General features: G+C 74.0%; 178 protein-coding genes, 1 tRNA gene and 4 pseudogenes (1 of these 183 running past the window's edge). 75 read left to right on the forward strand and 108 right to left on the reverse strand.

Going from position 1 to position 230,686, the window contains the following annotated elements:
- The first annotated feature begins 161 nt into the window (after positions 1–161).
- Positions 162–1,034 (forward strand): STM4011 family radical SAM protein, encoded by an 873-nt coding sequence (locus tag AB0910_RS01575; RefSeq protein WP_366742445.1) that lies wholly within the window; start codon positions 162–164, stop codon positions 1,032–1,034.
- Here the strand turns inward: AB0910_RS01575 and AB0910_RS01580 are convergent.
- The gene (locus AB0910_RS01580; protein ID WP_366742446.1) at positions 1,024–1,857 is read right to left on the reverse strand and encodes an SGNH/GDSL hydrolase family protein; all 834 of its coding nucleotides are present in this window, start codon (positions 1,855–1,857) and stop codon (positions 1,024–1,026) included. The two genes, AB0910_RS01575 and AB0910_RS01580, sit on opposite strands and share 11 nt — an antisense overlap.
- A gap of 350 nt (positions 1,858–2,207) precedes the next feature.
- On the opposite strand from AB0910_RS01580, the gene AB0910_RS01585 reads away from it, so the two are divergent.
- The gene (locus AB0910_RS01585; protein WP_366742732.1) at positions 2,208–2,966 is read left to right on the forward strand and encodes a tyrosine-protein phosphatase; all 759 of its coding nucleotides are present in this window, start codon (positions 2,208–2,210) and stop codon (positions 2,964–2,966) included.
- Here the strand turns inward: AB0910_RS01585 and AB0910_RS01590 are convergent.
- From AB0910_RS01590 to AB0910_RS01670, 17 genes are all read right to left on the reverse strand, one after another.
- Entirely contained in the window at positions 2,952–3,107 is a 156-nt protein-coding gene (locus AB0910_RS01590) for a DUF6126 family protein (protein WP_345642012.1), read from the reverse strand. The two genes, AB0910_RS01585 and AB0910_RS01590, sit on opposite strands and share 15 nt — an antisense overlap.
- 47 nt (positions 3,108–3,154) lie before the next feature.
- On the reverse strand, positions 3,155–3,787 hold the full coding sequence (locus AB0910_RS01595) for a cupin domain-containing protein (RefSeq protein WP_366742447.1): 633 nt from the start codon (positions 3,785–3,787) through the stop codon (positions 3,155–3,157).
- A 74-nt stretch (positions 3,788–3,861) separates the two neighbouring features.
- Entirely contained in the window at positions 3,862–5,337 is a 1,476-nt protein-coding gene (locus tag AB0910_RS01600; protein WP_366742448.1) for an aspartate aminotransferase family protein, read from the reverse strand.
- The gene (dxs, locus tag AB0910_RS01605; protein ID WP_366742449.1) at positions 5,334–7,226 is read right to left on the reverse strand and encodes a 1-deoxy-D-xylulose-5-phosphate synthase; all 1,893 of its coding nucleotides are present in this window, start codon (positions 7,224–7,226) and stop codon (positions 5,334–5,336) included. The genes AB0910_RS01600 and dxs overlap by 4 nt, the downstream gene beginning before the upstream one ends.
- A gap of 141 nt (positions 7,227–7,367) precedes the next feature.
- The gene (gene hpnH / locus AB0910_RS01610; protein WP_366742450.1) at positions 7,368–8,387 is read right to left on the reverse strand and encodes an adenosyl-hopene transferase HpnH; all 1,020 of its coding nucleotides are present in this window, start codon (positions 8,385–8,387) and stop codon (positions 7,368–7,370) included.
- Positions 8,388–8,392: 5 nt separating this feature from the next.
- Entirely contained in the window at positions 8,393–9,049 is a 657-nt protein-coding gene (locus tag AB0910_RS01615) for a 1-hydroxy-2-methyl-2-butenyl 4-diphosphate reductase (protein WP_366742451.1), read from the reverse strand.
- Positions 9,049–11,040 (reverse strand): squalene--hopene cyclase, encoded by a 1,992-nt coding sequence (shc, locus tag AB0910_RS01620; protein WP_366742452.1) that lies wholly within the window; start codon positions 11,038–11,040, stop codon positions 9,049–9,051. The genes AB0910_RS01615 and shc overlap by 1 nt, the downstream gene beginning before the upstream one ends.
- Positions 11,041–11,170: 130 nt before the next feature.
- Positions 11,171–12,229: a polyprenyl synthetase family protein gene (locus AB0910_RS01625; RefSeq protein ID WP_366742733.1), complete on the reverse strand. Its 1,059-nt coding sequence runs from the start codon at positions 12,227–12,229 to the stop codon at positions 11,171–11,173.
- Between the two features lie 53 nt (positions 12,230–12,282).
- Complete coding sequence (hpnE, locus tag AB0910_RS01630) at positions 12,283–13,668, reverse strand: hydroxysqualene dehydroxylase HpnE (RefSeq protein ID WP_366742453.1); 1,386 nt, start codon at positions 13,666–13,668, stop codon at positions 12,283–12,285.
- A gap of 100 nt (positions 13,669–13,768) precedes the next feature.
- Positions 13,769–14,716 carry a presqualene diphosphate synthase HpnD gene (gene hpnD, locus AB0910_RS01635; RefSeq protein ID WP_366742454.1) on the reverse strand — a complete coding sequence of 316 codons (948 nt, stop codon included), beginning with the start codon at positions 14,714–14,716 and terminating at the stop codon, positions 13,769–13,771.
- Positions 14,713–15,630, reverse strand: a complete 918-nt coding sequence (hpnC, locus tag AB0910_RS01640; protein WP_366742455.1) for a squalene synthase HpnC — start codon at positions 15,628–15,630, stop codon at positions 14,713–14,715. The genes hpnD and hpnC overlap by 4 nt, the downstream gene beginning before the upstream one ends.
- 394 nt (positions 15,631–16,024) lie before the next feature.
- The gene (locus tag AB0910_RS01645; protein WP_366742456.1) at positions 16,025–16,825 is read right to left on the reverse strand and encodes an ABC transporter ATP-binding protein; all 801 of its coding nucleotides are present in this window, start codon (positions 16,823–16,825) and stop codon (positions 16,025–16,027) included.
- Positions 16,818–17,738: an ABC transporter permease gene (locus tag AB0910_RS01650; protein WP_366742457.1), complete on the reverse strand. Its 921-nt coding sequence runs from the start codon at positions 17,736–17,738 to the stop codon at positions 16,818–16,820. The genes AB0910_RS01645 and AB0910_RS01650 overlap by 8 nt, the downstream gene beginning before the upstream one ends.
- A gap of 67 nt (positions 17,739–17,805) precedes the next feature.
- Positions 17,806–18,660: a CDP-alcohol phosphatidyltransferase family protein gene (locus tag AB0910_RS01655; RefSeq protein WP_366742458.1), complete on the reverse strand. Its 855-nt coding sequence runs from the start codon at positions 18,658–18,660 to the stop codon at positions 17,806–17,808.
- On the reverse strand, positions 18,638–19,699 hold the full coding sequence (locus AB0910_RS01660) for an iron-containing alcohol dehydrogenase family protein (protein WP_366742459.1): 1,062 nt from the start codon (positions 19,697–19,699) through the stop codon (positions 18,638–18,640). Before AB0910_RS01660 ends, AB0910_RS01655 begins: the two co-directional genes overlap by 23 nt.
- Positions 19,687–20,433 (reverse strand): phosphocholine cytidylyltransferase family protein, encoded by a 747-nt coding sequence (locus AB0910_RS01665; RefSeq protein WP_366742460.1) that lies wholly within the window; start codon positions 20,431–20,433, stop codon positions 19,687–19,689. Before AB0910_RS01665 ends, AB0910_RS01660 begins: the two co-directional genes overlap by 13 nt.
- On the reverse strand, positions 20,430–22,319 hold the full coding sequence (locus AB0910_RS01670) for a DUF5941 domain-containing protein (protein ID WP_366742734.1): 1,890 nt from the start codon (positions 22,317–22,319) through the stop codon (positions 20,430–20,432). The genes AB0910_RS01665 and AB0910_RS01670 overlap by 4 nt, the downstream gene beginning before the upstream one ends.
- 322 nt (positions 22,320–22,641) lie before the next feature.
- Between AB0910_RS01670 and galE the strand changes: the two genes are divergently transcribed.
- The 3 genes from galE to idi all read left to right on the forward strand — a co-directional run bounded on the left by galE (position 22,642) and on the right by idi (position 25,471).
- Positions 22,642–23,622: a UDP-glucose 4-epimerase GalE gene (gene galE, locus AB0910_RS01675; RefSeq protein ID WP_366742461.1), complete on the forward strand. Its 981-nt coding sequence runs from the start codon at positions 22,642–22,644 to the stop codon at positions 23,620–23,622.
- Positions 23,623–23,763: 141 nt separating this feature from the next.
- Positions 23,764–24,702: a cation diffusion facilitator family transporter gene (locus tag AB0910_RS01680; protein ID WP_366742462.1), complete on the forward strand. Its 939-nt coding sequence runs from the start codon at positions 23,764–23,766 to the stop codon at positions 24,700–24,702.
- 175 nt (positions 24,703–24,877) lie between these two features.
- The gene (idi, locus tag AB0910_RS01685; protein ID WP_366742463.1) at positions 24,878–25,471 is read left to right on the forward strand and encodes an isopentenyl-diphosphate Delta-isomerase; all 594 of its coding nucleotides are present in this window, start codon (positions 24,878–24,880) and stop codon (positions 25,469–25,471) included.
- Here the strand turns inward: idi and AB0910_RS01690 are convergent.
- Complete coding sequence (locus AB0910_RS01690; RefSeq protein WP_366742464.1) at positions 25,437–25,910, reverse strand: ATP-binding protein; 474 nt, start codon at positions 25,908–25,910, stop codon at positions 25,437–25,439. The genes idi and AB0910_RS01690 overlap by 35 nt on opposite strands.
- Before the next feature lie 451 nt (positions 25,911–26,361).
- On the opposite strand from AB0910_RS01690, the gene AB0910_RS01695 reads away from it, so the two are divergent.
- Positions 26,362–28,752, forward strand: a complete 2,391-nt coding sequence (locus tag AB0910_RS01695; RefSeq protein ID WP_366742735.1) for a Tex family protein — start codon at positions 26,362–26,364, stop codon at positions 28,750–28,752.
- Positions 28,753–29,274: 522 nt separating this feature from the next.
- Here the strand turns inward: AB0910_RS01695 and AB0910_RS01700 are convergent.
- Entirely contained in the window at positions 29,275–30,912 is a 1,638-nt protein-coding gene (locus AB0910_RS01700; protein WP_366742465.1) for an ABC-F family ATP-binding cassette domain-containing protein, read from the reverse strand.
- Positions 30,913–31,055: 143 nt separating this feature from the next.
- Here AB0910_RS01700 and AB0910_RS01705 point away from each other — a divergent pair, with 143 nt between their 5' ends.
- Entirely contained in the window at positions 31,056–32,162 is a 1,107-nt protein-coding gene (locus AB0910_RS01705) for a LacI family DNA-binding transcriptional regulator (protein WP_366742466.1), read from the forward strand.
- Positions 32,163–32,289: 127 nt separating this feature from the next.
- Positions 32,290–33,144 (forward strand): MerR family transcriptional regulator, encoded by an 855-nt coding sequence (locus tag AB0910_RS01710; protein WP_366742467.1) that lies wholly within the window; start codon positions 32,290–32,292, stop codon positions 33,142–33,144.
- A gap of 109 nt (positions 33,145–33,253) precedes the next feature.
- Here the strand turns inward: AB0910_RS01710 and AB0910_RS01715 are convergent, their stop codons facing one another.
- Both AB0910_RS01715 and AB0910_RS01720 read right to left on the reverse strand, forming a co-directional pair.
- A complete protein-coding gene (locus AB0910_RS01715; RefSeq protein WP_366742468.1) occupies positions 33,254–33,595 on the reverse strand; it encodes a muconolactone Delta-isomerase family protein in 342 nt (113 codons plus the stop codon).
- A gap of 35 nt (positions 33,596–33,630) precedes the next feature.
- Positions 33,631–34,332 (reverse strand): alpha/beta hydrolase family protein, encoded by a 702-nt coding sequence (locus tag AB0910_RS01720; RefSeq protein WP_366742469.1) that lies wholly within the window; start codon positions 34,330–34,332, stop codon positions 33,631–33,633.
- A 119-nt stretch (positions 34,333–34,451) separates the two neighbouring features.
- Between AB0910_RS01720 and AB0910_RS01725 the strand changes: the two genes are divergently transcribed.
- The 12 genes from AB0910_RS01725 (at position 34,452) to AB0910_RS01780 (ending at position 46,473) form a co-directional block, all read left to right on the forward strand.
- A complete protein-coding gene (locus AB0910_RS01725) occupies positions 34,452–35,555 on the forward strand; it encodes a zinc-binding dehydrogenase (RefSeq protein ID WP_366742470.1) in 1,104 nt (367 codons plus the stop codon).
- A 39-nt stretch (positions 35,556–35,594) separates the two neighbouring features.
- On the forward strand, positions 35,595–36,875 hold the full coding sequence (locus AB0910_RS01730; RefSeq protein ID WP_366742471.1) for a Rieske 2Fe-2S domain-containing protein: 1,281 nt from the start codon (positions 35,595–35,597) through the stop codon (positions 36,873–36,875).
- Between the two features lie 31 nt (positions 36,876–36,906).
- A complete protein-coding gene (locus AB0910_RS01735; RefSeq protein WP_366742472.1) occupies positions 36,907–37,098 on the forward strand; it encodes a hypothetical protein in 192 nt (63 codons plus the stop codon).
- The gene (locus tag AB0910_RS01740; protein WP_366742473.1) at positions 37,095–38,081 is read left to right on the forward strand and encodes a hypothetical protein; all 987 of its coding nucleotides are present in this window, start codon (positions 37,095–37,097) and stop codon (positions 38,079–38,081) included. Before AB0910_RS01735 ends, AB0910_RS01740 begins: the two co-directional genes overlap by 4 nt.
- Positions 38,078–39,304, forward strand: coding sequence for a hypothetical protein (locus AB0910_RS01745; protein WP_366742474.1), 1,227 nt, complete (start codon positions 38,078–38,080; stop codon positions 39,302–39,304). The genes AB0910_RS01740 and AB0910_RS01745 overlap by 4 nt, the downstream gene beginning before the upstream one ends.
- A complete protein-coding gene (locus tag AB0910_RS01750; protein WP_366742475.1) occupies positions 39,301–40,263 on the forward strand; it encodes a PDR/VanB family oxidoreductase in 963 nt (320 codons plus the stop codon). Before AB0910_RS01745 ends, AB0910_RS01750 begins: the two co-directional genes overlap by 4 nt.
- A 138-nt stretch (positions 40,264–40,401) precedes the next feature.
- On the forward strand, positions 40,402–41,508 hold the full coding sequence (locus AB0910_RS01755) for an ABC transporter substrate-binding protein (protein ID WP_366742476.1): 1,107 nt from the start codon (positions 40,402–40,404) through the stop codon (positions 41,506–41,508).
- The gene (locus AB0910_RS01760) at positions 41,505–43,262 is read left to right on the forward strand and encodes an iron ABC transporter permease (RefSeq protein ID WP_366742477.1); all 1,758 of its coding nucleotides are present in this window, start codon (positions 41,505–41,507) and stop codon (positions 43,260–43,262) included. Before AB0910_RS01755 ends, AB0910_RS01760 begins: the two co-directional genes overlap by 4 nt.
- Before the next feature lie 17 nt (positions 43,263–43,279).
- Positions 43,280–44,419, forward strand: coding sequence for an ABC transporter ATP-binding protein (locus AB0910_RS01765; protein WP_366742478.1), 1,140 nt, complete (start codon positions 43,280–43,282; stop codon positions 44,417–44,419).
- Between the two features lie 38 nt (positions 44,420–44,457).
- Positions 44,458–45,087 (forward strand): cupin domain-containing protein, encoded by a 630-nt coding sequence (locus AB0910_RS01770; RefSeq protein WP_366742479.1) that lies wholly within the window; start codon positions 44,458–44,460, stop codon positions 45,085–45,087.
- Complete coding sequence (locus tag AB0910_RS01775) at positions 45,087–45,701, forward strand: cupin domain-containing protein (RefSeq protein ID WP_366742480.1); 615 nt, start codon at positions 45,087–45,089, stop codon at positions 45,699–45,701. The genes AB0910_RS01770 and AB0910_RS01775 overlap by 1 nt, the downstream gene beginning before the upstream one ends.
- Positions 45,702–45,801: 100 nt before the next feature.
- The gene (locus AB0910_RS01780) at positions 45,802–46,473 is read left to right on the forward strand and encodes a GntR family transcriptional regulator (RefSeq protein ID WP_366742481.1); all 672 of its coding nucleotides are present in this window, start codon (positions 45,802–45,804) and stop codon (positions 46,471–46,473) included.
- Positions 46,474–46,531: 58 nt separating this feature from the next.
- Here the strand turns inward: AB0910_RS01780 and AB0910_RS01785 are convergent, their stop codons facing one another.
- The 3 genes from AB0910_RS01785 to AB0910_RS01795 form a co-directional block, all read right to left on the reverse strand.
- Entirely contained in the window at positions 46,532–48,706 is a 2,175-nt protein-coding gene (locus AB0910_RS01785) for a 3-hydroxyacyl-CoA dehydrogenase NAD-binding domain-containing protein (protein ID WP_366742482.1), read from the reverse strand.
- A 59-nt stretch (positions 48,707–48,765) separates the two neighbouring features.
- Positions 48,766–49,980 carry an acetyl-CoA C-acetyltransferase gene (locus AB0910_RS01790; RefSeq protein WP_366742483.1) on the reverse strand — a complete coding sequence of 405 codons (1,215 nt, stop codon included), beginning with the start codon at positions 49,978–49,980 and terminating at the stop codon, positions 48,766–48,768.
- A gap of 65 nt (positions 49,981–50,045) precedes the next feature.
- Positions 50,046–51,074 carry an LLM class F420-dependent oxidoreductase gene (locus AB0910_RS01795; RefSeq protein WP_366742484.1) on the reverse strand — a complete coding sequence of 343 codons (1,029 nt, stop codon included), beginning with the start codon at positions 51,072–51,074 and terminating at the stop codon, positions 50,046–50,048.
- Positions 51,075–51,452: 378 nt separating this feature from the next.
- Between AB0910_RS01795 and AB0910_RS01800 the strand changes: the two genes are divergently transcribed.
- The 3 genes from AB0910_RS01800 (at position 51,453) to AB0910_RS01810 (ending at position 54,045) form a co-directional block, all read left to right on the forward strand.
- Entirely contained in the window at positions 51,453–51,869 is a 417-nt protein-coding gene (locus tag AB0910_RS01800; protein ID WP_366742485.1) for an SsgA family sporulation/cell division regulator, read from the forward strand.
- A 118-nt stretch (positions 51,870–51,987) separates the two neighbouring features.
- Entirely contained in the window at positions 51,988–52,764 is a 777-nt protein-coding gene (gene ddaH, locus AB0910_RS01805; RefSeq protein WP_366742486.1) for a dimethylargininase, read from the forward strand.
- 306 nt (positions 52,765–53,070) lie between these two features.
- Positions 53,071–54,045 carry an acyl-ACP desaturase gene (locus tag AB0910_RS01810; protein WP_366742487.1) on the forward strand — a complete coding sequence of 325 codons (975 nt, stop codon included), beginning with the start codon at positions 53,071–53,073 and terminating at the stop codon, positions 54,043–54,045.
- 28 nt (positions 54,046–54,073) lie between these two features.
- Here the strand turns inward: AB0910_RS01810 and AB0910_RS01815 are convergent, their stop codons facing one another.
- Entirely contained in the window at positions 54,074–54,352 is a 279-nt protein-coding gene (locus AB0910_RS01815) for a WhiB family transcriptional regulator (RefSeq protein ID WP_366742488.1), read from the reverse strand.
- 149 nt (positions 54,353–54,501) lie between these two features.
- Entirely contained in the window at positions 54,502–55,620 is a 1,119-nt protein-coding gene (locus tag AB0910_RS01820) for a multicopper oxidase domain-containing protein (protein WP_366742736.1), read from the reverse strand.
- A gap of 202 nt (positions 55,621–55,822) precedes the next feature.
- Between AB0910_RS01820 and AB0910_RS01825 the strand changes: the two genes are divergently transcribed.
- Together AB0910_RS01825 and AB0910_RS01830 are read left to right on the forward strand one after the other, a co-directional pair.
- Positions 55,823–58,303 carry a ThuA domain-containing protein gene (locus AB0910_RS01825; RefSeq protein ID WP_366742489.1) on the forward strand — a complete coding sequence of 827 codons (2,481 nt, stop codon included), beginning with the start codon at positions 55,823–55,825 and terminating at the stop codon, positions 58,301–58,303.
- A gap of 65 nt (positions 58,304–58,368) precedes the next feature.
- Positions 58,369–60,555: a family 16 glycoside hydrolase gene (locus AB0910_RS01830; RefSeq protein ID WP_366742490.1), complete on the forward strand. Its 2,187-nt coding sequence runs from the start codon at positions 58,369–58,371 to the stop codon at positions 60,553–60,555.
- Positions 60,556–60,628: 73 nt separating this feature from the next.
- Here the strand turns inward: AB0910_RS01830 and ligD are convergent, their stop codons facing one another.
- Positions 60,629–61,639: a non-homologous end-joining DNA ligase gene (gene ligD, locus AB0910_RS01835; protein ID WP_366742491.1), complete on the reverse strand. Its 1,011-nt coding sequence runs from the start codon at positions 61,637–61,639 to the stop codon at positions 60,629–60,631.
- A 74-nt stretch (positions 61,640–61,713) separates the two neighbouring features.
- Between ligD and AB0910_RS01840 the strand changes: the two genes are divergently transcribed.
- On the forward strand, positions 61,714–62,775 hold the full coding sequence (locus AB0910_RS01840; RefSeq protein ID WP_366742492.1) for an ATP-dependent DNA ligase: 1,062 nt from the start codon (positions 61,714–61,716) through the stop codon (positions 62,773–62,775).
- Positions 62,776–62,790: 15 nt separating this feature from the next.
- Positions 62,791–63,233: pseudogene (locus tag AB0910_RS01845) on the forward strand (MFS transporter); the annotation flags it as partial.
- A gap of 103 nt (positions 63,234–63,336) precedes the next feature.
- Here the strand turns inward: AB0910_RS01845 and AB0910_RS01850 are convergent.
- The gene (locus AB0910_RS01850; protein WP_366742493.1) at positions 63,337–65,406 is read right to left on the reverse strand and encodes a phosphocholine-specific phospholipase C; all 2,070 of its coding nucleotides are present in this window, start codon (positions 65,404–65,406) and stop codon (positions 63,337–63,339) included.
- A 147-nt stretch (positions 65,407–65,553) separates the two neighbouring features.
- Positions 65,554–65,991 (reverse strand): YchJ family metal-binding protein, encoded by a 438-nt coding sequence (locus AB0910_RS01855; RefSeq protein ID WP_366742494.1) that lies wholly within the window; start codon positions 65,989–65,991, stop codon positions 65,554–65,556.
- Positions 65,992–66,111: 120 nt separating this feature from the next.
- Here AB0910_RS01855 and AB0910_RS01860 point away from each other — a divergent pair, with 120 nt between their 5' ends.
- Entirely contained in the window at positions 66,112–67,467 is a 1,356-nt protein-coding gene (locus tag AB0910_RS01860) for a 6-phospho-beta-glucosidase (RefSeq protein ID WP_366742495.1), read from the forward strand.
- Between the two features lie 111 nt (positions 67,468–67,578).
- Here AB0910_RS01860 and AB0910_RS01865 read toward each other — a convergent pair whose 3' ends face one another.
- Positions 67,579–67,815 (reverse strand): DUF397 domain-containing protein, encoded by a 237-nt coding sequence (locus AB0910_RS01865; RefSeq protein WP_366742496.1) that lies wholly within the window; start codon positions 67,813–67,815, stop codon positions 67,579–67,581.
- Positions 67,816–68,679, reverse strand: a complete 864-nt coding sequence (locus AB0910_RS01870) for a helix-turn-helix transcriptional regulator (protein ID WP_366742497.1) — start codon at positions 68,677–68,679, stop codon at positions 67,816–67,818.
- 211 nt (positions 68,680–68,890) lie between these two features.
- On the opposite strand from AB0910_RS01870, the gene AB0910_RS01875 reads away from it, so the two are divergent.
- Positions 68,891–69,352 (forward strand): ATP-binding protein, encoded by a 462-nt coding sequence (locus AB0910_RS01875; RefSeq protein ID WP_366742498.1) that lies wholly within the window; start codon positions 68,891–68,893, stop codon positions 69,350–69,352.
- Between the two features lie 17 nt (positions 69,353–69,369).
- On the forward strand, positions 69,370–69,795 hold the full coding sequence (locus AB0910_RS01880) for a hypothetical protein (protein ID WP_366742737.1): 426 nt from the start codon (positions 69,370–69,372) through the stop codon (positions 69,793–69,795).
- A gap of 8 nt (positions 69,796–69,803) precedes the next feature.
- On the opposite strand, the gene AB0910_RS01885 is transcribed toward AB0910_RS01880, so the two are convergent.
- The 7 genes from AB0910_RS01885 to AB0910_RS01915 are packed head-to-tail and all read right to left on the reverse strand — an operon-like array spanning position 69,804 to position 80,877.
- Positions 69,804–71,987 carry an alpha-galactosidase gene (locus tag AB0910_RS01885; protein WP_366742499.1) on the reverse strand — a complete coding sequence of 728 codons (2,184 nt, stop codon included), beginning with the start codon at positions 71,985–71,987 and terminating at the stop codon, positions 69,804–69,806.
- Positions 71,988–72,031: 44 nt separating this feature from the next.
- The gene (locus tag AB0910_RS01890) at positions 72,032–73,396 is read right to left on the reverse strand and encodes a sugar ABC transporter substrate-binding protein (RefSeq protein WP_366742500.1); all 1,365 of its coding nucleotides are present in this window, start codon (positions 73,394–73,396) and stop codon (positions 72,032–72,034) included.
- 2 nt (positions 73,397–73,398) lie between these two features.
- A complete protein-coding gene (locus AB0910_RS01895) occupies positions 73,399–74,382 on the reverse strand; it encodes an acetylxylan esterase (protein WP_366742501.1) in 984 nt (327 codons plus the stop codon).
- Positions 74,376–76,811: a glycoside hydrolase N-terminal domain-containing protein gene (locus tag AB0910_RS01900; protein ID WP_366742502.1), complete on the reverse strand. Its 2,436-nt coding sequence runs from the start codon at positions 76,809–76,811 to the stop codon at positions 74,376–74,378. Before AB0910_RS01900 ends, AB0910_RS01895 begins: the two co-directional genes overlap by 7 nt.
- Before the next feature lie 20 nt (positions 76,812–76,831).
- The gene (locus AB0910_RS01905; RefSeq protein ID WP_366742738.1) at positions 76,832–77,776 is read right to left on the reverse strand and encodes a carbohydrate ABC transporter permease; all 945 of its coding nucleotides are present in this window, start codon (positions 77,774–77,776) and stop codon (positions 76,832–76,834) included.
- A gap of 18 nt (positions 77,777–77,794) precedes the next feature.
- Positions 77,795–78,754, reverse strand: a complete 960-nt coding sequence (locus AB0910_RS01910) for a sugar ABC transporter permease (protein WP_366742503.1) — start codon at positions 78,752–78,754, stop codon at positions 77,795–77,797.
- Between the two features lie 50 nt (positions 78,755–78,804).
- A complete protein-coding gene (locus AB0910_RS01915; protein ID WP_366742739.1) occupies positions 78,805–80,877 on the reverse strand; it encodes a hypothetical protein in 2,073 nt (690 codons plus the stop codon).
- A gap of 421 nt (positions 80,878–81,298) precedes the next feature.
- On the opposite strand from AB0910_RS01915, the gene AB0910_RS01920 reads away from it, so the two are divergent.
- Both AB0910_RS01920 and AB0910_RS01925 read left to right on the forward strand, forming a co-directional pair.
- Complete coding sequence (locus tag AB0910_RS01920; protein WP_366742504.1) at positions 81,299–82,474, forward strand: ROK family transcriptional regulator; 1,176 nt, start codon at positions 81,299–81,301, stop codon at positions 82,472–82,474.
- Between the two features lie 63 nt (positions 82,475–82,537).
- Entirely contained in the window at positions 82,538–83,791 is a 1,254-nt protein-coding gene (locus AB0910_RS01925) for an ROK family transcriptional regulator (RefSeq protein ID WP_366742505.1), read from the forward strand.
- Between the two features lie 56 nt (positions 83,792–83,847).
- Here the strand turns inward: AB0910_RS01925 and xylA are convergent, their stop codons facing one another.
- A complete protein-coding gene (xylA, locus tag AB0910_RS01930) occupies positions 83,848–85,017 on the reverse strand; it encodes a xylose isomerase (protein WP_366742506.1) in 1,170 nt (389 codons plus the stop codon).
- A 257-nt stretch (positions 85,018–85,274) separates the two neighbouring features.
- Here xylA and xylB point away from each other — a divergent pair, with 257 nt between their 5' ends.
- Complete coding sequence (gene xylB, locus AB0910_RS01935; RefSeq protein WP_366742507.1) at positions 85,275–86,750, forward strand: xylulokinase; 1,476 nt, start codon at positions 85,275–85,277, stop codon at positions 86,748–86,750.
- Positions 86,751–86,776: 26 nt separating this feature from the next.
- Here xylB and AB0910_RS01940 read toward each other — a convergent pair whose 3' ends face one another.
- The 5 genes from AB0910_RS01940 to AB0910_RS01960 form a co-directional block, all read right to left on the reverse strand.
- Positions 86,777–87,691, reverse strand: coding sequence for a LysR substrate-binding domain-containing protein (locus AB0910_RS01940; RefSeq protein WP_366742508.1), 915 nt, complete (start codon positions 87,689–87,691; stop codon positions 86,777–86,779).
- Positions 87,692–87,734: 43 nt separating this feature from the next.
- A complete protein-coding gene (locus AB0910_RS01945; protein WP_366742509.1) occupies positions 87,735–88,928 on the reverse strand; it encodes a glycine C-acetyltransferase in 1,194 nt (397 codons plus the stop codon).
- Between the two features lie 29 nt (positions 88,929–88,957).
- A complete protein-coding gene (tdh, locus tag AB0910_RS01950) occupies positions 88,958–89,986 on the reverse strand; it encodes an L-threonine 3-dehydrogenase (RefSeq protein ID WP_366742510.1) in 1,029 nt (342 codons plus the stop codon).
- A 116-nt stretch (positions 89,987–90,102) separates the two neighbouring features.
- A complete protein-coding gene (locus tag AB0910_RS01955; RefSeq protein WP_366742511.1) occupies positions 90,103–91,050 on the reverse strand; it encodes a DMT family transporter in 948 nt (315 codons plus the stop codon).
- Entirely contained in the window at positions 91,047–91,967 is a 921-nt protein-coding gene (locus AB0910_RS01960; RefSeq protein WP_366742512.1) for a phosphatase PAP2 family protein, read from the reverse strand. The genes AB0910_RS01955 and AB0910_RS01960 overlap by 4 nt, the downstream gene beginning before the upstream one ends.
- Positions 91,968–92,164: 197 nt before the next feature.
- Here AB0910_RS01960 and AB0910_RS01965 point away from each other — a divergent pair, with 197 nt between their 5' ends.
- The 3 genes from AB0910_RS01965 (at position 92,165) to AB0910_RS01975 (ending at position 95,623) form a co-directional block, all read left to right on the forward strand.
- Positions 92,165–92,794, forward strand: a complete 630-nt coding sequence (locus AB0910_RS01965) for a TetR/AcrR family transcriptional regulator (RefSeq protein ID WP_366742513.1) — start codon at positions 92,165–92,167, stop codon at positions 92,792–92,794.
- Between the two features lie 212 nt (positions 92,795–93,006).
- Positions 93,007–93,822 (forward strand): IclR family transcriptional regulator C-terminal domain-containing protein, encoded by an 816-nt coding sequence (locus AB0910_RS01970; RefSeq protein WP_366742514.1) that lies wholly within the window; start codon positions 93,007–93,009, stop codon positions 93,820–93,822.
- Positions 93,823–93,877: 55 nt separating this feature from the next.
- Entirely contained in the window at positions 93,878–95,623 is a 1,746-nt protein-coding gene (locus AB0910_RS01975; protein WP_366742515.1) for a hypothetical protein, read from the forward strand.
- Here AB0910_RS01975 and AB0910_RS01980 read toward each other — a convergent pair.
- Positions 95,592–97,766 (reverse strand): tetratricopeptide repeat protein, encoded by a 2,175-nt coding sequence (locus AB0910_RS01980; protein ID WP_366742516.1) that lies wholly within the window; start codon positions 97,764–97,766, stop codon positions 95,592–95,594. The genes AB0910_RS01975 and AB0910_RS01980 overlap by 32 nt on opposite strands.
- Before the next feature lie 198 nt (positions 97,767–97,964).
- Here AB0910_RS01980 and AB0910_RS01985 point away from each other — a divergent pair, with 198 nt between their 5' ends.
- A complete protein-coding gene (locus AB0910_RS01985; RefSeq protein ID WP_366742517.1) occupies positions 97,965–98,873 on the forward strand; it encodes a helix-turn-helix transcriptional regulator in 909 nt (302 codons plus the stop codon).
- A 459-nt stretch (positions 98,874–99,332) separates the two neighbouring features.
- On the forward strand, positions 99,333–100,562 hold the full coding sequence (locus tag AB0910_RS01990; RefSeq protein ID WP_366742518.1) for a serine hydrolase: 1,230 nt from the start codon (positions 99,333–99,335) through the stop codon (positions 100,560–100,562).
- A gap of 22 nt (positions 100,563–100,584) precedes the next feature.
- Here the strand turns inward: AB0910_RS01990 and AB0910_RS01995 are convergent, their stop codons facing one another.
- The 3 genes from AB0910_RS01995 to AB0910_RS02005 all read right to left on the reverse strand — a co-directional run bounded on the left by AB0910_RS01995 (position 100,585) and on the right by AB0910_RS02005 (position 105,718).
- Positions 100,585–101,430 carry a pentapeptide repeat-containing protein gene (locus AB0910_RS01995; RefSeq protein WP_366742740.1) on the reverse strand — a complete coding sequence of 282 codons (846 nt, stop codon included), beginning with the start codon at positions 101,428–101,430 and terminating at the stop codon, positions 100,585–100,587.
- A gap of 151 nt (positions 101,431–101,581) precedes the next feature.
- The gene (locus AB0910_RS02000) at positions 101,582–104,233 is read right to left on the reverse strand and encodes an AAA family ATPase (protein WP_366742519.1); all 2,652 of its coding nucleotides are present in this window, start codon (positions 104,231–104,233) and stop codon (positions 101,582–101,584) included.
- Positions 104,234–104,413: 180 nt separating this feature from the next.
- Positions 104,414–105,718: a M14 family zinc carboxypeptidase gene (locus tag AB0910_RS02005; protein ID WP_366742520.1), complete on the reverse strand. Its 1,305-nt coding sequence runs from the start codon at positions 105,716–105,718 to the stop codon at positions 104,414–104,416.
- Positions 105,719–106,172: 454 nt separating this feature from the next.
- Between AB0910_RS02005 and AB0910_RS02010 the strand changes: the two genes are divergently transcribed.
- Positions 106,173–107,504, forward strand: a complete 1,332-nt coding sequence (locus tag AB0910_RS02010; RefSeq protein WP_366742521.1) for an enolase C-terminal domain-like protein — start codon at positions 106,173–106,175, stop codon at positions 107,502–107,504.
- A gap of 30 nt (positions 107,505–107,534) precedes the next feature.
- Here the strand turns inward: AB0910_RS02010 and AB0910_RS02015 are convergent, their stop codons facing one another.
- Positions 107,535–110,447 (reverse strand): FAD-binding and (Fe-S)-binding domain-containing protein, encoded by a 2,913-nt coding sequence (locus AB0910_RS02015; RefSeq protein ID WP_366742522.1) that lies wholly within the window; start codon positions 110,445–110,447, stop codon positions 107,535–107,537.
- A gap of 191 nt (positions 110,448–110,638) precedes the next feature.
- On the opposite strand from AB0910_RS02015, the gene pgm reads away from it, so the two are divergent.
- The gene (gene pgm, locus AB0910_RS02020; RefSeq protein WP_366742523.1) at positions 110,639–112,279 is read left to right on the forward strand and encodes a phosphoglucomutase (alpha-D-glucose-1,6-bisphosphate-dependent); all 1,641 of its coding nucleotides are present in this window, start codon (positions 110,639–110,641) and stop codon (positions 112,277–112,279) included.
- A 57-nt stretch (positions 112,280–112,336) separates the two neighbouring features.
- Here pgm and AB0910_RS02025 read toward each other — a convergent pair whose 3' ends face one another.
- Entirely contained in the window at positions 112,337–114,616 is a 2,280-nt protein-coding gene (locus AB0910_RS02025; protein WP_366742524.1) for an FUSC family protein, read from the reverse strand.
- Between the two features lie 123 nt (positions 114,617–114,739).
- On the opposite strand from AB0910_RS02025, the gene AB0910_RS02030 reads away from it, so the two are divergent.
- Entirely contained in the window at positions 114,740–115,246 is a 507-nt protein-coding gene (locus AB0910_RS02030; protein WP_366742525.1) for a hypothetical protein, read from the forward strand.
- A 41-nt stretch (positions 115,247–115,287) separates the two neighbouring features.
- On the opposite strand, the gene AB0910_RS02035 is transcribed toward AB0910_RS02030, so the two are convergent.
- A complete protein-coding gene (locus AB0910_RS02035; RefSeq protein ID WP_366742526.1) occupies positions 115,288–115,959 on the reverse strand; it encodes an XRE family transcriptional regulator in 672 nt (223 codons plus the stop codon).
- Positions 115,960–116,106: 147 nt separating this feature from the next.
- Here AB0910_RS02035 and AB0910_RS02040 point away from each other — a divergent pair, with 147 nt between their 5' ends.
- The 3 genes from AB0910_RS02040 (at position 116,107) to AB0910_RS02050 (ending at position 119,718) form a co-directional block, all read left to right on the forward strand.
- Complete coding sequence (locus AB0910_RS02040) at positions 116,107–117,750, forward strand: FAD-dependent oxidoreductase (protein WP_366742527.1); 1,644 nt, start codon at positions 116,107–116,109, stop codon at positions 117,748–117,750.
- Positions 117,751–117,856: 106 nt separating this feature from the next.
- Positions 117,857–118,915 (forward strand): Dyp-type peroxidase, encoded by a 1,059-nt coding sequence (locus AB0910_RS02045; protein ID WP_366742528.1) that lies wholly within the window; start codon positions 117,857–117,859, stop codon positions 118,913–118,915.
- Positions 118,912–119,718, forward strand: a complete 807-nt coding sequence (locus AB0910_RS02050; protein ID WP_366742529.1) for a family 1 encapsulin nanocompartment shell protein — start codon at positions 118,912–118,914, stop codon at positions 119,716–119,718. Before AB0910_RS02045 ends, AB0910_RS02050 begins: the two co-directional genes overlap by 4 nt.
- Positions 119,719–119,805: 87 nt before the next feature.
- Here AB0910_RS02050 and AB0910_RS02055 read toward each other — a convergent pair whose 3' ends face one another.
- A complete protein-coding gene (locus AB0910_RS02055; protein WP_366742530.1) occupies positions 119,806–121,830 on the reverse strand; it encodes an FUSC family protein in 2,025 nt (674 codons plus the stop codon).
- Between the two features lie 278 nt (positions 121,831–122,108).
- On the reverse strand, positions 122,109–123,143 hold the full coding sequence (locus AB0910_RS02060) for a LacI family DNA-binding transcriptional regulator (RefSeq protein WP_366742531.1): 1,035 nt from the start codon (positions 123,141–123,143) through the stop codon (positions 122,109–122,111).
- A 159-nt stretch (positions 123,144–123,302) separates the two neighbouring features.
- Here AB0910_RS02060 and AB0910_RS02065 point away from each other — a divergent pair, with 159 nt between their 5' ends.
- From AB0910_RS02065 to AB0910_RS02085, 5 genes are all read left to right on the forward strand, one after another.
- Positions 123,303–124,634 carry an MFS transporter gene (locus tag AB0910_RS02065; protein ID WP_366742532.1) on the forward strand — a complete coding sequence of 444 codons (1,332 nt, stop codon included), beginning with the start codon at positions 123,303–123,305 and terminating at the stop codon, positions 124,632–124,634.
- An 18-nt stretch (positions 124,635–124,652) separates the two neighbouring features.
- Positions 124,653–128,717, forward strand: coding sequence for a hypothetical protein (locus tag AB0910_RS02070; protein WP_366742533.1), 4,065 nt, complete (start codon positions 124,653–124,655; stop codon positions 128,715–128,717).
- A gap of 170 nt (positions 128,718–128,887) precedes the next feature.
- Complete coding sequence (locus AB0910_RS02075; RefSeq protein ID WP_366742534.1) at positions 128,888–129,277, forward strand: SH3 domain-containing protein; 390 nt, start codon at positions 128,888–128,890, stop codon at positions 129,275–129,277.
- A gap of 191 nt (positions 129,278–129,468) precedes the next feature.
- On the forward strand, positions 129,469–130,314 hold the full coding sequence (locus tag AB0910_RS02080) for an RNA polymerase sigma factor SigF (RefSeq protein ID WP_366742535.1): 846 nt from the start codon (positions 129,469–129,471) through the stop codon (positions 130,312–130,314).
- A 147-nt stretch (positions 130,315–130,461) separates the two neighbouring features.
- Positions 130,462–130,875 (forward strand): cytidine deaminase, encoded by a 414-nt coding sequence (locus AB0910_RS02085; RefSeq protein ID WP_366742536.1) that lies wholly within the window; start codon positions 130,462–130,464, stop codon positions 130,873–130,875.
- Between the two features lie 76 nt (positions 130,876–130,951).
- Here AB0910_RS02085 and AB0910_RS02090 read toward each other — a convergent pair.
- From AB0910_RS02090 to sucC, 4 genes are all read right to left on the reverse strand, one after another.
- Positions 130,952–131,039 (reverse strand) — tRNA-Leu (locus AB0910_RS02090).
- A 153-nt stretch (positions 131,040–131,192) separates the two neighbouring features.
- Positions 131,193–132,764, reverse strand: a complete 1,572-nt coding sequence (locus tag AB0910_RS02095; protein WP_366742537.1) for an aldehyde dehydrogenase family protein — start codon at positions 132,762–132,764, stop codon at positions 131,193–131,195.
- Between the two features lie 177 nt (positions 132,765–132,941).
- Positions 132,942–133,850: a succinate--CoA ligase subunit alpha gene (sucD, locus tag AB0910_RS02100; RefSeq protein WP_366742538.1), complete on the reverse strand. Its 909-nt coding sequence runs from the start codon at positions 133,848–133,850 to the stop codon at positions 132,942–132,944.
- An 11-nt stretch (positions 133,851–133,861) separates the two neighbouring features.
- A complete protein-coding gene (sucC, locus tag AB0910_RS02105; RefSeq protein ID WP_366742539.1) occupies positions 133,862–134,995 on the reverse strand; it encodes an ADP-forming succinate--CoA ligase subunit beta in 1,134 nt (377 codons plus the stop codon).
- Between the two features lie 148 nt (positions 134,996–135,143).
- Between sucC and AB0910_RS02110 the strand changes: the two genes are divergently transcribed.
- The 4 genes from AB0910_RS02110 (at position 135,144) to AB0910_RS02125 (ending at position 141,707) form a co-directional block, all read left to right on the forward strand.
- Positions 135,144–136,826 carry a thiamine pyrophosphate-binding protein gene (locus AB0910_RS02110; RefSeq protein WP_366742540.1) on the forward strand — a complete coding sequence of 561 codons (1,683 nt, stop codon included), beginning with the start codon at positions 135,144–135,146 and terminating at the stop codon, positions 136,824–136,826.
- Positions 136,827–136,838: 12 nt separating this feature from the next.
- Positions 136,839–138,092, forward strand: a complete 1,254-nt coding sequence (frc, locus tag AB0910_RS02115) for a formyl-CoA transferase (protein ID WP_366742541.1) — start codon at positions 136,839–136,841, stop codon at positions 138,090–138,092.
- Positions 138,092–140,236, forward strand: a complete 2,145-nt coding sequence (locus AB0910_RS02120; RefSeq protein WP_366742542.1) for an acetate--CoA ligase family protein — start codon at positions 138,092–138,094, stop codon at positions 140,234–140,236. The genes frc and AB0910_RS02120 overlap by 1 nt, the downstream gene beginning before the upstream one ends.
- A gap of 79 nt (positions 140,237–140,315) precedes the next feature.
- Positions 140,316–141,707, forward strand: coding sequence for an OFA family MFS transporter (locus AB0910_RS02125; RefSeq protein ID WP_366742543.1), 1,392 nt, complete (start codon positions 140,316–140,318; stop codon positions 141,705–141,707).
- Between the two features lie 90 nt (positions 141,708–141,797).
- On the opposite strand, the gene AB0910_RS02130 is transcribed toward AB0910_RS02125, so the two are convergent.
- The 18 genes from AB0910_RS02130 to AB0910_RS02215 form a co-directional block, all read right to left on the reverse strand.
- Positions 141,798–142,841 carry a sugar phosphate isomerase/epimerase gene (locus AB0910_RS02130; protein WP_366742544.1) on the reverse strand — a complete coding sequence of 348 codons (1,044 nt, stop codon included), beginning with the start codon at positions 142,839–142,841 and terminating at the stop codon, positions 141,798–141,800.
- Positions 142,838–144,265 (reverse strand): nucleotide pyrophosphatase/phosphodiesterase family protein, encoded by a 1,428-nt coding sequence (locus AB0910_RS02135; RefSeq protein WP_366742545.1) that lies wholly within the window; start codon positions 144,263–144,265, stop codon positions 142,838–142,840. Before AB0910_RS02135 ends, AB0910_RS02130 begins: the two co-directional genes overlap by 4 nt.
- Positions 144,262–145,431: a metabolite traffic protein EboE gene (gene eboE / locus AB0910_RS02140; RefSeq protein ID WP_366742546.1), complete on the reverse strand. Its 1,170-nt coding sequence runs from the start codon at positions 145,429–145,431 to the stop codon at positions 144,262–144,264. Before eboE ends, AB0910_RS02135 begins: the two co-directional genes overlap by 4 nt.
- A 4-nt stretch (positions 145,432–145,435) precedes the next feature.
- Entirely contained in the window at positions 145,436–146,284 is an 849-nt protein-coding gene (locus tag AB0910_RS02145) for a TatD family hydrolase (protein ID WP_366742547.1), read from the reverse strand.
- On the reverse strand, positions 146,284–146,865 hold the full coding sequence (locus tag AB0910_RS02150) for an EboA domain-containing protein (protein ID WP_366742548.1): 582 nt from the start codon (positions 146,863–146,865) through the stop codon (positions 146,284–146,286). Before AB0910_RS02150 ends, AB0910_RS02145 begins: the two co-directional genes overlap by 1 nt.
- A complete protein-coding gene (locus AB0910_RS02155; protein ID WP_366742549.1) occupies positions 146,862–147,722 on the reverse strand; it encodes a sugar phosphate isomerase/epimerase family protein in 861 nt (286 codons plus the stop codon). Before AB0910_RS02155 ends, AB0910_RS02150 begins: the two co-directional genes overlap by 4 nt.
- The gene (locus AB0910_RS02160) at positions 147,719–149,020 is read right to left on the reverse strand and encodes a UbiA family prenyltransferase (RefSeq protein ID WP_366742550.1); all 1,302 of its coding nucleotides are present in this window, start codon (positions 149,018–149,020) and stop codon (positions 147,719–147,721) included. The genes AB0910_RS02155 and AB0910_RS02160 overlap by 4 nt, the downstream gene beginning before the upstream one ends.
- The gene (locus AB0910_RS02165) at positions 149,017–150,150 is read right to left on the reverse strand and encodes an inositol-3-phosphate synthase (protein ID WP_366742551.1); all 1,134 of its coding nucleotides are present in this window, start codon (positions 150,148–150,150) and stop codon (positions 149,017–149,019) included. The genes AB0910_RS02160 and AB0910_RS02165 overlap by 4 nt, the downstream gene beginning before the upstream one ends.
- Before the next feature lie 557 nt (positions 150,151–150,707).
- Entirely contained in the window at positions 150,708–151,712 is a 1,005-nt protein-coding gene (locus AB0910_RS02170; protein ID WP_366742552.1) for a sugar phosphate isomerase/epimerase family protein, read from the reverse strand.
- A 15-nt stretch (positions 151,713–151,727) separates the two neighbouring features.
- Entirely contained in the window at positions 151,728–152,996 is a 1,269-nt protein-coding gene (locus AB0910_RS02175) for a Gfo/Idh/MocA family oxidoreductase (RefSeq protein ID WP_366742553.1), read from the reverse strand.
- Positions 152,997–153,072: 76 nt separating this feature from the next.
- On the reverse strand, positions 153,073–154,107 hold the full coding sequence (locus tag AB0910_RS02180) for a substrate-binding domain-containing protein (RefSeq protein WP_366742554.1): 1,035 nt from the start codon (positions 154,105–154,107) through the stop codon (positions 153,073–153,075).
- A 73-nt stretch (positions 154,108–154,180) separates the two neighbouring features.
- On the reverse strand, positions 154,181–155,251 hold the full coding sequence (locus AB0910_RS02185; protein WP_366742555.1) for an ABC transporter permease: 1,071 nt from the start codon (positions 155,249–155,251) through the stop codon (positions 154,181–154,183).
- Entirely contained in the window at positions 155,248–156,777 is a 1,530-nt protein-coding gene (locus AB0910_RS02190; RefSeq protein ID WP_366742556.1) for a sugar ABC transporter ATP-binding protein, read from the reverse strand. Before AB0910_RS02190 ends, AB0910_RS02185 begins: the two co-directional genes overlap by 4 nt.
- A 411-nt stretch (positions 156,778–157,188) precedes the next feature.
- Entirely contained in the window at positions 157,189–158,370 is a 1,182-nt protein-coding gene (locus tag AB0910_RS02195) for an ROK family transcriptional regulator (protein ID WP_366742557.1), read from the reverse strand.
- Positions 158,371–158,605: 235 nt separating this feature from the next.
- Positions 158,606–159,283: a GntR family transcriptional regulator gene (locus AB0910_RS02200; RefSeq protein WP_366742558.1), complete on the reverse strand. Its 678-nt coding sequence runs from the start codon at positions 159,281–159,283 to the stop codon at positions 158,606–158,608.
- Positions 159,284–159,349: 66 nt separating this feature from the next.
- Complete coding sequence (locus AB0910_RS02205; protein ID WP_366742559.1) at positions 159,350–160,297, reverse strand: beta-ketoacyl-ACP synthase III; 948 nt, start codon at positions 160,295–160,297, stop codon at positions 159,350–159,352.
- 131 nt (positions 160,298–160,428) lie between these two features.
- On the reverse strand, positions 160,429–160,575 hold the full coding sequence (locus AB0910_RS02210; protein ID WP_366742560.1) for a hypothetical protein: 147 nt from the start codon (positions 160,573–160,575) through the stop codon (positions 160,429–160,431).
- A complete protein-coding gene (locus AB0910_RS02215; RefSeq protein WP_366742561.1) occupies positions 160,544–161,896 on the reverse strand; it encodes an OFA family MFS transporter in 1,353 nt (450 codons plus the stop codon). The genes AB0910_RS02210 and AB0910_RS02215 overlap by 32 nt, the downstream gene beginning before the upstream one ends.
- A gap of 242 nt (positions 161,897–162,138) precedes the next feature.
- Here AB0910_RS02215 and AB0910_RS02220 point away from each other — a divergent pair, with 242 nt between their 5' ends.
- Together AB0910_RS02220 and fdhD are read left to right on the forward strand one after the other, a co-directional pair.
- Entirely contained in the window at positions 162,139–163,122 is a 984-nt protein-coding gene (locus tag AB0910_RS02220) for a 2-dehydropantoate 2-reductase (RefSeq protein ID WP_366742562.1), read from the forward strand.
- Positions 163,123–163,400: 278 nt separating this feature from the next.
- Positions 163,401–164,240 (forward strand): formate dehydrogenase accessory sulfurtransferase FdhD, encoded by an 840-nt coding sequence (gene fdhD / locus AB0910_RS02225; RefSeq protein ID WP_366742563.1) that lies wholly within the window; start codon positions 163,401–163,403, stop codon positions 164,238–164,240.
- 157 nt (positions 164,241–164,397) lie between these two features.
- On the opposite strand, the gene AB0910_RS02230 is transcribed toward fdhD, so the two are convergent.
- Positions 164,398–165,459, reverse strand: a complete 1,062-nt coding sequence (locus tag AB0910_RS02230; protein ID WP_366742564.1) for a bile acid:sodium symporter family protein — start codon at positions 165,457–165,459, stop codon at positions 164,398–164,400.
- Positions 165,460–165,582: 123 nt separating this feature from the next.
- Here AB0910_RS02230 and AB0910_RS02235 point away from each other — a divergent pair, with 123 nt between their 5' ends.
- Positions 165,583–166,473 carry a LysR substrate-binding domain-containing protein gene (locus AB0910_RS02235; protein WP_366742741.1) on the forward strand — a complete coding sequence of 297 codons (891 nt, stop codon included), beginning with the start codon at positions 165,583–165,585 and terminating at the stop codon, positions 166,471–166,473.
- Positions 166,474–166,557: 84 nt separating this feature from the next.
- Here AB0910_RS02235 and AB0910_RS02240 read toward each other — a convergent pair whose 3' ends face one another.
- On the reverse strand, positions 166,558–167,583 hold the full coding sequence (locus AB0910_RS02240; protein WP_366742565.1) for an AsnC family transcriptional regulator: 1,026 nt from the start codon (positions 167,581–167,583) through the stop codon (positions 166,558–166,560).
- 124 nt (positions 167,584–167,707) lie between these two features.
- Between AB0910_RS02240 and AB0910_RS02245 the strand changes: the two genes are divergently transcribed.
- The 4 genes from AB0910_RS02245 to AB0910_RS02260 all read left to right on the forward strand — a co-directional run bounded on the left by AB0910_RS02245 (position 167,708) and on the right by AB0910_RS02260 (position 172,622).
- Positions 167,708–169,207, forward strand: coding sequence for an MFS transporter (locus AB0910_RS02245; RefSeq protein ID WP_366742566.1), 1,500 nt, complete (start codon positions 167,708–167,710; stop codon positions 169,205–169,207).
- A gap of 204 nt (positions 169,208–169,411) precedes the next feature.
- Positions 169,412–171,235 carry a long-chain fatty acid--CoA ligase gene (locus AB0910_RS02250; protein ID WP_366742567.1) on the forward strand — a complete coding sequence of 608 codons (1,824 nt, stop codon included), beginning with the start codon at positions 169,412–169,414 and terminating at the stop codon, positions 171,233–171,235.
- Positions 171,236–171,420: 185 nt separating this feature from the next.
- Complete coding sequence (locus AB0910_RS02255) at positions 171,421–172,206, forward strand: aldo/keto reductase (protein WP_366742742.1); 786 nt, start codon at positions 171,421–171,423, stop codon at positions 172,204–172,206.
- A 110-nt stretch (positions 172,207–172,316) separates the two neighbouring features.
- Positions 172,317–172,622: a 4a-hydroxytetrahydrobiopterin dehydratase gene (locus AB0910_RS02260; protein ID WP_366742568.1), complete on the forward strand. Its 306-nt coding sequence runs from the start codon at positions 172,317–172,319 to the stop codon at positions 172,620–172,622.
- Between the two features lie 14 nt (positions 172,623–172,636).
- Here the strand turns inward: AB0910_RS02260 and AB0910_RS02265 are convergent.
- A pseudogene (locus AB0910_RS02265) lies at positions 172,637–175,731 on the reverse strand (glycoside hydrolase family 38 C-terminal domain-containing protein).
- Entirely contained in the window at positions 175,724–177,817 is a 2,094-nt protein-coding gene (locus AB0910_RS02270) for a DUF2264 domain-containing protein (RefSeq protein ID WP_366742569.1), read from the reverse strand. The pseudogene AB0910_RS02265 and the gene AB0910_RS02270 overlap by 8 nt, the downstream one beginning before the upstream one ends.
- Before the next feature lie 362 nt (positions 177,818–178,179).
- Between AB0910_RS02270 and AB0910_RS02275 the strand changes: the two genes are divergently transcribed.
- The 3 genes from AB0910_RS02275 to AB0910_RS02285 all read left to right on the forward strand — a co-directional run bounded on the left by AB0910_RS02275 (position 178,180) and on the right by AB0910_RS02285 (position 180,990).
- Positions 178,180–179,085, forward strand: coding sequence for a maleylpyruvate isomerase N-terminal domain-containing protein (locus AB0910_RS02275; RefSeq protein ID WP_366742570.1), 906 nt, complete (start codon positions 178,180–178,182; stop codon positions 179,083–179,085).
- Between the two features lie 557 nt (positions 179,086–179,642).
- On the forward strand, positions 179,643–180,506 hold the full coding sequence (locus AB0910_RS02280) for an RNA polymerase sigma factor SigF (protein ID WP_366742571.1): 864 nt from the start codon (positions 179,643–179,645) through the stop codon (positions 180,504–180,506).
- A gap of 190 nt (positions 180,507–180,696) precedes the next feature.
- Positions 180,697–180,990, forward strand: a complete 294-nt coding sequence (locus AB0910_RS02285; protein WP_366742572.1) for a hypothetical protein — start codon at positions 180,697–180,699, stop codon at positions 180,988–180,990.
- Between the two features lie 124 nt (positions 180,991–181,114).
- Here AB0910_RS02285 and AB0910_RS02290 read toward each other — a convergent pair whose 3' ends face one another.
- From AB0910_RS02290 to AB0910_RS02300, 3 genes are all read right to left on the reverse strand, one after another.
- Positions 181,115–184,132, reverse strand: a complete 3,018-nt coding sequence (locus AB0910_RS02290; RefSeq protein ID WP_366742573.1) for a glycoside hydrolase family 38 C-terminal domain-containing protein — start codon at positions 184,130–184,132, stop codon at positions 181,115–181,117.
- A 269-nt stretch (positions 184,133–184,401) separates the two neighbouring features.
- A complete protein-coding gene (locus AB0910_RS02295; RefSeq protein WP_366742574.1) occupies positions 184,402–186,582 on the reverse strand; it encodes a phage holin family protein in 2,181 nt (726 codons plus the stop codon).
- Between the two features lie 190 nt (positions 186,583–186,772).
- On the reverse strand, positions 186,773–187,183 hold the full coding sequence (locus tag AB0910_RS02300) for a hypothetical protein (protein WP_366742575.1): 411 nt from the start codon (positions 187,181–187,183) through the stop codon (positions 186,773–186,775).
- A gap of 314 nt (positions 187,184–187,497) precedes the next feature.
- On the opposite strand from AB0910_RS02300, the gene AB0910_RS02305 reads away from it, so the two are divergent.
- Positions 187,498–188,292, forward strand: coding sequence for an MBL fold metallo-hydrolase (locus AB0910_RS02305; protein WP_366742576.1), 795 nt, complete (start codon positions 187,498–187,500; stop codon positions 188,290–188,292).
- Positions 188,293–188,378: 86 nt separating this feature from the next.
- Entirely contained in the window at positions 188,379–188,978 is a 600-nt protein-coding gene (locus tag AB0910_RS02310) for a VTT domain-containing protein (protein ID WP_366742743.1), read from the forward strand.
- A gap of 109 nt (positions 188,979–189,087) precedes the next feature.
- Here the strand turns inward: AB0910_RS02310 and AB0910_RS02315 are convergent, their stop codons facing one another.
- Both AB0910_RS02315 and AB0910_RS02320 read right to left on the reverse strand, forming a co-directional pair.
- Positions 189,088–190,092, reverse strand: a complete 1,005-nt coding sequence (locus AB0910_RS02315) for an MBL fold metallo-hydrolase (RefSeq protein ID WP_366742744.1) — start codon at positions 190,090–190,092, stop codon at positions 189,088–189,090.
- 62 nt (positions 190,093–190,154) lie between these two features.
- On the reverse strand, positions 190,155–191,573 hold the full coding sequence (locus AB0910_RS02320) for an aminotransferase class I/II-fold pyridoxal phosphate-dependent enzyme (protein WP_366742577.1): 1,419 nt from the start codon (positions 191,571–191,573) through the stop codon (positions 190,155–190,157).
- Between the two features lie 148 nt (positions 191,574–191,721).
- On the opposite strand from AB0910_RS02320, the gene AB0910_RS02325 reads away from it, so the two are divergent.
- From AB0910_RS02325 to AB0910_RS02335, 3 genes are all read left to right on the forward strand, one after another.
- Positions 191,722–193,206, forward strand: coding sequence for a phosphatase PAP2 family protein (locus AB0910_RS02325; RefSeq protein ID WP_366742578.1), 1,485 nt, complete (start codon positions 191,722–191,724; stop codon positions 193,204–193,206).
- Positions 193,207–193,338: 132 nt separating this feature from the next.
- A complete protein-coding gene (locus tag AB0910_RS02330) occupies positions 193,339–194,148 on the forward strand; it encodes a methyltransferase domain-containing protein (protein WP_366742579.1) in 810 nt (269 codons plus the stop codon).
- A gap of 109 nt (positions 194,149–194,257) precedes the next feature.
- The gene (locus tag AB0910_RS02335; RefSeq protein ID WP_366742580.1) at positions 194,258–194,614 is read left to right on the forward strand and encodes a VOC family protein; all 357 of its coding nucleotides are present in this window, start codon (positions 194,258–194,260) and stop codon (positions 194,612–194,614) included.
- On the opposite strand, the gene AB0910_RS02340 is transcribed toward AB0910_RS02335, so the two are convergent.
- The 11 genes from AB0910_RS02340 to AB0910_RS02390 form a co-directional block, all read right to left on the reverse strand.
- Complete coding sequence (locus AB0910_RS02340) at positions 194,550–195,971, reverse strand: cytosine permease (protein ID WP_366742581.1); 1,422 nt, start codon at positions 195,969–195,971, stop codon at positions 194,550–194,552. The genes AB0910_RS02335 and AB0910_RS02340 overlap by 65 nt on opposite strands.
- Before the next feature lie 159 nt (positions 195,972–196,130).
- Positions 196,131–196,748, reverse strand: a complete 618-nt coding sequence (locus AB0910_RS02345) for a TOPRIM nucleotidyl transferase/hydrolase domain-containing protein (RefSeq protein WP_366742582.1) — start codon at positions 196,746–196,748, stop codon at positions 196,131–196,133.
- A gap of 58 nt (positions 196,749–196,806) precedes the next feature.
- Positions 196,807–198,162: an Nramp family divalent metal transporter gene (locus AB0910_RS02350; protein WP_366742583.1), complete on the reverse strand. Its 1,356-nt coding sequence runs from the start codon at positions 198,160–198,162 to the stop codon at positions 196,807–196,809.
- A 123-nt stretch (positions 198,163–198,285) separates the two neighbouring features.
- Positions 198,286–199,938 carry a chaperonin GroEL gene (gene groL / locus AB0910_RS02355; protein WP_366742584.1) on the reverse strand — a complete coding sequence of 551 codons (1,653 nt, stop codon included), beginning with the start codon at positions 199,936–199,938 and terminating at the stop codon, positions 198,286–198,288.
- A gap of 179 nt (positions 199,939–200,117) precedes the next feature.
- Positions 200,118–201,143 (reverse strand): NAD(P)-dependent alcohol dehydrogenase, encoded by a 1,026-nt coding sequence (locus AB0910_RS02360; protein ID WP_366742585.1) that lies wholly within the window; start codon positions 201,141–201,143, stop codon positions 200,118–200,120.
- The gene (locus tag AB0910_RS02365; protein WP_366742586.1) at positions 201,140–201,883 is read right to left on the reverse strand and encodes an iron-sulfur cluster assembly protein; all 744 of its coding nucleotides are present in this window, start codon (positions 201,881–201,883) and stop codon (positions 201,140–201,142) included. The genes AB0910_RS02360 and AB0910_RS02365 overlap by 4 nt, the downstream gene beginning before the upstream one ends.
- Positions 201,880–202,893, reverse strand: coding sequence for an amidohydrolase family protein (locus tag AB0910_RS02370; RefSeq protein ID WP_366742587.1), 1,014 nt, complete (start codon positions 202,891–202,893; stop codon positions 201,880–201,882). The genes AB0910_RS02365 and AB0910_RS02370 overlap by 4 nt, the downstream gene beginning before the upstream one ends.
- 76 nt (positions 202,894–202,969) lie before the next feature.
- On the reverse strand, positions 202,970–203,326 hold the full coding sequence (gene mimD / locus AB0910_RS02375; protein ID WP_366742588.1) for a propane 2-monooxygenase effector subunit MimD: 357 nt from the start codon (positions 203,324–203,326) through the stop codon (positions 202,970–202,972).
- Positions 203,323–204,441: an aromatic/alkene monooxygenase hydroxylase subunit beta gene (locus AB0910_RS02380; RefSeq protein WP_366742589.1), complete on the reverse strand. Its 1,119-nt coding sequence runs from the start codon at positions 204,439–204,441 to the stop codon at positions 203,323–203,325. The genes mimD and AB0910_RS02380 overlap by 4 nt, the downstream gene beginning before the upstream one ends.
- 13 nt (positions 204,442–204,454) lie before the next feature.
- A complete protein-coding gene (locus AB0910_RS02385) occupies positions 204,455–205,489 on the reverse strand; it encodes a 2Fe-2S iron-sulfur cluster binding domain-containing protein (protein WP_366742590.1) in 1,035 nt (344 codons plus the stop codon).
- Positions 205,490–205,561: 72 nt separating this feature from the next.
- Positions 205,562–207,205: a methane monooxygenase gene (locus AB0910_RS02390; protein ID WP_366742591.1), complete on the reverse strand. Its 1,644-nt coding sequence runs from the start codon at positions 207,203–207,205 to the stop codon at positions 205,562–205,564.
- 292 nt (positions 207,206–207,497) lie between these two features.
- Here AB0910_RS02390 and AB0910_RS02395 point away from each other — a divergent pair, with 292 nt between their 5' ends.
- A complete protein-coding gene (locus AB0910_RS02395) occupies positions 207,498–209,321 on the forward strand; it encodes a helix-turn-helix domain-containing protein (protein WP_366742592.1) in 1,824 nt (607 codons plus the stop codon).
- A 41-nt stretch (positions 209,322–209,362) separates the two neighbouring features.
- Here AB0910_RS02395 and AB0910_RS02400 read toward each other — a convergent pair whose 3' ends face one another.
- From AB0910_RS02400 to AB0910_RS02450, 11 genes and pseudogenes are all read right to left on the reverse strand, one after another.
- Positions 209,363–209,605: a hypothetical protein gene (locus tag AB0910_RS02400; RefSeq protein ID WP_366742593.1), complete on the reverse strand. Its 243-nt coding sequence runs from the start codon at positions 209,603–209,605 to the stop codon at positions 209,363–209,365.
- A gap of 71 nt (positions 209,606–209,676) precedes the next feature.
- A complete protein-coding gene (locus AB0910_RS02405) occupies positions 209,677–210,240 on the reverse strand; it encodes a GNAT family protein (RefSeq protein WP_366742594.1) in 564 nt (187 codons plus the stop codon).
- A gap of 83 nt (positions 210,241–210,323) precedes the next feature.
- Positions 210,324–211,250, reverse strand: a pseudogene (locus AB0910_RS02410) (LD-carboxypeptidase).
- Between the two features lie 17 nt (positions 211,251–211,267).
- The gene (locus AB0910_RS02415) at positions 211,268–213,280 is read right to left on the reverse strand and encodes a prolyl oligopeptidase family serine peptidase (protein ID WP_366742595.1); all 2,013 of its coding nucleotides are present in this window, start codon (positions 213,278–213,280) and stop codon (positions 211,268–211,270) included.
- A gap of 11 nt (positions 213,281–213,291) precedes the next feature.
- Complete coding sequence (locus AB0910_RS02420) at positions 213,292–214,638, reverse strand: M20/M25/M40 family metallo-hydrolase (protein WP_366742596.1); 1,347 nt, start codon at positions 214,636–214,638, stop codon at positions 213,292–213,294.
- On the reverse strand, positions 214,631–215,464 hold the full coding sequence (locus AB0910_RS02425; protein WP_366742597.1) for a M55 family metallopeptidase: 834 nt from the start codon (positions 215,462–215,464) through the stop codon (positions 214,631–214,633). Before AB0910_RS02425 ends, AB0910_RS02420 begins: the two co-directional genes overlap by 8 nt.
- A 153-nt stretch (positions 215,465–215,617) precedes the next feature.
- Positions 215,618–216,010, reverse strand: coding sequence for a cold shock domain-containing protein (locus tag AB0910_RS02430; RefSeq protein ID WP_366742598.1), 393 nt, complete (start codon positions 216,008–216,010; stop codon positions 215,618–215,620).
- Between the two features lie 126 nt (positions 216,011–216,136).
- On the reverse strand, positions 216,137–217,993 hold the full coding sequence (locus tag AB0910_RS02435; RefSeq protein WP_366742599.1) for an alkaline phosphatase family protein: 1,857 nt from the start codon (positions 217,991–217,993) through the stop codon (positions 216,137–216,139).
- Between the two features lie 164 nt (positions 217,994–218,157).
- Entirely contained in the window at positions 218,158–218,838 is a 681-nt protein-coding gene (locus tag AB0910_RS02440) for a PAS domain-containing protein (protein WP_366742600.1), read from the reverse strand.
- 182 nt (positions 218,839–219,020) lie between these two features.
- Positions 219,021–221,507 (reverse strand): MFS transporter, encoded by a 2,487-nt coding sequence (locus AB0910_RS02445; protein WP_366742601.1) that lies wholly within the window; start codon positions 221,505–221,507, stop codon positions 219,021–219,023.
- Positions 221,508–221,786: 279 nt separating this feature from the next.
- Entirely contained in the window at positions 221,787–222,254 is a 468-nt protein-coding gene (locus AB0910_RS02450) for an SRPBCC family protein (RefSeq protein WP_366742602.1), read from the reverse strand.
- Positions 222,255–222,425: 171 nt separating this feature from the next.
- On the opposite strand from AB0910_RS02450, the gene AB0910_RS02455 reads away from it, so the two are divergent.
- Positions 222,426–223,475 carry an Rv2578c family radical SAM protein gene (locus AB0910_RS02455; RefSeq protein ID WP_366742603.1) on the forward strand — a complete coding sequence of 350 codons (1,050 nt, stop codon included), beginning with the start codon at positions 222,426–222,428 and terminating at the stop codon, positions 223,473–223,475.
- A gap of 175 nt (positions 223,476–223,650) precedes the next feature.
- A pseudogene (locus AB0910_RS02460) lies at positions 223,651–223,953 on the forward strand (GNAT family N-acetyltransferase); the annotation flags it as partial.
- Between the two features lie 23 nt (positions 223,954–223,976).
- Here the strand turns inward: AB0910_RS02460 and AB0910_RS02465 are convergent.
- Positions 223,977–224,630 (reverse strand): HEAT repeat domain-containing protein, encoded by a 654-nt coding sequence (locus AB0910_RS02465; protein ID WP_366742604.1) that lies wholly within the window; start codon positions 224,628–224,630, stop codon positions 223,977–223,979.
- 476 nt (positions 224,631–225,106) lie between these two features.
- Here AB0910_RS02465 and AB0910_RS02470 point away from each other — a divergent pair, with 476 nt between their 5' ends.
- The 4 genes from AB0910_RS02470 to AB0910_RS02485 form a co-directional block, all read left to right on the forward strand.
- Complete coding sequence (locus AB0910_RS02470) at positions 225,107–226,897, forward strand: 3-hydroxyacyl-CoA dehydrogenase NAD-binding domain-containing protein (RefSeq protein ID WP_366742605.1); 1,791 nt, start codon at positions 225,107–225,109, stop codon at positions 226,895–226,897.
- A 27-nt stretch (positions 226,898–226,924) separates the two neighbouring features.
- Positions 226,925–227,749, forward strand: coding sequence for a TetR family transcriptional regulator (locus AB0910_RS02475; RefSeq protein ID WP_366742606.1), 825 nt, complete (start codon positions 226,925–226,927; stop codon positions 227,747–227,749).
- A gap of 395 nt (positions 227,750–228,144) precedes the next feature.
- Entirely contained in the window at positions 228,145–229,500 is a 1,356-nt protein-coding gene (gene ccrA / locus AB0910_RS02480; RefSeq protein WP_366742607.1) for a crotonyl-CoA carboxylase/reductase, read from the forward strand.
- A protein-coding gene (locus tag AB0910_RS02485; protein ID WP_366742608.1) for a protein meaA crosses the window boundary here: on the forward strand, positions 229,497–230,686 show its 5' portion. 826 nt of this gene lie beyond the right edge of the window; the window shows 1,190 of its 2,016 coding nt (coding positions 1–1,190); the start codon lies at positions 229,497–229,499; its stop codon lies beyond the right edge, outside the window. Before ccrA ends, AB0910_RS02485 begins: the two co-directional genes overlap by 4 nt.

Genomic DNA, 230,686 nt, shown 5'->3' on the forward strand with positions numbered 1-230,686 from the left:
GCAGCGAACATCTCGGGAAGACCCTCCGGCGGCTTCGACGCCTGGCCGACCTCACGCAAGAGGAGCTGGCTGAACGCGCCGACGGGCCGTGCCGGACTCGGGCAGACTGACCAGGTTTTCGCGCCAGTCTCGGACTCGTTCGGACTCGTTGGAAGGTTCCTGTGGACCTGACCGTGCTCTACCGGGGGCCGCTCGCCTCCTGCGACTACGACTGCCCCTACTGCCCGTTCGCGAAGCGCCGCGACACGCCCGCGCAGCTGCGCGCGGACCGTGCGGCGCTCGACCGGTTCACCGGCTGGGCGGCCGGTGCGTCCAAGGACCGGCTTTCGCTGCTGTTCACGCCGTGGGGCGAGGGCCTCGTGCGGTCCTGGTACCGGCGGGCGCTGACCGATCTCTCGCATCTGCCGCACGTGGCGCGGGTCGCGATCCAGACCAATCTGAGCTGCCGCACGGAGTGGACGGCCGACGCCGACCCGGCGAAGCTCGCGCTGTGGTGCACGTACCACCCGGGGCAGACCCCGTACGACCGGTTCCTCGGCAAGTGCCGGGAGCTGGCCGCGCGCGGGATCCGCTTCAGCGTCGGCGTCGTGGGGCTGCCCGGCCACCTGCCGCACGCCCGCAGGCTGCGCGCGGCGCTGCCGCCGCACGTCTACCTCTGGGTGAACGCGGCCGAGGGGCACGTGTACACGGACGCGGAGGCGGCGCGCTGGACCGAGCTCGACCCGCTGTTCCCCTACAGCAGGGCCCCGCACCGCTCCGCCGGGCTGCCGTGCAGGACGGGCGCGTCCGTGGTGTCGGTGGACGGCGGCGGCACGGTGCGCCGCTGCCACTTCGTCCGTGCGGAGCTGGGGAACCTCTACGACGGCTCCTACCGGCGCGCGCTCGGGCCGCGCGCCTGCCCGCTCGCCGTCTGCGACTGCCACATCGGCTACGTCCACCTGGAGTCGCTGCCGCTGTACGACGTGTTCGCCGGGGGCGTGCTGGAGCGGATACCGGCCCGCGTGCCGCCCCTGCCGCCTGAGGTCAGGGCCTGAGCGGCAGCAGGTCGGGCCGCTTGGCCGCGGCGTGGTCGCCCGAGGACTCGCCGCGCAGCCTGCGCCCGATCCACGGAACCAGGTACTCCCTGGCCCACTGGATGTCGTCGCGGCGGCCGACCAGCGCGCCGCGCGGCGGCAGGGCGGGCCAGGGCTGCTCCGGGTCGGCGGGCACGGCGACGCCGAGCACCTGCCCGGCGCGCAGCGCGACCCGCGTGTGGCCCTCGGGCGAGAGGTGCAGCCGGTCCGCGTCCCAGGCACGCCGGTCCTGGACCGACCGCAGCGACCACAGGTCGAGCACCGGGCAGCCGTAGCGGTCGGCGATGGCCCTGACGTGCGCGGTGTACGTGGCGATCTTGCCGCGCAGGTGGCGCAGGACCGGCACGCCCCTTGGGTCGAAGCCGGTGGTGACCATGACCGTGCCGACCGAGCGTGTCAGGTCGGCGACGGCGCTCTCGTACACCTCGGCGACCAGGTCCGGGTCGGCGCCCGGCCTGATGAGGTCGTTGCCGCCTGCGCAGAAGGTCACGAGGTCGGAGCGCAGCCGCTGGGCGCGCGGCACCTGGGTGCGGACGATCTCGTCGATGAGCTTGCCGCGCACCGCGAGGTTCGCGTAGTGGAAGTCGCCGTGCGCGCTGTCGGGCGCCTCGGGGTCGTCGGGCAGCCGGTCGGCGAGGAGGACCGCGAGGCGGTCGGCCCATCCGACGCAGCTGCCGTCGGGGCCGGGATCGCCGACGCCCTCCGTGAAGCTGTCGCCGACCGCCGTGTAGGACCGGAGGCGGGGTCCAGCGGTGTGCCGCTGTGCTCTGGTGTCGTCAGCCACGGCGGCATTTTTCACCCGCGGTGCCCACCTACGCGACCGTAGGCAGGAGGCCGGGGCCGCAGGTGGCCGCTGTGATCCCGCTCACGGCGCGCGGCCGAGGCGCGGGCCGCGGGCGGGCGCGGTACCGGCGCACGACCGGTGTCCTGGGGGCGCCGGTCCTGTGCGGTACGCGCCGCCCGCCGATGGCCTAGGGTCGGGGACCGAGCCGCACGGCGTCCGCGCCGTCACCGACCGGGGAGGAGCCCTCCGTGGGGCAGGAGCCGCAGTACGTCGCCCAGGACACCGGGACCGCGCCGGCCGCGGCGGCGGGGCCCGCCTCCGGTCTCCCGGCCGAGCCCGAGCTCACCGGGGTGCGCAACTTCCGCGACGTGGGCGGCCTTCAGGCGGCCGACGGCCTGCGGGTGCGCACGGGTGTCCTGTTCCGCAGCGGGCATCTGGCGGGCGCCACCGCCCAGGACGCGGTCTTCCTCGCGTCGCTCGGCCTGCACACGGTCTACGACTTCCGCAACGCGGCCGACATCAAGCTCGACGGCCCCGACATCGAGCTCCCCGGCGTGCGCCAGGTGAACATCCCGCTCAACGACCCGGCGGACGGGGCGGAGTTCTGGAAGCTGGTCCGGCACGGGGACGTGGCGCAGCTGCGCTCGCTGCTCGCGGACGGCAGGGCCGCGGCCCGGATGACGGACTCCTACCGCCGTACCGTCCTTGAGCGGACGGCGGAGCACGGCCGGGTGGTGCGCGCCCTCGCCGACGGCGGCGTGCCCGTGCTGCTGCACTGCGCGGCGGGCAAGGACAGGGCCGGCGTGACGGCTGCGGTGGTGCTGCTGGCGCTCGGGGTCGGGTACGAGGCGATCGAGGAGGACTACCTCAAGTCCAACGCCGCGCACCGGCGCTACCGGGTGCGGCGCGGCGAGGGCGCGGGCGGCGGCAGGTCGGCCGAGGTGATGGAGCTGCTCGGCCCGCTGTTCGACGCCCGCTCCGCCTATCTGCGTACGGCCTTCGACACCATCGAGGAGACCTGGGGCGGTACCGGGCGCTATCTGGCGGAGGGGCTCGGTGTCACGCCCGAGGTGCGTGAGCGGCTGCGCGGGCGGCTACTGACCGCGTGAGCCGACCTTGAACAGCAGGTAGAGGAAGCCGGCGATCGCGTGGCCCGCGATCAGGTAGGCGAACAGCCGGATGGCCAGGCCGCGCGGGAGGATGCCCTCCTTGTGGTCGGGCTTCTGGCTGTCCAGCGGATCGTGTGACATGGTGACCGCCTCTCGGGGGTGGTGGTGCCGCTCGGCGCCCTGGGCGCTCAGCGGTGGTGGAGGCCCGCGCCGTCGAGGCACAGCTCGCCGGCGGGGCTCTGGAGCAGGGTGTGCACGAACAGCAGCTCGGCTCCCGCGGGCTCGACCGCGGCGATGCGGTGCGGGACGAGCGAGTCGAAGTGGGCGCCGTCGCCCGGTTCGAGGACGTGCACGCCGTCGCCGAGCGCGAGGCGCAGCCGTCCGGACAGGACGTAGAGCCACTCCTCGCCCGGGTGGACGCGTACGAGGTTGCCCTGCGCGCCGTACTCGACCGTGACGCGCAGCGGCTGCATGGCGCGCCCGGGGTTGCCCGCCTGGCGGTAGACCCAGCCGTCGGACTCGACGGGCTCGGCGCGCGCGCCCCTGACGATCGGGTCACGTTCGGGCGGCATCTCGCCCAGGAGGTCGGAGACCGTCGTACCGTAGATGCGCGCGAGGGCGAGCAGCAGGGGCAGCGAGGGCTGCCGGTTGCCCGTCTCCAGGCGGGAGAGGTGCGCGGGCGAGAGTCCGGCCCGCGCGGCGGCGGTCTCCAGGGTGAGCCTGCGGCCGCGGCGCAGCTCCCGCAGGCGCGGGGCGACGTCGGGCAGGGGCTCGTCGGGCGACGGGCCGACCGCGGGGGCGGGGGCTCCTGGAGTGCTCATGCCTCCATTGGGCCAAAAACTTTCCCCCGAGGCAAATTACTTGCCTCGGAGGCAAAAAATCCGCGTCCCGCCGCTCAGCGGTTGGCCACGGCCTGCTTGACCAGGGTCTTTCCGAAGTCCCACATCAGCCCGCCGCCCCCGTGCGCGTCGTCCATCACGGCGGTGAAGGCGTCCACGAACCGGTCCACCTCGCGCTCGCCGATGGTGAGCGGCGGGATCAGCTTGATCACTTCGAGGAAGTCTCCGGAGACCTGCGTGAGGATCCGGTGCTTCTGGAGCAGCGGCACGACGACCATCTGGGCGAACAGGCCCTTGCGCGCGGCCTGGAGCATGGTCCAGCGGCTGCGCAGCTTGAGCGAGCTCGGCCGGCCGAACTCGATGCCGATCATCAGGCCCCTGCCCCGCACGTCGTGCAGCAGCTCGTACTGCGGAATCAGGTCGGTGAGCCGCCGCTTCAGCAGCTCTCCGGTGCGGCGCGCGTTCTCCACGACCTTCTCGTCCTCCATCACGGAGAGGACGGCGAGGCCGGCCGCCATCGCCTGCGCGTTGGCTCCGAAGCTCGCCGAGTGCACCAGCACCCGGTCCATCGAGGAGTAGACCTTCTTGAAGATCCAGTCCTTGCCGAGGGTCGCGCTCACCGGCACGTAGCCGCCGGACAGCGCTTTCGCCACGCAGACCAGGTCGGGCTCGACGCCCTCCTCGTGCTGGTACGCGTAGAACGCGCCGGTCCTGCCCATGCCGGTCTGCACCTCGTCGGCGATGAGGAGCGCCTTGTGCTTGTGCAGCAGGTCCTGCGCGGCGCGCAGGAACCCGGCGGGCGGCTGGTGCACGCCCTTGCCCTGGATCGGCTCGACCACGAAGCCCGCGACGTCGCCCTTCTTGAGCTCGCGCTCCAGCGCTTCGAGGTCGCCGAGCGGCACGGCCGTGTCCGGCAGCAGCGGCGCGAAGCCGTCGCGGAAGCTGTCCTCGCCGTTGACCGAGAGGGAGCCCGTGGTCAGCCCGTGGAAGGCGTGCGAGGCGTAGAGGATCCGCTTGCGCCCGGTGGCGTACCGGGCGAACTTCAGCGCGGTCTCGACCGCCTCGGTGCCGCTGTTGCCGAAGAAGACCCGGTCCAGGTGGGGGCTGTGGGCGAGCAGCCGCTCTGCGAGCAGGCCGGGCAGCGGCTGGCAGTCGAAGCGGGTGAGGTCGGCGAGCGAGGCGTCCAGCACGTCGTGCAGGGCCTTGCGCACCACGGGGTGGTGGCGGCCGATGCCCATGACGCCGAAGCCGGCGAGCATGTCCAGGTAGTCGTTGCCGTCCGCGTCCCAGAAGTAGGCGCCCTCGGCCCGCTCGTAGAACTTGTCGAAGCCGATGGTGTGCAGCATGCGCGGCAGCTGCGGGTTGACGTACCTGCCGTGCAGCTCGTAGCGCTCGGCGCCGCGCTCGGCGAGGAGCCGTGCCAGGTCGAAGCCCCTCGCGGGCACCGGCTCCGCGGCAGGGGCGGGGGCAGGGGCGGGCACCGGGGACCCGTTCGGCTCCGCGGGCCCCGCGGCTTCGGTGGACTGGGTCATTCCGCATTCTCCTTGCGTGCCAGGGCGGCACTGATACGTCCTGCGATCTCGACCGGGGTGAGGCCGATGTCGGCGAGCAGTTCACCCCGCTTGGCGTGCGGGAGGAACCGCTCGGGGATGCCGAAGGCCCGCAGCGGCACGTCGCACCCGGCGTCCCGCAGCAGCTGTCCGACCGCCCAGCCGACGCCTCCCGTACGGCTGTTGTCCTCCACGACGGCGACCAGCCGGTGGCGCTCGGCGAGCGGCACGAGCTGCTCGTCGAGCGGCTTGACCCACCGCGGGTCCACGACGGTGCACGCGACGCCGCGCGCCTGGAGCAGCTCGGCGGCGCGCAGGCAGGCGGGGGCGAGGGCGCCGGCGGAGACGAGCAGCACGTCGGGCGGGCCCGCGCCCTCGGCGGGCCGGTGCAGGACGTCCATCCCGCCGACGCGGCCCACCGCGGGCACGGGCTCCCCCACCGACTCCTTCGGGAAGCGGACCACCGTCGGCGCGTCGTCGACGGCCACGGCCTCCCGCAGCTGGGCGCGGAGCTGCTCGGCGTCGCGCGGCGCGGCGATCCTCAGCCCCGGCACGACCTGGAGCACCGACATGTCCCACATGCCGTTGTGCGAGGGTCCGTCGCTGCCGGTGACCCCGGCGCGGTCCAGGACGAAGGTGACCCCGCAGCGGTGCAGCGCCACGTCCATCAGCACCTGGTCGAAGGCCCGGTTGAGGAAGGTCGCGTAGACGGCGACGACGGGGTGCAGCCCGCCGGTGGCGAGCCCCGCAGCCGAGGTGGCCGCGTGCTGCTCGGCGATGCCCACGTCCCAGACGCGGTCGGGGAAGCGTTCGGCGAACGGCCGGAGGCCGACCGGTTCGAGCATGGCCGCCGTCAGCGCCACCACGTCGGGGCGCTCTGCTCCGATGGCCGCGAGCTCCTCGGCGAAGACCGAGGTCCACGAGGGTGCGCTGGGCGGCGCCAGCGGCTCGCAGGTGAGCGGGTCCATCGCGCCGACGGTGTGGAAGTGGTCGGCCTCGTCCTGCAGGGCGGGCGGGTAGCCGCGGCCCTTCTCGGTCAGGCAGTGCACGAGGACGGGCCCGGAGAAGCGCCGCGCGGTGTGCAGCGCCGCCTCAACGGCGGCCACGTCGTGCCCGTCGATGGGGCCGAGGTACTTGATGCCGAGGTCCTCGAACATCCCCTGCGGCTGGAAGGCGTCCTTGAAACCCTTCTTGGCGCCGTGCAGCGAGCCGTAGAGCGGGCGGCCGACGACCGGTGTGTTCTGCAGGACCTCCTTGCCCCAGGCGAGCGCGCGCTCGTAGCCGTCGGTGAGGCGCAGGGTCGACAGGTGCGCGGCGAGGCCGCCGATGGTGGGCGCGTAGCTGCGCTCGTTGTCGTTGACGACGATGACCAGCCGCCGGTCCCCTGCGGCGGCGATGTTGTTCAGCGCCTCCCAGGCCATGCCGCCGGTGAGGGCACCGTCCCCGATGACGGCGACGACATGGGAGTCCCCGCCCCGCACGTCGCGCGCCTTGGCGAGTCCGTCGGCCCAGCCGAGGACCGTGGAGGCGTGCGAGTTCTCGATCACGTCGTGCTCGGACTCGGCGCGCGAGGGGTAGCCGGAGAGCCCGCCCTTGCCGCGCAGCTTGGAGAAGTCCTGCCGGCCGGTGAGCAGTTTGTGGACGTACGCCTGGTGCCCGGTGTCCCACAGCACCCGGTCCACGGGCGAGTCGAAGACCCGGTGCAGGGCGACGGTGAGCTCCACCACGCCGAGGTTGGGCCCGAGGTGACCACCGGTCCTGGCCACCGCCCGGATGAGGAACTCCCTGATGTCCTCGGCGAGTTCGTCGAGTTCGCCCTCGCTCAGCGCCTTGAGATCGCGCGGCCCCCGAATGCTCTCAAGGATCGACACGCTCGGCCCCCTCTCGGTTCGTACCACTGCGGCGGGCGGGCCGCCCCTGCGGCACCCGCGCCCGGCCGCTTCGCGGGGCCGCGGGCCGGCCCCGTGCCCCGCCGGGGCCCCGCGGTGGGCGGGACCCCGTGCGGTGCGGTGTCAGCGGGTGCCCGCCACCGTCTCGCGGGCGGCCCTGATGGTCTCCTTGAGCGAGCCCATCGTGGCGAGGACCGCGGTGGGTTCGTAGCCGCAGTGCGCCATGCAGTTGTCGCACCGGGCGTCCTTGCCCCGGCCGTACTTGTTCCAGTCCGTCTCCTCGATGAGCTGGCGGTACGTGGGCACGTACCCGTCGGCCATCAGGTAACACGGCCGCTGCCAGCCGAACAGCGAGTAGTTGGGGATCGCCCACGCCGTGCAGGGGAAGTCGGCCTTGCCCTCGAGGAAGTCGAGGAACAGGGGCGAGTGGTTGAGCCGCCACTTGCTCCTGTTGCCGCCGCCGAACGCCTTCTTGAACAGCTCGCGCGTCTGCGTGACGCCCAGGAAGTGGTCCTGGTCTGGCGCCTTCTCGTAGGCGTAGGCGGGCGAGATCATCATCTCGTCGACCTTGAGGTCGTCGTTGAGGTAGTTGAGCACCTCGATGATGGTCGCCGGGGTGTCGGTGTTGAAGAAGGTGGAGTTGGTGGTGACCCGGAAGCCGCGGCGCTTGGCCTCCTTGATGGCGGCCACCGCCTCGTCGAACACACCTTCCTTGGCGACCGACTCGTCGTGCCGCTCCCGCATGCCGTCGATGTGCACGGTGAAGGAGAAGTACGGCGACGGCGTGAACTTGTCGAGCTTCTTGCGCAGCAGCATCGCGTTGGTGCACAGAAAGACGTACTTCCTCTTGGCCACCAACTGCCGCACGATCTCGTCGATCTGAGGGTGCATCAGCGGCTCGCCGCCCGCGATGGAGACCATCGGGGCGCCGGACTCCAGCACGGCGCCGACGGCCTGGGCCACCGGCATCCGCTGCTTGAGCACGCCCGCGGGGTGCTGGATCTTGCCGCAGCCCTCACACTTCAGATTGCACGCGAACAGGGGCTCGAGCTCCACGATCAGCGGGAACTTGTCCCGCCTGCGGAGCTTCTGTTCGGCAAGGTACGTCCCGACCCTGATGGTCTGTCGGAGCGGCATAGCCATCTGGCTCACCTCCTGGGGAGCAGCAAAGAACGGTGCCATTCATAAAAAACCGGAAGGACGGCACGGAGAACACGGAAGGCTGATATTCCCCCGCGCACCGTGCCGATCCGGACGAGCTCGTGCTCCGGAGCGTCCACGACCACACGTACGGCCGCAACCGGGCGGGGCCCGGCCTCCAGAGCGGTGCGGAGCGTCGCGGCGGACTCCATGTCCACCCCGACGGCTCCCGTGGTGCGTAGTTCGGCCCGTTCCTGGCCGCGTACCACATGGTCGGAACCGGTGAGCGGACCGGTGTGGACCCGGTGTCCCGGCAGCGCCCGGGACAGCGCCTCGAAGAGGAGTTCCGTACCCGCGCAGGGCGTGGCCCCGCGGGCGTCCCTTGTCTCCTCGGCGACGACGAGGTCCCCCGGGCTCATGCCCGGGGTCAGACCGGCGCAGAAGCCGGACGCGACGACCGCGGAGCCGCGGAGCCGGTCCTCGCCGAGCGCGCCCCGTACGGCGCGCTCGGCGTTGGCCGGGCCCATCCCCGTGCGCAGCACGGTGACCGGCCCCGCGGGTTCGCCCCTCCTGCCGCGCAGCGCGAACCGCTCGATGCCGAGCGCGCAGGCGATCAGCAGCGGCGTGTCCGGTTTCGGGGGGTCGCTCCCCGCGGTGCCCGCCATCAGCCCGCTCGCAGGACTCGGTCGGCGAGGGGCTCGCCGTGCACGTAGCGGCCGAGAGCGGTGAGCGGGAACACCTGCCGGTACAGGTGGTAGTTGATGGAGAAGTCCCACGGGAAGCCCGTGCCGGTGAAGTACGGCTCGTCCCACGAGCCGTCCTCCTGCTGCGTCTCGGCGAGGAAGGCGACGCCGCGCTCGACGGCCTTGCTCTCCTTCTCCCCCGCCGCCAGCAGCGCGAGCAGCGCCCACGCCGTCTGGGACGCGGTGGAGGCGCCCTGCCCGATCCACTTCTCGTCGGTGTAGGAGCGCTGGTCCTCGCCCCAGCCGCCGTCCTCGTTCTGCACGGACTCCAGCCAGGCGACCGCGCGCCTGAGCGCGGGGTGGGTGCCGGGCAGGCCCGCGGCCGCGAGCGCGGGCACCACGGAGCCCGTGCCGTAGACGTAGTTGGTTCCCCAGCGGCCGAACCAGGCGCCGAACGTCTCCTGTTCGGCGAGCAGCCACTCGACACCGCGCCGGGTGGCGGGGTGGTGTGTCTTGCCCTCGTACGCCAGCATCTCCACGACGTGCGCCGTGACGTCGGCGGACGGGGGGTCGATGACCTCGCCGAAGTCGCAGAACGGGAGCCGGTTGGGGAACGGGCTGGTGTTGTCGGCGTCGAACGCGGCCCACGCGCCGTTCTTCGACTGCATCCCGAGCGTCCAGCGGGCACCGCGCGTGACGGCGTCCTCCAGCTTGCCCGCGTCGGGGTGGTCGACCCGGCGCAGCGCGAGGATGACCTCGGCGGTGTCGTCGATGTCGGGGTAGTTGTCGTTGTGGAATTCGAACGCCCAGCCGCCGGGGGCCAGCGAGGGCCTGCGCACGGACCAGTCACCCGGTCGGGTGATCTCCTCGTTCATCATCCAGTCGGCCGCCTTGACCAGGGCCGGGTGGTCGGCCTCGACGCCGGCGTCGGCGAGCGCGATGGTGGCGAGGCAGGTGTCCCACACCGGGGACTGGCAGGCCTCGATCATCCGGGCGCCGTCCTCGCGCCAGACCGCGAAGCGGTCGAGGGAGGCGAGCCCCTCGCGCATCACGGGGTGCTCCAGGTCGTAGCCGAGCAGGTGGAGCGCCATCAGGGAGTACACGGCGGGCGGCTGGATGCCGCCCCAGCAGCCGTCGTTCTCCTGCCGCTCGATGATCCACCGGGAGGCCGCACGCATCGCGGCGCGGCGCAGCTTGCGCGGCGCGACCTTGCGGTACGCGTGCAGCGCCTTGTCGAGCCGCTGGAAGGCCCCGTCCCAACTGGCCACCTGCGCAAGGGGCTTGGCGGGGTTGGGGTCGGACGGGTCGGTGTGCAGCTCGTCCAGGGGGAAGGGCGCGGGGCGCACCGGCCTGACCGCGCCGACCACGGTGAGCGGCACGATGGTCTGCCGGGCCCAGCAGCCGAAGTCGTAGACGTTGAGCGGGAGCCACTTCGGAAAGAAGATGACCTCGGGCGGCATCTCCGGCAGGTCTTCCCACTTCCACCAGCCGAACAGCGCGAGCCAGATGCGCGTGAAGACGCGGCTCGCGGCGATCCCGCCCCGCTCGCGCACCCAGGCGGCGGCGCGCGCCATGTGCTCGTCCTCGGGGCTGTCGCCCGCGAGGCGCAGCGCGACATACGCCTCGACGGTGGCGGACAGCTCGCCCGGGCCGCCGTGGAAGGTGGCCCAGGTGCCGTCGGCCCGCTGCTCGCCCCGGATGAAGAGGGCGGCGGCCTCGGTGGTGTGTGCGTCGCGGATGCCGAGGAACTGACGCAGCAGCAGGTCCTCGGCGTCCATCGTCACATTGGTTTCCAGGTCGCCCTTCCACCAGCCGGCCGCGTCCTGACGGCCGAGCAGGTGGTCGATGGCCCTGCGGGTGGCCCGCTCTGCGGCCTCCCGTACCTCTCCGGCCTCGGCGGTGGTGGCCGGCACGCCCGCCGAAGCCGCCTCGGAGCCCAGGGCTCCTGCGCTCCCGTCGGTCGTCGCTGTCATAACTTCCCCTCCGTGCAGTGGTGCTTCTGCTGTGCTGGGGTCTGGGCCGTCCGTCTCCGTGCCTGCGGGGCGGGGCCGGACGGCGACTGCTCAGGTCAACCCCCAGAAAGGGCAGATATGGGAATAGTGATCATCTCTCTCGTACGACGACGAAGTCGGCGAGCGCGACGAAGCGCGCCCGGACTTCTTCCGGCATGTCCACTCCGGTCAGGGCTGCCACCGCGACGGAGTGCTGCCGGCGAGCCTCCTGGGAGGTCCACTCGCGCCCGCCGGCCTCTTCGATCAGCGCTGCGCGGACGGCGAATTCTTCCTCGGAGAAGGTCTCGAAATCATTGCTTTTCGCGTCGGCGGCGAGGAGTTCGCCGAGCCGGCGCGACGCGGCGTTGTCCGCGGCGAGCGCGGCCACCACCGGCAGGGACTTCTTGCGCTGCCTGAGGTCGCTCCAGGTCTGCTTGCCCGTGGAGTCGGGATCGCCCCAGATGCCCAGCAGATCGTCCACCGCCTGGAAGGCCAGGCCGAGATGGTGGCCGTAGGACTCCAGCAGGTCGGCGGTGCGGTCGTCGGCGCCGCCGAGCACGGCGCCGATGGAGGAGGCGCAGGCGAGCAGCGCGCCCGTCTTGTTGCCCTCCATCGTCAGGCACTCCTCGACGGTGACCCGTTCGCGGTGCTCGAAGGAGATGTCCTGCGCCTGACCGTCGATCAGCTTGCGGGTGGCGCTGGTCAGCCGGCGGGTCGCCCGGCCGGCCTCGGCGCTGCCGAGCTCCAGCAGGATCTCGTTGGCGAGTGCGAACAGCGCGTCGCCGACCAGGATCGCCTGGGCGGGGCCGTGCACCTTCCACACCGTGTCGCGGTGCCTGCGCTGCTCGTCACCGTCCATCAGGTCGTCGTGCAGCAGCGAGAAGTTGTGCACGAGCTCGACCGCGACGGCCCCCGGCACGCCCTCCTCGGGCGCGGCGCCCGCCGCCTCCGCCGACAGCAGGGCGAGCGCGGGGCGCACGGCCTTGCCGCCGTCGCCTGCCGCGGGGTTGCCTGCGGCGTCGATCCACCCGAAGTGGTACGCCGAGACGGTGTCCATCGGCGGCGCCAGCCGGTCGACGGCCGCGCGCAGCACCGGCGTGGCAAGGCTCCGCCCGCGGTCGAGCAGCGCGTTGACGTCCGCAGTGTCGACAGCCAGGTTGGCCGGGGGCACAGTCGGCACGGTCTCTCCTCTTGTTCCAGTACTCGTAGGTGCGGTTCCCGCGCTCACGCCGCCTCCCCCAGGGGGTGTCCGTGGGGGCGGCCTAGCTCGGTCAGGGCGGCGCCCGCGGCGTTCAGTCCGCTGCGGACGGCGCCCTCCATCGTCGCGGGCCATCCGGTCGCGGTCCACGAACCGGCCAGGAACAGGCCCTGCGCCTCGGTGCGTGCCGCGGGGCGCAGCCGCCCCACACCCGGTGCGGGCGCGAAGGTCGCGGTGCGCTCCCGGGTGACGAAGAAGTCCCGTACCCCGGCGCCGCGGGTGGCGGGCAGCAGGCGTTCGAGTTCGGGAAGGTAGCGCTCCCGCAGGCGCGCCACGGGGAGTTCGATGTCGTCCTGCGCGGCGGACTGGGACAGCGCCAGGTACTGGCCGTGTGTGAGGCCCGACGCCCCGGTGCGGTCGAAGACCCACTGCACCGGGGAGCCGAGCGCGGCGAAGAACGGGCGCCGCAGGACCGTACGGTCGTACACCACATGGACGTTGAGGATCGGCGCGGTGCCGATGGCGAGCAGCCGCCCCGGGTCGGCGAGCGCCCCGTCGGGCAGCAGTGCGTGGGCCTCGCGCTGCGCCACGGCGAGCACGACGGTGTCGGCGTCGACGCTCTCCCCTTCGAGTGCGACCCGCCAGCCGCCTTCGGGGCGGCGGCTGATGTCCGAGACCTTGGTGCGCAGTTCGGTGCGGACGCCGGCCGCCGCGAGGGCCTTGGCCGCGAGGGTGTCGTGGAGTTCGCCGAGGGGGACGTGCGCCCAGCCGATGTCGGCGGCGCCGGGCTCGGTCAGCAGTCCCGTCCTGAACACCTTGGCGGCGAGGGCGAGCGAGCTCTGCTGCGCGGTGGCGTTGAGCGTGGCCACGCCGACGAGGTCCCAGAGCGCCTCGACGGTGCGCGGGGACTGGCCGTGGCGGTGCAGCCAGGTGGCGAAGTCGACCTCGTCGAGTGCGGGGTCCTCGGGGTCGAGCTTCTTCAGCGCGAGTGCGGCGCGCCCCACCGACGCGCGCTCGGCGAGCGAGAGGTGGGGGTAGCGCGCGAGGCCCGCGGCCAGGTGCAGCGGCACGGGCAGGGCGTTGCGGCGGATCCTGCCGAGGCGGGGCCTGTCGCCTGCGACGTCGAGGACGGGGACGTCGAGCCGGTCCTGGAGGGGGGCGAGCGCCGTCCCCTCGACGCGGTCGAGGAACCACCGGTAGGCGGTGCAGCAACGCAGGTACACGTGCTGGCCGTTGTCGACGGTCAGGTCGCCGCGGGTGAAGGAGAAGGCGAGGCCGCCAAGGCGCGGGCGGCCCTCGACCAGGGTGACGGCAAGGCCCGCGTCGGCGAGGCGGAGGGCCGCGGTGACTCCCGCGAGCCCCCCGCCCACCACCACGGCCCTGGCGGGTCCCGGATCGCCGGCCCCCGTCATGTGCGCTCCCCTCGTACGGTCACGTTCTGGGACGCGGCGGGGTGCGTCGGGGTTGCCGGGCGCCGGGCAGGCGGGTGCGAGCCATCGGCGGTGTGCCGCATCAGCCGCGCCCCCTGGAGGTCCGTCGTGAGATGTGGCGGGCGTCGAGACCCGACAGCCCGCGCACGGCAACATACGCCTTCTCGCGCCCCGGGAGTGACACCCGCCCCCGCAGCACCGCCTCCGGGTCGCGCTCGATGCGGTCGAGCAGGCGCCGGTAGATGCCGGCCATCGCCGCGACGCACGCGCCGCTGCGGCGGTCGAGCAGCGGGAGGAGCTGGTAGCCCTCGGCGAAGAGGCGGCGCGCTCTGCGCACCTCGAAGTGGACGAGCCCGGCGAAGTCGGAGCCGGCGGGCGGGACGGCACTGTGGAAGCCCGCGGAGCAGCCGAACTTGGCGAGGTCGTCCGCGGGCAGGTAGGTGCGTCCGTTGCCCGCGTCCTCGCGCACGTCCCGCAGGATGTTCGTGAGCTGGAGGGCGAGGCCCAGCGTGTCGGCGTATCCGAAGGCGCGCTCCGAGGTGGCGGCGGGGCCGCCGCCGAACACACCGAGCGAGAGCCGCCCGATGGCGCCTGCCACACAACGGCAGTAGACGCGCAGGTCGTCCCAGGTCTCGTACGTCTCGCCCCGCACGTCCATCAGGACGCCGTCGATGAGTTCGTCGAGGGCGTCGATCGGGACGGGGAAGCGCCGTGCCGTGTCGCAGAGCGCGACCGCGACGGGGTCGGTGTCGTCCTCCTCCACGGCCCCTTTGCGCACCCGGTCGAGGAGGACGCGGGTCTCCTTGAGGCGGGCTTCCTTCGTCTCGGTGTCCAGCGTCCCGTCGCCGATGTCGTCGACCCGGCGCGAGAGCGCGTACAGGGCCGACATGGCCTGGCGTTTCGCGGCGGGCAGCAGTCTGATGCCGTAGGCGAAGTTCCTGGCCTGCGCCCCGGTCACGGCCTCGCAGTAGCGGTAGGCCGCCTGTACCGGCGCGGACACGGGTGTCTGTTTCTCCACGTTCCGGCTCACCCCTCTCTGTGCGCACTTCGCAAGACAGCTCCCACCTCGCGCAGCAACCGTGGCCTGGTGGGCTTGGGCGGTCCGGGGAGCACATCGTGCCCGGCGGCCGCGATCGACGCGAGGGCGGCGCGCCCACCTGCCACGAAACCGGCGAGGAGGAGCCGGAGTCTGCCGTGGACGCTACCGACAAGAGCTGTGCCCTGCGCGAGCAGGTCCCCCGCGCGCTCCGCCTCGAACGCGATGAGCGTGCGCACAGAGGCGTTCGCCGTGGGTGCGGCGAGGTCGGCCTCACTGACGCGGAAGCGCTTCATGTCCTCGGCCGGCAGGTAGATCCGGTCCCGTGCGAGGTCCTCCGCCACGTCCTGGAGGTGCTCGACGATCTGGAGCGCGGTGCAGACGGCGTCGGAGCGGCGGACGCGCTCGGGGGTCAGAGTGCCGGTGATGCCGAGGACCAGGCGGCCCACCGGGTTGGCCGAGAGCTCGCAGTAGGCGAGCAGGTCGTCGTAGGTCTCGTACCTGCGCACCAGTTGGTCCTGCCGGTTGGCGCCGATCAGCCCGAGGAAGGGCTCGGGCGGCAGCGTGCGGCGGTGGACGGTGGGGGCGAGGGCGCGCAGCAGATGGTGGCCGGGCTCGGGGCCCTCGGGCTCGAAGACGCGCCGCAGGTCGGCCTCGAAGGCGTCGAGCAGGGCGACGCGGTCGTCGGCGCGCTCCGGGTCCACACCGAGCTCGCGGGCGTCGGCCCCGCCCGGGGCGAGGTCGCCGTCGCCGATGTCGTCGACGAGGCGGGAGAAGCCGTACACGGCCATGAGGTCGTCGCGCCAGGCGCGGGGCAGGAAGAACGGGGCTACGGGGAAATTCTCGTCCGTCGCCTTGTCCAGTGTGTCGCGGGCCGGTGCGTCCGCGTTGCCGTCCTGTCCCGTCACTGCGGAGTTCCCAATACGGGGACGGAGTAATCCGCGCAGACCCGGAGATTTTCCGTCATTTCCGTCATATCTCCCGTTCTACACTGCCGACCGAATACATCCCATTTCGGACACGCCGCCCGCCCTCCCGAGCAATCACCACCCCGGCAGGTGGGGTACTCAGGGGGGAATCACCCCACTTGCCGTGAATTCAGAACCAGCTCAGCTTACGTTGTACAACGGGAAGGGTCTCGTCCGGGGTGTTGCGCGCATTACAAGAACGCTGCGATCCGCGGCAACGCTTCCCCCGCCGCGGCGACTTGACCCACCCTTGACGCTTTCCGGCCCCGGCGACGTGCGAAGACCCCCGCGGGACCGCTCCCGCGGGGGCCGAGAACGCCACCGGCCGCGCGTGCTACTTGCCGGTCTCCTTCTCGTAGGCGCGCAGCACCTCTTCGGTGGGCCCGTCCATCAGCAGCTCGCCCTTCTCCAGCCACAGCACCCGGTCGCAGGTGTCCCTGATGGACTTGTTGCTGTGGCTGACGAGGAACACCGTGCCGGCTTCCTTGCGCAGTTCCCTGATGCGTTCCTCGGAGCGGACCTGGAACTTGCGGTCACCGGTGGCGAGCGCCTCGTCGATCATGAGCACGTCGTGGTTCTTGGCGGCGGCGATGGAGAAGCGCAACCTGGCGGCCATACCGGAGGAGTACGTACGCATCGGAAGCGTGATGAAGTCGCCCTTCTCATTGATGCCGGAAAAGTCGACGATCTCCTGGTACCGCTTCCTGACCTCCTCCCGCGACATGCCCATGGCCAGGCCGCCCAGGATGACGTTGCGCTCGCCGGTCAGATCGTTCATCAGGGCCGCGTTGACACCGAGCAGCGAGGGCTGCCCGTCCGTGTAGACCTTGCCGCGCTCCGGCGGCAGCAGGCCCGCGATGGCCCGCAGCAGCGTCGACTTGCCCGAGCCGTTCGAGCCGATCAGGCCGATCGCCTCGCCCCGGTACGCGGTGAACGTCACGCCGCGCACCGCGTGCACCTTGCGCACGCCGCGCGACTCGCCCTTGTCCTTGCGGAGGATCCGGCTGAGCGCCGCCGTGGCGCTGCCCCTGCCGCGGCCGCCGCCGTTGACCCGGTACACGATGTGCACGTCGTCGGCGATCACCGTAGGGACGCGCTCGTCCGCGCCCGGCTTGTCGAGAGAGATGTCAGCCACGGCCGTACTGCTCCTCAGCCTTCCAGAAGTAGATGAAACCGGCGGCGCCCAGGAGCACCGCCCACCCGAGCCCCCACAGCCATACGTGCGCGGGCAGGTTGTGTGCACCGTAGCCGCGGATCAGTGCGTAGCGCACCAGGTCCATGTAGACGGCGAGCGGATTGTGCTGCAACGCCGCTTTGATCCACTGGGGCCTGCCCTCCAGCATGACAGGGATGGAGAACATGACGCCCGACGCGTACATCCAGGTGCGCATCACGAACGGCATCAGCTGGGCGAAGTCGGGGGTCTTGCTGCCGAGCCTCGCCATCACCATCGTCAGGCCGACGTTGAAGGCGAACTGGAGCGCGAGCGCGGGCACTGCGAGCAGCCAGCGCGGCGACGGGTAGCTGCCGAAGGCGACGGCGGCCACGACCAGGATGACCATCGAGAACAGCAGTTGCTGGAGTTGCTGGAGCGCGATGGACACGGGCAGCGCCGCGCGCGGGAAGTGCAGCGCGCGCACCAGGCCCAGGTTGCCCGAGATGGCCCGGACTCCCGCGGTGACCGAGCTCTGGGTGAACTGGAAGATGAACACGCCCGTGACCAGGAACGGCACGAAGACGTCGTGCGGGATGCCGCGCCGCGTCCCGAGGATCAGCCCGAAGATGAGGTAGTAGACGCAGGCGTTGAGCAGCGGCGTGGCCAGCTGCCAGATCTGCCCCAGCTTCGCCTGGCTGTACTGGGCGGTCAGCTTGGCGCTGCTGAACGCGACGATGAAGTGGCGCCGCCCCCACAGCTGCCGCACGTACTCCGGCAGCGGCGGCCTCGCGCCGCTCACCGAGAGGCCGTGGCGCGCCGCCAGCTGTGCCGGGGAGTCCGGTGTGCGGTCGGGCGGCGGACCCGTGCCGCCGCCGCGTGCTGTCTTCGTCAAGGGTCACAGAACCTTCGTGTGCGGGGCCGCGTGCGGTGCGGGCCCGGCGCCGGGCTAGGTCGTGTCTTCAAAAGCCCGTCTGGTCGGGGCGCCCTCCGGGCGGACGACGCTCTTTTGAAGACACTTCCAAGCGGAGCCTGCTCGACGCCAGGATGGACACCAGGTGCAGCAGCGTCTGCACCACCGCGACGGCGGCGAGCACCGCGACACCCAGTCGGGTGAAGAAGAGGCCGCCGCCCGCGGACACACACGCGTCGAGGACCGCCGCGAGCAGGATGAACAGGCTCGCCTCGATCCCGCCCACCAGCCGGTGGAACCTGAGCGCGGCGGCGGCGCGGCGGGCCAGTGCGAGCCCGGAGGAGCGCGGCGCCGACGCCTCGTCCGCGACCGCGGGCAGGCCGCTGCGCTGGCGCGCCACGTCCACCAGGTCGGTCTCCGCCTTGATCAGGATCGCGCCGAGCGCGGCCAGGGTGCCGAGGAACGCCCACAGCCAGCCGGGGTGCGGGCCCTGCCGCTGGAAGACGTCGGCGGCCCGCAGCCCGAACCCGGCGAGCAGCGCGGCCTCGCACAGGTAGTGGCCGATCCGGTCCAGGTACACCCCGGTCACGGAGGTCTGGCCGCGCCAGCGCGCCACCTCGCCGTCGACGCAGTCGAGCAGCAGGTAGAGCTGGAACAGCAGCACGGCGAGCACGGCGCCCGTGACCCCCGGCAGCAGCAGCGCGGCGCCGCCGAGCACCCCGGCGACCACCATGAGGTACGTGAGCTGGTTGGGCGAGATCCGGGTGTTCACCAGATACGGGTCGACCCTGAGCGAGATCTCCCGCATGTAGAGCCGGCCGGCCCAGTGTTCGCCGCTGCGCCGGTCCTTCACCCCCGCGGGGTGGACGACCGGGCGCAGCTCAGCCGCTGATGGTCTTGGCATGGTCGGCGTAGACGTCCCTGATCTGGTCGGCGGACAGGTCGAGATGTTCGAGTACGGTGAACCGCCCCGGCCGGGTCTGCGGCGCGTACGCGACGGCCGCCACGAACTCGTCGGTGCTGAAGCCGATCTCGTCGGGCAGCACCGGCAGCCCGTGGCGGCGCAGCACGCGCGCGAAGAGCTGCGCCTCCTCGCGCGCGCCGCGCAGGTGCATCGCGAAGGACGCGCCGAGCCCGACCTGCTCGCCGTGGAGGGCGCAGCGCTTCGGGTAGAGCAGGTCGAAGGCGTGGCTGATCTCGTGGCAGGCACCGGAGGACGGCCGGGTGTCGCCGCTGATGGACATCGCGATGCCGGTGAGCACGAGCGACTCGGCCAGCACCGTGAGGAAGTCGTCGTCACCCACGCCGCCGGGGTGGCGCAGCACCGCCTCGCCCGCCTGCCGCGCCATGGCGGCGGCGAGCCCGTCGACGGGCTCGCCGTTGACGGCGTGCGACAGCTCCCAGTCGGCGAGCGACGAGAGGTTGGAGATGGCGTCGCCGATGCCGGAGCGCACGAAGCGGGCCGGGGCGGCGCGGATCACGTCGAGGTCGATCACGACGGCGATGGGCGTCGGCACCCCGTAGGAGCCGCGGCCGTTGTCGTTGTCGAGGGTCGCGACGGGTGAGCAGAGGCCGTCGTGCGACAGGTTGGTCGCGACGGAGACCATGGGCAGGCCGACCCGGGCCGCCGCGTACTTGGTCACGTCGATGATCTTGCCGCCGCCGAGCCCGACCACGGCGTCGTAGCGGGTGCCCTTGATGCCGTCGGCGAGCCGGACGGCCGAGTCGATGGTGCCGTCGGCGATCTCGTACCAGTCGGCGCCGGGCAGCCCCGGTTCGAGGCGGGCCCGCAGGGCCTGGCCGGAACCGCCGCTTATGGCGAAGGCCAGCCGGCCTGAGGAGGAGATGCGCTGGTCGGCGAGGAGGGCGGCGAGGCCGTCGAGGGCGCCGCGGCTGATGTCGACGACGAGCGGCGAGGGGATGAGCCGGGTCAGTACTGGCACGCGATCGCCCGGCCCTTCGCGAGGTCCTCGTGGTTGTCGATCTCCACCCACGGCACGTCGCCGATCGGTGCGGTGTCCACGGTGAACCCGCGGTTCACCAGCTCCTGGTAGCCGTCCTCGTAGTACAGCTGCGGGTCGCGCTCGAAGGTGGCCTTCAGCGCGTCGGCGAGGTCGGCGGCGGCCTCGGGCTCGATCAGCGTGACACCGATGTACTCGCCCGTCGCGTCGGCCGGGTCCATCAGCTTGGTGATGCGGCGCACGCCCGAGCCGTCGCAGACGACCTTCATCTCCTCGTCGGCGAGGGTCTTGACCGTGTCGAGGGCGAGGATGACGCGGCGGCCCTCGCCGCGGGCCTTGAGGAGGTCCTGCTCGACCGAGACGGGGTGGACGGTGTCGCCGTTGGCGAGGATGGCGCCCTCGGCGAGCACGTCGCGGGCACACCACAGGGAGTAGGCGTTGTTCCACTCCTCGGCCCTGTCGTTGTCGACGAGGGTGATGCGCAGCCCGTAGCGCTCCTCGAGCTCCGCCTTGCGCGCGTACACGGCCTCCTTGCGGTAGCCGACGACGACGGCCGCCTCGGTGAGACCGACCGCGGCGAAGTTGCCGAGCGCGATGTCGAGCACCGTGGTGGTGCCCTCCCCCGCGGGGTCGACGGGCACGAGGGCCTTGGGGAGGGTGTCGGTGTAGGGGCGCAGACGCCGTCCCGCACCGGCTGCCAGGACCAGGCCGATCATGCCGTTTCTCCTTCGTCGTGTACGGCGGGGGCCGAGGAGGACACCCAGAAGCGGATGGACTCGAACAGTGCCACCAGGGCGACGGCCACCGCGAGGACCGTCAGGGCCGTGGCGAAGTCGGCGCCGCGGGTCACCAGGACCGCGGCGAGCACGACGGCCACGAGCGTTCTGGTCTCGTGGCCGCCGAGGGCCAGCACCAGCGCGCGCGGTGGCGCGCCCGTGCCGCCGCGGATGCGGTAGGTCGTGTCGTAGTGATGGTAGGCGACGGCCGCCACCAGCCCGAAAGCCGCGGGCAACGCGCCGTTCACCCCGCTGCGGGCGGCGAGCAGCAGCACCGTGCCGTACTCGGCGGCCCGGAAGACCGGCGCGACCAGCCAGTCGAGCGGCCCGGTCAGCGGCCTGGCGACCGCGAGGCCCGAGGTGACGACGTACAGCAGGGCGGCGAGGACGGGCCAGGGGCCGTCGACGCGCGCGTACGCGGCGGTGGCCGCGAGCACCGCGCCGCCCACCAGCGCGACGGCGAACGGGAAGAGGGACGGCAGCCGCCGCACCGGGCGGCCGGCAGCGGCGGCGACGGCGCGCGCGAGCGGCCCTGAGTCGGCGAGGTCCGCGAGGGCGCGGGTGGCCCGCTCGGTGCGCACGGACCTGCGCAGCACGGAGCGCAGCACCCGGCCCGCGGTGGTGTAGCAGGCGGCGAAGGCGCAGCCGACGAGCAGCACCACGAAGGTGATGCGGGGGGTGGTCGCCGCGGTGAGCACCGCGATCAGGGCCCAGCGCTCGCCGATCGGCAGGACGATCATGCGCCGTGCCCACACCGTCCAGCCGACGCTGTCGAGGCGGGTGGAGAGCGCGGAGGTCGGGGTGCCTGCGACGGGCTTGGCCGCGGAGGCGGCGGCAGCGGCGGGGGCGGGGGCGCTCTCGGCGTGGGCCTCGTTGAAGGCGAAGTCCACCACGTGCCGGCAGGTCTGGAGCACCATCGCGCCGAGCGCGAGCGCCCAGACGTCGTCCCCGCCGCGGGCGGCGCCGAGGGCGAGGCCCGCGTAGTACGCGTACTCCTTGGCCCGGTCGAAGGTCGCGTCGAGCCAGGCCCCGAGCGTGGAGTACTGGAGCGAGTAGCGCGCGAGCTGGCCGTCCGTGCAGTCGAGGACGAACGAGCAGTACAGCAGGACGCCGGCGGCGATGTAGCCGCCGCGGGTGCCGGTGGCCGCGCAGGCGGCGGCGATCACGGCGGTGACCAGGGAGGCCGTGGTGACCTGGTTGGGCGTGAGGCCGCGGCGGGCGCACCAGCGGGCGATGTAGCGCGAGTAGGTGGACACGAAGAAGGTGGTGAAGAAGCCGTCGCGGGCCTTCACCGCCGACCGCAGCCGCACGGCCTCGTCGTCCACGGCGGCCACGGCGCGGGACGCCTCGGCGCGCGACGTGTCGTCCTCGGGCACGGCGGCGACGAGCGAGCCGAGCTCCGCGCGGTGCGGGGCCGCGCCGTCGGCTTCGAGCGCGGCGGCGACCCGGTCGGCGAGCGCGCCGGTGCGGGGGGCCGCCGCCAGGCCGGTGCCGCCGCCGGAACCCGGCGCGTCCTGGGCCCCGGCGTCTCCGGCCTCGCCGAGCGCGCGGGCGAGGGACCCGCGCGCCTCGGGCTTGGCGGTGACGGCCCCGGCGGTCGCGGAGAGCGGGAAGCGCGGGTCGGTCAGGGCGAGGCGCAGGGCGTGCAGGTGGCCGACGAAGCGGGGGTCGACCAGGGCGACCCGCTCACCGGCCGGCACGCCGGCGAGCAGGCGCGCGGCGTCGGCCCCGTCCCGGGCGGGGCGTACGTCGAAGCCCAGCGAGCGCAGATGGCCGTCGAGCGGCGATCCGGGCACCGGGGCACCTGTGAGGATGGCGGTCGACAGACGAACTCACTCCTTGGCACTGGCAGGGCGGGGCGCGCGGACGGCTGCGTACCCGGGCCGGGGCCGCGGCGGCACGCCGGCAGGCACGTGCGGCCGGGCGGTGCGGCACGGGCCGGACGCGGGCACGTCGGCAGAGGCTATCGGATGAACTGAAGACCGATTTCACCGACCGTTTACGCTTCGGACGCCCGGGTCTGCCTGCCGGTTCCCGCCGGGCCGCGGGCCCGGGGGCCGTGTCCGTGGGCGTACCCGGCGGCGGGGGGGGCGCCGGCGGCAGGGGGACGCCGGGGGCGGGCCGGGGGCCGGCCTCTACAGTGAGGCCATGACGTGGCTGATTACGGGCGGGGCCGGCTACATCGGGGCGCACGTGGTGCGGTCCATGGCGGCGGCGGGCGAGCGGGCCGTGGTCCTCGACGACCTGTCGACCGGGGTGGCTCGGCGGCTGCCCGGCGAGGTCGCGCTGGTGCGCGGCTCGATCGCGGACCGGGGCCTGGTGGACCGGGTGCTGGCGGAGCACGCCGTGACGGGCGTGGTGCACCTCGCCGCGAAGAAGCAGGTCGGCGAGTCGGTCGAGCGGCCGCTCGCGTACTACCGGGACAACGTCGCCGGCCTCACCACGCTGCTCGACGCCGTGGTGGCGGGGGGTGTGCGGTCCTTCGTGTTCTCGTCGTCGGCCGCGGTGTACGGCACGCCCGACAGGGAGCGGATCGCCGAGGACACGCCCACGGCCCCGATCAGCCCGTACGGCGAGACGAAGGTCGCGGGCGAGTGGCTGGTGCGGGCGGCGGGCCGGGCGCACGGCCTCGCCACGGCCTGCCTGCGCTACTTCAACGTGGCGGGCGCAGCGGCCCCCGCGCTCGCCGACACCGGCGTCTTCAACATCGTTCCGATGTTCTTCGACCGGATCACCCGGGGCGAGGCGCCGCGGATCTTCGGCGACGACTATCCGACGCCGGACGGCACGTGCGTGCGCGACTACATCCACGTGGCGGACCTGGCCGACGCCCATCTGGCGGTCGCGCGGTCGTTGGCGGACCGGGGCCCTGGGGACCTGACCGTGAACATCGGGCGCGGCGAGGGCGTGTCCGTGCGCGAGCTGGCCCGGGTCGTGGCCGAGGTGACCGGTTGCGCGGCCGGGCCCGCGGTGGAGGGGCGGCGTCCGGGCGACGCACCGGCCTCCGTGGCGTCGGTCGGCCTGATCGCCTCGGAACTCGGCTGGACGGCCTCGCGCGGCGTACGCGAAATGGTGGAATCCGCGTGGGAGGGCTGGCAGCTCCAGCACCCGGCAGTGCCCGCCTCCTGACCCTGCCCGAGCGCTGACCTGCGGGCATTTCCGCAGGTCAGGTGAGATGACAACGGTGTTCAGCGTCGTGTTGCCCGGGGCCGCGCGTGCATAGTTCACTGGCGTCGTCGGCAGAGCGCCGCGGCGTCGGGGAGGTGGCCCATGGGGGCAGGGCACGATCACGGGCACAGCCACGGACCGCCGCCCGGCGAGACGGTCACCGCGGGGTACCGCAACCGGCTGCGGGTCGCGCTCGCCATCACCCTGGCCGTGACGGCGGTGGAGATCGCCGGCGGCGTGCTGTCCGGGTCGCTCGCGCTGATCGCGGACGCCGGGCACATGGCGACGGACGCGCTGGGGCTCGGCATGGGCCTGCTCGCGATCCACTTCGCCGCGAGGCCCGCGGACGCGAGCCGCACGTACGGCTACGCGCGCGCGGAGATCCTCGCCGCGCTCGCCAACTGCCTGCTGCTGCTCGGGGTCGGCGCGTTCCTGCTGTACGAGGCGGTCGACCGCTTCCTCGCACCGCCGGACACCCGGGGCGGCCTCACCATCGCGTTCGCCCTGGTCGGCCTGGTGGCCAACGCGGTCTCGCTGTCGCTGCTGATGCGCGGGCAGCGGGAGAGCCTCAATGTGCGCGGCGCGTACCTCGAGGTGCTCGCGGACACGCTGGGGTCCTTCACGGTGCTGGTCTCCGCCGGGGTCGTCCTGGCCACCGGCTGGCAGCTCGCCGACCCGGTCGCGTCGCTGGTGATCGGGCTGCTGATCGTGCCGCGCGCGGTGAAACTGCTGCGCGAGACGCTTGAGGTGCTGCTCGAAGCGGCGCCGAGGGGCGTCGACATGGCCGAGGTGCGGGCCCATATGCTCGCCATGCCGGGCGTGGTGGACGTCCACGACCTGCACGCCTGGACGATCACGTCGGGGATGCCGGTGCTCTCCGCGCACGTGGTGGTGGACCAGGACGCGCTCGACGCGGTGGGCCACGAGAAGATCCTGCACGAGCTCCAGGGCTGCCTCGGCCACCACTTCGACGTGGAGCACTGCACCTTCCAGCTGGAGCCGGGCGGCCACGCGGAGCACGAGGCCAGGGTCTGCCACTGACGGCGCGCGGGGTGCGGACGCGCGCCGGGTGCGAGCGCTGTGCGCCCGGGGGCCCGTCCCGCGGTGGTGTCCGCGGCGGCAATCGTGGGAACGGATCATGATCGCGCCCCCGAAGTGCCGACATGAGGGCCTTGTGCGGCAGACTGGGGCCCGAAGCCCGGAGCGAAGGACGGTTATGCCGACGACACCAGCCACCACGGCGGACAGCGCGCAGGCGGACGCACAGGAAACGATCATGCTGGAGCTCGTCGACGAGCAGGGCAGGACGATCGGGACCGCGGAGAAGCTCGCCGCGCACCAGGCGCCAGGACAGCTGCACCGGGCGTTCTCCGTCTTCCTCTTCGACGAGCAGGGCCGGCTGCTGATCCAGCGCAGGGCGCTCGCCAAGTACCACTCCCCCGGCGTGTGGTCGAACACCTGCTGCGGCCACCCGTACCCGGGCGAGGCGCCGTTCGCCGCCGCCGCCCGCCGCACGTTCGAGGAGCTCGGCGTGTCGCCCACGCTGATGGCGGAGGCGGGCACCGTGCGCTACAACCACCCCGACCCGGCGTCGGGCCTCGTGGAGCAGGAGTTCAACCACCTCTTCGTCGGGCTCGCGCAGGCGACGCCCGCGCCGGACCCGGAGGAGATCGCGGAGTACGCGTTCGTGTCGGCGGCCGAGCTGGAGAAGCGCTGCGCGGACGACCCGTTCTCCGCCTGGTTCACGACGGTGCTCGACGCGGCGCGCCCGGCGGTCAGGGAGCTGACGGGGGCGCAGTCCGGCTGGTGAGCGGCAGCGCCGCCCAGACCACCTTCCCGCCGCCGGCGGTGTGCTCGACGTCGCAGGCACCGCCGGCCTCCCGGGAGAGCTCCTGCACCAGCAGCAGTCCGCGCCCGCCCGTCTGGGTCTGGTCCCGCGCCAGCGGCTTCGGCCGGTAGGGGTGGCCGTCCTCCACGGAGACCCTGATCCAGCCCGCGTCGACGGAGAGCTCCACGCCGACCTCGGGCGAGAGGACCGCGGCGTGGCGCACGGCGTTGGTCACCAGCTCGGAGACGATCAGCAGCACCATCTGCACCAGGTCCTCGTCGGCCGGCACGGCCTGGCGCACCAGGAGGTCGCGGACGGCGTGCCGCGCCCGCGGCACGGACGCGTCCACGGCAGGGGCGGTGAAGCGCCACACCCCCTCGTACGGCAGTGGCCGGACCGGAACACTCCCGCGGCTCTCCATCTGCGGCACCCACCCTCGTCTCGTTCCCCGTTGTCCACTCGCGTCACCGAGTGTTGGCGCGGGGCGACGCGTCGTGGCGCACTGAACGCAAGTCAGCGGCTATCGGCTGTTCCCGACCGGAACCGCGCGAAAAGGGGGCAGCGAAGACCGGTTGTGCGCACCGTCTGCACGAAGCCGGCCGCCTGCGCGGCGTACGGAATCGGCACGCGCTCCCGGCATACTCCAACGGCAGCGCCACGGCGGTCCCGCCCGCCCGCCGCGCCACCGCCATCTCCCGCGCCGCGGGGGCCTGTTCGGCCCTGACCAGCCGCGGAGCCCGCGGCCCGCGCCCGGCGGGCCGGGTGCGGACGCCGTGCACGTACGGTGACAGACGCCCCTGTCGTGCCCCGTGCCGTCCGAGCCACCTGCCACAATGCAGAGCGCGTAACGGACCCTCAAGCGGAGCGTGACAGTGACGACGTCCATCGAAGGCAGGATCGCCGAGGAACTCGGCGTACGGGAGCGGCAGGTCGAGGCGGCCGTGGGGCTGCTCGACGGCGGGTCGACCGTCCCGTTCATCGCGCGCTACCGCAAGGAAGCGACCGAGATGCTCGACGACGCGCAGCTGCGGACCCTGGAGGAGCGGCTGCGCTATCTGCGGGAGCTGGAGGAGCGGCGCACGGCGGTGCTCGAATCCGTGCGCGAGCAGGGCAAACTGGACGAGGCTCTGGAGGCGCGGATCCGCTCGGCGGACACCAAGGCGCGCCTTGAGGACATCTACCTGCCGTTCAAGCCCAAGCGGCGCACGAAGGCGCAGATCGCGCGGGAGGCCGGGCTCGAACCGCTGGCGGAGAGGCTGCTCGCCGACCCGTCGGTCGAACCGGCCACGGCCGCGGCCGCGTTCGTGGACGACGCCAGGGGCGTCGCGGACACCGCGGCCGCCCTTGAGGGCGCGCGCGCCGTCCTGACCGAGCGGTTCTCGGAGGACGCCGACCTGATCGGCGAGGTGCGCGAGCGCATGTGGGAGCGCGGCAGGCTCGCGGCGAAGGTGCGGGAGGGCAAGGAGGAGGCGGGCGCCAAGTTCGCCGACTACTTCGACTTCGCCGAACCGTTCACCCAGCTGCCGTCGCACCGGGTGCTCGCGATGTTCCGCGGCGAGAAGGAGGAGGCCCTCGACCTCACCCTGGAGCCCGAGGAGCCCTCGGAGGCCCCGGGCCCCAGCACGTACGAGAACATGATCGCGCGCCGCTTCGGCGTGGCGGACCGCGGCAGGCCTGCGGACAAGTGGCTCGCGGACACGGTGCGGTGGGCCTGGCGCACCCGGATCCTCGTCCGCCTCGGCATCGACCTGCGGCTGCGGCTGCGCACGGCGGCCGAGGACGAGGCGGTGCGGGTGTTCGCGGCGAACCTGCGGGACCTGCTGCTCGCCGCCCCCGCGGGGACGCGGGCCACGCTCGGCCTCGACCCCGGCTACCGCACGGGCGTCAAGGTCGCCGTGGTCGACGCGACGGGCAAGGTCGTCGCGACGGACACCGTCTACCCGCACGTCCCCGCCAACAAGTGGGACACCGCGCTCGCCACGCTGGCGCGGCTCGCGAAGGAGCACGCGGTCGAGCTGATCGCGATCGGCAACGGGACGGCGTCCCGCGAGACCGACAAGCTCGCCGCCGAGCTGTGCGCCGCGCACCCGGAGCTGAAGCTCACCAAGGTGATGGTGTCGGAGGCGGGCGCCTCGGTGTACTCGGCGTCCGCGTTCGCCTCGCAGGAGCTGCCGGGGATGGACGTGTCGCTGCGCGGCGCGGTGTCCATCGCGCGCAGGCTCCAGGACCCGCTGGCCGAGCTGGTGAAGATCGACCCGAAGTCGATCGGCGTGGGCCAGTACCAGCACGACCTCTCCGAGGTGAAGCTGTCGCGCTCGCTCGACGCGGTGGTCGAGGACTGTGTGAACGGCGTCGGCGTGGACGTCAACACCGCCTCGGCGCCGCTGCTCTCCCGGGTCTCCGGCGTCACCTCGGGCCTCGCCGAGAACATCGTCGCCCACCGGGACGTGAACGGCCCCTTCCACTCGCGCAGGGCGCTCAAGGACGTGGCGCGGCTCGGCCCCAAGGCGTACGAGCAGTGTGCGGGGTTCCTGCGCATCCGCGGCGGCGAGGACCCGCTGGACGCGTCCAGCGTGCACCCGGAGTCGTACCCCGTGGTGCGGAGGATGGTGAAGAGCGCGGGCACGGAGGTCGCCGCGCTCATCGGCAACACCTCGGTGCTGCGCTCGCTGCGGCCCGGCGACTTCGTGGGCGAGTCGGTGGGCCTGCCGACGGTCACGGACATCCTGCGGGAGCTGGAGAAGCCGGGGCGCGACCCGCGGCCCGCGTTCAGGACCGCCGCCTTCAAGGAGGGCGTGGAGAAGATCGGCGACCTCTCCCCCGGGATGGTCCTCGAAGGCGTGGTGACGAACGTGGCCGCCTTCGGCGCCTTCGTCGACATCGGCGTCCACCAGGACGGCCTGGTGCACGTCTCGGCGATGTCGCGGACCTTCGTGAAGGACCCGCGCGACGTGGTGAAGCCGGGCGACGTGGTCCGGGTGAAGGTGCTCGACGTGGACATCCCGCGCAAGCGGATCTCGCTGACGCTGCGGCTCGACGACGAGGCGGGCGCGGCCGCCGCGGGCCGCGCGGACGGCGGCGGCCGCGAGCGGCCCAAGGGCGGCGCGGGCGGCGGGCGCGCACCGCAGCAGCGGCAGGGCGGCGGGCGCGAGCGGCGCGGCGGCGCGAGCGGCGGCGGCCAGCGCCGTCAGGCGCCCGCGCCCGCCAACAGCGCGATGGCCGACGCGCTCCGCAAGGCGGGCCTCCTCGGCAAGGAGCGCTGACGGCGCGGGGGCGATCCGCTGCGGGCGCCCCCGCGGCGGGCGGCCCGCGCAGGGGCGCGCCCCGCGGCACGGCGGCTCCACCGGCCACGCGGGCCCGCGTGGCCCCGGGGCGCCCCACACCGCTCCGCCGGGCGCGGGTCCGCGCCACCGGGCCGTCGGCCCCTGGTGTGAAGGAAGGGTGAGCGATCTCACCGCGGGGCGCGTGGCCGAGCGGTGGCCGGGTAGCCGGTCGCCGTGACGGCAGTGGGACGCGACTCGGAAGCCGACCGTGCTTCCGGTGTGCCGGTGTGACCGCTCTGACCCGCGGTGCGGTGGGCAGGATGGGAGCGGTGTGGACCGGCAGGCCGGTGCGCGGTGGGTTCCAGGTGCCCGCCGGGCGCTCCGGACGCGTCCCGTTGCCGTCCGCGCCGCCGGGCCCACGGGCCGGTGATGTTCGGTCATGTCACCGGTGAGGCGGCATCGGCGGCGGCACCTCCCCTCGCTCCGGGCGGGACGAGGGCAGGGCCGCGTCGCGGATGCGGGTCAGCGCTCCGTGACGCGGCCCTCGGCCACGTCGAGCCTGCGCGTGGTGTGCACGGCGCCGAGCATGCGCCGGTCGTGGGTGACCAGCAGGAGTGTGCCGTCGTAGGAGCCGAGCGCGGACTCCAGCTGCTCGATGGCCGGCAGGTCGAGGTGGTTGGTGGGCTCGTCGAGGACCAGCAGGTTGACGCCCCTGCCCTGCAGGAGCGCGAGCGCGGCGCGGGTGCGCTCGCCGGGCGACAGGGTGGTGGCGGGCCGCGTCAGATGGTCCGCCTTGAGGCCGAACTTGGCGAGCAGGGTGCGCAGTTCGGCGGGCTCGGCGTCGGGCACCGCGGTGCGGAAGCCGTCGAGCAGGGTGTCCGTGCCGAGGAACAGGCGCCGCGCCTGATCGACTTCGCCCACCACCACGCCTGAGCCGAGGGACGCGGTGCCCGCGTCGAGGGGCAGCCGCCCGAGCAACGCACCGAGCAGGGTGGTCTTGCCCGAGCCGTTGGGCCCGGTGATGGCGATCCTGTCGGTGCGGTCGACCTGGAGCGTCACGGGCCCGAGCACGAATCCGCCGCGCCGCACCACCGCGCCGCCCAGCGTCGCGACGACGGCGCCCGAGCGGTCGGCTGCGGCGATCTCCATCCGCAGCTGCCACTCCTTGCGCGGCTCCTCCACCACGTCGAGGCGCTCGATGAGCCGCTCCGTCTGGCGCGCCTTCGCGGACTGCTTCTCGGTGGCCTCGGCGCGGAACTTGCGGCCGATCTTGTCGTTGTCCTGGGCCTTCCTGCGGGCGTTCTTGACGCCCTTCTCCATCCATGCGCGCTGGGTGTGGGCGCGCGTCTCCAGCGACGACCTGCGGTCCGCGTACTCCTCGTACTCCTCGCGCGCGTGCCTGCGCGCCCGCTCGCGCTCCTCCAGATAGGACTCGTAGCCGCCGCCGTACAGGGCGATCCGCTGCTGCGCCAGGTCGAGTTCGAGGATCCCGGTGGCGGTGCGGGCGAGGAACTCGCGGTCGTGGCTGACGACGACGGTGCCCGCGCGCAGGCCGCGCACGAACTGCTCCAGGCGTTCGAGCCCTTCGAGGTCGAGGTCGTTGGTCGGCTCGTCGAGCAGGAAGACGTCGTAGCGGGAGAGCAGCAGGGAGGCGAGCGAGGCGCGGGCGGCCTGCCCGCCGGAGAGCGAGGCCATCGGCTGGTCGAGCCCCACGGTGAGCCCGAGCGACGCGGCGGTCTCCTCGGCCCGCTCGTCCAGGTCGGCGCCGCCGAGGGCGAGCCAGCGTTCGAGGCCGGCCGCGTACGCGTCGTCGGCGCCGGGCGCGGCGTCGACCAGCGCCGCCGTCGCGGCGTCCAGGGCGGCCTGCGCCTCTGCGACACCGGTGCGGCGGGCGAGGAACTCCCGTACGCTCTCGCCCTGCCTGCGCTCGGGCTCCTGCGGGAGGTGGCCGACCGCCGCCGTGGGCGGGGAGAGCGACAGGGTGCCCTCCTCGGGGGTGTCGAGCCCGGCGAGCAGGCGGAGCAGGGTCGACTTCCCCGCGCCGTTGGCGCCGACAAGCCCGATCACGTCGCCGGGCGCGACGACGAGGTCGAGGCCCGTGAACAGGGAGCGGGCGCCGTGACCTGCGGCGAGGGATTTGGCTACGAGCGTGGCAGTCATCAGGCCGCCGATCCTAACGGAGCCGGCGGCGCGCGGCAGCCGGGTACCGCGGCGCGCACCGCCGGCGGGGAGCGCGTCACCGGGGCCGATCATGGGTGCCGCAGGAACTAGGCTGTGGCGCACCCCGAGACGAGGAGCGCACCGTGCCCGACACGCCCCCGCAGGGACCCCCCGGGTCGAGACCGCCGGCGGGTCCCCGCCCGACGCTCGAGGCCGTCGCCGCGCGCGCGGGTGTCTCGCGCGCCACGGTCTCGCGGGTGGTCAACGGGAGCACGGGCGTGCGGCAGTCGCTCGCGGACAAGGTGCACCGCGCCGTGGAGGAGCTCGGGTACGTGCCCAACCACGCGGCGCGCACCCTGGTCACGCGGCGCACCGGCGCGGTGGCGGTGATCATCCCCGAGCCCGAGGTGCGGATCTTCTCCGACCCGTTCTTCTTCCGGCAGATCCGCGGCATCAGCAAGGAGCTCTCGGCGCACGACACCCAGCTGGTGCTGATGCTCGTGGAGGGCAGCGGCGACTTCGAGCGGGTGTCGCGCTATCTGGCGGGCGGCCATGTCGACGGCGCGCTGGCGTTCTCGCTGCACACCGAGGACCCGATCCCCGCGATCACCCGGCGCGCCGGCATCCCGACGGTGTACGGCGGCCGGCCCGTGTGGACGGCCGCGCCCGACCGGCAGGCGGTGCCGTACGTGGACGCGGACAACAGGGACGGGGCGCGGGTCGCGGTGCGGCTGCTGCGCGACCTGGGCCGTGCCCGCATCGCGCACATCGCGGGGCCGCTCGACCAGACCTCGGGCACCGACCGGCTCGACGGGTACCGCGACGTGCTCGGCGCCGACTACGACGAGACGCTGGTCGCGCAGGGCGCGTTCACGCCGGAGAGCGGGGCCAAGGCGATGACTGAGCTGCTGCGGCGCAGGCCGGACCTGGACGCGGTGTTCGCAGCGAACGACCTGATGGCCTCGGGCGCGCTGCGGGTGCTCAAGGAGAGCGGCCGACGGGTGCCGCGGGACGTGGCGCTCGTGGGGTTCGACGACATGGACTCGGTGGCCGCGTCGACGGACCCACCGCTGACGACGGTGCGCCAGGACGTGGAGGGCCAGGGCCGGCTGATGGCGCGCCTGCTGCTGCACGGCCTCGACGCGGGTGCGGCGCCGGTCGGGCAGGACGGGGCCGTCCCGCACGCGGCGGCGCCCGACGGCGACTCGGTGATCATGCGGACGACGCTGGTGCGGCGGGCCACGGCCTGACCCGCCGGGGGCGCGCCGGTGCCCGCGGGGCTTTCCCGGCGGGCCGCCCCGCGGTGATACTGCCGGGGCACGGGAGGTGCCCGGGCGCAGCGGGTGCGGGACGTACGGCGGGAGGCGAGGCGCTGCGATGGTGGGCCGGGACGCCGGGGCGGGCGAGGGCGGCGGCCCGTGGACGTACACCGTGGACGAGCTGGCGGAGCGTGCGGGCGTCAGCGTGCGGACCGTACGGTTCTACGGCACGCGCGGGCTGCTGCCGCCGCCCCGGCTCGGGCCGCGCAGGGTGGGCAGGTACGGGCCCGCGCACCTGTCGCGGCTTGCGCTCATCGAGGAGTTGCGGGCCCAGGGCATGACGCTCGCGGGCATCGAGCGGTACGTCTCCGGGCTGCCGACCGGCCTGAGTGCCCACGACCTCGCCATCCACCGGGCCCTCGTCGCGTCCTGGGCGCCCGGTACGGCGGAGCGTGCGACGCGCGGCGAGCTGGAGCGGCGGGCGGGGCGGCCGCTCGCCGACGAGGACGTGGAGCGGCTCACCGCGATGGGCGCGCTGACACCGGCGCACGGCGGCGGCACCACTGGCGGTGCCGGTGATGCCGGTGACACTGGCAGCACTGGCAGCACTGACGGCACCGGTGACACTGACGGCGCGTTCCTGGTGGACGCGGCGATGCTGCGGCTCGGCGTGGAGCTGCTCGACGTGCCGATCGCGAAGGAGACGATCCTGGCGGCGCGCGCGGTGCTCGCCGAGCACACCCGGGCGGCGGCGCACGAGCTGAGCCGGCTGTTCCGGGACGAGGTGTGGGGCCCGTACGAGGAGCACGGAGAGGACACCGGGGACCGGGAGGCCGCGCTGCGGTCGCTGTCCGCGCCGCTCCAGCCCGTGGTGGTGCAGGCGCTGGTGACGGCGTTCCAGCGCTCGCTGCGCGCGGAGCTGCGTGACCTGGCAGCGGGCCCGCCCGCCGGGGAGCAGCCGCCCGCGCGCTGAGGAGGGGCCGGGCCCCGGCGCGCCGCCGCCTGCCTCGGGCGGGCGACGGCGGGTGCCAGGCGGGCGGGAGGTCCCCCGAGGCACCGCACACCCGGGGAGCGGACGGTCGTCAGGCGGGCCCCGAGGCGCCGTTCGCGGGCGCCGCCGCCGTGACGTCGGCCCCGGCCGCGCTCTCCTGCGCCTCCTGGGGGTGGGTGGCGAGCGCCTCGACCTCGATGCTCATGCACGGGAACAGGGGCAGTGACGTGAGGACTTCATGCAGGTGGGTCGCGTCGCGCGTGCGGTAGAGGCCCACCGTCCCCTGGCGGCCCGGGATGCGCCACAGGCGCCGCAGGATGCCGTCGGCGCGCAGCTTCATGGCGAGCGCTCTCTCGGCCGAACGCAGCTCGGCGATCCGCTCGGCGCTCATGCCGGAGGGAAAAGTGGTCGTGGACCGTACCAGGAACTCCATGGTCTCTCGTTTCTGGGAGAGGGCTTCGGCCGTGCTCAGCCGGGGATGCCGGCCAGCAGGGCCGCGAGATCGTCGGGCGCGGTGACCATGGCCTCGTGCCCGGTGGCCAGTTCGTGCACCGCGTAGCCGCGTGCGCGCGCCCGCTCGGCGTACGGGGCGAAGACGGCCATCCAGTCCGTGCAGTCGATGTACGTGGCCGGCAGGTCGCCCGGCAGGCCGGCGCCGAGCGGGTCCAGATAGCTCTTCCAGGGGTGCGGACTCAGGCGGGGGGTCAGCCAGTCCAGGTCCTCCTTCTCCCGCACTCCCAGCACGTCGAGTGACCTCGGCGGGATCAGCCAGCCGAAGCCGGGCCCCGCGACCGACTCGCGGTAGTGGTGCGCCACCTGCTCGGGCAGCAGGTCGATCGCGCGCTCGCCCGCCTCGCCGACGAAGGCGTCGAGGTAGACGGCGTGGCCCACGCGGTCGCGGTGGGCCGCCGCGACCTCGGTGACGATCTGTCCCGCGTACGAGTGCCCGACGAGGACGACGTCGCGCAGGTCCCACGCCTCCAAGAGGGCGCCCACGTCGCGCACATGGGTCGGCAGCCCGACCCCGGGGGCGATGAGGTGCCGCCGGTCGCTGAGTCCTGTGAGGGTCGGGGCGAACACCCGGTGGCCGGAGACCCGGAGTCTCGCGGCCGGGCGCTGCCAGCACCAGCCGCCATGCCACGCCCCGTGGACGAGCACGTAATCAGTCATGAATTCCCCTAGGTGCGGCCCTTCTTCGGTGATTTCCGGGGCCACACTAGGGGTTGCCCAACAGGATTGTCCACAATATGGTTGGCTTCATTCTGCCCAGACGTGAGGGAGGCCACACAGTGACTGCGACCCGCGTCACGAGCGCGGCGGTGACCACCGGGCGCCGCCGCATCGAACTGCGCGAGCTGCCGGTGCCCCCGCTGGCGGCCGGCGAAGGACTGCTGGCGGTGGAGGCCGTCGGCGTATGCGGCTCGGACGTGGTGAGCTTCGATCAGGAGGGCCTCCCCGAGCGGGTGATGGGGCACGAGACCGTCGGCGTGATCGCCGACGTGACGCCCGTCGCCGCGGACCGGTGGGGCGTCAGCGAGGGGGACCGCGTCCTCCTCGAGGAGTACCTCCCCTGCGGGTACTGCAGGTTCTGCCGCTCGTCGGAGTTCCGGTTCTGTCTCGAATCCGACCACGAGGTGAAGCCGGCCGCGCTGCGGTACGGGACCACGGGGCTCGACGTCGAACCAGGGCTGTGGGGCGGCTTCAGCGAGGTGCAGTACCTGCACCCGCGCACGGTCGTCCACCACATCCCCGCTGCGCTGCCGGCCGAAGTCGCCACCATGGCACTGCCGGTGGCCAACGGCTACGAGTGGGCCCACCAGATCGGCCGGGTCGGGCCCGGCGCCTCGGTCGTGGTCGTGGGCCCCGGCCAGCAGGGGCTCGGCAGCGTCCTCGCCTCGCGCCTCGCGGGCGCTTCCGTCATCGTCGCGGTCGGCCTCGAACGCGACGCGGCCCGTCTCGCCGCGGCGAAGCGCCTGGGCGCGACCGATCTGCTGGTCAGCGGCCCCTCCCTCGTCGAGCAGGTCCTCGCGGCCACCGGCGGCGAGGGCGCCGACGTGGTCATCAACACCGCGGCAGGCACCTCGGCCGTCTTCAACGACTGCGCCGCCATGGCCCGCAAGGGCGGCCGCGTCGTCCTGCCGGTGCGCGACCGGCGGCCGCAGGACGGCATCGACCTCGGCGCGCTCTCCCGCAAGTGCCTGACCGTCGCCGGTGTGCGCGGCCACAGCTTCGACGCCGTCGAGAAGGCCATCGACATCATGTCCGACCAGCTCGAACTGCTCCGCTCCCTGTCCTCGCTCACCGTGCCCCTTGAACAGGTCGCCGACGCGATCCTCTCGACAGGCGGCAGCGGGAGCGTCCCCGACGTCATCCACGCGACGGTCACGGTCTGAAGGAAACCACCGGCTCACCCTCAGGGAAGGCACCTCACCATGCGCATCACCCGGGAACAGAACGAGCGCCTCACGCGCGTCGAGAACGGCGCCCCCATGGGCGAGGTGTTCCGCCGCTACTGGATCCCCGCGCTGCTCGCCGACGAGGTGCCTGAGCCCGACGCCCCGCCCGTACGGGTACGGCTGCTGGGCGAGGACCTGGTCGCCTTCCGCGACTCCAACGGCGAGGTGGGGCTCGTCGACGCCTACTGCTCGCACCGCCGTGCGCCGCTGTTCTTCGGCCGCAACGAGGAGTGCGGGATCCGCTGCGTCTACCACGGCTGGAAGTTCGACGTGAACGGGAACTGCCTCGACACCCCGTCGGAGGAGCCCGGTGCGCGGCTGCGGTTCCGCGCAGGTATCAAGGCCTACCCCGTCCACGAGGCCGGGGGCATCATCTGGACCTGCATGGGCCCCGTCGACAGCATGCCCGAGCCCCCGGACCACGAGTGGCTGCGCGCGCCAGAGACCCACCGCGGCGTCTCCAAGACCAACGAGGCCTGCAACTTCCTCCAGGCGATCGAGGGCGGCATCGACACCGCCCACTCCTCCTTCGCCCACAACAACGACCTGTCCAACAACAGGTCGCTGCGCGCCCTCGACCGCCACCCCGAGCTCGACGTCGACCTGCAGCCGCACGGGTTCACCTACTCCAGCCGGCGGCGCATCGGCGGCGGACGCGTCTATCTGCGCGTCTACCAGTTCGCGATGCCCTCCACGCAGATCCGCAGCGTACGGCTGAGCTGGCACGGCGAGGGCGAGGAGGCGTCCTACCCGGCCCTCCACGGCCACATCTGGGTCCCCGTCGACGACCACAACACGGCGATCTACAACTTCGCCTACTCGGCCGACCCCGGCCAGCCGATGCCGGAGAACTGGTTCGAGGACCACGAGCACGAGATGGGGCGGGGCCCCGAGGACTTCAAGCCCGGGACGTTCTGGCTGGTACGCGAGCCGGCGAACGACTTCATGATCGACCGCGAGATCCAGCGCACGAGGACCTTCACCGGCATCGAGGGCGTCAACACCCAGGACTTCGCGATCCAGACCGGCATGGGCCGGATCGTCGACCGCAGCCAGGAGGCCCTCGGCAGCACCGACCTGGCCATCTCGACGGCCCGCAAGCTGCTCCTCGACATGACCGACCGGGTCCGGCGGGGCGAGCCGATGCTGGGCTCCGCCCCCGAGGACCACAACGGCACGCGCGCCACCGACATGCTCATGGCGGAGGACGAGCCGTGGCGCGAGGTCTCCAAGGACCTGACAGCCGCCTGGTACTGAGCCCGCGCCGCACCGAGGGAAGAGCCCGAACGTGATCTACAAGATCGTGACAGTCCGCGCCACCGGCCGCACGCCCGAGGCCGTGTCCGAGCAGGTCGAGACCGAGCTCAACACCGCCCTTGCGCAGGGGTGGGCGTTCGACCGCATCCAGCCGATCATCTACAACTCCTCCACCACGGGCTATCTGCTGCTCATGCTGAACAGGCAGGACGAGGCGTCATGAAGCGGCGCCTCACGGTCGCGCTGACGCCGAACCCCTTCACGCGGCCGGTCCTCGACCAGGTGGTGGGCATCGCGGGGGCCGAGGTCACGCCGCTGGCGTTCCACCCCTCCGAACTGTTCTGGCGCCAGCTGCACTTCGCCGAGTTCGACGTCTTCGAGGCCTCGCTCTCGACGTGCCTGCGCCTGGCGTCCCTCGGCGACGACCGCTTCGTGCCCCTGCCGGTCTTCACCACGCGCACCCTGTGCCACCTGAGCATCGTCGTCAGCGAGCGCGCGGGCATCGCGTCCGCAGCCGACCTGCGCGGCCGCAGGATCGGGGTACCGGAGTACCAGCAGACGTCGGCGGTGTGGAGCCGCGGCGTCCTGCAGCACGACTTCGGGGTCGAACCCTCGGACGTGCACTGGGTGATGGAGCGGACCAGCGAGCTGAGCCACGGCTCGGCCACGGCCTTCACGCCTCCCGCGGGCGTACGGGTCGACATCATGGAGGCGACCGACTCGATCGGCTCGATGCTGGTCGAAGGACGCCTCGACGGATCGCTGCTGTACCTGTCGGAGAAGAACCTCGTCGACCGCTCGCCCGCCATGAGCCACGAGGAACTGCGGGTGCGCCGCCTCTTCGACCCCGAGGGCGAGCGGGCCCGCCGGCTCGCCCAGGGGGCGGGCCTCCACGCCACCCACTGCGTCGCCGTGCGGCGCGAGCTCGCCGAGGAGCTCCCCTGGCTCGCCCTGAACGTGTACGACGCGTTCGTCCAGGCCAAGCGGCACGTGCTCGACGGTCTGCGGAGGACGGCCGAGCCGTGGCGCCTGGTGGCGCCGGCGCTGGCCGCCGAGGCCGACCGCCTCGCCGACCCCGTGCCGTACGGGGTCGACGCCAACCGTCCCATGCTCGACCTGCTGCGCCGGTACGCCGCCGAACAGGGCGTCGCCACCCGCGAGGTCGCCGTCGACGAGCTGTTCGCACCCTCGACCCTCGGCCTGTGACCACCCCGTACGCCGACGCACCCGAACCATCCCGCACCACCACACCCGGCCAGGAGGACACCATGGCTGAGATCGTCGCGGCGGCAGCCGCCGTACACGCCCCGCAGTTGCTGAGCCGCCCCAAGCACGAGGAACTCGACAAACTCGACCGGAGCACGGACGCTCTCGTCGCGTTCGGCGCCACACTCGCGCAGGCCCGGCCCGACGCCGTGCTCGTCATCGGGCTCGACCACTTGGAGACGTTCTGGCTGGAGGCGGTGCCAACCTTCACCATGGTCATCTCCCAGGAGTGCGAGGCGCACTACATGGAGCGGCGGATGCGCAAGCGCGTGCACACCGACATCGCGGTGGACGTGCTGAAGAAGGTCATCTCCGACGGCTTCGACCTGACCTACTCGCAGGAGGCGACGCTGGGCCACGCCTTCCTCACGCCGTTCCGGTACGTGCTCGGCGAGAGCGACGTCCCGGTCGTCCCGCTCCTCGTCAACACGTACCTGCCGCCGATCCCCAGCCCCAGGCGCTGCTACGAGCTCGGCAAGGCGATCGGCAGGGCTCTTGCGGGCCGCGGCGAGCGGATCGCCGTCATCGCGAGCGGCGGGATGTCCCACTTCCCCGGCACGGCCCGCTACATGGCCCCGAACCACGACTTCGACCGCTGGGTCATCCAGGAGACCGCCGCCGGACGCTTCCAGGACCTCATCGACCTCACCCCCGTCAACCTCGACGAGGTCGGCGAGAGCGAACTGCTCACCTGGTGCGTGCTGTTGGGCATCGTCGGCGACGTCCCCGGCCGCCTGCTCTCCTACCAGGAGATGTCCCACCACGGCCAGGGCGTGGTGCAGTTCCTGCCCCGGGCCGCCGACGAGGCACGGCACGAGGAGGGTACGGGGACGGAGCTGCCCCGATACGGCGGTCACGAGTTCACCAGCGAGGACTTCATCTACTACACGTTCCCCGAGCCCGAGGCGCTGCCCCTCAACCGCTTCCTGCACCGGCTGATCGTCGAGGAGGGCCTGCGCGACGACTTCGCCCGCGCCCCCGAGGAGGCCATAGCGGCCGCCGGCCTGGCGCCGCGCTTCGCCGAGGCGCTGCGCAAGCCCGGCTTCGACGCCCTCGTCGAGGCCGGCGCCCACCCGCTGCTCGCGCTCTCCTCCCGCCAGGTCGTCCAACTCGCCGCCGACCGGCTGGCCGAGGCGGCCGGGGGCGCGGGGGCCGAGGCGTGACCCGGCCGTACGACGGCGCCGTCGAGGCCGAGGTCGTCGGCCGCCGGGCCGTGGCGCGCGACGTGCTGGAGGTCGAGCTGAGGCCCGTGGACGGCGGGCCCTGGCCCGACCACGACGCGGGCGCCCACGTCGACGTCTGGCTGCCCAACGGACTGGTCAGGCAGTACTCCCTGGTGGCGCCCGCGCGGGCGGCCGCCACCTGCAGGATCGCCGTACTCAAGGCCGCGGACTCCCGCGGTGGTTCCGTCTACGTCCACGAACGGCTCCTGACGGGGCACCGGCTGCTCGTCAGCGAGCCGAAGAACACCTTCGAGCTCGCCGACGCCGGCCCCGGACCCGTCCTGATCGCGGGCGGGATCGGGGTGACCCCGCTCCTCGCGATGGCGCGTACGCTCGCCGCCCGCGGCCGCCCGTTCGCGTTCCACTACCAGGTGCGCACCCCCGACCGGGCGGCCTACGCCGCCGAGTTGCGCGGGCTGGTGCCCGAGGGCGCCCTGCACGTGCGTGCGGACTTTGACGACGGCTTCTTCCCCGCGGCCGAGGTGCTGCGCGCCGCGGGCCCGGAGACGAGCGTGTACGTCTGCGGCCCCGAGGCGTTCATGGAGTTCGTCCGCAAAGAGGGCGAGGCGGCCGGGGTGGCGGCGGAGGCGTTCCATGTCGAGCACTTCAAGCACGACGCGGACACCGCGGGCCACCCCTTCACACTGACCGCGGTGCGCAGCGGGGCGACCGTGGAGGTGGGTGCCGCCGACACCCCTTCCCGTGCGCTGGCCCGGGCCGGTGTGTTCGTGCCCACCGCGTGCGAACAGGGCGTCTGCGGCACGTGTGTGGTGCGGGTGCTCGGCGGTTCGCCCGACCACCGCGATGTGGTCCTCAGCGCTGCCGAGAAGGCGTCAGGGCAGGTCATGGCGCTGTGCTGCAGCCGGGCCTCGGGGCAGTCGATCGCCGTCGACCTCTGAGCAATATTGTCGGCAATAGTGTTGGCCAGATTGCTGGTCACATTGGTGTGTGCGCTGTAACGTGCGGCGCAAGCAGTCCAGATGGACACAAAAGGGCGCGGACGCATGCCCTCGCAGCCATCAGGCGAAGGAGCGAAGATGCTCAAGAACTACCGGCTCGGGGTGGTCTCGGCCGCCTCGTTGGTCGCACTCGGATCAGCGCTGGCAGCCTGCGGAAGTCCCGACGCGGCCACCGTCAAGGCGGCCGCCGGCGCGTATGCGAAGTTCGGCGGCATGACCGGCCGGCCGCGGCAGCAGGCCCTGGCCGACGAGGCGAAGAAGGAGGGCCGGCTGACCCTCTACTCGACCAACTCCTCGATCGACCGCATCGTGCCGGCGTTCGAGAAGGAGTACGGCATCAAGGTCACCACCTTCCGCGGGACGACCGACGACGTGCGCACCCGCGTCCTCCAGGAGGCCGCCGCCCACCGGACCCAGAGCGACGTCGTGGAGACCAAGGACTCCGAGATGGCGATCCTGGACCAGAAGGGCCTGACCGCGCCCTACCGGAGCGACATCGCGGAGAAGGTACCGGCCGAGGCCAGGGCCGGGAGCATGGTGGGCGACTACTACATCGAGACGTTGCCGCTGTTCAACGGCGGCAAGGTGCAGCAGTCCGGCCTTCCCACCGGCATAGCGGGCTTCGCCGGCCCGGAGTGGAAGGGGAAGGTCGCCGTCGAGCAGAGCGACTTCAACTGGTACGTGGACCTCTACGACTACGAGACCGGGACGAAGGGGATGTCCCCTTCCGACTTCGCGGCGACGATGAAGAAGGTCGCAGCCAACTTCCGCGTCAGCAACGGCCACACCTCCACCACCCAGCTGCTCAAGGCCGGCGACTTCCCGGTGATGGTCGACGACTTCCTGCAGTTCGCGGGGGGCGGCGGCAGCGGAGCCGTCGTCGACACCGGCTTCGCGCCGGTCACCCGGCAGATCATCGGGTCGAGCCCGATGAAAAGCGCGGCACATCCCGCCGCCGCCCTCCTGTGGTGCGACTGGTACCTCACCCAGGGACAGAAGTACCTCGCGCGGGCCGGCTACACGCCGACCGACCCCGCCGCGGTGCCCGGCTACCGGTCCCGCCTGCCGAAGGGCACCGTCTACGTCTACGACGACTGGAAGACCCTCGCCTCCAGCAAGGGCAACGCCTGGGCGACGGCGTGGGACAACCTGCTCAAGGGCCAGGACCCGGTGATCGCGCGATGAGCCAGCAGTCGCTCCTCGACGCACCCTCCGCCGGAGCCGGCGGCCCCGGGCCGCGCCCGGCGGCCCGCACAACCCGCGGGCGCCGCTTCCGGGGACGGAACGCCGTCGTCCTGACGGTCGTCGTCCTGCTCGCCTATCTGGTCCTCGTCCCGGTCGCGTTCCTGCTGTGGAAGACCTTCGTCGCGGACGACGGGTCCGTGAACCTGGGGGGCTTCACCCGCGCCCTGCCGAACACGCGCGACACGTGGTCGATGGTCGGCAACACCTTCGCCTTCGCGCTCGGCTCCACCGTCCTCTCCATGGCCATCGGCAGTGTTTTCGCCTTCCTCTCCGCGCGCACCGACACACCGTTGCGCAAGCTGCTCGACCTGGCGGCCATGGTGCCGCTCGTCATCCCGGCGATCCTCTACGCCCCGGCGTGGATCTACCTGGGCAGCAAGAACATCGGCCTGCTCAACAACCTGAGCGACACCCTGTTCCACATCCGGCCGTTCGACGTGTACTCGGTCTGGGGCATGATCTGGGTGCAGAGCCTGCACTCCGCGCCGATCGTCTTCCTCCTCATGGCGTCCGCCTTCCGGGCAAGCGACCCCTCCATGGAGGAGGCGGGCCGCGTCGCGGGCCTCGGGCGGTGGCGGACACTCGTCGGCATCACACTGCCCATGGTGAAACCCGCGCTGGCGGGATCCGCCCTGATCGTCTTCGTGCAGGCCCTCGAAGTCTTCGAGATCCCGGTCTTCCTCGGCCTGCCCGGCAACCACTATGTGCTCACCAGCCGCCTCTACTTCCTCTACCAGCAGTATCCCGTCGACTACCAGGCCGTGGGCGCGATCGGCTTCGGACTCCTCGTCATCGCGGGCGTCGGAGTGTGGCTGGCGGGCCGCGCCGGCGGCTCGCTGCGCGAGTCCGGGTCGATCAGCGGGAAGGCGTTCAGGCCGCGACGCGAGAAGCTCGGCCGGGTCAGGCCGCTGGCAGGCCTGCTCGTCGCGGTCTACTTCGTGCTGGCCGTCGCGCTGCCGCTGCTGATCCTGGTCTGGTCGTCGCTCCTGAAGACGTACGAGCAGCCTTCCGCCGACGCCTTCGGAAAGCTGACGTTCACGAACTACCGCGACCTGTTCGGCAGCAGCCCGATCGTCGCGTCCTTCGAACACACCCTCGTCGTGGCGCTGGTGGCCGCGACCGCGGCCATGTTCCTCTCCACAGTGGCCTCCTGGGTCGTGGTACGCACCAACGGGCGGGCCCGGCGCCTCCTCGACATGCTGGCGTTCTCGCCGCTGGTCGTCCCCGGCCTCGTCTTCGGCGTCGCGCTGGCCGTCGTCTACCTGCGCACGACGCTGCCGATCTACGGGACGCTGGTGATCCTGATGATCGCCTACACGACCCGGTTCCTCCCCTACGGCATGCGCTACGCCGGCGCGGCCTTCGCGACCGTGTCGAAGGAACTCGAAGAGTCGGCGCAGGTCTCCGGCGCGGGCTGGGGCACGACGATGAGGAAGGTGCTCCTCCCGCTGGCCGCCCCCGGTGTGATCGGCGGCTGGGTCTACATCCTCATCGTCTGCTTCCGTGAGCTGCAGAGCAGCATCCTGCTCTACAGCCCGGGCAAGGAGGTCGTCTCCGTGACCATCTTCCAGCAGTACCAGGACGGCAAGGACGATCTCGTGTCGGCCATCGGTGTCGTGCTTGTCCTCGTCCTCACCCTCCTGGTGCTGGCGTTCCAGGGCATCGCGTCGAGGCGCGGCGTACGCAATCAGTGAAGTCAAGGGCGGCAGACATGCTCAGTGTGAAAAGCGTCGAGAAGCGCTACGACCCCGGACCGGCCCGCAGGATCCTGGCAGGCGGCACGGCGGCGTACACCGCGAGGCCGGCCCTCTGCGGCGTCTCCCTCGCGGTCGACAGCGGGCAGTTCCACACGCTCCTCGGCCCCTCGGGCTGTGGAAAGACGACTCTGCTCCGGTCGGTGGCCGGCCTGGAGGAACCGGACGCCGGGGACATCGAACTCGCGGGCGAGCCGCTGTTCTCGTCCGGTCGCCACGTGAACCTCTCCCCCGACAGGCGCAGGCTCGGCATGGTCTTCCAGTCCTATGCCATCTGGCCGCACATGAGCGTGCGCGACAACGTGGCCTTCCCCCTGAAGGCGGGACGGCAGAGGCAGAAGAGGACCAGGGCGGAGATCGACCGGCGCGTGCGGTCGGCGCTCGGGTCCGTGGGCCTCTGTGACGTCATCGACCGGTCGGCGACCCGGCTCTCCGGCGGCCAGCAGCAGCGCCTGGCCTTCGCCCGCGCCCTCGTCGGGGACCCCAGGCTCCTCCTGCTCGACGAGCCGCTGTCGAACCTCGACGCGCAGCTGCGCGCCTCGATGCGGCTCGAACTCAAGCGCCTCCAGCGCGAACTGGGCCTGACGACCCTGTATGTCACCCACGACCAGGCCGAGGCGCTGGCGATGTCGGACGTCATCACGGTCATGAACGGCGGGCGGGTGATGCAGCAGGGCAGCCCGCGGGAGATCTACGACCGCCCGGCGAACCTCTTCGTCGCCCGCTTCGTCGGGTCGCCCAATGTGATCCCCGCCAGGATCGACGACCCGGGCCGCCGCAGCGTGGCCTCGGAGATCGGCAGGCTGCGGCTCGGTGAGCCCGTGGCGCCCGGCCTCGACGACCTCGCTGTCGTGCTGCGCCCCGAGGACCTCGTCCCCCGCCCGCTCACCGGCGAGGAGCCGGAGGCCGGGGAGAACGACCTGGTCGGAACGGTGGTGGAGCAGTCCTTCGAGGGCGAGTGCGTCCGCCACATCGTCCAGGTCGCCGGCCGGCGGCTGGAGTGCCGCTCGACCCGCCACCACGACGTGCGCCAGGGCGACGACGTCGTCGTCCGCGTCGAGCCGGGAAACGCCCGCGTCGTCCCGGCCGAGGCGTGAAGCCGCCCCCATGCCGTCAAGGGCAGAACGGAGTACCGATGTCACACAACGAACCCGCCGCGCCGCACGACGACGCCGTCCCCGCCGCAGTGCCGGGCGACGAGGAGCTGCTGCGGCGGTCCTACCACGGCAAGAAGGACCGGGTCTTCCTGCGGTCCGTCCAGGGCGACTACTCCCTGGGCGACGAACTCGCCCGGCTCAGGGCGCAGCCGCGCGTGCGCAAGGCGGAGGAACTCGGCTTCGTCGACGGGCCGCAGACCTACTCGCGCCACTACGTCGAACCGAAGGACGGCATCACCCAGACCTTCCACCTCCACCTGGAGGAGTACGGGCCGGGCGGCAGGTCGCAGAAGCACGGCCACGTCAACGAGGCGGCCTTCTACATCCTCGACGGGGAGGGCTACGAGATCCACGACGGGGTCCGCTACGACTGGCGGGCAGGCGACGTCGTCGTCGTGCACAACAACTGCGTGCACCAGCACCACAACGCCTCGTCCGAGAAGCCCGCGAGGGCGCTCGTCATCAAGACCAAGCCCATGTACCTGTTCATGAACATGCTGTTCCAGAAGATGGTCGAGCCGCGCCCCGGCCACCCGGCGCCCGGCGGCGCGGGCTTCGAGGCGCGCGGCGAGGAACCCGACTTCAACCACCCGGAGGGCGGCTACTGATGGCCTGGAGCGAGACGAGCGCCTTCCTGCAGGGCGAGGACAACCAGCCGCTCTACGCCAGGTCGCTCCGGCACGCGCAGGAGGCGCCCGCGCGCAACGCCGGGCGCCGCAAGGTGCTCAGGCCCGCGGACATGCCGTGGGAGATGTCGCGGCAGGGGATCCTCAAGCACCTGCTCAACGAGGACATGAACACCCGCATGGAGACCGTGGACGCCTACATGCAGCTCATCCCGCCGGGGAGCCGCTCGGGCAGGCACCGCCACCTCGCCGAGGAGTGCCTCTACGTCGTGGAGGGGCGCGGCTACGACCTGCACCAGGACTGCGACGTGGAGATCACCGACACCTACCACTGGAGGGCGGCGGACGAGGTAAGGCGCTTCGACTGGGAGGCGGGCGACGTGATCTACGTGCCGCCCAACACCATCCACCAGCACGTCAACGCGGACCCGCGGTGCCCGGTCCGGCTGATCTCGGCCGTCAACCGGATCTACCGGCACTGCGGGCTCGCCGACCTCGAACAGATCGAGGACGCCCCCGAGTACGAGCCGGGGGTCGGGTTGACGGCCGACCGCGTGCGCGCCTACCTCACGGCGCCGCCGGGGCACACCGTCTGACCGGGGGGCTCATACGTCTCAGGATTGCCGACGATCCTGTTACAGTGCGGGTGAACAATCTGGGACGTGCCCCCGTCGGCGCCACGAAGGGAACAGTGAGATGGAGCGGACCGGCGCGGTCGTCGAAGACCTGCGTTCGGCGATCATCCGCGGCGAGTTCACGCCGGGACAGCGGCTGGTCGAACTGGAGTTGGCCGCCGAGCTCTCGACGTCACGCGGCACAGTACGGCAGGCGCTCGCCGTGCTGGAGAACGAGGGCCTCGTCGTCCATCAGCGCAACCGCGGCGCCACCGTGCGCCCGGTCTCCCTGGAGCAGGCCATCGAGATCACCGAGGTGCGCGCCGTGGTCGAGGGGCTCTGCGCCCGCAGGGCCTCGGCCGCCGCGACCGCCGCGGACAAGAAGCGCCTGCACGTCCTGGGCGACGAGATGCGCGCCGCGGTCGCCTCCGGCGACGTCCCCGCGTACAACGCGAGCAGCCAGGAGGCGCACCACGTCATCCGCGACCTCGCGGCGCAGGAGAGCGCGGCGCAGGTGCTCGACAGGCTGCGCTATCAGAGCGTCCGGTACCAGTACGGCATCACGCTGCTGCCGGGACGCCTCGAACAGGGCCTCGGCGAGCACCTCGCCGTGATCGAGGCCGTCACCGCGGGCGACCCCGAGCGCGCCGAGGCCGAGATGCGCGCGCACCTCACGAGCGTCATCGCCGCGCTCAGGAAGCTCGGCGGCTGGAACGCCGCCATGCCCAAGGGGCTGCTCGGGCACGTCTCCTGACGCGGCGTCACCGGGCACGCGTCCTGGCGCAGGCCGCCCGGTGCGGGGGCCGCCGGGCTCAGGCGTCGGTGTAGGGGCGGTCCTCGGCCGCGCGGGCGACGAGCGAGGCGGGCGGTTCGAAGCGGTCGCCGTAGCGTGCGGCGAGTTCGCGGGCGCGGGCCGTGAACCCGGTCAGGCCGCCGGGGTAGCCGTTGACGTACTGGAGGGCGCCGCCGGTCCAGGCGGGGAAGCCGATGCCCAGCAGGGAGCCGACGTTGGCGTCGGCGACCGAGGTGAGGACGCCCTCGTCGAGGCAGCGGACGGTGTCGAGCGCCTCGGCGAACAGCATCCGCTCGCGCATGTCGTCGAACGGGATCGCGGCGTCCGGCCGGGTGAAGTGCTCCCGCAGCCCCGGCCACAAGCCGGTGCGGGCGCCGTCGTCCCCGTACGTGTAGAAGCCGCCGCCCGCCGCGCGCCCCTCCCTGCCGAACTCGTCGACCATCCGGTCCACGACGGCGTCCGCCGGGTGCGGGTGCCAGGTGCCGCCCGCCTCCTCGGCGGCGCGCCGGGCCTCGGCGCGGATCCTCCTCGGCAGGGTGAGCGTCAGCTCGTCCATCAGGGCGAGCACCTTGGCGGGGTATCCGGCCTGCGCGGCGGCCTGTTCGACGGAGGCGGGCTCGATGCCCTCGCCGACCATCGCCACGCCCTCGTCGAGGAACCGCCCGATGACGCGCGAGGTGAAGAAGCCGCGCGAGTCGTTGACCGCGATCGGCGTCTTGCGGATCTGCCGCACCAGGTCGTAGGCGCGGGCGAGCGCCTCGTCGCCGGTGGCGCGACCCCTGACGATCTCGACGAGCGGCATCCTGTCGACGGGCGAGAAGAAGTGCAGCCCGAGGAAGTCGGCGGGGCGGTCGACGCCCTCGGCGAGCGCGGTGACCGGCAGCGTGGAGGTGTTGGAGCAGAGCAGCGCGTCGGGGGCGACGGCCTTCTGGGCCTCCTGGAACACCGCGTGCTTGAGCGCGGTGTCCTCGAAGACCGCCTCGATCACGGCGTCGCACCCGGCGAGGTCGGCGGCCTGCCCGGTGGGAGTGATCCTGGCGAGGACGGCGTCGCGCTCCGCCGGGGTGGTCCTGCCGCGCTCGACGGCCCGGTCGAGGAGGGCCGCGCAGTGGGCCCTGCCGCGCTCGGCCGCCTCGCGGGTGACGTCCTTGAGCACGACGGCGATACCGGCGCGTGCGCAGGCGTGGGCGATGCCGGAGCCCATCGCCCCCGCACCCAGCACGGCGACCCGGCGCACGGTTTGCCGGGGCACGCCCGAGGGCCGCCCGGCGCCGGAGTCGGCGGCCCTGAGGTCGAAGAAGAAGCCCTGGATCATGTTCTTGGCGGTCTGCCCCGTGGCCAGGTCCACGAAGTAGCGCGCCTCGATGGCGAAGGCCGTCCCGATGTCGACCTGGGAGCTCTCGACGGCCGCCGCGAGGATGGCGCGGGGCGCGGGCAGCGGCGCGCCCGCGGTCTGCTTCCTGAGGGTCGCGGGGAAGGCGGGGAGGGCCGCGGCGAAGCGCGGGTCGGCGGGGGTGCCGCCGGGGATCCGGTAGCCGGGCAGGTCCCAGGGCTGGTGCGACTCGGGGTGCGCGTCGATGTAGGCGTGCGCGCTCGCGAGCATCGCCTCGGGCGTCTCGGCGACCTCGTGGACGAGCCCGGCGTCGAGGGCGCGGCGCGGGGTGTGCCTGGTGCCCTTGAGGAGGACCTTGAGCAGCGCGTCCGCGATGCCGAGGAGCCGTACGGTCCTGACGACACCGCCCCCGCCGGGCAGCAGTCCGAGGGTGACCTCGGGCAGGCCGATGCGCGAGCCCGGCGCGTCGAGGGCCACGCGGTGGTGGCAGGCGAGCGCGATCTCGTAGCCGCCGCCGAGCGCGGCGCCGCCCAGCGCGGCGACGACGGGCTTGCCGAGGGTCTCGATGCGGCGCAGGTCGCGCTTGACGGCCATGCCGCGCGCGTACGCCTGCCCGGCGTCCTCGGGCCGCAGCCCGATGAGCTCACGGAGGTCGCCGCCCGCGAAGAAGGTCTTCTTGGCCGAGGTGACGATGACGCCGCGCACGGTGTCCCGTTCGGCTTCGAGGCGGTCGGCGACGGCAGTGAGCGACGTGCGGAAGGCGTCGTTCATGGTGTTGGCCGACTGGCCGGGGTCGTCGAGTACGAGGGTGACGACACCGGTGCCGTCCTGCTCCCAGCGGATGGTGGTGGACTCGCTCATGCTGCGGCTCCGTCGCGGAGTTGGGGGGGCGTACGGGCGGTGCGGGCGGGGTGCGGCGGTCAGACGCGTTCGACCACGGTGGCGACGCCCATGCCGCCGCCGACGCACAGCGTGGCGAGCCCGTGGCGCAGGTCCCTGCGCTCCAGTTCGTCGACGAGCGTGCCGAGGATCATCGCGCCGGTCGCGCCGAGGGGGTGACCGAGGGCGATGGCACCGCCGTTGACGTTGATCCGGTCGAGGCCGAGGCCCATCTCGTCCGCGTAGTGCAGCACGACGGCGGCGAACGCCTCGTTGATCTCCACCAGGTCGATGTCGCCGATGGCGAGCCCCGCCTTGGCGAGCGCCTTGCGGCTGGCGGGCGCGGGGCCCGTGAGCATGATCGTGGGCTCGGAGCCGGTGACGGCCGCGGAGACGATCCGGGCGCGCGGGGTGAGCCCGAAGCGCTCGCCCGCCTCCCGGGAGCCGACGGCGACGAGCGCGGCGCCGTCCACGATGCCGGAGGAGTTGCCCGCGTGGTGGACGTGGTCGATGCGCTCGATCCAGTGGTACTTCTGGAGCGCCACCGCGTCGAACCCGCCGGCCTCGCCGATCTGCGCGAAGGACGGCGTGAGCGCGGCGAGGCCGTCCGCCGTGGTGCCGGGGCGCAGGTGCTCGTCGTGGTCGAGGACGGTGAGACCCGAGCGGTCGCGCACGGGCACCACCGAGCGGGCGAACCTGCCGTCCTTCCAGGCGGCAGCGGCGCGCTCCTGGGAGAGCGCGGCGAACTCGTCGACGGCCCTGCGGCTGTGGCCGCCGAGGGTGGCGATGAGGTCGGCGCCGATGCCCTGGGGCGCGAAGCCGGTCTCGTAGCTGGTCATGGGGTCCATGGCCCAGGCGCCGCCGTCGGAGCCCATCGGCACCCGGGACATCGACTCGACGCCGCCGGCGAGCACGAGGTCCTCCCAGCCGGAACGGACCTTCGCGGCGGCCAGGTTGACGGCTTCGAGCCCGGAGGCGCAGAAGCGGTTCTCCTGGACGCCTGCGACGGTGTCGGGCAGGCCGGCCGCGAGCGCGGCGATGCGCGCGATGTCGGATCCCTGGTCGCCGACCGGGGTGACGACGCCGAGGACGATGTCGTCCACGGCCGCGGGGTCGAGGCCGGGGAAGCGCGCGCGCAGCTCGTGGATGAGGCCGACGACGAGGTCGATGGGCTTGGTGCCGTGCAGGGCGCCGTTCGGCTTGCCGCGGCCGCGCGGGGTGCGGACGGCGTCGTACACGTACGCTTCGGTGCTCACGGCGTGCCTTTCTGTCGGAGCGCTGGGGCGGGCACCCGGGGCGGGGCGCCGTGATCAGCGCGGGGTCAGGTGAGCCAGCCCTTGACCGTCGCCACGGACCTGAACGGGTCGGGGCCCACGGGGGTGACGTTGAGCATGGTGACGCCGGCGTCGCGGAAGGCGGCGACGCGGTCGCGGACATAGCCCTCGGGCCCGCACAGCGTGGCCAGTTCGCAGAACTCGTCGGGCACGGCCGCCGCCGCGTCGCGGATGCGGCCCGCCAGGTAGAGGTCCTGGATCCGGGCCGCCGCCTGTCCGTAGCCGTAGGCGACCGCGAGGTCGTGGTAGAAGTTCCTGCCGCGTGCGCCCATCCCGCCGACGTACAGGGCGATCTGGGCGCGCGCCTTGTCGCGGAAGCGCGCCGCGTCGTCCCCGATGGCGAGGAGCCCGCCGGCGACGGTGCGCAGCGGGGCGCGCGCCGGGTCGCGCTTCGCGGCGCCCCTGGCCAGGGGCGCGCCCCAGACGCGGTCGGCCTTCTCCGGCAGGAACAGGTGGGGCAGCCAGCCATCGGCGATCTCCGCCGCCATCTCGACGTTGGCGGGGCCGAGGGCGGCGAGGAAGACGGGGATCTCCCGGCGTACGGGCCGGGTGAGCATCCGCAGCGGCTTGCCGTGCCCGCCGCCCTTCTCCGGGGGCAGGGGCAGGTCGAGCAGGCCGTGGTGCTCGACCGTCTCGCGGCGCCAGATCCTGCGGCAGATCTCGACGGTCTCCCGGGTGCGGGCGAGCGGCTTCTCGTACGGCAGGCCGTGCCAGCCCTCGATGACCTGCGGTCCCGACGCGCCGAGGCCGAGGAGGGCGCGCCCGCCGGAGACCGCGTCGAGGCCCGCGGCGGTCTGGGCGATCAGCGCGGGCGTGCGGGAGAAGACGTTGACGATGGCGGAGCCGATGGCGGCGCGCTCCGTGCGGGCGGCCAGGTACCCCATGACCGTGGCGGAGTCGAAGCCCCACGCCTCGGCGACCCAGACGGCGTCGAGCCCCGCGGGCTCCAGCGCCACCGCCGCGTCGCACGCCGCCCTTGCGTCGCCGGTGTGGTCGAGCTGGAGCGAGATCTCCATGTGCGGAGCCTTCCTGACGGTCCTGGCCCCGCCGCGGCACGGGCCGCGCGGCCGGGCCAGGCCGAGTCTGACACAACTGGTGTAACGCCCGCGATGCTATGAACGCGCGGGGCCGCGCACAAGCCTCGCGGGGCCCGGCGGCACCCTTCCGACGAGGCGCGGGGCGCGGGCCTGGGCGGCGCGGGCGGGGCCGTCGCGGAGGTTCCCCGCGGGGGCGCGTCGCGGGCCGCAGGCGACGGGCGCACGGAGGGCGTACGTGCGTGCGGTGACACAACTCACGCCCCCGAGCGGTGCACGGAATGCATGGTTCCGACGTCTGTACAGGTAGCAGATCACGCACCGTGTCGCCGGGCCCGGCGCCGACGAAGGGGAGCAGCCATGTCACCTGTGGTCGAACAGGCAGTGCAGGCACGCGTCGTCGCGTCGTCGCCCAGCCTGGAGACCGTGCCTGCCACCCTGCTCTACGACAGGACCGACCCCTTCACCGTCCGGATGGTCTTCCCGCCGCTCGCCACCCTCGAAGGGACGGAGGTGGTCTGGGAGTTCTCCCGCGAGCTGCTGGCGTCGGGGCTCTCGGCGCCGGCGGGCGAGGGCGACGTGCGGGTGCGGCCGTTCGGATACGGGCGCACGGTCGTGGAGTTCCACGCCCCCGAGGGCACGGCGATGGTCCACCTGCGCTCGGCCGACCTGGTCAGGTTCCTCGACCGGTCGCGTTCCGTGGTCCCCGAGGGGCGCGAACACCTCTATCTTGACCTGGACTCGGCGCTCGCCGAACTGCTGCGCGACGCCCGCTGAGACCGGTCGGGCCCGGCGCTGTTCACCGCCCTGAGGGGAGGCGTCCGTTCCGTCCCGGCCCGCCCTCGGGTCATGATGGGGCGCGACCGGAACCCCGCCAGGACCTGGAGACCCGCACGTGCCCAGCAGGAAAGCCCTGATCCGCCAGCCGAGTTCGCGTCTCGACGAGGGCCTCGTGACCCATCTGGAACGCACCCCCGTGGACGCCGTGCTGGCGCTGCGGCAGTGGGAGGGGTACGTCGGCGCTCTGGCGGACCACGGCTGGGAGACCATCGAGGTGGCTCCGGCCGACGACTGCCCCGACGGGGTCTTCGTCGAGGACACGGTGGTGATGTTCCGCAACGTCGCACTGATCACCCGGCCCGGCGCCGCGTCACGGCGGCCCGAGACGGCCGCCGTCGAGGAGGAGCTCGCGCGGCTCGGCTGCTCGGTCAACTGGGTGTGGGAGCCCGGCACGCTGGACGGCGGCGACGTGCTGAAGGTCGGCGACACGGTCTACGTCGGGCAGGGCGGCCGCACCAACGCGACGGGGGTCGCCCAGCTGCGGGCCGCGTTCGAGCCGCTCGGCGCGCGGGTCGTGGCCGTACCGGTGAGCCGGGTGCTGCACCTGAAGTCCGCGGTGACCGCGCTGCCCGACGGCACGGTGCTCGGGCATCCGCCGCTGGTGGACGTACCGACGCTGTTCCCGCGCTTCCTGCCGGTGCCCGAGCCGTCCGGCGCGCATGTGGTGGTGCTGGGCGGCGGCCGGCTGCTGATGGCGGCGAGCGCGCCGAAGACCGCGGAGCTGCTCGCGGGGCTCGGCTACGAGCCGGTGCTCGTGGAGATCGGCGAGTTCGAGAAGCTCGAAGGGTGCGTGACATGCCTCTCGGTGCGGCTGCGTGACCTGTACGTGTGATGCCGGTTCCGCCCGCGTGCCGGGCGGGGACCCGGCAGGCACGCGCTTCTCGGCCCGTGGGCCGCGTGATTCCGGATGCCGGCCCGTCCGCACCTCGCCGACCTGCGGGGACGCCCGCGGCGATCAAGCGGACTCCGCACGGCCGCTTGTGGCCGAACGGTACGCATGCGGCCGGGACCCCGGGTAGGCGGACGGTCCACGGGCCGCGGCCCCGCCGTGGTTCCTCAGACAGTCTTACCCGCTCTTTAACCTACGGTCTCGTAACCTACGAGTCCGTAGGTAGTTTCCCGTCCCCCAGGAGCACCCGTGACCCTCACCCCCTCCCACCTCGCCGGCACGGACGCGTGGACAGACGCCCGCTTGCTGTACGCGCTGGAGGAAGTGGTGGAGAAGGAGCTCAACCGCCATCTGAAGGTCGCCAAGGACTGGATGCCGCACGAGTACGTGCCGTGGGCGGACGGCCGCAACTTCCCCGGTTTCTTCGAGGACGGCGAGCCGTGGGACCCCGAGCAGTCCAAGGTGACCCAGATCGGGCGTACCGCCCTCGTGGTCAACCTGCTCACCGAGGACAACCTGCCGAGCTACCACCACGAGATCGCGACGCTGTTCGGCCGCGACGGCGCCTGGGGCACCTGGGTGCACCGCTGGACGGCGGAGGAGGGCCGGCACGGCACGGTGATGCGGGACTACCTGCTCGCGTCGCGCGCCGTCGACCCGGACGAGCTCGAACGGTTCCGCATGGCCCACATGTCGGAGGGCTACGAGTCGGACAACCGCCACTCGATGCTGCACTCCGTCGCGTACGTCGCCTTCCAGGAGCTGGCCACCCGCGTCTCGCACCGCAACACCGGACACCAGTCGGGCGACCCGGTCTGCGACCGGATGCTGGCGCGGATCTCCACCGACGAGAACCTGCACATGGTCTTCTACCGCAATCTGCTGGGCGCGGCGTTCCAGATCGCTCCCGACGAGACGATGGAGGCCGTGCGCGACGTCGTCACGGGCTTCAGGATGCCGGGGCACGGCATGCCGGGCTTCGAGCGCGCCGCGGTCGCGATGGCGGTCGGCGAGGTCTACAACCTGCGCATCCACCACGACGACGTGCTCCAGCCCGTGCTGCGCTATCTGAAGGTGCTGGAGATCGACGGGCTCGGCCCCGCCGGGCTGCGGGCGCAGGAGGAACTCGGCCTGTTCATGAACGGCCTGGACGGCGAGGCCGCCACGTTCGACGAGAAGCTGGCCGCGCGCAAGGCGCGGATGGCGGCGCGCGGCCGCGCCTGACGGCACGGCGCCGGGGCGGCCGCCGCGCTCAGCGGCGGGTGCGCCGCAGTCCGAGCCGCTCCCGCTCGGAGAGCCCGCCCCAGACCCCGAACCGCTCGTCGTGTTCGAGGGCGTAGGCGAGGCAGGCGGCGCGCTCGGTGCAGGCGCCGCACAGCTTCTTGGCCTCGCGGGTCGAGGATCCCGGCGCCGGGAAGAAGAACTCGGGCCCCGTCTGGGCGCAGAGCGCGCTGTCCTGCCAGGCGAGGGACGAGTCCGTGGAGCGGTCGCCGCCGTCGGCGGCCGTACCGGTGGTGATGTTGATCGGCATGCCGACAGGTTTCCGCACGCCGATAAACGTCCGATTGATGAACCATCAACCCTCGCCCGAGGGGCCGTCAGGCCCCGTCGCGGCCACCGCCCGTAGCGTCCCAGGCGCGGGCGGCGAAGTACAGGCGGCAGGGCCCGGCGCGCCGCCGCTCAGTGGTGCATGGACTCCATGCCCTCCATGTCCATGGAGGCCGTGGAGTCCGCGGAACCGCCTCCCCCCGGGCCGGTGTTCGCGTCGGCCGCTGCCGGGTCCGCGCCCATGGCCTTCGCGGCCTCGCGCGCGCTGCGCTCCGCCGTGTCGCGCTGCGCGGCCGAGGGGTGGTGCATCTGCTCGTACGGGGGAATCGTGCCGTCCTCCTTGTACACGAGGAACAGTCCCGCCATGCCGAGGTCGGAGTGGCTCTGCACGTGGCAGTGGTACATCCACGCGCCCGCGCCGACGTGTTCGCCCGCGATCACCTGGAAGCCGAAGGAGTTGGCGGGCCCGACGATCTTCGTGTCGATGACCGGGCTGGGGTCGTCGGCGCCGGCGAGCAGGCCCGTCCTGTTGTCGGCCCAGCGGTGCCCGTGGATGTGGAACGTGTGGTAGAACTCGCCGTGCGTGATCGAGACGAACTCGATCCGCTCCCCCACGGTCGCCTCGAGGTCCGGCCCGCTCTCCAGGTTGTTGACCTGCATGTCGTTGAAGACGACGGTGAACGTGCGGTCGGGCAGCGGGTCGCCCTTCCTGCGGACCACGAGGCCCCCGTAGAGCCCCGCCCTGATGCCCCCGGTGCCGTGGTCGGTGCCGACGACGTGGTCGTGGTAGTGCCAGTAGCCCGCGCTGCCCGGCTGGAACGTGCCGTCGGGGCGCCGCGCGGGGGCGTGGGTGCGCCAGGTGTACGTGCGCTTGCCGCCGGGCGGCACATGGCTGCGGTTGAGGCGGGTCCCGTCGCTCGCGACGTCGTAGTCGACGCCGTGCGCGTGCAGGCTGACGTCCACGTCGAGGGTGTTCTCGAAGTCGATGTGCAGGGTGTCGCCCTCGACCAGCTCGACGAGCGGGCCCGGCACGGTCGCCTTGCCGCGCTCCAGGCCGTAGCCGGTGCGGCCGTCGGCGAGCTTCTCGGCGAAGAGGGTGAGGTGGCGCACCTGTCCCCCGGCGGGCGCGGTACGGACGGCGGGCACGGGCGCCGAGGTGGCCACGGGCGCCGAGGCCACCCCTGCTCCGGCGACCCCCGCGACGGCGGCGCCGCCCGCGAGCAGCCGCCTGTTGAAGCTCCTTCTGTCCATGGCCATGCCGAACTCCCCCGTACGGGATGGAAGTTGCGGGGCGAAACGGGCCCCGGGGACGGCCATACGGTAGAGCAGCACCCGACGTTTATCCACACCCAGGACAAAGTTGGTGGGATTCCAGCCTTACCTATTGGCGGACCGCCGAAAGGGGTCTACGTTCCAAGGCTGTTGCACAGACCAATGAGGGGTGGGTGAACACATGCAGCGTGCACCACATCACCGGTCGAGAACGCGGCGCCGGCTCACCGTGGGCCTGGCCGCGGGCGCCCTTGCGGCGTCCCTGCTGGGCACGGCGGCGGCCTCGGCCGAGCCGGCGCAGGAACGCGGGGCCGCGGCCCTGGCGCTCCCGTCGCCGCCCGGCGGCGCGAACGTCAAGGTGCTGGTCTACTACGGCTCCGCCGACGAGGAGTCCCCGACCGTGGACGCCGGGATCGAGGCCGTCGAGACCATCGGGCGGACCGGGCCGCTCGCCAAGCGGTTCAAGACCGTCGCCACGGACGACGCGTCCGTCTTCACCAACGCGAACCGGCTCGGCACCTTCAACGCGGTCGTCTTCCTGACCGGGCCGGGCGACGTGCTCGACCCCGAGCAGGAGGCCGGGCTCGAAGCGTATGTGGAGGCGGGCGGCGGCTTCGTGGGCATCCACGACGCGGCGCGCACCGAGCCGTACTCGGACTGGTACACCGGACTCGTCGGCGCGCGGCCCGCCGCGGGCAGCCCGGCCGCCGTGCAGCAGGCGACCGTCGAGGTCGGCGACCGCGTCAACCCGGCGACCAGGAACCTGCCGCTCGAATGGAAGCGCGCCGACACCTGGTTCAACTGGGAGGCCAACCCGACCGGCGCGGTGCACACCGTGGCGAGCGTGCGGGAGTCCACGTACAAGCCGGGCGAGGGCGCTGCGGGCACCGAGGACCACCCGGTGTCCTGGTGCCGCGACTACGACGGCGGCCGCTCCTTCTACACCGCCATGGGCGGCACGGCCGCCTCCTTCGCCGAGACCGACTTCCGCGCCCACCTGCGCGGCGCCCTCGAGTGGACGTCGCGCCTGACGCGCGCCGACTGCAAGGCGACCATCGACGCCAACTACCAGGCCGAGCGGATCACCGCGCCCAACCAGCCGGGCCAACAGGACCAGATCGGCGAGCCGCACGGCCTGACCGTCGCGCCCGACGGGAAGGTCCTCTCCATCGGCCGCGGCGGCGGCACCGCGACCGACCCGGTCGTCACCGACTGGAACGACCCGAACGTCGGCAAGGGCACGGGGCGTATCTACGTCTGGGACCCGAAGACCGAGAAGGTGAGCGTCGCGGCCTCTCTGACGGTCTTCGGCAACCGGGGCGGCGGCGACGAGCTCAACAAGACCGAGGAGGGGCTGCTCGGTATCACGCTCGACCCGCAGTACGAGTCCAACGGCTGGGTCTACGTCTACTGGTCGCCGCACTCGCAGATCGACCGGGACACCCAGATGGGCAAGCGCCGCATCTCCCGCTTCACCATGGACCTCGCCACCGGCAGGATCGACACCGCCTCGGAGAAGGTCCTGCTCCAGTGGCCGATGCAGATCCACAGCTGCTGCCACGCGGGCGGCGGGATGGCCTTCGACTCCAAGGGCAACCTGTACGTCGGCGTCGGTGACAACAACTCCTCGCTCTACAGCGACGGTTACTCGGGCAACAACCCGGAGCCCAACTACAAGGGCGTCTCCTTCGCCGACGCGCGCCGCACCGCGGGCAACACCAACAACCTCAACGGGAAGATCCTGCGCATCCACCCCGAGGACGACGGCACCTACACGCTGCCCGCGGGCAACCTGTTCACCGGCAAGGAGACAGCGGAGGGCGGCGGCAAGACGCGCGGCGAGATCTACGCGATGGGCGTGCGCAACCCCGCCAGGCTGTCGATCGACAAGAAGACGGACGTGCTCTACGTCGGCTGGGTAGGACCTGACGCCGGTGAGCCCTCCACGACCTGGGGGCCCGCCAAGTACGACACGTTCGCCGTGATCACGCACGCGAGCAACCGCGGCTGGCCGTACTGCATGGGGAACAAGCAGCCCTACCGCGACCGCAACCTGCCCGACCCGGACAAGCCGCTCGGCTGGTACGACTGCGACCACCTGAAGAACGAGTCGCCGAACAACGACGGGCTCGTCGGCATCCCGCCCGCCGAGGCCAACAACATCTGGTACTCGCCGCAGGGCGGGGCGCCCGACTACCCGCGCGGCGACGACGGCGTGCCCGTCTACGACCCGGACCAGGCCACCTACCGCCTGCCGTGGCTGAAGGGCGGCGGCCAGGCCACCATGGACGGCCCGGTCTACCGCTTCGACCCGACGTACAAGAGCAGCGTCAAGTGGCCGCAGTACTGGGACGGCAAGTGGTTCGTCGCGGACTTCTACGACGCCACCAACCCGCGCCACGCGGTCACCATGGACCCCGCGAACCAGGGCGAGGGCGGGCTGCCCGTGCACGCCGACTCGCTGCGGAAGATCATCCCCGTGGGCGACGGCGGCATCCGCAACCTGATGGACTGGAAGTTCGCCCCCGACGGCTCGCTGTACGTCCTCGACTACGGGCGCGGCTTCTTCAACTCCGACTCCGAGTCCGCGCTGTGGCGCGTGACGTACACAGGCGGCGCGCCGACCCCGGCCGCCAAGGACCTCGTCGGGAAGGGAGCGTGAGGCGGGTGAGAGCCACCACCCGAAGAGTCCCGCCGACCTCGCGGCGGCGGACACGGCGTCTGTGGGTGTCCCTGGTCGGGGCGTTCCTGCTGGTGCTCGGGCTGACGTCGACCGCGGCGTACGGGCGGGGGCAGGCGCCCGCAGCGCCGGCCGCCGAGCAGATCCTGACCTGGACGGCGGGCGACTCCATCGAGCACTACGCGAGCGCCCCCACGACCGCGGCGGCCGGCGCGGCCACCCTCGTCTTCGAGAACAGCGCGGCCACCGGCAACACCACGGGCCTGCCGCACACCCTGACCTTCGACACGTCGGACCCGCAGTACAACAACGACGCGCAGGTCAACATCCTGGCCAACCCGGCCGACGCGGAGGGCGGCAGGCACAGCGTGCAGGTCACGCTGACACCCGGCACCTACCACTACTTCTGCTCCATGCCGGGCCACATCATGATGAGCGGCACGCTCACCGTGACGGCGGGCGGCGGCGGTGACGACACCACGGCGCCCACCACATCGGCGAAGGTCGCGGGGCAGCAGAACGCGGACGGCGCGTACGTCGGCTCCGCCACGGTGAGCGTCGCGGCGGCGGACGAGGAGGGCGGCTCGGGCGTCGCGAGCGTCGAGTACGCGCTCGGCGCCGACGGCGACTGGCAGCCCTACACCGACCCCGTCGTGGTGGACCAGGTCGGCGCGCAGACCCTGCGCTACCGGGCCACCGACAAGGCGGGCAACGCGGCCACCGAGAAGTCCGTCGACTTCACCGTCGTCGCACCGCCGACGGACGACACCGCGCCGCCCGAGACCTCGGCGACCGTCAGCGGCGAGCAGGACGGCGAAGGCCACTACCTGGGGACCGCCACGGTCACGGTGACGGCCTCCGACACCGGCTCGGGCGTCAACACCATCGAGTACGCGCTCGGCGCAGACGGCGACTGGCAGCCCTACACCCAGCCGGTCGCGGTCGACGAGCCCGGCGCGCACACCGTGCGCTACCGGGCCACCGACAAGGCGGGCAACGCGGCCACCGAGAAGTCCGTCGACTTCACCGTCGTGGTGCCTCCGGCCGACGACACCACGGCCCCGGTGGTCGCCGTCGCGGTCACCGGCACCAAGAACTCCTACGGCGCGTTCATCGGCAGCGCCACGGTGACCCTGACCGCACAGGACACCGAGTCGGGGGTCGCCGCCACCGAGTACTCGCTCGACGGCGGCCCGTACCTCGGCTACACGGAGCCGGTCGTCGTGGACCGGGCCGGCGCCCACACGCTCGCCTACCGGGCCACCGACAAGGCGGGCAACACCTCCGCTGCGCGGAGCGCCGCGTTCACCGTGGCCGAGGGCGGCGGCGTGCCCGCGCCGCCGTGCGCGGAGCACGACGAGCGGCTCACGGTCATCGTCGGCACGGTCGACACGGGCGTGCCCAACCGGCTCACGCCCAACCGGTGCACCGTCAACGAGCTGATCGAGGACGAGCGCGAGTGGACCTCGCAGGCGCTGTTCCTCAAGCACGTGGACGGCGTGCTCGGCCGGCTCGTCGACCAGAACGTCATCGACAAGCGCGAGCAGAAGAAGATCGCCAAGGCGGCCAGGCAGTCGAAGATCGGCCTGCCGGGGCAGACCACCGGCTACCGGACGATCTTCGACGGCACCGCGGAGTCGTTCGCGAAGTGGGAGCACGTCGGCGGCGGCCAGGTCGATCTGAAGGACGGCGCGATGAGCGTCGACCCGACGGTGGGCGGGGACCTCGGCATGATGTGGTACCCGGCCCGCCAGTACACGAACTTCTCGCTGAAGCTCCAGTTCAGGGACGACGCGGCGGGCACGGCCAACGCCAACGGCGGTGTCTTCGTACGCTTCCCGAACCCGCACGGCTTCCCGCTGGAGTCGCGCCCCGCCTGGGTGGCCGTCAACTACGGCCACGAGATCCAGATCTTCGACGGTCCCGGCGGCGACATGTACAAGACCGGCTCGGTCTACGGCTTCGACCGGGTGGGGCTCGCGGGCGCCCACCCCACCACCAAGGGCACCTGGAACGACTACGAGATCCGCGTGAACAAGCAGCACTTCAAGGTCTTCCGCAACGGTGTCCTGATCAACGAGTTCGACAACGACCCCGGCCAGGTCTTCGACCCGCCGAGGTCGGGTGACCCCGGCACGGACGGCAGGCGCTACGCGTCGGGCTACATCGGGCTCCAGAACCACAGCACCGCCGACCTGATCTCCTACCGGAACGTGCGGGTCAAGGAGCTGTAGCAGGCTTCCGCACCTGCCCGCACGGCCGCGGGCCCCCTCCCCGAACCGGGAGGGGGCCCGCGGCACGCCTGCGTCAGGGCTTGCGGCGCGCGCGGCTCGGCTGGACGCGGGTGGGCTCGCCGGGCGCCTTGGGGTGGTCGGGCGGGTAGGGCAGGTCGCCGAGGCCGTGCTCGCGCTCGTCGCGTGCCGCCAGGTCGAGCAGGCTCTCCAGGCCGAAGGCGTGGTCCGCCATGTCGGCGTGCACGTCGCCGAGCTCCGCGTACCTGGCCGGCATGGTCGCGATGTCGAAGTCGCGCGGCGCCACGTCCCCGACCTCCTCCCAGCGCAGCGGCGCCGAGACCGGGGCGTGCGCCTTGGGGCGCACCGAGTAGGCGGAGGCGATGGTGCGGTCGCGGGCCGTCTGGTTGTAGTCGACGAAGATCCTCGGCCCGCGCTCCTCCTTCCACCACGCCGTGGTCACCCGCTGCGGCATCCGCCGCTCCAGCTCCCGGCCCACGGCGATGGCGCACCTGCGGACCTGGGCGAAGGTCCAGCGCGGCGCGATCGGCACGAAGACGTGCAGGCCCCGGCCGCCCGAGGTCTTGGGCCAGCCGCGCAGCCCGTGCTCGTCGAGGACGGCGCGCAGCTCGTGTGCGGCGGCCACCGCCTCGGCGAAGCCGGTGCCGGGCTGCGGGTCGAGGTCGATGCGCAGCTCGTCGGGGTGGTCGGTGTCCCCGCGCCGCACCGGCCAGGGGTGGAAGGTCAGGCAGCCGAGGTTGGCGGCCCACACCACCGCGGCCACCTCGCTCGGGCAGACCTCGTCCGCGTACCGGCCGCTGGGAAAGGCGATCCGCGCGGTGGGGATCCACTCGGGGAGGTTCTTCGGGGCGCGCTTCTGGAAGAACGACTCGCCGGTGACGCCCTCGGGGAAGCGCTCCATCGTGGTGGGCCGCTCGCGCAGCGCGCGGACGATGCCGCCGCCCACGGCGAGGTAGTAGCGCGCCACGTCCAGCTTGGTGAATCCGCGCTCGGGGAAGTACACCTTGTCCGGGTTGGACAGCCGCACGGTCCTGCCGCCCGCCGCCAGCTCCACCGCCGCTCCCATGTGCGCCACGGTAGGCGCGGCACCGGCGCGCCGCACGCCGGGCGGAGTGCCGCGGGCGCGGTGAGAATCGATCCATGGACCTGCCGGTGATGCCTCCCCTGCTGCCGATGCTCGCGAAGCCCGTGAAGCGGATCCCGCCCGGCATGCAGTACGAGGCGAAATGGGACGGCTTCCGGGCGATCGTGCACCGCGACGGCGACGAGGTCGTCATCGGCAGCAGGAACGGCAAGCCGCTCACCCGCTACTTCCCCGAGCTGGTGGCCGCCGTGCTGGCCGAGCTGCCCGAGCGGTGCGTGGTGGACGGGGAGATCGTGATCGTCCACGACGGGCGGCTCGACTTCGACCGGCTCACCGAGCGCATCCACCCGGCCGCCTCCCGGGTCGCCGCGCTCGCGGAGCGCACACCGGCGAGCCTCGTCGCCTTCGACCTGCTCGCCAAGGGCGACGCCTCGCTGCTCGGGCTGGTCCAGGAGCGCCGCAGGGACGCGCTCGACGCGGTGCTCACCGGCGTCGGGCCGCCGGTGTACACGGCGCCCGCGACGACGGACGAGCGGGTCGCCGCCGCGTGGTTCGACCGGTACGAGGGCGCCGGGCTCGACGGGATCGTCGCGAAGCCGCTCGACCAGCCCTACCTGCCGGACACCCGCGCCCTCTACAAGGTCAAGCACGAGCGGACCGCCGACGTGGTGGTGGCGGGCTACCGGCCGCACAAGAGCGGCCCCGTCGTGGGCTCGCTGCTGCTCGGCCTGTACGACGCGGCGGGCACGCTCCAGCACGTCGGCGTCTGCGCGGCCTTCCCGATGCGCCGCAGGGCCGAGCTGATGGCGGAGCTCGCGCCGCTGCGGATCGATGCGGCCGACCACCCGTGGGCCGCGTGGGCCGAGGCGTCGGCGCACGAGGGCGCGCGGCTGCCGGGGGCGCCGTCGCGCTGGAGCGGCAAGAAGGACCTGTCGTGGGTGGCGCTCGCGCCGTCGCGGGTGTGCGAGGTGGCGTACGACCACATGGAGGGCACCCGCTTCCGCCACACGGCGCAGTGGCGCAGGTGGCGCCAGGACAGGGACCCGGCGTCCTGCACGTACGACCAGCTGGTGGAGCCGGTGCGCTACGACCTCGCGCGGGTGCTCGGCGGGGCCTGAGGCCCGCGGGGCCGCCTGCCGGGGCGCCGCAGGAACATCGTGTTCGCGACGATCGTCCCCGGGCTGCTGCTCGCCGCGCTCGGCCAGACCATCGTGGGCACGGCGCTGCCGACGATCGTGGCCGACCTCGGCGGGGCCGAGCACATGTCGTGGGTGGTCACCACGGACATGACACCGCTGATCGTCTGGCGCGCCGTCCAGGGCATCGGCGCGGGCGGGCTGATGGTGACGGCGATGGCGCTCATCACCGACGTGATCCCGCTGCGCGAGCGCGGGAAGTACCAGGGCGCGCTGGGGCCGTGTTCGGCCTCGCCACGGTCGTCGGGCCGCTGCTCGGCGGGGTGTTCACCGACCACCTGACCTGGCGCTGGGCGTTCCGTGTGAACGTGCGGATCGCGGTCGTGGTGGTCGTCGCGGCGGCCCGCACCGTCCCGGCCGTCCGCTCGGCGTCCCGCCCCGACACGGCGCGGGGCGTGGTGCGCGGCTCCGACACGCGGCTCGACATCGCGGGCGGCGCGGGCCCGTGTGCGCCCCGGCCGGGGGGCCGGGGCGCGGGGCGGGTCAGCCGCGGGCGAGTGCCGGGTCGGTGACGCTCCGGCTGCCGGTCTCCACGTGCCCGGCGAGCCGCCGCAGGTAGGTGTCGTCGTGGTCGGAGGTGACCGAGACGTCGTACCAGTGGTCGGCCCTGGCCGTCTGCACCGTGTGCAGGGCGCTCGCGCCCGGCCGCAGCCGCACGGAGGCGGGGGCCGCGTGGCCGTACTCGTCCCTGACCGTCAGGCGTACGGGCGTGCTGCCGTGGTGGGTGAAGCGCAGCCGCACGGTCCCGGTGCGGCGGTCGTGCTCGGCGGTGACCTCGGGACCCTTGCGGACGCCGGTGCCCGAGACCTGCCGCAGGAAGCCGTTCGGCCCGTGCACGGCGTGGTCGTGGCGGCCGGTGGCGGGCAGCGGCACGGTGCCGCTGATCCGCCGGCCCGCGGCGACGGTCCAGGTCCAGGGGCCGTCGGCCGAGGTCGTCGAGGTCACGAGGAAGGCCGCGCCCGCCGTGCCGTGGGAGGCGAAGCGCAGGCTCAGCCCGTCCTGGCCGACGGCCGCGTCGGCCGCGAGGTCGTAGGGGGCAGGCATCAGGGGCCTGCGGTCGCGCTCCTGGCGGGGCAGCGCCTGGTCGGCCGGGGGCCTGGGCACCACGTCGGGGTGGCGGTCCGCGTCCTTCGGCTTGTAGCCGGCGGTGCTCGGCAGGGACGGCACGCCCTTCGAGGCGCGGCTGAAGTCGAACGCGGAGGTGAGGTCGCCGGTGACGGCGCGCCGCCAGGGCGAGATGTGGGGCTCTGCGACGCCGAAGCGGCGCTCCATGAGGCGGAGGATCGACGTGTGGTCGAAGACCTCGGAGCAGACCCGGCCGCCCCTGCTCCACGGCGAGAGCACGAACATCGGGACGCGCATGCCGAGCCCGTAGGGGCCCGCGCCGCTGCTCGCCGGGGCCGACGGGCTGGTGCGTGAGCCGAACAGCTCCTCGTCGACGGAGACCGTCGAGGCGCCCTGGGCGGGCGACGACGGCGGGAACGGCGGCACGACGTGGTCGAAGTAGCCGTCGTTCTCGTCGTAGGTGATCAGCAGCGCGGTTTTGCTCCACACCCCGGGGTCGGAGGTGAGGGCGTCGATCACCTGGGAGACGTACCAGGCGCCGTAGTTGGCGGGCCAGTTGGGGTGTTCGGTGAAGGCCTCGGGCGCGGCGATCCAGGAGATCTGCGGGAGCCTGCCCGCCTGCACGTCGGCCCTGAGGACGTCCATGAAGCCGTCGCCCGCGGCGGCGTTCGTACCGGTGCGGGCCTTCTCGTAGAGCGGGTCGCCTGGCTTCGCGTCGCGGTAGGCGTCGAAGTAGAGCAGGGAGTTGTCGCCGTAGTTGCCTATGTACGCGTCGTCGGTCCAGCCCCAGGAGCCCGCGGCGTCGAGCCCCGTGCCGCGGTCCTGGTAGATCTTCCAGGAGACCCCGGCCTTCTCCAGGCGCTCGGGGTAGGTGGTCCAGCCGTAGCCGCGCTCGTCGTTGGTGATGACGGGGCCGCCGCCGACGCCGTCGTTGCCGACGTAACCGGACCACATGTAGTACCTGTTGGGGTCGGTCGGGCCGAGCAGCGAGCAGTGGTAGGCGTCGCAGACGGTGAACGCGTCGGCCATCGCGTAGTGGAACGGGATGTCGTCGCGGGTGAGGTACGCCATGGACGCGGCGGACTTGGCGGAGACCCAGGAGTCGTACTTGCCGTGGTTGAAGGCGGCGTGGGTGCCTTCCCAGCTGTGGTCGAGGTCTTCGAGGAAGGTCAGGCCGAGGTCGCTGCCCGCGGGGTGGAAGGGCAGCACGTCGCCCGGCTCTCCGGGCTGGTGGAAGACGGACTTGCCGCCCGGCAGGGTCACGGCGCGGGGGTCGGCGAAGCCTCTGACGCCGCCGAGTGAGCCGAAGTACATGTCGAAGGAGCGGTTCTCCTGCATCAGGACGACGATGTGCTCGATGTCCCGCAGGCTTCCCGTGCGGTGGTGGGCCGGGATGGCGGCGGCTCGGGCGATGCTCGTCGAGAGCGTGGAGAAGGCGGCGGTGCCGCCGGCCATCTGGAGGAATCGGCGACGGTTCAGGTCGACCATCGGGTGGCCCCTTCGGGTTGCGGTGCGTGGGTCGGAGACAGACTCCGCCGCCCCGCCCGCACGGCCGGGGGCCTGGCCGGGAACTGGTCGCGAACTCTTGGTGAAGGGAGGAACGGCGGCCCGGCGGACGTGGTCCTGGCGGCGCGGTCAGCCGGAGAACGTGCCGTCCACGTACACCCAGCGGCCCTGCTCCCGTGCGAAGCGGCTGAGTTCGCCGAGCACGCCGGGGGCGCCCGACGCGGTGTAGTGGGCGCGGAAGGCGACGGTGCCCCTCGTGTGGAAGGCGGTGCCGCCGGTGGTGGCGGTGATCTCAAGGCCCGTCCAGCGGGTCGCCGCGTCCAGGCCGAGCGCGGCGGGGCGGGTGGCGGCGGCCCAGGTGCGCAGCAGGTACGGCTCGTCGCGCACGGCGAAGGCGCTGTAGCGGGAGCGCATCAGCGCCTCGGCCGTCGGCGGAACGGCGGCGCCCCGGTGGAAGGGGCCGCAGCAGGCGTCGTAGGGCGCGGGCAGCCCGCACGGGCAGGGCGCGGGGCCTGCGGGGGCGGCGGGGGCGGCGGGGGTCGTGGGGCGGCGGGTGGGTCGGGCCATGCGGGACATTGTCGCCCCGCGCCGCGCCGGTGGGCGACGCGAGGGCCCCGGGGCCCTCGCGGCCTTGGCGCTCGGCGATGATCGGGGCGTGGACGTGAGCGAGAGGGAGGCGGCCCTGCCATGAGGCTGACGATTCTGGGCGGCGGCGGGTTCCGGGTGCCGATGGTGTACGGGGCGCTGCTCGGCGACCGGGGCGCGGGCCGGATCACCGAGGTCGCGCTGTACGACGTGGACGCGGACCGGCTGGCTGCCGTGACGCGGGTGCTGGCCGATCAGGCGGCGGGGGTGGCGGGGGCGCCTGTCGTCACGGCCACCCGCGATCTGGACGAGGCGCTGCGCGGCACGGACTTCGTGTTCTCCGCGATCCGGGTGGGGGGCCTCGCGGGCCGGGCGGCGGACGAGCGGGTGGCGCTCGCCCAGGGCGTGCTCGGCCAGGAGACGGTCGGCGCGGGCGGGATCGCGTACGGCCTGCGCACGGTGCCGGTGGCGCGGGAGATCGCCCGGCGGGTGGCGGCGGTGGCGCCGGACGCCTGGGTGATCAACTTCACCAACCCCGCGGGGCTCGTCACGGAGGCGATGGCCGAGGTGCTCGGCGACCGGGTCATCGGGATCTGCGACTCGCCCGTGGGGCTCGGCCGGCGGGTGGCGCGGACGCTGGGCGTGGACCCGGACACGGCGCGCTTCGACTACGTGGGCCTCAACCACCTGGGGTGGCTGCGGGGCGTGCACGTGGCGGGGCGGGACGAACTGCCCAGGCTGCTCGGCGATCCCGCGCTGCTCGGCTCGTTCGAGGAGGGCAGGCTGTTCGGCGCGCCGTGGCTCGCGTCGCTCGGCGCGGTGCCCAACGAGTACCTGCACTACTACTACTTCAACCGCGAGACGGTGGAGGCGTACCGCACGGCGCGGCGCACCCGCGGCGCGTTCCTCGTCGGCCAGCAGTCCGGGTTCTACACGGAGGTGGGCGGTGCGGCGGCGCCCGGGCCAGGCGCGGCGCTCGCGGCCTGGCACCGCACGCTGGCGGAGCGCGAGGCCACGTACATGGCGGCCAACAGGGACGCGGCGGGCCTGGGCGAGCGGGACGAGGCGGACCTGGAGTCCGGCGGCTACGAGAAGGTGGCGCTGGCCCTGATGCGGGCGATCGCCCACGACGAGCGGGCGACGCTGATCCTCAATGTGCGCAACCGCGGCACGCTGTCGGCGCTGGACGCGGAGGCGGTGGTCGAGGTGCCCTGCGCGGTGGACGCGAACGGGGCGCGGCCGCTGGCGGCCGAGCCGCTGCCGCTGCACGCGGTGGGCCTGGTGGCAGCGGTGAAGGCGGTGGAGCGTGCGGTGCTGCGGGCCGCAGAGAGCCGGGAGCGGGCGGACGCGGTCGCCGCGTTCGCCCTGCATCCCCTGGTCGACTCGGTCTCCGTGGCGCGCCGGCTGGTGGACGGCTACGCGGCCGTCCACCCGGGCCTCGGCCACCTGGGCCGCTGACCGGCCACGGCGGCAGGGGGAGCACTCTCCGCGTGCGGCGCCGCAGCGCACCTGAAAAACGCTGCGACGCCGCACACGTGCCCCACCCTGTCGTGATGGTCTCGAAGGCCGTCAGGTCAGGAGGAAGTCCGCCTGGCCCGACTTCGCGCCCTGGATGAAGGCGGCGATCTCGGCCGGTGTGTAGATCAGTGCGGGGCCGTCAGGGTCGGAGGACTGACGCACCGCGATTCTGCCGTCGGCCAGTTTCATGGCCTCGATGCAGTTCCCGCCGTTGCCGCCGCTCCACGGCTTGTGCCAGCCCTCGGCGCCGAGCTCTCGGGCGGGCATGCCGTTGTATATGCGATCCATTCACAGCTCCTTGCGGACATCCTTGAGGATCTCCTTCGTGCTTTGTGCAGTTGCGGCCTGCGCCGCCATCCGGTCCATGACCTCCAGGTGAGTGGCCACCTCAGGGCGCGCGTCGAGGTAGACGGCGCCGGTCAGGTACTCGCTGAAGACCATGTCCGGCAGCTCTGGTTCCGCGAATCGGAAGATCACGAACGGCCCGTAGGTGCCCGGGTGGTGTCCGCTGGCGAACTCCGCGATCTGCAGGGTCACATGGGGCATGTCGGCGGCTTCGAGCAGCCGGTCGATCTGCGCCCGCATCACCTCCGGGCCGTCGCCGACGGGACGGCGGATGACCGTCTCGTCCATGACTACCCAGAATCTCGGTGCGTTCTCCCTGGTGAGCAACGACTGCCTGGCCATGCGGAGCGCGACGTGCCGCTCCGTCTCCTCGGGTGAGGAGCGTCCGACGGCGCCCGCGGTGAGCACGGCGCGCGCGTAGTCCTCGGTCTGGAGCAGGCCGGGGACGAAGTGCGGTTCGTACTCGCGCAGCAGGGCCGCGGCGCCCTCCAGGCTGACGTACACGCTGAACCAGTCGGGCAGGATGTCGTGGAAGCGCTGCCACCAGCCGGGCTTGTTGGCCTCTTCGACGAGGCCCGTGAAGACCCCCGCCTCCTCGGGGCCCACGCCGTAGGCGGTGAGCAGCACCTGCACGTAGGGGATCTTGAGCGCGACCTCGGCCGTCTCCATCCTGCGGATCGTGGCGGGAGCAACGCGCAGGAGCTTCGCGGCCTCCTCGCGTTTCAGGCCGGAGCGCTCCCGCAGGTCCTGTAGACGCCTGCCGAGCACGACCTGCCCCACGGTCGGGGCCGACCGCGGTTCACTCACTTCAGGGACCTCCCCGTTGCCACGATGTGCAAGCAGTGTGCCATGACTCTGCCAGTTAGAACACGGCACTCTGGAATTTTCAGAGTGCCACTTGCCAAGTGTCGCGGACAGGTGGAGAGTGGTCGGAGTGAACCAGTTCACGCGGTTGTCGCGCTGTGCCACGGGAGAGGCACAGCGCGGAGAAGTCGCTTCCCACCGTTAGGAATCGGTCGTGGCACCTGGTAACGCGCTCACCCCCCGGCTCGCGCCTATGTGCCCTGGCAACGTTGTCCGCCGTTACGGTTTCGAATTGCCGGCGCGCGCGGAGTCCGTGGGCCGGGCCAGGAAACTCACCGAGGCCCGCCTGCTCGGCTGGGGCATCGGGGAGGGAACGTCACAGACCGCGGTGCTGGTCGTCTCCGAACTGGTCACGAACGCCGTCGTGCACGCCGCGGGCGACCACGTGATCTGCGAGCTGCGGGTCGACCAGGAGAAGCTGCGGATAGCCGTCGAGGACCAGGGATACGGGCCGACGGGGCCCCAGCTCCAGCGGGGCGGCAGGGACGAGGGCGGCCGGGGCCTCTTCCTCGTCGACTCCGTGTGCAGCTGCTGGGGGGCCCAGGACACCTCGGGCTACGGCCCGGGACGCGTCGTGTGGGCCGAGCTGCCGCTGCGGACGGACGCACCGTGTTGAGGAGCGCGCGGGCGGCGCTGCTGCGCCTCGGCCGCGGACCGCGCACCGCGGGCCCCGTGCGCGCCGACGGCACCGTCAGGCTCCCGCTCCCGGACACGCTGCCCGCCTCGCTGGGGTGCGACGCGGTGGGGGTGCCCGCGCGCCACGGCTTCCGGCTGATGGCGCGGATGCCGCGCACCGGATGCGTCTTCGCCGACACCGACTGGTGGTGGTGGATCGTGCCGGCCGGCTCCGACCTCGAACTCTCCTGGCCCTCCCCCGCCCGGTACGTGGCGGGCATCAGCGTCCCCGCCGCGCGGCCGCGCCTGATCCACTGGCCGGACGACCGCACGCCCTACACCCCGCCGATCCCCTTCTACCTCATGGTCTGCCAGCTCGCCGGCACCGCGCCCGCCTGGACCGAGGGCGCCCTGCCCGCGCCGCGCGGGAGCGCCCGCGCCTGAGCCGCGGCTCAGTCCGCGCGTACCACCTCCAGCAGGAGCGCCTGGCCGGGGGCCAGGGTGGGCAGCGGGACGCCGGCGATCGCGAGGACCGCACCGGGCAGGGCCACCCACCCGTCGAGCGCGGCGGCGAACCACGCGGGGCCCGACACCTGCTGCAGCCGGGGCAGCCCCGGCTCGTCGCGCACCCGCACGCGGTAGCGGCCCGCCGCTTCGAGTCCTGGCAGCCGCACCCGGCCCGCCTGCGCGTCCCCCGACGTCGCCACCCGCGCCCAGCAGTACAGCGCCTCGGAGCCGTCGCGCGCGACGACGCCGTGCAGCAGCACCGCGTCGTCGGGCAGGTCGGCCCGTACGGTGCGGCCGCCGTGCAGCAGCGGCCGCTTCTCCTTGTACAGCGCGGCCCACCGGGTCAGCGCGGCCAGCTCCCCCGCGTCGCGCGCGGTGAGGTCGTCCTCGATGCCCGCGTGCCCGAACAGCGCGGTGGCCAGCCGGAACGACGCGTCGGTCGTCCGGCCCGTCGTGTGCGCCACCGGGGCGCCGACATGCGTGCCGATCAGCTCGGGCGGCAGGACCTGCGCGGTCCAGCGCTGGATCGCCTGCCGCTCCACCGGGTCGTTGCAGTCGGAGGCCCACACCCGGTCCGTGCGCGCGAGGATGCCGAGGTCGACCCGGCCGCCGCCGGAGGAGCAGCTCTCGATCTCCAGACCCGGGTGGCGCTCCCTGAGCGTGTCGATGAGCCGGTACAGCGCCCTGGTCTGCGCGTGCACGCCGGGCCGGTCCCGGCCGCCAGGGCCGCGGTGCACGGCTTCGAGCAGATCGCGGTTGTAGTCCCACTTGAGGTAGTCGACCGCGTACCGGGTGACGATCGCGTCGAGCGCCCCCAGCAGATGTGCCCAGGCGTCCGGGTGGCCGAGGTTGACGGCGTGCTGGTGGCGCATGCTCGGGCCGAGGCCGGCCGAAGGGCCGAGCAGCCACTCCGGGTGCTCCCTGGCGAGCCGCGAGTCCAGGTTGGCCATCTCGGGCTCGACCCAGAGGCCGAACTGCATGCCGTGCCCGTGCACCCGGTCGGCGAGCGGTCCGAGGCCGTCCGGCCACACCTCGTCGTCCACGGTCCAGTCGCCGAGCCCCGCCGTGTCGTCGCGGCGCCCCGCGAACCAGCCGTCGTCGAGGACGAGGCGCTCCACGCCCACACCGGCCGCCAGGTCGGCGAGTGCGAGCAGCCGCTCGATGCGGTGGTCGAAGTAGACGGCCTCCCAGGTGTTGAGGGTCAGCGGGCGCGGGCCCGCCGGGTGGCGGGGCCGCGCGCGCAGCCGGTCGTGGAACCGGTGGGCGAGGCCGTCGAGCCCCCGGTCGGACCAGGTGAAGAGGGACTCGGGCGCGGTGTACGACTCCCCCGGCGCGAGCCGGATCTCGCCCGGCGAGAGCAGCTCGCCCCCGCCGAGGACCGCGCCGTGCACGCCCGCGCCCTCGGGCAGCCGCTCGGCGAGCCAGCGCTGGTCGCCGCTCCACGCCACGTGCAGCCCCCACACCTCGCCGTCCCCGAAGCCGAAGCCGGGCACGCCGAGCGCCAGCAGGTACGGGGCTTCGAGGCCCGGCCTGCCGCGCCGCACGGAGCGCACATGGCTCCCGTGGGCGAGGGCGGCGCGCTGCGGGGCGCGCTCCCTGCACCACTTGCCGGTGAAGTCGAGGACCTCGGCGGCGCGCGCGGGCACCGGGAGCAGCGTCGTCACCGCCGCCAGGTCGTACGGCTCCCCGTCCGCCGCGTCCCCGGCCGGGCGGGCGACCTCGGTGGTGACGCCGAGGACGCCGGCCGCGTCGAGCCGGTAGACGAGGGTCAGGGCGAGCCCGCTCACCTCGTCGTCGAGCCGCAGGGTGAGCTCGCGCTCGCCGACGTCGGCGCCGGCGAGCCGGGGTCGCGGGGTGGTGCGGGTGCCGCCGCGGTGGCCCTCGTGGGCGGGGGTGCCGCTCCATCCGTCGGCCTCGGTCGGCCAGACGGTGAAGCGCCGTGGCGCGTCGGGGGCGCTGTTGAGGACGGCGCCGTCCGCTGTCGCGCTCAGCGCCGCGAGGTCGTCGGCGCCGTGCTCCCCGAGATCGGCGCCCCAGTGCAGGACGCGGGGCAGGGGGTCGCAGAGCTCCACGGCGAAGCTCACTCCGGCCGCACGCAGATGGGCGATCCGCGCGGTGGTGCGGGTCAATGCAGTGTCCTCTCGAACCGTTGGGGTGGTGCGCCCTGCGCCGGTCAGTCGTCGCGCTGCGCGAGGAGCTTCCTCGTCTCCGCGGCGATCTGCGGGAACACGTCGTCGCCGCGGTCGTGGGCGAAGAAGGACTGGAGCAGGGGCTGGACGGTCTTCTGGATCGCCGTGCCGTTGCCGTAGGCGGGCACCGGGTAGAGGGCGCCCGACTTCTGCGCGTCGATGAAGGACGACAGGTCGACGCCCTTCTTCTTCAGCGCGGCGGCGGAGGCGTCCATGGAGGCGGAGATGGAGGGGAAGAACGTGCCGCTGCGGCCGGCCGCGGTCTGGCACTGCTCGGACTCCTGGTAGGAGACCCACTGCCAGGCGAGGTCCTTGTGCGCGGAACCCGACCAGATCATGTTGCCGTTGGAGTTGCTCTCCGCCGCCCGCCTGCCGGTGGGGCCCTTGGGCTCGGGCGCGATGCCGAAGTGGAGCTTCGGAATGTCCGGGTACTGGGTCGCGGACCAGGAACCGTCGGCGGCGACGGCGACCTTGCCGGAGCCGAGGAGCTGGGAGCTGCTCGGGGCGTTGCCCGCCGAGGTGAACTCGCCCTCGGTGGGCGCGTATCCCTTGTCGGTGATCTTCCGCACCCAGTTCATCGTCCTGACGAACCGGGGGTCGTCGTAGCGGAAGGCGGTGGGCCACTGCGGCTTGTCGCCCATGCGCCAGCCGAGGGTGGAGACCAGCGGGTTCCAGGAGGTCTGGCCGGTGAAGTCCTGCACGCCGAGGGCGCCGATCCCGTAGACCTCGACGTGCTTCTTGTCGAAGCCCGGCTGGTCGCCGCGGCGGCCGTGGGAGTCGACGGTGAGGTGGGCGATCATCGCCCCGAAGGTACCGCCGTCGTCCGGGTTCCAGGTGAGGTCGTCGATGTCGGCCGCGGTGTAACCGGCCTTCGTGAGCATGTCCTTGTTGTAGTAGAGGCCCGCGGTGGCCCAGTCCATCGGCAGCGCGTACAGCTTGCCGTCGGTGAAGCGGTACGAGCCGGTGCCCGTGGCGTACCGCTTCAGGTCGAGCCCCGACTCCTTCACGTACCCGTCGAGCGGTTCCAGCTGGCCGAGCGCCGCGTACTGCTGGAAGAACTGGCCGCTGTTCATGAAGGCGTCGGGCGCGGTGTCGGCGACGAAGCCGGAGAGCAGCTTGGTGAAGTAGTCGTTGACGTCGTACTGGCTGATCTTGACGGAGACGCCCGGGTGGTCCTTCTCGAAGGTGTCGGCGCACGTCTGGTAGGCGGCGGCCTGCTTGTCGTCCCAGGTCCACCAGTTGACGGTGGTGCCGCCCGCCGAGGCGGATCCGGCGCCGCAGCCGCCGGCGGCGGCGGCGAGCCCGGCCGCCGCGGCCGCGGCGGCGAGCCTGCGTGCCCTGGTGCGCATCCTCATCGTTCCTCGTCTCCTCGTGCGGTCGCGGCACCGAACGCGGCGAGCGCGTCGGCGATGTCCTCGTGCCCGCCCGCCTCGTGGCCGTTGAACTCCCAGGCCCTGATGGTCTTCCGGCCCGCGTAGGCGTGGTACGCGCCGAAGACGGTGGAGGGCGGGCAGACGTCGTCGGCGAGCCCGGTGGAGAAGCGGCCGGGCGCCAGGGCGCGCCGGGCGAAGCCGACCCCGTCGAAGTGGGCGAGGGTCTCGAACACCGCGTCGGCCGAGGCCCTGCGGGCCCCGAGGTAGCCCGCGATCTCGCCGTAGGGGCCGGCGCCGGTGACGCGCAGGGCGCGGCGCACGTCGGCGAGGAACGGGGCCTGGAAGAACCCGGCGGCGAGGCCGGGCACGAGCCCGGCGACCGCGAGTGCGATGCCGGCGCCCTGGCTGTTGCCCCACACGGCGACGCGCCGCGCGTCGACGCACGCGAGGCCGCCGACCGCGTCCACCGCCCGCACGGCGTCGGTGAAGACCCTGCGGTAGTAGTACGTCTCCTTGTCCTCGATGCCCCGGGTGGCGAAGCCGGGGTGGGCGGCGGCGCTGCCGACGGGGTCGCCGGTGGCGCCGCCCGCGTGGGCGCCGCCCTGGCCGCGCGCGTCCATGATCAGGTGTGCGTATCCGGCGGACGCCCAGACCAGGTCGTCGTAGGGGCCACCGCGCCCGCTGCCGTAGCCGTGGTACTGGACGACGGCGGGCAGCGGCGCCTCGCCGCGGTCCCTGGGCAGGCGCAGCCAGCCCCGCACGGGGTGGCCGCCGAAGCCGGGGAACTCGGCGTCGAAGACGTCGACGGTGCGCAGCGCGGTGGGGACGGGGGTCAGGGCGGCGCCGTCGCCCGCGGCGCGGGCCTCTGCGAGGGTGCCCTGCCAGAACGCGTCGAAGCCGGGCGGGTCCTGGTGGCCGCTGCGGTACTCCCGCAGCGCGGGCAGGTCCAGGTCGCTCAGCACGCGGGCCTCAGCTCTGCGTCGAGGGTGACGGCGGCGCCCGCTGCCACGGTGACCTCGGCCGCGGCCGCGCCGTACACGACGGGTACGGGCTCCGTGCCGTCGCCGCCGACCCGCCGGAGCGTGACGGCGGTCAGGGCACCGTCGCGCCAGGCGAGGTCGGCGGCGAGGCCACCACGGCACCGCAGGCCCGTGGCGCTGCCCTCGCCCCAGCCCGCGGGCAGGGCGGGGAGCAGTCTGATCCGGCCGCCGTGGCTCTGCACGACGAGCTCGGCAAGGCCGGCGGGGAAGCCGAAGTTGCCGTCCATCTGGAACGGCGGGTGGGTGGAGAGGAGGTTCGGCAGCAGGCCGCCCCGGACGGAGCCGTCGACGGGCGCGTGCGTGCCCGCGTCGTGCTCCAGCGGGCTTACGGCCTCGGCGAACAGCGCGCGTGCGGTGTCGCCGTCGCCGAGCCGGGCGCGCAGCGCGATCTTCCACGCCCAGGACCAGCCCATGGCGCCCGGGCCCCGGCTCTCCAGCAGCCGCAGGGCGGCCGCGGCGAGTTCCGGGGTGGTGTCGGGGGTGATCTGGTCGAGCGGGTAGACGGCGACCATCGGCGACAGGTGCCGGTGCCCGGGGTCCTCGTCCTGCAGGTCGTCCGCCCACTCCGCGAGGCGGCCTGCCGCGGTGACGCCGGGCGTGCGCAGGCGGGGCAGGGCCGCCTCGATCTCGGCGCACAGCGGGTCGTCCCCTGCCCCGGTGGTCCGGGCGGCGGCCAGCGCCGTGGTGAGGGTGGCGCGGACCAGGGCAGTGTCCATGGCGGTGGAGCGGGTGAGCGCCTCCGGCCTGCCCTGCGGGGAGAGGAAGTGGTTCTCCGGCGAGGTGGCGGGGAGCGTGTCGAGGAGGCCGTCGTCGCCCTCGACGAGCCAGTCGAGGCAGAACGCGGCCTGCCCGCGCAGCAGGGGCCAGGCGCGCTCGCGCAGGAAGGCGGTGTCCCGGGTGAAGTCGTAGTGGTCCCACAGGTGCTGGGCGAGCCAGGCGCCACCCATCATCCACAGCGCCCACGCCGGGTCGCCGTGTCCCATGCCGACGGGCAGGGCCCAGCCCCACATGTCCGTGTTGTGGTGGGCGGCCCAGCCCCGGGTGCCGTACAGGGTGCGGGCGGCCTCAGCGCCGGTCGCCGCGAGCCGGTCGAGGAGCCGGAACAGCGGTTCGTGGCACTCGCCGAGGCCGGTGGGCTCGGCGGGCCAGTAGTTCATCTCGGTGTTGATGTTGAGGGTGTAGTTGGCGGACCAGGCGGGGCGCAGCTCCGCGTTCCACATGCCCTGGAGGTTCGCGGGCGGGCCGCCGCCCGGCCGGGAGCAGGACGCCAGCAGGTAGCGGCCGAGCTGGAACATCACCGTGGCGGTGAGGTGTTCGTCGGCGCCGGAGAGGATGTCGCGTGCGACGTCGTGGGTGCCTGCGCGGCGGGTGCCCACGGTGAGGCGCGCGGCGGCGAGGAGGGGCCGCAGGTCGTCGCGGTGGGCGCGCAGGAGGGCCTCGGGGCCCTGGGCGAGGGCGCGGTGCGCGGTGGCAGCGGCCCTGGCGCGGTGCTCGGCGCGGGTGGCCGGGTGCCTGCCGTGCCACACGTCGGCGCCGGCCGACGAGGAGGAGACGGTGACGAGCAGCCGGGTCATGCCGGTGACGGACCAGGTGCCGTCGGCGACGGCGGCCCGGCCGTCGGTGTCGACGCGCACGGCGAGCACGGCGTACGGGTCGTAGCCGCCCGCGCGGGCCGCGGCGTCCGCGGCGGCCTCGTCCTGCGGGTGCCCGGCGTAGCGCAGCGGCTCGGCGACACCGTGCTCGTGCAGGGGCGCGCCGTCGACGGGGAGGGCGGCGGCCAGCGTCAGGCCCTCGGGCGAGGCGGTGCGGCGCAGGGCGCGCAGCGGCGTGGTCAGCGCGAGGGTGGCGGCGAGGGTGCCGCCGGTGACCGCGAGGTCGAGGCAGAGCGCGTCGGCGGGGCGGCTCGCCCAGGTCCTGCGGCGCACGGTCAGCGGCCCCTCGGTGGCCGACTCCTCGACGACGCCGTCGTCGAGGCCGAGGGTACGGCCGCCGTAGCGGGCCGCGGCGGTCAGGCCGAGGCCCAGGGCGAGGTCGGCGAACGGCAGGTACTCCTGGGTGTACCGGCCCTCGAAGGTCATCAGCAGGGACTCGGCGCCGCGGTGGTCGCCCGCGCGCAGCGCGTCGCGGGCGGCGGCGAGCCTGGCGGGTCCCGCGCCGGCTGCCCGTACGGCGGCGAGGCCCTCTGCGGGGGTGGCGGGGGTGCCCGACCACAGCGTCGAGTCGTTGATCTGGACGCGCGCGGACGTGGTGCCCCCGAAGACCATGGCCCCGAGGCGGCCGTTGCCGACCGGTGCGGCCTCGTGCCATGCGGCGGCCGGCCTCGGCCAGTGCAGTCGCAGGTCGTCGTTCATGGGTGGCGGTTCCTGGTTTTCTACTTGATGCCGGTGAAGCCGATGGAGTTGACGATGCGCCGGCCGAAGACCATGAAGAGGACCAGCATCGGCAGGGCGGCGATCATGGTGGCGGCCATCAGGCCCGCCCAGTCGGGCGCGGCCTGCGGCGAGGACTGCTTGAACACGCCGAGCGCGAGGGTGAGGGGCCTTGCGTGCTCGTCGTTGGTGACGAGCAGCGGCCAGAAGTAGTCGTTCCAGGTGTTGATGAACGTCAGCAGGGAGAGCGTCGCGAGGGGCGCGGACGTCATCGGCAGGGTGATGGTGAAGAAGATCCGCATCCGGCTCGCGCCGTCCACGACGGCGGCCTCCTCGACCTCGGTGCTCAGGCCGAGCATGAACTGGCGCAGGAAGAAGATGTCGAAGGCAGAGAAGAAGGCGCCGGGCAGGATCAGGCCGGTGAACGAGTTCAGCTGGTGGATGTCGCGGATGAGGATGAAGTTGGGCAGCAGGGTGAGGATCGCGGGGACCATCAGCGCGCCGAGGAGGACGTTGAACACGGCGCCGCGGCCGCGCCAGTGCAGCCGGGAGAAGGCGTAGGCGGCCGTCGCCGAGCAGAACACGACGAGGGCGGTCTGCACCGTCGCGTAGACGAGGGAGTTGCGCAGGAACAGGGCGGTGTCGAGGGAGGCGCCGGAGCCGCCCTGGGCCTGGGCCTCGGCGCGTGAGGCGAGGCCCAGGGCGCGTTCGAAGGCGCCCCAGGTGAAGTCGACGGGCAGGAGGGACGACGGGTCGGTGGGCAGCGCCACGTTGTCCGACAGCGCGGTCCGCAGGATCCAGTAGAAGGGGAAGACCGTCACGACCAGCACGACGGCGATGAAGATCCAGGCGGCGAGCCTGCCGGGTGAGAAGGGGCGGCGCGGCCCCGGCGGGGCCGCGCCGCCGGATGTGCCCCCGGTGGTGCGGGTCCCGCCCGACGTGAGCATGGACATGGACGGGCTCCTCTAGTTCAGGTCGGTCTCGCCCGCGCGTGCGAGGCGCATCTGCGTGAAGGTGATGGCGACGAGGAGGACGAACAGGGCGAGCGACATGGTCGAGGCGTAGCCGAAGTCGAGTTCGCCGAAGCCCTTCTCGTAGATGTACATCTGGAGCACGTTGGAGGCGTTCGCCGGGCCTCCCTGGGTGGTGACCGACACGATGTCGAAGACCTGGAACGAGCCGATGACGGTGAGGACGACGACCATCACCAGGATCGGCCGCAGCAGCGGGACGGTCAGGCGGCGGAACATCTGGAACTCGCTCGCGCCGTCGAGCCGCCCCGCCTCGTAGACGGACGGCGGGATGGTCTGGAGCCCGGCGAAGATCAGGACGGCGTTGTAGCCCATCGACTTCCACACGCTCACCGCGGCGAGCGAGGGCACGGCCCAGTCGCTGTCGCTGAAGAACAGCAGGTGGGCCCCGGTGATCTTGTCGAGCAGCTGGCTGACGATGCCGAGTTGCGGATCGAGCATCCACTGCCACACCAGGGCGGCGACCACCCCGGAGATCAGGAACGGCAGGATGATCAGGCCCCTGATCACGGTGGAGCGGGTGAGCCGGTGCAGGACGACCGCGGTCACCAGCGACAGGAGCACGCCGCCGGCGACGGAGAGCGCCACGAAGTAGACGGTGACGAGCAGCGCGTGCCAGAACACCGGGTCGCCGGCCAGCTCGCGCCAGTTGGCGAGGCCGACCCACCGGGGCGCGGTGAGGATGTGGAAGGACGTGAAGCTGTAGTAGATCCCGCGGACGGTGGGACAGGCGAAGAAGACGAGGAAGCCGGCGACCGCGGGGGTGATCAGCAGCCAGGCGAGCCTCCCGTCCCCCCTGCGGTGGGCGGCCCGCGCCGCCGCGGTGCGCGGCGGGCGGCGGCCGCCCGTGCGGCGCCCCGGCGCAGCGGGGTGTTCCTTGACGATCTGCGCCACGGCGCACTCCTCGGCACTCGGACGGGTCGGTGGGACGTGCCGCGCTGCGGCTACTGGACGGTGATCTGGTCGATGTCGGCGACGTTGTCGCCCGGGTTGCCGAAGGCGACGGTGTTGTCGCCCGCCGTCAGCTCCATCGGGACGGTGACGTCCTGGGTGTGGTCCCAGTCGTTGTCGCCGGTGCCGGAGAACGGCAGTTGGAGGGTGCGCCCGTCGACGGTGACGATGCCCTGGCGGCTGGTGTCGCCGTCGGCGTAGGCGACCGTGACCAGGTAGGTGCCGTCGCGGTCCGCGGTGACGTGGTCGAAGGTGACGGTGGCGGCGCCGCCGACGTTGCCCGCCTTCGCGCCGCCCGCGCAGCCGCCGCAGCCCGACGCGGTGGCGCCGCCCGCGAGCACGGCGTCCTCGCCCTGGTAGGTGACGGGGCCGCCGGGGCCCGCCGTGGTGACCGGCACGGCGGTGCTCGCCGCCGAGCTCCTGCCGCGGGAGTCCACCGCGGTGACGGTGTAGCGGTGCCCCGAAGCGGGGGCGAGCCCGGAGACGGTGGCCGCCGTGGTGGCGGCGCCGGTGGAGGCGACCTTCCTGCCGTCGTCGCGGATGTCGTAGCGGGCGATCGCCGCGCCCTTCGCCGGGACGGCGGGGTCCCAGGCCAGGGAGACGGAGGTGGCGCCGGCCGACGTGCCGCGGGCCGCGGTCGGGACGGTGGGGGCAGCGATGTGGCGCGGGGTGACGGTCAGCAGGCGGGAGCCGTGGGCGGGCAGGGTCGCGCCGAAGGCGTCCTTCGCCGCGCCGAGGTCGCGGTGGCTCCACACGTCCTTGACGTCGGCGGTGCCGTCGAAGCCGAGGTCGCGCCAGTGCGCGGTGGCGGGCGCGGCGGAGGAGGCGAGGTTGAACAGGGCGACGGTGTAGCTGCCGTCGGCGTTGCGCGCGTACCAGGTCTGCTGCTCGGACGACTGGCTGACGGGCTTGGCGGGCCGTCCGGCCTGGTCGATGGCGATGACGTCGTCGTTGGTGAGGAGCTTCCTGCCGAAGTCGTCGAGCCTGGTGAGGTCGTCGCCGAGGTAGAGCGGCGCGGCCTCGACGGCCCACAGGGTCAGACAGCTCTGCCGCTCGTCCTCGGTGAGGCCGTCCATCGCGCCGCTGCCGACGTCGACGGAGTCGAGGTTGTTCCAGTGGCCGGGCCCCGCGTCGGGTATCCACTGCACGACGTCGCGCCAGCGCTGCTTCACCGAGGCGTCCCAGGTGACGAGGGTGTCGCAGTAGCACTCGACGTCGGTGTCGATGCGCCAGCCGTTGCTGTTCTTCTTCCAGTCGTCGGCGTAGGTGTGGCTGAGGGCCCAGGAGAGGGTGAACTCGACGGGCCTGCCGGTGTCGTCGAGCGCGGTCCGCCAGGCCGCCGCGTCCGCGCGGTTGTCGTACTGGCCGCCGCCCTTGAAGGAGCCGGGTCCGACGCCGTCGAGCTTGAGGAAGTCGACGCCCCAGCTCGCGTAGAGGTCCGCGACGGAGTCCGTGTACTTCTGCGCGCAGGGCCGGGAGTAGTCGATCTTGTAGGCGCTGTCCCAGCCGTTGGTGGTGCGCAGGTCGGGGTAGACGATGTCGCCTGTGGTGCAGCCGGGCGCCCCGTGGACGGGCGTGGTGCCGTCGCCGTACGCCTTGGGGTCGAGGCCGACCGCCTGGTAGATGCCGGCCTTGAGGCCGAGGGCGTGGAGCCTGGCGTCGACGTACGCAATGCCGTCGGGGAAGCGCTCGGCGTCGGGGACCGGGCGGCCGTAGCGGTCGAAGCCCGTGGACCAGCCCGCGTCGATGTTGACGTGGTCGTAACCGTGCTTCTTGAAGGTGGCGGCGAGCACCCGGGCCTGCTGGAGCACATGGGCCTCGGTGAGGTAACTGGCCGCACCGTCGGGGTTGACGCCCGGGTAGTCGGTCGACTCCAGGCTCCAGCTGCTCCAGCCCATGTAGGGCTTCTGGGCGAGCGGGGCCCGGTGGCCTCCCTGGTCCGCGGGCGGGTGCCCGGCCGCCGCTCGCGGGGCGGTGGCCGGCGCGGCGGTGGCCGGCGCGGCGGTGGCCGGCGCGGCGGTGGCCGGCGCGGCGAGTCCCGTCGTCGCGAGGGCCAGGGCGGCCAGGGCGCAGAGTGCGGCGGCCCAGCCCCTTCTCGCCCGGCCTCCGGTCGGCGCGGCGCTGCCCGCCTCCGTGCCCGCCGGGCTCCCGTTCCGTGCCGGCGTCCCTTGGTGCGGCCCGCTGAGCGCCATGGTCTGCTCCGTCCCGCCGCTGCGCTGCGGCTGGTCATGGGCGGTGTCCCGGTAGCGGGACGGCCGGACGTGCGCGGATCCTGCTCGGCTCTGCCGGCCCGCACGCCCGGGACTCGTCCTCCGAGGGGACGAGGTGCGGCGACTGTAGGCGGCGTTTCCTTCCGTGGTCAATATATTGTTCCGGCGGTTTTTTCCCTGGAGATCCGGTGATCTGCGCGGGCGACCGGGCGCCTCGGCCGAGCTACCTGGGCGGATCTCCGTCCCGTTGACTTCCGGCAGAAGGTAATGTGCCGGTGTGAGCCTCTCCCACCGTCCCCCCGCCGCCGCCCTGGTCTTCCAGACCCTCCTGACACAGGGTCCGCTCACCCGGGCAGAACTCGGCCGGCGCACGGGCCTGTCGTCAGGCGCCGTCACCAAGGTGTCCACGCCGCTGCTCGCGGACGGCTGGATCACCGAGATGGGGCAGCCCGCGGGGGAACGGCAGCCCGGCAGGCCCGCCACCCTGGTCGCGGTGCGACCGGAGCGCGCCGGGTTCATCGGGGTCAAGGTCACGGCGGACGAGCTGATCGGGGTGGCCGCCGACCTGACGGCCACCCCGCTCGCCACCCGCAGGGTCCCGCTCGGCTCGCGCGACGTGGGCACGGTGGTGCGCGCGATCGCGCGGCTCGTCGCACGGCTCGCCGACGACGGGGGCGGGCCCGCGGTGCACAGCGTCGGCGTGACCATCTCGGGCGACGTGGACGGGCACACCGGCGTGGTGCGCTACTCCCCGTTCCTCGACTGGCGCGGCGTGCGCCTCGCGGAGCTCGTGGAGCGCGCCACGGGCGTCCCCACCGTCATCGACAACGACGTGCGGGCGCTCACGGTCGCCGAGCAGTGGTTCGGATCCGGCGCGGGACTCTCGTCGTTCGTGCTGGTCACAGTGGGCGCGGGGATCGGCTGCGGCATCTCGGTCGGCGGCCGCGTGGTGTCGGGGGCGCACGGGGTGTCCGGCGAGATCGGCCATCTGCCGGTGGGCGGCGCGCTGGGCTCGGCCCAGGTGTGCACCTGCGGCAACACCGGCTGCGTGGAGGCGATCGCGTCCACCCAGGCCATCGTGGACCAGGCCCGCGAGGAGACCGGCGATCCCGGCCTCACGCCGGCCGATGCCGTACGGCTCGCCCACAGCGGCGACAAGGCGGCGCGCGCGGTCTTCACCAGGGCGGGCCGCGCGCTGGGGCTCGCGATCGCGTCGGTGGCCAATCTGATCGGGCCCGAGCGGATCATCATCTCCGGTGAGGGCGTCGCGTCGTACGACCTGTTCGCCGACCAGATCCGCAGGTCGTTCACGGCGCAGGCGTTCGGCACCGCGGCGGAGTGCGACCTCGTGGTGCGGCCGCTGCCGTTCGAGGCGTGGGCGCGCGGCGGCGCGGCGGTCGCGGCCCAGCGGCTGTTCGCGCCGGTGGGGGCGGCGGGCCCGCACCCCGCGTGAGGGCAGGGGCGGGGCGGTGCGCCCTGCCCGGCCCCGGGGCGATCGCATAGGGTCGCCGGTGACATGAACACCCATCACGCATCCCCCGCACCGCCGGGGTCGCTCGGCCCCAAGGCCGACAAGGAGACGGTGCGGCGGCACAACCTGAGCCTGGTCCTGCGCGCCGTGCGGGACGAGGGCGAGGCGACACGCGCGGGCGTCGCGGCGCGGGTGGGGCTGACGAGGGCGGCCGTCTCCTCCCTGGTGGAGCAGCTGATCGACAGCGGGTTCCTGAGCGAGTCGGGCAAGACGTTCAGCGGGCAGGCGGGGCGTCCCGGCACGGTGCTGAAGGTGACCCGCACGGGCCCGGCGGGCATCGGCGTCGAGATCAACATCGACTACGTCTCGGTGTGCGTGGTGGACCTGTCGGGCACCGACCGGGTGCGGCTGACCGAGCACATCGACAACCGGGGCGCCCAGCCCGCCGAGGTCCTGGCCCGCGGCGCGCGCATCGCGGCCCGCACCCTGGAGTCGGCGGCCGAGCAGGGGCTGCTGCCCGTCGGGGTCGAACTCGCCCTGCCGGGGCTCGTGTCGGGCGGCGCGGTGCGGCAGGCGCCGAACCTCGGGTGGAACAGGGTGCCGGCGCAGGAGCACTTCGCCCGCGCGCTGGCCCACCTGCGGCCGGGCAGCGCGGAGTTGCCGGTCAGCTCGGAGAACGAGGCCAATCTGGCGGCGCTCGCCGAGCTGTGGTTCGGCGGCCTCGGGCCCCTGCGGTCCTTCCTCTACCTCACCGGCGAGATCGGGGTGGGCGGCGCGCTGGTCATGGACGGCGAACTCCTGCGCGGCGCGCACGGGTTCGCGGGCGAGATCGGCCATGTGGTGGTCGACTCCGAGGGCCCGCTGTGCCGGTGCGGCTCGCGCGGCTGCCTCGAACAGTACGCGGGGCAGTCGGCGCTGCTGCGGGCCGCGGGCATCGACGAGGACGCGGGGGTGGCGGGCGTGGCCGAACTGGAGCGGCGCGCGCGCGGCGGCGAGGCGGTGGCGGTGGCGGCCGTGGAGCGCGCGGGGACGATGCTGGGGCGCGTGCTGTCGGGCGCGGTGAACCTCTTCGACCCGGACGCGGTGGTCCTCGGCGGCATCTACCGTGCGCTGATGCCCTGGCTCTCCCCCGCGGCCGACAGGGAGCTCACCGCGCGGGTGGTCTCGGGGCTGTGGCCGCGCGGCAGCGGGCGGCTGCGCGCGTCCTCGTCCGCGGGCGACGCGGCGCGCGGCGCCGCGGCCCTCGTGGTGCGCGCGGTACTCGCCGACCCGCTGGCGCACGTGCCGCGCCCGGCGTGAGGCGCGGGGGCGCACCGCCGCCGCGGGGCAGCGGCGCGCCGGTCACCGCGCGCGGTTCAGCGGACGCCGAGCAGGTGGTCCATGGCCAGCTGGTCGAGGCGCTCGAACGCCATGCCGCGCTCCGCGGCGGCCGCCGCGTCGAACTCCTCGTACGCGCCGCGGTCGGCGAGCAGCCCGGCGAGGCCGTCCTCCGCGGTGGGCAGCGCGAGCTGGTCGAGCCGGGAGGCCCGCAGCGCCTCCTGGACCTCGGGGTCGGCGCGGAACGCGGCCGCGTGCTCCTTGAGGATGAGGTAGTTGCGCATGCAGCCCGCGGCCGACGCCCACACGCCGTCGAAGTCCTCGGTGCGCGGGGGCTTGAAGTCGAAGTGGCGGCAGCCGTCCCAGCCCGCGGACTCCAGCAGGTCGACCAGCCAGAAGGCGGCGCGCACGTCGCCGGCGCCGAAGCGCAGGTCCTGGTCGTACTTGATGCCGCTCTGGCCGTTGAGGTCGATGTGGTAGAGCTTGCCCGCCCACAGCGCCTGGGCGATGGAGTGCGGGAAGTTGAGCCCGGCCATCTGCTCGTGGCCGACCTCCGGGTTCACGCCGAACAGCTCGGGGCGCTCCAGGCGCTCGATGAAGGCGAGCGCGTGCCCGACGGTGGGCAGCAGGATGTCGCCGCGCGGCTCGTTGGGCTTGGGCTCGATCGCGAAGCGCAGGTCGTAGCCCTGCTCCGTGACGTAGTCGGCGAGGAGGTCGAAGGCCTCCTTCATCCGGTCGAGCGCCAGGCGCACGTCCTTGGCGCCGCCGGACTCGGCGCCCTCGCGCCCGCCCCAGGCCACATAGGTCTGCGCGCCGAGCTCCGCCGCGAGGTCGATGTTGCGGATGACCTTGCGCAGCGCGAAGCGGCGCACGTCGCGGTCGTTGGCGGTGAAGCCGCCGTCCTTGAAGACGGGGTGGGTGAAGAGGTTGGTGGTGGCCATCTCCACCACGACGCCCGTCGCGTCGAGCGCCTGCCGGAAGTTCTTGAGGTGCGCCTCGCGCTCGCTGTCACAGGCCCCGAACGGGATGACGTCGTCGTCGTGGAAGGTGACCGCGTACGCGCCGAGGTCGGAGAGCCGCCGCACGGACTCCGCGGGGTCGAGGACGGGCCGGGTGGCGTCACCGAAGGGGTCCCTGCCCTGCCAGCCGACGGTCCACAGGCCGAAGCTGAACTTGTCCTCGCGCGTGGGGGTGAAGCGTTCCGTCATTGCGTTGGCCGCCTTCGCTGCCTCAAAGGTCCGTCCGAACCTTTTTGTTTTCTGACATGACTAATATGGCACGGGCCTTCGGGACGGCAAAAGCCCCCTTCCCGGGAGGAACGCGGGAGGGGGCGGGCGGGCGCCCGCCGACGGAGCGCGCTCCTGCGCGGCCGTGACGCGGCCGCCTCGGCTCGCGTAATTTGTTCCCGCTCGTTCGAAACCGCGTTGCACCACGGCGCCGGCCGTGGCCCGGAGAAGAGGTCCCCATGTCGCGAAGCCCCGTCGTGATCGGCGTGGACAGTTCCACCCAGTCGACGAAGGCCGCCGTCACCGACGCCGCCACCGGCAAGCTGCTCGCCGTCGGGCGCGCGCAGCACCGGGTGGGCGGGGAGGCGGGGGCCCGCGAGACGGACCCCGAGGTGTGGTGGCAGGCGCTGCGCGAGGCGGTCGCCGCCGGGCTCGCCGAGGCCGGGGCCGACCGCGCCGCGGTGACCGGGATAGCCGTCGCAGGCCAGCAGCACGGCCTGGTGGTGCTGGACGGCGCGGGCCGGCCGCTGCGCCCCGCCATGCTGTGGAACGACACCCGCTCGGCGCCGCAGGCCGCGGCGCTCACCGAGGCGCTCGGCGGCCCGCAGGCGTGGGCCGAGCGCACCGGCTCCGTGCCGGTCGCCTCGATCACCGCGACGAAGTGGCAGTGGCTGCGCGAGCACGAGCCCGCCGTCGCCGAGGCCGCGGCCGCGGTGCGGCTGCCGCACGACTTCCTCACCGAGCGGCTCTGCGGGACCGCGGTCACCGACCCCGGCGACGCCTCGGGCACCGGCTGGTACGCGACGGCGGCCGGCGCCTACGACCCCGAACTGCTCGCGCTCGTCGGCCTCGACGCCGGCCTGCTGCCCGCGCTCGCGCCCACCGGCGGCACCCGGGCGGGCGCGCTGACCGCGGCGGCGGCCGAGGCGCTCGGCCTGCCTGCGGGGATCGCCGTGGCCGCGGGCACCGGCGACAACATGAGCGCGGCGGTGGGACTGGGGCTCGGCGGCGAGGGCCTCCTCGACCACCCGGTGCTGAGCCTCGGCACCTCGGGCACGGTCTTCGCCGCGACCAGGACGCGCCCGCGCTCGGCCGCGCTCAACGGCTTCGCCGCCGCCGACGGCACGTATCTGCCGCTCGGCTGCACCCTCAACTGCACCCAGGCCGTCGACAAGGTGGCGGAGCTGCTCGGGCTCGGCAGGGAGGACGCCGAGCCGGGCGGCGAGGCCGTGCTCCTGCCGTACCTGGACGGCGAGCGCACCCCCGACCTGCCGACCGCCGCCGGGCTGCTGACCGGGCTGCGCCACGACACCACGGCGCGGCAGCTGCTCGGCGCCGCCTACGAGGGCGCGGCCTTCACGGTGCTGCGCGCGCTCGACGAGGTGCTGCGCGCCTGCGGCCTCGACCCGCAGGCGCCGAGCGCCGCGGGCCGCCCGCTGCGGCTGATCGGCGGCGGCGCGCGGGGCCGTGCGTGGACGTCGACGGTGCTGCGCCTCTCGGGCCGCCCGGTGATCGTGCCGGCCAGCGGTGAGCTGGTGGCACTCGGCGCCGCCGCGCTCGCCGCCGCCGCCGCGGGCGGCGGCGACCCGGTGGCCGTGGCCACCGAGTGGGGCACGGGTGAGGGGCCCGAGCTTGAGCCGGTGGCGCGGGACACGCGGGCGTGGGAGCGCATCGCCTCCGTGCTGGAGCGGTCGGCTCCGAGCCTGCTGTCGTGACCCGCGGGTGAGGCGCGCCGCGGGGCTCAGCCCGTGGTCAGCCCCGCGGCCGCCGCGGACAGGGCCGCGAGCACGGGCGCGATCAGCGGGTGGCCTGCCGCCCCCCTGCGGACCGCGGCGAAGACCCTGCGGGTCGCCCGGGGGCCGGCCACCGGGCGTACGACCGTGCCCTTGAGCTCCATGCCGTGCAGCGCCGAGCGCGGGACGAGCGCGACCCCTGCCCCCGCGCCGGTCAGCGCGACCACGGCGCGGAAGTCGTCGGAGAAGTGCACCGGCACGTGCTCGAACCCGGCCTGCTCGCAGGCGAGCCTGGTCACCTCGTGGCAGGGGTTGCCCGGGTGCTGGCCGATCCAGTCGTCGTCGGCGAGGGTGGCGAGGTCCACGTCCGTGCGGGCGGCGAGCGGGTGGCCTTCCGGCAGGACCGCGTCGAACGGCTCCGCGTACAGCGGCACCCGGGAGAGCCGTACGTCGTCCTCCTTCGGCGCGCCCCGGTACTCGACGGCGACCGCCACGTCCGCGGCGCCGTCCAGGACCATGGGCAGGCTCTCGTCGCCCTCCGCGTCGCGCACCCGCACCCGGATGCCGGGGTGCCCGGCAGACAGCGAGCGCACGGCGGGCGCGAGCACCTCGGCGATGCCGGTGGCGAAGGACGCCACGGTCACCTCGCCCGCACTCCCGCCCTCGTACGCGGCGAGCTCGGCCTCCGCGCGCTCCAGCTGCGCGAGCACCGCGTGGGCGTGGGCCAGCAGGATCTCGCCCGCCGCCGTGAGCCGCACGCCGCGCCCGCTGCGTACCAGCAGCGCGTGCCCGGTCTCCTGTTCGAGCGCGGCCAGCTGCTGGGAGATGGCGGAGGGCGTGAGGTACAGCGCCGCGGCCGCGGCGGTCACCGTACGGTGGTCCGCCACGGCCCGCAGGACGCGCAGGCGCTTCGGGTCGATCACCCGTCCATTTTGTCAGGCATGGGCGGAGCACGGCCCGTGCGGGTCAGCCGTGCAGGGCCGCCCGCGCGCCGGTGAAGGCGGTGACCGCGCGCTCGATGTCCTCGGTGGAGTGCGCGGCGGACAGCTGGACCCGGATGCGGGCCTTGTCCATCGGCACCACGGGGTACGAGAAGCCGATCACGTACACGCCGCGCTCCAGGAGTTGTTCGGCCATCCGGCCGGCCTCGCCCGCGTCCCCGATCATCACCGGGGTGATGGGGTGGTCTCCCGGCAGCACGTCGAAGCCCTCCTCCGCCATGCGGCGGCGGAAGAGGGCCGTGTTCGCCTTCAGCCGCTCGCGCAGCTCGCCCGCGCTCTCCAGCAGGTCGAGGACCTTCAGGGAGGCGGCGGCGATCGCCGGGGCGAGCGAGTTGGAGAACAGGTAGGGGCGGGAGCGCTGGCGCAGCAGCGCGACGATCTCGGCGCGCGCGGCGACATAGCCGCCGGAGGCGCCGCCCAGTGCCTTGCCGAGGGTGCCGGTGACGATGTCGACGCGGTCCATGACCCCGTGCAGCTCCGGGGTGCCGCGGCCGCCGTCGCCGACGAAGCCCACGGCGTGCGAGTCGTCGACCATGACCATGGCGTCGTAGCGCTCGGCGAGGTCGCAGATCTCCGGCAGGGGCGCGACGTAGCCGTCCATCGAGAACACGCCGTCGGTGACGACGAGGCGGCGGCGCGCGTCGCCGGCCTCCTTGAGGCGCTGTTCGAGCTCGGCCATGTCGCGGTTGGCGTACCGCAGGCGGCGGGCCTTCGACAGCCGGATGCCGTCGATGATGCTGGCGTGGTTGAGCGCGTCGGAGATGACCGCGTCCTGCGCGTCGAGCAGGGTCTCGAAGACGCCGCCGTTGGCGTCGAAGCAGGACGAGTAGAGGATCGTGTCCTCCTGGCCGAGGAACGCGCTCAGCCGCGCCTCCAGCTCCTTGTGGATCTCCTGGGTGCCGCAGATGAAGCGCACGGACGCCATGCCGTAGCCCCACCGGTCGAGGGCGTCCTTGGCGGCCGCGAGCACCTCGGGGTGGTCGGCGAGGCCGAGGTAGTTGTTGGCGCAGAAGTTGAGGACCTCGGCGGCCGAGCCGTCGGCCCCGACCCCGACCGAGGCGCTCTGCGGGGTGGTGATCACCCGCTCGGGCTTGAAGAGTCCCGCCTCGCGGATCTCGTCGAGGGTGGCACGCAGGTCGTCCCGTACAGACGCGAACATGTGATGAGCTCCCGGATCGGTGGGCGTGTTCAGTTGTCCCAGTTGAGGATGATCTTGCCGCTGCGCGCGGTGGCCGCCTCGTCGAACGCGGCGTCGAAGTCCTCGTACCCGTAGCTGCCCGTGATGACCGGGGTGAGGTCGAGGCCGCCCTCGATGAGCACCTGCATGCCGTACCAGGTCTCGAACATCTCGCGGCCGTAGATGCCCTTGATCGTGATCATGTGCTGCACGACCTTCGCCCAGTCGACGGCGAACTCCGCGGCGGGCAGCCCGAGCATCGCGATCCGCCCGCCGTGCGTCATGTTGTCGAGCATGTCCCGCACGGCCTCGGGGCGCCCCGACATCTCGAGGCCGATGTCGAAGCCCTCCCTGAGGCCGAGCTGCTCCTGCGCGTCCGCGATCGTGTGGCGGGAGACGTCGAGGGCGAGCGTGACGCCGACCTTGCGGGCGAGCGCGAGGCGCTCGGGGCTGACATCGGTGATGACGACGTTGCGCGCCCCCGCGTGCCTGACCACGGCGGCGGCCATGATGCCGATCGGGCCCGCGCCGGTGATCAGCACGTCCTCGTTGAGGGCGGGGAAGGTGAGCGCGGTGTGCACGGCGTTGCCGAACGGGTCGAAGACGGCGGCCACGTCCAGGTCGACCCTGGTGCGGTGGACCCAGACGTTGGCGGCGGGCAGCACCACGTACTCGGCGAAGGCTCCGTCCCTGCCGACGCCGAGGCCGACGGTGTTGCGGCAGAGGTGGCGGCGGCCCGCAAGGCAGTTGCGGCAGGTGCCGCAGACCAGGTGGCCCTCGCCGCTGACGAGGTCCCCCACGGCGGTCTCGGACACGTCGGCGCCGACCGCGGCGACCTCGCCGACGAACTCGTGGCCGATGACGAGCGGCGTGCGGATCGCGCCCTGCGCCCAGCCGTCCCAGGACCTGATGTGCAGGTCCGTGCCGCAGATGCCGGTGCGCAGGACCCGGATCAGCACGTCGCCGGGGCCGTAGTCGGGCTCGGGGACGTCCATGAGCCACAGCCCTGGCGCGGCGTGCTGCTTGACGAGTGCCTTCATCGGCGTGGCTCCCGGCGGGTGGTGGGGCGGACGGTGATCGTGTTCCGCGACCAATCTCGCCGCAGGGGGCCGCCGCCGTCCATCGAGGATTTCTTAACCGGGCCCACAGGGGAGCTTCACACGTGCCCCGCGCGGCGCTTCGGCTGCTGGGAGGGGACGGCGGGCAGGCTCGTCGCCCGGCCGCTCCCCGCGCCGGGTTCCGGCGCTTCGTCGCTGCTCGGCCGCCGTACGGGGGCCACGGCGCGGGTCAGCAGGACGACGCCGCGCGCGGCGAGTACCGCGCCGACCGCGGCCGCCGCGATGCCGAGCGGACCGCCCTGGACGCGTTCGCCCAGCAGGATGATCCCGACCGCCGACGCGGCCACCGGGTTGGCGAGCGTGAGCAGGGAGAGCGGGGCGCCGAGTCCGCCCCGGTAGGACGCCTGCGCGAGCAGCAGCCCGGCGCAGGCGAACACCGCGACGAGCACGGCGACCAGCGCGATCCCCCAGGCGGGCAGGCCGCCGTGCGCGGTGAGGCTGAGGGTGACGGTCTGGGTGAGCGCGGAGGCGACGCCCGAGGCGATGCCGGACGCGGTGGCGTGGCGCAGCCCCGGGCGCGCGCCCGGCAGCGAGACCACGAGCAGCGCGGCGAGCGCCGCGGCCGTCGCGGCGACGCCGAGGGCCCCCGGCAGGGAGAGCGCGCGGGAGGGCGCGCCGCCCGCGGCCGCCACCAGGATCGCGGCGAGGCCGACGAGCGTGTAGGCGGTGCCCGCCCACTCCCCCCTGGTGACGCGGCGCCCCGCACGGTACGCGCCGAGCGGCACGGCCGCGACGAGGGTGAGGGCGCCGAGCGGCTGGACGACGGTGAGCGGTCCGTAGGTGAGCGCGGCGACGTGCAGCAGGGCGCCCATGACGTTGAGGCCGACCGCCCACCACCAGGCGCCGCGCCGCAGCAGCGCGAGCAGCCCGCCGCCCTGCCGTGCGGCGCCCCGGGCGGCGAGCCGCTCCTGGGCGACGGCGGCCACCGCGTAGGCGACGGCGGAGACCAGCGAGAGGGCCACGGCGGCCAGGGTCGCGGCGTTCACCGGCGCACCCCCGCGGGATACGCGGGGGCGAGGTGCCCCGTGTGGCGCCCCGGCAGGCGCCCGCGTGCGGCGAGCGGGGGGCCCGTCGCCGCAGGCACCCGCAGCACGGCGAGCGCGGCGGCCAGCAGGGCGGCGGCGACCAGGGTGTCGAGCCAGTAGTGGTTGGCGGTGGAGACCACCACGAAGAGGGTGGCGAGCGGGTGCAGCAGCCACAGCCAGCGCAGCCGGGACGCGGTCGCGGCGATCAGCCCGACCGCCACCATCAGCGCCCAGCCGAAGTGCAGCGAGGGCATGGCGGCGAACTGGTTCTCGACCGAGTTCGCCGCGGGGTCGGACGCGTACACCGAGGGGCCGAAGACCCGCGCGGTGTCGATGAGGCCGGTGGCGGTGAGCATCCGGGGCGGGGCGAGCGGCAGCAGCAGGTGGAGCGCGAGGGCGCCGCCGGTCACGGCGGTCAGGACCCGGCGCGACCAGACGTAGTGCCGGGGGCGCTTCCAGTACAGCCAGGCCAGGAAGAGGACCGTGGCGGGGAAGTGGACGGCCGCGTAGTAGGTGTTGGCGGCGTGGACCAGCGGGTGGCTGTGCAGCAGCAGGTGCTGGACGCCCGCCTCGCTCGGCAGGTGGAGGGAGCGCTCGATGCGCCAGACGTCCCCCGCGTGCCGGAAGGCGTCGGCGGTGCGGCCTGCCGCGAGCTGCCTGCCGAGCCTGTAGACGAGGAAGAGGGCGACGACGAGGGCCAGCTCCCTGGTGAGGGGCGGTCTGCGCTCCTGCGGGGGCGGCGCGGCGCGGGCGGTACGCGCCGCGACAGGCCGCAGCGAGCGCAGCGGGGCAGAGGCGGCGGGTATTCGCGGGGAGCCGGGCCGCTGGACGGGAAGCGGGGCGGGGCCCCGCAGGGCGGGATCAGTCCGGGCCTTCATTCACCCGACCCCTTCGCGTGTGCGGCACGGCGTGCGACGTCGTGGTGCGGTGGCGGCTCGGCACGCGCCTCGCCCTTATCGATACGCCAGTGTACCGATACGGGACCGTATCGGTACACTGGCGTATCGGTGTCGCACGTACATCCGCGTACCCGGCCCCGCTCACTCGTCACCTCCGGGATCCGGAAGGAGAGTCGATGACGTCAACACAGCGCCGCTCCAAGATCACACCCGAGCGCGAGCGCGAGTTCTACACGGCCGCGCTCGACCTGCTCCGCGAGGGCGGTTACGAGGCGCTGACCATGGAGGGCATCGCGGCCCGCACCCGGTGCGGCAAGTCGACGCTGTACCGGCAGTGGGGCACCAAGCCGCAGCTCGTGTGCGCCGCACTGCGCGGGACACGCGGCGTGCGGCTCGGCGAGATCGACACGGGCACGCTCGCCGGCGACCTGCGGGCGGTGGCGCGGGCCACGGGCACGAAGGCGCACGGGGACACGGCCCTGACGCACGCCCTCGCGCACGCGGCGCAGCAGAACCCGGACCTGCTGGCGGCGCTGCGCGAGAACCTCGTCGAGCCGGAGGTCGCGGCGATCGACGCGATGGTCCGCAGGGCCGTCGAGCGCGGCGAGGTCGCGCCGGACAACCCGGCCGCCGAGTTCGTGGCGGTCCAGCTGTTCGGCGTGCTGCGGGCGCGGCTGCTGCTGCGGGGCGTCCACGCGGACGAGGAGTACCTCGTGCGGTTCGTCGACGCGTCGGTCCTGCCCGCGCTCGGCGTCGCCCCCGCCCCCGAGCCCCCGCCCGCGGTCGGGACGGCGCCGGCCGGCTGAGGCCCGGCCCCGGGACGGCGGCCCCGCCCACGAGCGGAGGGCCGGGGCCGCCGCGCGCCGCACCGTGGGGACGGGCGCGGCGCGCCACGGGCCGGTGGGCCTCCCCGCGGAGGCCCACCGGCGCGCGTATGCCCGGTGCGCCCTGCGAGAATCGCGGGTGTCCCCCGCCCGCCGCCCGGCGGGCCACGCGGGCGCAGCAGGGAGGTTCCCCCATGACCGGCGCGGACGGCGCGAGCGGCGCGGACGGCGAGCGGGAGCGTGGAGCCCACTTCGTCCGTTCCTTCGAACGCGGCCTCGCGGTGATCCGGGCGTTCGGCGCCGACCGTCCCGAGCTGACGCTCAGCGAGGTGGCCCGCGCCTGCGACCTGACGCGCGCCGCCGCCCGCCGCTTCCTGCTGACGCTCGCCGACCTCGGCTACGTGCACACCGACGGCCGGGTGTTCCGGCTCAGCCCGCGGGTGCTCGAACTCGGCTACGCCTACCTGTCCAGCTTCACGCTGCCCGAGATCGCCCAGCCGCACCTGGAGCGGCTGGTGGCCGAGGTCCACGAGTCGTCCTCGCTCTGCGTGCTGGACGGCGACGACGTGGTGTACGTGGCGCGGGTGCCGGTCAGCCGGATCATGACGACGACGATCACGGTCGGCACCCGCTTCCCCGCGTACGCGACCTCGGTCGGCCGGGTCCTCATCGCCGACCTGCCGGAGGAGCGCTGGGACGGCTTCGTGGACCGCGGGCGCCCGGCGGCGCCCACGGAGCGCACCATCGTCTCCGCGGGGCAGCTGCGTGCCGAGCTGCGCGCGGTCAGGGAGCAGGGCCACGCCGTCGTCGACCAGGAGCTGGAGGCCGGGCTGCGCTCGGTCGCCGCGCCGGTGCGCGACGGCGCGGGCGCGGTGGTCGCGGCCGTCAACATCCCCGTCCACGCGAGCCGGCACTCGGTCGAGTCCGTACGGACCGGCCTGCTGCCGCACCTGCTGGCCACGGTCGCCCGCATCGAGGCGGACCTGCGGGTGGCCGCGCCGGGCCGCTGAGCCCGCCGCGCGGGCCCTGCGGGAGCGCGGATGTGACCCGATAGGGTGATCAGCCGTGGGACCAGAGAGACGGAAGAGGCGGGCCGACTGGCTCCGGGTGCCCGTGGGGCCGGAAGCGCCGCGCTGGGCGACCCGCGGCCGGTGCAAGCGGATCCTGCTGGTGGTACACAACGTGACCTCCGCGACCCGACTGCTCGACGTCCTCCCCCTCTTCCACGACGACCTGCGCGTCCAGCTGCTCGCGACGTGTACGGGCTCGTCGCCGTTCCGGTCGGGGGTCGCGGAGCTGTTGGCCAATGTCGGGGTCCCGGTGGTTCCGTGGGAACAGGCGCTCTCCCTCCCGGTCGACTTGGCGATCTCCGCGAGCTTCGGCGGTCAATTGCACACCCTGAAGGGTGAGTTGACCATCCTCTCCCATGGCGTCGGCTACAATAAGAAGCTGGCGACGCCGAACGCCGAACGCCGAACGCCGAACGCCGAACGCCGAACGCCGGTCTTCGGGCTCTCGCCCGACTGGCTGCTCCACCGCGGCATTGCCGTGGCGGACACGCTGGTCCTCTCCCACCCGGAACAGCTGGAACGGCTGCGCGCCTCCTGTCCCGAGGTGCTGCCCACCGCCCTGCTCGCCGGCGATCCCTGTTACGACCGGCTGCTCGCCGCGCGGCAGTACCGCACGCGTTTCCGCCGCGCCCTCGGCGTGCACCGGGCCCAACGGCTGGTGGTACTCAACTCCACCTGGAACCCTGAGTCCCTGTTCGGGGACGGTGGTGAGGGGGACGTCCTGCCCGCGCTGCTCGGCCCCGCGGCCTACGAACTGCCCGTGGACGAGTACCGGGTCGCCGCCGTGCTGCATCCCAACATCTGGCACGGCCACGGCCCCGGTCAGGTCAGGGCCTGGCTGGACCGGGCCGTACGCGCGGGCCTCCTGCTCGTCGACCCGATGGAGGGGTGGCGGCAGGCGCTCGTGGCGGCGGACGCCGTCGTCGGCGACTTCGGCTCGGTGAGCTACTACGCGGCCGCCCTCGGCACGCCGGTCCTGCTCGCCGCCGACGCCCCCGGCCGCCTCGACCCGACCTCTCCGGTCGCGGCCTTCACCCGGGAGGCGCCCCGCTGGTCGCCGGGCGTGCCGCTGGTGGACCAGCTCGACCGTCTGATCACGGTCCACCGGCCGCTGCCGGGGCCCGCCCGGCTGGTGTCGTCGCAGCCCGGCCGCTCCGCCGAGCTGCTGCGACGGCACTTCTACAAGCGGCTCGGCCTGCCGGAGCCGCCGGGCCCCGCACTGCTCGAACCTCTGCCGCTGCCGCCCTACGAGGCGGCGGTCGGCACGGCGCCGCTGCGGGTGGCCACCCGGGTGTGCGGGCCCGGGGAGGTGGCGGTGGAGCGGTACGCGGACCCGCCGTCGGAGCCGCGGGGCCGGGATCCGCTGCATACCGCGGTCCCGGAGGACACCCGCGACCCCGGCCGCCTCGACGTCGCCGACGTGATCCTCCGGCACGGCACCGCGGACGATCCCCGCTTCGGCAGCCCCGGGAGCTGGACCGCCGAGGTGCTGGCGCGCCACCCCGGCTGCTCAGTCGCCGCGTACGTCACCGGCCGCGGGTGCTGTACGGCCCGCACCCGGGCAGGGCGGGAGTTCCTCCTGGCCGGACACCCCGAGGGGCCGGATCCCGCGGTGTACGCCTCGGCCCTGCATGCACTGCTCGCCTCCGGTGGCGCGCCGGGCCGCCACCTCACCGTGCGGACCGGCCGGTCCGCACACCGCGTATCGGTCAGTTCCCGGCCGGCGGCTCGAGAGCGCTGACGCAGCGGGCCCGCAGTGCCGCCAGTTCCCGCAGCTGCAGGTCCGCGTGGTCGGCTTCCAGCAGCGGCACGGCCTGGTCCGCTCGGGCCAGGGCCGCCGCCGGCTCCCCCGCCGCGAGCTCGCACGCGGCGAGGTCGCACAGCGTCTTGCCCGCGTTGTACGGGTCGTCGACCGCGGCGCCACCGGGTTCCGTGCCGACCGCGCCCCTGAACCCGGCGAGCGCGCGCGCCAGCTGAGCGCGCGCCTCCTCGTAGCGGCCGAGACCGCTCAGTGCCCGGCCGCGGTGGCGCATCAGGAGCAATCGGGCGCGGGGCAGCACCCGCGCGTCCTCGCTGTCCGGTGCGACGCCGTCGAGTACGCGGTCCGCCCGGTCGAAGGCCTCGTAGGCATGCTGGAAACGCCACTGCCGCAGGCGCATCAGGCCGAGCGACTCGATCGCCGATGCGGCGCCCAGCGGGTGGCCCGACGCCTCCTCGGCCTCGGCCGCCCGCAGGAACTGCGGCTCCGCCTCGTCGTAGCGGCCGAGCTCCGTCAGGGCGAGGCCGAGCAGCGAGTGCATCCGCCCTGCCTCCCGCGAGCGGGGGGCGTGCAGGCCCGCGGTCCGCACGCCGTCGCGCAGGGCAGGCAGTACCTCGTCGTGCAGGCCGGCCTTCAGCTGGACCGGCCACAGGGCCTGTACGAGCTGGTACACGGCGTCCGCCCGGTCGAACTCTGCGGCGGCGGCCACCGCCTCGACGAGGCCACCCGTCTCGGCCACGAGCGCGTCGAGCGCATCGCCCTCCGACCGGTACTCGCCGGCCGGCAGTTCCTCGTAGCGCGCGCCGACCGTCCAGCCGCCCCGGAGCGCGGCCTTGCGGGCCCGCACCCCGAAGTCGAGGTACCAGTCGATGCTCCGGCCCGCCGCCGCGGAGCAGGCCGCGACGCGGTCCTCGGCCAGGGCCGTCCGCTCGGCGTGGACGCGGATCTCGGCCCGGTACCGGTACCTGCCGGGCCCCGGCTCCTCGATCAGCCGGACCTCGGCAAGGGCCCGCAGCAGACCTGCGGTCCTGTCCGGGGCGAGGGCGAGAGTACGTGCGGCCATCTCCGCCCCGAACCCGGGCCAGGGCCGCAGCGCCAGCAGCCGGTAGGCGCGGGCCGCCTCGGGTTCCAGCAGCCGGTAGGCCCGCTCGGCGGCCACGGTCACCGGATCGTCACCGGACACGGGGACCCCGTCGCCGGTGCGTACGCCATCGGAGGAGATCAGCCGCGGGGCGGCCGCCCGCAGCGCGAACGGCGAGCCCCCGCACTCGGCGAGGACCGAGGGCAGGGCGCCGGAGACGGCAGCCAGCGCGGGGGCCGAGACCACCGTGGCGAGCAGCGCCTTCGCGTGTTTGTCGGGCAGGGGCCCGACCACCACGGGCACCGCGTCGAGGCCGGCCAGCGGCGCCCGGGAGACGACCAGGGTGAAGACACCGGGTCCCGCGGCGAGCAGCGGCCGCACCTGGGCCGCCGAGTGGGCGTGGTCGAGGACCACGAGGAGCCGCTTGTCCGCGACGAGCTGCCGGAAGAGACGGCCGCGCGCCTCGGTAGTGGGTGGGACATGGGCTGCCTCCACTCCGAGTTCCAGCAGGAGTTGGCGCAGGGCGACCGCGGGGTCCATGGCCCCGGCGGCCGAGGAGCCACGCAAGTCGACATAGGCGCTGCCGTCCGGGAAGCGCTTCGCGCTGCGGGCGGCATAGCACTGCGCGAGTGCGGTGGTTCCCATGCCCGGTGCGCCCATGACTGCGGCCACGCGGGGAATGCCGCCGTAGGAGCGCCGGGCCTCCTTGTCGAGGGCCTTCATCTCAGCCTCGTGATCGGTGAAGAACCGAGGTCCCGGCGGGGCGACAGGGCGGGTCAGCGCCGGCCCGGGCGCGGGGGCCGTCCTGATCAGCTCCTGCCACGCGCGGGCCGCGCCGGGGTTGTCGGCGAGCGCGCGGTGGAGGGCCACGGCGAGGGTCTCTGTCTGCGCGCCGTCCACGGGGGCCGGAGTGTCGCGCCCGAGCGTGCGCCGCACCAGGGCGCCCACGTTTTCCCAGGCCCACCGCCCTGCCTCGTTGGCCATACTCGAACCGATCGTGCCCAGTACCGCATTGATGGCCGTCGTCGAGATCAGGTCCAGCATCCGGCTCCCCCGCTCGTCTCCACTGTGTATCGGGGGCAACCGTATGACGAAACGGCCCTGTACGCCGACCACTTGGTCGGGCAAAGGGCGGCTGGGCCCGGCCGGGCGAGGGCGCGGCCACGCTGCGTGACCCGTCACGGCGCGTCGCCGGCGGGCGGACGCCGCGCAGGTCCCGGGTGTGCCGCCGATACTGAGGCCATGACCCGACATGGAGAGCTGGGCGCGGCGCTGCACCGCTGGCGTGACCGGATCGCATCCACCGGGGCCGGACTGCCGGGGGACGGCGCGGTGGGCCCAGGGATGGGGCGCGCGGAGCTGGCACGGCTGGCCGGACTGTCCGTCGATCACCTCACCCGTCTGGAGCAGGGCAGGGCGACCATGCCCTCGTCCCAGGTGCTGGCGTCGCTCGCGCGGGCGCTCGGCCTCGACGACGCGGAGCGGCGCCATCTGTTCCTGCTGGCCGGGCACGCGCCGCCGGCCACCGACCTGGTGCCGCGGACGGTGCCGCCGAGCGTGCGGCGGCTGCTCGACGGCCTGGCGGGGGCCGCCGTGGGCGTGCACGACGCGACCTGGTCACTGATCGCCTGGAACCCGCTGTGGGCTGCGCTGCTCGGCGATCCCGCACGGGCCGACGCCAGTCCCTGCCGCAACGTCGCCTGGCGGCACTTCACCGCGGCGCCGAGCCGTGTCACCCGTACGCCGGAGCAGGCGGCCAGGTTCGAGACGGCGCTCGTGGGCGACCTGCGGGCGGCGGCCGCCCGCTATCCGACCGATGTGGAGCTGCGGTCCCTGGTCGCGGGGCTGCGGCGGTCGAGCACGCGGTTCGCGGAGCTGTGGACGTCCCGCTACACCGGCTCCCACGAGGGCGAGTGGGTGACGGTGCGCCATCCGGACGCGGGCGCGGTCGCCGTGGACTGCGACGTCATCACGGTGCCGGGCTGCGACCTGCGGATCATCGCCCAGTCGGCGAGGCCAGGCACCCCGGACGCCGAGGCGCTCGCCCGGCTCGGGGCGCTGGGCGCGGCGACGCCGCAGGACCCCGCGGCTCAGACGGCGCACGCGTTCGGCGACGGGCGCGGCCAGGAGCCCGTGCGGACGGGTCCGTGACGCGGCCGTCCGTGCGGCCCTGAGAGGCCGGCCCTCGGGAGCGGGCGCCGGCGGTGAGCCCCGCGGGGGCGCGGCCGGGAGGCCGCGCCCCCGCACGCGTCGACAGCCCGCGCAGGGCGGACACGGCCGTCCGCAGACGGCCGGGCCCGGTCAGGCAGAGTGGCCCTCCTCGGGCCCCCGCGGCCCGCGCCGGCCGGACGCCCAGCCCACGCCGGGGCACCCGTCCGGCCGACGGCGCCACCGCGCCGCCGCGGCCCGCGCGTCGGCCGGGAGATCCCCACCCGCATCCCCGCGGCACGCGTCAGGCGAGCGCTCGGGCCCACGGCCCGCGTCAGCCCAGCGGCCCCAGCCGGGTGTCGGCGGCACGTGTCAGCCGGGTGGCCCCGCGTGCGCGGGTGCGTACCTCCGGTCGGCGCACATGGCGGTGCGGGCGGCGCGTGCCCTTCCTACCGTGGCTGAATGATCATCAGATCCGCGAAGCGCACCGCGCTCACCGGGACGGCTGCCCTCGCCTCCGGTCTGCTGGCCCTCGGGCCCGCGGCCACGGCGCACGCCGCACGCCCCCAGTCCCCGCCCGCCCTGACCCGTACCGACCCGCTGCCGCCCGCGCCGGCCCCCGCGTACGTCGACAGCTCCGACCTCTACGGGAGCGGCACCGTCGCGCGGCCGGGGCCCGGCACCCCCGCGCCGCCGAAGGACGTCTCTTCGCTGTCCTGGCTTGTCTCCGACGCGGACTCGGGCGCCGTGCTCGCCGCGCACGACGCGCACCGCAAGCTGCCGCCCGCGTCCACCCTGAAGACCCTGTTCGCGCTCACGACCATGCCGCACCTGTCCGCGGCGTCCCGGCACCGGGTCACCCAGGCCGACCTGTCGGGCATCGGCGAGGGCAGCAGCCTGGTCGGGGTCGAGCAGGGACACTCGTACCGGGTCGCGGACCTGTGGCGGGGCGTCTTCCTCAGCTCGGGCAACGACGCGGTGCACGTGCTGGCGTCGCTGAACGGCGGCTGGGACACGACAGTCGCCGAGATGCAGCGCCGCGCGCGGCAGCTCGGCGCGCTCGACACGCACGTGGTGTCCTGCGACGGCTACGACACGCCGGGCCAGGTGTCGTCCGCCTTCGACCTGGCGGTGTTCGGGCGCACGGGGCTCGCCGACCCGCAGTTCGCCTCGTACGCGTCCACCTCCGACGCCCAGTTCCCCGGTGAGGGCGGCAAGAGCTTCGGCATCCAGAACACCAACAGGCTGCTCAGCGGCGCCCACGGGGTGCGCACCTACCCCGGCATGATCGGCGTGAAGAACGGCTACACCACGAACGCGGGGAACACCCTGGTCGCCGCCGCCCGGCACGGCAACAGGACGATCCTGGTGACCCTGATGAACCCGCAGTCCGGCGAGCCCGACGCCGTCTACGAGGAGGCGCGGCGCCTGCTCGACTGGGGTTTCACCGCGGACGGGCACACCACCCCTGTGGGCTCGCTCGCCCCCGCCCCGCAGGTGAAGGCGGCGGGCGCGGACACCGCGAAGTCCGGCCGCGCCAAGGCCGAAGCCGCGGACCGGCACGGCGCGGTGGCCCAGGCGTCGAGCACCGGGGACGGCACCGGGCTGCTGGTGCCGCTCGCGCTCGTCGGGGCCGCGGTGCTCGCCGGGGCGGCGCTCTTCCTGGTGCGGCGCGCGCGGCGCGCCCGCTGAGTGAGGGCCGGCGGCGGGTCCTTCAGGGGGCGGTCCGCCAGTGGGCGGGGCGGGCCAGCCTGGGCGGCAGCGCGGTCGTGCTGTCGCCCTTCGCCGCGTACAGCTGGGACTGCGTGACGAACAGCGCGTCCCGCAGGTCGGCACCCGCGAGGTCGGCGCCCCTGAGGTCGGCGCCGATCAGATCGGCCCCGCGCAGGTCGGCGCCGCGCAGGTCCGCGGCGATGAGGCGGGCGCCCCGCAGGTCGGCGCCGCGCAGGTCGGCCCGGGCGAAGCGGGCGCCGGACAGGTCGGCGCCCCGCAGCCGCCGCGGCCCCGCGCCCCGGCCCCTGCGCCCGCCGGTCCGGGTGGCGCGTGCCAGCTCCGCGGCGCGGGCGAGCAGCGGCGCCACCGCCTCGGCGCGGTGCCGCGCCACGTCCGTCGCGAGCAGGGTGTCGGCGTCGGCGAGCGTGAGCCGCTCCGTGCGCACGTACACGCGGGCGAGTTCGGTGTGCAGCGGGCGCGCGGCCGGCAGGGCGCGGGCCTCCGCGAGGTAGTGCAGGAGCTCCTGAAGCTGCCGCAGCACGGGCAGCACCGCGAACATCGCGGGCGCCCTCGCGGGCTCCCGCCGCCAGTCGACGCCGCCGAAGGTGTGGCGGGAGGCCTTCTGCCCCGCCCCGAAGCAGTCGTACGCGGCGCAGCCCGTGTAGCCGCGCGGCCGCAGCTCCCGGTGGACGGCGCAGCCGAAGTCCTCGCGCAGGTGCCCGCAGGGCTCGCCTGCGCCCTTGTCCGAGGGGAAGCCGTCGGCGGCGGAGAAGGAGAGGGCGACGCAGCACAGGCCGAAGCAGTCGGCGCAGTCGCCGCGCAGCTCGGGTGCCCCCGGCGGGGGCACCGTGGCGGGGCCTGCGGGGCCACGGCCGCGGGGGTCGTCGGATGGCGCGGGCACGGTACGAGAATACGGGGATGCGGGGATACGCAGGCACCGGCTGTGGAGGGACGGGAATACGGGACAGGGCTGCGGGGCGGGGTCGCGGGAGGGCGGGTCAGGACCGGGGTCTGCCGGAGGCCGCCGTGCCGGCGCCGCGCGCGAGCAGCCCGTCGGCGCCGCACAGCTCGGCGAGTTCGACGCCCGCGTCCACGTCCGCGGCCGACCCCGAGGCGATGCCGTACTCGATGTGCGCCCGGGCGCGCAGGTCGGCGCACGGGGAGCCCTCCAGGTGCGCGACGGCCCGTTGGAGCAGCACGGCGCGCGCCGCGCCCTCGCCGAGCAACGCCTGGCACAGCAGGACGGAACCGACCGCGGTGCGGGTGCCGAACCGCTCGGCCTCGCGCAGGGCGCGGGCGGCCAGCGCGGCGGCGCGCCGCGGCTCGGTGCCGGCGAGAGCCTCAGCCAGGTCGAGCGCCCAGGGCCCGGTGACGACGTTGTGCCGCCCGCGCGCGGTGAGCGCCCGGCCTGCGGCGGTCAGTTCGGTGACGGCGTCGCCGGTGCGGCCGAGGGCGAGCAGCAGCCGGCCGCGTACGCAGGCGGCGTCGGGCAGGATCATCGTGCTCGGGTAGGGCCGCGCGAAGCCGTACCGGTCGGCGCAGTCCGCCGCACGCTCCACGTGGCCGCGGGCGAGCAGGGTGTCGATGAGCGCGCTGACGGCCTGCCACTGCACGGGCAGGCCGGGCCCGACGCCCTCGGCGAGGCGCACGGCCTCCCACAGGTACGCCTCGGCCTCCGCGAGCCGCCCGCGCCTGCGGTGCACGTACCCCGTCATGGCGTGCGCGAAGGCCAGGTGGCCGCCGCTCCAGCCGGAGCGGTCGAACGCGTGCAGCGCCTCGGTGAACAGGGCCTCGGCGCGGTCGAGCCGGTCCGTGACGGCGTAGGCGAGGCCCAGCACGCCGGGCACTTCGAAGCTCCACTCGGTGTCGGTCCACCGCATGCCGGGCGCGAGGCGGCCGTCCGGCAGGGCGCGCTCCGCCGTGGCCACCACGCGCGCGGCGCTCTCGCCGCGCAGGGCGCCGTCGAAGGCCCGCAGGGCGAGCAGCACCCGTTCGGTGCCGTCGGCGCCGGTGAGCCCGTCGGCGGCCTCGACGAGCCGACGGGAGCGCCTGACCCCGTCGGCCTCCGCGTCCCTGACGCCCTCCCAGAGGAAGCGGGCCGCGGTCAGCCGCTCCTTGAAGGGACCCGGCAGGCAGACCTCGGCCTCGGCGGCGACGACCCGGGCGGCCTCGGCGCTCTGGTCGTTGTGGGCCAGTGCCTGCGCGAGCCGCAGCACGGCGTCGACCCGGTGCACGCCCGCGAGTCCCGGCAGGTCGAGGGCGTCGCGCAGGTGGGAGACGGTGGTCGCGGGCGCGGTCAGCAGCCAGGCGCAGCCGAGCTCGTAGAGGACCTCGGCGCGCTCGGCGGGCGGCGGCGGTTCTTCGAGGGCGCGTTCGAGGCAGCGCCTGGCCGCGGCGGGCGCGCCGACCGCGAGGTGCCCGGCCGCCGCCTCGCGCAGCTGCTTGACGAGTTCGGGGTCGCCGTCCGGGTGCACTTCGAGCAGGTGCGGCGCCGCGGCGGCCGCTCCCCCGCCGCCCCTGGCCAGCGTCCACGCGGCGCGGCCGTGCAGGGCGGTGCGGGTGGCCGGCGGGATCGAGTCGTACACGGCGCTCGCGATGAGCGGGTGCACGAACTCCAGCGGGTCGGTGCCGACGAGTATGCGGGCGGTCCGCAGCCGCTCGGCGCACTCCTCGGCCTCGGCGCGGCCCATGCCGGCCAGGGTGCGCGCGGTGCCGAGCGGGATGCCGGTGCCGAGGACGGCGGCGGCGCGGGCGAACTGGATGGTGGCGGTGCCGAGTTCGGCGAGCCGCCGGACCAGGCCCGTGCCGCGGGTGGAGGCGGCGAGGTCGTGCAGCGCGGCGGCCGACCCGCCGACCGGGTCGAGGCTGCTGTCCCTGACCCGGGCCAGCAGCTCCACGGTCTCGTACGCGTTGCCGCTGGTGACCCCCCACACCTCGCGGCAGAACTCCGGGTCGGCGCGCGGGCCGAGGACCGTACGGGCGAGCTGTCCCGTGGCGTCGGTGGTGAGGGCCCCGAGGGTGGTGCGGAGCCTGGCGCCCTGCCCGATCGACTCCAGCAGGTCGGCGGCGACGCCGGTCTCGCCGCCCGTGCGGTAGGCGACGACCAGCAGGACCGGCAGTCCCGGGCCCGGCCGGTGCGCGAAGGAGGCCAGCCAGGACAGCGTCTCCAGGTCGGCCCACTGCGCGTCGTCGACGAGGAGGACCAGCGGGCCGTAGGCGTCGGCGAGTTCCGCCGCCAGGACGTCGAGTCCTTCCCTGACGCCCTGCGGGTCGCCGTACGGGGCGCCGGGCGGGGCGACGCCGAGGGCGGGGCCCGCGATCGGGTACCAGTCGCCGAGGAGTTCGCCGGGGCCCGCGGTGAGCGCGGGCTGCAGGAGCTGGCGCGCCACGTGGAAGGGCACGGAGGAGAGCGTCTCGCCGCCGCGCGCCGACCACACCACGCACCGGTCGGCGGCGATCTCGCGGACCCGGGCGAGCAGGGCGGTCTTGCCGAGCCCTGCCGCGCCCCGGTAGACGAGCACGCCGCCGGTGGGGCCCGTGCCTGGCGAGGCGTCGCCGCACAGCGCCCGTACGGCCTGGGTGGCTGCGGCGAGTTCCGACTCGCGTTCCAGCAGGGGGAGGTCGTGCGGGAGGCCGGGCCTGAGGTCCATCCGTCAGCTCCCTTCTCGCACGTGCGGCACACGCTTCTCGGACGTGAGGAGTCGAGGGTAGCCGCGGGGCGCGGCGCCGGGGCAGGGATCCGGCTCGATTTCCCGGTTTCGCGGCGGGTCGCCCGCGGCGCGGGCCGAAAGGGAGTACTCTGCCCCGCCGCGCGGCCCGCCAGGCCCGCCTCAGGCGGGCGCCGTGGCCGCGCCCGGGGCGCGGGCGCCCTCCGTGAGCAGCCCGAAGGCCGCCCGTACGACCTGGAACTGATGCTCCACCTGGTCCGCCACCGGGACCCAGCGGGGCCGGCAGCGCCGCTCGAACACGGCGCAGCGCGCGGTGAGGAACCGGTCGAGCGCGTCCCGCACGTCGTGGGCGGCGGGGCCGCAGCCCTCGGCCGTCTGGTAGAGCATGCCGGCGGTGCGCAGCACGAGGCGGCGGGCCGCGATGGTGAGCGCGAGCACCTGGGCCCTGTTGAGCCCGGAGAGACCGCCGGGGAAGCCGGCGAACGACTCGGGGTCCCACTCGGCGACGAGGGCGGGGCAGCTGCGGCGGAAGTCGTCCACGGTCCGCAGCAGCGGCGCCACGTGCACCGGCACGCGGGGCCTGATGCGGTCGGCGAGCCCGGCGAGGAACTCGGCGTCGCGCTCGGTGAGGCGGCCGATGCCGGTGACGGCGCCGCGCGGGTCGGGGTGCGGGGAGGCGTCGGCCATCTCGTCCGCTGCCCACATGGGGGCCTCGACGATGGCGGTCGTGGTGCCGTAGCGGTACGGGTGGTACCAGGTGGAGGCGTGGCTCGGGGAGAGCGATCCGGTGAACTGGTCGCGCCGCGACGGTGGCGGCATGTCGAAGACGGCGGTGCCTGGGCCGGTGCAGAAGAACGCGTCGAACGGCGAGAGCTCCAGCGGGATGCCCCGGTCGGCGGCCGAGCGCGCGAGGGCGTCGGCGACGCCGGGCAGCGGCCGGGTCAGCTGGACGAAGCTGCCGCCGATGTCGACGCCGTGCAGGGAGAACTGGACGAAGGGCCGCAGTTCGTCCTGGAGGTCGACGAGCGCCCGGGTCTCGGGGAGGAGTTCGGCGCGTGAGCGTGCGTGCAGCCACTCGGGCTGCTCGGGGAAGCTGGGCCTGAACATGCGCCGGAAGTGGTGCCCGAGGGTCATCGGACCGCTCAGCCAGCGCTCGTTGCGGCGTGCGCCGTCCGGGTCGAGGCAGATCAGCAGGTGCCAGGCGGCGGCACCCGGGCCGTCGTCCGGCCCCGCGGCCAGCAGGTGTTCGGCGAGGCGGAGCGCGGTGGCACCGCCGACGGGCTCGTTGGCGTGCGGTCCTGCGACGACGAGGACGTCGCGCTCGCCACGGCCGACGGTGAGCAGGGTCAGCGGTTCGCCGCCGCGGGAGCGTCCGATGCGCCGCAGCGCGGCGCGCCCGGGATGCGCGGCGGCCAGCGCTCCGGCTCGTGCGGTCAGTTCACCGACGGTGGGGTAGCGCGGCGGCACAGCCTTCCGATCTGTCTGTGGTGTGTCGTTTTCCGTTTTCCGTCTTCTGTTCCGGCATCCTCGGCGCGCGGGCGCTCCGGTGTTCCGGCGTCGCGGTGGTCCGTGTGCGCGACCCCCGGCCGGCAGCGCACCGTGCGATAGTCAGTCACTTCGAGGTACGGCGTCAACACTCGCCGTCACACACCCCGCCCGGCTTTGCGATCCCTTGGGACATGGGCCCGGCGGGCGCGGCCCCGGCGCGGGCGGTCCACCGCCCGGCATCCTCCGGCATACATCCCATGACTACCCCTGATACTCCCTGGATCCCTGCGGTACGGAACAGTTCCGTCCCGTTCAGCGGTGGGTACATACATCCCACCTGTCGCTAGACATTGGATGTATACCGACCTAGGGTGGCCACGGCCGAGGGGGCCGCCACGGAACCGCGCGCCTCCGCCCCGTCTGGAGTGTCGCCATGCCGCCTGTACCGCCGTCCGCCGCACGCGTCACGGAGCTGTCCGTGCTGGACATCAGGTTCCCCACCTCCGAGCAGCTGGACGGCTCGGATGCCATGAACCCGGAGCCCGACTACTCGGCCGCTTACGTCGTGCTGCGCACCGACGCACCCGGGGGACTGGAAGGGCACGCGCTCGCCTTCACCATCGGACGCGGCAACGACGTGCAGGCCAAGGCGGTCGAGGCGCTCGCGCCGCACGTGGTGGGGCGCTCCGTCGAGGAGCTGTGCGGTGACCTCGGAGGCCTCTCCCGCGACCTGGTGCACGACTCGCAGCTGCGCTGGCTCGGCCCGGAGAAGGGCGTGATGCACATGGCCGTCGGCGCCGTGGTGAACGCCGCCTGGGACCTCGCCGCCCGCAGGGCGGGCGAGCCGCTGTGGCGGCTGCTGGCCGGGATGTCCCCCGAGGACCTGGTCGACCTGGTGGACTTCCGCTACCTCAGCGACGCGCTCACCCGGGAGGAGGCCCTGGGGATCCTGCGCGCCGCCGCCCCCGGCCGCGCCGAGCGCACCGCGCGGCTGCTGGAGCGCGGCTACCCCGCCTACACCACGACGCCCGGCTGGCTCGGCTACTCGGACGAGAAGCTGGCGCGGCTCGCGCGGGAGGCCGTCGCGGACGGCTTCACCCAGATCAAGCTGAAGGTGGGCGGCTCGGTCGAGGACGACGTGCGCCGGATGCGGGTCGCGCGGGAGGCCGTCGGGGACGGCGTCCGGATCGCCGTCGACGCCAACCAGCGCTGGGACGTGGGCCCCGCGGTGGAGTGGCTGCGCAGGCTCGCGCCGTACGAGCCGTACTGGATCGAGGAGCCCACCTCGCCCGACGACGTGCTGGGCCACGCGGCCGTGCGGCGCGGGGTCGCGCCGGTCAAGGTGGCGACCGGCGAGCACGTCGCCAACAGGGTCGTCTTCAAGCAGCTGCTGCAGGCGGGCGCGGTCGACGTGGTGCAGATCGACGCGGCGCGGGTGGGCGGTGTGAACGAGAACATCGCGATCCTGCTGCTCGCCGCGAAGGCCGGTGTGCCGGTGTGCCCGCACGCGGGCGGCGTGGGGCTGTGCGAGATGGTGCAGCACCTGTCCATGTTCGACTACGTCGCCGTCTCCGGCACGACGCAGGACCGGGTCATCGAGTACGTGGACCATCTGCACGAGCACTTCACCGACCCGGTGCGGATCGTGGACGGGCACTACGCGGCGCCCACGGCCCCGGGGGCGGGCGCGCGGATGCGCGACGAGGCGCTCGAGGAGTTCCGCTACCCGGACGGGCCCGTGTGGGCCGCGCGCGGGCGCGCCTGACGCCTCCCCGCGCCGCGTGACATACCCCGGCTACCCGGGCGCTGTGTCCGTCAGCCGGTCGGCGAGCAGCTCCGCGAGGTGGGTCCCCCTCCGGTGAGCGAGGTGGTCGAGCTGGGTACGGCAGGAGAAGCCGTCGGCCAGCACCACGGCGTCCGCGCCGGCCGCGCGCACCGCGGGCAGCAGCGCCGTCTCCGCGACCGCCACCGACACGTCGTAGTGCCCCTTCTCCACGCCGAAGTTGCCGGCGAGGCCGCAGCAGCCGCCGACCGCGTCGACGTCGGCGCCCGCGGTACGCAGCAGCTCCCCGTCCGCGTCCCAGCCGAGGACGGCGTGCTGGTGGCAGTGCGGCTGGGCCACGCCGCGCACCCCGGTGAGGTCGGGCGGCGACCAGCCGGGGGTGCCGGCGAGGAGTTCCGCGAGGGTGCGGGTGGCGGCGGCCGTGCGCACGGCGCGCGGGTCCTGTGGCAGCAGAGCGGTGAGGTCGCCGCGCAGGACGGCCGTGCAGGAGGGTTCGAGGCCCACGATCGGCGTCCCGGCCGCCAGTGACGGTTCGAGGGCCCGCAGAGTGCGGCGCAACTGCTTCTTGGCGCCGTCGAGTTGGCCGGTGCTGAGCCAGGTGAGGCCGCAGCAGACCGGCCCGTCGGGGACGCGTACGGAGTATCCGGCGGCCTCAAGGACGCGCACCGCGGCGCGCCCCACGTGCGGGCTGAAGTGATCGGTGAAGGTGTCGACCCAGAGGGTGAGGGGCTCACCGTGCGCAGGGGGGTGCGCGGCGAACCACGCCCTGAAGGTGCGCGCCGCGAAGCGCGGCAGCGGCCTGCGCGGGTCGACGCCGCCCGCGCGCTTGGCGAGCGCGGCAGCGGGACCTGCGCCCAGGAGGGCGTTCGCCAGGCGGGGCGCGTGCGCGGCGAGCCGCGCCCAGCGCGGCAGTTGGCCGAGCGCGTAGTGGGCGGCGGGGCGCGGCCTGCGGCGGTAGCGCTGGTGGAGGGCCTCCGCCTTGTACGTGGCCATGTCGACGCCGGCGGGGCAGTCGACGGCGCAGCCCTTGCAGGACAGGCACAGATCCAGGGATTCCGCGACCTCCTCGGAGCGCCATCCGCCGTGCACGAGGCGGCCGTTGGCGAGTTCTTGCAGGACGCGCGCCCGGCCCCTCGTAGAGTCCTTCTCGTCCCGGGTGGCGAGGAAGGAGGGGCACATCACCGCCCCGCCCCCGGTGGCGTCGGCGCGGCACCGGCCGATGCCGACGCAGCGGTGCACCGCGGTGGTGAAGTCGCCGCCGTCGTCCGGGTAGGCGAAGGCGAGGCGGCGCGGCGACGCGGTGGCGGCGGGCACCCTGAGGTCGGCGTCGAGGGGCCTCGGCCGCACGATGACCCCGGGGTTGAGCAGGTCGTCCGGGTCGAAGAGGTGCTTGACCGCGGCGAGGGCGGCGAGCGCTCCCGGCCCGTACATGCGGCCGAGCAGTTCGCCGCGGGCGCGGCCGTCGCCGTGCTCGCCCGACATCGACCCGCCGTGGGCGCCCGCGAGTTCCGCCGCCTCGGTGACGAACGCGCGCAGAACCGCGGGGCGTTCGGCGAGCGGGAAGTCGATGCGCACGTGCAGGCAGCCGTCGCCGAAGTGCCCGTACATCAGTCCGTCGAGGCCGTGCCGGGCGAGCAGCGCGGTGAAGTCGCGCACGTAGGCACCGAAGTGCTCGGGCGGGACCGCGGAGTCCTCCCAGCCGGGCCAGGCGGGGGCGCCCGCAGGGGTGCGGCCGCCGAGCCCCGCCCCGTCCTCCCTGATGTGCCACAGGGCGCGGGCCGCGGGCCCCCGGACGACGGCGGAGTCGAGGCAGCCGGAGGCGGCGGCGAGGCGCCTGGCGGCGTCCTCCGCCTCCGCCGCCGTGTCGCCCGCGGTCTCCGCGAACAGCCAGCCGTCACCGCGCGGCAGCACGTCGGGCACGGCGGCCGCGCCGCGCCGTGCCCGTACGACGTCGACGAGGCGGGCGTTCATGCCTTCGAGCGCCACCGGGCGGTGCGGCAGCAGCGCGGGCGCGGCATCGGCTGCCTCGGCCATGCCCGGGTAGCCGAGGACGGCGAGCGCCGTGTGCCGGGGCGCCCCGACCAGAAAGACGGTGGCGCCGAGCAGCACGCCGAGGGTGCCCTCGGTGCCGACGAGGAACTTTGCCACGTCGCCGCCGTTCTCCGGCAGCAGGTGTTCGAGCCCGTAGCCGGAGACCTGGCGGCGGAAGCGGCCGAACTCGGTGCGGATCAGCGCGAGCCGGTCGCGCACCAGGGCGTCGAGGCCGGCGAGCAGCTCGGCCGCGCGGCCGGTTTCGCGGCCCGGGGTGCCGAGCCCCGCGCGGGCCGTGAAGCGCACCCCCGAGCCGGTGAGCACGTCGAGGCCGACGACATTGTCCGCGGTCCTGCCGTAGGCGAGGGCACGGGAGCCGCAGGCGTTGTTGCCGAGCGCGCCGCCGATGGTGGCGCGCGCATGGGTGGAGGGGTCGGGGCCGAAGCGCAGGCCGTACGGGGCGGCGGCCGCGGTGATCGCGTCGAGGACGGCGCCCGGCTCGACGACCGCGGTGCGGGCGTCGGGGTCGACGGCGAGCACGCGGTGCAGATGGCGGGAGAAGTCGAGGACGGCGCCCGTGCCGACCGCGTTGCCCGCGATGGAGGTGCCGGCGCCGCGCGCCGTCAGCGGCACGCCGAGGTCCCTGCACACCTCCAGGGCGGCCGCAGCCTCGTCGGCGTGGCGGGGGAAGGCGACCACGGTGGGCACGACCCGGTAGTTGGACGCGTCCGACGCGTACTCGGCGCGGCGCCTCGACGAGGTGTCCACCTCGGCGACACCGGCGCGGCGCAGGGCTGCGGCGAGGGCCTCGGGGCCCGGGCCCGCGCCCTCGTGCGGGCCGGCCGCGCGGCGGCGCGGCGCGTCGGGGTACGGGCGGTCGGGGTGCGTGGTCACAGGCGTCCTCCCACCTCTTCCGTTCTTCCGTACCCGTGTCGCGGGCCGTCAGCCACGTCTTTCCACAGGGATTCATCACACTGTCCGACCGGCGGGCCCTGCCTGTGGACAACCGCGCGCCGAGCCGCGTGCGGATTGAGAGGATGGGGCAGGAGATCGATCGCGCGACGACCGACACGGAGGAGTGGCAGATGGCACACGAGCGAGCGGGCAGGCCGGCAGGTCCCGAGGACCTCACGGACGTGGCCCGGCTGGTGACCGCGTACTACGCGCTGCACCCCGACCCGAGCGAGGTGGACCAGCGCGTCGCGTTCGGCACGTCGGGCCACCGCGGCTCGTCGCTCGCGACCGCGTTCAACGAGGACCACATCGCGGCCACCAGCCAGGCCATCTGCGAGTACCGGGCCCGGCAGGGCACCGAGGGGCCGCTGTTCCTCGGCGCCGACACCCACGCCCTCTCGGAGCCGGCCAAGGTGACGGCGGCGGAGGTCTTCGCGGCCAACGGCGTGCGGCTGCTGCTCGACGCCGCGGACGGGTACACCCCCACGCCCGCGGTGTCGCACGCGATCCTGGCGTACAACCGGGGCAGGCCCTCCTCGCCCGCCGACGGCGTGGTGGTCACGCCGTCGCACAACCCGCCGGCGGACGGCGGCTTCAAGTACAACCCGCCGAGCGGCGGGCCGGCGGGCTCGGCGGCGACGGGCTGGATCCAGGACCGGGCCAACGAGATCATCGCCGCGGGCCTGAAGGACGTGCGCCGCGTGCCGTACACCCGGGCGCTCGCCGCGGACACCACGGAGAAGTACGACTTCCTCGGCACCTATGTCGCCGACCTGCCCTCCGTCCTCGACCTGGACGCCGTGCGCGCGGCGGGCGTGCGGATCGGGGCGGACCCGCTGGGCGGCGCCTCCGTGGCGTACTGGGGCCGGATCGCGGAGCAGCACGGGATCGACCTGACGGTCGTCAATCCGCTGACGGACCCGACCTGGCGGTTCATGACGCTGGACTGGGACGGGAAGATCCGCATGGACTGCTCGTCGCCGTACGCGATGGCGTCCCTGATCGGGCAGCGCGACCGGTTCCAGATCGCCACGGGCAACGACGCGGACTCCGACCGGCACGGCATCGTCACGCCCGACGCGGGCCTCATGAACCCGAACCACTACCTGGCGACGGCGATCCAGTACCTCTACGGGCACCGCGACGGCTGGCCGGAGGGCGTGGGGATCGGCAAGACCCTGGTGTCGTCCTCGATGATCGACAGGGTCGCCGCCGACCTCGGGCGGCGGCTCGTGGAGGTGCCGGTCGGCTTCAAGTGGTTCGTGGACGGTCTGGTGGACGGGTCGATCGGCTTCGGCGGCGAGGAGTCGGCGGGCGCCTCGTTCCTGCGCAGGGACGGCTCGGTGTGGACGACCGACAAGGACGGCATCATCCTCGCGCTGCTCGCCTCCGAGATCCTCGCGGTGACCGGCCGCACCCCGTCCGAGCACTACGCCGGGCTGACGGAGCGCTTCGGCTCCCCGGCGTACGCGCGGATCGACGCGCCCGCGACGCGTGAGGAGAAGGCCGTGCTCGCGAAGCTCTCCCCCGACCAGGTCGCGGCCGACCGGCTGGCCGGCGAGCCGGTGACGGGCGTGCTCACCGAGGCCCCTGGCAACGGGGCGGCGATCGGCGGCATCAAGGTCACCACGGAGTCCGCGTGGTTCGCGGCGCGGCCGTCCGGCACCGAGGACGTGTACAAGATCTACGCCGAGTCCTTCCAGGGCCCCGACCACCTGGCGCGGGTCCAGGAGGAGGCCAAGGGGGTGGTGGCGGCGGCGCTCGGCTCCTGAGAGGCGGGCCGCGGCGGGGCGGGCCGGCCGACGGGCGCGGGGCTGGCGCGGGCCGGGTCAGGCGGCCGTGCGGTGCGCCCGCCGGTCCTCGGGGGTCGCGACCGGCACCCCCAGCGGGCGGGCGAGTCCGACGACGCCCTCGTCGAGCCGCTGGAGGTGGCGCAGGACCCGGAAGGTGACCGTGCCGCTGCGCAGGGCGGCCGGGTCGGTCTCCTCCAGCATGGACGCGATGCTGGCGCCCGACTCGATCTCGCCCGCCGCTTCCTCGTCGGCGGCGCGGGCGGCGAGCACGGCGATGTTGTGGGCGATCCGGTCCCCGGCGCCGGCGAGCCGGGGGTCGGCGGCGATCCGCTTGCTGTAGGGGACGAGTTCGGCGGTCGCTGCGAGCGACCTGGCGTGGTAGGCGCAGCTCTCCAGCAGCGCCACCAGGTAGCGCACCGTCTGGCGGCGCTCCCGCAGCGGAGTGAAGGGGTGGGTGAGGGGCTGCACGGAGCGGCGCAGGTCGTCGAGGGCGGTGTCGAGGTCGCGCGCCATGTCGAGGAGGTCGGCGGTGGGCCCGCCGCTGAGCTGGCCGACGGCTGCGGAGGCGACCTCGCCGAGCCGCAGCAGGACGGTGTGCAGCAGCTGGTCGGTGCGCCGGTCGGTGTGGATGGGCAGGACGACGAGCGCGGCGACGATGCCGCACGCGGCGCCGAGGGCGGTCTCCTCGATCCGCAGGATCAGCACGGACACGCTGTAGGTGTGCAGCAGCGTGTAGAGCACGCCGAGCATGGAGGTGACGAAGAAGGACATCAGCGCGTAGCTGAGCGGCGCGGTGAAGAACATGCCGAAGATGCACAGCAGCACCAGGCCGAACGCGGTCCAGGTGTGGTTGCCCACGAGCCCCGCGAGCACGACACCGCAGATCACGCCGCACACGGTGCCGATGAGGCGGCGGTAGCCCTTGACCAGGATCTCGCCCGTCGACGAGGTGTTCAGGAAGACGACCCAGCAGGTCAGCACGGCCCAGTACCAGCGTTGGTCGGAGAGGAACTCGCCGCCGGTCATGGCCAGCACCGAGCCCACGGCCACCTGGAAGGCGGCCCGGGTGGAGCGCCGCTTCAGCCCGGTCTCCTCGCTCTCGTCGGCCGCGACCGCGCTGCCCGCCGAGACCTCCTCGGCCTCGAACTCCTCGCGGGACCTGGCCGTCTCCGCGGTGTCGTCGGACTCGTCGCCGGGACCGTCGAGGGCGAGCCGCAGGCCGAGCACGGCGCGGGTGGCCTCGCCGATCCCGCGGAAGACGTCCTGCACGGCGGCCGGGCCCTGCGGGAGGTTCTCCTCTTCGCGGTAGCCGAGGAGCCGGTTGCGTACCCGGGTGAGGGCGGTGCCGCGGTGTTCGGGTCCGAGCCGGGTGATCAGCAGGTGCAGCGCCTTGAGGTCGCGGCGCAGCAGCGCGGTGGTGTCGGCGCCGAGGCCGCCGGTGGCGGGCTGGGCGGGCACGGGGGCGTGCGGCAGGTGCAGGGTGAGGGTGTCGGCCCGCTCAGCGCTGCGGGCGTTGAGCAGCAGCACGCCGAGGCGCTCCGCGCTGATCTCGGCGTCGGCGATGCGGCGCTGGAGGACGTCGGCGGTGGCCGGGTCCTCGGGCGAGTCGCCGAGCCTGCCCTGGATCATCAGCGCCGCCTCGTGCAGCCGCGCGGTGTGCCGCCGCAGGTCGTCGAGGACCTTCTCCAGCTCGTCCGGCGTGGCGTCGAACATCTCGATCTGGATGGCGATGAGTTGGGACAGGCGGGCGCGGAAGGCGGTGCGCAGGCGGTTGAGGGTGCCCGCGGTGGTCTGCCGGAAGAGGAGGAAGCGGGAGACCGCGCTGCACGCGAAGGCGACGGCCAGGGCGAGCCAGAGCCCCGGCAGCGCGCCGAGGGTGGCGTGCACGAACAGCGACACGAAGTAGAACTGGAAGCCGAAGAGGCCGAGCGTGTAGCCGCGGTCGCCGAATCTGCGGGCGTAGACGGCGCCGAAGATCAGCGCGAGGAACACCAGGTCGCTCAGGATGATCCGGCCGCCGAGCAGGGCGCCGAGCGACACCGACACGAGCGCCATGAGCAGCCCGAGGCCGAGGGAGACGGCCTGCTTGCCCTGTTCCTTCTCGCGGATGGCGAAGGTGGCGACCATGGCGCCCATCGCGCCGGCCACCAGGTGGATCACGGGGGTGTGCAGCAGGAAGAGGACGCCGAGGGTGAGCACGATCGAGCCCACGGTGCGCAGCGCGGCCACCAGCCGGATGAGGCCGGGGTCGGAGGCGGAGAAGCGGTCCCAGAGCCGGCTCCTGGCCCGTCCCGAGGCCCCGCGCGTCGCTGGCATTCTCTTCCCGCACCTGCCTTCCGACCATGGTCAGAGTCGGTCCAAGCATCGCACGGCCGGCCTGCGGCCCTGCGGGCAGTCCCGCCCGCAGGGCCGCCGCGCGGCCCCGGCTAGCCTCGGCCCATGTCGAAACTGCTCCTGATCCTGCACATCCTGGCCGTGGTGGTCGGGCTCGGCCCCGTGATGGTCGCGTCGAGCATGTTCCCCTCGGTGCTGCGCCGCGCGCAGGCCGGCTCCGACCCGGCGGCGGCGCGGGGCGCGCTGGGCGTGCTCGGCCGGATCTGCCGGGTGTACGCGGCGGTGTCCGTCGCGGTGCCGGTCTTCGGATTCGGGCTCGCGAGCATGCACGGCGGCCTCGGGAGGCCGTGGCTTGTGGCGTCGATCGTGCTGACCGTGCTCGCGGCGGGTGTGCTGGTCTTCCTGCTGCCGGCGCAGCAGGGCGCGCTCGACGCGCTGGACGGCGGCGCAGCCCCCGGCGGGGCGGCGGCCGAGGGCGCGCTCGCGGGCCCGGCGGGCACGGCCACCGCGCCGGTCGCCGCCCCGGCGGCGCCCGGCAGGCTCGCGATGCTCGCGGGTGTCTTCAACCTGCTGTGGGTGGTCGTCGCGGTGCTGATGGTCTACCGCCCGTAGGCCGCGCGCCCGGTCGGCCGAGCGGGGCGAGCGGGGCACGGTCAGTCGCGCGCCGCGGGCCGGGCCCGCACGTGCATCCGCTCGCCCTGGGGACCGAAGATGGCGATGAACTCGACCGGCCGCTCCCCCGCGTTGGCGAGCCCGTGCGGGGTGCGGGTGTCGAACTCGGCGGCCTCGCCCGCGCCGAGCACCAGATCGTGCTCGCCCAGCGCGAGGCGCAGCCGTCCCGAGAGCACGTAGAGCCACTCGTAGCCCTCGTGGACCCGCTGCTCCAGCTTCCGGCCTCGCGCCTCCTCGGGGGCCGGCGGAATGATCTCCTTGTAGGCGAGGAGCCCGCCGATGTGGCGGGTCAGCGGCACGAAGGTGGTGCCGTGGCGGACGAACGGGCGGGGCCTGACGCGCGGGTCCTCGCTCCCCCGGGCGCCGACGAGTTCGTCGAGCGGCACCCCGTACACCTTGGAGAGCGGGAGCAGCAGCTCCAGGGTCGGCCGCCGCCCGCCGGACTCCAGCCGCGACAGCGTGCTCAGCGAGATGCCGGTGGCCTCGCTGACCGCGGCGAGCGTGGTGCCCTGCCGGTGCCGTACCTCGCGCAGGCGGGGCCCGACCGCGGTCAGCACCGCGGCGAGGCCGTCGCGTCCTGGGCCGCTGTCGGGCCCCGAGGAGCCGCCGGTGCCCGTCCCGTGCTCGATGCCGGTCTCGGTGTCGTGCGCCATGCCTCCATTTGCCGACTCGGCAACAGGGTTTGTCAAACGCGCGGGCCCCGCCGCACCCTCGGCCCCATCACGGCGCGGCCGTCAAAGGACCCGGCGGCACGCACGCGCCACGGAGGACACGGACGACACGGACGAAGGGAGCCGGACATGCCGGAAACCGGAGGACAGCGGGCAGGGGCAGGCGGCGGGCGGTACGACGCGGTCGTGGTCGGCGGCGGCGCCGCCGGGCTGGGCGGGGCGCTGGCGCTGGCGCGCGCCCGCCGCTCGGTGCTGGTGATCGACGGCGGCGAGCCACGCAACGCCCCCGCGGGCCACGTCCACGCCTATCCCGCCCGCGAGGGCACACCGCCGGCGGAGCTGCTGGCCGTGGGCCGCGCCGAGGTGGAGGGCTACGGCGCCACCGTCGTCGCCGGCACGGTCACGTCGGCCGAGCGGCTGCCCGCGGACGAGGGCGACGGCTTCGTCGTCGTACGGGACGACGGCACCCGCGTCGAGGCCCGCAGGCTGCTGGTGGCGACCGGGCTCGTGGACGAGCTGCCCCCGGTGCCCGGGCTCGCCGAGCGGTTCGGCCGCGACGTGCTGCACTGCCCGTACTGCCACGGCTGGGAGGTGCGGGACACCCCCGTCGGCATCCTCGCGACCGGCGCCCTCGCCGTGCACCAGGCGCTGCTGTGGCGGCAGTGGAGCGACGACGTGGCGGTGTTCGCGCACACCGCGCCGGAGTTCGGCGACGAGGCGTACGAGCAGCTGGCGGCGCGCGGGATCGCCGTCGTGGACGGCGAGGTGACCGGCGTCGAGATCGTGGCGGACCGGCTCACCGGCGTCAGGCTCGGCGACCGGGTCGTGCCGCGGAGCGCGCTGGTGGTCGCCCCGCGCTTCACCGCCCGCTCCACGCTGCTCGCCGGGCTCGGTCTCGCGGCGGCGGAGCAGGCCGTGGCGGGGGAGGTGGTGGGCACCTACGTGCCGTCCGACGCGACCGGCGCCACGGAGGTCCCAGGCGTGTGGGTCGCGGGCAACGTGACTTCGCTCGCCGAGCAGGTCGTCGGGGCGGCGGCCGCAGGGGTCAGGGCGGGTGCGGCGATCAACGCCGACCTGGTCGCGGCGGACACGGCGGCGGCGGTCGCCGCGCGGCGCGCGGCGGGCGCCCCCGTGGCCGGGGCGCACGGCGGCCCTGTGGACCTGCGGGAGCACTGGGAGGCGCGGTACGCGCAGAGCGACCGGATCTGGAGCGGTGAGCCCAACGCCGAGCTGGTGCGGGAGGTTTCCGGGCTGCCGGCGGGCCGCGCACTCGACCTGGCGTGCGGCGAGGGCGGCGACGCCGTGTGGCTCGCGGGCCGCGGCTGGCGGGTCACCGCGGCCGACATCTCGCGCCTCGCGCTCGAACGCGCGGAGCGGCACGGCGTGGAGGCCGGGGTCGGCGACCTGATCGACTGGCAGTGGCACGACCTGGGCACCACCTTCCCCGAGGGCGCGTTCGACCTGGTGTCGGCGCAGTTCCTGCACTCGGAGGGCGACCTGCCGCGCGAGGAGATCCTGCGGCGGGCCGCGGCCGCCGTCGCGCCGGGCGGGGTGCTGCTGATCACCGGTCACTCGGGCGGGGCGCCCTGGGAGCACGGCCATGCGGGAGTCGTCCTGCCGTCCCCCGCCGAGGTCCTCGCCGAGCTGCGGCTCGAAGAGGGCGCCTGGAAGGTGGAGCGCTGCGAGGAGCACGAGCGGGTCCAGACCGCGCCCGACGGCACGCGGGTGACCAGGACCGACAACACGGTACGGGTGCGGCGCGTCACCAAGTGACGGACCGTACGGGCGCGGGTCATAGGATGCGGCCGGGCTCGGCACACGCGTGACGCGCTCGCGGGCGGGGCAGACGCCCCGGGCACGAGGAGAACGGGAGAGCGGATTGACGGTCGAACCATCCGGAGCACCGGAGCCCCAGCCGGTGCTCAGTCCGCTCACGACGGCGGCGATCTTTCTGGTCGTGACGGTCGACGAGGGCGGCGAACAGCCGGTGCGCGACCTCCTCGCCGATCTGCCGGGCCTCCAGCGCGCGTACGGCTTCGGCGCGCCGGACGGCGCGCTCAGCTGCGTGGTGAGCGTCGGCTCCGAGGTGTGGGGGCGGCTGTTCGACGGGCCGCGCCCGGCGGAGCTGCACCCGTTCAGGGAGCTGGCAGGGCCGCGGCACCGCGCCGTCGCCACCCCCGGGGACCTGCTCTTCCACCTCAGGGCGACCCGGCAGGACCTCTGCTTCGGCCTCGCCTCCGAGATCATGGACAGGCTGCGCGCGTACGTGACGGTCGTGGACGAGGTCCAGGGGTTCAAGTACCTGGACGTCCGCGACCTGATGGGGTTCGTGGACGGCACGGAGAACCCGCAGGGCCCGGCGGCTCGGACCGCCGTCCTGGTCGAGGACGAGGACCCGGAGTTCGCCGGCGGCAGCTATGTGATCGTGCAGAAGTACCTGCACGACCTCCAGGCGTGGAACGCCCTGCCGGTGGAGGCGCAGGAGAAGGTCATCGGGCGCCGCAAGCTCACCAACGTCGAGCTGGACGAGCCCGCTTCGCACGTGGCGCTGAACACGGTGGAGGGACCGGACGGCGAGGAGTTGCAGATCCTCCGGGACAACATGCCGTTCGGCAGCCCGGGGCACGGCGAGTTCGGCACGTACTTCATCGGGTACAGCCGCACGCCCGACGTCACCGAGCAGATGCTGCGCAACATGTTCCTCGGCACGGCCGCCGCGACGCACGACCGCATCCTCGACTTCTCCACCGCGGTCACGGGCACGCTGTTCTTCACGCCGTCCGCGGACTTCCTCGACGACCTGCCCGAGCCGCCGCCGGCCGCGGCCGACGAGCGTCCCGTACCACCCGTACCGCACACCAGGACCGAGGGTCCTGACGGCGCCCGTGCCGACGGCAGTCTGGGCATCGGAGACCTGAACAGGAGCACAGCCAAGTGAACAATCTGCACCGCGAACTGGCCCCCGTCTCCGCAGCGGCCTGGGCCGACCTGGAGGAGGAGGCGCGGCGTACGTTCAAGCGCCATGTGGCGGCCCGCCGCCTGGTGGACGTGCCGGAGCCCGCGGGTTCCGGGTTCGCCGCCGTGCCGACCGGGCACCTGCGGGGCGTCGAGGCGCCGGCCGACGGCGTACGGGCGCACCTGCGCGAAGCGCAGCCGCTGGTCGAGCTGCGGGTGCCGTTCACGGTCTCGCGCGAGCAGGTCGACATCGTGGAGCGCGGCGCCAAGGACGCGGACTGGGACCCGGTGAAGGACGCGGCGCGCAAGCTGGCGTTCGCCGAGGACCGCGCGGTCTTCGAGGGGTACGCGGCGGCCGGGATCGAGGGCATCAGGGCGAGTTCCTCCAACCGCTCGTTCACGCTCCCCGCCGATGTGCGCGAGTACCCGAACGCGGTCAGCCAGGCCATCTCCGAGCTGCGGCTCGCCGGGGTGGACGGGCCGTACTCGCTGGCGCTGAGCGCGGACGCGTACACCGAGGTCAGCGAGACCTCGGACCACGGCTACCCGATCCACGAGCACCTGGCGCGGCTGCTGAGCGGGGACATCGTCTGGGCGCCCGCGATCGACGGGGCGTTCCTGCTGGCCACTCGGGGAGGCGACTTCGAGCTGCGGATCGGCCAGGACGTGTCGATCGGCTATCTGAGCCACGACGCGACCAGCGTCGAGCTGTACTTCCAGGAGTCCTTCACGTTCCTGACGTACACGTCGGAGGCGGTCGTGGCGCTGGCGCCGCACCGCGGCTGAGGCACCGCGCGAGGGGCGGGGAGCGCGGGAGGGCCGTGCTCCCCGCGCCCGCGCTCCCCTGCGGGGCGGGCGGTGCTCCCGCGGCGGTCAGCCGGCGGTGCTCCTCCGGCGGCGGAGCGGGCCGAGACGGCCCCGCGCCTGCTCCGAGGTGGCGACGGCGCGCGCCGCGCCGACCTGGTCGCGCAGCGCGTCGAGCACGGGGCTGCCCGCGGGTCCGTGCTCCGCCTCGACGCGCGGCAGCGCGGTGTGCGTCCTGATGCCCGCGGCGAGCTGCCCGAGCTGGTCCGCGACGGCACGGGCCTCGGCGGGCGGCGGCGGCTCCGCGCCGTGCCCGACGTCCTGCTGGGCTGCCGTGGTCGCGTCCACCACCCGCTCCACGGCGACGACCAGCGGCCACCACTCGGCCGCGAGCGTGGCCGCGGGCCGCGGCTCGGTCATGGCCCGCTGGAACTCGCTGCGTACGGCGGACAGTTCGCGGTACAGCCGCCTGCGGGCGCGGGCCGAGGCGTCCTCGTCGGCGCCGGGCGCCGCACCGCCGGGCGCGGCGGGGTCCCTGACGAGGCAGATCACGACGTACCGCGCGGCGTCGTCGACGATGTCGGCGAGCCGGTCGCCGACCCGGGCGTGCCAGCTCTCCGGCCACAGCAGGTACCCGGCGACCAGGGCGATCGCGCAGCCGATGAAGCTGTCCACGAGCCGGGGCAGCAGCAGCCCGGCGCCGAGGTGGTTCAGCACGTCGGACAGGAGCAGGATCAGCGGGGTGACTGCGGTGGTCTGGTACGCGTACCCCTTGGCCGCCATGACCGGCAGCAGCGCGGCGAGCACCGCCATCAGCGCCGCCGACCACCAGCCGTGCGGGACGGCCACCAGCACGGCGGCGGCCACGCCGAGGCCGACGACGGTGCCGACGGCGCGCATCACCGCGCGCGAGAAGACGGAGCCGAGGTCGGGCTTGAGCACGAAGGCGACCGTGAGGGCCACCCAGTAGGAGCGGGGCACGGCGACCACGGAGACCAGGGTCTGCGCGATGCCCACGCACAGGGCGAGCCGCAGCCCGTAGCGCCAGGCAGGGGCGGAGCGCAGGGTGGCGCGCGCGGCGCGCGCCGCGCGCGTCCCGAGGGGGGCGGGGCGGCCGAGCCGGTCGCCGGGGGCCGGTTCTGCGCCGTGGACCACGTCGGCGGCGCGGCGCAGCGCGGCACCGACCGCGCGCCACGCCCGGTCGTCGGGGCCGCCGGGCGCCTCGTCCACTGCGGGGCGGGCCGCGGTGGGCCCGGGGTGCTCGACGGCGTCGGCGAGCTCCCGTACGGCGGCGGGCACGGCCGCGGGCAGCGGGCGGCCCGCGTGGTGCGCCGCAGGCGCGGCCTCCAGCAGGGCGGTCAGCGCGTCGAGCCGGGCGAAGAGGGCGAACGCCGTGGTCCGCTGGGCGCGCTCCCTGGCGCGGCGTGCGAGCACCACGTCGTAGGCGTGGTCGACGCGGCGGGTGGTGGCCTGCCGCTGGGTCTCGTAGTCGCCGCCGCCGGCCGCGGCGAGCTGGTCGGCGACCGCCCGGTAGGCGTCGGCGACGGCGCGCCGCTCGGGCGCGGCGCCCCTGACAGGCCAGGCGAGCAGCGAGAGCACCAGGACGAAGGCGCCGCCGCCGAGGAACAGCGCGGGCGCGAGCCACCAGGACCCCGGCACCGGGAGGCCCGCCTCGATGACGGTACTGATGAGCAGCAGCAGCCCGGCGGCCGAGGCGAGCGGGCCGATCGAGGAGACGAGGCCCGACACCAGGCCGACCAGGGTGAGGACGGCGACCGCGAGGGCGCCGCGGCCGAGGACGGCGGCCCCGGCGACGACCCCGCACGCCCCGGCGAGCTGCGGCACCGCGATGCCGAGGAAGCGCATCCGGTAGGAGTCGGCGGTGTCGTTGATCACGGCGAACTGCGCGCCGATCGCGGCGAGCGCCCCGTAGGCGGGGCGGCCGAGCGCGAAGCCCAGGGCGAGCGGTCCCGCGACGCCGACGCACGCGCGCAGCGCGGCGGGCCAGGGCACGGGCCCCGGGTTCGGCCGCAGGGCCGCGGCGAGCCACTCGGGGATGCGGGACCCGCCCCGGGCCCCGGCCGTGCGCGCCACTGCTCCTCGCCCTCCTGAGGCGGTGCTCCACCCGCCCCGGCGGACTGCCGGGCGCCGCGGGTGCGGGCACGGCGCCCGGGGCGCGGTCCCGGTCTCCGCGTCCATGATCCCGCGCCGCCCCGGCACCCGCGCGCCGCCCCCGCCCTCACCGGGACGTGGCCCCCGGCCGGGCCCGCGCGACCGCTCACGCGGCGCCCCGGCGGACGACACGACAGCACCCGCCGCCCGGTGGCACGCCCCCGCGCCCTCTCCCCTCCGGGGCCCCCGCGGGCGGCGGCTCAGCGGGGTGCGGGGCCTGTGGTTCCGCGGATGACCAGGCTCGGGGAGACGGAGACGCGTACCGCCCTGCCCCGGCCCTCCACGCGTTCGAGGAGCAGGCGGGCCGCCGTCTCGCCCATCAGGCCGCCCGCCTGGTCGACGCTGGTCAGCCGCACCGGGGCGAGCGCCGCCACCTCCGTGTTGTTGTACCCGGCGAGGGAGAGGTCGTCCGGTATACGCAGCCCCAGCTCGCGGGCGGCCCTGAAGACGCCCATCGCCGCCACGTCGGCGCCCGCGAACACGGCGGTGGGCCGCGGGCCAGAGGCCAGCAGCTCCATGCCGGCGCGGTAGCCGCCCTCCTCCGAGTAGGCGGTCGTCGCGATCCGCGCGTGCTCCTCGATGCCGTGCCGCCGCATCGCCTCCCGGTAGCCGCGGCGCTGCACCCGTTCGGGCGTGCCCGCCCACCCCGTGCCGGCGTTGCCGTGCGCCGAGGTCAGGGCTATCCGCCGGTGCCCGAGGCCCGCCAGATGGTCGACGACGAGACCCGCGCCCTCGGCGTCTGCGTCCACCACCGTGTCGTACGCCTCGGCGGTGTCGTGGTGACCGATGACCACGGTCGGCACGGCGGCCGCGACACCCAGCACCTCACGGCGGGCGAAGCCGGGCCCGATCAGGATCAGCCCGTCCATCTGCCGGTCGACCATGGCGCGCGCGAGCCGCGCCTGGTCGTCGGCGCCGAAGCCGGCGGCGCCGAGCAGCAGCTGGTACTCGGTGGCGCGCAGGTGCCCGCCCACCCCGTCGAGGATGTCCGCGAAGAACGCGTTGCGCAGGTTGTCCAGGAGCACTCCGATCGTGTATGTACGTCCTCGCATGCCCCGCGCGGCGGCGTGCGGCCGGTAGTCCAGCTCCGCCATCGCCCCGCGGACCCGCTCCCGCATCGCGTCGCTGACTCCGTATGCGTTCCTGAGCACCTTCGAGACCGCCGAGGTGGACACGCCCGCGTGCCGGGCCACATCGGTGATCGTCACACGCCGCCCGCCGCCGACCGGGTGCATTGCCGCGCCTCCGCTTTCCGGCCGCCCGCGATCGGGTACAGCCGTGGTTTCACTACAACGTTCTCCAACCCTACGCACGCTTCTTGACCTCGAACGGGTGCGCGGTCCTACGGTTGGCCACCCCCGGTCGGAGAACGTTCTACAGCGAGGAGCCGCACCATGGGACAGTCGGCGCCCGGCGACCGTACCGCCGGAAGCTCCACGGAAGACGTACTGGTCAAGGACGGCGTCGAGGCCGGCGGTGTCAGCCGCCAGCAGTGGCGGTGGTCCGCGCTCGCCGGCATGGCGTCCTATCTCGACGCGGGCTCGATCGTGGCGATCGGCTCGGGTCTCGCCCTCTTCCAGGAACACCTCCACCTCGCCACCTCGGGCTTCACCGGCGTCGGCGCGCTCGCCGCCATAGGGCCCAACGCGATCGGCGCCGCGGTCGGCTCGTTCATCGGCGGCCGGCTCGGCGACAAGCTCGGCCGCAAGCGGATCTACCAGTACGACCTGCTGGTGTACGCGGCCGCCGTGCTGCTGATCGCGCTCTCGGTCAACTCCTGGATGCTCTTCCTCGGCACCTTCGTGGTCGGCGTCGCGGTGGGCGCCGACGTGCCCACGTCGCTCGCGCTGGTCGGCGAGTTCTCCCCGGTCAGGGCGCGCGGCAAGCTGCTCGGGCTGACCCAGGTGGCCTGGAACATCGGCCCCATGATCGTGCTGCTGCTCGCGCTCGCCCTGTCCCACCTGGGCCTGCTCGGCATCCGGATCGTCTTCCTGCACCTGGTGGTGGTCGCGATCGTGACCTGGGCGATGCGGCGCGGCATGACCGAGTCCGCGATGTGGAGAGCCGCGGCCGAGCGCGGCGCGGCGAACGCGGCCCGGGTGCGTGCCCTGTTCCGCGGCACCCATCTCAAGGCGCTGAGCTGGACGGGCAGCTTCTATGTCTTCCAGGGCCTCGCGGCCGGGACCGCGGGCCTCTTCACGCCGTACATGGTCAAGAACCTGGGCGCGGGCGACCAGACCGTCTCCGTCGCGCTGTCCTGCGCGGGCTTCGGCATCGGGATCGTCGCGACGGTCTTCGTCTACATGCCGCTGAGCGACCGCGACCACCACACCCGCAAGCAGCTGTGGGCGGCGGGCGCGGTCATGCAGATCGCCGCGTACGCGCTGTTCTTGATCTTCCCCTTCACGGTACCGACGATCCTGCTCAACACGTTCCTCTTCGGGGTGGGCGCCTCGCTCGCGGGCGACGCCTTCTACAAGACCGTCAGCCAGGAGCTGTTCCCGACGATGCTGCGGGGCACCGCACAGGGTTTCACCTTCGGTGTGGCGCGCGCCTGCCTCGGCGTGTGGAGCTACTACGTGCCGCATCTGGCGAGCGCGGGCATCACCTCCGTCGCGGCGCTGCTGTGCGCGTTCCTGCTGGTCAGCGGGTTCGTCGGGTTCTTCTTCATGCCGAACACCGTGGGCAAGCCGCTCGACCGCATCCAGCTGGAACGCACGACCTGAGCGCAGAAAGGTTCCCGCGTGACCGTCGACGAGGCCCCGGCCGGGCAGGCGCTGCTGCTGTCCCGCTTCACCGACCCCGCCCCCGCGTACGGGCCGCTGCCGCTGTGGTGGTGGAGCGGCGCCACGGTCACCGGGGAGCGGCTGCGGCGGCAGATGGCGCGGCTGCTCGCGCAGGGCGTGCACCAGGCGGTGGTGATCTGCCTGGCGCCGACGGGCCCGATGTTCGGCTCGCTCGCCGACGACCCGCCGTATCTGAGCCCGGAGTGGCTCGCCCTGCTCGACGGCGCCTGCGCGGACGCCGACGAGTTGGGCTTCACCCTGTGGATGTACGACCAGATCGGCTTCTCGGGGGCCAACTTCCAGGGGCTGCTGACCGCGCGGAACCCCGGTTTCGCCGGGCTCGCCCTGCACCGCACCGCAGAGCACACCGGCGGGGGGAGTGCGGTGGTGCGCCCGCCCGCCGGGCACACGGCGCTCGCGGCACGCGCCGCCCCGCTGGGCGAGGGGGCGGGCGGCCCTGTGCCGGTGCCGCTCGGCGCGGACGGCGCGGCGCGCTGGGACGGCCCGCCCGCCCTGCTCACGCTGGTGCACAGCGGCGTCAGCGGCTTCGACTACTTCGGGAAGGAGGCGTGCGCCGCGCTCCTCGACCGGGTGCACGGGACGCTGGAGCGCCATGTCGGCAAGTGGTTCGGCCGCTCCGTCGGCGGCTTCTTCCAGGACGAGCTGCCCGCCCTGCCCACCTGGGGCCGGGACTTCGCCGCCACCTTCGCCGAGGCGTACGGCTACGACCTGGTGCCGCGGCTGCCCGACCTGTGGGAGGCGGACGCGGGCGACGCGGGGGCGGCCCGCGTGCGGCGCGACTACCAGGAGCACCGGGCGCGGCTCGGCACCCGCGCCTTCTTCGGCCCGCAGCGCGCCTGGCTCGCCCGGCACGGGCTGCTCTGCGGCTTCGACCAGCCGTCCCCCGCGCGCGAGGGCGACCCGGTCGGCGGGGTGACGGTGTACGGCGACTACCACGCCACGCACCGCGGCTACGGCGCGCCGGGCAGCGACCACTGGGGCGACGCCAAGGTGCACAGCTCCATGGCGCACGCCAACGGCGAGCCCCGCACCTGGATCGAGGCGTTCCATTCGTCGGGCTGGGGCGGCACGCTGGAGGAGACGTACGACTGGCTGGCGCCGTTCCTGCGCAGGGGCGCGAACCTCTACGACCCGCACGCCGTCTACTACGCGACGCCGGGCGGCTGGTGGGAGTGGGCGCCGCCGTCCACCTGCTGGCGGCAGCCGTACTGGCCCCAGTACCATGTGTTCGCCCGCGCGGTGGCGCGGCTGTGCTCGGTGCTGACGGCCGGCGACCACGTCTGCGACACGGTGCTGCTCTCCCCCACCACGGCGGCGCAGGCGCTGCTGACGCCGGACGGGCCGCTGCCGGGCGCGCGGGAGGCCGCGGCGCTCTACCACCGGCTGAACGGCGTGGGCACCTGGTTCGCCGAGCGGCGCGGCGTGCTGGAGCGCGCGGGGCTCGACCACGACGTGCTCGACGAGACGGCGCTCGCCGCCGCCGCCGTCACGGCGGACGCGGCGGGTCCGCTGCTTGCGCTGCGCGGCGAGGCGTACCGGACGGTGGTGCTGCCGGGGCCGCCCGCGCTGCACACGGCCGCTGCGGGCGTGCTCGCGGCCTTCGCGCGGGCCGGCGGCCGGGTGGTGTGCGCGGGCCGGGCGCCCGGTCTCTTCCTCGGCGGCGGGGACGGTGGCGGGGACTTCGCCGGGGCGCTCGCCGAGGGCCTGATCACCGTGGTCGACGACCCGGAGGAGGTGCCCGCTGCCGTCGTGCGGGGCCCGGTGCGGATCACCGCGGACGCTCCGTTCCTGCTGCGCCGCGCGGGGTCCGCGCATGTCCTCGCGCTGACGGCGCACGACGAGCAGACGGGCACCCGGGCGCCGATCGTCTCGCTCGGCACCGACGACTGGACGGCGCAGGACAACTTCTCCTGGTCGGAGTACTGGCGCCAGCTGCACGAGGACGGCTACGCCTTCGTCCCGCCCGCCGGGCGCACCGCGGCGGTGCGGATCGAGGGGCTCGCCGCGGTGCCCCGCGCCCAGCGCTGGGACCCGGGCACCGGCGAGCGCACGGAGCTGGCCGTGTCGCCTGCCGACGGCGGCGGCTGGCGCCTCGATGTGCCGTTCGCCGACGGGGCGGTGGCCCTCGTGGTGTTCGGCGCGGACCTGCCGGCACCGACCCGGCGGCCGCTGCCGCTGCCCTCCCGCGCCGTCCCTGTGGGGCCCTGGCGCGCGCTGGCCGTCTCGACCCTCGACAACGACGAGGGCGACCTGGCCGCCGCCGACCGGCGCGGCGTCCTGCCGGTCGAGGTGTGGCGGATGGAGCACAGGGCCGACCCCCCTGAGAACGGCGGGGACGGCGGGGACGACGACAGCGGCGGAGGCAACGGGGACGGTGGGGGCTGGCGTCCCGTGACCGCGGGCTTCGGCCCCTTCGCGCTGGTGCGGCACGGCGCGGGCGCCTGGGAGCGGGCCGAGTGGTCGCTCTCGCGCGGGGTGCGCAAGGACCCCGTGCACGACTACCGGCTCGGCCCGAAGGGGTACGTGCCTGAGGAGTTCCTCGACGTGCGGCAGGTCGCGGCGGGCGGCGAGGTGTCCGTACGGACGCACCTGGCGCTGCCGCAGGACCCCGGTCCCCGGTGGCTCGCGGTGGGCGCGAACGCGGCGCGCCGGGTCCTCGCGGACGGGCGTGAGCTGCCCGTCGAGGGCACGGGCCACCAGTCGTTCAGCCCGCTGCCCGCGGGCCTCGCGGGCCGCACGGTCCCGGTCGAGCTGGTCCTCACGGCGGGCGAGGACGGCCCGGTGCGTGCCTCCTTCGCCGTGGTGCGCGACCGTGGGGCGTACCGCAGGCCGGAGTGGATGTCGGCGGGCGGCGCCGCGCGCACCGGCCGCACGTGCGACCTGACGCGGCGGTTCGTGCTGGACGCGCTGCCCGGGGACCCCGTGGTGCAGGTCGGCAGCGACGGGGCGTGCACGGTGCTGGTGAACGGCGTGGAGGTGGGCCGCCAGGGCGACTTCCACCCGTACCCGGGCCACCGCGAGGTCCGGGTGCACCCCTATGACCTGGGCGGGCTGCTGCGCGTCGGGGAGAACACGCTGACCCTGCGGCTGACCGACGCGGGCGGCAGGGCGACGTCCGCCGTGCTCGACTCGCCGCCGCCCGGCAGGGGCGGCCTCGGGCTGTGCGGCGGCGCCGGGTGGACGGCCGTCGCCGACGGCGCGAGCGCGCCCGCCGTCCTGCGGCCGACGCAGCTGGGCCGCGATCCGCGGTTCGTCTGCGCGTGGGCGCGCCCCCACCCGCTGCCCGGGGCGCACTGGCTCGAACCGGCCGCGGCGCAGGGCGGTGCCGTCGAGCCCGTGGTGCCCGACCTGGCGCCGGGGCCCGAGCGGGTGGAGTGGCTGCGCTTCACCGCGCCGCTCGGCGCGCGCGCTCTGCGGGTGCCGACGACGCTGCCCACCGAGGTGCGGATCGGCGGCGAGGCGTACACGCCGGACGCGGCAGGCCGGGTGGCGCCGGCGCGGCCGGCCGCTGCGGGCACGGAGGTGGTGCTGCGGGTGCGGGCGCACGACGGGCGCAGGGGCGGGGCGCTGCTGTCCGGGCCGGTCACCGCGGAGCTCGCCGAGGTGCCTGCCCCGCTGGTGAGTTGGGAGGATCTTGGGCTGCGCGCGCTGGGCGGCGCGGTGCGCTACCGCGCCGATGTGGCGCTCCCCGCGCGCCCGGAGGGCCGGACGCTGCTCGACCTCGGCGAGGTGCGGGGCACGGTGGAGGTCGCCGTCAACGGGGTGCCCTGCGGGGAACGGGTGTGGGGGCCGTGGACGGTGGAGGTGACGGACGCGCTGCGCGCGGGCGCCAACACCGTGGAGGTGGTGGTGCGGGGCACGCTCGCCGGGTACCTCGACGACGCGTCGCCGACCCGGGCCGTGGCCGCCGGCCAGGTCAGGACGGGACTCTTCGGACCGGTGCGGCTGCTCGGGCACGCGGACGGCCCAGAGCCTCGGACCCCGCCGCGCGGACGGCGATGAAATCGCAGGTCAGGATGGGTATTCCGGTCCGGAGCCGCCGATCGGGTCGACGGACTTTACGCATACTTTTATACAGCCATAAGGGTGATATGGCTGTTTCTTACGGGCGATTCGGACGCGGGACGTGCCATTAAAGAGGGGCACACCAACTCCAGCGAAAGAAGGACTCCATGCACGCATCGCGTGTGGGGCGCCGGGTCGCCACCACCGTCTCCGGGCTTCTGATCGCGGGCGCGGCCGCCCTGGCCGCCACCCCGGCGAACGCGGCGTCCCCGGTCCCCCAGGGCGAGTCGCACGCCGCGGCCGCCCGGCCCCAGGCCCCCGCAGCGCAGCCGCGCGGCAAGGTCGTGGCGCGCCTCCCGCTCTCGGTCCGCGAGCGGCCCACCACCAACTCCCGCTACCTGGGCAGCCTCCAGCCCGGCGCGGTCGTCTCCCTGCGCTGCAAGGTCCGCAGCCAGAACGTCGACGGCAACAACCTCTGGTACCGCCTCGGCGGCGGGCGGAGCGGCTACGTCGCCGCCCGCTACGTGCAGAACCTCTCGCCCGTCCCGTACTGCTGACGCCCCCCGCTTCGCACTCTGCCGCCTGCCGCCTCGCGCGACCGGCGGCAGAGCCGCGTCCGGGGCCTTCGCCGCCGCGCCCCCCGCGCCGTACCGGGAGTGCTTGCAAAAGATTTCCCTGTGACAAGTATTGTCGAGTGGAATCGAGGGCAGAAGGGGGCTGCCCCACCTCGACCGTGAAGGGAAAGGTCATGTCCGTCACTACCGCGAGCGCCACGGAGCGTGCCACCGAACTGCCGAGGATCGAGGACCCGGAGGCCGTTTCGCCCGTCGACGCGCGGGCGCTGTCGAAGCTGTTCTTCGACCGGCTCCAGGTCCTCGAGGAGGGCACGCCCGAATACGCGTACGCCCGCAACACCCTCATCGAGATGAACATGTCCCTCGTGCACTTCGCGGCCCGGCGTTTCGGCCGCCGCGACCAGACCGAGGACATGATCCAGGTCGGCATGATCGGCCTGATCAAGGCGATCGACCGGTTCGACCTGAGCCGGGAGAACGAGTTCGCCACGTTCGCCGTGCCGTACATCGTCGGGGAGATCAAGCGGTTCTTCCGCGACAGCACCTGGGCGGTGCACGTCCCGCGCCGCCTCCAGGAGATGCGCGTCGAGCTGGCCAAGGCGCGCGACGTGCTCTCCGCGCGCCTCGACCGCGAGCCCACGGTCGCGGAGCTCGCGACCCATCTCGGCCGCTCGCACGAGGAGATCACCGACGGCCTGATCGCCGCGAACGGTTACAGCACCGACTCCCTCGACATGCCCTACGAGGGCGGGGACGGCGGCGCGCACAGGTCGGCGACGCTCGCCGACTCGATCGGCGCCTGCGACCCCGGGATGGAGCTGGTCGAGGACCTGACCTCGCTCGCGCCGCTCCTCGCGCAGCTCGACGAGCGGGACCGCACGATCCTGGAGCTGCGCTTCGGCAAGGAGTGGACGCAGACGGAGATCGGCAACGCGCTCGGCATCTCGCAGATGCACGTGTCGCGGCTGCTCAACCGCACCTTGAAGACGCTGCGTTCCGGCATGCTCACCGAGCGCTGAGCCACTCGCGCCCGTGGGCCCGGTACCCCCGCCGGGCCCGCGGGCGCTTCGCCGCGCGCACTGCGGACCTCCGCGATATCCACTTGCGCCGGCGCGCCCGCCGGGTCAGAGTCGCCTGACGATCTGCGACCTGGCGAGGCGGGGAAGATGACCACACAGGACGGCGGCGGTGACCGTGAACTCGTCGACGCGGCCGCCGAGGTGGCGCGCACGCGCTGCCGGGGCGAGAACCACACCGTGGCGGCCGCGGCCCGCGCGGCGGACGGCCGGATCGTCACCGCGGTCAACGCCTACCACTTCACCGGCGGCCCGTGCGCCGAGCTGGTCCTCATCGGCACGGCGGCGGCCCAGGGCGTCCACGAGCTGGAGACGATCGTCGCCGTGGGCGACCGCGACCGCGGCGTGATCCCGCCGTGCGGCCGCTGCCGCCAGGTCCTGCTGGACTACTACCCCGCGATCCGGGTCCTCGTCGCCGCCGCAGGCCGCACCAGGCCCGTACCCGTCGCCGACCTCCTGCCCGAGAGCTACATCTGGGCCGACCACCAGCCGACCACTGACTGACACACCGCCGCCCCGAGCGGCCCCCGAAAGCCGTCAGGCGCCCACCGGATTCCGATGGGCGCCTCAAGGTCACTGCTGGTGTCCGAGGGGGGACTTGAACCCCCACGCCCGATAAAGGGCACTAGCACCTCAAGCTAGCGCGTCTGCCATTCCGCCACCCGGACGAGTGGTCTGCCGTGGCGTTCCCGCCGCGGTGACGTGGTCAACGATACCAGGGGTTCGGGACGTGTCTCACCGCCATATCCGGTGGTCAGGGGTGGGCCCCGCCGGGCGGCCCCGATGGCGGGCCGGTCCGGCGGGGTCCTCGGTGCCCGGGGTCAGGGCATCAGGTGGTAGTCGGGGAAGTTGCCGGGCGGGCGCTCGCCCGCGGGGCCGTCGGTCACGGCGCGTACGAGCAGGTCGCCGCCGACGAACGCGCCGCGCCAGGCGTGGCCGAAGCCGCCGAACAGCTCGTCGCGGTCGCCGCGCGAACGGGGCTTGCCCCGGCCGACCTTGAAGGCCCGCACCTGGGGCGCGAGCCGGTCGTAGGCGTCCGGGTCGTCGGTGGACAGGGTGGCGACGAGCGCGCCGTTGGACGCGTTCATCGCGGCGAGCAGCTCCGCCTCGGTGTCGACCAGGACGATCGTGTCGACGGGGCCGAACGGCTCGGCGTGGTGCAGCGGCGAGGACGGCGGCGGGTTCAGCAGGGTGACGGGCGCCAGATAGGCGTCGCGGGAGCCGCCCGCGGGGAAGGCGGCGTCGTCCAGGGCCCCCTCGTGCAGCGGGACCGCGCCGCGGTCGACGGCCTCTGCGACCTGGTCGCGCAGCTCCTTCGCCTTCGCGGCGTTGATCAGCGGGCCGAAGTCCAGCTCGGGCAGCGGATCGTCGGGGTCGGCGACGGCGAGGGGGTGACCGACGCGCACCGAGCGCACGGCCGGCAGGTAGGCGTCGAGGAAGTCGGCGAACAGCGAGCGCTGCACCACGAAGCGCGGGTAGGCGGTGCACCGCTGCTTGCCGTAGTCGAACAGCTTCGGCACCGCTGCGGCGAGCGCGGAGAAGTCGGTGAGGTTCCAGATGCCCCAGGTGTTGAGGCCCTCCTGTTCGAGGATGTGCCGCTTGCCGAGGTCGGTGACGGCCGTGGCGATGCGCGCTCCGGTGTCCCGGCCGCCGACGAACGAGACGCACCCGACCTCGGGCGAGTTGACGAGCGCCGCGGAGAGCTCCCGGCCGCTGCCGCTGACCAGGGAGACAGGCAGCCCCGCGCGGGCGGCGAGCGCGCACGCGAGGGTCAGGCAGGCCACTCCCCCGTCGGTGGGGGTCTTGGCGATGACGGCGTTGCCCGCGAGCGCCTGCACCAGCATCGCGTGGACCAGGACGGACATCGGGTAGTTCCAGCTGGCGATGTTGGACACGGGGCCTTCGAGCGGGGTGCGCCCCTCGGTCATCCGGTCGATCTCGGCCACGTACCAGCGCACGCCGTCGATCGCACGGTCGACGTCGGCGCGGGCGAGCCGCCAGGGCTTGCCGATCTCCCAGACGAGCAGCAGGGCCAGCAGGTCGCGGTGGTCGGCGAGGGCGTCGAGCGCGGCCGAGACGCGGGCCTTGCGCTCGGCGAGCGGGGTGTGGCGCCAGGCGCGGTGCTGGTCGAGGCAGGCGCGCACCGCCCGGCCCGCGGTCCCCGGGTCGAGCATGGGCGGCCCGGCGATGGCGGTGCCGTCGACGGGGCTGGTGGCGGACAGGGAGCTGCCGTCCTCGTGCCAGGTGCCGGCCCAGAGGTTGCGGACGCGGTCGTCCTGGAACGCCTCGGGGGCGGCGGCGTGCGCGCGGCGCCAGGCGTCGTCCCAGCCGGTGCCCGGCTTGCGGGCGAGGGGGCGCTGTCCTGTGGTGGCGGGGGTGGTCGTGGGTGCCATGGAGGGTCTCCGCTCGTGAGGTGGGCGGGGTTGTATGGCTGCTGTGGTGCGCGCCGGGGCGCGTGCGGCCCTGCCCTGCGGGCCGTGCGCGTCCCGGCGGTGGCGTGCGGGCGCGGCCGCCCCGGGGCGGCCGCGCCGGTGGCGCCGGGCGGTGCGGGGCCGGTGGCGCTGCCGCCCTCAGAGGCGGTCGCGTACCAGCCGTGCCGTCTCGGACGGGGTGGATCCGACGCGCACACCCACCTCTTCGAGCGCCTTCTTCTTGGCGTCCGCCGTACCGGAGGAGCCGGACACGATGGCTCCCGCATGACCCATGGTCTTGCCCTCCGGCGCGGTGAATCCGGCGATGTAGCCGACGACCGGCTTCGTGACGTGCTCGGCGATGTAGGCGGCGGCGCGTTCCTCCGCGTCGCCGCCGATCTCGCCGATGAGCACGATCAGTTCCGTCTCCGGGTCGTGCTGGAAGGCGGAGAGGCAGTCGATGTGGCTGGTGCCCACGACGGGGTCGCCGCCGATGCCGACCGCCGAGGAGAAGCCGATCTCCCGCAGTTCGTACATGAGTTGGTAGGTGAGCGTGCCGGACTTGGAGACGAGTCCGATCCGGCCGGGCTCGGGGGCGATGTCGGCCGGGATGATTCCCGCGTTCGACTGTCCCGGACTGATGAGGCCGGGGCAGTTGGGACCGACGACCCTCGTGCCCTTCTGCCTAGCGTACGCCTGGAAGACGACGGTGTCGTGTACGGGAATGCCCTCCGTGATCACGACGGCGAGCGCGATTCCGGCGTCGGCGGCCTCCAGCACGGCGGCCTTGGCGAACGGCGGCGGCACGAAGACCACGCTGACCGTGGCGCCGGTGGCCGCCATGCCCTCGGCGACGGAGCCGAAGACGGGCACCGCGACGCGGGTGCCCTCCCCGCCCCCGCGCCCAGGGGGGACGTCGAAGTCGACGGTCCTGCCGGCCTTGCGGGGGTTGACGCCGCCGACCACCCGGGTGCCTGCGGCCAGCATCCTGCGGGTGTGCTTCATGCCCTCGCCGCCGGTCATGCCCTGGACGAGTACCGTGCTCTCCTTGGTCAGGAAGATCGCCACGTGTCTGCTCCTCACTCGGCGTGGGCGAGGACGGCGGCCTGGCGTGCGGCGCCGTCCATGGTGGTGGCCTGCTGGACGAGCGGGTGTGCGCGGTCTTCGAGGATCCGCCGGCCGCGCGCCGCGCTGTTGCCGTCGAGGCGGACCACGAGCGGCTTGGTGAGGGCGACGGACTCCAGGGCCCTGACGATGCCCTCGGCGACGGCGTCGCACGCGGTGATGCCGCCGAAGACGTTGACGAACACGGACCGCACATCCGGGTCGGACAGGATGACGGCCAGGCCGTCCGCCATGACCTGGGCGGAGGCGCCGCCGCCGATGTCGAGGAAGTTGGCGGGCCGTGCGCCGCAGCCCGCGACCACGTCGAGGGTCGACATGACGAGGCCGGCGCCGTTGCCGATGATGCCGACCCGGCCGTCGAGCTTGACGTAGTTGAGGCCCTTCTCGGCGGCCGCCGCCTCCAGTGCGTCCGCGCCGGGGTCCCGCCTGTCCTCGCCCCAGCGCTCCTGGCGGAAGCGGGCGTTGTCGTCGAGGGTGACCTTGCCGTCGAGGGCGACGACGCGGCCGTCCGCGGCCCGCACGAGCGGGTTGACCTCGACCAGCAGGGCGTCCTCGCGCACGAGCACCTGCCACAGGCCGCGCAGCACGGGCGCGGTGTCGGCGGGCAGCCCCGCGGCAGCCGCGATCTCGGCCGCCTTGGCCTCGGTGACGCCCTCCGCGGGGTCGACCGGGATCCGGGCGACGGCCTCGGGCCGGGCGGCCGCCACCTCCTCGATCTCCATGCCGCCCTCGGCCGAGGCGATGGCGAGGAACGTGCCGGCGGCCCGGTCGAGGACGTAGGAGGCGTAGAACTCCCGCTCGATGTCGACGGTTTCCGCGAGCATCACGGTCCGCACGGTGTGGCCCTTGATGTCCATGCCGAGTATCTGGCGTGCCGTCAGTTCGGCCGCCGCGGGGTCGGCGGCGAGCTTCACCCCGCCGGCCTTGCCGCGGCCGCCGGTCTTCACCTGTGCCTTCACCACGACGCGCCCGCCGAGGCGTTCGGCCGCGGCGCGCGCCTCCTGCGGACTTCGGGCGGTCTCCGCAGCAGAGACCGGTATGCCGTGGTCCGCGAAGAGTTCCCTGGCTTGGTGCTCGTACAGATCCATGCCGCTCCTCTTTTTGCGTCAAGTGCCGCACGCCCCCTGGACACCACCCCACGGATGAGGGATAACAAGGTTCATACAGTATTCGTAGACTGTATGCAATGTACCGGGAACGCCTCGGCGCGTTCTGACGAAGGGACGGGAACACTCCATGCCCGACGACACCCAGGGACAGATATCCGGTGGCCACCTCGTCGCCAAGGCGCTCAAGGCGGAGGGGGTGGAGCGCGTCTACACCCTCTGCGGCGGCCACATCATCGACATCTACGACGGGTGCGTGGACGAGGGCATCGACGTCGTCGACGTACGCCACGAGCAGGTCGCCGCGCACGCAGCGGACGGCTACGCGCGCATCACCGGCAAGCCGGGCTGCGCGGTGGTCACCGCGGGACCGGGTACCACGGACGCCGTCACCGGTGTCGCCAACGCCTTCCGCGCCGAGTCACCGATGCTGCTGATCGGCGGTCAGGGCGCCCACACCCAGCACAAGATGGGCTCCCTCCAGGACCTGCCGCACGTCGACATGATGACGCCCATCACCAAGTTCGCCTCGACCGTGCCGGACACCGCGCGGGCGGCCGACATGGTCTCGATGGCCTTCCGCGAGTGCTACCACGGCGCTCCGGGCCCGTCCTTCCTCGAGATCCCGCGCGATGTGCTCGACGCCCGCGTCCCGGTGGAGAAGGCGCGGGTGCCGCGGGCCGGCGGCTACCGCGCCTCCACCCGCACCGCGGGCGACCCCGACGCCATCGAGAGGCTCGCCGACCTGCTGGTCGCCGCCGAGAAGCCGGCGATCCTGCTGGGCAGCCAGGTCTGGTCGACGCGCGGCACCGACGCAGCCGTCGACCTGGTGCGCACGCTCAACATCCCGGCGTACATGAACGGCGCGGCGCGCGGCTCGCTGCCGCCGGGCGACCCGCACCACTTCCAGCTCTCGCGGCGCTACGCGTTCTCCAACGCCGACGTGATCGTCATCGTCGGCACGCCCTTCGACTTCCGCATGGGCTACGGCAAGCGGCTGTCCCCGGACGCGACGGTCGTGCAGATCGACCTGGACTACCGCACCGTCGGCAAGAACCGCGACATCGACCTCGGCATCGTCGGCGACGCGGGCCTCGTCCTGAGGTCCGTCGCCGAGGCGGCGAGCGGCCGGATCAACGGCGGGGCCGCACGCCGCAAGAGCTGGCTCGACGAGCTGCGCGCCGCGGAGCAGGCGGCGCTGGAGAAGCGGCTGCCGAGCCTGCACTCCGACGCCTCCCCCATCCACCCCTACCGGCTGGTCGGCGAGATCAACGACTTCCTCACCGAGGACTCGATCTACATCGGCGACGGCGGCGACATCGTCACCTTCTCCGGCCAGGTCGTGCAGCCCAAGTCGCCCGGCCACTGGATGGATCCGGGCCCGCTCGGCACGCTCGGCGTGGGCATCCCCTTCGTCCTCGCGGCCAAGCAGGCGCGGCCCGACAAGGAGGTCGTCGCCCTCTTCGGCGACGGCGCGTTCTCCCTGACCGGCTGGGACTTCGAGACCCTCGTCCGCTACCACCTGCCGTTCGTCGGGATCGTCGGCAACAACTCCTCGATGAACCAGATCCGTTACGGCCAGGCCGTCAAGTACGGCAAGGACCGCGACCGGGTCGGCAACACCCTCGGGGACGTGCACTACGACAAGTTCGCCCAGATGCTGGGCGGTTACGGCGAGGAGGTGCGCGACCCCGCGGACATCGGCCCGGCGCTGCGCCGCGCCCGCGAGTCCGGGCTGCCCTCCCTCATCAACGTGTGGGTGGACCCGGACGCCTACGCGCCGGGAACGATGAACCAGACCATGTACAAGTGAGGAGTCGCTCTCATGACCCAGGCAGTGGAAGCCGCCCCGGGCACCCGGGCGCTGGCCGGCGTGCGCGTCCTCGACATGACGCACGTGCAGTCGGGCCCCTCCGCAACCCAGCTGCTCGCGTGGCTCGGGGCGGACGTGGTCAAGCTGGAGGCGCCGAGCGGTGACATCACCCGCAAGCAGCTGCGCGACCTCCCGGACGCGGACTCGCTGTACTTCACCATGCTCAACTGCAACAAGCGGTCCATCACCCTCAACACCAAGACGGAGCGCGGCAAGGAGATCCTGACCGAGCTGATCCGCCGCTCCGACGTGATGGTGGAGAACTTCGGCCCCGGCGCGGTGGACCGGATGGGCTTCACCTGGGAGCGCATCCGCGAGATCAACCCGCGGATCGTCTACGCCTCCATCAAGGGCTTCGGCGAGGGCCCGTACACCAATTTCAAGGCGTACGAGGTGGTCGCGCAGGCGATGGGCGGCTCGATGGCCACCACGGGCTTCGAGGACGGCCCGCCGACGGCGACCGGCGCGCAGATCGGCGACTCGGGCACCGGGGTGCACGCGGTGGCCGGCATCCTCGCCGCGCTCTACCAGCGGGAGTCGACCGGGCGCGGCCAGCGGGTGAACGTCGCGATGCAGCACGCCGTGCTCAACCTGTGCCGGGTCAAGCTGCGCGACCAGCAGCGGCTGGCGCACGGGCCGCTGCGCGAGTACCCCAACAGGGACTTCGGCGACGAGGTGCCGCGCAGCGGCAACGCGAGCGGCGGCGGCCAGCCCGGCTGGGCGGTGCGGTGCGCGCCCGGTGGGCCCAACGACTACGTGTACGTGATCGTCCAGCCGGTGGGCTGGGCCCCGATCACCGAGCTGATCGGCAGGCCCGAGCTGGCCAACGACCCCGACTGGGCGACGCCCGAGGTACGGCTGCCGAAGCTGGGGAAGATGTTCCAGCTGATCGAGGAGTGGTCGTCGGGCCTGCCCAAGTGGGAGGTCCTGGAGAAGCTCAACGCCCGCAACATCCCCTGCGGCCCGATCCTCTCCACGAAGGAGATCATCGAGGACGCCTCGCTCGCCGCCAACGAGATGGTCGTGGAGGTCGAGCACCCGACGCGCGGCAGTTTCACCACGGTCGGCAGCCCGCTCAAGCTGTCGGACTCCCCCGTCACCGTGACGACGTCCCCCCTCCTCGGCGAGCACAACACCGAGGTGTACGGCGAACTCGGCCTCGACGACGAGGAGCTGAGCAACCTGAAGACGAACGGAGTCATCTAGTGTCTCAGAACGGGACCGCCAGGCCGGCCGTGCGGGCCGTACTGGACGCGGCGCTGGCCGAGGGCCGCACCGCGCTGACCGCCCCCGAGGGCAAGGCCGTCACCGACGCGTACGGCATCCCGACGCCCGCGGAGGCGCTCGCGGAGTGCTCCGACGACGCGGTCCGCCTCGCGGACCGGATCGGCTTCCCGGTGGCGCTGAAGATCGTGTCGCCCGACATCCTGCACAAGACCGACGCGGGCGGTGTGCGGGTCGGCCTGACGTCGGCGGCCGAGGTGCGCGGCGCCTTCACCTCCATCGTGTCCAACGCGAAGGCGTACGCGCCGGGCGCGCGGATCCTCGGGGTGCAGGTCCAGCAGATGGTGCCCGAGGGCACCGAGGTGCTGGTGGGCACGGTCACCGACCCGACCTTCGGCAAGATCGTCGCCTTCGGGCTCGGCGGTGTGCTGGTCGAGGTGCTGAGGGACGTGACCTTCCGGCTCGCGCCGGCGAGCGAGGAGGACGCCCTGTCGATGCTGGACGGCATCCGCGCGGCCGAGGTGCTGCGCGGGGTGCGCGGCGGCGCGGCCGTGGACCGGGCGGCGCTCGCCGACCTGATCGTGCGGGTGTCGCGGCTCGCGGCCGACTTCCCGGAGATCGCGGAGATCGACCTCAACCCGGTGTTCGCGACGGACTCCGGGGTGATGGCCGCCGACGTGCGGGTCATCCTCAGCACGCAGCAGCCGCCCGCCAGGCGGAGGTACGGCCGCGAGGAGATCCTCACCTCGATGCGCAGGCTGATGAAGCCGGACTCGATCGCGGTGATCGGCGCCTCCAACGAGCAGGGCAAGATCGGTAATTCGGTCATGCGCAACCTGGTCGACGGCGGCTTCCACGGCGACATCCACCCGGTGAACCCGAAGGCCGACGACATCCTCGGCCGCAAGGCGTACAAGAGCGTCACCGAGGTGCCGGGCGAGCCGGACGTGGCGGTGTTCGCGATTCCGGCGAAGTTCGTGCCGGCGGCGCTCGAGGAGGTGGGCCGCAAGGGCATACCCAACGCGGTGCTGATCCCTTCCGGCTTCGCCGAGACCGGCGAGCACGAGCTCCAGGCGCGGATCGTGGCCATCGCCGAGGAGTACGGCGTCCGGCTGCTCGGGCCCAACATCTACGGCTACTACTCGACGTGGCAGGACCTGTGCGCCACGTTCTGCACGCCGTACGACGTGAAGGGCGGGGTGGCGCTCACCTCGCAGTCCGGCGGCATCGGCATGGCGATCCTCGGCTTCGCGCGGACCACGAAGACCGGTGTGTCGGCGATCGTCGGCCTCGGCAACAAGTCGGACCTGGACGAGGACGACCTGCTCACGTGGTTCGGCGAGGACCCGCACACCGAGTGCATCGCGATGCACCTGGAGGACCTCAAGGACGGGCGGGCCTTCGTCGAGGCGGCCAGGGCCACCGTGCCGAAGAAGCCCGTGGTGGTGCTGAAGGCGGGCCGCACGGCGGCGGGTGCGAAGGCGGCCGGCAGCCACACGGGCGCGCTCGCGGGCGACGACGCCGTCTACGACGACGTGCTGCGGCAGGCGGGCGTCATCAGGGCACCGGGACTCGGCGAGATGCTGGAGTACGCGCGGGCGCTGCCCGTGCTGCCCACGCCGAAGGGCGACAACGTCGTCATCATCACCGGGGCCGGCGGTTCCGGCGTGCTGCTGTCCGACGCGATCGTGGACAACGGCCTGAAGCTGATGGAGATCCCGGAGGATCTCGACGCGGCCTTCAGGAAGTTCATCCCGCCGTTCGGCGCCGCGGGCAACCCGGTGGACATCACGGGCGGCGAGCCGCCCTCGACGTACGAGAAGACGATCCGGCTCGGTCTTGAGGACCCCCGCATCCACGCGCTGGTGCTCGGCTACTGGCACACGATCGTCACTCCCCCGATGGTCTTCGCCGAGCTGACGGCGCGGGTCGTCGCGGAGTTCAGGGAGCGGGGCGTCGAGAAGCCCGTGGTCGCCTCGCTCGCGGGCGACACCGAGGTGGAGGAGGCGTGCGCCTACCTCTACGAGCACGGCGTGGTCGCGTACCCGTACACCACGGAGAAGCCGGTGGAGGCGTTGGGCGCGAAGTACCGGTGGGCCCGCGCGGCGGGGCTGCTCACCACGTAACCGAACTCCTGAAGCACCAAGAGTCCGGACAGGGGGCGCTGGCCAGGTTCTTTGGAAGCCGAAGGAGACGATCACAGAGATGAGCAGCGACGTGGGGCGGGAGACGGCGTCGGCCGGCTACCGCGAGGTCACGGACAGCAGGGGCCGCGTCTACCGCATCGGCGAGAGCGACCGGGATATCCTCGGGCACTCGCGCAGGCTGATGATGTGGCTGCCGTGGGCTGCGATGTTCGCGATCAGTGTGTTCGAGTACGCCTACGGCTCGGCCGAGGACGTGCTCTCGCAGGCCCACCACTGGACCCAGAGCAACACCTTCTGGATCCTCAGTGTGTGGACGTTCTTCCAGGCAGGCGTGTCGTTCCCGACCGGCTGGCTGCGGGAGAAGGGGTATCTGAAGGCCAGGGGCGCCGTGCTGCTCGGCTCGGTCCTCGCCCTGCTGGGGTTCCTGGCGATATCGCACTTCCACAACGTGTTCCTCGCCGTCATCGGTTTCGGTGTGTTCGGCGGCGTGGGCTCGGGTCTGGTCTACTCGACCTGCATCAACATGACCGGCAAGTGGTTCCCTGAGCGGCGCGGCAGCACGACAGGGTTCGTCAACGGCGGCTTCGCGTACGGCGCCGTGCCGTTCATCTTCGTGTTCAACTTCGCGTTCGACACCGGGAACTACCAGACGGTGCTCGACCTGGTCGGGGTGTACGTGATGGTGGTGCTGCTCGCGGTGGCCTGGTTCTTCAAGGACCCGCCGAAGAACTGGTGGCCGGCGCACGTGGACCCGCTCGCGCGGCGGCAGGGCAACGCGAGGACCGCGCGGGCCCTGGCGAAGAACCCGCCCGCCGTGAAGCAGTACACCCCCATGGAGGCCCTGCGGACGGGCCAGCTGCCGCTGATCTGGGTGCTGCTCGTGATCACCGCGGGCGTGTCCATCTTCGGGGTGTCCTTCCAGGTGCCGTTCGCGAAGGAGGTCGGCTTCGGGCCGCTGGTCGCGGCCAACTCGGCGGGTGTCCTCTCCGTCGTCAACGGCGTCGGGCGGGCGGTCGTCGGGTGGATGTCCGACGTGGTGGGCCGCAAGACGTCCCTGATCATCGTGATCCTGGTGCTGGGCCTCTCGCAGTTCGGCGTGTTGTGGGCGGGCAATATCCACAGCGAGTGGCTGTTCCTGGTGTTCGCGTTCTTCTCCGGGTTCGGCGGCGGCGCGTTCTACCCGATGTTCGCCACGCTCGTGCCGGACTACTTCGGTGAGAACAACAACGCGACGAACTACGGCATCGCGTACAGCGGCAAGGTGATCAGCGGGCTGTTCGGCTCGGGGCTCGGCTCGATGGTGATCGACGCCTGGGGCTACGACGGCGCGTACGTCACGGCCGGGGTGATCTCGCTGGTCGCGGCGGCGCTCGCGCTGCTGCTGCGGCATCCGGGGGCCGGGCGGCGGGGCTCGGTGCCCGCGCCGCGCCCGGTGGGCGAGGCCACCTGAGCACACCACGACCGGCGGCGGGCGGTGCCCGAGGGCGCCGCCCGCCGCGGTGTGTGCTCCTGCGCTGGTCCCCCGAGGCCCCGGGGGGGGTCAGCCCCGGCCCGGCTCCGTCAGCGCGTGCAGGTGGTTCGCGGACTTGCGGGCGAACTCCACGGAGTCCACGGGCTGGTCGTGCTCGACCTGCCAGTGGTGGGTGGTGCGGCCCTTGCGGGTGGCGTTGACCTTCTGGATGAAGGTCTTGTAGTCGATGTCCCCGTCGCCGACGTCGACCATGTCGTAGCCGTCGGCCGCCTGCGGGTCGTGGATGCCGTCCTTGACGTGGAACAGCGGGTAGCGGTGGGGCTGCTGGACCACGTAGTCGATGGGCTCGAAGGGGCGCGGCCTGCCCTCGGGGGTGACGCTGAAGCGGAACTGGGCGGTGTAGGCCCAGTAGATGTCCATTTCGAGGAAGACGTAGCGCGGGTCGGTCTCGGCGAGCAGGACGTCGTAGAGGCGCACGTTCGGGTCGTCGGCGGCGAAGGCGAACTCGTCGCCGTGGTTGTGCTGGTAGAACTTCATGCCGCGGGCCTTCGCCGCCTCGCCGTACGCGTTGAAGTCGGCGGCCGCGCGCTTCCAGGCGTCGACGGTGTTGCCGTAGCGGCCGGGTCCTGAGGCGGTGCCGATGTGTTCGAGGCCGAGGGCCTCCGCGTCGTCGAGGACCTTGCCGAGGCTGGTGGCGAAGCTGTAGGCGCCCGGGTCGTCGCTGTAGTAGTTGACGTGGCTTCCGATGCCGCCCAGGCCGTAGCTCTTGGCGAGTCTGGCGATCTGCTTCACGGAGATCGGCCCGATGCCCTGGGTGTAGCCGGCGTACTCGATCTCGTCGTAGCCGAACTCCGACAGCTCCTTGAAGACGGCGGCGAAGCCGATCTCCTGGACCTTGTCGCGCAGCGAGTACAGCTGGATGCCGAGGCGGCCGGGCGGCAGCACGGGCCTGGTGGGCACGGGCTTCTTCGCGGCGGCGAGGGGCGCCGCGGCCGCGGTGCCCGCGCCGAGGCCGAGCAGGGCGGCAGCGCCCGCGCCTGCCGTGACGCCGAGCATGCCGCGCCTGCTGAGCCGGTGGGCGAGTGCGGCGTCGACGGTCTTCCTGCGGTTCATCGGCGGGTCTCCTTCGGGGTTCCGTGCGGGTCTGCGAGGCCGAGCAGCAGGGATTTCACGCCGGTGGCCGCGACGCGGCCGGCGACGGCTCCGGGGGTGGAGCACAGCAGGACGGGGCCCTCCTCGTCGCTCGCCGGGAGGCGGCCGTGGCTGCCGCGCACCGGTGACCCGTCGAGGGGGACGACGGCGAGCCGGTAGCGCAGGCCGGCCTTCTTGCGGGCGATCGCGGCTGCCGCCCTGAGCCGTACGTAGGGGTCGTGGGGGTCGAGGAACAGCTCGGCCGGGTCGTAGCCCGGCTTGCGGTGGATCTCCACGAGCCGCGCGAAGTCGGGGGCGCGGGCGTCGTCGAGCCAGTAGTAGTAGGTGAACCAGGCGTCGGGTTCCGCGACCGCGACCAGCTCCCCCGCGCGCGGGTGGTCGAGGCCGTGGCGCTTCTTGCCCGCGTCGTCGAGGAGTTCGGCGATGCCGCCGAGCTCGGCGAGCGCCTCCCGCACGGCCGTCAGCTCGCCGGGGCGCTCGGGCCTGCGGACGTAGACGTGGGCGACCTGGTGGTCGGCGACGGCGAAGGCGCGTGAGGCCATCGGGTCGAGGTACTCCATGCCGTCCTGGGTGTGCACGTCGAGCAGCCCGGCCCTGCGCAGGGCGCGGTTGATGTCGACGGGCCGCGACACGCCGGTGATGCCGTACTCGGAGAGCACGACGACGGTGCGGCCCTGTTCGCGCGCGTCGTCGAGGAGCGGTCCGAGCGCGGTGTCGAGTTCGGCGGCGGCGCGCAGGGAGCGCGGGTCGTCGGGGCCGTGGCGCTGGAGGTCGTAGTCGAGGTGCGGCACGTAGGCGAGCGCGAGATCGGGGGCGCGGGTGCGCAGGATGTGCCGGGTCGCATCGATGATCCACTGCGAGGAGACCAGGTCGGCTCCCGGGCCCCAGAAGTGGAAGAGGGGGAACGTGCCGAGTTCCGCGGTGAGTTCGTCGTGCAGCGCGGGCGGCCTCGTGTAGCAGTCGGGTTCCTTGCGGCCGTCGGCGTAGTAGACGGGGCGCGGGGTGACGGTCCAGTCGGTGTCGGCGCCCATCGCGTACCACCAGCAGATGTTGGCGACGGTGTAGCCGGGGTGGGCGCGCCGCGCGGCGTCCCACAGCCGGTCGCCCGCGACGAGCCCGTTGTGCTGGCGCCACAGCAGGACGTCGCCGAGTTCGCGGAAGTACCAGCCGTTGCCGACGATGCCGTGCTCGGCGGGGAGCGTGCCGGTGAGGAAGGTGGACTGGGCGCTGCAGGTGACGGCCGGGAGCACGGTCTCGAGCGCGGCGCGGGAGCCGTCGTCGGCGAGCTGCCGCAGCCTCGGCATGTGGGCGAGCAGGCGGGGGGTGAGGCCGACGACGTCGAGGACGAGGAGGGGCACTGGCCCCTCCTTGCGGGACGGGTTCACGGCAGCTCCTTGAGCCCGAGGTCGGTCAGCAGGTCGCGGGCGAGGACGAGTTCGGCGGCGATGCCGTCGGCGAGCCGGCCGCGGGTGCGGGGCCGCAGCGCGGCGGGGAGCGCCTGCCAGGTGTAGGTCTCGACCTCCAGGTGGCGGGTGCGGGGCCGTGGGGCGCCGACGAGGGCGGTCAGCGCGGTGCGCAGGACGTCGAGGGTGGAGGTGAGCGGGGGCGCGGGCGGCGCGTGCAGGGGTACGTGGAAGTGGGCGCGCCAGGGCGCGCCGTCCGGCAGCGCGCCGCCTGCCAGGGCCTCGTCGAGGTCGTCGGTGCCGTGCAGGCCCGCAGGGGTGCGGGTGCGGGTCTGGTGCAGGAAGCGGGGTTCGGCGAACGCGCCGAGCGCGGCCCGCACTTCGGGCAGGTGCGGGTGTTCCGCGTGCAGGGCGGCGGAGAGCTGGGCCTTGGGCACGCGGACGCCTGCGGCGGCGAGCGCGGCGAGCGCGGGCAGCGGATCCTCGAAGGAGGTCGCGAGGTGGCAGGTGTCGACGCACACGCCGATGCGGTCCGAGGCGATGGCGCGGACGGGGGCGATGGCGTCGGCGGTCGTCTCGACGGTGCAGCCGGGTTCGGGTTCGAGGGCGACGCTGATGGACTTGCCGGTGAGTTCCTCCAGCGCGTCGAGGCGGCGGGCGAGCGTGGTCAGGGCGGTGTGCGCGGTGTGGGCCGCGTCGGCGCCGTAGGCGGTGCGCCAGGCCAGCGGCAGGGTGGAGACGGTGCCCTCGGTGACGTCGTCGGGCAGCAGCGCGGCCAGCAGTCTGGCGAGGTCGGTGGTGTGGGCGAGGCGCTGCGGGGCGGCCCAGTCGGGTTGGTAGACGCGGTACTTGACCTCGTCGGAGCCGAACCCGTCGTAGGGGAAGCCGTTGAGCGTGACGACTTCGAGGCCGCGTCTGTCCAGTTCGCCGCGCAGGCCGCGCAGCCGGGCCGGGTCGTCGACGAGGGCGCGGGCCGCCGGTCTCGCGAGCCACAGGCCGATGCCGAGGCGGTCGCGGCCGAGGCGCCTGCGGACGGGTTCGCAGTGGTCGCGCAGTTGGGCGAGCACGCCGTCGAGGGTCTCGGCCGGGTGGACGTTGGTGCAGTAGGAGAGGTGGACGGTGGAACCGTCGGGGTGGCGGAAGCGCATGGCCTCACTCCCCGCCGCGCAGGATGGAGTTGCCCTCGTGGGCGCTCTCGGGGGCGGGCACGTCGAGCTGGAGGCGGCCGCTCTGGCCGTAGAACGCGACGGGGTTGGCCCACAGCACCTGCTCCACGTCGTCGTCGGTGAACCCGGCGGCGAGCATGGCGTCGGCGACCTTTCGGGTCTTCAGCGGGTCGCTCCTGCCCCAGTCGGCTGCGGAGTTGACGAGGATCTTCTCGGTGCCGTACGCGCGCAGGACCGCGACCATGCGGTCCTCGTCCATCTTGGTGTCGGGGTAGATGGAGAAGCCGAGCCAGCAGCCGCTGTCCCTGGCCTCCTTGACGGTGGTCTCGCCCAGATGGTCGAGCAGCACCCGCCCGGGCGGGAGCGCGGACTCGCGTACGGCGTCGACGGTGCGGCGCAGTCCGGCGAGCTTGTCGCGGTGCGGGGTGTGGACGAGGGCGGGCAGGCCGTGGTCGGCGGCGAGTTGGAGCTGCGCGGCGAGCGCGTGGTCCTCGGCCGGGGTCATCGAGTCGTAGCCGATCTCGCCGACGGCGACGACGCCGTCCTTGACGAGATAGCGGGGCAGCGCTTCGAGCACGGGCGTGCAGCGGGGGTCGCCGGCCTCCTTGGGGTTGAGGGCGACGGTGCAGTGGTGGGCGATGCCGTACTGCGCGGCGCGGAAGGGCTCCCAGCCGAGGAGCGCGTCGAAGTAGTCGTAGAAGCTGGCGGGCGAGGTGCGGGGCTGGCCGAGCCAGAACGACGGCTCGACGAGGGCGCGCACCCCGCTGTCGTACATGGCGCGGTAGTCGTCCGTGGTGCGGGAGGTCATGTGGATGTGGGGGTCGAAGATGCGCATCAGGACTCCAGTCCCGTGAGGGCGAGTACGCGGTGCAGGCCGGCGGGCACGTGGCGGCCTGCCGCGCTGCGTTCTGCGGCGAAGTCGCCGAGCATGCGGGCGAGTTCGCCGTCGCCCTCGGCGCGCTCCGCGAGTTTGGCGACCCGGTCGACGGGCACGCCCGTGAAGAGGCACTTGAGGACGGCGTGCCGCCAGGCGTGCGGGTCGAGGTGGGCGGCGGCGTACGGTCCGACGGCGGCGGCGACGAGCCGGGTGTCGTTGGCGCGCAGCGCGTCCTCGACCAGCGGGACGGCCTCGGGTCCCGGGACCAGCGCGGGCAGGGCGAGCAGCACGGCGTGCCGCTCGGCGCCCGTGCCCTGGCGGTAGAGGCGGGTCAGCGTGGCGGGTCCCGCGCCCGCCTCGCGCAGGAGGAGGAAGCGGGCGTCGTCGGCCGCGTCCTGGCCGACGTGGCGCCCTGCGGCGGCGAACCGCAGCTCCCAGGCGCCGCCGCCGGGCGCGGCGGCCTCGGCGAGCGCGGCGTCGAGCCAGGCGAGGCCCGCGGCGTCGAGGCGCGGCGCGAGGCCGTCCCGGGTGGGAGTCATGCGGGTGCTCCCTTCGCGGCGGCACCGGCCGTTCGCAGGAACTCGATGGAGCGGCGGGCGAGTTCGGGGCCCGCGTGGGAGTGGCGCGGCAGTTCCACGACGGTGAGGCCCCGGTAGCCGACGGCGTCGAGGGCGTCGAGCACGGGCGGGAAGTCGATCTCGCCGTCGCCGAACGGCAGGTGTTCGTGGACGCCGCGCCGCATGTCCTCGATCTGCACGTGGCGCAGCCAGGGCGCGGCGGCGCGCACGCAGGCGGCGGGCGGCTCGGGTTCGAGGCACTGGCAGTGGCCGATGTCCAGGGTCAGGCCGAGGGGCCCGGGGTCGCCTACGCGGTGCCGCAGCCGGTGGAAGGCGGCGAGGTCGCCGATGAGGTGGCCGGGCTCGGGCTCCACCGCGAGCGGGACGCCCGCGCGCCCGGCGGCGTCGAGCAGCGGGGTGAAGCCCTCTTCGAGCCGGTCCCAGGCGATTTCGGGGGCGCAGCCTGCTTCGGGCACGCCGCTGAAGCAGTGCACGGCGTGCGCGCCGAGGTCGGCGGCGACGCGCACGGCGGTGAGCAGCAGGCCGGTGCGGGCGGCGCGGGCCGCGGGGTCGGGGTCGAGGAGGGTGGGGCCGTGTTTGCGGCGCGGGTCGAGGACATAGCGCGCGCCGGTCTCGACGGTGGCGGTGAGCCCGAGCGCGGCGAGGCGTGCGGCGACGGCGGCGGTGCGCCGGACGAGCCCGGGCGCGAGGGGGTCGAGGTGCATGTGGTCGAGGGTCAGGCCCACGCCGTCGTAGCCGAGGTCGGCGAGGAGCGAAAGGGCGTCGTCGAGTCTGAGGTCGGTGAGGCCGTTGGTGCCGTAGCCGATGCGGAGGCTCATGTGGGGCTCACCTTCCTGGCGAGCAGCCGGGCGGCGGGCGCGAGTGCGGCGACGGCGAGTCCGGCCTGCGTGTTGCCCGCGCGGGCCGCGAGCGCGGCCTGGAGCGGGATCATGGCGCGGATGCCGCCGCCGACGGCGCGCTGGGTGAGCGGCGGCGAGGGATTGAGCAGAGCATGCCAAGCCGGTGGCCCGGCGGTCCGCAGATAACCGACGGCGAGAAGCCCGGCGGCGAGGGACGCGGGGCGGGACGGGGCGGTCGCTGGGCGTACAGCCCCGGCCGCCGGGCGGGCGCGGCCGGGCGGGGCGGCTGCGGCGTGTGCGGCGCCGGGCCGCGCGGCGCCTGCCGCCGGGGCCCCGGCCGCCGGACGGGCGCGGCCGGGCGGGACAACCGCGGTGCGCACCGCGCCGATCCACGCGGCGCCTGCCGCCGGGGCCCCGGCCGCCGGGCGGACGCGGCCGGGCGGGGCGGCTGCGGCGTGTGCGGCGCCGGGCCGCGGCGCTCCGGCCCGCCGGGCCCCGGTGGCGACGGCAGCGGCGGCGCGCCGCGCCCGGTGCGCGGCCCGGCCCCGCAGGGCCGCGGGTGGAGGCGCCGCCGCGGGGGCGGCGCGCGGGGACCTGGCCCCCGGCGTGGCTCCCGCAGGCCCGGCGTCTCCCGTCGCCTGCGCGGGCGGGCCTGCGGGGTGGGGCAGGAGGGTTGCCGTGAGGGCGGCGGCGGTCACCAGGGCGGCCAGGGGCGCGGCGAGGGCACCACCCTCGGTCTCGGAGCGTGAGACCGCGGTGACGGCTGTCGTGTGGGCGCCGAGCGCGAGGGCCGCCGGCAGGGCGGCGCGGGTGCGCGCGCCGGGGGCGGCCGCCGCGCCGAGCAGCAGGTCGAGCGAGCGGGCTGCGCCCATCGCGAGCGGTCCCACCGCGGTGTGCTTCAGCCTCAGGTCGTACGCCCACGCCGTCGCCGCGACGGCCGCGGACACGGCCAGCGGGCGGCGGCCCGCGCGGGCCGCGAGGGCGAGTCCAGCGGCGGTGAGCGCGGCGGCCGCCGTGAGCGCGGCGCGCGGCGAGATCCGGCCCGAGGGGACCGGGCGCAGCGGCCGCGCCACCGCGTCCTCCGCGCGATCGGCCCAGTCGTTGAGCGCCATGCCCGCCTCGTACAGGCACAGCGAGGACCCGACGGCGAGCGCGGTGGCGCGCCCCGGCCGCGCACCGGCCGCCGCCGCGCCGGCGAGCGCGTCCCCCGGCACGGTGAACAGTGCGGAGACGCGCAGCAGTTCGGCCCAGTCGCGGGCGCGGCGCAGCAGGCTCACGCGGCCGCTCCGAGCCGCGCGGCGAAGGCCAGCAGGTCCGCGTACTGCTCGGCGAGGGCGGCACAGCGCCCGTCCGGGTCCTTGAAGTAGAAGCCGAGCTGCGGCAGCGGCCCTCCGATCCCGGCCTGGTGCGCACGGGCGACGAGGCGCGCGAGGTCGAGCACGAGGGGCGCGGCGAGCGCGGAGTCGCACCCCTGCCAAGTGGTCTGGAGGACCATGCGCGCGCCGAGGAACCCGTCGAACGCGACGTGGTCCCACGCGGTCTTCCAGTCGCCGAGCGCGGGCACGTCGTCGATGTGGACCTCGCCCTCGGGCGCGGCGCCGAGCGCGTCGGCGAGCACGCGCGCCTTGCCGGCGTTCTTGGCCGCGGCGGCGGCCGGGTCGGCGAGCGCGGCGCCGTCTCCCCCGCCCAGCAGGTTGGTGCCCGACCAGGCCCGCACGGCGAGCGCGCGCTGCGCGAACATCGGGGCGAGCACCGAGCGCAGCAGGGTCTGGCCCGTCTTGCCGTCCCGGCCCGCGTGGGGCAGGCCGCTCGCGGCGGCCGCGTCGGCCAGCGCGGGCGTGCGCAGGCCGGTCGACGGGGTGAAGTTCACGTAGCCGCAGCCCGCGCGCAGCGCGGCGGCCGCGTAGAGGGCGCTCGCGGGCAGCCGCGCGTCGCCCGGTGCGGGCAGCGGCTCCGTGGACGAGACGTTGACGACGACGGTGCGCTCCACCCCCGTGCGGCGGGCGAAGTCCGCGATGTCGGCGGCGAACGCGGTGACGATCTCCTCGTCGCTCCTGGTGTCGTCGGGCGCGGGCCCGCCCGGTCTGATCTCCGCTTCCGCGGCGGCCAGTTCGGCCGCGACGGCGCCGGCGAGACCGTGCGGCAGCACGCCCGCCGCGGTGAGGGCCTCGGCGCGCTTGGGCAGCGGGCAGCTCGCGGTGTCGTGGCCGCCGAAGACGAGGGAGGACAGCGGTGGCAGCCCGGCGGCGGCGAAGTCCGGTGTCTCCGTGACCATGCCGGTCGGTGGCTGCAGGCCCGCGGTGACCGCCGCGCACCCCGCGACGGCGGTGGTCGCGACGGAGCCGCGGGCCCCGACGAGCCAGACCCCGGTGCGGGCTCTGGCCGTTTCGCTGCTTGTCGTCGTCACGGACTGCCTCCTGCCGCCGATGTGCGTGCCGGTGTGCTGTGCTGTGCTCTCCGCGCGTACGGTGCCGCGTCCCTGGTGGCGCCGGACGGTGGGTACGGCGCCCCGCGCCGCGGGTGCCGCGCCGGTGCGGGGCGGCGGGCGGGGGGTACGGCGCCTCCCCGCCCGCCGCCGGCTCGATGGGTCCGCGGGGCCCGGGCCGGGCGACGCGGTGTCACGGCCCGCGGCTGCCGCGCCGGTTCCTCAGGTCCTTCGGGTGGCCGGTCCTGGGCGTCGTCCGTGCACGAAAGTCCTCCGTGGAGTGGGCCGTTCGTACGTCTGCCGGGCTCGCCCCGCGCCGCTCGCAGCGGCGGGGCCGCGGTGGTGGCCGCGGGCCGCCGCGTCCCGCTCGTCCGGGCCTGTGCGCCCTCTGTGGACGGTAGCCGGGTTCGTCCTCGACCGAAAGACCTTGCGCACGGATGTGCCCCTTCTTTTCGCCGTGTCAGGACAAAGCCGGGCGCGGGCAGGGCGGTTCGCCCGGCGGCGGTGTGCGCCACCGGGCACGTGCCGCACCGGCGGCGCTAGCGGCCGCCGCCGAAGGCCGCGTCGAACGACGCGCTCGGCGGGTCGAAGTCGAACCTCTTCAGGTCGCGCAGCGCCTCGGGGGCGCCCGCGAGGCGGTCCATGCCCGCGTCCTCCCACTCGACGGAGACGGGCCCCGCGTAGCCGATGGAGCGCAGCATCCTGAAGACGTCCTCCCAGGGCACGTCGCCGTGGCCGGCGGAGACGAAGTCCCAGCCGCGCCGCGGGTCGCCCCAGGGCAGGTGGGAGCCGAGGCGGCCGTTGCGCCCGTCGAGGCGCTTGCGGGCCTCCTTGCAGTCGACGTGGTAGATACGGTCGCGGAAGTCGTAGAGGAACCCGACCGGGTCGAGGTCCTGCCACACGAAGTGGCTCGGGTCGAAGTTCAGCCCGAACGCGGGCCGGTGGCCGACGGCTTCGAGCGCCCGGTGGGTGGTCCAGTAGTCGTACGCGATCTCGCCCGGGTGCACCTCGTGGGCGAAGCGGACGCCCTCGGCGTCGAAGACGTCGAGGATCGGGTTCCAGCGCTCGGCGAACCCGTCGTAACCGCGCTCGATCATGCCGGGCGGCACGGGCGGGAACATCGCCACCAGGTGCCAGATCGGCGACCCGGTGAAGCCGATGACGGTGTCGACGCCGAAGGCGGCCGCGGCCCGCGCGGTGTCCTCGATCTCGGCCGCCGCGCGCCGCCTGACGCCTTCGGGCTCGCCGTCGCCCCAGATCCTGGCGGGCAGGATGTCCTGGTGGCGCTCGTCGATGATCGCGTCGCAGACGGCCTGGCCCACCAGGTGGTTGGAGACCGCCCAGCACTTCAGGCCGTACGCGTCGAGCAGCCGGCGCCTCCCGGGGAGGTATCCCGGGTCGCTCAGGGCCTTGTCGACCTCGAAGTGGTCTCCCCAGCAGGCGAGTTCGAGGCCGTCGTAACCGAAGTCCCGGGCGAGGCGGCACACTTCTTCGAGCGGCAGGTCGGCCCACTGTCCGGTGAACAGGGTGAACGGGCGTGGCATGGCGGATGCTCCTCCTCAGGGTCGGGCGGCCGCGCCGGCCGCGCCCGCTGCCAGCGGCGCGGCGGCCCCCGGCTGCGGCGCCGGTACGGGGGTGTAGCGGGCGTCGTCCGCCGCGCTCTGCTCGACGGCGGCGAGCACCCGCTGCACCTGGAGGCCGTCGGCGAACGACGGCGCGGGCTGCTCGCCGCGCGCGACGGCCTCCACCAGGTCGCGCGCCTGGTGCACGAAGGTGTGCTCGTAGCCGAGCGCGTGCCCCGGCGGCCACCATGCCGCCAGGTAGGGGTGCTCGGGCTCGGTCACCAGGATCCGGCGGAAGCCCGCGGTGACCGCGCGCTCGGTGTGGTCGTGGAAGGACAGTTCGTTGAGCCGCTCCAGGTCGAAGGCGAGCGAGCCCTCCGAGCCGTTGAGCTCCAGTTTCAGCGCGTTCTTGCGGCCCGCCGCGAACCGGGTGGCCTCGAAGGAGGCGAGCGCGCCGGACGCCAGCCGGCCGGTGAACAGGGCGGCGTCGTCGACCGTGACAGGCCCGAGCGCGCCGCCGCCGCTGCCGGAGAGGCCCTGGGAGGCGCCGGTGAGCACGGGGCGCTCCTTGACGAAGGTCTCCAACAGCGCGGAGACCCCGGCGATCGGCTCCCCCGCCAGGTACTGCACCAGGTCGACGATGTGCGCGCCGAGGTCGCCGAGCGCGCCGGAGCCCGCGTACTCGCGGCGCAGCCGCCAGGTCAGCGGGAAGCCGGGGTCGACCAGCCAGTCCTGGAGGTAGGTGACCCGCACGTGCCGCAGGGTGCCGAGCCTGCCCTGCTCGATCAGCGCCCTGGCGTGGGCGACGGCGGGCACCCTGCGGTAGTTGAAGCCGACCATCGCCACCTGGCCCCTGGCCCGTGCCGCTTCCGCGGCCCTGGCCATCTGCTCGGCCTCGGCGACCGAGTTGGCGAGCGGCTTCTCGCACAGTACGTGCTTGCCCGCCTCCAGCGCGGCGATCGCGATCTCGGCGTGGCTGTCGCCCGGTGTGCACACGTCGACAAGCGCGACGTCGTCCCGGGCGATCAGGGCCCGCCAGTCGGTCTCGGCGGCCGCCCAGCCGAGCCGGGCGGCCGCGTCCCGCACGGCGGCCGCGTCCCGGCCGCAGACCGCGGCGAGCCGGGGCCGCAGCGGCAGGTCGAACACATGGCCCGCGGTGCGCCACCCCTGGGAGTGCGCGGCGCCCATGAACGCGTATCCGACCATGCCGACACCCAGTGTCGGCGGCGCACCGGCCTCGTCCTCCGATGCTTCCGTGGGGGTCATACGGGACACTCCTCGTCTGTGTCGTGGGCGGTGGTTCCTGCCGGGCCCGCGGGTGGACCGCACCCGCGGGCGCCGGTCAGTTGAAGCCGGTCGGCAGGTAGGTGTCGATGTTGGACCTGTCGACGACGGCCGAGAACACCGCGATCTGGGTGGGGATCTCCGCCTCGGAGATCCCGCTGACGCCCTTCGACTGGCCGAGGGCGCGGGCCAGGTCGATGGCGGAGGCCGCCATGCTCGGCGGGTAGAGCACGGTCGCCTTGAGCACGCTGTCGTCGGCCTTGATGTGGTCCATGGCGGACTTGGCGCCGGCGCCGCCGACCATCAGGAAGCCGTCGCGCCCGGCCTGGTCGACGGCGCGCAGGGCGCCCACGCCCTGGTCGTCGTCGTGGTTCCAGATGGCGTCGAACTGCTTCTGCGCCTGGAGGAGTTGGGCCATCTTCGCCTGGCCGGACTCGACGGTGAAGTCGGCGGCCTGGCGGGCCACCTTCCGGATGTTGGGGTAGGTCTTGAGCGCGTCGTCGAAGCCCTGGGTGCGCTGCCTGGTCAGCTCCAGGTTGTCGATCCCCGCCAGCTCGACGACCTTCGCACCGGGCTTGTCCTTGAGCTTCTCGCCGATGTAGCGGCCCGCGTTGAGGCCCATGCCGTAGTTGTCGCCGCCGATCCAGCAGCGGTACGCCTGCGGGGTGTCGAAGACGCGGTCGAGGTTGATCACCGGGATGCCGGCCCGCATCGCCTTCAGGCCCGCCTGGGTGAGCGCCTTGCCGTCGCCCGGCAGGACCACGAGCACGTCGACCTTCTTGTTGATCAGCGTGTCGATCTGGCCGATCTGCACCGCGGTGTCGTTGGAGCCCTCGGTCGGCACGAACGTGACGTCGGAGTAGGACTCGGCGCGCTGCTTGGCCTGCACGTTGATGGCGTTGAGCCAGCCGTGGTCGGCCTGCGGCCCGGCGAAGCCGATGGTGACGTGTTTGCCGGGCTTGTCGTCCGCGGCGGCCCGCGCGGTGGTGGAGGCCTCGGCCTCCGGCTCGTTGCTGGTGCACGCGGTCAGGACGGCACCCGCGCCGATCGCTGCGGTGCCGAACAGCAGTCCTCTGCGGCTCGTTACAGGCATGAGGGAAGTGGCCTTTCGCATAGGGGCACAGGGGTTGCGGGGGTACAGGGGGACGGGAGGTGCCGGCCGGCGATCAGACCTCGCCGGGGCGCGCGCTCCTGCGCTGCACGAGCACGGCGGCGACGATGATCACGCCCTTGGCGATCTGCTGCACGTCGGTCTGGAGGTTGTTCAGGGCGAAGATGTTGGTGATGGTGGTGAACACCAGCACGCCGAGCACGGAGCCGACGATGGTGCCGCGGCCGCCGCTGAGCAGGGTGCCGCCGATGATGGCCGCGGCGATGGAGTCGAGTTCGTACAGGTTGCCGTTGGTGTTCTGGCCCGAGCCGGAGAGGACGACCAGCAGGAAGGCGGCGACGCCGCAGCACAGGCCGGACAGCAGGTAGAGGTAGAGCCGCTGCCTGCGCACGTCGATCCCGGCGAGCCGCGCGGCCTCCGGGTTGCCGCCGACGGCGACGGTGCGCCGCCCGAAGGTGGTGCGGTTCAGGACCAGCCAGCCGGCGACCGTGACCCCGGCGAAGACCAGCACGAGCGGCGGCACGCCGAGCAGGTAGCTGTCGCGCGAGCCGAGGCTGAGGACCGAACTCACGTTCACGACCTGCGTCTTGCCGTCGGTGAGCTGGAGCGCGAGGCCCCGGGCGGAGGCGAGCATCGCCAGGGTGGCGATGAACGGCACCATCCGGCCGTACGCGATGAGCACGCCGTTGACGAGTCCGCAGCCGAGGCCCACCACGACGGCGGTGAAGGCGATGCCGAGGAAGCCGTAGCTCTGCGTGGCCAGGGTGGTGGCCCACACCGAGGCGAGGGCGACGATCGCGCCGACCGACAGGTCGATGCCGCCGCTGGTGATCACGAAGGTCGCGCCGACCGTGACCACGCCGATCACCGACGCCTGGGTGAGCACCAGTTGGAGATTGCTGACCGCGAGGAACTCGTCCGGCCTCGTGACCCCGCCAACCAGGACGAGCGCGGCGAGCACACCGAGCAGCGACAGGCTGCGGGCGTCGAGGCGCAGCCCCGCGGGTCTTCTGCCGCCCGCGCCCCGGCCCGGCGGCCGTCCGGCGGCGTCGGCGCCGCCCGCCCGCGGCGCCTTCGCCGCGGGTGCGGGCCCGCCCTGCTGTGCCTTTGAGGCAGGCTGTGTCATGGTGTCGGGCTCCCTTCCATCACAAGGTCGAGTACGCGGTGTTCGTCGACTTCGGCCGCGGGGGCGCGGTGCACGACCCGGCCCTCGCGGAGCACCAGCACCCGGTCGGCGAGGCCGAGCACCTCGGGCACCTCGCTGGAGACGAGCAGCACGGCGAGCCCCTCGTCGGCCAGCCGCCTGATCACGGCGTAGAGCTCGGCGCGCGCGCCGACGTCCACCCCGCGGGTGGGCTCGTCGAGCAGCAGGACCCGGCAGCCGCGCAGCAGCCAGCGCGCGAGCACGGCCTTCTGCTGGTTGCCGCCCGAGAGGGTGCGCACGGGCGCCTCGGGGTTGTCGGGGCGCAGGGACAGCTCCCTGGTGGCGGCGCGGGCCGCGGTGCGCTCAGCGCCGCTGTCGAGCCAGCCGCCGCGGGAGAAGCGGGAGAGGGTGGACACCGACACGTTGCGGGTGACGGTGTCCAGCATCAGCAGGCCCTGGGCCTTGCGCTCCTCGGGCGCGAGGCCGAGCCCCGCGCGCACCGCGGAGCGCACGCTGCCGGGGCGCAGCGGCCTGCCCGCGACGACGACCCGGCCGGCGGTGGGTTTGCGCGCACCGTAGACGGTCTCCAGGATCTCCGACCTGCCGGAGCCGACGAGGCCGGCGAGCCCGACGATCTCGCCGGGGTGCACGGTCAGGTCGAGCGGTGCGAACTCGCCCTGCCTGCTGAGCCCTTCGACCCGCAGCAGCGGCTCGCCCCGCTCGGGTGCGGGGGCTGGGCGTTCGGGGAAGGGGTGTTCCACGGCGCGCCCGGTCATCAGGGTCACGACCTCGGCGGTCGGGGTCCGCTTGGCGGGCAGGCCCACCGCGACGGTCCTGCCGTCCTTCAGGACGGTGACCCGGTCGCCGATGCGGCGGATTTCCCCGAGCCGGTGCGAGATGTAGACGACGGCGACGCCGTCGGCGACGAGGCCCGCCACGATCCTGAAGAGGTTGTCGACCTCGTCGGGGTCGAGCGCCGCGGACGGCTCGTCCATCACGATCAGCCGGACGTCGTGGGAGAGCGCGCGGGCCATCGAGACGATCTGGCGCTGGGCGGCCGACAGGTCGCCGACGAGCCGGCCGGGCGGGATCTCCGGGTGGCCGAGGCGGGCGAGCAGGGCGGCGGCCCTGCGGCGGGCCTCGCGCCCCTTGACGACGAAGCCCGCGGCGGTGGGCTCGTGGCCGAGGAAGGTGTTCTCTGCCACCGACAGGCCCTCCACCAGGTCGAGTTCCTGGTAGATGGTGGCGATGCCGAGGCGCATGGCGGCGGTGGGCGACTTCAGGGAGACCTGCTCGCCGCGCCAGGTGATCACACCGCTGTCGGGCTGGTGGGCGCCGGCGAGCACCTTGATCAGGGTCGACTTGCCCGCGCCGTTCTGCCCGAGCAGGCAGTGGACCTCGCCGGCCCTGACGGACAGTTCCACACCGTCGAGGGCGCGGACGCCGGGGAAGGACTTGGTGATGCCGGACATGGTGAGCAGTGCTGGTTCGGGTGGCGCTGGGGCCATGGCGTATCCCCTCGGCGTGTGCGGCGGCCGGGGCCGCGGGTGGCCGCTGCGCGGCCTGCGGTGTCGGTACGGGCGGTACGCGGCGTACGGGTGGGGCGAACGCGCGTGCGATGCGTCGTGCGGTCCGGCACGTACGGGAGCGGGTGCGGCTCACGGGGAGCGGTGGTACCGGGTCGTACGGAACGCGGTGCGGCGGTGCGGCGGTGCGGCGGTGCGGCGGTGCGGCGGTGCGGCGGTGCGGCGGTGCGGCGGTGCGGCGGTGCGGCGGTGCGGCGGTGCGGCGGTGGCTCAACGGGCGGGTGGCGTGCGGAGTGGCGGTGTGCCGGAGGTGCGCTCTTGCCTGCGGTGCCGGGGTGGACCGGTGGTGCGGTGGTGCCGTGGTGCGCCGGGGCCGCGCGGGCGGCGCCCGGGTCACGCCGGGGAGAAGAGGTGGTCGCTGATCAGCCTTGCTGCGCCCGTGACGCCCGCGTTCTGCCCCAACTCGCCGAGGACGATGGGGAGATTGCCGGTGGCCAGCGGCAGCGACTGGCGGTAGACCTGGGTGCGGACGGCGGCGAGCAGGGTGTGGCCGAGGCCGGTGACACCGCCGCCGATGACGACGAGGCCGGGGTTGAAGAAGCTGACGAGTCCCGCGATGACCTGGCCGACCCGGTTGCCTCCCTCACGGATCAGGTCGAGCGCCGTGGCGTCGCCCGCGGCCGCCGCTGCGGCCACGTCGACCGCGGTGAGCGTGTCCGACTCCGCGAGGCGCGCGGCCAGTTCGGGCGAGGTGCCCGCGCGTGCCGCCTCCTCTGCGTCGCGGGCCAGCGCGGCGCCGCTGAAGTGGGCCTCAAGGCAGCCCTTGTTGCCGCAGGCGCAGGGCCGCCCCTCCGGCTCCACCTGGATGTGGCCGATGTCGCCGGCGCTGCCCGTCGTCCCGCGGTAGACCTCGCCGCCGACGACGATCCCGCAGCCGATTCCGGTGCCGATCTTGACGCAGAGGAAGTCGTCCACGGAGCGGGCGACGCCCGCGTGCTGCTCCCCCATGGCCATCAGGTTCACGTCGTTGTCGACCATGACGGGGCAGCCGAGTTCCTGGCTGAGGGCCTCGCGGACGGGGAAGCCGTCCCAGCCCGGCATGATCGGCGGCGCGACCGGCACGCCCTCGGGGAAGCGCACGGGCCCGGGGACGCCGATGCCGGCGCCGTCGAAGCCGTCGGCGAGGCCGGAGTCCCTGAGCTTCGCCGCCATCGCGAGCACCTGCTCGAAGACGGCGACGGGCCCCTCCCGCACGTCCATGGGGTGGTTGAGGTGGCCGAGCACCTCCAGTTCCGGGTTGGTGACGGCCACGTCGACGGACGTGGCGCCGATGTCGACGCCGAGGAAGCGCAGCCCCGGTGTGAGCCGGATGTTGTGGGAGCGCCGGCCGCCGCGCGAGGCGGCGAGTCCGTCGGCCACCACGAGCCCGGTCTCCAGCAGCCGGTCGACCTCGACCGCCAGCTTGGAGCGGGACAGCTCGACCTGGTCCCCCAGCTGTGCGCGTGAGTTGGGCCCACCGTCCCGCAACAGCCTGAGCAGTCGCGCCTGATGGGCGTTCGCGGGTCGTGCCGTCATGCGTCTCACGCGCCCCTCCCCGCCATGTCGGCCGTCTCGCCCGTCACTTCCGGTGCTTTCGAGTGGAACGTAGCAGCGGTTGCGCGCAGGGGGAAGAAGTTGCGAGCAAATCGGCGGCGACTTTCTCCACAGTGAAGACAAAGAGAGAGGCGGCAGATGCTCACAGAGAGGGGCGAAAGGTGTGCGGGGCCCGGCGCCGCGGGCCGGGGCCCGGCGCCGCGGGGGCGGTGGGGCGTCAGTTGTGGTCGCGGTGGTGGTACGTCGACCTGGTGTGCTCGGTGTGGGCGCGCATCACGGCGACGGCGGCGGCCTCGTCGTGCGCGGCGATCGCGGCGATCAGCTCGCGGTGCTCGATCCAGGACTGCCTGCCGCGCTGGCGGGCGACGGGCGTGTAGTACCAGCGCACCCTGCGGTCGACCTGCGCCGCGAGCTCCGCCAGGACGACATTGCTGGCCATCGCCATGACCCGGGCGTGGAACGCGGCGTTGGTCGCCACGGCGAGGTCGACGTCGTCGTCGTCCACGGCGCGCTCGCCCTGGGCGCACAGCTCCTCGAGGCCGGCGATGCCCGCGGGGTCGGAGAGCGCGGCCGCGAGCCGCGCGGCCTCGGCCTCCAGCAGGGTGCGCACGGAGAGCAGCTGGTCGGCCTCCTCCTCGGTCGGCTCGTGGACGAAGGCGCCCTGCGCGGGCCGCAGGTCCACCCAGCCCTCGGTGTTCAGCCGCTGGAGCGCCTCGCGCACGGGCTGCCGCGACACCCCGAGGTGGCCGGCGAGCTCGCTCTCGACGAGGTGCTGTCCCGGGCGCAGCCCGCGGGTGGTGATCAGTTCGAGCAGCGCCTCGTAGACGCGCTCGCGCAGCGGCCCGGGGCGCTCCAGCTTCGGTACCGTGCCGTGCGGCAGTCCTGCGGACAACATGGGATCTCCCTCTCCGGCCGACCGTGACTGATTGGCTATCGTCTACAGTCTACCGATCCCCGGAGGTCAGGGGACGCGGATCACCTGGCCCGCGTACGAGAGGTTGCCGCCGAAGCCGAACAGCAGGGCGGGGGCGCCCGAGGCGACCTCGCCCCTGGCGACCAGCTTGGACAGCGCCATCGGAATGGAGGCGGCCGAGGTGTTGCCCGACTCCACGACGTCCCGGGCGACGACCGCGTTGACGGCGCCGATCTTCCGGGCGACGGGCTCGATGATCCGCAGGTTCGCCTGGTGCAGCACGACGGCGCCGAGCTCCTCCGGCGTGACACCCGCGCGCTCGCAGACCCGCCGCGCGATGGGCGGCAGGTCGGTGACGGCCCAGCGGTAGACGGACTGGCCGTCCTGCGCGAACCGCGAGGGCACGCCCTCGATCCGCACGGCCGTGCTCATCTCCGGCACGGAGCCCCACAGCACGGGCCCGATGCCCGGCTGCTCTCCCGCGCCGACGGCCTCGACGACGGCGGCGCCCGCGCCGTCGCCCATCAGGACGCAGGTGGAGCGGTCGGTCCAGTCGGCGACCGCGGTCATCTCGTCGGCGCCGATGACCAGGGCGCGGGAGGCGGCGCCCGCCCGCACGGTGTGGTCGGCGAGGGCGAGCGCGTGGGTGAAGCCCGCGCAGACGACGTTGACGTCGAGGACGGCGGGCGCGGCCATGGAGAGGCGGGCCGCCACCCGCGCCGCCATGTTCGGGGACTTGTCCACGGCGGTGGAGGTGGCGACCAGCACCAGGTCGATGTCGGCCGGGACGAGGCCGGCCGCGGCGAGCGCCTTGGCGCCCGCGTGCGCGGCCAGTTCGTCCACGGGCTCGTCGGGGCCCGCGACGTGCCGGTTCTTGATGCCCACCCGGCTGGTGATCCATGCGTCGCTGGTGTCGACCATGCCCGCAAGGTCGTCGTTGGTGAGCACCTTGGCGGGCTGATAGTGCCCGAGCGCGGCGATGCGCGTGCCGTTCACGCGGGACCCCCTTAGCTGTCGAGGCTGGATCTTCCAGTCTCGTCAGCGACTCACCAGTAACGAGACAGGTGAACCGACAGGATTCCCCCGCGCCGCTTGGAGGGACCGCATCATCCTTGGCACGCCGGGGATCAACCCGTGAACAGCTGTTTGGCTTTCAGCACCAGTTCGTAGACGCCGTAGGCGAGCGGCGCTCCGACCCAGACCCAGGAGAGGGCGATCAGACCGGTGCGCCGCGGGCCGCTCTCAGACTCCGGGTTCTGCTGCTGCGTGTCCATCGGGTTCCCCCTTCCGGGTGTCGAGGTGGTGGCGCGGGTGCACGGGCCTGACGAACTCGTTGGCGATGAGCCCGACGGCGAGCAGGCAGATCATGATGACGAAGGAGACGCCGTACAGCTGCGGCCCCGACTTGCCCGCGTCGCTCTGCGCGTCGGCGACCCGGTTCACGATGAGGGGCCCCAGCACACCGGCGACGGACCAGGCCGTCAGCAGCCTGCCGTGGATCGCGCCGACCTGGTAGGTGCCGAAGAGGTCCTTCAAGTACGCGGGGAGCGTGGCGAACCCGCCTCCGTAGAAGGAGAGGATGACCATCGCGCAGAGGACGAACAGCGGCTTGGCGGTGTCCCCGGCGAGGAAGATCACCACGTACATGGCGATGCCGACGAGCAGGTACACCCGGTAGATGTTCTTGCGGCCGATCACGTCGGAGAGCGACGACCAGCCGATGCGGCCCGCCATGTTGGCGGCGGAGAGCAGCGCGACGAACCCGGCGGCCGCGGAAGCGGACACCGCCGCCGAGGTGTTGGCGAAGAAGTCGGTGATCATCGGCGCCGCGCGCTCCAGGATGCCGATGCCCGCGGTCACGTTCATGCACAGCACGATCCACAGGCACCAGAACTGCGGGGTGCGCAGGGCCGACCTGGCGGAGACCTGGACGGAGCCGATCAGCAGGACGGCGCCCGACTCCGCGCCCGGCAGGGTCTGCGCGCCGGGGCGCGGCCGTGGCAGCCGGATGAGGAAGACGCCGAGCGACATGAACAGCGCGTAGACCAGGCCGTGCACGAGGAAGGCGAGCGCGATGCCGCTGCTGTCGCTGCCGAAGTGGTCGAGCATCGCCTGCGACCAGGGCGACGCGATCAGCGCGCCGCCGCCGAAGCCCATGATGGCGATGCCGGTGGCGGTGCCCGGGCGGTCGGGGAACCACTTGATGAGCGTCGACACCGGTGAGATGTAGCCGATGCCGAGCCCGATGCCGCCGACGAAGCCGTAGCCGAGGACGATCAGCCAGTACTGCCGGGTCTCCGCGCCGAGGGCGGAGATCAGGAAGCCGGAGCAGAAGCAGACCAGGGCGACGGTCATCGCCCACCGCGGCCCCCTGCGCTCCACCAGGGTGCCGCCGAAGGCCGCGGACAACCCCAGCATGACGATGCCGAGTTGGAAGGGGAGCGCGCTCTGCGTCCCGGAGAGGTCGAGCGCGGATTCGAGTGGCGGCTTGAACACGCTCCAGGAATAGGCCTGGCCGATGGAGAGGTGCACCGCGAGAGCAGCGGGCGGCACCAGCCATCGGCTCCAGCCCGCCGGTGCGATTGGTGGAGTCATGGCAGCGAACTCTAAGAAGCGGAACGACGATTGGGAAGATCTTTCCCAGGGCGTGTCCATGACGATACGGAGACGGTTCCGGGTCAACGGCTCGCAAACAACGGCGGAGAGAGGGCGCGGGTCCCGTCAGGAGGGTTGTCGGCACCAGACCCATACTGTAGACAGTATATCGTCGACAAGGAAGTCGGCAGCTCGGAGTGTGACGCTTCTCTCGGTCTCCCTCACCGAATGGAGAGCCCCACGTGAAAGTCGCTGTTGTGGGCGCCGGAGCCATCGGCGCCTACGTCGGAGCCGCGCTCGGCAGAGCGGGCGCCGACGTCCATCTGATCGCCCGTGGACCGCACCTCGCGGCCATGAGGCAGCACGGAGTACGGGTACTCAGTCCGCGCGGGGACTTCACCGCGCACGTCCACGCCACCGGGAGCCCGGCCGAAGTCGGCCCCGTGGACTACGTCTTCCTCGGACTCAAGGCGAACTCCTACGCGGCGTGCGGGCCGTTGGTGGAGCCGCTGTTCAAGGAGACGACCGCGGTGGTGGCCGCGCAGAACGGCATCCCCTGGTGGTACTTCCACGGCCACGGCGGGCCGTACGACGGCCGGCGGATCGAGAGCGTCGACCCCGGCGGCTCGGTCAGCGCCGTGCTGCCGCAGGAGCGCGCCGTCGGGTGCGTCGTCTACGCGGCGACGGAGCTCGCCGCGCCCGGCGTCGTACGGCACCTCGAAGGGACGCGGTTCTCGATCGGCGAGCCCGACCGCACGCTCTCGCGGCGGTGCCGCGACTTCGCCGAGGCGATGCGGGCGGGCGGGCTCAAGTGCCCGGTCGAGCGCGAGCTGCGCGACGACATCTGGATCAAGCTGCTCGGCAACATCTCCTTCAACCCCATCAGCGCCCTGACCCGGGCCACCATGCGCGAGATGTGCAGCCACCGCTCGACCCGCGGCGTCATCGAGCTGATGATGACCGAGACCCTGGCGGTGGCCGGATCGCTCGGCTGCCGCCCCGACATCTCCGTGGAGCGGCGGCTCGCCGGGGCCGAGCGCGTCGGCGACCACCGCACCTCCACGCTCCAGGACCTGGAGAAGGGCAAGCCGCTCGAACTCGACGTGCTGCTCTCCGCGGTGGTGGAGCTCGCCGGGGTGACCGGCGTGCCGGTGCCGACGCTGCGCACCGTCGCCGCCATCTCCGACCTGCTGGCCCGCGGCACGGCGCTCGCCGCTGCCGCCTGACCCCGATCCCTCCGCCGATCCGGCGGCCGCCGGCTGCCGACCCGGCGGCCGCCACCGAGAGGAGAAGACCGTGACGAGAAGGGAGCGCGCGCCCGCGCACGGGTACCCGCGGGACGGCGGGACGCGGGAGCACGGCCGCTCGCGCCTACTGTGGGACGGGGTGCGGCGCCGCGCCGTCCGCGCCGGGCGGGCGGGAGCGCCGCACGGCCGCGTCCCCGCGCGCGGCAGCGCTGCCGGAGCCCTGGCGGCGCGGGAGAGATACGAGTAGGACTGATCACATGGGACGGGTCACCGAACGACGGCGGACGATACGCATCCGGGACGGCGCGGTCAGCGCGCGTCCTGACACCCTGGTGGCCGAGGAGCCGCTGGAGATCCGGCTGAACGGCAAGCCGCTCGCCATCACGATGCGCACACCGGGCGACGACTTCGCGCTCGCCGCGGGCTTCCTCGTCAGCGAGGGCGTGCTGGCCTCGGGTGCGGACGTGCAGTCGATCGTGTACTGCGCGGGCGCGAAGGACGACGGCCAGAACACGTACAACGTGGTCGACGTGCGGCTTGCGCCCGGGGTGGACGTCCCCGACATCACGCTGGAGCGCAACGTCTACACCACGTCCTCCTGCGGCCTGTGCGGCAAGGCCAGCCTGGACGCCGTGCGCACCACGGCCCGTTTCGAGATCGCCGACACTCCCCCGGTCCGCGTCGAGCCCGAGCTGCTCGCCGTCCTCCCCGACCGGTTGCGCGCGGCGCAGCAGGTCTTCGACAGGACCGGGGGCCTGCACGCCGCTGCCCTGTTCTCCGAGTCCGGCGAGCTGCTGGACGTCCGCGAGGACGTCGGCCGGCACAACGCCGTCGACAAGCTCGTGGGGCGCGCCCTGCGCCAGGACCTGCTGCCGCTGTCGCGGGCGGTCCTGCTGGTGTCGGGGCGCGCGTCGTTCGAGCTGGCGCAGAAGGCCGTGATGGCGGGCATCCCGGTGCTCGCCGCGGTCTCGGCGCCGTCGTCGCTCGCCGTCGACCTGGCGGCCGAGTCGGGGCTCACGCTGGTGGGATTCCTGCGCGGCTCCTCCATGAACGTGTACGCGGGCGATGAGCGGATCGCCCTGCACACCGGGGTGTGACGCGCCTCGCGTCACGGGACGAGGCCCGGCCGGCGGGGAGCGCCCCCTGCGCCGGCCGGGCCATGGTCCGTTCCCCTTGTTCCTCTGGTCTTTCCTGTCCTTTGGTCTTTCCTGTCCTTCCGCGCCCTTGCCCCGGCGCGTACGGCACGCGGCGGGTTCAGGCCCCCGCGGCGCGGGAGGGTTCGGCCTCCGCGGCGGCCGCGGACCGGCCGACGAGCAGGGTCCGCTGCTCGGGCTCGCGCGCCTCGGGGTCGCGGGAGCGGCGCTTGGCGATCACCGCGCACACCATCAGCTGCATCTGGTGGAAGAGCATCAGCGGCAGCACGGCGAGCGACGCCTGCGGGCCGAACAGCACGGACGCCATGGGCAGGCCCGAGGTGAGACTCTTCTTGGAGCCGGCGAACTGGATCGCGACGCGGTCGTCGCGCCCGAAGCCGAGGCGGCGGGCGCCCTGCCAGGTGAGCAGCAGCATCACGGCCAGCATCAGCGCCTCCACCACCAGCAGTTCGAGCAGGCGCACGACGGTCACCTGGTGCCAGATGCCGGCGACCACGCCCTCGCTGAAGGCGGTGTAGACGACCAGCAGGATCGATCCGCGGTCGACGATCTTGAGCACCGTCTTGTGGCGCGCCATGAACCCGCCGATCCAGCGCCGCAGCAGCTGGCCCGCGAGGAACGGCGCGAGCAGCTGGAGCAGGATCTGGATCAGCGAGTCCGCGGAGAAGCCGACGCCCTCGCCGCCGAGCAGCCCCGCGGCCAGCAGCGGCGTGACGACGATGCCTGCGAGGCTGGAGAAGGAGCCCGCGACGATCGCCGCAGGGACGTTGCCGCGCGCGATGGAGGTGAAGGCGATGGACGACTGGATCGTCGAAGGCACCAGGCACAGGAACAGCAGCCCGTGGTAGAGCTGCGGCGTCAGCAGGAACGGCACGAAGACGCGGGCAGCGAGCCCGAGCAGGGGGAAGACGACGAAGGTGCAGGCGAGCACCGTCAGGTGAAGCCGCCAGTTCCGGAAGCCGTCGAGCGCCTCGCGCGTCGAGAGCCGCGCCCCGTACAGGAAGAACAGCAGCGCCACCGCCCCGGTGGAGAAGCCGTTCGCCACCGGGGCCGCGGCCCCGGATGCGGGGAGGACGGCCGCCAGGGCCACCGTCCCGACGAGCGCCAGGATGTAGGGGTCGATGGGCAGCCAGGACGGCATCTTCCAGGTGCGGCGGTTCATGTGCTCCACTCTCGGTACAGTTCGCGCCTCCCCATGATCCGCCGCGCCCCCATGATCGGGAATCCGGTGTACGGCTCTGACTGCGATCACGAAACGTGATGAGCGCCCCGTACGGCGTCTAATCTGGTCGTTGTGTACGACCCCGCACAGCTGCGCACGTTCCTGACCGTGGCGCAGACCCTGAGTTTCACCCAGGCGGCCCGCCGGCTGGGGCTGCGGCAGTCCACGGTGAGCCAGCACGTGCGGCGGCTCGAGGAGGCGACGGGCCGCCCGCTGTTCACCCGGGACACGCACAGCGTGGAGCTGACCGAGGACGGCGAGGCGATGCTCGGCTTCGCCGGGACGATACTCGCGGCGCACGAGCGCGCGGCGGCGTTCTTCACCGGGACCCGGCTGCGCGGCAGGCTGCGCGTGGGGGTCTCGGAGGACTTCGTGCTGACGCGGCTGCCCGAGGTCCTCCAGGCGTTCCGCGCCGACAACCCCGAGGTCGACCTGGAGCTGACGGTGGAGCTCTCCGGGGTCCTGCACGAGCGGCTGGCCAGGGGCCGGCTCGACCTGGTGCTCGCCAAGCGGCGCGGCGGGGAGACCCACGGCGACCTGGTCTGGAGCTCGACGCTGAGCTGGATCGGGGCGCCGCGGCTGCGGCTCGACCCCGACCGGCCGGTGCCGCTGATCCTCTTCCCGCCGCCCGGCATCACCAGGGCGCGTGCGCTGGAGGCGCTGGAGCGCGCGGGCAGGCCCTGGCAGGTCGCCTGCACGAGTTCGAGCCTGAGCGGCCTGATCGCGGCGGCCCGCGCCGGGCTCGGGGTGATGGCGCACACCCGGGGGCTGGTGCCGCCGGGGCTCGTGCCGGTGTCCGCCCGGGCGGGCCTGCCCGAGCTGGGCGGCGTCGACTTCGTCCTGCTGCGGCCGCGGGACGCGCGGCCCTCGGCGGCCCGCGACGCGGCGGACGCGCTGGCGAAGGCGATCCTGGCGGGCGGCGACCGGCTGCACCGGGCAGCCGGCCCCTCCTGACCTGCCGCCCTCCGGCGCGCCTGTGGGGCCAGGTGCCGCCGCCCGAGCAATCGGGGGCCCGCATACGGGCCGTCTCGGACCGCCTCAGCCACGCTCGCCGGTGCGGCCGGTGCGCGGGTGCCCCCCGCGGTGCCCGGCGTCGTCGTACGTGAGCTGCTTGACGTTGCGCAGCACCGGCGAGACCTCCACGTGCCTGACCCCGTCGAGGCCGCCCACGACCTCGGTCAGGAAGCGGTACACCTCGGCGACGCCCCGGCAGACGAGGACGGCCATCACATTGCTCTCGCCGCTCGTGGCGAAGACGGCGGCGGCCTCGGGCCGCGCGGCGAGGGCCCGGCCCACGGCGTCGAGGGCGCGCGGCTCCGCGGTCACCCACAGCAGGGCCCTGGTGGTGTAGCCGAGCGCGGCGGTGGAGTACTCCACGTCGATGTAGAGGCTGCCGGAGCGCAGCAGCTGGTCGAGCCTGCGGCGCGCGGCGGACTCGGAGAGGCCCGAAGCCCTGGCGAGTTCGGCGACCGGCGCCCTGCCGTCGCGTTCGAGGACCCGCAGCAGGGCCTCGTCGGCCGGTCCGTGCGCGGCCCGTGCGCCGTCCTCTTCCGCGGCAGCCCTGGGGGTGAGCGCCGCGGCCTGCTCGGGGGTGAGGGCGTCGGCGGCGGCGAACCAGCCGGTCGGGCCGCCGAAGAACCGGTGCAGGATCTGGTGGGCGCGGATGTCGGTGATGCTCGGGGTGCGCGGCAGCTTGCCGAGGATCAGCTCCTCGTGGTCCCCGGCGCGGGAGAAGGAGGTCGAGCAGATGATCTCCGTGCCGCCCGCGGCGAGCCCGATCCAGCTGGTGTCGGGGCGCCGCGCGAGGGCGCGCGCGACCGCGTCAGCGGCGTCCAGCTTGATCCTGAGGCGGAGCGTCCAGCTGTCCCTGCCGAGCGGCACGCCGTCCCGTACGCCGACGATCCGCAGGTCCATGGCGGAGCCGAGGCGCCGCAGGCGGCGGGCGACGGTCTGGTCGGAGACGCCGAGCACGGCGCCGATCCTGCTGTAGGAGGCGCGGCCGTCGAGCTGGAGGGCCTGGAGCAGCTGGAGGTCCAGCGCGTCGAAGGTGTGGCTTTCCGCCACCGCAGCACCCCCGTCTGTCGGATTACGGCGCCGCGGCGCCCGTGGCCGCCGCCTGCCGCCCGGCTCGTCCGATCGTACGGGCATACGGGACCGCCCGTTGAGCGCGAGAGTACGGAGTGAGGACATGGGGAAGTGGGGACCGCTGATCGCGGTCTGTCTCGGCACGTTCATGCTGCTGGTGGACGTGTCGATCGTGGTGGTGGCGCTGCCGGCGATGGCCGGCGGCCTCGGGGCGTCGCTGAGCGACCTGCAGTGGGTGATGGACGTCTACGCGCTGGTGCTCGCTGCGCTGCTGCTCGCCGCCGGTGCGGCGGCCGACGTGCTGGGCGGCCGGCGGATATACGCGGCGGGCACGGTCCTGTTCGCAGTGGCGTCGCTGGGGTGCGGGCTGGCGACGAACGCGCCCGAACTGATCGCGCTGCGCGCGGTGCAGGGGCTCGGCGCGGCAGCGATGTTCGCAACGACCCTGTCGCTGCTCGCCACCGCGTACCAGGGCAGGGACAGATCGGTGGCGCTCGGCGTGTGGGGTGCCGTCAACGGCGCGGCGGCCGCGGCGGGACCCGTGCTCGGCGGGGTGCTGACGCAGGGGCTCGGCTGGCGGTGGATCTTCTTCATCAACCTGCCGGTGAGCGTGGCCGCGGTCTGGCTGACGCTGCGCGTGGTGCGCGAGGTGCGGCGCGATCCGGGGCGGCGCGTGGACTGGGCAGGCACGGCGTGCTTCGCGCTGTTCGCGGGCGCGGTGACGTACGGCGCGGTACGGGCGGGCGGCGACGGCTGGCTGTCGGCTCCCACCGGCGTCTGCGCGGCGGTCGCGGTACTCGGCCTTGCGGCGTTCGTCCTGGTGGAGCAGCGGGTGACGCAGCCCCTGATGGACCTGGCGCTGTTCCGCAGGGCGTCGTTCGTGACGGTGATGGCGACGGCGCTGGTCTTCAGCGCCTCGGCGTTCACGATCCTCGCGTACCTCTCGGTGTGGCTGCAGACGCTGCTCGGGATGAGCCCGATCACCGGCGGTCTCGCGCTGCTGCCGCTCGCCGCGGCGTCGTTCCTGGTGTCGGCGGTGAGCGGGCGGCTGCTGCACGGGGTGCCCGCGCGGTATCCGGTCGGCATCGGCACGATGCTGGTGGGCGCGGGCGAGTTCGCGCAGGCGGTGCTGGGGGCGGACTCGTCGTGGCCCGCGCTGACGGCGGGGCTCGTGGTGACGGGCGTCGGGGTGGGCCTGGTCTCCCCCGCGCTGTCCGGGGCGGCGCTCGCCTCGGTGCCGCAGCGCGAGGCGGGCATGGCGGGTGGCGCGCTCAACACGTTCAGGCAGCTCGGCTACGCGCTGGGCATCGCGGTGTTCGGCACGGTCGTCACCTCGGGGATCGCGTCGTCGCTGCACGGCTCGGCGGCCGACCCCGACGGCGCGGCGCGGGCGCTCGCGGGCGGCGGCGCGGCCGGGCTGCGCGGCGCGGTGCCCCGGGAGGCGCTGCGCTCGGCGTTCGCCTCGGGTCTCGACACCGCGATGATGGCCGCAGGAGTGCTCGCGGTCCTCGCGGGTGCGGCGGTGCTGATCTGGGTACGACCCGGTCGGCGGGGTGCGGCGCAGGTCGTCCCGGAGCCCGAATCGGCCGCCGCGGCGCCGTAATCGACGCGTACGGATTCGGTGGAGATTCCCCCGCGCGGCACTTACCCTTCGGTCAGAAGTCTGTCCCCGCCTGGCCGGAATGGGGGTTTTCAGCCGCCCACGTGCGGCGGAACCGTCCATTCCGGCCGTTGGACGGATCATTTTCCGCCACAGGGGGTGGGGTAGCGTCGCGGCGCTGTGCGGAGCGCGACAAGGAGCAAGTCATTGCGCGAGTTCACCGTCCCACCCCTCGTGGCGGCCGCCTCGTCCGGGGGCCTCGCCGACCCCGTATTTGATCATGCCCGCGACAATCCGCACCATGTGGCGCTCGGCCGCAAGGACGAGGCCGGTGTCTGGCACGACGTCACGTCGGCGCAGTTCCGCGACGAGGTCGTCGCCGTCGCCAAGGGGCTGATCGCGGACGGCATACGCTTCGGGGACCGGGTGGGCATCATGTGCCGCACCCGCTACGAGTGGACCATCCTCGACTTCGCGCTGTGGACCATCGGCGCCCAGCCGGTGCCGATGTACCCCACCTCCTCCGCCGAGCAGGTGCTGTGGATGCTCTACGACTCCGGCGCGAAAGCGTGCCTCGTGGAGCACGAGGACCACGCGATGACGGTGGGCTCGGTCATCGACCGGCTGCCCGAGCTGAAGCAGCTGTGGCAGCTGGACGCGGGCGCGATGGACCACCTGCGCTCCGCGGGCGCGCACCTCGGCGACGACGTCGTGGAGCGCCACCGCAGAGCGGTCACCCCCGACCAGTGCGCTTCCGTCATCTACACCTCGGGCACCACGGGGCGCCCGAAGGGGTGCGTGCTCACCCACGCCAACTTCATCTTCGAGACCGACACGGTGGTGCGGCGCTTCGAACGCGTCTTCCGCTCCAAGCCGGGCGACCAGGCGTCCACCCTGCTGTTCCTGCCGCTCAGCCATGTCTTCGGCCGCATGGTGGAGGTGGCCGCCGTGCGCGGCGGCGTGAAGCTCGGCCACCAGCCGGAGCTGCGCGCCTCCGCCCTGCTGCCCGATCTCGCCGCGTTCCGGCCCTCGTTCATCCTCGCGGTGCCGTACATCTTCGAGAAGGTCTACGGGGCGGCGCGGCGCAAGGCGGAGCGCGAGGGGAAGACCGGCCCGTTCGACAAGGCCGTGGACGTGGCGGTGCGGTACGCGGAGGCGGTGGAGGACCGCGCCTTCGGCACGGGCCCCGGGCCGTCGCCCGCGCTGCGGCTGCAGCACCAGTTCTTCGACAAGGCCGTCTACGGCAAGGTGCGCGCGGCGATGGGCGGCCGGGTGCGGCACGCCATGTCGGGCGGCTCGGGCATGGACCGCAGGCTGGGCCTGTTCTTCGCCGGCGCGGGCGTGACCGTCTACGAGGGCTACGGCCTCACCGAGTCCTGCGCCGCCGCCACCGCCAACCCGCCCGAGCGCACCCGCTACGGCACCGTGGGCCTGCCGATCCCCGGCACCACCGTGCACATCGCGCACGACGGCGAGGTGTGGCTGAAGGGGCACAACGTCTTCGAGGGGTACCTCGGCGACCAGAAGAACACCGACGCCGTGCTGCACGACGGCTGGCTCGCCACCGGCGACCTCGGCGCCCTCGACGACGACGGCTATCTGACCATCACGGGCCGCAAGAAGGAGATCCTGGTCACCTCGGGCGGCAAGAGCGTCCAGCCGAACGCCCTGGAGGAGCGGGTGCGCGCCCATCCGCTGGTCGGCCAGTGCATCGTGGTCGGCAACGACAGGCCGTACGTGGCCGCGCTGGTGACCCTGGACCACGAGGCGGTCGAGCACTGGCTGTCCGTGCAGGGCAAGCCGCCGCTCGGGCCGAAGGACCTGGTGCGCGACGCGGACCTGGAGACCGAGATCAGGCGGGCCGTGGTGGCGGCCAACACGGCCGTCTCGCAGGCCGAGTCGATCCGCACCTTCCGGATACTCGCGCACCCCTTCAGCGAGGAGCACGGGCTGCTCACCCCGTCGCTCAAGCTGAAGCGCAAGGCCATCGAGACGGCGTACACGGCGGAGGTCGAGGCGCTCTACCGCTGAGACGCCGGCCACACCCCAGGGCGGTGGGAATGCCCGCGGGGGCGGTGATCGTTTCCGCTCGGGGCAGGTGTGCCCCGCCAGGCCGCCGGCCGCTCAGGAGGCCGGCGGGCCACCGTACGAACGAAAAGGATCGACACCGCGTGAGCAGCAAGGTCCCCTCCCTCACTCTCAACAACGGCATCGCGATGCCGCAACTCGGCTTCGGCGTCTGGCAGGTCCCCGACGACGAGGCCGCCACGGCGGTCGCCACCGCGATCGAGGCGGGCTACCGCAGCATCGACACGGCCGCGGTCTACGGCAACGAAGAGGGCACGGGCAAGGCCGTCGCCGCCTCGGGCGTCGCCCGCGACGAGCTGTTCGTCACCACCAAGCTGGGAAACGGCGACCAGGGGTACGACGCGGCGCTGCGGGCCCTCGACGCCTCGCTCGGCCGGCTCGGCCTCGACTACGTGGACCTCTACCTGATCCACTGGCCGACGCCCGCCAAGGGTCTGTACGCCGAGACCTACCGGGCGCTGGAGAAGATCCTCGCCGACGGCCGCGCCCGCGCCATCGGCGTCTCCAACTTCCTGCCCGAGCACCTCGACGTGCTCGCCGCCGAGACGTCCGTGGTGCCCGCGGTCAACCAGATCGAGCTGCACCCGCAGCTCCAGCAGGCCGCGTCGCGCGCGGTGCACGCGAGCCGGGGCATCGTCACCGAGGCGTGGTCGCCGCTCGGCCAGGGCAAGGGCCTCCTCGAGGTGCCGACGGTGGCCGCGATCGCCCGCAAGCACGGCAGGACCCCCGCGCAGGTCGTCCTGCGCTGGCACCTCCAGCTGGGCAACGTGGTCATCCCCAAGTCGGTGACGCCGTCCCGCATCCGGGAGAACATCGACGTCTTCGGCTTCGAGCTGGACGACGACGACCTGTCGGCGTTCGCCGCGCTCGACGAGGGCAGGCGCCTGGGCGGCCACCCCGCCGAGGTGAACTGAACCGGCGGCGCGCGCCGGGCCCGTCGCCGGGGGGTGCCCGGCGACGGGCCTCGCCGGCGCACCGGGCGTAAAGTGGAGGGGGCCGGGTCCTGCGGACGGAGGAGAGCGCCATGGCGGCAGAGGCACTCGGGCAGGACACCGTGCGGGAGCGGCTGCGTGAGCTGCCGGGCTGGTCCCTCACCGAGGACGGCATCACCAGGATCTACCGCTTCGGCTCGCACTTCGCCGCCACCGCGATGGTCGTCCACGTCGCGCAGCTCCAGGAGGAGCTCAACCACCACGCGCGGCTCACCCTCGGCTACGACACCGTGTCGCTGAGCGTGCGCACGCACGACGCGGGCGGCGCCGTCACCGAGAAGGACCTCGAACTGGCCCGCAGGGTCGAGACGGCGGCCGAGGGCCACGCCGCGCGCTGACCCGCGCGGCGCGCTCAGCCGGCCGGGGCGGGGCGCAGCCTGAGGGTGCGGATCCGGAACGGCCGCAGCCGCAGATCGACCGAGAACCCGTCGGCGGACACGGCGAGTTCGCGCTCCGGTTTCTCCAGCAGGTCGCAGTCGTGGACCCCGGCGAGCGGGAAGCCCGCCGTCAGCCGGGTGCGCACGGCCCCGCCGCACGCCTCGTAGAGCCTGACGACGACGTCGCCACCGCGGTCGTCTGCGAGCTTCACCGACTCCACCACCGCGTCCGGGCTCTCCAGGGCGACCAGCGGCTCCGCGGTGGCGGCCGCGGGCCGCAGCGGCAGGTTCAGTGCGTAGCCGCCGGCGATCGCCTCCTCGACGCCCGCACCGGCGAGCAGGGCGTAGCCGAAGGTGTGGCGGCCCCGGTCGGCCCCGGGGTCGGGGCTGTGCGGCGCGCGCAGCAGGGAGAGCCTGACGGTCGTGGTGGTGCCGCCGTCCTGCCGGGTGTCGCGGGCGATGTCGTGCCCGTACGTCGAGTCGGTGAGCAGGGCGGCGCCCCAGCGGGGTTCGCCGACGTGGATCCAGCGGTGCGCCCACAGTTCGAAGCGCGCCGCGTCCCAGCTGGTGTTCTCGTGGGTGGGGCGGCGCACATGGCCGAACTGGATCTCGGCGCTCTCGTGCTCCGCGTGCACGTCGAGCGGCCATGCGGCCTTGAGCACGGTGTCGCGCTCCTGCCAGTCGATGTCGGTGCGCACGGTGACCTGCCTGCTTTCGGCGGCCAGTTCGAGGTGCTGGACCACGGTGGAGGCGCCGAAGGAGCGCTCCACCCTGACCGAGGCGAGCAGCGGCCCGCGCTCCGCGAGGACCACCGCGTCCGCCTCGTCCAGGTCGCGCACGGTGTCGCGGTAGTACGGGTCGAGGTTCCACGCGGACCACAGCGTCGGGTCGTCGGGGTGGAGTTGCAGCAGGTTGGCCGCGGCGCCGGGGCGACGGCCTCGCGCCCTGCGGCGCGGTCGCGCACGGAGGTCAGCAGCCCGCGCCGGTCGACGACGACGGTCAGCAGGCCGTTGTCCAGCACGAACCCGCCGTCGCACGCGCGCGCCGCCACGGGCGCCGCGGGCAGCCCCGTGGCCGCGCCGCCGCCCAGGGCGGGCGCCTCGGCGAGGACGGCCGCGCGGCCGTCGGAGAGCGGCTGGGCGCCGGGCGGCGCATCGGCGCCGGGGACGAGGGCGACCTCGCGGCGCTCGTACGGGCCGGAGTTGAGCAGCCCCGGCGGGCCGCCGAGCCGGGCCGCCGCCTCGGCGATCACCGCTTCGAGTCCGGCGCGCACCTCCTCGTACGCGCGCTCGGCCTGGCGGTGCACCCAGGCGATGGAGGAGCCGGGCAGGATGTCGTGGAACTGGTTGAGCAGGACCCGCCGCCAGAGGTCCGCGAGGCGCTCGTGGGGGTAGGGCGCGCCGGTGCGCACCGCGGCGGTGGCGGCCCACAGCTCGGCCTCGCGCAGCAGGGCCTCGCTGCGGCGGTTGCCTCGCTTGGTGCGGGCCTGGCTGGTGTACGTGCCGCGGTGGTTCTCCAGGTAGAGCTCGCCGCGCCACACCGGCAGCCGCTCGTACTCGGCGCGGGCGGCGGCGAAGAACTCGGCCGGGCGGACGATCTCCACCTTCGGCGAGCCCTCCAGGTCGCGCAGCCTGCGGGCCCTCTCCAGCATGGAGCGGGTGGGTCCGCCGCCGCCGTCCCCGTGCCCGAACGGGACAAGGGAGCGTGTCGCGGCGCCCTTGTCCTGGAAGTTCTCCTCGGCGTGGGCGAGTTCACGCGCGGTCAGCTCGGCGTTGTAGGTGTCGACGGGCGGGAAGTGCGTGAAGATCCTGGTGCCGTCGATGCCCTCCCAGGCGAAGGTGTGGTGGGGCAGCCGGTTGGTCTCGTTCCAGGAGAGCTTCTGGGTGAGGAACCAGCGCGCCCCCGCGAGCCGGGCGAGCTGCGGGTAGGCGGCGGTGCAGCCGAACGAGTCGGGCAGCCACACCCCGTCCTGCTCGACGCCGAACTCCTCGGCGAAGAAGCGCCGCCCGTACACGAGTTGGCGGGCGAGCGCCTCGCCGCCCGGGAGGTTGCCGTCCGCCTCGACCCACATGCCGCCCACCGGGACCCAGGTGCCCGCCGCGACGGCCTGCCGGATCCGGGCGAAGATCTCCGGGTGCTGCTCCTTGATCCAGGCGTACTGCTGGGCGGACGAGCAGGCGAAGACGAGTTCGGGGTACTCCCGGGCGAGGGCCGTCATGGTGGTGAAGGTGCGGGCGCACTTGCGGACGGTCTCGCGCACGGGCCACAGCCAGGCCGAGTCGATGTGGGCGTGGCCGACGGCGGCGACGGTGTGCGCGGAGGCGTGGGCGGGCCTGGCCAGCACCTCCGCGAGCCGCTCGCGGGCCGCGGCCGCGCTGCCCGGGACGTCCGCGGGGTCGACGGCCGCGGCGGCGCGGCGCAGGGCGTGCAGGATCCCGTGGCGGCGCGAGGAGCCGGTGGGGAGGCGGCGCATCAGCTCGTCGAGCACCTCGATGTCGTGGATCAGGTGCCAGACGTCCTCGTCGCGCACGGCGATCTCGGCCTGCCGCAGCCGGTAGAGGTGGGCGTCGCCCGCGGTCTCCTGCGAACCGTAGTGGGTGCCGATCCCGGCGCTGCCGACGATGGGCGGGTTCGCGGCGAGTTCCACATGGAGGCGCACGGGCTCGCCGCCGGCGGCGCCCACGGTGAGCAGCGCGCTGCGGCTGTAGGGGTGCAGGCCCTGGAGCGGCGAGCCCGACGCGTCGTGGACGAGGCCCTCGGCCTGCCCGCCCGGCCCCTTCGTCAGGTCGAAGCCGAGGTCGAAGACGGCCTCGACGCGGCGGCCCGCCCACGCGGCGGGGATCTCGCCCGTCGCCCTGAGCCAGGTCGTGCTCCAGGGCGCTCCCCAGGTGGCGCCGAGCGTGAAGGGCGCGTAGGCGGCGGTGAGGGCGTCGGCGACCGGCACGGGCTCGCCCTCGACGTGCCAGGCCGCCAGCGCGAGCGGGGCGGAGGCGCTGTAGAGGGCGGGGCGCACGACGCGTTCGAGGAGCGCGCGCACCCGTGCCTCGGTCATCTCGCGGTCGTCATGCACCGTGGGCGTCCTCCCGGGGCATTCGGGCCCCGGTGCCCGGCGGGGCGGGCAGGCGGACGGTGTCGCGAGCGCCGCAGGGCCAGGCGACCTCGGCGACCAAATCGGTGCCGTCCGCGCGGGCGGTGACGGCGGGCAGCGCCACGGGGTCGCCGCCGCCGAGGTGGACGAGGGCGGCGTAGAGGGTGCCGTAGGCGGCGGGGCCCTCGGTGCCGACGACGGGCGTGGCGGACGCGGGTCCGAGCGCGTTGCTCCCGCGGCCCTCGGCGAGGTGGGCGTGCGGCAGCCCGGCCACGCCGGTCACCAGCGAGACGAGTCCTTCGCCGCCCGCGACGCGCGCGGTGCCCGCCTCCGCGGAGCCCGCGGCGGCGGCTCCGGCCGCCGGGTCGACGGCGAGGGCCCAGCCGCCGACGCGCAACGGCCGGCGGGGGGCGGGGGCTTCTTCGGCCGGGCCGCCCCCGGCGGCGGCCTGAGCGTCCCCGGCGGCGGCCTGAGCGTCCCCGGCGGCGGCCTGAGCGTCCCCGGCACCGGCCCGGCCGTCCGGTGCCGGGTCGACGCGTACCGCCCGTACCTCGACCGAGCCGCGCAGCGCGGAGCCCACGGTGATCCAGGGGCCCTCGACATGGTCGCCCGACCGGCGGGCGAAGGGGTCCCAGGTGTCGTCGGCGGGCCAGTGGGCGCGGCTGCGGGAGACGGCGGTGGCGCCGTCGGCGCTGATCCTCACAAGCGGGCGGCGGTGGGAGGCGCGGCCCGCGGCGTCGAGGAGGGTGACCGCGTTGTCCACGGGGCCCGGCGTCGGGCCGAGCGGCCCGGCCGTGGGGTCGGCGGGGGTCTCGGGCGCCGCGTGGGTGGAGTAGGCGAAGCGCGCGTAGCAGGGGTCGTCGGTGTGCGCTCCCGCCGGGTCGGCGTGGTCGGCGCCGTGGTTGACGACGCGCACGACGCCGTCGGACGCGGTCGTGGAGAGCAGCCAGCCGGGGCCCTTGAGGATCCGCACGGTGTCCGCGCGCTCGACGGCGAGCGGGACGGCCTCAGCGGTCCACACGGGGTGGTCGGGCGGGAGCGCGAGGCCGATGAGGCCCTTGCTCGCCCAGTAGGGCGAGGCGGGGCCCGAGTACGCCTGGAGGACACCGCGGAAGGGCCGGTGCCAGCCGAGGGTGAGCAGTCCGCGCTCGTCGGTGGCGCCGTGCGCGGTGAAGTGGTCCAGCACGCGGCTCGCCAGGGCGCGGGTCTCGCCCGGCGCGAGCGGGGTGGCGTCGAAGACGGCGCCGGTCCACACCGGCGCGAGCGCCGCGTACCGGTACGTCAGGGAGCGGCCCTGGATGAGGGGCGAGCCGTTGGCGCCGACGAGCAGGCGCTGGTCGTCGAGGAAGCGGCGCAGCCGTGCGCGGTAGCGGTCGGGCAGCCCGGCGGGCGCCGCGTCGCCGAGGATGCGGCAGAACCACAGCGGGTAGAGGTGCATGGCCCAGCCGTTGTAGTGGTCGAAGTTGCGGAGCTCGCCGCCGGTGAGGCCGTCGGAGTACCAGCCGTCGCCCGCGTACCAGCCGTCGGTCAGGGCGATGGCGCGGTCCAGGTCCTCCTGGCGCCAACTGCCTCCGGCGGTACGGGCGAACGCCTCGGTGACGCCCTGGAACCACACCCAGTTGTTGCCCGGCATGTCGGTGCCGACCATCAGCGCGAGCCAGTCGAGGACGCGCTGCCTGACCCTGTCGGTGAGCCGGTCCCAGATCCACGGCCGGCTCTCGTGCAGGGCGAGCGCGATCGACGCGGCCTCCACCTTGGCCTGGTTGCGCTCGGCGAAGACGGGCCACCGCTCGGGGCTCGCGGGGTCGGTGCCCGCGGCGAGCCCGGCCGCGTACCACTCGGCGAGGCCGTGCGGATCGGCGCCGTTCGCACCCCGCAGCCGGAACCCGGCGAGCAGGAACGTCCTCGCGAAGCCTTCGAGTCCGTCGCTCCAGGGGCCGCTCGCACTGGCGGTGCCCGGCAGGTCGACGAGCGCGTGGCGGGCCGTGGCGTACGGGCGCACGGCGAGCAGCAGGTCGTCGGCGGTGCGCTCGAAGCGGGCGCGCTCCTCGGCCGGTGTCCTCGTCATGGGCGGGCGCCCTCCCGTGCCTTCTCGTCCTGCGCGCGGTCGGCCGGTTCGGGTCGCCCTGTCATGAAAGCCCTTTCACGAGGATCCGGGGGCGTCTTTGGCCGCCACCTGGACCGGCGGGGTCATGTAAGTCCAGCGGATCGCCGCGCGTCAATGGCGCCTGCGGGCACATCCCGTCGGCGGCCGCCTCCTTGACGGGGCGCGGGCGCGCGGAGAGGCGCCGGGGAAAGCGCGTTCCCCCTGGTCGCCGCGGGATGGCTGCCGGGGGACGGCGCTCGCGCCCCGGTGGATCACCGCGTGCGAGACTCGCCGTACTCGGCGGGGCGGCCCGGCGGGGGCGGAAGCGAGGGGAGCGTCGGCACATGGACATCGGGGAGCGCCCGTTGCTGCTGACCGAGCGGACGGGGCTCGACGCGGGGCCCGAGGTGGTCCGCGAGGTGCTGCGCGCGCACCGGGGCCGGCTGCTTGCCCGGCTGGCGCCGCTGGACGGTGAGGCCTGGGCGGCTCCCACGCGGTGCGCCGACTGGAGCGTCCACCACGTGGTGCGCCACCTCGTCGACATGGGCGGCTACGACGTGGCCAGGCTCGCGGAGCGGCCCGAACTCGCCCGGTACGAGGGGGCGGAGCCGTTCCGTCCCGCCCGCACCCCGCGGACGTGGCTGGCCCGCAGCGCGGACCGCACCCCCGCGCAGACCCTCGCCGACCTCCGCGCGGTCGCCGACGAGGAGGACCGCTGCTTCGCCTGGCGGATCGCCGCGAGCGCTGGACGCCCGGTGCGGGAAGCGGACTTGGCCGGCGCGCTGCCGAACCGGCCCATGCTGTGGTCGGCCCGCGCGCTGCACGTCCTGTGGGACGCGTGGCTGCACGAGCGCGACCTCGAACCGGTGCTCGGCCCGCCCGCGGCGCCCGGGCATCCTGAGACGGTCCGGCTCGTCACCCTCTACGGCCTGCTGCTCGCCGCCGGCATGGCCACGCGTACGGGGCACGTACCGGCGGCGCTCGTGACGGCCGGCGGTGCCTGCACGGCCTGGCTGATCGGCGGCTCGGCGCGGGACGTGACGGTGGCCGAGGTGCCGGCACCGCGGCCCCCGGGCTCTTCTGCGGCGCGGACCGGCCCGCCCGGTGGCGTACCCGCGCTCCACGCGTCCACCGCCCAGGAGCTGCTCGACAGCCTGAGCGGCAGGGGCGCGCCCCTGGCCGAGGTGCTGTCGGGCCCCGCGGGGCCGCGCGACGCCCTGGGCCTGCTGGCGGCCGCCATGAACCGCTGAGCGGGACGGCGGGACGGCAGGACGGCGGGAGTCGGGACAGCGGGGCCGCGGTGCGGGAGGCCGTCGGGCGGCGCGAGGATCCTCAGGCAGGTTGATGAGTCGGCCTTGGCACATGGACGATGGCCACGCCGTCGGCACGGTCGCCTCCGCCCTGCTCGCGGGCGTCAGCGAGCCGGTGCACCGGGTGCACCGGGTGCCGGTCGGGGGGGGGGAGGGCTGACGATGCCGGAGCGGACCGCCTCGCGCACCTGGACCGCTTCGGCCCCACCGCCTCGTCAGCGCCGGCACCTGGAGCCCGGCGCCCTGTCAGGGCCGCCCCCGGCGCCGGGGTGCGGGTACTGCGTTCCACCATCGGGCGCGGCTGCCACGGCCCCGCGCCCGTCAAGGGGCACGGGCCGCACCGCTACACCTTCCGGCTGTTGTCCTGGCTGCCTCGACCCGTTCCCGGGGCGGCGTGGCCCCGGCCCGGACCGAAGGATTCCGCCATGGGTGAATGACCCGCCGGGACGCGGGCAGGCGGGCCCGTGGACGAGATCCGCCGCTGAGAGGTGATGTACATGGCCACCGGCACTCCCCTGGCGTCCGGCGAGGCGGCGACGACCACGGCAGGGCTGCCGGTGATCGCCGATCCGACGAAGGTCGCACCGCGGGACGCACGGGAGCTGTCGAAGATCTTCTTCGACCGGCTCCAGGTCCTCGAAGAGGGCACCCCCGCACACCAGTACGCGCGCAACACCCTGATCGAGATGAACCAGACCCTGGTGCGGTTCGCCGCCAACCGCTTCCGCAACCGGGGCAGCGGCGAGATGGAGGACGTCCTCCAGGTGGGCACGATCGGCCTGATCAAGGCGATCGACCGGTTCGAGCTGTCCCGCGAGGTCGAGTTCACCTCCTTCGCCGTCCCCTACATCGTGGGGGAGATCAAGCGGTTCTTCCGCGACACGAGCTGGGCCGTGCACGTGCCGCGCCGGCTCCAGGAGCTCCGGGTCGAACTCGCCAAGGCCAAGGAGCTGCTGGGCACCCGGCTCGACCGGGAGCCCACGGTCAAGGAGCTGGCCGGGCTGCTCGACCTGCCGGAGGACGAGGTCGTGGAGGGCCTTGTCGCGACGAACGGCTACACGGCGGGCTCGCTTGACATGCCGGCGAGCGAGGAGGGCGACTCCGGGGGCACCGCCCGCACCTTCGCCGACGTGATCGGCGAGGACGACCCGGACATGGAGAAGGTCGAGAACCTGCACGCGCTGGCGCCGCTGCTCGAGCAGTTGGACGAGCGCGAGCGGAGCATCGTGCGGATGCGCTTCGGCTCCGAGATGACGCAGTCGCAGATCGGCGCCGAGCTCGGCGTCTCGCAGATGCACGTCTCCAGGCTGCTGAACCGCATCCTGACCCGGCTGCGCGCCGGGATGCTCGTGGAGGAGTGAAGGGGCGCGGGGTCCCGGCCCGAGCAGGCCCCTCGGCTGCGGTCCTTCGGCAGCGGTGTGTCGTCGGCGGTCTGCCGTCGGCGGCCTGTCGTCGGCGGCCTGTCGTCGGCGGTACGGAGGGCGCTGTCAGACCCGTGGTGAAGACTTGGGGTGCTGACAGATCCTCACGTCGCGACACCAGGGGGCCGGGATGACAGAGAGCACCGCAGCAGGGGGGACGGCGCTGGCCACGGCGTCGGCCGGTGAGCGTACCGCGGCGCGCGCCTATCTGCGGCTGCTCGCCGCCGTACGGGCGGTGCTGCGCGACGCACCGGACGTACCGCAGGCGGGGCCGCTGCTCGCGGCTCCGCTCGCGGAGGCCGACGAGGCGCTGGGTGCGGCCGGTCTCGCGGGCAACGAGCGGGAGTTCCTCCGTCTTGTGGCCCGGCAGGCCGCCGCAGACGACCCGCGCCGCACGGCGCTCGACAGCGGGCCGCCCGCCTGAGGGCCCGGCCCAGGTGCGGGCGCCCTGGGCGGGCGCGCGGGTCGGCGGCGCGCCCGCCCCTGGCGTATGCGGTGCGCCGTACGGGCCGTGCCACGCCGCCGTGCCGCCGCCCGTACGCACGGGGTCAGCCGCGTGTCAGCCGCAGCGTGACCATCTGGAAGGGGCGCAGGGACAGCGCGATCGCGTCTCCGGTGACGTCCGGCCGCCCGGCGTCGGCGAGCGGCCGCTCCAGCAGGTCCGTACGTGCCGCGGCCCCGACGGGGAAGCCCGCGACGGAGACGACGGCGCGCGCCCGGCCGCCGCGCGCCTCGTAGACCCGTACGACCAGGTCGCCGCTGCGGTCGTCGGCCAGCTTCACCGCGCTCAGCACGACGGCGTCGTTGTCGATCGTGACGAGCGGGGCGACCTCGGTGGCGCCGCCGGTGAGGCGGCGTTCCGGGAGGTTGGCCCGGTAGCCCTCGCGCACCGCGTCACCCACGCTCGCGCCGGGGATCAGCGCGTGGCGGAAGCGGTGCACTCCCTGGTCCGTCTCCGGGTCCGGATAGCGGGGTGCGCGCAGGAGGGAGGCGCGGACGGTGGTGGTCGTGCCGCCGTCCTCGCGCACGGTGCGGGTGACGTCGTGGCCGTAGGTGGAGTCGTTGACCAGCGCGACGCCGAAGCCCGGCTCCTCCAGGTGCACGAAGCGGTGGTTGCAGGCCTCGAACTTCGCCCACTCCCAGCTGGTGTTGGTGTGCGTGGGCCGGTACACATGGCCGAACTGCGTCTCTGACGCGTACCGTTCGGCGTGCACGTCGAGCGGGAAGGCCAGCTTGAGGAACTTCTCCGTCTCGTGCCAGTCGACCTCGGTCTCGATGTCCACCCGCGCTGCCCCGGCCGGCAGACTCAGCCGCTGCGTCACGCTGGAGGCGCCGAAGACCCGCAGGACCCGCACAGAGCCGCCGTCGGCGGCGAGTTCGGCCACGTCGGTGAGGTCGGTGCCGGTGTTGCGGTAGAACGCGTCGACGTCCCAGGCGTCCCACTGGTTGGGGAAGTCGGGGTGGAGCTGGAGCAGATTGGCCGCCTGCCCCGGCGCGATCGCCTCGCGCCCTGTGGCCAGGTCGCGGGCGGAGACGACCAGGCCGCGCCCGTCGATCTCGATGCGCAGCAGGCCGTTGTCGAGGACGAAGCCGCCGCCCTCCCGCTCCGCGGGAAGCACGGTGCCCGTCGTGGCGGGTGCGGCCGCGCCGCCGGCCGGGACGCCCCCGCGCGGGTGCGGGGCGGCGTTGAAGGCGAGGGGCCTCTCGCCCTCCCCGGCCAGGGCACGCTGGGCTGTCTCGATGAGCGCGGTGAGTTCGGCGGCGATCCTGGCGTAGGTGGCGCGGGCCTCGCGGTGGACCCAGGCGATGGACGAGCCGGGCAGGATGTCGTGGAACTGGTGCAGCAGCACCGTCTTCCAGATCCGGTCCAACTCCTCGTACGGGTAGGGGGAATGGGCCCGCACGGCGGCGGTCGCCGCCCACAGCTCGGCCTCCCGCAGCAGGTGCTCGCTGCGCCGGTTGCCCTGCTTGGTGCCGGCCTGGCTCGTCAACGTCGCCCGGTGCAGCTCCAGATAGAGCTCACCCACCCACACCGGCGGCTCGGGGTACTCCGCCTGCGCCTTCGCGAAGAACTCCGAGGGCGACTCCCACACCACCCGCGCCGACCCCGCCAGGTCCTTCAGCCGGGCCGCCTTCGCGACCATCTCCCGCGTCGTGCCACCGCCGCCGTCGCCGAAGCCGGTCGGCGCGAGGGAGACCGTGGCCGCGCCCTTCTCCTTGAAGTTGCGGACCGCGTGGGCGATCTGGCGCCCCTCCATCGCGCAGTTGTACGTGTCGACGGGCGGGAAGTGGGTGAAGATCCGCGTCCCGTCGATGCCCTCCCAGTCGAAGGTGTGGTGCGGGAAGGCGTTGGTCCTGCTCCAGGAGATCTTCTGGGTGAGCAGCCTGGTGGACCCGGCGGCCCTGATGATCTGCGGCAGTCCTGCGGCGAAGCCGAAGGTGTCGGGCAGCCACGCCTCGTCGTTCTCGATGCCGAACTCGTCGAGGAAGAACCGCTTCCCGTGCACGAACTGCCGCGCCATCGCCTCGGACCCCGGCATGTTGGTGTCCGACTCGACCCACATGCCGCCCGCCGGCACGAACCGGCCCCCGGCCACCGCCTTGACGACCTTCGCCCACACCTCGGGCCTGTGCTCCTTGACCCACGCCCACTGCTGCGCCTGCGACATCGTGAAGACGAACTCCGGCTCGTCCTCGATCAGCGCAGTCATGTTCGCGGTCGTCCGCGCCACCTTGCGGACCGTCTCGCGCAGCGGCCACAGCCACGCCGAGTCGATGTGCGCGTGCCCGACCGCGCTGATCCGGTGCGCCCCGGGGTCCGCGGGGGTGGCGAGGGCCCCGGCGAGCTCCTCCCGCGCTGCGGCGGCCGTGCCGCCCACGTCCTGGAGGTCCACGGCGTCCAGCGCGCGGTCCACGGCCCGCAGGATCTCCCAGCGGCGCGCGCCCTCCACCGGCAGCTCCGCCATCAGCTCGCCCAGCACCTCGAGGTCGAGGACGAGGTTCCACACCTCCTCGTCGAGGACGGCGAGGTCCATCCGGCCGAGTACGTACTGGGGGCGGTCGCCCGCGGTCAGCGTGTCGCCGAGGCGGGTCGGCTCGAAGGGGTGGCCGCCGTCCTGGAGGTCCGGGTTGGACGCCGCCTCCACATGCCAGCGCACCTCCTCGCCGCCGCGCGCCGGACTGCCCACGCGGACATGGGAGTTGCGCGGGTGCAGGCCCTTGACCGGGGTGCCGTCCGGCAGATGGACGAGACCCTCGCACTGGAAGCCCGGGGTGGCCTTGGTGAAGCCGAGGTCGAGCACGGCCTCCACGGTGCGGCCCGCCCACGCGGCGGGCACCGTGCCGCTGACCGTGAACCACGTGGTGCCCCAGGGCGCGCCCCACGGGGTGCCGGGGGCGATCGGCACGGTGGGCGCGGCGATCCCCTCGGCGACGGGGACGGGTTCGCCGGGGGCGGTCCACATCCCGACGGTCAGCGGTGTCGACTCGGGGTATACGGCGGGCCGGATGCGCTCGCGGAGGACGCGCGTCAGGCGTCCTTCGACCAGGCTGCGGTCGTCGTGCATGAGGAACGGCTCCTGAAGGACGGACGGGTGCGGTGGGTGGGGACGGCCGCCGGCGGCGGCCCGGGAACGCGGATGATCTCTCTCCCGCGCGCCGGACTCCGAAACGCGGAAACGGTCTTCCGGCGACCCTATGGGACAGGCGACCGTGCGAGACAGGGGTGCGCGGGGGCCGCACGGCAGAGGGCGTGGGCCGCCGTGCCCACGCCCTCTCCCGGCTTTTTCCTTCCCCGCACGGCCGCGGTTCTCTCCTCGGGCCGCTGTCCCGCCCGTCACCCCGTGCGCGCCCCGTCCTCACCGCCGTCGGCCGCGGCCGGCGTGACGGCGGCGCCCCCGGCCGCCTCGGCGGCCGGTGCGGGGCGGCGGGCGCCGACGACGGAGAGCGGAACCTGCGGGCCCGCGCACTCGCGCAGCCAGCGCCTGAGGACCCGGTGCACCTCCTCCGCGCCGGTCAGTTCCGCGCCGTCCGCGTCGGCGGTGCGCCCGGCGGCGGCCGCGGACAGCGCGCGCGGCGCCATCAGGAAGGCGTGGGACTGCTCGCCGCCGAGCCCGCCGTGCGAGCCGATCTGCTCCTCGAAGGCGTGCACCCGGCCGGTGCGCGGGTCGTACATCGAGTTGACCATGATGTCCGCGACGTGCGGGAAGGCGTCGGTGCGCCGGATCGCGGCGGCGGCGCCCGGCCCGAAGCCTGCCAGCGGCCCCTGGCCGTCGGTGAGTTCGGCGAGCGGCACCTCGGCGCCCGCACGGCCGAGCACCAGCGAGCCGTGGCGCTCGCTGCGCACCAGCAGGAAGCCGATCCCCGGGTGGTGGGCGAGGGTGCGCAGCAGGGCGGGGTGGCGCGCGTCGATCTGCTCGCGGCTCATCCGGCCGGGCACGTCGGGGAAGGAGACGAGGCCGAGGTTGCCTGAGGCGAGGACCACGGGCTGCGGGCCGCTCGCGGCGCCCTCCTCCGTGGTGCCCTCGTGGACGGGCCGGTGCAGGGCCGCGCGCACCGCGTGCCGGGCCGCGTAGCGCGCCTCCGCGCCGCTGCGGGTGCGCTCGGCCCTGCGGGAGACCGGCAGGCCGCAGCCCGCCCTGACGAGGTCGCGCAGCGTCAGGCCGTACGCCGCCTCGAAGGTCTCGCCGGGGCTCTGGCCGTGGTCGGAGAGGAGGACGAGGTGGTAGGCGCGGGGCGCGTACGCGGTGGCCCGCGCGATCGCGCCGACGCACCGGTCGAGCCTGGCCAGGACGCGCAGCGCGTCGCCGCTGCGCGGGCCCGAGTGGTGGGCGACCTCGTCGTAGGCGACGAAGTCGGCGTACACGGCGGAGCGCCCCGCGAGGATGTCGGCCATCACCGCGGCGACCACGACGTCCCGCTCGACGACCGTGGCGAACGCGCGGATCAGCGGGTAGAGGCCGCCGCGGCCGACCCGGGGGCGCTCGTGGCGCAGCCCGGCGCGGGTGGACTCGCCGATCTCCCTGACGACCTCGACGGCGAAGGAGACGGCGGTGCGCACCGCGTTCGCCGGGTCCCGGAAGTACGCGAAGTACCCGGCGCGCGAGCGGTTGGCGCGGCCGCGCCGCGCCGCCATGGAGAGGACGAGGGCGAGCTGGTCAGCGCCGCCGCTGAACAGGTTGCCTCGGCTCGCGCCGTCGAGGGCGAGCAGGCCGCCGTCGCCGGTACGCTCGACGGCGCGGCGCTGGAGCTCCGCGGCGCTCGCCGGGCGGTTGCTGACGATGGTGCGGCCGGTGTCCTTCTCGTACCAGCGGAAGGCGGGCACGTCCTCGTTGGTCCCGTGCAGGATGGCGAGCTGACTCGCGCCCGTCTGGCTCGACCAGTCGGTGCGCCAGTGGGTGAGGCGGTGGGTGCCCTCGGGGCCGAGGCGCCGCGCGATGTGCGGCAGCAGCCCGGCGGCGAGCGCCTCGGTGAGCACGCGGTGGCCCACGCCGTCGAGCTGGACGAAGACCGTGCCCGGCGGGCCGCCTGCGGCCTCGTCCTCGCCGTTCCTGCGGCGCCTGCGGCCCGCGGCGCGCGAGAGCCTGCGCGGGTAGGCGCCCTCGTCGCCCGCGGCGAGCGCCGTGGAGGTCGCGGAGGCGACGGCCGACATCACGGCGGCGACCACCACGGCGGTCTCGGGCCCCGCGTCGCCGCGGCCTTCGGGGATCAGCCGGAGCGCGACGAGCAGCAGCGAGCCGTTGAGGAAGAAGACGAGGAGGCCGAGCAGGAGCGCGGGCACCAGCAGCAGGGCGCGGACCAGCAGCGGCCACACGAGCGCGCTCAGCAGGCCGAAGGCGCCCGCGCCCCACGCGGCGGTCAGGGCGGTGTCGGTGGCGCTGTCGCCGCCCGCCGCCTGGAGGTGGAAGCCCGGCAGCAGGGCGGCGAGTACGAGCAGGGTGAGCGTGGACGCGGCCCACACGGTGAGCACGCGCAGCAGCGCCCTGCCCGTCGTACGCCACCGCCCGCGCTGTGCCACGGCCCGTTCCCCTCCGTCCCGGCCCGCGGCTCTGCTCGCGCGGGTACGGCCCCAGGGTGACACAGCGCGCCGCGCCGCAGGTCGGGCGGTGGGGGCGGCACCGGGCGGGGGCGCACAGGGGGCGGGCGCGCTGCCCGGGCGCGCCAGGAGCGCGCGGCGCCTCGGTGGCCGTGCGCACGCCGCCTCGGCGTCAGCGGCCGTCGTAGCCCGCTGTCGGCATGGAGAGCCTGCGGTGGACCCCGGCCTTCATGCCCGCGCTGTACGACGGCTCGTCGAGCCGCGCGGTCTCCAGCGGCACGCGTCTGCGGGCGCACTCGGCGGCGAAGGCGTCGGCCGAGGTGAAGGCGCGGGCGAGGACGCGCTCGTTGGGCGCGACGAACAGGTCGACCACGCCGGCCTCGATGTCCACCCACAGGCCGGGGTGGTCGGGGCGCACCCCGTAGAGCAGGAGCTGCCGGGTGACGGTGAAGCCGCGCTCGGCGGCCCAGCGCGCGCACATCGCGTGCTGGCTGCGGGTGTCCACGAGGAAGGGCTCGCACTCCAGTTCAGCGAGGGGGGTCAGACTGGCGATCGCCGCCACCCGCGCACCGGCCTCAGCCATGTCAGCCCCCGGCTGTCCCGAACGTCCGTCGTGCGGGCGACCCTACCGCGCCCCCGCGGGCCGGTGGGAAGTGGTGTGCGGGCGCGCGACGGGGCACGCCGGGGGCGGGCGCGCGGGGCCCGCGCCCGCCCCCGGGCGGGGGCCCGGGTTCCGGTGCGGGGGCCCGGGTTCCGGTGCGGGGGCCCGGGTTCCGGTGCGGGGGCCGGGCATGCGGTGCGGAGGCGGCGGCTGCACGGGCGCGCGGGCCGCCCCCGTAGGCTGAGGATCACGTCCAGCCGGGCCCGCACCCGGGGTCGAGGAAGCCGAGGTCGCCCGTGGGAGCCGTCATCACCTGGTGGGGTCATGCCACCTGCACGGTCGAGGACTCGGGGGTGCGGCTGCTGACCGACCCGCTGTTCGTGCGCCGGTTCGCGCACCTGCGGCGCAGGAAGGGCGCGCTGCCGACCGCGGAGGCGGCGGTCGCCGACGCCGTCCTCATCTCCCATCTGCACTCCGACCACCTGCACATGGGCTCGCTCGCCCGGCTCGCGCCCGGCACGCTGCTGCTGGTGCCGCGCGGCGCCGCCCGCTCCGTGCCCGCGCTGCGGCGGCTCGACGCGCGCCGCAGCCCGCGGGGCCTGCGGGTGCGCGAGGTGGTGCCGGGCGACGAGGTGGAGATCGGCCCGGTGCGGGTGCGCGCGGTGCCCGCGCGGCACGACGGGCGGCGGCTGCCGGTGGGGCCGCGCCTCTCCCCCGCGCTCGGCTATGTGATCAGCGGGGCCTCGCGTACGTACTTCGCGGGCGACACCGGCCTGTTCGACGGCATGGCGGACGCGGTCGGGCCGGTGGACGCGGCCCTGCTGCCGGTGGGCGGCTGGGGTCCGAACCTGGGGCCCGAGCACCTGGACCCGGAGCGGGCGGCGCGTGCGGCCGCCCTGCTGGCGCCCGCCTGCGCGGTGCCGGTGCACTTCGGCACGTACTGGCCGATCGGCTTCGACGGGGTGCGGCCGCACGAGTTCCACACGCCGGGCACGGAGTTCGTACGGCAGGCGGAGCGGCTCGCACCGGACGTCGCGGTGCACCTGCTGCGCCACGGCGAGAGCGTCAGGGCGCGGGTGGCGCCGTGCTGACGGGCGGCCACCTGCTCACGCAGGTGCTCGCGGCGCAGCCCCGGCTGCCCGGCGAGTCGGCGCAGCAGGCCGTCGGCTACCCGTCGATGTTCCTGCTGGTGGTGCTGGGCTCGCTGGTGCCCGTGGTGCCGACCGGGGCGGTGGTCAGCTCGGCCGCCGTGGTGGCGCTGCACCAGTCGGACCCGCTGTCGATGCTGTACACGTTCCTGCTGGCGTCGGCCGCCGCGCTCCTCGGCGACCTGGGGCTGTACTGGCTCGGGCGGCGCGGCGTGGACTCGCGGGGCGGTTCGCGGTGGCTCGCGAAGCTGCGCGAGCACGCGCCGCCGGAACGGCTCGCGCAGGCGCAGGAGAAGCTGGCCGACCACGGGGTCGCCGTGCTGGTGCTCTCGCGGCTGGTCCCCGCGGGCCGGGTGCCGGTGATGCTGGCGTGCCTGCTGGCGCGGTGGCCGCTGCGGTCGTTCGCGCGCGGCGACGTGTGGGCGTGCCTGGCCTGGGCGGCGACGTACCAGCTGATCGGAGTGCTGGGCGGCTCGCTGTTCCCGCGGCCCTGGCAGGGCGTGGTGACGGCGGTGGGCCTGACGGTGCTCGTCGCGGGCGCCCCCGCCGTGTGGCGCCGGATCCGCGCGGGCGGACGGGCGCAGGACGACGGCAGCGGTCGTCGGGACGGGCAGGGCCAGCACACCTGAGGACGGTCCGGTGCCGGACGGGCGCCTGATCCAGTGCGGCGGCGGGTGTCCGACCCGGTGCGGCCGTGGCGCCGGGGCGGCCGGCGACCGACCCGGCGCCGGGTTCCCGTCAGGCCGCCGCGAGCACCCGCGAGGCGCCGACCGGCAGGTCCCAGAGCTCGTCGCGTGGGCGCCCCGTGCGCTCCCAGGCGGCCCGTACCCGGGTGAGGGGTTCGAGCACGGGCTCGCAGGAGAGCACGAAGGTGGCCCAGTGCATGGGCGCCATCCGGGCCGCGCCCAGGTCCTCGCAGGCGAGGACGGCCTCTTCCGGGTCCATGTGCTCGGCGCGCAGCCACCAGCGGGGCTCGTACGCGCCGATCGGCAGCAGCGCGAGGTCGATGCCGGGGTGGCGGCGGCCGATCTGGGTGAACCAGTCCCCGTAGCCGGAGTCCCCGGCGAAGTGGACGGTGCGGCCGTGCGAGTCGCTGATCACCCAGCCGCCCCAGAGGCTGCGGCAGGTGTCGGTGAGGGAGCGCCTCGACCAGTGGTGCGCGGGCACGAAGTCGAACCGTACGGTCCTGCCGCCGGCCCCCGGCAGCTCGGCGCCCTCCCACCAGTCGAGCTCGGTGACCCGGGTGAAGCCGCGGCGCCTGCACCAGCGGGCGAGGCCCGCGGGCACGAACAGCGGGGTGCGGCGGGGCAGCCGCGTGAGGGTGGGGGCGTCGAGGTGGTCGTAGTGGTTGTGGCTGATGACGACCGCGTCCACCGGCGGCAGGTCCGCCCAGCGGACACCGACCGGGGTGACGCGGGCGGGGGTGCCGAGGATGCGCCGCGACCACACGGGATCGGTCAGGACGGTGAGCCCGGCTATCCGCACGATCCAGCTGGCGTGCCCGGCCCAGGTGACGGAGAGGTCGCCAGGCCCCGCGGGCGGCAGCGGGCCGGGGGCGAAGGGGAGCCTGGGGATGTCGCGCAGTCCTTCGGGGCCCGGCCTGACCGCGCCGTCCCTGACGAAGCGCGCGAACTCCAGGACGCCGGGCAGCGGGGCGGTGAGCCGGTCGGCGAACGATCTGGGCCAGTGGCTGCGGCGTTCGCCGACCGGGCGCGGCGCGGGCCTGCGCACGGCGTCGCGCACGGCGGTCGCCGCCGCCCCGCCGACGGGGCCCTGGTCGGGTTCGCTCTGCTGGGTCGATTCCCTCACTGCGCTTCTGTCCCCTCCGTGCTGCCGGATCCGCCGGTGGTGCCCGTGGTGCCTGCGGTGTCGGTACTGCCAGTGGCGTCTGTGATGTCCGTGCTGCCCGGGGCGCTGGTGGTGCGCGGCTCCTCCGCGCCATGGCGCGCGGGGCGGCGTGCGATGCTCAGCGCGGCGGCGAAGGCGCTCAGCGCCCGCGCCACGTGCGGCAGTTCGAGCGGAGCCCCCGAGACGACGGATGCGAGGCGCTCCGCCGGGGCCGCCCCGAGCAGCGGCGCCGTGGGCAGCCGCACGCGCAGCGCGCCGAGCTCGTCGCCGAAGCGGTGTCCGCCGTACACGGGGGTGCCGAGGCGCTCGCCCAGGTGCTCCTCCAGGTCCATGGAGTCGGTGACGTCGACCGTGGCGAGCCGCGCGCGCAGCGGGCCGAAATCGGCGTAGAGGTGGCGGCCCGCCTCCGGCGGCCTCGCGAGCGCGCCCGCGGCAAGGACCGCGCGGTGCGCCGCCACCGCCACCCGGGCGTGGGCTGCGGCGGCCGCGCGGGCCCGTGCGCGTACGGCGTCGGGCTCGGCGAGGGCGAGCGCGGCGGCCGCGGCGACGGGCGCGGCGAGCACCGCCCCGAGCGCCGTGAGGATGTCGACGGTGGTGGCACGGCGGGCGAGGCCGCGCGCGGTGTGCGGGAAACGGGCGAAGGCGGCGGGCCAGGCGGCAGGCGTGAGCGCGCCGACCGTGTCGCAGAGCACGGTGGTGTCGTCGGGCCACATCTCGGCGGGGCTGAGCAGCGCGGTGCCCGCGCGGTGCCCGGTGTCGCGCCAGGTCTCGTCGCTGACCAGGTGCAGGCCCTCGCCGACGGCCGCCTCACAGGCGGCGTGCAGCAGGTCGGGCGGGGCAACGGTGCCGGTCGGGTCGTCGGCCGGGCACAGCAGCAGGACCCGGGGGCCGCCGCCCTCGGCGCGCACCCTGCGGACCGTTTCGAGCAGCGCGTACGGGTCGGGCACGCCGCCGCACTCCGCGGGGGTCGGCACGTGGTAGGCGGGCCGGCCGAGCAGCCGGATCTGCGGGGTCCACCAGGCGGGGCAGGGGCGGGGCAGGAGCACGTCCCCGCCCACGGCGCTGAGCAGCGCGAACAGCAGCGGCGGCGCCCCGGGCGCCGCGGCCACCTGCCCCGGCGCGGTGCGCAGGGCGCGCCGGGACCAGTAGCCGCAGGCGGCCTCGCGCAGCGCGGCCCCGCCGCCTGGCGGCTCGGGATCGGGGCGGTGGGCGGCGGCCCGGCACGCCTCGACGAGCTCGGGGAGCGCGGGCAGCCCCGGGTCGGGCGCCGACGGACCGAAGCGTACGGGGCCGTGGTCCTCGTGGACCGTTCGCCTGAGGTCGCCGTGTGCGGCGGGCCCGTCACCGCCTGCCGTCACCCCGACAGATGGAGTCATATGCCCTTTATATAGAGGTTTGATATTGCCTGCTCCTCGAACCGTGCCGCCGGGTGCCGCCCCGCTCCCCTGCTACCCACGCCGGACGCGCGCTGCACCCGGCCGCCCACACCGGCTAGCGGCACGCGCACGGGGTAGGCGGACGCGCATGGCAGACACTCCAGGGCTCGCGGGCCTGCTCACCTCCGCGGACAAGCGGGTCTTCAGATTCGCCGCCGCCCGGCACTGGCCGGCGGCCGAGCCCGTGCTGCCGCGGCTGAGCCGGGCGGCCGATCACGGCCTGCTCTGGGCAGGCGCGGCCGTGGCCGTCGCGGCGCTCGGGCAGGGGGCGCGCTCGCGCCGGGCCGCTGCGCGCGGCATGGCATCGCTCGCGCTGGCCTCGCTCACGGTCAACACCGTGATCAAGCACGCGGCCAGGCGCGAGCGGCCGCGCCTCGACGTCGTGCCGGTGATCCGCAGGCTGAGCCGGCAGCCGGTCACCACGTCGTTCCCCTCGGGGCACGCGGCGTCCGCGGCGGCCTTCGCGACGGGCGTGGCACTGGAGTCGAAGGGGTGGGGCGCGGTGGTGGCGCCGGTCGCCGCCTCGGTGGCATTCTCCCGGGTGTACACCGGCGTCCACTACCCGAGCGACGTGCTCGCGGGCGCCGCACTCGGCGTCGGCGCGGCGCTCGCGGTGCGCGGGATCGTGCCGACGCGCTCCCAGATGCCGTCGCCCGGCAGGCCGTTCGCCGAGGCGCCGAAGCTGCCGGGCGGCGAGGGTCTGGTGGTCGTCGCGAACCGGGCGTCGGGCTCCGCCGAGCTGGCGTCCGTGGTGGCGGACGCGCTGCCGCGCGCCGAGGTCGTCACCTGCGCGCCCGAGGACGTGGAGGCCGAGCTGGAGCGTGCGGCGCGCAGCGGCGTGGCGCTCGGCGTGCTCGGCGGCGACGGGACGGTGAACCGCGCGGCGCAGGCCGCCGTGCGGCACCGGGTGCCGCTCGCGGTCTTCCCCGGCGGCACGCTCAACCACTTCGCCTACGACCTGGGCATCGAGTCCGTCCACGACACCTGCCGGGCGCTGGCCGAGGGTGAGGCCGTACGGGTCGACCTGGGGCGCTTCACCCCGGGTCCCGGCGGGCAGGCACACGGCTACTTTCTCAACACCTTCAGCCTGGGCGTCTATCCGGACCTGGTGCGGGTGCGGGAGCGGTGGGCGCCACGGCTCGGCGGCTGGCCCGCCGGGGTGCTCGCGGCGCTGGAGACCCTGCGCAGGGGGCGGCAGCTCGACGCCGAGTTCGACGGGGTGCGCAGGACGCTGTGGCTGCTGTTCGCCGGCAACAACATCTACCAGCGGATGGGTCCGACGCCCGGCCACCGGCACGACCTGGCGGACGGGCTGCTCGACGTGCGGATCGTGCACGGCGGGCGGCTGCCGGGCGCGCGCCTGTTCGCGGCGGCGCTCGCGGGGCCGCTCAGCAGGTCCCCGGTGCACGCGGCCGAGCGGATGCGCCGGGTGCGGATAGGGGGTCTCGCGCCGGGCACGCAGCTCGCGTACGACGGCGAGGTCACCGCGGCCCCGCCCGAGCTGGTGCTGGACAAGGCGGTGGAGGCGTTGACCGTGTACCGGCCGCAGGTGCTCTCCGCGTCCGCCTTCTGAGCCGCGCCCCGGTCTCCCCGCCCGCTCGCCCCACCCTTCCCGCCGTCCACTATCCGGAACACACTGTCTCACCATGCAGAACCGGGCTTACGGTGACCCCGTCACGCGACCCGCGAGAAGGGAAGTCGCCCCATGGCCAAGGAGACCGCCGTCTACACCCACGGGCACCACGAGTCGGTGCTCAGGTCGCACCGCTGGCGCACCGCCGCCAACTCGGCCGCGTACCTCGTGCCGGAGCTGCGGCCCGGGCAGGAACTGCTCGACGTGGGGTGCGGGCCCGGCACCATCACCGCCGACCTGGCCGCCCTGGTGGCCCCCGGCACGGTGACGGCCGTGGACGCCGCCCCGGGCGTGCTGGAGGAGGCGCGGGCAGCGGCCGAGGAGGCGGGGGCGGACAACGTCCGCTTCGCGGTCGCCGACGTCCACGGCCTGGACTTCCCCGACGACTCGTTCGACGTCGTCCACGCCCACCAGGTGCTCCAGCACGTCGGGGACCCGGTGGGGGCGCTGCGCGAGATGCGCCGCGTGTGCAGGCCGGGCGGCACCGTCGCCGTGCGGGACGCGGACTACGGCGCGTTCAGCTGGTATCCGCAGCCGCCGGAGCTCGACGACTGGCGCGACCTGTACCGCAGGGTGGCGCGCGCCAACGGCGGCGAGCCCGACGCCGGGCGCAGGCTGCTGTCCTGGGCCCGGGAGGCGGGCTTCGCCGACGTCACGCCGTCCGCTTCGACCTGGTTCTACGCGACGCCCGAGGAGCGTGCGTGGTGGAGCGGCCTGTGGGCGGACCGCACGGTGGCGTCCGCCTACGCGGAGCGCGCGACGGCGTCGGGCGAGGGCACCCGCGAGCAGCTGGAGGCCATCGCCGAGGCGTGGCGCGCCTGGGGCGCGTCAGCGGACGCCTGCTTCGTCTGCCCGAACGTGGAGCTGCGCTGCCGCGCCTGACGCACCCGGCCCCCCCGGCTGCCGCGCGTCCCGCCGCCGCGGACGGCCGGGTGCCTGGATACCGAACACCCCGCCCCCCGGGCGGGGTTCTCCAACTAATCTGATCAGCATGGAGATCCTCGGGACCACGCTGCGCATCTACGTCGACGACCTGGACAGGGCCGTGGTGTTCTACGAACGCCTCACCGGCACTCCGGCGCTCCGCTCCGAACGCGGCGGCGTGTCCGTCGCCGCGGTGGGCTGCTTCCTGCTGATGAGCGGTCCCGCAGCGGAGATCGACGTGCTGCGCAAGGTGACGGCGACCATCGCGGTGAAGGACGTCGCGGACACGGCGGTCACCCTCACCGAGGGCGGAGGCCAGGTGCTCGTCGGCCCGGTCGAGACGCCGGGCGGCCGCAATCTCATCGCCCTGCACCCTGACGGCGCGGTGTTCGAGTACGTGGACCGGGCTCCGCAGCAGCCGTAGCCCCGCGCTCGTGCCGCGCCAGCAGCCCGTACAGCACCGCGGGCACGGCGAGTCCGACGATCCACGAGATGTCGGCGCCGCCCAGCGGCCCCACCGCGGGACCGGTGTAGAAGCTGGTGGACAGGAAGGGGAACTGGGCGGCGAGGCCGACCCCGTAGGCGACGAGCGCGGTCCCGCGCCAGCCGCCGTAGCGCCCCTGCGGATCGGTGAGCGCGGGGATGTCGTAGCGCTCGCGCGAGATCAGGTAGTAGTCCACGAGGTTGATCGCCGACCAGGGCGTGAAGAACGTCAGCAGGAACAGCAGGAAGTCGGCGAACGAGTCGAGGAACGAGTTCCGGCCGAGCAGCGCGACGACCGTGCCTGCGACCATGATGCAGACGATGTACGCGCCCCGGCCGCGCTGCGTGAGCCGCCGCTGCCCGCGGAAGCCGCTGACGCTGGTCACGATCGACATGAAGCCGCCGTACGTGTTGAGCACGTTGATGGTCAGCTTGCCGAGCGCGATGGCGAAGTAGAGGAACGCGGCGACCGCCCCCGTACCGCCGAGGCCGACCACGTAGCCGACCTGGTCGTCCACGAAGGCGCCGCCCGCGGTGGCGGCGACCAGCACGCCGAACGTCATCGACCACTGGGAGCCGAGCGCGGTGCCGCCGAGCGTCCACCAGAAGGTCGCCCGCGCGCTGGTCGTACGGGGCAGATAGCGCGAGTAGTCGGCGACGTACGGCCCGAACGCCAGCTGCCAGGACGCGGAGAGCGCCGTCGCCAGCAAGAACATCGGGAGGTGGAAGGCGCGGTCGTGCAGGACCTCGCCGAGGTGGATGTGGTCGAGCAGCCGGATGCCGAGGTAGACGAAGGCGATCGCGCAGACGATGCTGGCGACCCGGCCGAGTGCGTGGATGATCCGGTAGCCGACGATCGCCATGGCGGCGGTCACGAGCGCGAAGACGACGATCCCGGCCACCGGTCCGAGGCGGGTGAGCCTGCCGACCGCCTGGCCCGCGAGGACGGTGCCGCTCGCGAAGAAGCCGATGTACATCACGACCACGAGCACCAGCGGCACCACCGCGCCCTTCACGCCGAACTGGGCGCGTGAGGAGATCATCTGCGGCAGGCCGAGGCGGGGTCCCTGCGCGGAGTGGAGCGCCATCACGGCGCCGCCGACGAGGTTCCCAGCGAGGAGCCCGACGAGCGACCACACCACGTCGCCGCCGAAGACGACGGCGAGGCCGCCGGTGACCACGGTGGTGATCTGGAGGTTGGCGCCCAGCCAGAGGGTGAACTGCGAGAACGCGGTGCCGTGCCGCTCGTCGTCCGGCACGACGTCGATGGACCGCCGCTCGACCAGGGAGTCGGCCACGCGCTTCTCCGTTCCTCGGACGGCTGTGCATATGATCATGCAGAGTTCCGCCCGATGAATAGATTGTCAATACTCCGGACGCCGCTCCTCTGGTCGGGCGCGCCCTCCGTCGAGGCCCTCGGGTGGCGCGGCGGCGGCCGGCTCCGCGGCGGACAGGGCTCAGAGCGCGGCAAGCAGCCCGTCGAGCGGCGCCGGGGCCCGGCCGTCCCCGAGCGCCCGCACGAGGACACCGCCGTAGTGGATCTTGCGGCCGCTGGTCGTGCCGAGGAAGCGCCTGAACTGCTGCTGCGGCGCGCGCGCCCGCTGCGCGGGCTGGCGCAGGAAGGTCCGCAGGGACCGCAGGTCGCCCTCCTCCTCGACGATCTCCGCCACCCGGGCCGTGCCGAGCACCCGGATGAGCTCGTCCTCCAGGTCGGCCGCGCAGACGAAGAAGCCGTCCCGGGCCGCCCCGGCCCGCTCGAACCCGCGCGCGTAGTACGGGCGCTCCGCCTCGTCGCACAGTCCGGTGAGGCGGAGGCCGAGGCCGGCGGGGCCGAGGAGCGCGGCGTAGCGCCCGACGCTCATCGCGCCGCCGATGGGCAGCACGCAGACGCCCTCGGCCGCCAGGTCCCGGCCCCTGCTCCCGGCCAGCGCGTGGACGGCGGCGACGTCGCTCGGCCCCTCCAGCAGGACGGCCGTGCGGACGGCGAGCCGCGCGGCCAGCTCACGCGCGGGCCCCTCGGGGCCGCCCGCAGCCCACGCGGTCACCGCGTCCCTCAACTCCCCCATGCCTGCCATGGCGCCAGTCTCCGCCGCGCGCCCGCTGCGGCGCGAGGCGATTTCCGCGGGGCGCCGCTCACACCAGGCTCACCAGCAGGCTCGCGTTGAGCGCGACGACCACCACGCTGACCGCGACCGCCGCGGCCGTCGTCGCGCGGCGGTTCACCCAGGGGCCCATGACCGCGCGGTCCCGGGTCAGGGCGACCAGCGGCACCAGCGCGAAGGGGATGCCGAAGGAGAGCACGATCTGGCTCACCACCAGCGCCCGCGTGGGGCTCATGCCGCTGCTGAGCACGGCGAGCGCGGGCGCGACGGTCAGCACCCTGCGCAGCAGCACCGGGATGCGGCGGCGCAGGAAGCCCCCCATCACCACCTGGCCCGCGTACATGCCGACGCTGGTCCCCGCGAGGCCCGACACCAGCAGCGCCAGGGCGAACGCCCAGGCGGCGCCCTGGCCGGCCAGGGCGGCGTACGCGTGGTGCGCGGCCGCGAGGGAGCCGCCGGCGCCGGGGGCGTGCGCGTGGAAGAGGGAGGACGCCGAGATCAGCAGGGCCGCGTTGACGGCGCCCGCCAGCCCCATCGCGACCAGCACGTCGGCCCGTACGTGCCGCAGCAGCCTGCGCCGCACCGGCACGTCGTGGCGGCCGTTCTCCAGCTCCAGGCTGAACCGGTCGCTGGTCAGGGCCGAGTGCAGATAGATGACATGGGGCATCACGGTCGCGCCCACGATGCCGCCTGCGAGCAGCAGGCTCTCCCCGCCGCCGATGCGCGGGACGAGGCCGCCCGCCGCCGGGCCCCAGGAGCCGCCGGTGCCGAGCACCTGGCCGAGGAACGCCCCCAGCAGCAGCGCGAGGCACAGCGCCATCGCCACCTCGAACCGGCGCTTCCCGCCCCCGCTCATCGGCATCAGCACCAGCGAGGCGAGCCCGATCACCACTCCCCCCGCGGGCAGCGGCAGGCCGAAGAGAATGTTCAACGCGACGGCCCCGCCGACCACTTCGGCGAGGTCCGTCATCACGACGACCAGTTCGGCCTGCACCCACAGGCCGCGCACCACCGGGCGGCGGTAGCGGGTCCTGCACAGCTCGGCGAGGCTCGCGCCGGTGGCGAGGCCGAGCTTGGCCGAGAGGTACTGGAGCAGCATCGCGACGAGGTTCGCCGAGACGACCACCCACAGCAGCAGCGGCCCGAAGACCGCGCCCGCCTGCACGTTGGTCGCGAAGTTGCCGGGGTCGACATAGGCGATCGCCGCGACGAACGCGGGGCCGAGCAGAGTGTAGGAGATCCCGGCCCGCAGCCTGGGCCTGCGCTCGCCCGGCACCCGTCCCCCGCCCTGCCCGCCCGCCCGCGCCGCGGCCGGGAGCGGCCCCGCGCCCCCGGCGTGCTCCTGCTCGGGCACGCGGGACGCGTCACCCGTGGTCTTACCGTCCATGGTCCGTTGCACCGCCTGCTGGTTCGGCCGACAGCGAGTGCCGGGAGGGCCGGACGTCCGCACGGCGGGTACGGGCGGCGCCGCCGGTGCCCGGGGCGCCGCCCGTACCCGTGGGTCCGCGGATCAGGGGATGTTGGAGGGCCGCACCAGGCCCTCGGCGAGGTCGCCGATCTCCGACGAGGGGATGGCGCCCGGGTTGAGCACGACCTCCTCGACGATCAGCGTCTCGGTGGTGAGCAGCAGGGCGGCGATGGACGCGGCGCTCAGCAGCGCGCAGCGGGTCACCTTCAGCGGGTCGATGACACCGCGCACGAACAGGTCCGCGTAGTCGCCGCGCAGCGCGTCGAGCCCGCAGCCCTGGGGCAGGTGGGAGACCTTCTCCTCCGCGTCGTCGCCGTCGAGGCCCGCGTTGATGGCGATCCAGCGCAGGGGCTCGGCGAGGGACTTGGCGACGATGTCCCGTCCGACGGCGGCGTCGCCCGTGAGCCCGTCGAGGGCGGCGACGGCCGCACGCGTGTGCAGCAGCGCGGCGCCGCCGCCCGCGACGATCCCCTCCTCGGCCGCCGCGCGGGTCGCGGCGAGCGAGTCCTCAAGGCGCATCTGCTTCTCCTTGAGCTCCACGCCGCTGGCAGCGCCGACGCGGATGACGGCCACGCCGCCGGAGAGCTTCGCGATGCGCTCGCTCAGCTTGTCCCTGTCGTGCTCGTTGACCGCGCGCTCCAGCTCGGTCTTGAGGTTCTCGATGCGCTCCACCACCTGCTGCTCGTTGCCCCCGCCGCCGAGCACCGTGGTGGACCGCTCGGTCGCGACGACCTTCTCCGCGCGCCCCAGGTCGGCGAGGGCGACCCCGTCGAGCGAGCGGCCCGCGGTGCCGGTGATGACCCGGCCGCCGGTGAGGGCGGCGAGGTCCTCGAGCTCCGCGATCCTGCGGAAGCCGAAGCCCGGCGCCTGCACGGCGAGCGAGCGGAAGGTGCCGTGGGCCGCGTTGGTGACGAGCATGCCGAGCGCGGGCCCGTCGACGTTCTCCGCGATCACCACGAGCGGCGAGCCGGTGCGCATGACCTGTTCGAGTACCGGCATCAGCTCCTGCACCGCGGTGATCTTGGAGTCGCACAGCAGGATGTACGGGCTCTCCAGCACGCTCTCCTGCCGCGCCGAGTCCGTCACCATGTACGGGGAGATCCAGCCGCTGTCGAACTCCAGGCCCTCGACGTACTCGACGGACAGCCCGAACGCGGAGGACTCCTCGACGGTGACCACCCCGGTGCGGCCCACCCGCGCCACGGCCTGCGCGATCGCCTCGCCGATCGCGGGGTCGTTGTTGGCGGACAGGGCCGCCACGCGCAGGAGTTCGTCGTCCGACGTGACCGGCCTCGACTGCTCCTGGAGGCCCTCGACCGCGCGGGCCACCGCGGCCTCGATGCCGTTCTTGACGAGGATCGGGTTGGCGCCGTCGGCGACGGCCGCGAGCCCCTCCCGCACGATGGCCTGGGCCAGCACGGTCGCGGTCGTGGTGCCGTCGCCGACCTCGCCGTTGGTGCGGGTGGCGACCTCCTTCGCCAGCTGGGCGCCGAGGTTGGCGAACGGGTCCTTCAGCTGGATCTCGCGGGCGATCGTCACGCCGTCGTTGGTGATGGTGGGCGGACCCGTCAGCTTCTCCAGGACGGCGTTGCGCCCCTTCGGGCCGAGGGTGACGCGCACCGCGTCCGCCAGGGCGTTCACTCCGCTGAGCAGCAGTGCGCGCGCTTCGGAGTTGAAGCGCAGATCCTTCGCCATGGCTGGCGTCCTTTCACGTTCGGGGTGGGTCGGGGGGCCGGGAGGGCCGGCGGCGGGTCGAGGGGGGGACGGCGGTGACGGCGGCCGTGCGGATCCGTGATGCGCCGACCCTGGTTCCGGCCCGGGAGGGCCGGGGGTCCACGGACGGCCGCCGCCACCTGTTCTGGGGCGGGCGCGGGTCAGGGCACGAGGATCGCCCTGCCGCGCACCCGGCCGGCGTCCAGGTCCTCCAGTGCCTGACTGAAGGCGTCGAGCGGGTAGCGGGAGGTGTGCAGGGTGACAAGGCCGCGCGCCGCCAGCTCCATCAGCTCCACCAGGTCGGTGTAGGAGCCGACGAGGTTGCCGACGAAGTTCAGCTCCGAGGAGATGATGTCGATGGTCGGCACGTCGAGCTTCCCGCCGTAGCCGATGACGTGGTAGTCGCCGGCCCTGCGCAGCATCGCCACCCCGTCCTCGACGGCGCCGCCCTCGCCGACGAAGTCGAGCACCGCCTCGGCGCCCTGGCCGCCGGTCAGGTCGAGCACGTGCTCCACCTGGCTGCCGTCGCCGACGACGGTGTGGTGCGCGCCCAGGGTGCCCGCGAGCTTCAGGGCCTCCGGTGAGCGGTCGACCACGATCAGCTCGGCCGGGGTGAGCGCGCGCAGCGCCTGGATGCCGATGTGCCCGAGGCCGCCCGCGCCGATGACCACGGCCTTGTCGCCGGGGGCGAGCCTGCGGGCCGCCTTCTTCGCCGCGTGGTACGCGGTGAGCCCGGCGTCCGCGAGCGCCGCGACGTCGGCGGGGGCGAGCGAGGCGTCCAGCTTGACGACGGCCCGCGCGTTGGTGCGGATCAGCTCGGCGAAGCCGCCGTCCGCGTCGATGCCGGGGAACGCGGAGGCCTGGCAGTGCACGTCGTCGCCGCGGCGGCACGGCCCGCACAGCCCGCAGGTGACGAGCGGGTGCAGGATCACCGGGTCGCCGACGGCGACATGGCTGACCGCGCTGCCGACTGCCTCGACCCAGCCGGCGTTCTCGTGGCCCTGCGTGTACGGCAGCGCCACATGGGTCTTCGGCTCCCACTGGCCCTCGATGATGTGCAGGTCGGTGCGGCACAGTCCGGCGCCGCCGATCCGCACGACCACGTCGAGCGGGCCCTGCACCTGGGCGTCGGGGACCTCTTCGAGCACCGGAGTGGTGTCGTAGGCGTGGGTGCGTACGGCCTTCACGCGGCGCCCTCCCCCGACAGGACGGCGTCCTCGCCGTAGCGGACGGCCAGCAGGCCCTTGCACATCTCGGAGTTGGCGTCGATGCCGACCTCCGTGGTCCGCGCGAGGGTGAGGTGGCGCTCGATGCCGGAGGCCGGGACCGCGCGGCCGCTGTCGTCCACGAAGGCGGGTGCGCCGGTGGAGGACGGCAGGCCGAGCGCCCTGCGGCGGCGCAGCAGCGGCAGTCCCACCCGCTCGGGCAGGTCGCCCAGCTTGGCGTCGGCGAGCTGCTGGGGTGTCCAGCCGTGGGCGAGCAGCCGGCGGCCGATCCGGCCCTGGCTCGCGATCATGCCCTTGCGCAGGAAGACCTCCCGCAGCCCGTCGAGCCGCTCGGCGTCGGCGAGCGCGGGGAACGCCTCGTCGAAGCCGGTCCCGCAGGCCACGCCCGCGTTGATCTCGTCGGACGCGAAGTGGTCCTCCAGCACCACCTCGACGCTGTCCGCCCACGCCAGCCCGGCGAGCGCCCTGCGGGCGTCGTCCACCATCAGCCAGGCGAAGTTGGGCGCGCAGAAGTAGGTGGGCAGGCGCAGCCTCGCCGACACCCGGCCGCCGTCGACGGTGACGCCGTGCACGAACCCCAGGTCGGTGATGGGCCGGTCGAGCTCGGGGTCGAGCACGGCGGCGAGCGCCTCGGTGGCCTGCCGGGAGCGGACCGCGGCCTCCTCGGCCGCCGGAGGCGTGCCGGTGGCGACCGCGCTCATGCGGCCACCGTCCCCGCGTCCTTGATCTGCGCCGCCTCCGGCACCTTGATGTCGTAGAGGCGGGCCATGGTCAGGCCGAGGACCTTGCGCTTGAAGTCGGTGGTGAGCTGCCCGTACTCGCCCTGCATGTCCTCGGGGATCTGGAAGTCCACCAGGGACTCGATGAGCCACTTCGGGCTCCAGATCGCGTAGTCGCTGCCGAAGGTGATGCGGTCCTCGTCCAGCCAGAACAGCAGCTCGCCGATGACCTTGGCGAAGTAGCGGGGCCTGGTGTGGATGAACGGCAGGACGACGGAGAGGCCCGCGTACACATTGGGCTCCTGGGTGGCGATCCAGCAGAAGTCCTCAAGGCGGGGCAGGCCCGAGTGCTCGACCACGAAGTTGAGTCCGGGGAACGCGGTGGCCGCGGCGTCCACGTCGGCGACGTCGAAGGCGTCCCGGTTCAGCGGCCAGATCGTGGGGCCCTTGTGGATGTGGACGTTGCGGATGCCGAGCTCCTCGCACTTGGCGAGATAGGTGAGCGCCATCGGGTCGCTGAGCTTGTAGCCCTTGGAGTCGCCGCGCCACTCGGCGGTGTACAGCTTCACGCCGCGGCCGCGCAGGTTCCACTCCTCCGCCAGCTGTTCGAGGCGGTCGAGGCCGGCCTCGCCCTCGCGCGGGTCGAAGGCGCCGTTGACGATGAACTTGTCGGGGTGCTTGCGCGCCAGCGCGCCGTTGGACTCGGTGGTGTTGAAGCCCTTGGTGTAGAACTCGGTGAGATACGTGGGCTGGAAGATGGCACGGTCGACGTAGCCGGTCTCGAAGAGGTCGTGCAGGATGTCCTGCTCGCTGTACTTGCGGAACTTCTCCAGCGGCCACACCCACTCCTTCGGGCTCAGGTTGCGCTGGTAGTCGTAGAAGCAGCGGATGAACCCCTCCCCGTACTTGTTGGCGGTGTTCTCCTCGCTCGCGTCCCAGAAGTGGATGTGGCCGTCGACCACGAAGTAGTCGACTCCGTCCTTGTGGTACATGCGGGCTCCTTCTTCGCTGTTGCTCTGTCACGGGGTGGGGGCCCGGCCGTGCGGAGCCGGGCCCCCGGGGGTGGGGTCAGGACTCGACGGGGGTGAGGTCGAAGTCGATGTACTCGGCCGCGTCCTCGGGGTTCGCGAAGAGGATCGTGCGGTCGTCCAGGTGGACCATGCGCCCGTAGTGGGTGGACATGATCTCCTCGAAGTCCTCGACGGAGAACTCGGTGCCGAGCGCCTCGGAGATCTCCTCGAAGTCGAAGTCGATGACGCGGTCGCCGTCGACCCGGATCATGGACGGGTAGTCGGTGACGACCACGCCCTTCTTGCCGCGCATGACGTCCGCGACGACATGCCCGTTCTGGTTGTTCATCAGCGTCACTCCGCAGCGGTTGGACGAGCTGCGATCGACGGCGAACTGCTTACCCTGGGCGGTCACTTGGCACTCCCTTCACTGCCGGCCGAGATGTGGGCGTCGGCGCCGAGGCCGAGCCCGGCCAGGAGCGCGACCTCGCGCTCCTTGGCGCGGTCGAGGCTGTCCTCGAAGCGCAGGACCTTCTCCTCGGGCTGCGACCACAGCGGCTGGAGCCTGCGGGCGGCCTCCAGGCTGACCGGCACCCAGCGCTCCAGCCACTCCTGGAGCACGGCCCGGTTGGCGGCGCCGTGCGTCCCGTCCTCGACGAGCATCGAGAACAGCGCCCGGGTGTAGCGCAGGTCCCGGTCGTAGTCGTTCTCGCCCGCGCCCATGACGGTGGGCGTGGTGAAGTCGCCGTTGCGGGCGGCGATCTGCATCACCAGGTGGCTGCGGAACAGCTCGCCGACGAGCGGCTCGAAGACCAGGTTGGCCGCGAACAGCGCCTCGGCCCAGTCCTCCACCGCGGTGATGCGCTCGACGTTCTCCCGTACGCCCTGCCAGGCGGGTTCGGACTGCCACACCTCGCGGTGCGCCGAGCCGTCGAAGTGCGCGAGCTGCTCCTCGATGTCCAGGTTGTACAGCGCGAGGTCCTGGGCGAAGCGCAGCTTGTGCGCCGCGTTCACGGCCATCGCGTTGTTGATCATGTTGGTCGGGCCCGAGCGCTGGACCGCGACGAACACGTGCATGCCGAGGCCCTGTTCCGCGTGCATCCAGGCGCCGACGTTGCGCTCCACGAAGCGGCTCCACGCCGGGGTCCACTGCGCGTAGGCCTCCGCCTTGCGGGCGCCTTCGAGGTTCTGCTGGATCTGCCGCACCACGTTGGCGTTGTTGCGGTAGATCGTCTGCTCCCACTCCTCGTTGGGGTCGCGGAAGGCGTGCCAGTCGGCGGAGCGCAGCCGCGTCCACTCCTGGGGGTAGCCCTTGGAGCCGTCGGCGAAGCCGTAGATCCAGCCCTGCAGGAGGTGGCGCTCGGGGTCGGGCTGGACGTCGAAGGTGACGTCCTCGTACATGGTGGCCCGCATCTTCTGCGGCTTGTAGTAGTTGAAGGCGCGGCTGCCGGAGCTCGGGAAGACGAGCGCCCCGGCCTCGGCGTCCGTGAACTGCGGTTTGGGAAAACTGCGCGTTGCTGTCTCTGCCATGCGACTGTGCTCCTCAGGTGTCGGTGGACGTGGTGAACCTGTCCTGGAAGATCCGCTCCTCCGGCATGCCCTTCGCGGTGAGTACGGCGGTCGCCGCGTCGCACATCCCGGGCGGCCCGCACAGGTAGGCGTCGAAGCCGGCCAGGTCGCCCTCCCGGCCTTCCACCACGTCGGTGATCAGCCCGTGTTCGTACGCCCCCGCCGCCGGTTCCTCGGACAGCGCGGGGATGAAGGCGAAGTCCGCGAGCCTGCTGCCGAGTCCGGCGATCTCGTCGAGGGCGAAGAGGTCGTCCGCGGTGCGGGCGCCGTAGTAGAAGCGGACCGGGCGGGCTGAGCCCGCGGCGGCCAGGGCCCGCAGCTGGGCGAGGATCGGCGCCATGCCGGCGCCGCCCGCGAGCAGCACGATGCCCCGGTCGGGGGCGTCGCGCATGACACAGGAGCCGTAGGGCCCCTTGACGGTGAGCCGGTCCCCCGCGGCGATGCCGCCGTCGAGCAGCCCGGAGAAGAGTCCGCCCGGGTAGCGCTTGATCAGGAACTCCAGGCGGCCGCCGGGTCCCTCCTGCGGGAGCCCGGCCATGGAGAAGGACCGCCAGTGCTCGGTGCCGGGAACCTGGATGTCGATGTACTGGCCGGGCCGGTACGGGAGTTCGTCGTCGCCTGAGAGTTCGAGTTCGAGGCGGACGATGTCGTGGGTCATCGCCTCGACGGCGGCGACCCGGGCGCCGGCGTCCCTCGGGGGGATGCCGGAGAGGAGCATCTCCTCGTCGTAGTTGATGAGTTCGACGTCGAGATCGCCATAGGCGTGCGTCCGGCAGAGCAGGACGTACCCCTCCTCGCTCTCGTAGTCGGCGAGTGCGAAGGTCGAGTACCGCTCCATCTGCTGGTCGCCGTCGAGGAGGAAGGACTTGCAGGACGAGCACTGGCCTTCCTTGCAGCCGTGCATCAGCATGACGCCCTGGCGGAACGCCGCGTCGAGCACGGTCTCCTCTTCGTCGGCCTCGATCTCGATCCCGACCGGCTCGAACCGGACGCGGTGCTTGTCACCCACGGAAAGCCTGCCTTTCGCGGGAGGAGGGGGGCTCCCCGCCGGGTGCGCGGCGGGGAGCCCCGAGGGGGCGGGTCAGGCCGAGGCCGGAGTGACGTTCGAGCGGGAGCGGTAGTCGGCCACGTGGGCCTCGCGCTCCTCGTCGCTCATCTCGTTCAGCGACACGTTCGGGCTGATGAAGGTGTTGCCGCGGACGTCGTCCAGGGTCCACAGCTTCTTCGGGTCGTCGAGGTCCAGGTGCGGCTGCGGGACGAGGGTCTTGCCGTCGTCGCGCACGTACCCGAGGTCCTTGACGATGTCGGCGAGGTCCTGGCCGTGGTAGACGGTCTCCCACTCGCGCTTGCCGGTCAGGCGGCCCATGGACGGGGTCGCGCGGCCCTCGTACTCGGGGCGGAACGCCGTGGTGTCGGTCCAGGCGCACGTCTCCGAGCAGTAGGTGCGCCACTGGCCGTCGACCTTGTCGACCACCATGTCCTCGCGGATGAGGCACGGCACCATGCAGGTCCAGCAGCGGTGCGGGTACTGATACCCGACCTCCTCGAACGCGATGGGCTTGTTGCCCTTCGGGTGGCGCAGCCGGTTGTACGCCTCCCACCAGCGGCCGTACTCGTTGTACCAGCCCGGGTACTTGGACTCGAACCACTCGAAGTCGTCGTCCGTCATGCCGTCGATCCGCCAGAAGTTGACGGGCCAGCCGGTGGCGAAGAACTGGGCGACCTTGTGGACGTAGCCCTTGTTCCAGATGCGGTCCCAGGCGGCCTCGACGAGGTCGTGCGGGATCTTCAGCCCGTACTTCTCCAGCGGGATGAGGTACGAGCGGTAGTAGTCGTCGTAGATCCAGCGGCGCCACATCTCCGCGTAGCTGTCACGGTCCTTGCGGCGGTCCTTGGACCCGTACTCGATGAACGTGCCGATGGCGGCGTCCACCACGCAGTGGTTGTTCCACCAGGCGTAGCGCAGGTCGCGCTCGAGCAGCTGCCTGTTGCCCTCGTCGGCGAGGGCCATCAGCAGGATCGAGTAGCCGTTGGAGATGTGCCGCGACTCGTCCGACTGAACCGAGTGGAACACGGTGGGCAGCAGGTAGTCGCCGTTGGCCGCCGCCTCGGCGGGCATGGCGACGAAGAGGGTGTTGGTGAACGCGGTCTCGGCCACCAGCGTCAGGTAGACGTTGGCTGCGGTGATCGCGTCGCCGGTGATGAACCCCTCGCCGAACTGCCGGCCGATGGTGCCCGCGTAGCAGTTCGCGAACGCCTTCTCCGAGATGTCGAACCCGGCCGGGTCGATGTAGTGGTTCATGTACAGGCGCTTGAGGTTCATCTGGATCGTCGAGTGCCGCACCTCGTCGATCATCTGGACCGCGAGGCCGTTGTGCAGCTGCGGGTTGGGCACCGCGCCGATCGCCATCGGCATGGCGCGGGCCGCGGAGATCTCCGGGAAGGGGATGATCGAGAGGAACAGCTTCTGCCATTCCATCCAGCGCTGCTGCACCTGGCGGAACATGTTGCCGCGGATGGCGCCGTCCATGGCGCCGTAGACGCGGTTGTCCTTCTCCTCCTCCATCGGGAAGTAGGAGCGCAGCACCTGCTTGAGCGGGTCCTTCTTGGGCGCCTTGTCGAAGCGGTAGTCGGTGGCGAACCGGTCCGCCGGGGTGGCGAAGGTCGGTTCCCAGGACAGCTCGGTGATCTTCTTGTGCGCCTTGCTCAGGCTCTGTCGGCTCACGTGCTCTCCTCCGAGTAGCTCGATGTCCCCGGCGCTCGGGCCGCTGAGCGGCGCGGCGGCGCACTGCCCGCGACGATCAGCGGCAGCCTCCGGCGACCGGGTCGCGGACCACTGTGGGCCGCCGCGCGCCGGTCGCGCGTCTCATGTTGAGACACTGGCTGCGCCCAGACTCTGGCGCGTGGGCCCTGCTTTCCTTACCGTTCGGGTCATAACGCGGTCGCGGTGAGTGATCGGGCGGGCCGGCCCGGTCGAGCGGGAGGCATCGCGGCTCGACGGGTGAGGTGGTGTGCGGATGGGCCGTGACGGCGTGGTCGCGGACGGTGGGCGCGGAGCCGGGGACGAACCCGGCCGGCGCTCGGCGCGTGAGCTGTTCCTCGGGGGCGAGCCCGTGCCTGCGCGGGTGGTACGCCCGCCGATTCTCAACTCCTGGCAGCGCTCGCGGCTGTGGGGCGTGGACACGGACCGTATCGAGACGCCGTACGATCCTGGCCTCGACCCGCACAGCAAGCTGAGCGCGGCGGCCGGGCCGGTGCTCGACCGGCTCGCCGCGACGCTGGCGGACAGCCCGATGTCGCTGATCCTCACGGACGCGAAGTCGCGGATCAGGGAGCGGCGGGTCGGCAACCGGGACCTGTCGGGTCACCTGGACGCGATCTCGCTGGCGCCGGGGTTCAGTTACGCGGAGGAGTTCGTCGGCACGAACGGCATCGGCACCGCGATCGAGGACGGCAGGACGGCCTGCGTGTTCGGCCCCGAGCACTTCTCCGAGCGGTTGCAGCGGGTGTCGTGCGCGGCGGCCCCGATCCGCAATCCGACGAGCGGGCGCATCATCGGGCTCGTCGACCTGACGAGCTGGCGGGCGACGGCGTCGCCGCTGATGGTGGCGCTCGTGGAGGAGGCGGCGGCGGACATCGAGGGCAGGCTCCTCGACCTGGCGACGCTGCGGGAGCGTGCGCTGCTCGACGCGTTCGTGACGGGGCGGCGGGGGCCGGGGCGGCTGCTCGTCGCGGTCGCGGACGACTGCTTCATGGCGGACGCCGCGGCCTCCGAGCTGCTCGGCCCCGCGGACCACCGGCTGCTGCGGGAGCGCGCCGCCGGCCTCGCCAGGGGCGGCGCGGCGGACCTCCAGCTCCAGGACGGGCGCAGCGTGCTGGCGCGTGCGCGCCCGGTTGAGGCGCCGGGGACCGGGGGCAACGCGGGGTACGTGGTGGAGATCCAGGTGCTGCCCGCGCGCGCCCCCGAGGCCGCGGCGCCGACCGCGCCGCCGCAGGTCAGGCTGCCGGGTCTGGCGGGGCGCAGCCCGGCGTGGCGCTCCGTGGTGCACCGGCTGACGACGCTGGCCGCAGCGGGCCGCTGGACCCTGCTGCGGGGCGAGCAGGGCACCGGCAAGCTCGCGCTGGTGCGGGCGGTGCACCGGCAGCAGCTGACGGGCCGGCGGCTGACCGTGCACGACTGCGCGCAGGCGGGCCGCGGCACGGCCGCGTGGCTGCGCGGGGTGGCGCGCGCGCTGGACACGGACGGCACGGACACGGTGGTGCTGCGCCACCTCGACGCGCTGCCCGACACGGCGGTCGCCGCGCTCGACGGGCTGCTGCGGGCCGCGGCCGACCGGCCGGGCTGGGTGGTGGCGCTGTCCGCGCCGCGCGACCAGGCCGCGGGCGCCGACCCGCGCCCTGCGCGCAACTTCCTCTCGGAGGCGACGCTGCCGCCGCTGCGGCTGCGCCCCGACGATGTGGCGCCGCTGGTGCCCGTGCTGCTCGCGCGGCACGCCGGGGGCAGCGACGTGCAGTGCTCCGAGCAGGCGCTGCGGACCCTGGCGCGGGCGAACTGGCCCGGCAACGTGCGCCAGTTGGAGGGCAGTCTGCGCTATGCGCTGGCGCACCACTCGGGTCCGTGGATCGAGGAGACCGACCTGCCGCCCTCGCTGCTCTCGCACGCGCAGCACCCGCTGACGGCGTGGGAGCAGACGGAGCGCGACATGATCGTGCAGGCCCTGCTGGACAACGGAGGCGACAAGTCGAAGGCGGCCAAGGCCCTCGGCATCTCCCGGGCCACGATGTACCGCAAGATCACCGGCTACCAGATCAGCATCGGCGGCCCTGGCACCCCGGGCTGACTCCACCGGGGCGGGGCGGCCCCCTGTCGCGCCCGGCGGGGTCAGCCGCGCCAGGGCGACGCGGGGCCGTGCGGCGTGGCCTGCCGGTCGGCGGGGGCGGGCCGCGCGGTCCACCAGCGGGTGAGGGCGAGCGCGGCGCGCTCCCACAGGAGCAGGCCGGCGCCCGCGAGCGCGATGCTGCGGGCCGCCGCGCCGTGCCCGGCCAGGGCCAGCACGGGGCCCGAGAGGGCGAGGCCCACGCCGGAGCCCGCGAGCAGGCGGATGCGGTGCAGATGCGACGTCATGGGCGGAGTGTGCGCCCGCGCCTGGCCCGGCTGCGTCTCATTGTGAGACACCCCACACGCCGGTGAGCGGTTCACCCGGCGTCGGTCGCCGTCTCCGCGGTGATCGCCCACCGTTCGTGGTCGCGCCAGGCGCCGTCGATGAAGAGGTAGTCGGGCGAGAAGCCTTCGAGGCGGAAGCCGGCCCTGCGCAGCAGTGCGAGGGAGGCGGCGTTGGCGGGCTGCACCGCGGCCTCCAGGCGGTGCAGGCCGAGCGGCCCGAACGCCTGGCCCATCACCAGCCGCAGCCCCTCGCCCATCAGCCCGCGCCCGGCCGCGTGCGCGAACGCGCCGTAGCCGAGGGCGCCGCCGCGCAGGGCACCCTGGACGATGTTGTTGATGTTGACGAACCCGGCGATGCGGCCGTCGTGGCGGGCGCAGACGAGGAAGCCCACCTTGTCGGCCTCGGCGAGCAGGCGCCCCACGTAGGCACTGTAGGCGGCGGGCTGCTCGGGCGGGAACAGCCAGGGCCTGTGCAGGTCCCTGCTGGCGCGGGCCGCCGCGGTGAACTCGTCCGCGTCCTCGTGCCGGTAGGGCCTGAGGAACGTCCGCTCCCCCAGGGCGAGCGCGCTGGTCACGGTGGTGCTTGTGTCGGGCATCGCGCCATCGTAGACGCCCTGTGACGTGCGCGGACAGCGTCCCGTGCGCCCGCCCGGCGGCACGCGGTGCGCCGCCGGGGGGCTCACGCGAGCGCGGGCTCGTCGAGCACCAGCGCGGCACGCTCCGCGTCCAGGACGGCGGGCGCGCCGAACGGCACGGTGAGCGAGGTGGGCCCGTGCCCGAACCCCAGCTCCTCCACGACCGGCACCCCGAGCGGCCCGAGGCGGTCGAGGAGCACGGCGCGCACCTCTTCGTAGGGGCCGCAGTCCTGCCAGGAGCCGAGGCCGACGCCCGTGACACCTTCGAGCCAGCCGGAGCGCAGCAGTTGGGTGAGGATGCGGTCGAGGCGGTACGGCTCCTCGCCGGTGTCCTCGATCATCAGCAGCCCGCCGGCGGCCGAGCGGCGGGCGCGGGGCGTGCCGAGTTCGGCGGCGAGGAGGCTGACGCAGCCGCCGAGTGTGGTGCCTGCGGCGCGGCCGGGCACCAGGGCGCGCGCGGTGGGCAGTCCGATCGTCCGCACCGTCTCGGGCTCGAACAGGGTGGCCCGCAGGTGCTCCTGGCTGTCCTTGTCGTCGAGGAAGACCCCGGCGGCGGTCATCGGCCCGTGCAGGGTGGCGACGCCGAGGCGGGTGGCGAACGCCTCGTGCAGCGCGGTGATGTCGCTGAGGCCCACGAAGACCTTGGGCGCCGCGGCCCGCATCGCGTCCCAGTCGAGCAGGTCGGCCATGCGCTGCGCGCCGTAGCCGCCGCGCGCGCAGAACACGGCGGCGATGTCCGGGTCGCACCAGGCGGCCGTCAGGTCGGCTGCCCGGTCGGCGTCCCGGCCCGCGAGGTAGCCGAAGCGGGGGTGCCGGTCCAGCGCGTGCGGGACCGCGACCGGTTCGAGCCCCAGCCGCGCAGCACGTCGAGCCCGGCGAGCAGCCGCTCCTCGGGCACGGGCCCGCTGGGCGCGACGACGTCTCCATCGACTACGCCCGCCGCCGGGCGCGAGCCGCGTCGGCCGGGTCAGCTCTGCGGCGCCCCCGGTCACGGCGCGAGCTCCAGCCGCGGGACGTCGGCGCGTTCGAAGCCGAAGGTCTGGGCGTAGAGCGAGAGTTCGGACTCCAGGCAGCGCACCATGGTGTCCTTCCTGCGGAAGCCGTGGCCCTCGCCCGCGAAGGAGAGGTACGCGTGCGGCACGCCGCGGCCCGCCACCGCCGCAAGGAACCTGTCGCACTGCGCGGGCGGGCAGATGACGTCGTCGAGCCCCTGGAGCAGCAGGAACGGCGCCCTGATGTTCCCGACCAGGTTGATCGGCGACCGCTCGGCGTAGCGCTCGGGGACCTCCGCGTACGGGCCGATCAGCGACTCCAGGTAGCGGGACTCGAAGTCGTGGGTCTCGTCGGCGGCCCAGCCCGCGAGGTCCAGGATCGGATAGCTGATGGCGCCGCAGGCCCACACGTCACGCGCGGTGGGCGAGGTCAGGGACGCCGCGGTCGTCCAGCCGCCCGCGCTGCCGCCGCGCACGGCGAGCCGCGCACGGTCGGCGCTGCCCTCGGCGGCGAGCGCGAGGGCGACGGCCGCGCAGTCCTCCACGTCGACGACGCCCCACTGCTCGCGCAGCCGGTTGCGGTAGGCGCGCCCGTAGCCGGTCGAGCCCCCGTAGTTCACCTCGGCGACGCCGATGCCGCGCGAGGTGAAGTAGGCGATCTCCAGGTCGAGCACGAGCGGGGCGCGGCTGGTGGGCCCGCCGTGCACCCAGACGACGTACGGCGGCAGTTCGCCGTCGGGCCCGGTGGACTCGGGGTGGTGCGGCGGGTGGACATGGGCGTGGATCTCCCGGCCGCCCGGCCCCGTGAAGACGCGCTCAGTGCCCGCGGAGACGTACGCGGGGTCGACGGCGTCGCGGTGGGCCGAGCCGATGACGCGGGCCGCGCGGGTGGCGGTGTCGACCTCCACGATCTCGTAGGAGGTGCGCGGGCCCGCGGCGAGTCCGACGACGGCCGTGCCGTGCGCGGTCAGCGTGGACGCCCACTCGGTCCAGGGCCCCTCGACGTCGGTGAGGGTGCCTGCCGCCGGGTCGAGGATGCCGAGCGTGTTGGTGCCGGTGCCGTGGACGGCGGCGATCCGCCCGTCGGCCAGCGGCAGGAACCACTGCATGCCGATGCGCCACAGCGGCCCGGCGAACTCCTCGGCGCGTGCCGGCAGCAGCGCGGTGGAGCGGGCGCGCGCGTCGCCGAGGTCGGCGGCCGCGACCCGCCGCAGCTCCCACCAGCCGCCGGGGTCCGAGGCGTAGAGCAGGGAGCCGTCCGTCGACCAGGCGACCTGCGAGACGGCCTCGTCGGGGCCGCCGAGCACGGCGGCCGCACCCGTGAAGGGGCCGCCGTCCTCGGGCACGTCGGCGAGGACCACCTCGGTGCCGTCCCAGGGCATCCGCGGGTGGTCCCAGGCGATCCACGCGGCCCGCCGCCCGTCGGGCGAGAGCTGCGGGCCTGTGACGAAGCGGTGGCGGCCGTCCGAGAGCTCCGTCAGCGCCGCCCTGTCGTCGGCGGCCGAGCCGTCGAGCGGCACGGCGACGAGGACGCGGCGCACGTCGGTGGGCGCCTCGCCGGTGAACTCCTCCATGACGCACCACACGTGGCCGCGCTCCGGCAGGAGGCGCGGGTCGGCGAAGCGCAGCCCGCCACCGGTGCGCGAGACGGGCGTGAGCGGCCGTGGCGCGCCGCCGCCGTCCGGCTCGTAGGCGTAGAGGCGCTGGTCGGCGAAGTGGACGAAGACCACGAGCGGGCCGCCCGCGGCGCGGGGCGCCCCGGCCCAGGGCAGGCCGCCGTACTCGATGACGCGGCTGCGCACGTTCCACGGCGCGGGCAGCACCGACTCCTCGGTGCCGTCGGCGCGGCGCCGCACCAGGGCGCGCCTGCCGCCCTCGGCGGGCCTCGGCGCGGTCCACCAGACCTCGTCGCCGACGGCGCCGAGGTACTCGGGCCTTCCGTCGTGGGAGGCGGCGAGCCCGGCGTCGATCGGCGAGTGCCAGGTGCCGTACGGCAGGGCGGGGGCCATGGTCGGCTCCTTCACGCGGTCTTGAGGTAGTGGTCGAGCACGCGGACGCCGAAGTGCAGGGCGGAGACAGGCACCCGCTCGTCCACGCCGTGGAACAGCGCCTGGTAGTCGAAGCCCTTGGGCAGCTTGAGGGGCGCGTAGCCGTAGCCGGTGATGCCGAGCCGGGAGAACTGCTTCGCGTCGGTGCCGCCGGTCATGCAGAAGGGCACGGTGCGGCCCTCGGGCGCGAACCGCTCGACGGCGGCGCGCAGCTTCGCGAAGGTCGGCGAGCCGACGGGCGCCTGGAGGGCGACCTCGCGGTGCTCGAAGTCCCACTCCACGTCGGGTCCTGTGAGCCGGTCCATGGTGGCGGCGAACTCCTCGTCGCCGCCGGGCACGACCCGGCCGTCGACCCGGGCGGTGGCGCTCCCCGGGATCACGTTGACCTTGTAACCGGCGTCCAGCATGGTCGGGTTGGCGCTGTTGCGGACGGTCGCCTCGACCAGCGAGCGGGTGTCGCCGAGCCGGTCGAGCAGGGCGTCCATGTCGAAGCCGGGGGTGTCGAAGCCGGTCTCGACGCCCTGGAGCGCGGCGAGTTCCTCGATGGCGGCGCGCACGGTCGGGGTGATGCGCAGCGGCCACCGGTGGTCGCCGATACGGGCGACCGCGGCGGCCAGGCGGCTGACCGCGTTCTCCCGGTTGACCTTGGAGCCGTGGCCCGCGCGGCCCTTGGCGGTCAGCCGCAGCCAGGCGGTGCCCCGCTCCCCCGCCGCGATCGGGTACAGCTCCATGCCGCCCGCGTGGTAGGTGTAGGCGCCGGACTCGCTGATGCCCTCGGTGCACCCCTCGAACAGGTCGGCGTGCCGGTCGGCGAGGAAGCCCGAACCGTCCTCGGCGCTCGCCTCCTCGTCTGCGGTGAAGGCGACGACGATGTCGCGGCGCGGCCGGACGCCCGCGCGGGCCCAGGCCCGTACGACGGAGAGGACCATCGCGTCCATGTACTTCATGTCGACGGCGCCGCGCCCCCACACCACACCGTCGCGCACCTCGCCGGAGAAGGGGTGGACGGTCCAGTCGGCGGGCTCGGCGGGGACGACGTCGAGGTGGCCGTGGACGAGGAGGGCGTCGGCGGTGGGGTCGGTGCCGGGGATGCGCGCGACGACGTTGCCGCGGCCCTTGGTGCGCTCAAGGACGACGGGGTCGAGGCCTGCCGCGGCGAGGCGTTCCGCCGCGTACTCGGCCGCGGGCCGCTCCTGGCAGTCGCCGCCGCCCCGGTTGGTGGTGTCGATGCGGATGAGCTCCGAGGTGAACGCGGTCACCTCGGCGAGCGCGAGGTCGTCGATCGCGCCGTCCGCCCGGGCGGTCGCCTGCTCAGCCATACTGTTCCTCCACTGCGGACGAGGCGATCGTGGTGACGGCCTTGAAGGTGCGGATGGCCTCGTACATCGTCGGGGACGTGTAGGAGACGCGGCGCTCGCCGCACGCGGCGACCCCGGGCACGACGGTCGAGGCGTCCGCGAGGTGCATGGCGTCGAACTCGATCTCCACGGTGTGCGGCCCGGCGGCGACGGGCTCGTACCGGCCGGCCAGGGCGGTGGCCTCCTTGGCCGCGGCCCGGATGTCGGCCGCGGTGCGCGCGGGCGTGCGGCACACCGCCGCGTAGCGCGACACGTGGTCCTTGACGGCGACCTTGCGGGCGCGCGGCGCGTAGCCCTCGGCGTCGGCGCAGGTCAGGTCGTCGCCGGTGACGAGCACGACGGGGACGCCGTACTCGGCGACGACGTGCGCGTTGAGCAGGCCCTCGCCGGCCCTGGCACCGTTGAGCCAGACACCGGTGATGGAGTTGGCGAGGTAGGTGTGGGCGAGGACGCCCTCGGTGCCCGCGGCGGTGTGGTAGCCGACGAAGGCGATCGCGTCGATGTCGCCGTGCTGGACGCCCTCGACCATGGAGAGGGACTTGTGCCGCCCGGTGAGCATCTGCGCGCGGTCGTCGAGCTGTTCGAGCAGCAGATTCCGCATCGACCAGTGGGCCTCGTTGATGAGGACCTCGTCCGCACCGCCGTCGTGGAAGCCGAGCACAGCGGCGTTCACGTCCGAGGTGAACAGCGGCCGGCAGCGCTCCCACTGCGGTGTGCCGGGGAGGACGTCGGCGGGCCAGGTCACACCGGTCGCGCCCTCCATGTCGGCGCTGATGAGGATCTTCAAGAACCGCCCCGTTCTCCCAGGCCGGCGGGGTGGTGTCCCACCGGCGTCCATGATGAACGCGTCCAGTAGAACACCCGGCACGCCGGACCGGGGACACCGGGACCGCCCGCCGGTGTGTACGGCGCGGGGCGCCGGAGTGCGGCGGCGGTGGGGCTATCCCTCGACCCAGCCGTGGTTGACGGCGAGCGTCCCGAGGTGGCGCCTGATCTGCACGATCTGCTCTCCGGTGATCCCGGGCGCCGAGCTGAGCAGCGCCTCCGTGACCTCCTGGAGGAACTCGCGGGCGGTGAGGATGTCGCAGAGCCCGTCGTCCGCGGGCAGGCGCTGCGCGCTTTTCGCGCCCTCGGCCACCGCGACCCTGGCGGCCTTGAGGCCCTTGTCGCCGTTCTCCACGTCGAACTCGACCGACACCCCTGGAGTGATCAGCGATTTGTCCACGACGAGGTCGTTGACGTGCAGGAACACGTCCTCGCCCCCGCCGTCGGGGGCCACGAAACCGTAGCCGCGTACCGCGTCGAACCGGATGACCCTGCCCGTTGCCACCATGCACCCCATCGCTTACACGACCCCGCGGTGGCACCCCTGCACCCGCACCCGCCACCGTCGGTCACGCTACCGCACCCCCCGGCCGGAAAGAAGCGGGCCGCGGGGGCACCCCCGCGGCCCGGCGGCTCAGCCGCGGGCGGCCGAGCGGCGGCGCACCGCGAGGACGGCGGCGGCCGCCGCCACTGCGGCCGCGCCCGCGCCCCCCGCGATCCACGGGACAGAGCTGCCGCCTGCCACCGAAGCGGTGCGCAGCGCCGCGTTCTGCGCGCCGAGTCCCGCGATGGTCGTGGCGACCGGTGCGACGGCGCGCACCGGGCCGACGGAGCGCACGGAGCCGTCGGCGTCGAGCAGGGTCTGCCGGTTGTTGGGGTGCCGGAAGTCGAACATGCCCTCGATGCTGCCGGCGCGCCGGTCGAAGGAGTGGTCGCCGATGTCGCGGGTGCCCCAGTTGCGTTCGATGAAGCGGGTGATCGACGCCTGCTCCGTCCTGGTGTGGTCGATGTGGTTGACCTTGCTGAACGGCGAGATCACCAGCAGCGGCTGGCGCGCGCCGGGGCCGCAGCGGTCGGCGTAGCCGCCGGCCGCGGGCGGGCCCGCCTGGCACATCGGGCTGTCGGTGGCCTTGCCGGTGGACGAGGCGGTGCTGTCCTTCGACCCGTTGGTGACGGGCGCGGTGACGTGGTCGTACCAGCCGTCGGAGTCGTCGTAGGCGACGACGACGGCCGTGTCCTTCCACTGCGGCGACTGCTGGATCCGGTTGATCTGGTCGACGAGGAAGTGCTGTTCGTCGACCGGGTCGGAGTAGCCCGCGTGGCCGTCCTGGTAGGAGGGCGCCTTGAGGAAGCTGACGGCGGGAAGGCGGCCGGCCCTGAGGGCGGCGTCGAAGTCGGTGAGGTCGTAGTTGTGGTTGGCGCGCCCGCCGTGGCCGATCTCGGCGACGGAGCGCGGCGCGAGGTGGTGCGGGTTGGCGGTGGACGCGTAGTACTGGAAGGGGTCGTGGTGGGGGCTGTAGTCCACGGACGAGGCCCCGCCGACGTTGGCGTGGGTGGTGCCGCCGCAGCGCGCGTAGTGGGACGGGTCGCCGTCCCAGGGGGTGCTGGGCCGGAAGCCGCCCTGGAACCAGCCCCAGCTGACGCCCTGCTCGTTCAGCCGGTCGCCGATGTTCTTGCCGGTGAACATGGCGAGCGAGCTCTTGCTGGTGTGGTCGGTGTCCGAGCAGTCGTCGTACGCCGGGTCGGGGTCGTTGACGAGGGTGCCCACGCCGTGCTCGTCGGGGGAGGCGACGGCCGCGGGGTCGGGCTTCGCGGTGCGCTCGGGGTGCTCGGTCGAGGAGGCCGGGTCGGTGGAGACCACGCCGTGGGTCTGGCCCGAGATCAGCTCGATCGCGCCGGGGGTCGAGGGGCCGTAGGCGGAGCCGAACGAGTTGTCGCTGAGGGAGTAGCGCTGGGCGTAGTTCCACAGCGCGGTGACGGTGTTCCCGTCGTAGTAGTCCATGACGAGGCCGGGCTCGTAGTAGAGGTTGCCCGAGCACCGGCCGGAGTCGGTGTTCTCCACGAACTTGTCGGCCTTGCCGCCGTTGTAGGCGTACTGCTCGCGGTCGTAGTCGTGCCGCTGGTCGCAGGTGACCGCCTGGTCGGGGCCGAGCCGCTGGGGCGCGTACTGGTTGGGGTTGTCGTCGAGGAGCCCGGCGGTGCGAAGGTTGTCGATCTTCTTGGGCGTGTGGCGGGACGCGGTGAAGGGCGTGCCGTCGGTGTTGGCGGCGTGCGGGTAGGTGGCGAAGTAGTGGTCGAAGGAGATGTTCTCGTCGAAGAGGACGACCAGGTGCTTCACCGGGGTGGCGGTGCGGCCGTGCCCCGCCTGTCCTGCGTGTCCCGTCTGTCCCGCGTACGCGGTGCCGCCGGTGGTGGCCAGCACGGTGAGCGCGGCGGCCCCGAGCCGTGCCCCCCAGCGCCGGGTGCGCGCGGTCCTGCCTCTCCAGCCCATTGCGTTGGCCCTCCGATCCTCGCGGGTGACGACCCGTCGACGGCGAGATGAACGCGGAGAGTCTGCCGAATGAACGGTCCCGTGGCCAGACGCCGTACCGCGGACTGTCCGCCATGTCCCCGTCCGTCCCGCCACCGGCCCAGCGCGGCGCGGCCCGCGGGGGCTCAGCCCGTCGCGGCGGGGGAGCCGCAGGGCGTGCGGCGCTGCGCGTGCGGCAGGTATCTGACGGGGGTGACGGGGACCTGCTCGCAGTGGCTGAATTCCAGCACCGGGTAGCCGAGTTCGAGCACCCGCTCGGCGAGGCGCACGGCGTCGGCGCGGGCCATTGCGGGGAGGATGTAGGGCAGCCGGGCGCCGAGCCGGTGGGCGCCGCGGAAGCGGCCCGGCCTGGCGAAGCCGGGCATGACCCGCGCGCCGTGGGCGAGCCTGGCGGGGCCGCCGCGGGTCAGGCCCCGGGTGTCGGCAGCGAGGACGAGATGGCCGGCCCGCTGCGCGAGGACCCGGTCGGACGCGCCGGCCAGCGGGTAGGCCCACCACAGGACGTCGGTCCTGGCGCCGTCGGAGGCGCACGCGGTGGCGAGGCCCGCCGCGGGGGCAGCGGTGCCCCGGCCGCCGCTGGGACCGTGGGCGACGCCCTGCTCCTGCGCGGCGAGCGCGCCGGCGACGGGCATCAGGTCGTCGGCCCTGCGGCCCCTCGCCTCGCCGTCGGAGTGGCCGAAAAGCCTCCGCGCGCCCGTCGACCAGTGCGAGACGAGGCCGTCGCGGTCCACGACGGCGACGGCGAGCGGAATCCGGCCGGCCGCGGCGACCTGCCGCGACAGACCCGGCGGAAAACCACTGTCCATGAGGGGAGGGCTCCTTCCGTGCCGCCAGGAGATCCGCGGCCCTGGACTCCACGGTACGGCCAGGGCGGGGCGCTCCGGGGCGGATTCGCGAAGAGACCTCACGCCCGCGGGGGGCCGATGTGTTGACTGAAAATCAGTCAGTGCGCACCGGCCCTCCGCGGGCCCGTCCGGAGGGCGGCCCCTCAGTCCTCGTGGCCGAGCTGGAGGTCGCGCTCCGTGCGGCCGCCGCCCGCGACCTGGAGGACGGTGGCCACCGGCGGATAGCCGGCGGCGATCACCGTGTACTCGCCCGAGGACAGGTCCACGAAGCGGAAGGTGCCGTCGGGGCCCGTGGTGAGGGTGTCGACCACGTTGCCCGCCGCGTCGAGGAGGGTGACGCGCGCGTCCTCGACGGGCCGTCCCCCGGACGCCCGTACGGTACCGCGCAGCACGGCGCCGCCGGCGAGCTCCACGTCCTGCCGGGTCTCGCGGGAGGACTGCACGCTCACCGGGAGCGCTGCGGGGCGGAAGGCGGGCGCGCTCGCCGCGAGGGTGTACTCGCCCGCGACGAGTTCGTCGATGGCGTACAGGCCCTCGCGGCCGCTGCGGGTGGAGGCGACGACCTCGCCGCGCACGTCGGTGAGGGTGACGGCGGCGTCCCGCACGGGGGTGCCGTCGGCCGTGAGCACGGCGCCCGCGAGACGGCCGGCGCCGCCGAGCACCACGTCGAGGTCGACGGTCCGCTCCCCCACGGTGACCGTGACGGCCTGCGGCTGGTGGCCGCCGGCCGCCGCGATCATCACGTACGAGCCGGCGCCGGGGACGCTGAGCGCGTAGCGGCCGTCGTCGTTGCTCGCGCCGCGGCCGATCTGCCGGCCGTGCACGTCGATGAGGGTGAGCGCGGCGCGCGGCACGACGGTGCCGTCGTAGTGCTGGACCGAGCCGCAGACGGCGACGCCCGCGGTGTGGGCGGCGGCCGGCGCCGCGGCGTACACGGCGCCGTCGTGGGCGTACGTGTCGTGGCCCGGCGCCGCGGCGGCGCGGGCCGCGGGGATCTCGGCGGTCGTCTCGGCGGCGGACGCGTTGTGGGACACCAGCGGTCTCTCCTTGAGGAAGAAAGCGATCAACAGGCCGAGGACGAGCACCGGCACGAGGTAGAGGAAGATGCGCGGCATGGCGTCCGCGTACGCGTCGACGTAGGCGTCGCGCAGCGCGGGGGCCAGGGCGTGGACCATCTGGGGGGTGATGGACTCGGGGTTCGGCAGCCCGCCGCCCGCGGGGAGGCGGTCGGCGAGCGCGTCGGCGAGCCGGCCCGCGAACAGCGTGCCGAAGACGGCGGCGCCGACGCTGCCGCCGATCTGGCGGAAGTAGTTGTTGGCACTGGTGGCGGTGCCGAGGTCGGCGGGGCGCACGGAGTTCTGCACGGCGAGCACGAGGACCGGCATCACCAGGCCGATCCCGATGCCGAGCACCGCCTGCGCCGCGCCGGTCGCGAGGTCCGAGGTGTCGGCATCGAGGCGGGAGAGCAGCCACATGCCGAGGGCCGAGACGGCCGCGCCGAGCACGGGGTAGACCTTGTAGCGGCCGGTGCGGCTGATGAGCTGGCCCGAGCCGACGGAGGCGAGGACGACGCCGCCCATCATCGGCAGCATGAGCAGCCCGGAGGCGGTGGCGCTGACGCCGTCGACCATCTGGAGGAAGGTCGGCAGGTAGCTGGCGGCGCCGAACAGGGCGATGCCGATGACGGCGCCGAGCAGCCCCGACACGTTGAAGACGCCGTCCCTGAACAGCCGCAGCGGGATGATGGGTTCGGCGGCGAAGTGCTCGACGACCAGGAACAGCACGGCCGTTCCTGCCGCGCCCGCGGCGAGGCCGAGGATGACGCGGGAGCCCCAGGCGTACTCGGTGCCGCCCCAACTGGTCAGCAGCACGAGGCAGGTGGAGGCCGCGGTCAGCAGCAGCGCGCCGAGCACGTCGAGCCGGCCGCGCGCCCTGCGCCGCGGCAACCGCAGGACGAGCGAGACGACGGCGAAGGTGATCAGCCCGAAGGGCACGTTGAAGTAGAAGCACCAGCGCCAGGTGGCGTGGTCGGTGAAGAACCCGCCGAGCAGCGGTCCCGCGACCGAGGCGAGTCCGAAGGCGGCACCGATCAGGCCCATGTACCGGCCGCGTTCGCGGGGCGGCACGATGTCGCCGATGATCGCCTGCACGCCGATCATCAGGCCGCCCGCGCCGACGCCCTGCACGGCGCGGAAGGCGATGAGCTCGTCCATCGAACGGGACCAGCCGCACAGGGCGGAGCCGAGCACGAAGACGAGGATGGCGAACTGGAAGACGCCCTTGCGCCCGAAGAGGTCGCCGAGCTTGCCGTAGATGGGCAGGCCGACCGTGGAGGTCAGCAGGTAGGCGGTGATCGCCCAGGACATCCGGTCGAGGCCGTGCAGGTCGCCGACGATCTTCGGCAGCGCGGTGGCCACGATCATCTGGTCGAGCGCGGCGAGCAGCAGCGCCAGCATCAGGCCGACGAAGACGAGCCGGACGCGGCGCGGGTCGAGCGGGGCCGCGGTGCCCGGCGCCGCCGCGGGTCCCGGCGGCGGGACCGGTGCGGCACCGGCCGCAGGCGCGGCACCGTCCGCGGCGCGGCGGGTCTCGCCCGCCGTCTCCTTCACCAGAGTGGTCGTACCGCCCACGTACTGCTCCCCTCGCCCGCCGTCGCGCCGTCGTTCCCGGCATTACACGCCAAAGCAGCGGAGGCGGAGGAACGCGGAGGAACGCCGACGAAAGCGTCCTGAGGGGTCGGACGAGGGGGCGCGCGGCGGTCGCCGTCGCGCGCCGGTGCGCTCATCAGGGGCTTTCCCGGAGGCCGCGCGCCGTGTTCGCACACGGGCCCCGCGGGGGAAAACCACCCGTATCGGTGACTCGGGCGCGCACCGCGCTGACCTGCGCGGTGCCCGTCCGGCGCCGGGGCGTCAGGCGGAGGCGCCGCCCGAGGGCTTGCCCTCGGTCGTCTCGGCGAGCCTGGCGAGGATCTGGTCGTAGATCGCGACGAGGCCCTTGGGCGCGAACCTGCGCTCGAAGAAGCCGCCGATGCCGCCGGCCCCGTTCCACACGGAGGTGACGGACGCCTTCGAACGGCCCTCCCCCGCGGGGGTGACGACCCAGGTGGTGACCATGGAGGAGTTGCGGTCCTTCTCCACGAGCTGGCCGTCGACCGGCTCGGTCACGTCGAGCAGGCAGTCGCGCACCCGCTTCTCGGTGGCCTGGAGCCGCCAGTGGACGACCGTGCCCTCGCCGTCGCCGCCCTCGCGGACCTCGTACTCGCTGAAGTTCCCCGGCAGCAGCGTGTGGCGGGTGTCCCGGTAGTCGGCCAGCGCGTCGAACACGTCCTCCGCCTTCGCCGCGATGACCCGCTCCGTCGTGGCTTCGACCTGCGCCATGGCTGTTCCTCCAGCACTCGGTTCCTCGGTGGGATGCCGCCACCCAACCACCCCCGCGCGCGGCACCCAAATCGGGGGTCGGACAACGCCGGCGCACCGGGCCCGGCCACTCCGCACGATCATGGGAACACTTGTTCTATTCTCGAACGGAGCACTACCGAGGAGGCACACATGCGCTGGGACCATCTGGCCGACCGGCCCGTCCCCGAGGCCGGGGGGACCGGCGGGCCCGCCGCCCTCTTCGCCGCTGACGCGGTGACCACCAGGACGTTCGACACCCCCGAATTCCGCGGGATCACCTTCCACGAGGTGCGGGCCAGGTCGATCGTGAACCGGGTGCCCGGGGCGTCGCGCATGCCCTTCGAGTGGACGGTGAACCCGTACCGCGGCTGCTCGCACGCCTGCGTCTACTGCTTCGCCCGCAAGACGCACAGCTATCTCGACCTGGACACGGGGGCGGGCTTCGACTCCCAGATCGTGGTGAAGGTCAACGCGCCCGAGCTGCTGCGCCGTGACCTCGCGTCGCCGCGCTGGCAGGGCGCGCACATCGCGATGGGCACCAACGTCGACTGCTACCAGAGGGCCGAGGGCCGCTATGCCCTGATGCCCGGCATCATCTCCGCGCTGCGGGAGCGCGCGAACCCGTTCTCCATCCTGACCAAGGGCACGCTGATCCTGCGCGACCTGGACCTGCTGCGGGAGGCGGCCACCGTCACGGACGTCGGTGTCTCCGTGTCGGTCGGCTTCACCGACGGGGAGCTGTGGCGGACGGTGGAGCCCGGCACGCCCGCGCCGGAGCGCCGCCTCGACGTGGTGCGGGCGCTGGCGGACGCGGGCATCGGCTGCGGGGTGCTGATGGCGCCGGTCCTGCCGTTCCTCAGCGACGCGCCCGAGCAGCTGCGGGAGACCGTGCGCGCCGTCGCCGCCGCGGGCGCCGCCTCGGTGACGCCGCTCGCGCTGCACCTGCGGCCGGGCGGCTCCCGCGAGTGGTTCATGACCTGGCTGCGCCGCACCCGCCCCGACCTGGTCGGGCGGTACGAGCGGCTGTACGCGGGCGGCGCCTACGCGCCGAAGTGGTACCAGCGCCGGATCACCAGGACGGTGCACGAGCTGGCCGACGCGTACGGGATCGGCCCGCGCGGGCGCTCGTTCCGCGTGCCGGTCCCGGAGGACTCCGCGCCGCCGCGGACCCCGCGGCCGACACAGCTCACGCTGCTCTAGCCGGACCGCGCGATGGCGGGAAACCCGTGGCCCGGGCGGGCACGGCCCCGCGAGAATGCCTGCCATGAGTGCGGAAACCACAGCGGACGTGCTGGTCAGACCCATGGTGCTCGCCGACTGCCCGGCGGTCGCCGCGGTGCGGGTGCGCGGCTGGCAGTTCGCGTACGAGGGCCTGATGCCGCAGGCGTACCTGGACGGGCTGAGCGTCGAGGCGGACACCGTGAAGCGGCGGGAGCAGTTCGGCGCGGGCGCCGGGCGGGTGGTCGACCTGGTGGCTGAGCGCGCCGGTTCTGTGGTCGGCTGGGGGTGCTACGGGCCGAGCAGGGACGCGGGGGTGCCGGCGGGCACCGCCGAGCTGTACGCGCTCTATGTCGCGCCGCGCCACGTGTCGACGGGGGTGGGCCGGGCGCTGATGGACGCGCTGCTCGCGGCAGCGGGGGCGGCGGGCCACCCGCTGATGCAGCTGTGGGTCGTCGCGGGCAACGCGCGGGCCCGCCGCTTCTACGCGCGGGCCGGCTTCGCGCCGGACGGCGCAGAGGAGCCGTACGAGGTCGCGGGCGCCGTGGTGCCGGAGGAGCGCTGGGCGAGGGCGCTGAGCGCCGACCCGGCGGCGGCCGAGAGCCGGGGGTGAGCGAGCGCCGCGCGCAGCACGGGCGCGGCCGCCGGGTCGCCGAGCGCGCCGAGCCCCTCCACACAGGCGAGGGCGACCCGCCAGTGCGGCTCGTCCGGCGCGAGCAGCCCTTCGAGGGTGGCGACGAGCGCGGGCACGGACTCGGGGGCGCGCAGCGCGGTCAGCAACCGGACGGGGTGCAGGGCGTAGGCGGTGCGCAGCCGGTTGGTGGCGAGCGCGGCAGCCGCCCGTGCCGTGCGCGGGTCGCGCAGCCGGCTCAGCGCGTACGAGGCGGCGACGCAGCGCTCCGGGTCGCGGTGGTTGAGCAGCAGCACCAGGGCCTCGAAGGCGCGCACGTCGCGGGCGCAGCCGAGCCGGAAGGCGGCGATCTCCCGTGCCCACAGGGGCTGTTCGCGTGCGACGAGGACGGCGGCGAGCTCCTCGGAGTCGTCGGTGGCCAGCAGGTGCTCGCAGGCGGGCGAGGCGCGGGACTCGTCGCGCACCCGGTCCGCGAGGTCCCGGAAGTCCTCGTCGGTGACGTCCATGGGACTCAGCGTAGCGGCGCGGCGGGGTGACCGAGGGCACACGGAGAACCCCGCCCCCGGGCCTGGCGCGCTCGTTGACCACTGGCTAAGCTCAGATGAGCGGGCGGCCGGTGACGCAGCCGCCCCGGGCGCCGTCGGTTCGGCACCCACGGTGACAGCACGGCGGACCGTCCGGGTCCGCGACGGTGTGGCCCGGCCGCGCATCCGCGGCCGGGCCGCCGCACCGCACCACCGGCGCACGGCTTCGCCCTCACGCCCCGGCACACCCGCCGGCGCGCGGGCGGCGGCCGCCCTCCGGGCGCGCCGGGACCCGTACCAGCGGCCCCGGCCCCGCAGCGACCGCTACGTATGCTCATCCGCTCATCAGGCTTACTCCCCCCTTCTTCGTCTTCCACGACGCGACCACGGGACAGGGTCCGTCGGCTCCCCCGGCACGCCGTCGGCGTGCCGCGCCGCCGCTTCCCCTGGAGTCCCCCATGGGCATCACCGACATCAGTACCGTGGCCGTCGTCGGCCTCGGCACCCTCGGCCAGGGCCTCGCCGAGGCCCTGGCACGCTCAGGACGCGAGGTCGTGGGCGTCGACACCGATCCGGCGGCGGGCGAGCGCGCGGCCGCCGCACTCGCCGCGTCCACCGGGCGGGCCGTCCGCAGGGGCGACCTGACGGAGCACCAGCGCCGCGCGGTCCGTGCCCGCCTGCGCACCTTCACCGATCTGCGGGCGGCCGCCGACGCGGACCTGGTGGCGGAGGCCGTGCCGGAGTCGTACGACGTGAAGCTCGGCGTGCTGCGGGCGCTCGACGCGGTGGTGCGCCCCGCCACGGTGCTCGCCACCGGCACCGACGCGCTCTCCGTGACCCGGCTCGCCGCGGGCACCGCGCACCCCGAGCGGGTCGTCGGCATGCACTTCTTCCACCCGGCGCCGGTGATGCGGCTGGTGGAGGTGGTGCCCACGGTCTTCACGCCGCCCGCCGTCCTCGACACGGTCACCGCGCTCGCCCGCGACCTCGGCAAGGAGCCGGTCGCGGCGGGCGACAGGCCCGGATTCGTCGCGGACGGGCTGCTGCTGCGGTACCTCAACAGGGCCGCCGCGATGTACGAGGCGCGCTACGCGTCGGCCGAGGACATCGACGCGGCCATGCGCCACGGCTGCGGGCTGCCGATGGGGCCGCTCGCGCTGCTCGACCTGATCGGCATCGACACGGCGCACGCGGTGCTCGAAGCGCTGTACGAGGCGTCGGGCGACCCGCAGGACGCCCCGGCGCCGGTCCTCGGCAGGCTGGCCGCCGCCGGGCTGACCGGCCGGAAGGCAGGGCGGGGCTTCCACCGCTACCCGGCGGGCGGCGCCCGGCTCCCGGAGCCGCGCCCCGCGGTCGCCGCGCCGCCCGCCCGTGCGCCGGGCGGCCCCGGCGGTGCCGGCGGCGTGGTCGGCGTGGTCGGGACGGGCACGATGGCGGCGGGCATCGCCGAGGTGTTCGCCGCCTCGGGGCACGAGGTGGTGCTCGCCGGCCGCACGGCGGGGCGGGCCGCGGCGGCCGGGGACCGGGTCGCCGCCTCGCTCGCCCGCTCGGTGGAGCGGGGGCGCACGACCGAAGAGGCGGCCGAAGCGGCCCTCGCGCGGATCGCGCCCGCCGCGGCGCTCGACGCCGTGGCCGGGGCCGACCTGGTGGTGGAGGCGGTCGCCGAGGACCTGGAGGTGAAGCGCTCGCTGTTCCGCGCGCTGGACGGCGTGTGCGCGCCGGGCGCGGTGCTCGCGACCACCACGTCCTCGCTCCCGGTGGTGGCCTGCGCCCGCGCGACACAGCGCCCCGAGGACGTCGTCGGGCTGCACTTCTTCAACCCGGCGCCCGCGATGCGGCTGGTCGAGGTGGTCCGCACGGTTCTGACCTCGGACACGGCGCACGCCCGCGCGCGTGCGGCGGCGCTCGCCGCCGGCAAGCACCCGGTGGAGTGCGGCGACCGGGCGGGCTTCATCGTCAACGCGCTGCTGTTCCCTTACCTCAACGACGCGGTGCGGATGGTCGAGGAGCACTACGCGACCCCGGACGACGTCGACACCGCGATGCGGCTCGGCGCCGGCTACCCCATGGGTCCTTTCGAGCTGCTCGACGTGGTGGGCCTCGATGTCTCGCTGGCCATCCAGCGGGCGCTGCACCGGGAGTTCCGCGCCCCGGGGCTCGCCCCGACGGAGCTGCTCGAACGGCTGGTCGCCGCCGGGTGCCTGGGCCGGAAGTCGGGCCGGGGGTTCCGCTCGTATACGCGGCGTTGAGCATCCGCGGCACAGAGTGCCACCTGCATGGAGTACGTTCACCGTATGTCGCAGTCGGCCAAACCCTCCCGTACGAGCACGAACTCCGACGTTCCCGTGAGCGCCGCAGGAACGAAGGCCGCGGCCCAGCGGCTGAAAATGCGCCGTGAGCTCGCGGCAGCGGCGATGGAGCTGTTCGCGACCAAGGGGTACGAGGCGACCACGGTCGACGAGATCGCCGCGGCCGCCGGGGTCGCCCGGCGGACCTTCTTCCGCCACTTCCGCTCCAAGGAGGAGGCGATCTTCCCCGACCACGACGACACGCTGGTGCGGGCGGAGGCCGTGCTCAACGCGGCCCCGCCGCACGAGCACCCGCTCGACACCGTGTGCCGGGGCATCAAGGAGGTCATGCGGATGTACGCGACCTCGCCCGCCGTCTCCGTGGAGCGCTACCGGCTGACCCGCGAGGTGCCCGCGCTGCGGGAGCGGGAGATCGCCTCCGTGGACCGCTACAAGCGGCTGTTCACCCGCTACCTCCTCGGCCACTTCGACGAGCACGCGCACGCGGGCGGCAGCGACGACCCGCTGCTCGCCGAGGTGGCGGCGTCCGCGGTGGTCACCGCCCACAACCACGTGCTGCGCCGGTGGCTGCGGGCGGGCGGCGAGGGCGACGTGGGCGCGCAGCTCGACCACGCCTTCGAGATCGTCAGGAACGCCTTCGGCACGGGCTTCGCCGCGGGGGCGCCCCTCGGCGGGGAGAAGCCGCAGGCCTCGGTCCGCACGAGCGGCGACGTGGTGGTGGCGGTGGCGCGCACGGACGCCCCGCTCGACGAGGTGATGCGGACGATCCAGCGGGCGCTCGGGACGCCCTGACACCCGGTCGCCGGCACGCGGCTCCCGCGCCTCCCGGCCGCATCCGCCCCGCCCGTCCTCCCCGTCCCGTCCGTCCGCCCTCCCCCGGCCTCCCGGTGGAGGGCGGACGCAGTTCCCGGCCCTCCTGCGGGAGTTCGCGCCACCCCGTCGGCCGCCGAGGGCGAACGATGATCGATCATCCTGGCACTCAGTGCCATAAAAACGGGAAGCTACTCTTGCGTAGCGGCACTGGGTGCCATACCTTGAGGGGTGTCCGGCCTGTCCCCGCGGGTGTCACCCCCGCGCCGCCGGGCGCCTGCGTCACAGGCAGCCCCGCGCCCACCGGCGCGCACCACCCGCCGAACCGACGGCAGCCCTCCAAGCCCCAGCACAGCCAGGTTTCACAGGAGGTTCCCGTGAAGGACATCCTGGACGCAGTCCAGTCCCCCGACGCCACCGCGGCCGACTTCGCCGCGCTGCCGCTGCCCGAGTCCTACCGCGCCGTGACCGTCCGCAAGGACGAGACGGCGATGTTCGAAGGGCTCGCCTCCCGCGACAAGGACCCGCGCAAGTCGCTCCACGTGGACGACGTGCCCGTGCCCGAACTCGGCCCCGGCGAGGCGCTCGTCGCGGTGATGGCGAGTTCGGTGAACTACAACTCGGTGTGGACGTCGCTGTTCGAGCCGCTGCCGACCTTCGGCTTCCTCGAGCGCTACGGGAAGCTCAGCCCGCTCGCCGCCCGCCACGACCTGCCCTACCACGTGATCGGCTCCGACCTCGCAGGGGTGGTGCTGCGCACCGGCCCAGGGGTGAACGCCTGGCAGCCGGGCGACCGGGTGGTCGCCCACTGCCTCTCGGTGGAGCTGGAGAGCTCCGACGGGCACAACGACACCATGCTCGACCCCGAGCAGCGCATCTGGGGGTTCGAGACCAACTTCGGCGGCCTCGCCGAGCTCGCGCTCGTCAAGTCCAACCAGCTGATGCCGAAGCCCGACCACCTCACCTGGGAGGAGGCCGCGGCGCCCGGGCTCGTCAACTCCACCGCGTACCGCCAGCTGGTGTCGCGCAACGGCGCCGGGATGAAGCAGGGCGACAACGTCCTGATCTGGGGCGCGAGCGGCGGACTCGGCTCGTACGCCACGCAGTTCGCCCTCGCGGGCGGTGCCACGCCGATCTGCGTGGTGTCGAGCGACGAGAAGGCGGAGCTGTGCCGGCGGATGGGTGCGGAGGCGGTGATCGACCGCACCGCGGAGGACTACCGCTTCTGGCGCGACGAGGGCCGCCAGGACCCGCGCGAGTGGAAGCGGTTCGGGGCGCGCATCCGCGAGCTGACCGGCGGCGAGGACGTGGACATCGTCTTCGAGCACCCGGGCCGCGAGACGTTCGGCGCCAGTGTGTACGTGACCCGCAAGGGCGGCACGATCGTCACCTGCGCCTCGACCTCCGGCTACACGCACGAGTACGACAACCGGTACCTGTGGATGTCGCTCAAGCGCATCGTCGGCTCCCACTTCGCCAACTACCGCGAGGCGTGGGAGGCCAACCGGCTCGTCGCCAAGGGCCGCATCCACCCCACCCTGTCCCGGGTGTACGCGCTGGAGGACACCGGCCAGGCCGCCTACGACGTGCACCGCAACCTCCACCAGGGCAAGGTCGGCGTGCTCGCGCTGGCGCCGCGCGAGGGCCTCGGCGTGCGGGACGCGCAGAAGCGGGCGCGGTACGAGGACGCCATCAACCTCTTCCGCACCGACAGGACGGCGGTCGCCGCATGAGCGCCGGAGCCCCCAGGGACCGGCCCTGGCTGATGCGCACCTACGCGGGCCACTCGACGGCCGAGGCGTCCAACGCGCTCTACCTGCGCAACCTCGCCAAGGGGCAGACCGGCCTCTCGGTCGCCTTCGACCTGCCCACGCAGACCGGCTACGACCCCGACCACCCGCTGGCCCGCGGCGAGGTGGGCCGGGTCGGCGTGCCGGTGTCCCACCTCGGCGACATGCGGCGGCTGTTCGAGGGAATCCCGCTGGAGCACACCAACACCTCGATGACGATCAACGCGACCGCGCTGTGGATGTTCGCGCTCTACCAGGTGGTGGCCGAGGAGCAGGGCGGCGAGCCCGCCCGCCTCCAGGGCACCACGCAGAACGACATCGTCAAGGAGTACCTCTCGCGCGGCACGTACGTCTTCCCGCCGGCGCCGAGCCTGCGGCTGACCACCGACCTGATCGCGTACACCGTGCGCGGCGCGCCGCGCTGGAACCCCGTCAACATCTGCAGCTACCACCTCCAGGAGGCGGGCGCGACGCCCGTCCAGGAGATCGCGTACGCGCTGTCGACCGCGGTCGCGGTGCTCGACGCGGTCAGGGCGGGCGGCCAGGTCTCGGACGAGGACTTCGGCGAGGTGGTGGGGCGGATCTCGTTCTTCGTGAACGCGGGCGTCCGCTTCGTCGAGGAGATGTGCAAGATGCGCGCCTTCACCCGGCTGTGGGACGCCATCACCCGCGAGCGGTACGGCATCGAGGACGCACGGCAGCGCAGGTTCCGCTACGGCGTGCAGGTCAACTCCCTCGGCCTGACCGAGGCGCAGCCGGAGAACAACGTGCAGCGCATCGTGCTGGAGATGCTCGCCGTGACGCTGTCGAAGGACGCGCGGGCGCGCGCCGTGCAGCTGCCCGCGTGGAACGAGGCGCTCGGGCTGCCCCGCCCGTGGGACCAGCAGTGGTCGCTGCGCATCCAGCAGGTGCTGGCGCACGAGAGCGACCTGCTGGAGTACCCGGACCTGTTCGAGGGCTCCCCGGTCGTCGAGGCGAAGGTCGCCGAGCTTGCCGAGGGCGCGCGCGCCGAGATGGAGCGGGTGGAGCGGGAGGGCGGCCTGCTGGCCGCAGTGGAGTCCGGTTACCTCAAGGGCCGCCTCGTCGCCTCGCACGCCGAGCGGCGGGCCGCCGTCGAGTCCGGGGCGGC

Source organism: Streptomyces sp. NPDC047002, assembly GCF_040704505.1.
In the GTDB taxonomy this organism is placed as follows: Bacteria; Actinomycetota; Actinomycetes; order Streptomycetales; family Streptomycetaceae; genus Streptomyces.

Bases quoted from the DNA above. Each gene is read 5' to 3' on its own strand.
- AB0910_RS02260 (WP_366742568.1), top strand. From the start codon at position 172,317: ATGGCGGCAGAGGCACTCGGGCAGGACACCGTGCGGGAGCGGCTGCGT.
- AB0910_RS01730 (WP_366742471.1), top strand. From the start codon at position 35,595: ATGCGCATCACCCGGGAACAGAACGAGCGCCTCACGCGCGTCGAGAAC.
- AB0910_RS02230 (WP_366742564.1), bottom strand. From the start codon at position 165,459: ATGAACCGCCGCACCTGGAAGATGCCGTCCTGGCTGCCCATCGACCCC.
- xylB (WP_366742507.1), top strand. From the start codon at position 85,275: ATGTCGCGAAGCCCCGTCGTGATCGGCGTGGACAGTTCCACCCAGTCG.
- AB0910_RS02320 (WP_366742577.1), bottom strand. From the start codon at position 191,573: ATGACTCCATCTGTCGGGGTGACGGCAGGCGGTGACGGGCCCGCCGCA.
- AB0910_RS01890 (WP_366742500.1), bottom strand. From the start codon at position 73,396: ATGCGCACCAGGGCACGCAGGCTCGCCGCCGCGGCCGCGGCGGCCGGG.
- AB0910_RS02125 (WP_366742543.1), top strand. From the start codon at position 140,316: ATGAGCAGCGACGTGGGGCGGGAGACGGCGTCGGCCGGCTACCGCGAG.
- AB0910_RS02420 (WP_366742596.1), bottom strand. From the start codon at position 214,638: ATGGCTGAGCAGGCGACCGCCCGGGCGGACGGCGCGATCGACGACCTC.
- AB0910_RS02150 (WP_366742548.1), bottom strand. From the start codon at position 146,865: ATGACTCCCACCCGGGACGGCCTCGCGCCGCGCCTCGACGCCGCGGGC.
- AB0910_RS01860 (WP_366742495.1), top strand. From the start codon at position 66,112: ATGAGGCTGACGATTCTGGGCGGCGGCGGGTTCCGGGTGCCGATGGTG.
- AB0910_RS01900 (WP_366742502.1), bottom strand. From the start codon at position 76,811: ATGAACGACGACCTGCGACTGCACTGGCCGAGGCCGGCCGCCGCATGG.
- AB0910_RS01655 (WP_366742458.1), bottom strand. From the start codon at position 18,660: ATGCCAAGACCATCAGCGGCTGAGCTGCGCCCGGTCGTCCACCCCGCG.
- AB0910_RS01855 (WP_366742494.1), bottom strand. From the start codon at position 65,991: ATGGCCCGACCCACCCGCCGCCCCACGACCCCCGCCGCCCCCGCCGCC.
- AB0910_RS01680 (WP_366742462.1), top strand. From the start codon at position 23,764: ATGGGGGCAGGGCACGATCACGGGCACAGCCACGGACCGCCGCCCGGC.
- AB0910_RS02285 (WP_366742572.1), top strand. From the start codon at position 180,697: ATGACAGAGAGCACCGCAGCAGGGGGGACGGCGCTGGCCACGGCGTCG.
- AB0910_RS01710 (WP_366742467.1), top strand. From the start codon at position 32,290: ATGGTGGGCCGGGACGCCGGGGCGGGCGAGGGCGGCGGCCCGTGGACG.
- AB0910_RS02280 (WP_366742571.1), top strand. From the start codon at position 179,643: ATGGCCACCGGCACTCCCCTGGCGTCCGGCGAGGCGGCGACGACCACG.
- AB0910_RS01825 (WP_366742489.1), top strand. From the start codon at position 55,823: ATGCAGCGTGCACCACATCACCGGTCGAGAACGCGGCGCCGGCTCACC.
- AB0910_RS02215 (WP_366742561.1), bottom strand. From the start codon at position 161,896: ATGACTCCACCAATCGCACCGGCGGGCTGGAGCCGATGGCTGGTGCCG.
- AB0910_RS02450 (WP_366742602.1), bottom strand. From the start codon at position 222,254: ATGGCGCAGGTCGAAGCCACGACGGAGCGGGTCATCGCGGCGAAGGCG.
- AB0910_RS02370 (WP_366742587.1), bottom strand. From the start codon at position 202,893: ATGTACCACAAGGACGGAGTCGACTACTTCGTGGTCGACGGCCACATC.
- AB0910_RS01925 (WP_366742505.1), top strand. From the start codon at position 82,538: ATGAACACCCATCACGCATCCCCCGCACCGCCGGGGTCGCTCGGCCCC.
- AB0910_RS02185 (WP_366742555.1), bottom strand. From the start codon at position 155,251: ATGACACAGCCTGCCTCAAAGGCACAGCAGGGCGGGCCCGCACCCGCG.
- AB0910_RS02395 (WP_366742592.1), top strand. From the start codon at position 207,498: ATGGGCCGTGACGGCGTGGTCGCGGACGGTGGGCGCGGAGCCGGGGAC.
- tdh (WP_366742510.1), bottom strand. From the start codon at position 89,986: ATGAAGGCACTCGTCAAGCAGCACGCCGCGCCAGGGCTGTGGCTCATG.
- AB0910_RS02455 (WP_366742603.1), top strand. From the start codon at position 222,426: ATGCGCTGGGACCATCTGGCCGACCGGCCCGTCCCCGAGGCCGGGGGG.
- AB0910_RS02175 (WP_366742553.1), bottom strand. From the start codon at position 152,996: ATGACCCCCACGGAAGCATCGGAGGACGAGGCCGGTGCGCCGCCGACA.
- AB0910_RS02060 (WP_366742531.1), bottom strand. From the start codon at position 123,143: ATGCACCCGGTCGGCGGCGGGCGGCGTGTGACGATCACCGATGTGGCC.
- AB0910_RS01770 (WP_366742479.1), top strand. From the start codon at position 44,458: ATGTCACACAACGAACCCGCCGCGCCGCACGACGACGCCGTCCCCGCC.
- AB0910_RS01945 (WP_366742509.1), bottom strand. From the start codon at position 88,928: ATGTTCGCGTCTGTACGGGACGACCTGCGTGCCACCCTCGACGAGATC.
- AB0910_RS02195 (WP_366742557.1), bottom strand. From the start codon at position 158,370: ATGACGGCACGACCCGCGAACGCCCATCAGGCGCGACTGCTCAGGCTG.
- AB0910_RS01965 (WP_366742513.1), top strand. From the start codon at position 92,165: ATGACGTCAACACAGCGCCGCTCCAAGATCACACCCGAGCGCGAGCGC.
- AB0910_RS02000 (WP_366742519.1), bottom strand. From the start codon at position 104,233: ATGGACCTCAGGCCCGGCCTCCCGCACGACCTCCCCCTGCTGGAACGC.
- AB0910_RS01715 (WP_366742468.1), bottom strand. From the start codon at position 33,595: ATGGAGTTCCTGGTACGGTCCACGACCACTTTTCCCTCCGGCATGAGC.
- AB0910_RS01990 (WP_366742518.1), top strand. From the start codon at position 99,333: ATGATCATCAGATCCGCGAAGCGCACCGCGCTCACCGGGACGGCTGCC.
- AB0910_RS02095 (WP_366742537.1), bottom strand. From the start codon at position 132,764: ATGGCACCCACGACCACCCCCGCCACCACAGGACAGCGCCCCCTCGCC.
- AB0910_RS02300 (WP_366742575.1), bottom strand. From the start codon at position 187,183: ATGGCTGAGGCCGGTGCGCGGGTGGCGGCGATCGCCAGTCTGACCCCC.
- AB0910_RS01590 (WP_345642012.1), bottom strand. From the start codon at position 3,107: ATGTCACACGATCCGCTGGACAGCCAGAAGCCCGACCACAAGGAGGGC.
- AB0910_RS01960 (WP_366742512.1), bottom strand. From the start codon at position 91,967: ATGAAGGCCCGGACTGATCCCGCCCTGCGGGGCCCCGCCCCGCTTCCC.
- AB0910_RS01740 (WP_366742473.1), top strand. From the start codon at position 37,095: ATGAAGCGGCGCCTCACGGTCGCGCTGACGCCGAACCCCTTCACGCGG.
- xylA (WP_366742506.1), bottom strand. From the start codon at position 85,017: ATGACGGAACGCTTCACCCCCACGCGCGAGGACAAGTTCAGCTTCGGC.
- AB0910_RS02075 (WP_366742534.1), top strand. From the start codon at position 128,888: ATGCACGCATCGCGTGTGGGGCGCCGGGTCGCCACCACCGTCTCCGGG.
- AB0910_RS02145 (WP_366742547.1), bottom strand. From the start codon at position 146,284: ATGCGCATCTTCGACCCCCACATCCACATGACCTCCCGCACCACGGAC.
- pgm (WP_366742523.1), top strand. From the start codon at position 110,639: ATGGCACACGAGCGAGCGGGCAGGCCGGCAGGTCCCGAGGACCTCACG.
- AB0910_RS02475 (WP_366742606.1), top strand. From the start codon at position 226,925: ATGGAGTACGTTCACCGTATGTCGCAGTCGGCCAAACCCTCCCGTACG.
- groL (WP_366742584.1), bottom strand. From the start codon at position 199,938: ATGGCGAAGGATCTGCGCTTCAACTCCGAAGCGCGCGCACTGCTGCTC.
- AB0910_RS01840 (WP_366742492.1), top strand. From the start codon at position 61,714: ATGGACCTGCCGGTGATGCCTCCCCTGCTGCCGATGCTCGCGAAGCCC.
- frc (WP_366742541.1), top strand. From the start codon at position 136,839: ATGACCCAGGCAGTGGAAGCCGCCCCGGGCACCCGGGCGCTGGCCGGC.
- AB0910_RS01795 (WP_366742484.1), bottom strand. From the start codon at position 51,074: ATGGAGATCTCGCTCCAGCTCGACCACACCGGCGACGCAAGGGCGGCG.
- AB0910_RS01755 (WP_366742476.1), top strand. From the start codon at position 40,402: ATGCTCAAGAACTACCGGCTCGGGGTGGTCTCGGCCGCCTCGTTGGTC.
- AB0910_RS02245 (WP_366742566.1), top strand. From the start codon at position 167,708: ATGGGGAAGTGGGGACCGCTGATCGCGGTCTGTCTCGGCACGTTCATG.
- shc (WP_366742452.1), bottom strand. From the start codon at position 11,040: ATGACAGCGACGACCGACGGGAGCGCAGGAGCCCTGGGCTCCGAGGCG.
- AB0910_RS02035 (WP_366742526.1), bottom strand. From the start codon at position 115,959: ATGGCGCACGACACCGAGACCGGCATCGAGCACGGGACGGGCACCGGC.
- AB0910_RS02415 (WP_366742595.1), bottom strand. From the start codon at position 213,280: ATGGCCCCCGCCCTGCCGTACGGCACCTGGCACTCGCCGATCGACGCC.
- ligD (WP_366742491.1), bottom strand. From the start codon at position 61,639: ATGGGAGCGGCGGTGGAGCTGGCGGCGGGCGGCAGGACCGTGCGGCTG.
- AB0910_RS02080 (WP_366742535.1), top strand. From the start codon at position 129,469: ATGTCCGTCACTACCGCGAGCGCCACGGAGCGTGCCACCGAACTGCCG.
- AB0910_RS01785 (WP_366742482.1), bottom strand. From the start codon at position 48,706: ATGAGCGAGTCCACCACCATCCGCTGGGAGCAGGACGGCACCGGTGTC.
- AB0910_RS02130 (WP_366742544.1), bottom strand. From the start codon at position 142,841: ATGAACCGCAGGAAGACCGTCGACGCCGCACTCGCCCACCGGCTCAGC.
- AB0910_RS02365 (WP_366742586.1), bottom strand. From the start codon at position 201,883: ATGAGCGCGGTCGCCACCGGCACGCCTCCGGCGGCCGAGGAGGCCGCG.
- galE (WP_366742461.1), top strand. From the start codon at position 22,642: ATGACGTGGCTGATTACGGGCGGGGCCGGCTACATCGGGGCGCACGTG.
- AB0910_RS01665 (WP_366742460.1), bottom strand. From the start codon at position 20,433: ATGATCGGCCTGGTCCTGGCAGCCGGTGCGGGACGGCGTCTGCGCCCC.
- AB0910_RS02040 (WP_366742527.1), top strand. From the start codon at position 116,107: ATGCCGGAAACCGGAGGACAGCGGGCAGGGGCAGGCGGCGGGCGGTAC.
- AB0910_RS01780 (WP_366742481.1), top strand. From the start codon at position 45,802: ATGGAGCGGACCGGCGCGGTCGTCGAAGACCTGCGTTCGGCGATCATC.
- AB0910_RS01765 (WP_366742478.1), top strand. From the start codon at position 43,280: ATGCTCAGTGTGAAAAGCGTCGAGAAGCGCTACGACCCCGGACCGGCC.
- AB0910_RS02275 (WP_366742570.1), top strand. From the start codon at position 178,180: ATGGACATCGGGGAGCGCCCGTTGCTGCTGACCGAGCGGACGGGGCTC.
- AB0910_RS02010 (WP_366742521.1), top strand. From the start codon at position 106,173: ATGCCGCCTGTACCGCCGTCCGCCGCACGCGTCACGGAGCTGTCCGTG.
- AB0910_RS02170 (WP_366742552.1), bottom strand. From the start codon at position 151,712: ATGCCACGCCCGTTCACCCTGTTCACCGGACAGTGGGCCGACCTGCCG.
- AB0910_RS01970 (WP_366742514.1), top strand. From the start codon at position 93,007: ATGACCGGCGCGGACGGCGCGAGCGGCGCGGACGGCGAGCGGGAGCGT.
- AB0910_RS02085 (WP_366742536.1), top strand. From the start codon at position 130,462: ATGACCACACAGGACGGCGGCGGTGACCGTGAACTCGTCGACGCGGCC.
- AB0910_RS01865 (WP_366742496.1), bottom strand. From the start codon at position 67,815: ATGGATCGCATATACAACGGCATGCCCGCCCGAGAGCTCGGCGCCGAG.
- AB0910_RS02310 (WP_366742743.1), top strand. From the start codon at position 188,379: ATGTTCCTGCTGGTGGTGCTGGGCTCGCTGGTGCCCGTGGTGCCGACC.
- hpnE (WP_366742453.1), bottom strand. From the start codon at position 13,668: ATGACGGGGGCCGGCGATCCGGGACCCGCCAGGGCCGTGGTGGTGGGC.
- AB0910_RS02325 (WP_366742578.1), top strand. From the start codon at position 191,722: ATGGCAGACACTCCAGGGCTCGCGGGCCTGCTCACCTCCGCGGACAAG.
- AB0910_RS02290 (WP_366742573.1), bottom strand. From the start codon at position 184,132: ATGCACGACGACCGCAGCCTGGTCGAAGGACGCCTGACGCGCGTCCTC.
- AB0910_RS02400 (WP_366742593.1), bottom strand. From the start codon at position 209,605: ATGACGTCGCATCTGCACCGCATCCGCCTGCTCGCGGGCTCCGGCGTG.
- AB0910_RS01850 (WP_366742493.1), bottom strand. From the start codon at position 65,406: ATGGTCGACCTGAACCGTCGCCGATTCCTCCAGATGGCCGGCGGCACC.
- AB0910_RS01800 (WP_366742485.1), top strand. From the start codon at position 51,453: ATGTCACCTGTGGTCGAACAGGCAGTGCAGGCACGCGTCGTCGCGTCG.
- AB0910_RS02465 (WP_366742604.1), bottom strand. From the start codon at position 224,630: ATGGACGTCACCGACGAGGACTTCCGGGACCTCGCGGACCGGGTGCGC.
- hpnH (WP_366742450.1), bottom strand. From the start codon at position 8,387: ATGGCTATGCCGCTCCGACAGACCATCAGGGTCGGGACGTACCTTGCC.
- fdhD (WP_366742563.1), top strand. From the start codon at position 163,401: ATGGGACGGGTCACCGAACGACGGCGGACGATACGCATCCGGGACGGC.
- AB0910_RS02065 (WP_366742532.1), top strand. From the start codon at position 123,303: ATGGGACAGTCGGCGCCCGGCGACCGTACCGCCGGAAGCTCCACGGAA.
- AB0910_RS01980 (WP_366742516.1), bottom strand. From the start codon at position 97,766: ATGCTGGACCTGATCTCGACGACGGCCATCAATGCGGTACTGGGCACG.
- AB0910_RS01720 (WP_366742469.1), bottom strand. From the start codon at position 34,332: ATGACTGATTACGTGCTCGTCCACGGGGCGTGGCATGGCGGCTGGTGC.
- AB0910_RS01760 (WP_366742477.1), top strand. From the start codon at position 41,505: ATGAGCCAGCAGTCGCTCCTCGACGCACCCTCCGCCGGAGCCGGCGGC.
- AB0910_RS02025 (WP_366742524.1), bottom strand. From the start codon at position 114,616: ATGCCAGCGACGCGCGGGGCCTCGGGACGGGCCAGGAGCCGGCTCTGG.
- AB0910_RS02200 (WP_366742558.1), bottom strand. From the start codon at position 159,283: ATGTTGTCCGCAGGACTGCCGCACGGCACGGTACCGAAGCTGGAGCGC.
- AB0910_RS02405 (WP_366742594.1), bottom strand. From the start codon at position 210,240: ATGCCCGACACAAGCACCACCGTGACCAGCGCGCTCGCCCTGGGGGAG.
- AB0910_RS02330 (WP_366742579.1), top strand. From the start codon at position 193,339: ATGGCCAAGGAGACCGCCGTCTACACCCACGGGCACCACGAGTCGGTG.
- AB0910_RS01775 (WP_366742480.1), top strand. From the start codon at position 45,087: ATGGCCTGGAGCGAGACGAGCGCCTTCCTGCAGGGCGAGGACAACCAG.
- AB0910_RS01700 (WP_366742465.1), bottom strand. From the start codon at position 30,912: ATGACTGCCACGCTCGTAGCCAAATCCCTCGCCGCAGGTCACGGCGCC.
- AB0910_RS02030 (WP_366742525.1), top strand. From the start codon at position 114,740: ATGTCGAAACTGCTCCTGATCCTGCACATCCTGGCCGTGGTGGTCGGG.
- sucC (WP_366742539.1), bottom strand. From the start codon at position 134,995: ATGGATCTGTACGAGCACCAAGCCAGGGAACTCTTCGCGGACCACGGC.
- AB0910_RS02155 (WP_366742549.1), bottom strand. From the start codon at position 147,722: ATGAGCCTCCGCATCGGCTACGGCACCAACGGCCTCACCGACCTCAGA.
- AB0910_RS02270 (WP_366742569.1), bottom strand. From the start codon at position 177,817: ATGACGAGGACACCGGCCGAGGAGCGCGCCCGCTTCGAGCGCACCGCC.
- AB0910_RS02335 (WP_366742580.1), top strand. From the start codon at position 194,258: ATGGAGATCCTCGGGACCACGCTGCGCATCTACGTCGACGACCTGGAC.
- AB0910_RS02380 (WP_366742589.1), bottom strand. From the start codon at position 204,441: ATGGCAGAGACAGCAACGCGCAGTTTTCCCAAACCGCAGTTCACGGAC.
- AB0910_RS02435 (WP_366742599.1), bottom strand. From the start codon at position 217,993: ATGGGCTGGAGAGGCAGGACCGCGCGCACCCGGCGCTGGGGGGCACGG.
- AB0910_RS02110 (WP_366742540.1), top strand. From the start codon at position 135,144: ATGCCCGACGACACCCAGGGACAGATATCCGGTGGCCACCTCGTCGCC.
- AB0910_RS02350 (WP_366742583.1), bottom strand. From the start codon at position 198,162: ATGGACGGTAAGACCACGGGTGACGCGTCCCGCGTGCCCGAGCAGGAG.
- AB0910_RS01600 (WP_366742448.1), bottom strand. From the start codon at position 5,337: ATGACCCAGTCCACCGAAGCCGCGGGGCCCGCGGAGCCGAACGGGTCC.
- AB0910_RS02180 (WP_366742554.1), bottom strand. From the start codon at position 154,107: ATGCCTGTAACGAGCCGCAGAGGACTGCTGTTCGGCACCGCAGCGATC.
- AB0910_RS01815 (WP_366742488.1), bottom strand. From the start codon at position 54,352: ATGCCGATCAACATCACCACCGGTACGGCCGCCGACGGCGGCGACCGC.
- AB0910_RS02470 (WP_366742605.1), top strand. From the start codon at position 225,107: ATGGGCATCACCGACATCAGTACCGTGGCCGTCGTCGGCCTCGGCACC.
- AB0910_RS01690 (WP_366742464.1), bottom strand. From the start codon at position 25,910: ATGGAGAGCCGCGGGAGTGTTCCGGTCCGGCCACTGCCGTACGAGGGG.
- AB0910_RS01985 (WP_366742517.1), top strand. From the start codon at position 97,965: ATGACCCGACATGGAGAGCTGGGCGCGGCGCTGCACCGCTGGCGTGAC.
- idi (WP_366742463.1), top strand. From the start codon at position 24,878: ATGCCGACGACACCAGCCACCACGGCGGACAGCGCGCAGGCGGACGCA.
- AB0910_RS02190 (WP_366742556.1), bottom strand. From the start codon at position 156,777: ATGGCCCCAGCGCCACCCGAACCAGCACTGCTCACCATGTCCGGCATC.
- AB0910_RS01820 (WP_366742736.1), bottom strand. From the start codon at position 55,620: ATGGACAGAAGGAGCTTCAACAGGCGGCTGCTCGCGGGCGGCGCCGCC.
- AB0910_RS02255 (WP_366742742.1), top strand. From the start codon at position 171,421: ATGCCGCAACTCGGCTTCGGCGTCTGGCAGGTCCCCGACGACGAGGCC.
- AB0910_RS02345 (WP_366742582.1), bottom strand. From the start codon at position 196,748: ATGGCAGGCATGGGGGAGTTGAGGGACGCGGTGACCGCGTGGGCTGCG.
- AB0910_RS01595 (WP_366742447.1), bottom strand. From the start codon at position 3,787: ATGAGCACTCCAGGAGCCCCCGCCCCCGCGGTCGGCCCGTCGCCCGAC.
- AB0910_RS02440 (WP_366742600.1), bottom strand. From the start codon at position 218,838: ATGGACAGTGGTTTTCCGCCGGGTCTGTCGCGGCAGGTCGCCGCGGCC.
- AB0910_RS02430 (WP_366742598.1), bottom strand. From the start codon at position 216,010: ATGGTGGCAACGGGCAGGGTCATCCGGTTCGACGCGGTACGCGGCTAC.
- AB0910_RS01615 (WP_366742451.1), bottom strand. From the start codon at position 9,049: ATGGCGGGCACCGCGGGGAGCGACCCCCCGAAACCGGACACGCCGCTG.
- eboE (WP_366742546.1), bottom strand. From the start codon at position 145,431: ATGCGCTTCCGCCACCCCGACGGTTCCACCGTCCACCTCTCCTACTGC.
- AB0910_RS01905 (WP_366742738.1), bottom strand. From the start codon at position 77,776: ATGCTCACGTCGGGCGGGACCCGCACCACCGGGGGCACATCCGGCGGC.
- AB0910_RS02210 (WP_366742560.1), bottom strand. From the start codon at position 160,575: ATGGACACGCAGCAGCAGAACCCGGAGTCTGAGAGCGGCCCGCGGCGC.